Origin of the sequence: Sphingobacterium humi, from assembly GCF_009768885.1 — a bacterium.
Lineage (GTDB): Bacteria > Bacteroidota > Bacteroidia > Sphingobacteriales > Sphingobacteriaceae > Sphingobacterium > Sphingobacterium humi.
Genome location: NZ_WSQA01000001.1, coordinates 230,685 through 461,370, shown reverse-complemented (window position 1 = coordinate 461,370; position 230,686 = coordinate 230,685). Strand labels below are relative to the sequence as shown.

The 230,686-nt window shown below is 43.3% G+C and carries 156 protein-coding genes (2 of these 156 only partly in view); 97 read left to right on the top strand and 59 right to left on the bottom strand.

Annotated elements, in window-relative coordinates:
- Both GQF63_RS01695 and GQF63_RS01690 read right to left on the bottom strand, forming a co-directional pair.
- Nucleotides 1–255: the 5' portion of a SulP family inorganic anion transporter gene (locus GQF63_RS01695; RefSeq protein WP_160367356.1), read on the bottom strand. The gene continues 1,269 nt to the left of window position 1, outside the view; only the first 255 of its 1,524 coding nucleotides appear in the window; its start codon is at nucleotides 253–255; the stop codon falls past the left edge of the window.
- A gap of 90 nt (nucleotides 256–345) precedes the next feature.
- On the bottom strand, nucleotides 346–921 hold the full coding sequence (locus tag GQF63_RS01690) for an arylesterase (protein ID WP_212592429.1): 576 nt from the start codon (nucleotides 919–921) through the stop codon (nucleotides 346–348).
- Between the two features lie 162 nt (nucleotides 922–1,083).
- Here GQF63_RS01690 and GQF63_RS01685 point away from each other — a divergent pair, with 162 nt between their 5' ends.
- From GQF63_RS01685 to GQF63_RS01665, 5 genes are all read left to right on the top strand, one after another.
- The gene (locus GQF63_RS01685) at nucleotides 1,084–1,743 is read left to right on the top strand and encodes an ABC transporter ATP-binding protein (RefSeq protein WP_246163208.1); all 660 of its coding nucleotides are present in this window, start codon (nucleotides 1,084–1,086) and stop codon (nucleotides 1,741–1,743) included.
- On the top strand, nucleotides 1,740–4,271 hold the full coding sequence (locus GQF63_RS01680) for an ABC transporter permease (protein ID WP_160367353.1): 2,532 nt from the start codon (nucleotides 1,740–1,742) through the stop codon (nucleotides 4,269–4,271). Before GQF63_RS01685 ends, GQF63_RS01680 begins: the two co-directional genes overlap by 4 nt.
- 132 nt (nucleotides 4,272–4,403) lie before the next feature.
- Entirely contained in the window at nucleotides 4,404–6,491 is a 2,088-nt protein-coding gene (locus tag GQF63_RS01675) for a catalase (protein ID WP_425500371.1), read from the top strand.
- A gap of 80 nt (nucleotides 6,492–6,571) precedes the next feature.
- Nucleotides 6,572–6,757, top strand: a complete 186-nt coding sequence (locus GQF63_RS01670; RefSeq protein ID WP_160367351.1) for a CsbD family protein — start codon at nucleotides 6,572–6,574, stop codon at nucleotides 6,755–6,757.
- Nucleotides 6,758–6,851: 94 nt separating this feature from the next.
- Nucleotides 6,852–7,682, top strand: coding sequence for an alpha/beta fold hydrolase (locus tag GQF63_RS01665; protein WP_160367350.1), 831 nt, complete (start codon nucleotides 6,852–6,854; stop codon nucleotides 7,680–7,682).
- A gap of 10 nt (nucleotides 7,683–7,692) precedes the next feature.
- Here GQF63_RS01665 and GQF63_RS01660 read toward each other — a convergent pair whose 3' ends face one another.
- The 3 genes from GQF63_RS01660 to GQF63_RS01650 are packed head-to-tail and all read right to left on the bottom strand — an operon-like array spanning nucleotide 7,693 to nucleotide 12,023.
- A complete protein-coding gene (locus GQF63_RS01660; protein ID WP_160367349.1) occupies nucleotides 7,693–8,325 on the bottom strand; it encodes a response regulator transcription factor in 633 nt (210 codons plus the stop codon).
- Complete coding sequence (locus GQF63_RS01655; RefSeq protein WP_160367348.1) at nucleotides 8,322–10,583, bottom strand: sensor histidine kinase; 2,262 nt, start codon at nucleotides 10,581–10,583, stop codon at nucleotides 8,322–8,324. The genes GQF63_RS01660 and GQF63_RS01655 overlap by 4 nt, the downstream gene beginning before the upstream one ends.
- A 48-nt stretch (nucleotides 10,584–10,631) precedes the next feature.
- A complete protein-coding gene (locus GQF63_RS01650; RefSeq protein ID WP_160367347.1) occupies nucleotides 10,632–12,023 on the bottom strand; it encodes a WG repeat-containing protein in 1,392 nt (463 codons plus the stop codon).
- Between the two features lie 137 nt (nucleotides 12,024–12,160).
- On the opposite strand from GQF63_RS01650, the gene GQF63_RS01645 reads away from it, so the two are divergent.
- Nucleotides 12,161–13,795 carry a sulfatase family protein gene (locus tag GQF63_RS01645; RefSeq protein WP_160367346.1) on the top strand — a complete coding sequence of 545 codons (1,635 nt, stop codon included), beginning with the start codon at nucleotides 12,161–12,163 and terminating at the stop codon, nucleotides 13,793–13,795.
- A 62-nt stretch (nucleotides 13,796–13,857) separates the two neighbouring features.
- Here GQF63_RS01645 and GQF63_RS01640 read toward each other — a convergent pair whose 3' ends face one another.
- The 10 genes from GQF63_RS01640 to GQF63_RS01595 all read right to left on the bottom strand — a co-directional run bounded on the left by GQF63_RS01640 (nucleotide 13,858) and on the right by GQF63_RS01595 (nucleotide 30,566).
- Complete coding sequence (locus GQF63_RS01640; protein ID WP_160367345.1) at nucleotides 13,858–15,798, bottom strand: hypothetical protein; 1,941 nt, start codon at nucleotides 15,796–15,798, stop codon at nucleotides 13,858–13,860.
- A gap of 35 nt (nucleotides 15,799–15,833) precedes the next feature.
- The gene (locus GQF63_RS01635) at nucleotides 15,834–17,444 is read right to left on the bottom strand and encodes a DUF4886 domain-containing protein (RefSeq protein WP_160367344.1); all 1,611 of its coding nucleotides are present in this window, start codon (nucleotides 17,442–17,444) and stop codon (nucleotides 15,834–15,836) included.
- Nucleotides 17,445–17,468: 24 nt separating this feature from the next.
- The gene (locus GQF63_RS01630) at nucleotides 17,469–19,511 is read right to left on the bottom strand and encodes an FAD-dependent oxidoreductase (protein ID WP_160367343.1); all 2,043 of its coding nucleotides are present in this window, start codon (nucleotides 19,509–19,511) and stop codon (nucleotides 17,469–17,471) included.
- 9 nt (nucleotides 19,512–19,520) lie between these two features.
- On the bottom strand, nucleotides 19,521–21,200 hold the full coding sequence (locus GQF63_RS01625; protein ID WP_160367342.1) for a RagB/SusD family nutrient uptake outer membrane protein: 1,680 nt from the start codon (nucleotides 21,198–21,200) through the stop codon (nucleotides 19,521–19,523).
- A gap of 11 nt (nucleotides 21,201–21,211) precedes the next feature.
- Entirely contained in the window at nucleotides 21,212–24,577 is a 3,366-nt protein-coding gene (locus tag GQF63_RS01620; RefSeq protein ID WP_160367341.1) for a TonB-dependent receptor, read from the bottom strand.
- Between the two features lie 177 nt (nucleotides 24,578–24,754).
- Nucleotides 24,755–25,939 (bottom strand): FecR family protein, encoded by a 1,185-nt coding sequence (locus GQF63_RS01615; protein WP_160367340.1) that lies wholly within the window; start codon nucleotides 25,937–25,939, stop codon nucleotides 24,755–24,757.
- 90 nt (nucleotides 25,940–26,029) lie between these two features.
- Nucleotides 26,030–26,623: an RNA polymerase sigma factor gene (locus tag GQF63_RS01610; RefSeq protein WP_160367339.1), complete on the bottom strand. Its 594-nt coding sequence runs from the start codon at nucleotides 26,621–26,623 to the stop codon at nucleotides 26,030–26,032.
- Between the two features lie 18 nt (nucleotides 26,624–26,641).
- Nucleotides 26,642–27,679 (bottom strand): Gfo/Idh/MocA family protein, encoded by a 1,038-nt coding sequence (locus tag GQF63_RS01605; RefSeq protein WP_160367338.1) that lies wholly within the window; start codon nucleotides 27,677–27,679, stop codon nucleotides 26,642–26,644.
- A gap of 241 nt (nucleotides 27,680–27,920) precedes the next feature.
- On the bottom strand, nucleotides 27,921–28,487 hold the full coding sequence (locus GQF63_RS01600; protein WP_160367337.1) for a c-type heme family protein: 567 nt from the start codon (nucleotides 28,485–28,487) through the stop codon (nucleotides 27,921–27,923).
- An 18-nt stretch (nucleotides 28,488–28,505) separates the two neighbouring features.
- On the bottom strand, nucleotides 28,506–30,566 hold the full coding sequence (locus tag GQF63_RS01595; RefSeq protein WP_160367336.1) for a TonB-dependent receptor domain-containing protein: 2,061 nt from the start codon (nucleotides 30,564–30,566) through the stop codon (nucleotides 28,506–28,508).
- A 1,070-nt stretch (nucleotides 30,567–31,636) separates the two neighbouring features.
- On the opposite strand from GQF63_RS01595, the gene GQF63_RS01590 reads away from it, so the two are divergent.
- The 8 genes from GQF63_RS01590 to GQF63_RS01555 all read left to right on the top strand — a co-directional run bounded on the left by GQF63_RS01590 (nucleotide 31,637) and on the right by GQF63_RS01555 (nucleotide 44,430).
- Nucleotides 31,637–34,813 (top strand): SusC/RagA family TonB-linked outer membrane protein, encoded by a 3,177-nt coding sequence (locus GQF63_RS01590; protein ID WP_160367335.1) that lies wholly within the window; start codon nucleotides 31,637–31,639, stop codon nucleotides 34,811–34,813.
- Nucleotides 34,814–34,821: 8 nt separating this feature from the next.
- Complete coding sequence (locus tag GQF63_RS01585; protein WP_160367334.1) at nucleotides 34,822–36,546, top strand: RagB/SusD family nutrient uptake outer membrane protein; 1,725 nt, start codon at nucleotides 34,822–34,824, stop codon at nucleotides 36,544–36,546.
- Nucleotides 36,547–36,637: 91 nt separating this feature from the next.
- Nucleotides 36,638–37,789 (top strand): prolyl oligopeptidase family serine peptidase, encoded by a 1,152-nt coding sequence (locus GQF63_RS01580; protein ID WP_160367333.1) that lies wholly within the window; start codon nucleotides 36,638–36,640, stop codon nucleotides 37,787–37,789.
- Between the two features lie 84 nt (nucleotides 37,790–37,873).
- Nucleotides 37,874–39,580, top strand: a complete 1,707-nt coding sequence (locus tag GQF63_RS01575) for a GMC oxidoreductase (protein WP_160367332.1) — start codon at nucleotides 37,874–37,876, stop codon at nucleotides 39,578–39,580.
- Nucleotides 39,581–39,585: 5 nt separating this feature from the next.
- Nucleotides 39,586–41,112 carry a PQQ-dependent sugar dehydrogenase gene (locus GQF63_RS01570; protein WP_160367331.1) on the top strand — a complete coding sequence of 509 codons (1,527 nt, stop codon included), beginning with the start codon at nucleotides 39,586–39,588 and terminating at the stop codon, nucleotides 41,110–41,112.
- Between the two features lie 10 nt (nucleotides 41,113–41,122).
- Complete coding sequence (locus GQF63_RS01565) at nucleotides 41,123–42,343, top strand: Nramp family divalent metal transporter (RefSeq protein ID WP_160367330.1); 1,221 nt, start codon at nucleotides 41,123–41,125, stop codon at nucleotides 42,341–42,343.
- A 9-nt stretch (nucleotides 42,344–42,352) separates the two neighbouring features.
- On the top strand, nucleotides 42,353–43,366 hold the full coding sequence (locus tag GQF63_RS01560) for an NAD-dependent epimerase/dehydratase family protein (protein WP_212592427.1): 1,014 nt from the start codon (nucleotides 42,353–42,355) through the stop codon (nucleotides 43,364–43,366).
- Nucleotides 43,366–44,430, top strand: a complete 1,065-nt coding sequence (locus GQF63_RS01555) for a dihydrodipicolinate synthase family protein (RefSeq protein ID WP_160367329.1) — start codon at nucleotides 43,366–43,368, stop codon at nucleotides 44,428–44,430. Before GQF63_RS01560 ends, GQF63_RS01555 begins: the two co-directional genes overlap by 1 nt.
- A 24-nt stretch (nucleotides 44,431–44,454) precedes the next feature.
- Here the strand turns inward: GQF63_RS01555 and GQF63_RS01550 are convergent, their stop codons facing one another.
- Nucleotides 44,455–45,645: a M20 metallopeptidase family protein gene (locus GQF63_RS01550; protein WP_160367328.1), complete on the bottom strand. Its 1,191-nt coding sequence runs from the start codon at nucleotides 45,643–45,645 to the stop codon at nucleotides 44,455–44,457.
- Nucleotides 45,646–45,843: 198 nt separating this feature from the next.
- Between GQF63_RS01550 and GQF63_RS01545 the strand changes: the two genes are divergently transcribed.
- The 8 genes from GQF63_RS01545 to GQF63_RS01510 all read left to right on the top strand — a co-directional run bounded on the left by GQF63_RS01545 (nucleotide 45,844) and on the right by GQF63_RS01510 (nucleotide 55,448).
- A complete protein-coding gene (locus GQF63_RS01545; RefSeq protein ID WP_160367327.1) occupies nucleotides 45,844–47,313 on the top strand; it encodes a sodium:solute symporter family protein in 1,470 nt (489 codons plus the stop codon).
- On the top strand, nucleotides 47,303–48,499 hold the full coding sequence (locus GQF63_RS01540) for an AGE family epimerase/isomerase (protein ID WP_160367326.1): 1,197 nt from the start codon (nucleotides 47,303–47,305) through the stop codon (nucleotides 48,497–48,499). Before GQF63_RS01545 ends, GQF63_RS01540 begins: the two co-directional genes overlap by 11 nt.
- Nucleotides 48,500–48,511: 12 nt before the next feature.
- Entirely contained in the window at nucleotides 48,512–49,519 is a 1,008-nt protein-coding gene (locus GQF63_RS01535) for a Gfo/Idh/MocA family protein (RefSeq protein ID WP_160367325.1), read from the top strand.
- A gap of 12 nt (nucleotides 49,520–49,531) precedes the next feature.
- Nucleotides 49,532–50,878, top strand: a complete 1,347-nt coding sequence (locus GQF63_RS01530) for a Gfo/Idh/MocA family protein (protein ID WP_246163205.1) — start codon at nucleotides 49,532–49,534, stop codon at nucleotides 50,876–50,878.
- Between the two features lie 173 nt (nucleotides 50,879–51,051).
- Entirely contained in the window at nucleotides 51,052–52,116 is a 1,065-nt protein-coding gene (locus GQF63_RS01525; protein ID WP_160367323.1) for a LacI family DNA-binding transcriptional regulator, read from the top strand.
- 97 nt (nucleotides 52,117–52,213) lie between these two features.
- Complete coding sequence (locus GQF63_RS01520) at nucleotides 52,214–52,984, top strand: glucosamine-6-phosphate deaminase (RefSeq protein WP_160367322.1); 771 nt, start codon at nucleotides 52,214–52,216, stop codon at nucleotides 52,982–52,984.
- Between the two features lie 4 nt (nucleotides 52,985–52,988).
- Nucleotides 52,989–54,377, top strand: a complete 1,389-nt coding sequence (locus GQF63_RS01515; protein WP_160367321.1) for a putative oxidoreductase C-terminal domain-containing protein — start codon at nucleotides 52,989–52,991, stop codon at nucleotides 54,375–54,377.
- A gap of 330 nt (nucleotides 54,378–54,707) precedes the next feature.
- Nucleotides 54,708–55,448, top strand: a complete 741-nt coding sequence (locus GQF63_RS01510; RefSeq protein ID WP_160367320.1) for a response regulator transcription factor — start codon at nucleotides 54,708–54,710, stop codon at nucleotides 55,446–55,448.
- Nucleotides 55,449–55,910: 462 nt separating this feature from the next.
- Here the strand turns inward: GQF63_RS01510 and GQF63_RS01505 are convergent, their stop codons facing one another.
- From GQF63_RS01505 to GQF63_RS01490, 4 genes are read right to left on the bottom strand one after another with little or no spacing between them, the layout of a single operon-like run.
- A complete protein-coding gene (locus GQF63_RS01505; protein WP_281346833.1) occupies nucleotides 55,911–57,044 on the bottom strand; it encodes a clostripain-related cysteine peptidase in 1,134 nt (377 codons plus the stop codon).
- Nucleotides 57,045–57,623 carry a DUF5025 domain-containing protein gene (locus GQF63_RS01500; RefSeq protein ID WP_160367318.1) on the bottom strand — a complete coding sequence of 193 codons (579 nt, stop codon included), beginning with the start codon at nucleotides 57,621–57,623 and terminating at the stop codon, nucleotides 57,045–57,047. It abuts the gene before it with no gap.
- A gap of 56 nt (nucleotides 57,624–57,679) precedes the next feature.
- Complete coding sequence (locus GQF63_RS01495; RefSeq protein ID WP_160367317.1) at nucleotides 57,680–58,492, bottom strand: hypothetical protein; 813 nt, start codon at nucleotides 58,490–58,492, stop codon at nucleotides 57,680–57,682.
- Between the two features lie 9 nt (nucleotides 58,493–58,501).
- Nucleotides 58,502–59,281 (bottom strand): hypothetical protein, encoded by a 780-nt coding sequence (locus GQF63_RS01490; RefSeq protein WP_160367316.1) that lies wholly within the window; start codon nucleotides 59,279–59,281, stop codon nucleotides 58,502–58,504.
- Between the two features lie 996 nt (nucleotides 59,282–60,277).
- Here GQF63_RS01490 and GQF63_RS01485 point away from each other — a divergent pair.
- Entirely contained in the window at nucleotides 60,278–61,150 is an 873-nt protein-coding gene (locus GQF63_RS01485) for a DUF808 domain-containing protein (protein ID WP_160367315.1), read from the top strand.
- 45 nt (nucleotides 61,151–61,195) lie between these two features.
- Here GQF63_RS01485 and GQF63_RS01480 read toward each other — a convergent pair whose 3' ends face one another.
- The 3 genes from GQF63_RS01480 to GQF63_RS01470 all read right to left on the bottom strand — a co-directional run bounded on the left by GQF63_RS01480 (nucleotide 61,196) and on the right by GQF63_RS01470 (nucleotide 67,347).
- Nucleotides 61,196–62,818 (bottom strand): SusD/RagB family nutrient-binding outer membrane lipoprotein, encoded by a 1,623-nt coding sequence (locus GQF63_RS01480; RefSeq protein ID WP_160367314.1) that lies wholly within the window; start codon nucleotides 62,816–62,818, stop codon nucleotides 61,196–61,198.
- Nucleotides 62,819–62,836: 18 nt separating this feature from the next.
- Nucleotides 62,837–65,887 (bottom strand): SusC/RagA family TonB-linked outer membrane protein, encoded by a 3,051-nt coding sequence (locus GQF63_RS01475; protein WP_160367313.1) that lies wholly within the window; start codon nucleotides 65,885–65,887, stop codon nucleotides 62,837–62,839.
- A 302-nt stretch (nucleotides 65,888–66,189) separates the two neighbouring features.
- Nucleotides 66,190–67,347: a sialidase family protein gene (locus GQF63_RS01470; protein WP_160367312.1), complete on the bottom strand. Its 1,158-nt coding sequence runs from the start codon at nucleotides 67,345–67,347 to the stop codon at nucleotides 66,190–66,192.
- Nucleotides 67,348–67,682: 335 nt separating this feature from the next.
- Here GQF63_RS01470 and GQF63_RS01465 point away from each other — a divergent pair, with 335 nt between their 5' ends.
- From GQF63_RS01465 to GQF63_RS01420, 10 genes are all read left to right on the top strand, one after another.
- A complete protein-coding gene (locus GQF63_RS01465; RefSeq protein WP_160367311.1) occupies nucleotides 67,683–70,670 on the top strand; it encodes a SusC/RagA family TonB-linked outer membrane protein in 2,988 nt (995 codons plus the stop codon).
- A 13-nt stretch (nucleotides 70,671–70,683) separates the two neighbouring features.
- Nucleotides 70,684–72,141 (top strand): RagB/SusD family nutrient uptake outer membrane protein, encoded by a 1,458-nt coding sequence (locus GQF63_RS01460; RefSeq protein ID WP_212592426.1) that lies wholly within the window; start codon nucleotides 70,684–70,686, stop codon nucleotides 72,139–72,141.
- Nucleotides 72,142–72,163: 22 nt separating this feature from the next.
- The gene (locus GQF63_RS01455) at nucleotides 72,164–73,504 is read left to right on the top strand and encodes an endo-1,4-beta-xylanase (protein ID WP_212592425.1); all 1,341 of its coding nucleotides are present in this window, start codon (nucleotides 72,164–72,166) and stop codon (nucleotides 73,502–73,504) included.
- A gap of 17 nt (nucleotides 73,505–73,521) precedes the next feature.
- Nucleotides 73,522–75,090 (top strand): endo-1,4-beta-xylanase, encoded by a 1,569-nt coding sequence (locus GQF63_RS01450; RefSeq protein ID WP_160367309.1) that lies wholly within the window; start codon nucleotides 73,522–73,524, stop codon nucleotides 75,088–75,090.
- On the top strand, nucleotides 75,091–76,341 hold the full coding sequence (locus GQF63_RS01445) for an MFS transporter (RefSeq protein ID WP_160367308.1): 1,251 nt from the start codon (nucleotides 75,091–75,093) through the stop codon (nucleotides 76,339–76,341). It abuts the gene before it with no gap.
- Complete coding sequence (locus tag GQF63_RS01440) at nucleotides 76,295–77,083, top strand: IclR family transcriptional regulator (protein ID WP_160367307.1); 789 nt, start codon at nucleotides 76,295–76,297, stop codon at nucleotides 77,081–77,083. Before GQF63_RS01445 ends, GQF63_RS01440 begins: the two co-directional genes overlap by 47 nt.
- A gap of 8 nt (nucleotides 77,084–77,091) precedes the next feature.
- Entirely contained in the window at nucleotides 77,092–78,282 is a 1,191-nt protein-coding gene (locus GQF63_RS01435) for an enolase C-terminal domain-like protein (RefSeq protein ID WP_160367306.1), read from the top strand.
- Nucleotides 78,283–78,292: 10 nt separating this feature from the next.
- Entirely contained in the window at nucleotides 78,293–79,042 is a 750-nt protein-coding gene (locus GQF63_RS01430; RefSeq protein WP_160367305.1) for an SDR family NAD(P)-dependent oxidoreductase, read from the top strand.
- 29 nt (nucleotides 79,043–79,071) lie between these two features.
- Complete coding sequence (locus tag GQF63_RS01425; RefSeq protein ID WP_160367304.1) at nucleotides 79,072–79,779, top strand: RraA family protein; 708 nt, start codon at nucleotides 79,072–79,074, stop codon at nucleotides 79,777–79,779.
- A 334-nt stretch (nucleotides 79,780–80,113) separates the two neighbouring features.
- On the top strand, nucleotides 80,114–81,412 hold the full coding sequence (locus tag GQF63_RS01420) for a DUF389 domain-containing protein (protein ID WP_160367303.1): 1,299 nt from the start codon (nucleotides 80,114–80,116) through the stop codon (nucleotides 81,410–81,412).
- Nucleotides 81,413–81,479: 67 nt separating this feature from the next.
- Here GQF63_RS01420 and nhaA read toward each other — a convergent pair whose 3' ends face one another.
- Nucleotides 81,480–82,652: a Na+/H+ antiporter NhaA gene (nhaA, locus tag GQF63_RS01415; RefSeq protein WP_160367302.1), complete on the bottom strand. Its 1,173-nt coding sequence runs from the start codon at nucleotides 82,650–82,652 to the stop codon at nucleotides 81,480–81,482.
- Between the two features lie 313 nt (nucleotides 82,653–82,965).
- Between nhaA and GQF63_RS01410 the strand changes: the two genes are divergently transcribed.
- Nucleotides 82,966–83,481, top strand: a complete 516-nt coding sequence (locus GQF63_RS01410; protein ID WP_246163202.1) for a YciE/YciF ferroxidase family protein — start codon at nucleotides 82,966–82,968, stop codon at nucleotides 83,479–83,481.
- Between the two features lie 39 nt (nucleotides 83,482–83,520).
- Here the strand turns inward: GQF63_RS01410 and GQF63_RS01405 are convergent, their stop codons facing one another.
- Entirely contained in the window at nucleotides 83,521–84,015 is a 495-nt protein-coding gene (locus GQF63_RS01405) for an RNA polymerase sigma factor (RefSeq protein WP_160367301.1), read from the bottom strand.
- A 415-nt stretch (nucleotides 84,016–84,430) separates the two neighbouring features.
- Between GQF63_RS01405 and GQF63_RS01400 the strand changes: the two genes are divergently transcribed.
- Together GQF63_RS01400 and GQF63_RS01395 are read left to right on the top strand one after the other, a co-directional pair.
- Nucleotides 84,431–85,510, top strand: coding sequence for a sensor histidine kinase (locus GQF63_RS01400; RefSeq protein ID WP_160367300.1), 1,080 nt, complete (start codon nucleotides 84,431–84,433; stop codon nucleotides 85,508–85,510).
- A gap of 1 nt (nucleotide 85,511) precedes the next feature.
- On the top strand, nucleotides 85,512–86,171 hold the full coding sequence (locus GQF63_RS01395) for a response regulator transcription factor (RefSeq protein WP_160367299.1): 660 nt from the start codon (nucleotides 85,512–85,514) through the stop codon (nucleotides 86,169–86,171).
- A 29-nt stretch (nucleotides 86,172–86,200) separates the two neighbouring features.
- On the opposite strand, the gene GQF63_RS01390 is transcribed toward GQF63_RS01395, so the two are convergent.
- The 6 genes from GQF63_RS01390 to GQF63_RS01365 all read right to left on the bottom strand — a co-directional run bounded on the left by GQF63_RS01390 (nucleotide 86,201) and on the right by GQF63_RS01365 (nucleotide 92,766).
- Complete coding sequence (locus tag GQF63_RS01390; RefSeq protein WP_160367298.1) at nucleotides 86,201–87,091, bottom strand: SDR family oxidoreductase; 891 nt, start codon at nucleotides 87,089–87,091, stop codon at nucleotides 86,201–86,203.
- 69 nt (nucleotides 87,092–87,160) lie between these two features.
- Entirely contained in the window at nucleotides 87,161–88,255 is a 1,095-nt protein-coding gene (locus GQF63_RS01385; protein WP_160367297.1) for a sensor histidine kinase, read from the bottom strand.
- A 275-nt stretch (nucleotides 88,256–88,530) separates the two neighbouring features.
- Nucleotides 88,531–89,130, bottom strand: a complete 600-nt coding sequence (locus GQF63_RS01380; RefSeq protein WP_160367296.1) for a hypothetical protein — start codon at nucleotides 89,128–89,130, stop codon at nucleotides 88,531–88,533.
- A gap of 2 nt (nucleotides 89,131–89,132) precedes the next feature.
- Nucleotides 89,133–89,693, bottom strand: a complete 561-nt coding sequence (locus tag GQF63_RS01375; protein ID WP_160367295.1) for a biliverdin-producing heme oxygenase — start codon at nucleotides 89,691–89,693, stop codon at nucleotides 89,133–89,135.
- Nucleotides 89,694–89,708: 15 nt separating this feature from the next.
- Nucleotides 89,709–90,413: an HmuY family protein gene (locus GQF63_RS01370; protein ID WP_160367294.1), complete on the bottom strand. Its 705-nt coding sequence runs from the start codon at nucleotides 90,411–90,413 to the stop codon at nucleotides 89,709–89,711.
- A gap of 4 nt (nucleotides 90,414–90,417) precedes the next feature.
- The gene (locus tag GQF63_RS01365; RefSeq protein ID WP_160367293.1) at nucleotides 90,418–92,766 is read right to left on the bottom strand and encodes a TonB-dependent receptor; all 2,349 of its coding nucleotides are present in this window, start codon (nucleotides 92,764–92,766) and stop codon (nucleotides 90,418–90,420) included.
- Between the two features lie 315 nt (nucleotides 92,767–93,081).
- On the opposite strand from GQF63_RS01365, the gene GQF63_RS01360 reads away from it, so the two are divergent.
- The 3 genes from GQF63_RS01360 to GQF63_RS01350 are packed head-to-tail and all read left to right on the top strand — an operon-like array spanning nucleotide 93,082 to nucleotide 95,812.
- Entirely contained in the window at nucleotides 93,082–93,924 is an 843-nt protein-coding gene (locus GQF63_RS01360; RefSeq protein ID WP_246163199.1) for a heme/hemin ABC transporter substrate-binding protein, read from the top strand.
- Nucleotides 93,884–94,960: a FecCD family ABC transporter permease gene (locus GQF63_RS01355; protein ID WP_246163197.1), complete on the top strand. Its 1,077-nt coding sequence runs from the start codon at nucleotides 93,884–93,886 to the stop codon at nucleotides 94,958–94,960. The genes GQF63_RS01360 and GQF63_RS01355 overlap by 41 nt, the downstream gene beginning before the upstream one ends.
- 3 nt (nucleotides 94,961–94,963) lie before the next feature.
- Nucleotides 94,964–95,812, top strand: a complete 849-nt coding sequence (locus GQF63_RS01350; RefSeq protein WP_160367292.1) for a heme ABC transporter ATP-binding protein — start codon at nucleotides 94,964–94,966, stop codon at nucleotides 95,810–95,812.
- A 1-nt stretch (nucleotide 95,813) separates the two neighbouring features.
- On the opposite strand, the gene GQF63_RS01345 is transcribed toward GQF63_RS01350, so the two are convergent.
- The 10 genes from GQF63_RS01345 to GQF63_RS01300 all read right to left on the bottom strand — a co-directional run bounded on the left by GQF63_RS01345 (nucleotide 95,814) and on the right by GQF63_RS01300 (nucleotide 107,710).
- Nucleotides 95,814–96,776, bottom strand: coding sequence for a helix-turn-helix transcriptional regulator (locus tag GQF63_RS01345; protein WP_160367505.1), 963 nt, complete (start codon nucleotides 96,774–96,776; stop codon nucleotides 95,814–95,816).
- A 159-nt stretch (nucleotides 96,777–96,935) separates the two neighbouring features.
- Nucleotides 96,936–97,748, bottom strand: a complete 813-nt coding sequence (locus GQF63_RS01340) for a siderophore-interacting protein (RefSeq protein ID WP_160367291.1) — start codon at nucleotides 97,746–97,748, stop codon at nucleotides 96,936–96,938.
- Between the two features lie 11 nt (nucleotides 97,749–97,759).
- A complete protein-coding gene (locus GQF63_RS01335) occupies nucleotides 97,760–98,701 on the bottom strand; it encodes a siderophore ABC transporter substrate-binding protein (RefSeq protein ID WP_160367290.1) in 942 nt (313 codons plus the stop codon).
- Nucleotides 98,702–98,712: 11 nt separating this feature from the next.
- Nucleotides 98,713–99,495, bottom strand: a complete 783-nt coding sequence (locus GQF63_RS01330) for an iron ABC transporter ATP-binding protein (protein WP_160367289.1) — start codon at nucleotides 99,493–99,495, stop codon at nucleotides 98,713–98,715.
- A complete protein-coding gene (locus GQF63_RS01325; RefSeq protein ID WP_160367288.1) occupies nucleotides 99,468–100,421 on the bottom strand; it encodes an iron chelate uptake ABC transporter family permease subunit in 954 nt (317 codons plus the stop codon). Before GQF63_RS01325 ends, GQF63_RS01330 begins: the two co-directional genes overlap by 28 nt.
- Nucleotides 100,418–101,392, bottom strand: a complete 975-nt coding sequence (locus GQF63_RS01320; protein ID WP_212592424.1) for an ABC transporter permease — start codon at nucleotides 101,390–101,392, stop codon at nucleotides 100,418–100,420. Before GQF63_RS01320 ends, GQF63_RS01325 begins: the two co-directional genes overlap by 4 nt.
- Before the next feature lie 91 nt (nucleotides 101,393–101,483).
- Nucleotides 101,484–102,530: a YncE family protein gene (locus tag GQF63_RS01315; protein WP_160367287.1), complete on the bottom strand. Its 1,047-nt coding sequence runs from the start codon at nucleotides 102,528–102,530 to the stop codon at nucleotides 101,484–101,486.
- A complete protein-coding gene (locus GQF63_RS01310; protein WP_160367286.1) occupies nucleotides 102,517–103,677 on the bottom strand; it encodes an alpha/beta hydrolase in 1,161 nt (386 codons plus the stop codon). The genes GQF63_RS01315 and GQF63_RS01310 overlap by 14 nt, the downstream gene beginning before the upstream one ends.
- Before the next feature lie 187 nt (nucleotides 103,678–103,864).
- The gene (locus GQF63_RS01305; protein ID WP_160367285.1) at nucleotides 103,865–105,250 is read right to left on the bottom strand and encodes a DUF4374 domain-containing protein; all 1,386 of its coding nucleotides are present in this window, start codon (nucleotides 105,248–105,250) and stop codon (nucleotides 103,865–103,867) included.
- Between the two features lie 24 nt (nucleotides 105,251–105,274).
- Complete coding sequence (locus tag GQF63_RS01300) at nucleotides 105,275–107,710, bottom strand: TonB-dependent receptor domain-containing protein (protein WP_160367284.1); 2,436 nt, start codon at nucleotides 107,708–107,710, stop codon at nucleotides 105,275–105,277.
- Nucleotides 107,711–107,818: 108 nt separating this feature from the next.
- Here GQF63_RS01300 and GQF63_RS01295 point away from each other — a divergent pair, with 108 nt between their 5' ends.
- A complete protein-coding gene (locus GQF63_RS01295) occupies nucleotides 107,819–108,859 on the top strand; it encodes a helix-turn-helix transcriptional regulator (protein WP_160367283.1) in 1,041 nt (346 codons plus the stop codon).
- Between the two features lie 16 nt (nucleotides 108,860–108,875).
- Here the strand turns inward: GQF63_RS01295 and GQF63_RS01290 are convergent, their stop codons facing one another.
- Complete coding sequence (locus tag GQF63_RS01290; RefSeq protein ID WP_160367282.1) at nucleotides 108,876–109,535, bottom strand: DUF6266 family protein; 660 nt, start codon at nucleotides 109,533–109,535, stop codon at nucleotides 108,876–108,878.
- Between the two features lie 1,047 nt (nucleotides 109,536–110,582).
- Here GQF63_RS01290 and GQF63_RS01285 point away from each other — a divergent pair.
- The 7 genes from GQF63_RS01285 to GQF63_RS01255 all read left to right on the top strand — a co-directional run bounded on the left by GQF63_RS01285 (nucleotide 110,583) and on the right by GQF63_RS01255 (nucleotide 126,775).
- Entirely contained in the window at nucleotides 110,583–113,771 is a 3,189-nt protein-coding gene (locus tag GQF63_RS01285) for a SusC/RagA family TonB-linked outer membrane protein (protein WP_160367281.1), read from the top strand.
- A gap of 10 nt (nucleotides 113,772–113,781) precedes the next feature.
- Nucleotides 113,782–115,683: a RagB/SusD family nutrient uptake outer membrane protein gene (locus tag GQF63_RS01280; protein ID WP_160367280.1), complete on the top strand. Its 1,902-nt coding sequence runs from the start codon at nucleotides 113,782–113,784 to the stop codon at nucleotides 115,681–115,683.
- 81 nt (nucleotides 115,684–115,764) lie between these two features.
- The gene (locus tag GQF63_RS01275) at nucleotides 115,765–118,227 is read left to right on the top strand and encodes a phosphocholine-specific phospholipase C (protein WP_160367279.1); all 2,463 of its coding nucleotides are present in this window, start codon (nucleotides 115,765–115,767) and stop codon (nucleotides 118,225–118,227) included.
- 308 nt (nucleotides 118,228–118,535) lie between these two features.
- On the top strand, nucleotides 118,536–121,652 hold the full coding sequence (locus GQF63_RS01270; protein WP_160367278.1) for a SusC/RagA family TonB-linked outer membrane protein: 3,117 nt from the start codon (nucleotides 118,536–118,538) through the stop codon (nucleotides 121,650–121,652).
- Between the two features lie 11 nt (nucleotides 121,653–121,663).
- Nucleotides 121,664–123,280: a RagB/SusD family nutrient uptake outer membrane protein gene (locus GQF63_RS01265; RefSeq protein WP_160367277.1), complete on the top strand. Its 1,617-nt coding sequence runs from the start codon at nucleotides 121,664–121,666 to the stop codon at nucleotides 123,278–123,280.
- A gap of 58 nt (nucleotides 123,281–123,338) precedes the next feature.
- On the top strand, nucleotides 123,339–126,065 hold the full coding sequence (locus GQF63_RS01260) for a hypothetical protein (RefSeq protein ID WP_160367276.1): 2,727 nt from the start codon (nucleotides 123,339–123,341) through the stop codon (nucleotides 126,063–126,065).
- 65 nt (nucleotides 126,066–126,130) lie between these two features.
- Nucleotides 126,131–126,775, top strand: a complete 645-nt coding sequence (locus tag GQF63_RS01255) for a GntR family transcriptional regulator (RefSeq protein WP_160367275.1) — start codon at nucleotides 126,131–126,133, stop codon at nucleotides 126,773–126,775.
- A 12-nt stretch (nucleotides 126,776–126,787) separates the two neighbouring features.
- Here the strand turns inward: GQF63_RS01255 and GQF63_RS01250 are convergent, their stop codons facing one another.
- The gene (locus GQF63_RS01250; RefSeq protein ID WP_160367274.1) at nucleotides 126,788–127,585 is read right to left on the bottom strand and encodes an SMP-30/gluconolactonase/LRE family protein; all 798 of its coding nucleotides are present in this window, start codon (nucleotides 127,583–127,585) and stop codon (nucleotides 126,788–126,790) included.
- A 136-nt stretch (nucleotides 127,586–127,721) separates the two neighbouring features.
- Between GQF63_RS01250 and GQF63_RS01245 the strand changes: the two genes are divergently transcribed.
- The 5 genes from GQF63_RS01245 to GQF63_RS01225 are packed head-to-tail and all read left to right on the top strand — an operon-like array spanning nucleotide 127,722 to nucleotide 133,957.
- Nucleotides 127,722–129,044 carry an aspartate aminotransferase family protein gene (locus GQF63_RS01245; RefSeq protein ID WP_160367273.1) on the top strand — a complete coding sequence of 441 codons (1,323 nt, stop codon included), beginning with the start codon at nucleotides 127,722–127,724 and terminating at the stop codon, nucleotides 129,042–129,044.
- 10 nt (nucleotides 129,045–129,054) lie between these two features.
- A complete protein-coding gene (dgoD, locus tag GQF63_RS01240; RefSeq protein ID WP_160367272.1) occupies nucleotides 129,055–130,233 on the top strand; it encodes a galactonate dehydratase in 1,179 nt (392 codons plus the stop codon).
- Between the two features lie 16 nt (nucleotides 130,234–130,249).
- Complete coding sequence (locus GQF63_RS01235; protein WP_160367271.1) at nucleotides 130,250–131,014, top strand: SDR family NAD(P)-dependent oxidoreductase; 765 nt, start codon at nucleotides 130,250–130,252, stop codon at nucleotides 131,012–131,014.
- Between the two features lie 2 nt (nucleotides 131,015–131,016).
- Nucleotides 131,017–132,402: a hypothetical protein gene (locus tag GQF63_RS01230; RefSeq protein WP_160367270.1), complete on the top strand. Its 1,386-nt coding sequence runs from the start codon at nucleotides 131,017–131,019 to the stop codon at nucleotides 132,400–132,402.
- Nucleotides 132,392–133,957 carry an SLC5 family protein gene (locus tag GQF63_RS01225; RefSeq protein ID WP_160367269.1) on the top strand — a complete coding sequence of 522 codons (1,566 nt, stop codon included), beginning with the start codon at nucleotides 132,392–132,394 and terminating at the stop codon, nucleotides 133,955–133,957. Before GQF63_RS01230 ends, GQF63_RS01225 begins: the two co-directional genes overlap by 11 nt.
- Nucleotides 133,958–134,059: 102 nt before the next feature.
- On the opposite strand, the gene GQF63_RS01220 is transcribed toward GQF63_RS01225, so the two are convergent.
- From GQF63_RS01220 to GQF63_RS01200, 5 genes are all read right to left on the bottom strand, one after another.
- Nucleotides 134,060–135,247, bottom strand: coding sequence for a TlpA disulfide reductase family protein (locus GQF63_RS01220; protein WP_160367268.1), 1,188 nt, complete (start codon nucleotides 135,245–135,247; stop codon nucleotides 134,060–134,062).
- Nucleotides 135,248–135,270: 23 nt separating this feature from the next.
- Complete coding sequence (locus tag GQF63_RS01215; protein WP_160367267.1) at nucleotides 135,271–136,605, bottom strand: RagB/SusD family nutrient uptake outer membrane protein; 1,335 nt, start codon at nucleotides 136,603–136,605, stop codon at nucleotides 135,271–135,273.
- 9 nt (nucleotides 136,606–136,614) lie between these two features.
- Nucleotides 136,615–140,139, bottom strand: coding sequence for a SusC/RagA family TonB-linked outer membrane protein (locus tag GQF63_RS01210; protein WP_160367266.1), 3,525 nt, complete (start codon nucleotides 140,137–140,139; stop codon nucleotides 136,615–136,617).
- A 133-nt stretch (nucleotides 140,140–140,272) separates the two neighbouring features.
- Nucleotides 140,273–141,382 (bottom strand): FecR family protein, encoded by a 1,110-nt coding sequence (locus tag GQF63_RS01205; RefSeq protein WP_160367265.1) that lies wholly within the window; start codon nucleotides 141,380–141,382, stop codon nucleotides 140,273–140,275.
- A 52-nt stretch (nucleotides 141,383–141,434) separates the two neighbouring features.
- On the bottom strand, nucleotides 141,435–141,986 hold the full coding sequence (locus GQF63_RS01200) for an RNA polymerase sigma-70 factor (RefSeq protein ID WP_160367264.1): 552 nt from the start codon (nucleotides 141,984–141,986) through the stop codon (nucleotides 141,435–141,437).
- Between the two features lie 161 nt (nucleotides 141,987–142,147).
- Between GQF63_RS01200 and GQF63_RS01195 the strand changes: the two genes are divergently transcribed.
- The 3 genes from GQF63_RS01195 (at nucleotide 142,148) to GQF63_RS01185 (ending at nucleotide 144,020) form a co-directional block, all read left to right on the top strand.
- Nucleotides 142,148–142,324 (top strand): hypothetical protein, encoded by a 177-nt coding sequence (locus GQF63_RS01195; RefSeq protein ID WP_160367263.1) that lies wholly within the window; start codon nucleotides 142,148–142,150, stop codon nucleotides 142,322–142,324.
- A 94-nt stretch (nucleotides 142,325–142,418) separates the two neighbouring features.
- Nucleotides 142,419–143,399 carry an SMP-30/gluconolactonase/LRE family protein gene (locus GQF63_RS01190; protein WP_160367262.1) on the top strand — a complete coding sequence of 327 codons (981 nt, stop codon included), beginning with the start codon at nucleotides 142,419–142,421 and terminating at the stop codon, nucleotides 143,397–143,399.
- Nucleotides 143,400–143,591: 192 nt separating this feature from the next.
- Nucleotides 143,592–144,020: a cold-shock protein gene (locus GQF63_RS01185; RefSeq protein ID WP_212592423.1), complete on the top strand. Its 429-nt coding sequence runs from the start codon at nucleotides 143,592–143,594 to the stop codon at nucleotides 144,018–144,020.
- Between the two features lie 75 nt (nucleotides 144,021–144,095).
- Here the strand turns inward: GQF63_RS01185 and GQF63_RS01180 are convergent, their stop codons facing one another.
- Both GQF63_RS01180 and GQF63_RS01175 read right to left on the bottom strand, forming a co-directional pair.
- A complete protein-coding gene (locus GQF63_RS01180; protein WP_160367261.1) occupies nucleotides 144,096–144,290 on the bottom strand; it encodes a cold-shock protein in 195 nt (64 codons plus the stop codon).
- Entirely contained in the window at nucleotides 144,271–145,422 is a 1,152-nt protein-coding gene (locus GQF63_RS01175) for a DEAD/DEAH box helicase (protein WP_160367260.1), read from the bottom strand. Before GQF63_RS01175 ends, GQF63_RS01180 begins: the two co-directional genes overlap by 20 nt.
- Before the next feature lie 495 nt (nucleotides 145,423–145,917).
- On the opposite strand from GQF63_RS01175, the gene GQF63_RS01170 reads away from it, so the two are divergent.
- Nucleotides 145,918–146,973 (top strand): 3-oxoacyl-ACP synthase III family protein, encoded by a 1,056-nt coding sequence (locus tag GQF63_RS01170; RefSeq protein WP_160367259.1) that lies wholly within the window; start codon nucleotides 145,918–145,920, stop codon nucleotides 146,971–146,973.
- Between the two features lie 10 nt (nucleotides 146,974–146,983).
- Here the strand turns inward: GQF63_RS01170 and GQF63_RS01165 are convergent, their stop codons facing one another.
- Nucleotides 146,984–147,883 (bottom strand): AraC family transcriptional regulator, encoded by a 900-nt coding sequence (locus GQF63_RS01165; RefSeq protein WP_160367258.1) that lies wholly within the window; start codon nucleotides 147,881–147,883, stop codon nucleotides 146,984–146,986.
- 302 nt (nucleotides 147,884–148,185) lie between these two features.
- On the opposite strand from GQF63_RS01165, the gene GQF63_RS01160 reads away from it, so the two are divergent.
- The 16 genes from GQF63_RS01160 (at nucleotide 148,186) to GQF63_RS01085 (ending at nucleotide 172,755) form a co-directional block, all read left to right on the top strand.
- Nucleotides 148,186–151,284 (top strand): SusC/RagA family TonB-linked outer membrane protein, encoded by a 3,099-nt coding sequence (locus GQF63_RS01160; RefSeq protein WP_160367257.1) that lies wholly within the window; start codon nucleotides 148,186–148,188, stop codon nucleotides 151,282–151,284.
- 11 nt (nucleotides 151,285–151,295) lie between these two features.
- Nucleotides 151,296–152,930, top strand: a complete 1,635-nt coding sequence (locus tag GQF63_RS01155; RefSeq protein ID WP_160367256.1) for a RagB/SusD family nutrient uptake outer membrane protein — start codon at nucleotides 151,296–151,298, stop codon at nucleotides 152,928–152,930.
- A 5-nt stretch (nucleotides 152,931–152,935) separates the two neighbouring features.
- The gene (locus tag GQF63_RS01150) at nucleotides 152,936–154,594 is read left to right on the top strand and encodes a beta-N-acetylhexosaminidase (protein WP_160367255.1); all 1,659 of its coding nucleotides are present in this window, start codon (nucleotides 152,936–152,938) and stop codon (nucleotides 154,592–154,594) included.
- Nucleotides 154,595–154,609: 15 nt separating this feature from the next.
- The gene (locus GQF63_RS01145; RefSeq protein ID WP_160367254.1) at nucleotides 154,610–157,312 is read left to right on the top strand and encodes a glucosidase family protein; all 2,703 of its coding nucleotides are present in this window, start codon (nucleotides 154,610–154,612) and stop codon (nucleotides 157,310–157,312) included.
- A gap of 9 nt (nucleotides 157,313–157,321) precedes the next feature.
- Nucleotides 157,322–158,947, top strand: a complete 1,626-nt coding sequence (locus GQF63_RS01140; RefSeq protein ID WP_160367253.1) for an SLC5 family protein — start codon at nucleotides 157,322–157,324, stop codon at nucleotides 158,945–158,947.
- A 40-nt stretch (nucleotides 158,948–158,987) separates the two neighbouring features.
- A complete protein-coding gene (locus GQF63_RS01135; RefSeq protein WP_160367252.1) occupies nucleotides 158,988–159,761 on the top strand; it encodes a PIG-L deacetylase family protein in 774 nt (257 codons plus the stop codon).
- A gap of 5 nt (nucleotides 159,762–159,766) precedes the next feature.
- Complete coding sequence (locus GQF63_RS01130) at nucleotides 159,767–160,675, top strand: hypothetical protein (protein WP_160367251.1); 909 nt, start codon at nucleotides 159,767–159,769, stop codon at nucleotides 160,673–160,675.
- Nucleotides 160,672–161,847: an enolase C-terminal domain-like protein gene (locus GQF63_RS01125; protein ID WP_160367250.1), complete on the top strand. Its 1,176-nt coding sequence runs from the start codon at nucleotides 160,672–160,674 to the stop codon at nucleotides 161,845–161,847. The genes GQF63_RS01130 and GQF63_RS01125 overlap by 4 nt, the downstream gene beginning before the upstream one ends.
- 10 nt (nucleotides 161,848–161,857) lie before the next feature.
- Nucleotides 161,858–162,625, top strand: a complete 768-nt coding sequence (locus GQF63_RS01120; RefSeq protein ID WP_160367249.1) for an SDR family NAD(P)-dependent oxidoreductase — start codon at nucleotides 161,858–161,860, stop codon at nucleotides 162,623–162,625.
- Nucleotides 162,626–162,631: 6 nt separating this feature from the next.
- The gene (locus GQF63_RS01115) at nucleotides 162,632–163,387 is read left to right on the top strand and encodes an SDR family NAD(P)-dependent oxidoreductase (protein WP_160367248.1); all 756 of its coding nucleotides are present in this window, start codon (nucleotides 162,632–162,634) and stop codon (nucleotides 163,385–163,387) included.
- Nucleotides 163,388–163,649: 262 nt separating this feature from the next.
- Nucleotides 163,650–164,207 carry a sigma-70 family RNA polymerase sigma factor gene (locus GQF63_RS01110; protein ID WP_160367247.1) on the top strand — a complete coding sequence of 186 codons (558 nt, stop codon included), beginning with the start codon at nucleotides 163,650–163,652 and terminating at the stop codon, nucleotides 164,205–164,207.
- 105 nt (nucleotides 164,208–164,312) lie between these two features.
- Entirely contained in the window at nucleotides 164,313–165,383 is a 1,071-nt protein-coding gene (locus tag GQF63_RS01105) for a FecR family protein (RefSeq protein ID WP_160367246.1), read from the top strand.
- Nucleotides 165,384–165,508: 125 nt separating this feature from the next.
- Nucleotides 165,509–169,003 (top strand): SusC/RagA family TonB-linked outer membrane protein, encoded by a 3,495-nt coding sequence (locus GQF63_RS01100; protein WP_160367245.1) that lies wholly within the window; start codon nucleotides 165,509–165,511, stop codon nucleotides 169,001–169,003.
- 11 nt (nucleotides 169,004–169,014) lie between these two features.
- A complete protein-coding gene (locus GQF63_RS01095) occupies nucleotides 169,015–170,832 on the top strand; it encodes a RagB/SusD family nutrient uptake outer membrane protein (protein WP_160367244.1) in 1,818 nt (605 codons plus the stop codon).
- A gap of 3 nt (nucleotides 170,833–170,835) precedes the next feature.
- Nucleotides 170,836–171,222 (top strand): BACON domain-containing protein, encoded by a 387-nt coding sequence (locus GQF63_RS01090; RefSeq protein WP_160367243.1) that lies wholly within the window; start codon nucleotides 170,836–170,838, stop codon nucleotides 171,220–171,222.
- Nucleotides 171,223–171,225: 3 nt separating this feature from the next.
- Nucleotides 171,226–172,755: a sulfatase family protein gene (locus GQF63_RS01085; RefSeq protein WP_160367242.1), complete on the top strand. Its 1,530-nt coding sequence runs from the start codon at nucleotides 171,226–171,228 to the stop codon at nucleotides 172,753–172,755.
- A 99-nt stretch (nucleotides 172,756–172,854) separates the two neighbouring features.
- On the opposite strand, the gene GQF63_RS01080 is transcribed toward GQF63_RS01085, so the two are convergent.
- On the bottom strand, nucleotides 172,855–176,586 hold the full coding sequence (locus tag GQF63_RS01080; RefSeq protein WP_160367241.1) for a hybrid sensor histidine kinase/response regulator transcription factor: 3,732 nt from the start codon (nucleotides 176,584–176,586) through the stop codon (nucleotides 172,855–172,857).
- Between the two features lie 318 nt (nucleotides 176,587–176,904).
- Here GQF63_RS01080 and GQF63_RS01075 point away from each other — a divergent pair, with 318 nt between their 5' ends.
- The 23 genes from GQF63_RS01075 to GQF63_RS00965 all read left to right on the top strand — a co-directional run bounded on the left by GQF63_RS01075 (nucleotide 176,905) and on the right by GQF63_RS00965 (nucleotide 219,777).
- A complete protein-coding gene (locus tag GQF63_RS01075; protein ID WP_246163195.1) occupies nucleotides 176,905–177,969 on the top strand; it encodes a GntR family transcriptional regulator in 1,065 nt (354 codons plus the stop codon).
- Nucleotides 177,970–178,010: 41 nt separating this feature from the next.
- Nucleotides 178,011–179,330: a rhamnogalacturonidase gene (locus tag GQF63_RS01070; RefSeq protein ID WP_160367240.1), complete on the top strand. Its 1,320-nt coding sequence runs from the start codon at nucleotides 178,011–178,013 to the stop codon at nucleotides 179,328–179,330.
- Nucleotides 179,331–179,348: 18 nt separating this feature from the next.
- Nucleotides 179,349–181,250 carry a rhamnogalacturonan lyase gene (locus tag GQF63_RS01065; protein WP_246163192.1) on the top strand — a complete coding sequence of 634 codons (1,902 nt, stop codon included), beginning with the start codon at nucleotides 179,349–179,351 and terminating at the stop codon, nucleotides 181,248–181,250.
- A gap of 32 nt (nucleotides 181,251–181,282) precedes the next feature.
- Nucleotides 181,283–182,050 (top strand): GDSL-type esterase/lipase family protein, encoded by a 768-nt coding sequence (locus tag GQF63_RS01060; protein WP_160367239.1) that lies wholly within the window; start codon nucleotides 181,283–181,285, stop codon nucleotides 182,048–182,050.
- Between the two features lie 4 nt (nucleotides 182,051–182,054).
- Nucleotides 182,055–183,650, top strand: a complete 1,596-nt coding sequence (locus GQF63_RS01055) for an arylsulfatase (protein ID WP_160367238.1) — start codon at nucleotides 182,055–182,057, stop codon at nucleotides 183,648–183,650.
- A 208-nt stretch (nucleotides 183,651–183,858) separates the two neighbouring features.
- Nucleotides 183,859–185,019, top strand: a complete 1,161-nt coding sequence (locus tag GQF63_RS01050) for a glycoside hydrolase family 88/105 protein (RefSeq protein WP_160367237.1) — start codon at nucleotides 183,859–183,861, stop codon at nucleotides 185,017–185,019.
- Nucleotides 185,020–185,026: 7 nt separating this feature from the next.
- Nucleotides 185,027–187,978 (top strand): DUF4982 domain-containing protein, encoded by a 2,952-nt coding sequence (locus GQF63_RS01045; protein ID WP_160367236.1) that lies wholly within the window; start codon nucleotides 185,027–185,029, stop codon nucleotides 187,976–187,978.
- 1 nt (nucleotide 187,979) lies between these two features.
- On the top strand, nucleotides 187,980–188,291 hold the full coding sequence (rhaM, locus tag GQF63_RS01040) for an L-rhamnose mutarotase (protein ID WP_160367235.1): 312 nt from the start codon (nucleotides 187,980–187,982) through the stop codon (nucleotides 188,289–188,291).
- Between the two features lie 2 nt (nucleotides 188,292–188,293).
- On the top strand, nucleotides 188,294–191,038 hold the full coding sequence (locus GQF63_RS01035; protein ID WP_160367234.1) for a glycosyl hydrolase: 2,745 nt from the start codon (nucleotides 188,294–188,296) through the stop codon (nucleotides 191,036–191,038).
- A gap of 66 nt (nucleotides 191,039–191,104) precedes the next feature.
- Nucleotides 191,105–194,284, top strand: coding sequence for a SusC/RagA family TonB-linked outer membrane protein (locus GQF63_RS01030; protein WP_160367233.1), 3,180 nt, complete (start codon nucleotides 191,105–191,107; stop codon nucleotides 194,282–194,284).
- A gap of 3 nt (nucleotides 194,285–194,287) precedes the next feature.
- Nucleotides 194,288–195,796 (top strand): RagB/SusD family nutrient uptake outer membrane protein, encoded by a 1,509-nt coding sequence (locus GQF63_RS01025; RefSeq protein WP_160367232.1) that lies wholly within the window; start codon nucleotides 194,288–194,290, stop codon nucleotides 195,794–195,796.
- Nucleotides 195,797–196,461: 665 nt separating this feature from the next.
- Nucleotides 196,462–197,874 carry a glycoside hydrolase family 28 protein gene (locus tag GQF63_RS01020; RefSeq protein ID WP_160367231.1) on the top strand — a complete coding sequence of 471 codons (1,413 nt, stop codon included), beginning with the start codon at nucleotides 196,462–196,464 and terminating at the stop codon, nucleotides 197,872–197,874.
- A complete protein-coding gene (locus tag GQF63_RS01015) occupies nucleotides 197,864–201,442 on the top strand; it encodes a DUF4450 domain-containing protein (protein WP_160367230.1) in 3,579 nt (1,192 codons plus the stop codon). Before GQF63_RS01020 ends, GQF63_RS01015 begins: the two co-directional genes overlap by 11 nt.
- A gap of 41 nt (nucleotides 201,443–201,483) precedes the next feature.
- Nucleotides 201,484–203,634, top strand: a complete 2,151-nt coding sequence (locus GQF63_RS01010; protein WP_160367229.1) for a hypothetical protein — start codon at nucleotides 201,484–201,486, stop codon at nucleotides 203,632–203,634.
- Between the two features lie 3 nt (nucleotides 203,635–203,637).
- On the top strand, nucleotides 203,638–204,777 hold the full coding sequence (locus tag GQF63_RS01005) for a glycoside hydrolase family 88/105 protein (RefSeq protein ID WP_160367228.1): 1,140 nt from the start codon (nucleotides 203,638–203,640) through the stop codon (nucleotides 204,775–204,777).
- 34 nt (nucleotides 204,778–204,811) lie between these two features.
- On the top strand, nucleotides 204,812–208,054 hold the full coding sequence (locus GQF63_RS01000; RefSeq protein ID WP_246163189.1) for a SusC/RagA family TonB-linked outer membrane protein: 3,243 nt from the start codon (nucleotides 204,812–204,814) through the stop codon (nucleotides 208,052–208,054).
- 11 nt (nucleotides 208,055–208,065) lie between these two features.
- Nucleotides 208,066–209,874, top strand: coding sequence for a RagB/SusD family nutrient uptake outer membrane protein (locus tag GQF63_RS00995; RefSeq protein ID WP_160367227.1), 1,809 nt, complete (start codon nucleotides 208,066–208,068; stop codon nucleotides 209,872–209,874).
- Between the two features lies 1 nt (nucleotide 209,875).
- A complete protein-coding gene (locus GQF63_RS00990; protein WP_212592422.1) occupies nucleotides 209,876–211,078 on the top strand; it encodes a glycoside hydrolase family 88/105 protein in 1,203 nt (400 codons plus the stop codon).
- Between the two features lie 210 nt (nucleotides 211,079–211,288).
- Nucleotides 211,289–213,943, top strand: coding sequence for a glycoside hydrolase family 88 protein (locus GQF63_RS00985; protein WP_246163187.1), 2,655 nt, complete (start codon nucleotides 211,289–211,291; stop codon nucleotides 213,941–213,943).
- Nucleotides 213,944–213,946: 3 nt separating this feature from the next.
- Nucleotides 213,947–215,440: a tagaturonate reductase gene (locus tag GQF63_RS00980; RefSeq protein ID WP_160367226.1), complete on the top strand. Its 1,494-nt coding sequence runs from the start codon at nucleotides 213,947–213,949 to the stop codon at nucleotides 215,438–215,440.
- Nucleotides 215,441–215,489: 49 nt separating this feature from the next.
- A complete protein-coding gene (gene uxaC / locus GQF63_RS00975; RefSeq protein WP_160367225.1) occupies nucleotides 215,490–216,890 on the top strand; it encodes a glucuronate isomerase in 1,401 nt (466 codons plus the stop codon).
- A 113-nt stretch (nucleotides 216,891–217,003) separates the two neighbouring features.
- A complete protein-coding gene (locus GQF63_RS00970; protein ID WP_160367224.1) occupies nucleotides 217,004–218,623 on the top strand; it encodes an NADP-dependent glyceraldehyde-3-phosphate dehydrogenase in 1,620 nt (539 codons plus the stop codon).
- Nucleotides 218,624–218,763: 140 nt separating this feature from the next.
- Complete coding sequence (locus GQF63_RS00965) at nucleotides 218,764–219,777, top strand: LacI family DNA-binding transcriptional regulator (RefSeq protein ID WP_160367497.1); 1,014 nt, start codon at nucleotides 218,764–218,766, stop codon at nucleotides 219,775–219,777.
- Between the two features lie 23 nt (nucleotides 219,778–219,800).
- On the opposite strand, the gene GQF63_RS00960 is transcribed toward GQF63_RS00965, so the two are convergent.
- The 3 genes from GQF63_RS00960 to GQF63_RS00950 form a co-directional block, all read right to left on the bottom strand.
- Nucleotides 219,801–220,985: a sensor histidine kinase gene (locus tag GQF63_RS00960; RefSeq protein WP_160367223.1), complete on the bottom strand. Its 1,185-nt coding sequence runs from the start codon at nucleotides 220,983–220,985 to the stop codon at nucleotides 219,801–219,803.
- A gap of 297 nt (nucleotides 220,986–221,282) precedes the next feature.
- Nucleotides 221,283–223,208, bottom strand: a complete 1,926-nt coding sequence (locus GQF63_RS00955; protein WP_160367222.1) for a fimbrillin family protein — start codon at nucleotides 223,206–223,208, stop codon at nucleotides 221,283–221,285.
- A gap of 27 nt (nucleotides 223,209–223,235) precedes the next feature.
- Complete coding sequence (locus GQF63_RS00950) at nucleotides 223,236–223,421, bottom strand: hypothetical protein (protein WP_160367221.1); 186 nt, start codon at nucleotides 223,419–223,421, stop codon at nucleotides 223,236–223,238.
- 279 nt (nucleotides 223,422–223,700) lie between these two features.
- Between GQF63_RS00950 and GQF63_RS00945 the strand changes: the two genes are divergently transcribed.
- Nucleotides 223,701–224,561: a 3-hydroxyacyl-CoA dehydrogenase family protein gene (locus GQF63_RS00945; protein WP_160367220.1), complete on the top strand. Its 861-nt coding sequence runs from the start codon at nucleotides 223,701–223,703 to the stop codon at nucleotides 224,559–224,561.
- A 3-nt stretch (nucleotides 224,562–224,564) separates the two neighbouring features.
- Here the strand turns inward: GQF63_RS00945 and GQF63_RS00940 are convergent, their stop codons facing one another.
- The 4 genes from GQF63_RS00940 to GQF63_RS00925 all read right to left on the bottom strand — a co-directional run bounded on the left by GQF63_RS00940 (nucleotide 224,565) and on the right by GQF63_RS00925 (nucleotide 229,803).
- Nucleotides 224,565–226,715, bottom strand: coding sequence for a right-handed parallel beta-helix repeat-containing protein (locus tag GQF63_RS00940; protein ID WP_160367219.1), 2,151 nt, complete (start codon nucleotides 226,713–226,715; stop codon nucleotides 224,565–224,567).
- Nucleotides 226,716–227,351: 636 nt separating this feature from the next.
- Nucleotides 227,352–228,227, bottom strand: coding sequence for a hypothetical protein (locus GQF63_RS00935; protein ID WP_160367218.1), 876 nt, complete (start codon nucleotides 228,225–228,227; stop codon nucleotides 227,352–227,354).
- 4 nt (nucleotides 228,228–228,231) lie between these two features.
- On the bottom strand, nucleotides 228,232–229,254 hold the full coding sequence (locus GQF63_RS00930; protein ID WP_160367217.1) for a radical SAM protein: 1,023 nt from the start codon (nucleotides 229,252–229,254) through the stop codon (nucleotides 228,232–228,234).
- 51 nt (nucleotides 229,255–229,305) lie between these two features.
- The gene (locus GQF63_RS00925; protein WP_160367216.1) at nucleotides 229,306–229,803 is read right to left on the bottom strand and encodes a hypothetical protein; all 498 of its coding nucleotides are present in this window, start codon (nucleotides 229,801–229,803) and stop codon (nucleotides 229,306–229,308) included.
- A gap of 289 nt (nucleotides 229,804–230,092) precedes the next feature.
- Between GQF63_RS00925 and GQF63_RS00920 the strand changes: the two genes are divergently transcribed.
- Nucleotides 230,093–230,686 carry the 5' portion of a helix-turn-helix domain-containing protein gene (locus GQF63_RS00920; RefSeq protein ID WP_160367215.1) on the top strand. Its footprint extends 276 nt past the window's final position, so only the first 594 of its 870 coding nucleotides appear in the window; its start codon is at nucleotides 230,093–230,095; its stop codon lies beyond the right edge, outside the window.

The window sequence follows — 230,686 nt, the reverse complement described above, 5'->3', positions numbered from 1 at the left end:
ATGGGCATTGATTAAAGCAATTAACACCACAATGGTGGCACCAGCACCGCCGGACACCAATCCGGGGCGTCCGCCAAGGATAGAGGTTACTAATCCCATAAGGAAGGCTGCGTATAAGCCTGTCAGGGGGCTTAATCCGGCTAGGATGGCAAAGGATAGGGATTCGGGAATCATGGTCATGGCGACCGTAAGTCCGGCCAGGATTTCCGTTTTATAGTTTATTTCTTTGAATTGCTTGAATTGGAGAATGCTCATGGGTATTGTCAGGGCTTTTGTTTAGCCAAAAGCCTGACAAAGATAAGTTTTATCCAGGTTCCTAAAAGTGCTGGGTAGAAGAATTGTGGTTTAAAGTACTTCCTTTAATTGGCTCCAAACATTATGAGCGAGGATAAGCTGCCCTTCTTTTGTCGGGTGCACACCGTCTTGTTGGTTGAGGCTGCTGTTGCCAGCTACTTTATCTAACAGAAAAGGTACTAAAGTCATGTTTTTCTCTTTGGCCAGTTTGGGGAAAATGGCTTCAAAGTCTTTAAAGTAATTGTCGCCCATGCTTGGTGGCACCTTCATGCCTGCTAATACCAGTTTGCAATCGGGGTAAGCCTTTTTTACCTTATCTACAATAGCCGCCAGGTTGCTGTAGGTTGCAGCTGGGGCAATGCCACGTAGACCGTCGTTTGCACCGAGTTCCAACACAAAAATAGCAACACTGTCTTTCAGCAGCCAGTCGATGCGTTCCTTACCTCCCGCGCTTGTTTCACCACTTAAGCCCGCGTTAATACACTGGTACTGCAGTCCTGCGGAGTCTATTTTTCCTTGAATTAATGCCGGGAAAGCATCCTGCTGGCTTTCTAAGCCTAAGCCTGCGGTTAGGCTATTGCCGAAGAAAAGGATGTTTTGTTTGCTCGCCGGTTGGGGGCTTTCCATCGCTATTGTGTCGCTTTGCGTTGCGGCTGGCTTGTTGCCGGTTTGCCTATTGCAAGCGCTAAGTAAAAATATAAGTAATAGGGTGTTAAAAGTCCATGTGATATCCTTCATGCAACTAATTTAATCAAAAAAAAGCTATATTTTTAACATTATATGTCTACTATGATTCTACAATTACAGCATGTTTTCAAGCATTATCAGTTGGAGGGAAAGCAGATCCCCGTTCTTAAGGATATTAATTTTGAGGTTGAAGCGGGGGCAACGCTAGCCATTGTTGGGCCATCGGGAAGTGGTAAATCCACCTTATTGGGATTATGCGCCGGATTGGATCAACCCTCGGAGGGATCTATCCGCCTTCATGGTATTGAGCTTGCTGGATTGAATGAAGATAAGTTGGCACAAATCCGAAATGAACATGTAGGGTTCGTCTTTCAGAACTTTCAATTATTACCCACTTTAACGGCTTTGGAAAATGTGATGGTGCCGATGGAACTGAAAGGACAGAAAGACCATAAAGCGAAAGCAATAGCCTTATTAGAACGCGTAGGCTTGGGCGGGCGTGCCGATCATTACCCTTCGCAACTGTCGGGAGGCGAGCAGCAACGAGTTTCTTTGGCCCGCGCCTTCGCCAATAAACCGAAGATACTTTTTGCCGATGAGCCCACCGGAAACCTGGATGCTGAAACCAGCCAGATAATTGAGGAGATGTTGTTTGAATTGAACCGTGAGTCGGGAACCACGCTTATTATTGTGACGCATGATTTGGAATTGGCGGCAAAAACACAACGTGTGATTCCGATTAAGGGAGGGCAGATTCAATGAATTGGCGCTGGATATTTTTAATGGCCTGGCGCGATAGTCGCAAAAACAGATCCCGGCTTTTTCTTTTTATCTCTTCCATCATCTTGGGGATTGCCTCCTTGGTGTCGATGAACTCGTTTAATCGTAACCTCAAGAAAGATATAGACCTGCAAGCAGCGGAGTTAATTGGTGCCGACCTGGCTTTGGAAACCAATCGGAAACCGACTGCAGCAACCTTGGCTTTTATTGATTCGCTAAACAAGCTAAGTTTAAACTTCGCCAAGGAGGAACGCTTCATGTCGATGCTGCGGTTTCCCAAGGCCGATGCGTCACGTTTTGTACAGGTGCGTGCGCTGGAAGGTTCCTTTCCCTTTTATGGTGCCGTAGAGACGAAACCTACTGGTGCTTTTGGCAAGTTTAATCAAGAACAGGGTATCTATATTGAAAATCCACTACTCTTGCAATATAGCTTGCAGCTTGGCGATACCTTGCAATTAGGCACGAAGAACTTTCCTCTATTGGGTGGCATCACGGCGCAGCCGGGGCAATCGGCTATTGCTGGGGCTATGGCACCTAGCCTTTTTATTCCGCTGGCACAATTGCAAGGGGCAGGATTGCAACAAACCGGAAGCCGGATTGAATATCATTATTACTTTAAATTACCGGCGGATTTTCAGGTGGATAAGAAAATCAAAAGCTGGAAAGATAAACTGAGCACCTTGCAATTGCGGGCCTCCACGATTCAAACCACCAAAGAAAATACAGGGCGTTCCTTTGCTGATATGGCCAATTTTATGGAGCTCGTCGGCTTTGTTGCCTTGTTATTAGGCTGTATCGGCGTATCGAGTGCGGTACAGATTTATGTGCGGGAGAAGCTGATGTCGGTTGCTATTTTGCGCTGCCTAGGGACGAGTGCGAAGCAGGCTTTTTTTATATTTGTGATCCAATTTGCAGCCATCGGGCTATTGGGTGGTATTGTTGGGGCGGCCTTAGGCACTGTTATTCAATTTGCCATTCCTTATGTGATGCAAGATGTATTGCCAGTGGCATTAACCACCCAAATTGTATGGCCGGCCATCTTCCAAGGAATTTTGCTGGGCTTAGTAATTGCCGTCTTATTTGCGTTATTGCCCCTGCTTTCGGTACGTCATATCTCTCCTTTAAATTCCCTACGCTTGCAAGAGGAGCCGGAAGGATTATTAAAAGATAAACTAAAGATTTGGGTTTATCTCTTGATCATTCTTTTTATTGTTCTTTTTGCGCGTACGCAAATGGATACCTGGTTACAGACGCTGCTATTTAGCTTAGGTATTGGGTTCACCTTTTTGCTGCTGTATGGGGTGGCCCGTGGTTTTACTTGGCTTATCCGTAAATATTTTCCCAGCAATTGGTCGTACCTGTGGCGGCAAGGCTTGTCGAACCTATGGCGTCCGAATAATCAAACGGTGATCTTGATCGTTTCCATCGGCTTGGGAACCACCCTTATTGCCACTTTGTATTTTGTGCAGGATATGCTGCTGAACAGGGTAGCGATTTCGGCACAGCAGAATGAAGCCAATATGCTGATGTTTGATATTCAACCTTCTCAACGGGAAGGCATTAGCCAATTGGCTCAAAAATCAGGTTATCCTATTGTTGAAAGTGTGCCCATTGTGACCATGTTTATGGAGGCCGTAAATGGCACCTCGCTACAGGATGTGCTGAAAGATACCACGAGTGAAATTTCTGGACGTGCCTTCCGTGGAGAAATTCGCGCTACTTATCGCGATAGCCTTTCGGCTTCGGAGAAAGTTAGCGCCGGCAAGTGGGTAGGGCAGGTGTCGCCAACCGATACTGCCTCGGTTTCTTTGGATGAAAACTATGCCGAAGGCATTGGCGTAAAGGTGGGGGATGTATTGACCATGAATGTGCAAGGCCTACGGCTTCCAGCGAAGGTGAGCAGCCTGCGCAAAGTCGATTGGAATAGGTTTCAATCCAACTTCCGGATGGTATTTGCCAAGGGAAGTATCGACCAAGCGCCACAGTTCTACCTGATGATGACCAAAGTGACAGGGGAAGAACAGGCGATGCGATTCCAGCAGGAGGTGGTGAATAGCTATCCGAATGTATCGATTATCGATATGAATGCTGTACTCAGCATCCTGAATACCATTTTGGAAAAGATCGGCTTTATCATCAAGTTTATTGGAGGCTTTAGTATTCTCACGGGTATTGTGGTGTTAATCTCATCTGTACGGATAAGTAAATATCAGCGGATTAAGGAGAATGTGCTGTTGCGCACCTTAGGCGCCAGCAGTAAGCAGATTTACCTGATAACGATAAGTGAATATATGTTTCTTGGCCTTCTGGCGGCCCTCTGTGGTTTATTTATTGCCTTAGTGGCCAGCAGCATGTTGGCGATTTTTGTGTTTGAAAGTGCCTTTGTTCCACCGCTAGGTTTTGTTTTGTTCATCTTGACGGCGGTGCCAGCCATGACGGTGTTTATCGGGCTGATCAACAGCCTCACGGTCTTGAATAAATCACCTTTAGCTGTTCTTCGCAATAATTAGGGGTATTTGGGTATAGAAAGCTTTATTTTGGCCTAAACAATTTTCGGGCTTCGCTGTTTTAGTAGGAGACTAATTTAACTAATACACAAGCTCATGAAAAAACAAAATAAACCCAATGTAAAAACGGGCCAAATGGATTCGTATGTGGTAAACAATCTGGATAAACGGATGACTACGAATGATAGTGTTCCAATTCATGACAATAATAATACCTTAAAAGCAGGCGAACGAGGCCCTTCGTTGCTGGAAGATTTTATTTATCAAGATAAGCTTGCTCATTTTGACCGAGAGCGAATCCCCGAGCGGGTAGTACACGCCCGTGGTTCCGGTGCTCATGGTGTTTTTGAGGCAACCGCCGATATGAGTAAGTATACCAAAGCGAAGTTCCTCCAAAAAGGAACCGTAACACCGCTTTTTATTCGATTTTCTACGGTAGCAGGATTTAAAGGCTCCACGGATTTAGCGCGCGATGTGCGTGGTTTTTCCGTGAAGTTTTATACCGAAGAAGGGAATTATGACTTGGTGGGTAATAATATTCCGGTATTCTTTATTCAGGATGCCATGCAGTTTCCGGATGTGGTGCATGCGGTAAAACCAGAACCGGATAAGGAAATTCCGCAAGCCGCATCTGCACATGATACTTTTTGGGATTTTATTTCCCTAATGCCCGAGTCGGCCCACATGTCTTTATGGATCATGTCCGATCGCGCAATTCCACGTTCTTTTCGGATGATGGAAGGCTTTGGGGTGCATACCTTTAAATTTATCAATGCGCAAGGCAAGGCCACTTTTGTGAAATTCCATTGGAAACCAAGACTAGGGATGCACAGTGTAGCCTGGCAGGAAGCGCAGAAAATATCAGGTTATGATTCGGATTTCCATAGACGAGATCTGTGGGAAGCCATTGAGTCGGGTAATTTTCCGCAATGGGACTTGGGCGTGCAGCTTATTCCGGAGGAAGATGAAATGAAATATTCCTTTGATATCCTAGATCCGACGAAGATTATTCCGGAAGAATTGGTGCCCGTTCAAGTGATCGGAACGATGACCTTAAATCGAAACCCTACGAACTTTTTTGCAGAGACCGAGCAGGTAGCTTTTGACCCGGGGCGTTTGGTGCCGGGCATAGACTTCAGTAATGATCCCTTATTACAAGGTCGGGTTTTTTCCTATGCCGATACACAGAACTACCGCCTCGGCGGACCTAATTTTCATGAAATCCCGATAAATCGTTCTGTTGTTCAAAAACATAATAACCAGAAGGACGGCTTTTCACGTATGGATATTTTGGAAGGTAATGTGAGTTATTTTCCGAACAGCTTAGGCAATGGTTGTCCTTATCATGCTATGCTGAGAGGCGAGAAAGGCTTTGAATCGCATGGCGAGAAAATCGATGCCAAGAAAATCCGTGGTCGCTCGGCATCCTTTGCTGATCATTTTACGCAGGCACGTTTATTCTTCCGCTCGCAATCAGAGCCTGAACAAGAACATATCATCAGTGCCTTTAGCTTCGAATTGTCGAAAGTGAATGCCGTAGCTGTCCGTATGCGTGAATTAGCGATTTTAAATCAGATTGACAAAACGTTAGCTGCCCGCGTAGGAAAGAACCTGGGGCTGACTCCAGCAAAGGAGTTAGATCCGCTAACCTTGCAATTTGCGCGACAGAATCATCCTAAGTATCCGCTAAAACCCAATAAACCGGAAGTGGAGCAATCGCCCGCCTTGAGTATGCGGCCCAAACCGGGTGAAGGAACGATAGCCAGTCGGAAAGTAGCTTTTTTAGTGGCCGATGGTGTCAGTTTAAAATCGGTTGATAAGCTTCGTAAAGCTTTGCAGAAGGAAGGCGCAGAAGCCGTGTTGATTTCCACGCGCGTAGGTCCTCTACAATATAAAGAGGGAGGCAGTGAAGAGGTGCAACATAGTTATTTAACGGTTGCTTCGGTTTGTTATGATGCCTTCTATACGCCGGAAGGCGATTCGGTACAAACCTTGAAATCGGAGCCTGATTATATCCAATTTATCAATGAGGGCTATCGTCATTGTAAAGTTTTGGCCTTCGCCAAGGGTGCCGAATCATTAATGGCGGTTTCTTTTATTCCCGATCAAGCGGATAAGGGTGTTATCCAGGAGTCTAAACAGGCTTTAGCGGCGGATTTTATTGCCGCCATGAAGCTGCATCGGATTTGGGAACGGGAAATGGATAGAAAGGTTCCGGTATAAATTTTTAAAAAAAATAAAACCATTTTTCTATTGGGCTGTTCTATCTATACAATCACATTAAAATATAAAGGAGAATTATTATGAACAAGTTAACATGGAAAGGTCGTTGGAACGAAATCAAAGGTAAAGTAAAACAACAGTATGCCGATTTAACTGATGACGATCTTTTATATGCCGAAGGTAAAGAAGACGAACTACTAGGTAAATTGCAAAAGAAAACTGGTAAGACAAAAGAAGAAGTTGAAGGCTGGTTGAACGATATGTAAAACCAGATTGATTTTAGAATTTGTCAATAAGGGAAGCAGCAGCAGTAATATGTTGCTGCTTTTCTGTTTTTTAACCTCAAAATAAATAAGTACTATGACTAAAATAACGATTAAAAATAAGGGAGAAGCTGTCGCGTTAAACTATGTAGACTATGGCCAAGGACAAGCTGTTGTATTAATTCATGGTTGGCCGTTGAGCCATAAATCTTGGGAAAAACAAATGGATGCCCTCGTGTCGGCTGGCTTTCGGGTGATTGCTTACGATAGGCGCGGTTTTGGGGATTCCTCTGCACCCTGGGATGGCTACACCTACGATGATTTAGCCGCCGATTTGGATACATTGATAAACGAACTAGGCCTTGAAGAGGTGATATTGGTCGGGTTTTCCATGGGTGGCGGCGAGGTGGTTCGCTATCTGACCAACCATGGCGAGCAGAAAATCGCGAAGATAGCTTTGGTATCCTCGATTATTCCTTTGGTAAAGCAAAAGGCGGATAATCCGGCGGGTGTGCCTGAAAAGGTTTTGAATGAGATTTTAACTGCTTTGAAAACGGATCGCTTGAAGTTTTTGACCGACTTCCATCAAGGCTTTTATAATTATAGCAAAGCAAAGCCGACCGTTAGTGCAGAGCAGTTGACCTATGATTTCTCGATTGCCTCGCATGCAGCGCCCCAAGCTACTATAAAAGCGGCGCAGGCTTGGATGGATACAGATTTTAGAAAAGAATGTGCCGGTATTCAGGTGCCAACCTTAATTATTCATGGCGATGCGGATGCAACAGTGCCCTTTGATACGGCGGCAAAACAAGCGCATGAGCTAATTAAAGGTAGTCAGTTAATCGCTTATCCGGAGGCTTCGCACGGCTTAAATGTGACGCATGCCGAGCAACTAAACAAAGACTTGATTGCCTTTTTCAAAGGCTAGGGGCTAGGCTTTAATTGGCTAGAATTAGGCCATAGTCATAAGCCAGCTTAATTGCAGAGCTTAGGTTGCTGGTTTTAAACTTTTCAATCAGGTTTTTACGATGGCTTTCTACCGTATGGTGGCTAATAAAAAGCTTGTCGGCAATCTGTTGGGTGGTTAAGCCTTGTGCAGCTTCGGCCAGAACTTCTTTTTCCCGGCGGGTTAATTTAGGGACCGCTTTTAATTCGCCTTGGTTCTTTTTCTCGACGATTTTGCTGGTTTGAGAACACATGAAGCGCTTGCCCTTCAATACCTGTTGAATGCCGGCAAGAATTTCGGTAATGGATGCATTTTTTTGGATATAGCCTGCAGCACCTACTTGGAAGGCCGAGTTGATCACCGCATACTCATTATGAACACTTAACATAATGATTTGCATGTTAGGCTGTTGTTGACGTAGTGGCGCAATGAGGGTTAGGCTGTTAGCATCGGAAAGATTGATGTCTAGCAGCAGGATATCCAAACGTTCGGTTTGTAGGGCATGAAGCAATACCGCTGCAGAAGGATAACAACCAACCACCTGCAGATCTTCCTCTTTAGACAGGATATTTTGAAGACCTTCTAACAGTAGGGGATGGTCGTCGGCAATGGCAATTTGAATCATGAGTTTGTGGTTTTAGGAAAGTGAAATTCAATGCTGGTTCCTTGCTGCGGAACGGATTCTACCTGCAAGGTTCCTTTAAGGAATTCTATTCTGGATTGAATATTATGTAAACCGGCAGATCCGGTTTTCTGCTGTTGGCTGACATTAAACCCGCAACCATCATCTTCCACCGTAACGTGGTACTGCTGTTTTTCTTCCACCAGTTGAATTAAGATTTGAGAGGGGGATGCGTGCTTAATGGCGTTGTTGACCAATTCCTGGATGATGCGGTAGACGATCAATTGTTGATCGAGCGATAAGCTTTGTTGCATATGGAGAAATTGGACATCAACATCCAAGCGGTCACTGCTCATGCGGTTGGCATAATCAGACAGCGCTTCTTGCAATCCGTATTTCTGCAAAAGGTCGGGCATGAGGTTATGGGCCACGCGTCTTAGTTCCTCGACGGCCAGGTCCAGATGTCCCATGGTCTTTAGCAGTTGTTCCTGTTGTTTATCATCGCTAGGGTCTTGCAATTGCGTAAGTTGGAGCTTGGTGCCGGAAAGTAAACCACCGAGGCCATCGTGCAGGTCGCGGGCCAGGCGTCCGCGTTCTGTTTCCTGTCCTTGTAAGAGGGCCGTAAGGGTAGAGATTTTACTGTGTTGCCGTTCCTGTTCCAACGCAAGAGTATGCAATACCTCTTTTTGTTTCATATGTTTTGCCCTTTGCTGATACGCATAGAGCAACAAGAGAAAAAGTAAAAGAATGGTGCTAAAGGAAAGGATAAAATAGCTGTTTATTTTTTCGCGGAAGCTGATTTCCTGCTGATAATTACTAATTTCCTGGGCTTTGTTTTCAGCTTCTAATTTGGATAGACGAAGGGCTTGGTTTTGTTTATCGGCCTTCATGCGTGCCAAGGCCAATTCCTTTCCTTGGTTATCCTGAACTAGCTTCATGTTTTCCAGGTCTTGCTTTTGCTGCATGCCCAAGGCTTCCATCAACCGTAATTGCTGTTCTTTTTTCTCGGCTTCCAGCTGTAAGGTAAGCACCTCTTGTTCTTGTTTTCCCTTCTCGTATTGGGCTTCCAGGCGTTTGCCCAGCTGCAATTGGTCTTGGTCGTATATGCGTTTAAAAATAGTGATGTAGGACTTGTAGTAGCCAATGGCCTCATCGTACTTTTCTTCGGCTTCACTAATCTGCGACAAGCTTTCGTAAATACTCATCAGGATGTGCTGATCTTGATTTCCTGCTTGCTCCATATTACTTAAAGCCGCTAATAAATAGGCTTTCCCTAGGGTATAGTCCTTTTTCTGGATGGCCATTTCGGCCATAATGCCGTACGCGGAAGATACATGGTTATAGGCCTTGCTTGCTAAGCCCTGTGTTTTGGCGAGCTCGGCATACTGCTGCGCTTTGGAACGATGAGACTCCGGGAAAAAGCGAAAGTACAGGTGCGCCAAGTTATTGGCTACAAAAGAAAGATTCGACGGGATAGGGATTTCATGTTCATGTTCCTGATAGGTTGCCAAAGCTTTCAAGTAATAGGATTCGGCCTGGTCGCGATTGCGGGTCTGACTTTCATCGTTAAGAAAGATGAGTTCATTTAAATGGCCTAAAGCCATGTAAGCATCGAAAATAGCAGCAGGGTCTTGTTGTTCTGTGGCTAATGCCAAGGCAAGTTTGCTGTATTTTTCCTGGGATTTCAGCTCCCCCCAATTGCTGTAAATCGCGGTAAGCTCTTTGTAAACGGAGGCTTTTCGCCCCAACAAGGTGGGGGAGCTTGGGGCCTTATCGAGGTAATTCAAGGCCGTTAGGAAACTACGTACAGCTTCCCCTTCCTTAAAATGCCGTGCCTTCAACCAGCCCTGCGCATAATAAACATAGCCTTTAATTTCGTTATCCCTCGTGTTGGAAAGGATGGACTTGGCCTTAGCGATATGCCTAAGCGCTTCCTTCTGCTCCTCAACTAACTGTAGGCTAATGGCATAAACACTATGCAGGTAGGCCGCGTATTTGCTGTCTTTTCTTTTTTCAGCTACTTGGATATTACTGGTTAATAAGTCGAAGGCTTCCCCAATCTGATCATTGAAAAACAAGGCTTGTGCATATTTCCCTGTGAGGTAAAAATGCGCTGGATGCTCCGGTTGGCTGCTGTGATATTGTTTTTCTAGCTTGCGCAATAAATCTTGCCCCTGCGCAGGGCTATATAGCAGCAACAGGCTAATCATCAAAACGATTAAACCTGCACTTGTTTTTACAAAGGTAGTGGTATGCTGCATAAGGGTTTTCGTAGCTCGCATTGCCTGCGAAGATAGGCCTTTTCTAACTTATTCGATGGTAACTTTTTCTCCTTTTGCGTTGATGAAATATTGGTTTTCTTGCGCTTCGTCTTCGGCAACTAAAACTATTCCGTTTTCGAAAACCCCTGCCAAACTATACTTTAGGGGAAGAACAATTTTACCTGTAGGGTCGATGAAACCGTATTTATCACCTTGCTGCACGGTGATTAAGGCATTGTCTTTCGATAGGGCATAATGATCGTATGCATTACTTACCAAGGTATTTGTTTTCAGGTTGTACAAGCTAACCTTTTCATCGGCATAGGTGGTGAAATTGTGGGGGTTAATTTCAAAGATCATATCGTAATCAAAAGGGACGATGACTTTGTTCTGCATATTGATGATGCCACATTTCTCCCCTTTAAAAGCTGTTGCCAATCCCTGACTAAAGAAACTGATTTGATCGTATTCGGCTTTAATTAATACCTTTCCGTTCGGATCCATCATGCCCATTTTGTCGCCAACGCCATACATCAGTTGATCGGACGCTTGATCTTGACCCAGGTAATCGTATTGGAATGGAATACGGGTTTTCCCTTGCAGGTCTATGGTTCCGAATTTATTGTTTTTATCGATGGCTACGGCCTGATCATGGTGAAAGTAATCGATAAAAGTGAAGTTCGTTCCTGTTATCTCGTCACCTTGGCTGTTTTTTAGCCCCATGTAGGTGCCGCTTTCATTGGTATAGGTTAAGCGATCTTCAGCGACTTCCGTTCCAAGACCTAGGTAATTTTCCTCGCTAGCCTCCTCGTCTGGATCCTCATCCAAATTGATTTCTGTGTAATTTTCAGGGATTTGAAAAGTAGCCTTATCTATTTTTGTAGATTCGATGTTGACGACCTGAAAGCCATTTCCTGATACACTTAAGGAAAGCACCGCGCCTTTAATTTCGGATAGGAAGGAGAACTCGCCCCAATAAATACTTGGAAGTGTTTCGGTATACCAGATGTCCATCTCGATGGGTTGTTCGGGATCTTCCTCATTGTCAAAACTGATTTGTGCAAATTTACATAGATAGCCCGCTATGGTTTTGGTTTTGCCGGCCTGATAGTTAATCGGCAAATCGCTTTCCGGAACTTCCACAACAGGACCTTCAGACTTATAGATGAAATATTCTTCCGATTGCGGGAAAAGCATCAATTCTTCGTTACGACGAATGTCTTTTAGCACAATAGGATTTTCTGTATCGCTTGGCATAATGCGAACATAATCTTTGCTGAGCAGCACGGTTTGGAATATACCTTTATTTTCCAGAGCTTCTACCTCCTGCGGATCTGCCGAAAGATGTTGATAGGTTAATTTAAACCCAGACAGTTGTTGGGCAAAGCTGCTGAACGAAAGGAGTGCAAGGGCAACAATCGTGCATGTGATGGATTTCATAAGCGTTCTATTTGGCTACAAAAATGCGGAAATTAAATGGTTTGCTTTCTCCCTGATATCAGCTAATTTTTTTGAAATTTATACTTAAGGAATGCATGCTCGGAAGATTAGCGGTATATTTAATAAAAATCATACTTATGAATGCTATCCTTCGCTTTTTAACGGTTTGTATGTTCTGTATGGGTTTGGCTCAGGGGCAGCAAAAGAAACCGAATATCCTTTTTATTTTTTCGGATGACCATGCTTATCAGGCGATTGGGGCGTATGGGAATAAGCTGGTGCAAACGCCTCATATCGATCGTATAGCAAAGGAGGGTGCCGTTTTTGAACAATTTATGGTGACCAAATCCATCTGCGGGCCCAGTCGTGCTAATTTGCTGACTGGAAAATACAGCCATAAAAACGGCTTTATGGACAATGAAGGGAACTTCAATATCAATCAGCAGGTGCTGAGCCGTTTGTTACAGCAAGCGGATTATGAAACAGCCTGGATAGGGAAGTGGCACCTGGGTACCCTGCCTGGGGATGCCTTCAATTATTGGCATATCCTGCCCAATCAAGGCTATTATTATAATCCTGATTTTATTAATGCGCAGCATGATACCAGCCGTTATGAAGGCTATGTGACAGATATTATTACTCAATTGAGTACCGCCTGGTTAGATGAAAGGCCAAAGGATAAGCCTTTCTTTCTGGTTATTGGTGAAAAGGCAACTCATCGGGAATGGCTGCCGGCCATTGAAGATTTAGGGGCTTACGATGCGGTGAATTTCCCCTTACCTGCTACTTTTTACGACGATTATCAAGGTCGGAAGGCTGCTGGCGATCAGGACATGACGATTGAGAAAAGTATGCGCTTGGCCGATGATTTAAAAGTGCATGCCAAATTCGGGCTGACGGAAGCTATTATGCAGGAACGCCTGACAACAATTCGTAATAGGGGCGGGCAGCAGCGAACCCTGAGCGTCGAGGAAGAGCAGCAGCTAAGAAAAGAAATTAACGAAGGGATGTATGCTCGCTTGAACCCCGAGCAGGCTGCCAGCGTGCAGCGTTATTACGATAAAATTACGGCAGAATTTGAGGCTTTAAAACCGGAAGCCAAGGCTTTGACAGAATGGAAATATCAACGCTATATGAAGGATTACTTGGCCACAGCAAATTCATTGGATCGCAATATCGGCAAGATACTGGACTATCTGGATAAGCATGGCCTCGCCGAGAATACCATTGTGATCTATGGTTCCGATCAGGGGTTTTATTTGGGGGAGCACGGCTGGTTTGATAAGCGGTTTATTTATCAAGAATCGCTACGGACACCGTTTTTAATTCGCTATCCGGGAGTTGTAAAACCAGGGACACGCATTGGGCAGCAACTGCTCAATATTGACTGGGCACCTACGCTTTTGGAAATTGCGGGACTTTCCGTACCTTCGGATATTCAAGGTCAATCGTTTTTGTCGTTGCTACACAAGCCCCAACAAACGAAGCCTTTTCGAAAAGCAAGCTATTACCATTATTACGAATTTCCCCATCCCCATCATGTGTCGCCACATTTTGGAATTACAACAGAAAGATTTAAATTGGTTCGTTTTTACAAAGGACAAGAAGCTTGGGAATTGTACGATCTGAAAAAGGATCCCTTGGAATTGCATAATCAGATCGCGAATAAAAAGTACGCGAAACAAATTATCCAATTAAAGCAATGGCTTGCAGAAGCCTGTGAACAATACGACGATCAACTCGCTGCCGGTATATTAAAACAGCAGCTTTAAAATACTTCATAACCAAATCAATTAACCGAATCCACGACACAAGTGTCGTGGATTTTTTTGGTTTATTGTTCCGGCGTATAACTCCACAAATCTGTACCATGTTTAAAATACAGCTTATTGTCTTTTCCCAAAATCATTAAAGAAGCCTCGTCCTTTAGTTTAGTTAAGTTTTTTGTTTTCGGGTTATAGCAATAGAAACTATCGCTTAGGGTAAAGTAAATGAGTCCATTGGGGTGGTATACACCTAGTCCATTTCGCCAGATATGACTAGGATAGCGCTCATAGGTATATACAGGTACTTTGGTTAGCAGCTTTTTCTGTTGTAGATCATATTCAATCAGGGTTCCATCGGCAAATCCCCATACCCGCTTATCCGGGCCAAGGAAGAGTCCGGAAACTGACCAGTAATCGGCAATACTATCTTTCCATAAGACTTTTTTGTTTTCAGGATCCCATTCAAAGAGGTAGCCACGCTTGCTGGTTGGGGTCGCACCTAATCCACCGGCAATGGAAGATCCGCCAATTACCCGGCCGTCTACATTCAATAAGGAGATAATGGATTGGTTCGGGATCACTTGATCAAAGGAAGTGAGCTTATTGGTTTTTGTATTGACATGGGCAATACTTCCGCCAAGCTTGCCATAGGGTGGCACCGTGCCGAAAACCATCTCTTGACGATCGGGCATGCTGATTACTGCAAAGGGGCGATCCTGATCTTTAATCTGGCCGATAAATTTTGGGTTTTCCGTGCCTACTTTCCAAGGTTGGGTTACATCGTAGCTGTAGATATTGGCCTTGGTATAGATTCCGAAATAAAGCTTGTTGCCTTGGCTGTTTAAGCCTTCGGTTTGATGTAAACCTGGATATTCCTGATGCTCCCCAGTTTTAGGGTCAAAGCTGCCATGCTGCCCTGCAAGGTATCCGGCGCTCCATATTTTGTCATCCGGCCCCCAGAAGATGGATTGGATCAAAATCGGGGAGTTGGGAACCTGCAATTCCTGGCTGGTTAACTTTTTCGTTTTCGGGTTTACCCGATAAACGAATTGTGCATTGGTAAAGACCTGATAGGATCCATCTTTCAGCATAAGCCCTGTTTTACCGCTGCCTTTAATGCTGGCCAACTCTTTCGGTGCCAATGGGAGCTGTCCTAAATCTAACTGATAGATTTTAGATTTCGCCGTGTAATAAATCTTTGTGGATTTCGCATCGCGCGCGATGGATTTGATTTCGATCGGCGGCAATTCCGCAACGATCTTATCCTGTTGAATGCTGTAAACAAAGGTTTTGGTATCTGCATTACTATTGATGTAGCCTAAAATATAATCCTGTTTATGGATATTTTCCTGAATGTCTAAATCATATACAAACTCTTTAAATCCGGGTGCCGAGGCTAATAACTGTTGTTTTTGCCCAGTATTAGGATCCAGTCGGATAAATTTTGCGTTAGAGCCAGTTCCCATGTAGATCTGATCTGCTTTTTTATCGTAGACCACGCTGCGGGTATAGTTCTCTCCGGCATAAACGGGGCCCTGGGATACTTCCTGAAAGCCCGATTTAGGGTGATAATAAAAGATGAGTCCATCGGGATAGGTTCCACCGTAGATCCCGCCTTTGCTATCGGCATGCAGATCCCAGATTACTTTCTGTTGGGGAAGGGCTAAACCTAAGTCCTTTATGTTTGCATCCCCAAGGGTATAGGCATATACTTTACCATTTCCAGTGGCATATAACCTGTTGTCTGAGGCTACACACATATCCCAAGAACCGTCGGTGCCGGGCAATGGAACATCTACTATTTTTTTACCGTCAGCTAATTGATAGCCTAATAAACGGGCAGGAATGCCCCGTACTACCGTGAATAGGTATTGTTTTCCTTGTTTATCTTGAATAAAATGGCTTCCCTGAACGGCTTTTGCAAAGACCTGAGGGCCATGGTTTTTAAATTGAGCGTGCAAAGTAAAGCCTATGCAACAGCATAGGAGAGCTAATAATATTTTTTTCATGGCATAAAAAACCTGCTATTCCTAGCAGGTTAGGGTTAATGATTTAAAGATTCTGCAATGCTTAAGGCATTGATAACGGCTATGGCCTGTTCTTTTTCTGTTTTATTTTGGAAAGCAATAAAAAGCTTGCCTCCTGCAGTTGGCCGCAGTTGTTCAAAGCATAGGCTTTGTGTTTTGTTATAGCTTGGGTCTATTTCTTGAGCCTTAGTCTTTTTATGGCCATTTACCGTAATTAAAAAGGGGGTTCTTGCTGTTTCGAATCCGGAGAACAAGGTCAGGGTATAGGCCTTTTTGGGATCTAGGTTTCCGATTTCAATATATTCTTTCGGAGAATCCTGAGCGGTTAACTTGCAAAAGAAATAGGACTCCGACACTTCTTTCGGCATTTTGAAAGGGCTAGCTGTCCGTTGTGGACCTTTGGCACTTCGCGCATCGAAGTTATGGGTCAATTTGACATAGACGGCGGTGGGTTTATTTTCCTTGTCCACTAATCCGGAAAGCATAGTTTGCTGGCGTTCAAATAAAAAGGAATTCCAACCCGGCATAACAAGATCGGCAGCAAAATTGACTTGAATGCTGGAAAAAGAAACAGGCTTATTGTCTATTTTCCAATTGGACAGATCGGAGATTTGAAAGGGCTGTTTAACAGCTAAAATAGCTGCTTCTTTGGCCATTGCCGCCTGATCTCGCGTTAAATTGAACGGTTTATAGCCATTGTTGGCCAGGTTTCCAAAAATAGTTTCATACCAGGCAGAAGCCGCTGTAAATCGGCCGATACGGAGATCTAAATGGTAGCCTTCGCGGTTAAAGTTGTCTCCAACACTTGAGGTACGTCCATTTTGAATAGCCGTGCCAGAAGGAATCAAGTAGCTGATAGGAATAAGCTTGTCAATTTCTTTACTGACCTGAACAATCTGCTGAAACATCTGTTCCTGCTTATTTTGGTATCTCTCAAAGTTTTTGGTTGTTGCGTTTTGCGCATAAGCCCAGGTTTGATGGAAGGCATATTTTACCGTTGGAATCGGGTAATTTTCTTTTACATAATCAAACAATTGCGGTAAATCGCGACGTACAGACTCCAAATCACCCGATAAAACACTGGCTTGCTGAAAGCAGATGATATCCCAGTTTTCATCGTCGATGGCCATTTTTATGGATGTTTTGCGGGTGTTCGACTTGGCGCCATCGATGGTAGTTTTGCGGTAGTCGTAGATTTTTATATCCTCTTTCGCATTTTTGAGGTGAAAGTCTAAAGGTGCTCCACCACGGAATAAGTTCCCGATGACTAAGGCATGTCCTGCTTGTTTGGCGAGGTCGTGAAAGTAATATTCCACGCCATCATCGGAGAAGCTATTGCCAATGACTAATATTTTCATTACCCCATCATCTAAGGGATCAGCAATTTTAAATTGCTGATCCTTAAACGATAGTTTGCCCAATTCTTGGACAAGAAAGCTGTTTGTTGTTTGGGGTATAGCTTTTAACATAGGTGCTCTTCCCTTTGCTTCCCATTGTTTTACCTGACTGGCAGAAAGTTGCAGGGTATCTCCAAGAAATACCAAGGAATCTTTTTGCTGTGCATGTGCATGCATTGTAGTTAAACCGAATAATAAGCAGGCTTGAAGACCTATACTTGCTAACTTCATTTTGTTTTATTTAATGATTTCGACTTATTTAACTTTTTTCCATACGATAGCATCGGCTACCACGTGTCCATTGTTTTGCTCTGCTAATACTTTGACATAGCTTTTGGCATGTTTAGGAAGATTAAATTCGCCTAATTTCAACCATTCTCCCGATGACATATCGAAAGGCTTAATACTGGATTTGTCTAGCACAATGCGGTGTTTTTTCTTGCCATCAAATACTTCAAAGCTAAGCTTGTCGGCCAAGGCTTTATCCTCAGCGATATAGGTGTAGATGGCGTATTTCCCGGCATCTTCCACTGCAGCATTGAACTTAACGAATGCAGCACGATCCTTTTGCGCGAAGGTGAGTTTATCTTTCGCATAACCATAATGCTTGTCGTTCCAAGCACCAGCTACTTCAACCACATCGCTGTCGCGGTTGTCGATTATAATTTCAGGTTTACTGCCATCGGCCAATGGATCTTGTTTTAACTTATTGATCAGGGTCTGTACATTGATGTCTTGAACGGCTTGTTTATGGTTGATGGCCTGGGATGCTGCAGTAGCTGCCGACTGTGCCAATACCATAAATACAGGCTCCATACGGATAGAACCGAAAGCGATATGCGAAGATGACATACATACGGGTACTAAGAGGTTGCTACATTCTTCGGCCTTTGGAATAATGGAGCGGTAAGAAATAGGGTAGGGTGCAGGTACTGGTTTTTGCACATCGCCTTCATTTTTTACCATGCCATTCACCACGATCCGTTGGATGTTATGGGAGTCCATTTGGTAAGCGGCCATCCCGATTGGATCGTCGATTACTTCTTCGCCCTCACAGTGTTTTTGAGTCATAACAACAGGCCCCACTAAGCGACGTGCTTCCCGTACATACAGTTGGTTGGAAAAACCATTCGTTTCCGGAAACTCATCCTTACAGAAACCCCAAGATTGCATTTCAGTACGGATATGTGCCGGAACACGCTCGTCATGGCTTAAAAAATATAACAAGCCTTTGGTATAGTTTTCATGTTTTTTCCAAATAGCTTGGCGTGTTTTAAAATCGCCGTCGGGGTAATCGTAGTTTTCTCCGATCATGTCGGTAGAGAAAGCGCCGAAGTTATTGAAATCTGTTTTGCCATTCGGCATAAACTTAATCAAGAAACCTCCGGCATGTTTGATTTCGACGGTGCCATCAGGATGGTTTTCTTTTTTTAAGCTGCTAAAAATGGTTGTCCATTTTTCCTTGGCAATCTGACGTAATAACAATTCGTAATGATCAGGATTGTATACTTCCGGTTTGCTGAACGGAATGAGGTTATCCTTATTTTGGGTCAGCGTTAAGCGGAAGTTATAGGCCTGGATTTTTCGGTCGCCTAAACCATGTGTGGCCAGGTTGTCGTTGGAGATACCCCAAAGTAAACCACTTTCTGGTTTTCCAGGGATTTTATACGGATCTATGCCATCAGGAAACTGGTGGATTTCCTGCAATTGAATGCCGTTTTGCGTTTCACCATATTGGCTGTTGGGTTCCCGTCCGATGGCATAACTTACGCCTGATTTCGCCATTAAGTCGCCTTCGTACGTACAGTCGATAAACATTTTCGCTTTGATACGGATGGTTTCCATGCCTACACCATCGTTCTTGCGTACGATGATTTCTTTAATGGTATTTCCCTCCTTAATCACTTGGTCTAACAAGTAATTTTTTTCAATAGGCAGGTTTACCGCATTGATATATTGATCGAATACTTTATTGGCTACATGGGGTTCAAATGTCCATTGTTCGAATTTATTATAATGCGTCCCTAAGCGGCGATAGAAATCGCGTGCCAGACCCGTAATAGCAAATTTATTACCAATGTCTGTAGCACCCAATCCACCAGTTGTTAACCCACCGAGGTAATTGCGTGGTTCAATAACGATGGTTTTTTTACCGAGTTTGCTGGCCGTATAGCCGGCAATAATGCCGGCTGAACTACCCCCGTAAATACAGATGTCTACTTCAATATTTTTGTTTTCTGCTAAGGCATGGTTCATCGTGCAAAAACCGATCAGACATGCTAAAAAGAGTTTCTTCATGTTTTCCTATTAATAATTTTTGTTTTGAATAAGGTTTGGATTTACTTCAGTTTCGATACGTGGAATAGGCCATACATAATCACGGTCCTTGTTGAAGGCGCGTTTCTCAATGACACGCATCTGGCTTTTGTTGGTTACCTGACTATAATCAGGCGTTCCATTGGCATCGATCTTTGGCGCATTTGCTAACCATCCGTTGCGGATTCTGCCTAATAAATCGCCAGGCATAACCTGATGAGCAATTTCCCAACGGCGGATATCAAATAAACGGAAGCCTTCCGCTGCCAGTTCATATTTTCTTTCCTTACGAACCGCTGATCGTAAATCGGCTTGCGATTTTCCGCCACTTAGGGCTGGCATATTCACGGATGGGCGTTGGCGAACTTGGTTGATGGCTTCATATACAGAGTTATCGAGTTGATTAAGTTCAATTTTTGCCTCCGCGTAGTTTAAAAGCACCTCCGCATAACGGAAAAGGATGCCATTTAACTCGGAGTTAGAACGGTCAGCGAAGTCGATTTCATCGGTGTACTTACGCCATAAATAGCCTGAGAATGTAGCATAGGCATTTGTAGCATCGGTATTCGGAATACGCTTTGGCGTTGCGCCGCGGTAATCCCAGGTTTGTAAACTGTCGGGATGGGTTTCAAATACGACCCCTAAGAAGCGGGATTGTGGTAAAACGACCGTTTGGGTTAAGCGCGGATCGCGGTTGTTAAAAGGTTTCGCAGGGTCGAATAAAGGTGATTTATCAATATTCAATCCGTCCGTACATTCGTAGGAGTCAATTAAGGATTGCACCGGAATTTTATTGGAGAAACCTTGCATTAAGCGCGAGAAGAACTGGGAAGAAATGCTGTGGGTTTTTAATCCTTTTTTGTATTGGATAGCCCATATGATTTCCTTCGATCCCTCACCAGCATATTTAAACAATTGCTCGAAATTAGTATGCAATTGGTATTGGTTTAAATCCATAACTGCCTTTGCCGCATCGGCAGCAATTTGATACTTTTTATTATAAAGGGCAGCACGCGACTTTAATGCTAAAGCGGCACCTTTGGTTACCCGGCCTACATCGACGCCAGCTGCGGTTTCCGGAAGGTCTTTTAAGGCAGCATCAATTTCGTTTAACACGAAGTTATTCACATCTTCCTTGCTGGATTTTGCGACTTTACTTTCGGCTAAGGTTAAGGGCTTGGTGAGCAAGGGTACACCTCCGTAAAGTTCATTTAAATAGAAATGGAAATAAGCGCGTAAGAAGCGTACTTCAGCGATGCGTTTGTTTAATTTTTCGGCAGGAACAATCTCCTTAAGATCGTCTGTTTTATCTAAAATATCATTACAACGACCTATTCCTTCATACAAGAACTGCCAGAAATCGGTGATAAAAATGTTGTTCGCATCCGCATTACCCATCCCCAAGGTTTGCAGGGTATTGGTGTTTCTTTCCCAGCCAATATCGGAAGCATAATCCAAGGTTAATGGGAAAGGCATTGGTACTTCTTTAGGTGCACTGTATAAGCTATTGTATGCACCGGTTACCGCCATATCTAGCTCAGCTTCATTGCTGATGAAGGTGACACTTGCCGGACTATCTAAAGGTAATCTGTTGAGGTAATCTTTATTACAAGAGGTAAAGGAAAGGGCTAAAACCAATCCTAAGCTATATGTTAATGTTCTTTTTTTCATGATGATCAATATTAAAACTTCGCACTTAATCCAACACTGTACACTTTCATCTGCGGATACCAAGCTCCGGTTCCGATAGGACCTTCCGGATCGTAGCCTTTCCAGAAACTCGTTGCTGTAAATAAATTTTGGCCTGAAGCAAATACGCGTAGCGTTCGCAATGGATTTTTGCCTGCTTGGTTAAACGGTACAGTATACCCTAGGGTGATGTTTTTTAAGCGCAAATAAGCTGCTTTTTTCATCCAGAACGTGGAGTTTTGGGTGTTGTTGGTTTCATTGAAGGCATAACGTGGGAATGCAGCAGTAGTGTTTTCTGGCGTCCAACGATCTTTATGCTGTTCTTGTACGGTTCCACCTTCGTAGAATGGCATAATACCCTGACCATATAAATAACCATCGGCTTTGCCTACACCTTGGAAAAATACAGCAAAGTCGAAGTTTTTATAAGCGGCACCTAAGTTGGCACTGAAGGAGTAACGCGGAATGGAACTGCCCATGATAATTTCATCGGCTTTATCGATTTTACCATCGCCATTCTGATCTTTATACTTGATGTCACCCGCTGCTACATTGCCGAATTGCTTCGCAGAAGAGCTTACCTCATCCGCCGAATTGAAATAGCCGATTGCTTCATAGCCGTATAATGAACGGATAGGATGGCCTTCAAAGTTCACCGTTAGGCCTGAACGCATGACACCACGCATATCTAGCACTTTATTATGCACGTCTGATATATTTACTGCGGCATTGTATTTAAAATCACCAACGGTATTGTTATAAGCTACCGTCACATCCCATCCTTTGTTTTCAACAACACCGGCGTTTTGGAATGGTGCTTTTTTACCCGTAATTAATGGAATATCCAGTTCTAATAAGATGCCTGTTGTTTTACGGTAGTAATAATCGGCCGTAATGCTCAGGTTTCTCCATAAGTTGATGTCTAAACCGATATTGCTTACGGTTGTTGTCTCCCAACGGATATCGGCATTGGCCATATTGTTTAAGGCTGCACCTGTAGAAATATTTCCTCCGAAAGCATAGTTGTTCAATCCTAAAGCATAATAGGCTGCAAAGGGGTAGTTTCCGATGTTTTGGTTACCCAGCTTACCCCATGAAGCACGTACTTTTAATTCGCTTAATACCGGAGATAGGGATTCCATAAAGGATTCCTGGCTAATACGCCAGCCGGCAGAGAAAGAAGGGAAGAAGGAGTACTTATGGCCTTCAGCAAAGCGGGAAGAGCCATCGTAACGCGCGTTGGCTTCAAACAGATACTTGCCTTTGTAATCGTAGTTTAAGCGGCTGAAATAAGAGCGTAAAGCCCATTCGGAGGCATTACCCTTCGTTAGGTTATTCTCAATATTTCCGGCATCAATTTCCTGTAACTCTGGAATCAAGAAGATTTCACGGTAAGCTTGCAGCATATTGTCTTTTTGATCCTCCTGCTGGAAACCACCCATAATTTTAAAGTTATGATCGTCAGCGAATGTTTTTTCATAGTCTAGCACAGCACGTAAATTGTTATACCAATACTGGGTATATTTTTCTGTTAAGGAGTTTAGCTGTGGATTTTTGAAAGCTTTCGACCCATCCCAGTAATAGGTTTGGATACTGTTTAAGAATTTTTTGTTATGGTTGATTTCATATTTTGGCGAATACACCAAATTCACCGTCATCCCTTCAATCGGTCTATATTTCAAATCAATATTGAAGATGGATGTCATTGGATTTTCTTGGTTTAAGCCACCATCTCTAGCTTTGGCGATGGAGTTATCGCCGTTCCAGCCTTCACCATATTGTCCGGTGGATAGGATACCTGCTTGGTTTGCAGGGATACGACGCATCCAGTGAAATACGATTCCAGCACCCTGGGCAGGTTCTTTCATTTCACTTCGCGTAAAGAAATAATCAATGGATGTGCTTAATTTTTCTGAAATCTGGATATCTGAATTTAAACGGAAGTTGTAGCGTTTGAAATTGGTGTTTTCAATAATAGCGCCTTGGTCAAAATAGCCCAATGAACCCAATACTTTTACCTTGTCGGTACCCCCTTGCGCACTGATGTAGTGGTTTTGCATAAAGGCGGTATTCTTCATGGTTAATCCCTGCCAATCTGTATTAGGATAACGATCTGGGTTGCTGGTTCTTCCTGCTTTGTATTCCTCGATCATTTTATCGGTAAAGAGCGGGCTACGACCGGTATTGGTGTAAGCTTCATTCAATAAGAGCATGTGATCTAAACCATCGACCATTTTAGTCATGTCGGTTGGGTTCTGCCAGCCTGCATAATTGTTGTAGTCTACTGAAACGTCGTTGCTATTAGCGCGTTTAGTGGTCACTAAGATAACACCATTTGCTGCTCTGGATCCATATATTGCTGCGGAGGCAGCATCTTTTAATACCGAGATGCTGGCAATATCATTGGTATTTACATTATTGATATTACCTTCAACACCATCGATTAATACCAGGGGATTGGCATCTCCTAACGTACCGATACCGCGGATACGCATGGTGCCATTATCTTTACCTGGTTGCCCCGAAGCTTGGGTTACAGTTAAGCCTGGCGCGGCACCTTGTAATGCTGCTGAAGCTTGACCCACCGGTTGTTTGGTGAGTTGTTCGCTTTTTACCACATCGACAGCTCCTGTTAGGTTTACTTTCTTCTGGGTGCCATAACCTACAACTACCACTTCATCCAAATCGCTTACAACCGGAGTTAAGCGGATGGTTAAGGCTTGCGCAGAAGTCACATTGCGGGTCAGGGTTTCATAACCTACTAAAGTAAATCGCAAATTAGTAGGGTAGGAAGCTACGTTAAGTTCAAAGGTACCGGCAGCATTGGTACTGGTTCCTTTGCCGCTGCTAACCTCCAAAATACTAACACCCTCCAATGGGGTGCCATCCTCTCCACGGACAACTCCTTTTAAGCTTTGTTGAACCAATGCTGAAACTGTTGCAGTAGCCGGCTTGGCTGTTGGTTTTTCGTTTGTTTTTTTAGTTTTGTTTATTAATATGGTCTTATCCTCAATGCTAAAGCTGTATGGTAAGCCTTTTAATAATTGAGTAAGAAACTGGTTCACATTCGCATTATGAATGTCCAGATCAATAGGTTTCAAGTGTTTTACTTCCCGCAGATCATAGAGAACCACATAGTCGGTTTTTTCCTCCAGAAATCGAAAGGCATTCTCAATTTTGGTAGCTTTCTTTTTAAAGCTTAATTGCTGAGAAAACGACTTCGCTTGTAATTGCAAACTGCCAATTACAAGGAGAACGCAAAATGTTTTTAAAATCATAAGTAGATATCGAATACGTGCTAAATAAGTATTGATAAAACGAATTGGATAAGGATTTAACAATCCTTGATAGTTTTTCATAATATTGTAGTATATAATGTTTTTAGGTGTGTGAATGTTCCCAATGATGTGCCGAAGCATTATAAAAGGGGGATGGGCCAACATCTCCCTTTCTTGCTTTTTAAGGGCAGGCTGATGGTTATGGTGGTTTATCTGTCTTTTTTTTCATGGTTTAAATTTTAGGTTATGGGGTTTTGGTTAAGATTCCATGAGTTTCACTTTCAACTTGCGGTCTGCCGTAAGCTCTGTGGCAATATTGAAATTGGTTTTTAAGAATTGTAGAAAAGTGGATAGTTTTAGTCCGCGCGACATCCGACCTCCCATTTCGATTTCAGGAATATGATTGAGGTATACAATTTCTACATCATACCAGCGGCTAAGCTGTCGCATACATTCTTGTAACCTTAGACCATGTAGGTCGATGATGCCATTTTTCCATGCAATAACGGCATCTGCATCCACAGCCACCGTTTTTAGGGAATTGCCTTGTACATCAAATTGTGCCTGTTGGTTAGGAACCAATAATTTTTTACCGGAGGCCGTACTGACACGTAAGGAGCCCTCACGCAGGGTGGTTTTATTGATCTGTTCGTCTGGATAGGCATTGACGTTAAAATGCGTGCCTAGTACTTGGATTTCTTGCTTTGGATTGCGTACAATGAAGGGTAGATCTTTATTTTTACTGACTTCAAAATAAGCTTCTCCTGATAGGTTGATGGTGCGATTTGATTTTCCGTAATCTCCTGTATAGCTTAACTCACTGCCCGCATTTAACCATACCTTGGTGCCATCGGAAAGACTAAGGTGATACTGCCCACCATAGGGCGTTACGATTTTCACAGATTTACCTGAAAGTGCCTTATCGAGGGCCAAGGCACCATCATCATAGCTGATGCTATTTTGGCTAAGGATTAAGCCTTGTTTGCTTTCATCCAAATCGTATTCTTGGCCATCTAGGATAATGGAGGCCTTATTGCTCCCCGGATCCAGGTCTTCTAACACAACCGCCATCGATTGTTCTACAGCAGGTTGTTGTTGGATTTTTAGGTAGCCAAAAATTCCCACCGCTAGGATGCTGGCTGCAGCAGCCCAATACCACCATGGACGAATGTGGAAGATTGTTGTTGCTTTCGGTTCTTCCTGACTGCTAACTTGAATTTTCTTGCTTAAACGGCTGTGTAAGCTACTAATGCGGGTATTGACAAAGTCTTCCGATAGGGCATTATTTCCTTTGTCTAATAGCTTTTGGGCATGCGCTTTAAGGTCGGCATCCTCAGCAAGGTTGATTAAATCAACCAGCTCTTCATATTCGCTGCGACTTAATTTGGCATTTATAAATCGATCTAAAAGGTGGTTTAACCTTTCTTGATGCGGATTGCTCATATACTGATAATCTAGTTTTTGGTTATTGATTATCTAGATATACGAACAGCTAAGACAAATACACTATTGGAAAAATGATTTTTTTTGAAATTAATGGAAAAAGATCCAGAAAAATACCAAATACTCGTTTTTGTAGTTTCGCTGGATATAGTTTTTGATATCTTTCATGGCGCTGACCAGTTGGTTGCTGACCGTGGAAACAGAGATTCCCAATTGACTGGCCACTTCTTTGTAGCTTTTGTTTTCGATATTACAAAGTAGAAGGATTTCTTTGCGCTTTGGGGAAAGCCCTTGGATGGCTTCATCGAGAATCTGTAACTTCTCCTTACTGAAAATTGCTTCCTCCGTATGCATATAATAACTGATGGAGGATGCCCATAATTCATCCTGCATGCTTCTTTCACGACATGATTTGCGGAAATGATCAATCGCTAAGTTATCACACATGCGAAACAACAAGGTGGTAAACCCCTTGTCGGCTTCGAGTTGATCCCGCATGTTCCAGATTTTTAAAAACACTTCTTGCAATACTTCTTCTACATTTTCCGGGCTTTTCAAGAGCCTGAATATGCGTTGGTAGAGGATAGGTGCAAAATGAAAATAAAGCTGATCGAAGGCCATAACTTGATCTGCTTTCATGGCTGAAAGGAGCACGTTGAGGTCGATATGCTTTTCTGTAGACATGTGAATTTCCAGTTGCTTTTATAAGTAAACAGTTTGGCCTGTTTTGGCACTTTCATAGATCGCGCTAATTAAAGCGACTGATTTTTTACCTTCCTGACCATCAATCAATGGGGAATGTTTTCCTTGAATAGCCGCTAGGAAATCTTCGACCTGTAATTGATGACCGTAATGGCCGATAGCCATCGGATCGCTTACCCCTCCTGAAACTGCAGCTTCTGCTTGTTGTACTTGAGAATCAGTCGAATCACCCTCGAACTCCCATAAGGTTAAGCTATTTTCTTCCAAAATGGCCGAACCTTTACTGCCGATAATTTCAATTTTCTTGGCAGTGCCCGGAAAGGCCGCGGTAGTACACTCGATGCTACCTAAAGCGCCATTTTTAAATTTAATACTAGCAACAACAGTGTCCTCCACTTCAATATTTTGGTGCACACGGTTAGCGCTAAGGGCAGAAACAGAAACAGCCTCGCCCATATACCATAACAACATATCGACTGCGTGGATGCCTTGATTCATTAAAGCACCACCACCATCGAATGCCCAAGTACCCCGCCATGCTGCTGATGCATAGTAGGCGGCGCTGCGGTGCCATTTGATATAAGCTGAGCCCATGACCAGATCTCCAAATCCGCCATCCGTCAGTTTTTGTTTGATTTTTAAGCTGTTGGGGTAAAAGCGGGTAGGGAATATGGTGCCAATTAACACGTTATGTTCTTCTGCCAATTGAATAATTTCATTACAACGATCTACCGTAATTTCTAGTGGTTTTTCGATCAGACAATGCTTCCCTGCACGGATTGCTTTTTCAGCTGCTTCTAGATGTGCGCCAGATGCTGTGCATATGCATACGATTGCGATGGAGTCATCTTTCAAAAGTTCCTCCAGGCTTTGGTAACTTTTACAGTCGTGTTGCTGTGCAAAAAAAGCTGCTTTTTCAGCAGTTCGATTGTAGGCGCCAATAAGTTGGGCATTAGCTATGGCCTTGATGGCAGCAGCATGGATGTGTGCTATTGCACCAGTTCCGATTAATCCGAATCCGAAATTGTCGACGTTCATAACTTGTACTATTCAGGTTTATGATAAAAATACGCGTGTTATGGTTATTTTTTTCGTTTTGTAAACGTTGTGTTCAGGGACGAAGATAGTTTTTTTTAGGAGAAAATGCTGGAGTTTGGGGAATAATGTTACAATATCCGTTAACGTACCCCAGTATTTAGCTGTTTGGCTCTTTTTAGCTGGTTGATCTCTTAAAAATAAGATTGTTTTTTGAGAAAAGAAGAATAAGGTCAAAATGACCTTACTCTTCTTGTTTATAGGTTAATTTCCACAATCCTCTCAGCTCATGGAGCTCGTAATCTTTTGCCTTATCGTTAGGATAATGAGCCTCAAGTTTAGCCAAAATACCTGGTTCTATGTCTTTTACTGATCCATGGCATTTTAAACAGGTGGGCATGGCGAGGTTTATTCTTTTGTAATATACATACTGCTTGTTTTCTAATATTAGGGTGTCCTTCGCTGCCTCATCGGTTGTAAAATGTTCGAATACTTCTTTATCGGTTTTCGTTTTTAAATCGTTATCTGGATTTCGGTTTTTATCTGAAATACGTTGAACGAAAACCTGCATATTTTCGACAGCAGCATTGGTTAGCGGAATAGCTTCTGCATGGCAAAAGTCTACAGCATACTCCGGGCCTCCTTTTTCAATGGCTTGCATCAGGTTTTTCATGATTTCCTGTTGAACAAGTGTGGTCAAACTATCGCTACGCGAAATAATCAGCTGTTCTTTTTTTGCTCGCTCTGCCTCCTTGTTTTGGCAGGATAATAGCCCAACAGCCATTGATAGTATTAGAAATAGCTTTTTCATCCTTTAAATGGTTATTGTTTAAAACTTATATTGTATAAACATGGTGAAATTTCTTCCTTGTTCGTTTATAGGAACGCTAGCAAATCCTGCTTGATTACGGAAGGCAAAGTTCAAGTGGTTATGATAAGTTTTGTCAAAAATATTTAACCCTGATAGGCCAAGGCTCCAATTTTCCTTAGGTCTATATCCCAGGCGTAAATCCATTGTTTGGTATCCTTTTGTTGAAACTTCTCCAAAGGATGGCGCAATTTCATCTTGCTTGGCTATAATATTATATTGGATGTTTCCCCAAAACTTGCTGTTTTCAAATCCTGCGGAAATCCGCGTACTAAATGGTGGAATTAAGGGTAAGGATTCATCCAGATCTTTATTTCTTGCATAAACATAAGAAAAGTCCGTCTTAATGAAGTAATAAGTTGCAAAATCAAATTTAGCAGATACTTCCGCACCGGTTTTATACGCATTTTTGATATTGGTAAATACCTTATTGGTACTGTTGTTATCCGGTGATAGGACTGCTGAAATATAATGATCCAAATCTGCATAATAGACTGAAGCGTCAAAATGGATGGTATTTATGAAGCCGTTTAGTTTTTCGTAGCCATTGATACCGATTTCAAATTGGTTATTAATTTCGGCCTTTAAATCGGGATTTCCTGTATAGGTATAGCTGTCTTGGCCAACATTAAATTTATTGATAAATCGTTCAATCATGTTGGCAGATCTTACGCCTCGACCATAGGCTATTTCGAAAAACAAGCGGTCGCTGAATGCTTTTTTTAAGGATAATGTACCGCTGAAAAGGTGTTCTGTTCGCTTATCTAAGGCGTATAATGCCGCGAAATCAGGTTCTGGTTTTCGGATATCAGAAATCACTTGGTCATACCGTAACCCAATATTTAGTAAATAGCTCGGAGCGAAAGTCCATTTACCTTCTGTATACAAGCCCCAATCGTCAATATAGGAGTCCTGCCAAATGGAGGTTATTTTGGTGACAGGAGTCGGTAGAGGTTTTCCATCCTTCATTTTTATCAAGCTAGTTCGGTCGCCATCTCTTCCAATGTGTAAGAAATCTAGTCCACTATAAAACCGAAGCTGATCAGAGGTCTTCCATTCCAGTTCGGCTTTGATGCCTGCGGTATGTGACTCCACCAAGGAAGAAGATTCGGTCATCTTCGCCGAAGGACGATCAAAATTGGTCATTAAATGGTCTACGTAGCTATAATAAGTTTTTACTTGGAATTGTTGGATAATCTGTCCTATGTTTTCCCATTTATAATCGAGGGAGGCTATGCTGCTGTTGTCAAAGTCGGTATCCATTGGCAAGCCTGCGTGCAACATATCCCGACCGAAGGCTTGTCTCCATCCGGCTTGGATACGATGATCTTTTCTCAAGTTATACCCGACTTTGATGCCGTAATCTGTGCTTTTAAAGGCTGATGGAATTTCCGTTCCATCGCCATCCTTGTAATTATCGTAATTACGATAGCCAATATTTCCGGACACATCATATTTCTGATTCACATATTGCAATTGAGCCATGCCAACGTAAGCAGATCCGTTTGTTTCATAGCCTGAAGCTACAGAGCCATGAAATCCATGAGGCCCTTGAGCTGGATTGCGAGTTACGAGATTAATTACGCCACCAAAGGTGGCACCATAGCGAACACTGTAAGGTCCTTTTATGATTTCTATTTTCTCGATGTCCTCCGGTGCGATGTGTGACGTAATTGGGTCCATGCGGTTTGGACAAGCATGCATGGCCTTGATACTGCCATCGTATTGAATATTAAGCTGCTCATATTGAGCACCTCGGAAAGAGGGATCCATGGCATAAGCTCCTCTCTTGACCAGTGAAAAACCATTGATGTCATTAAATAGACCAGCCACGTTTTTCGGTTGGACTATCTTTTCGTCGTAGTTATTGGATATTTTACTAAATGTTGGATTTTCAAGTTTATAACCCTTGATAATAATTTCATTTAAGATGGTAGTTTTTAAACTGTCTGATTGTTGTTCTTCTTGTGCTATGGCCATAAAAGGGGCAGCACAAAGAGAAATCCATAGTATTGGTTTCATTTTATGAAAATTTGATGATGAATAATTGAATCTCTGAATAGTTCAGAGATGGGAGTAATTAACACATCAATCTTTCTGGAGGATGTTTTAAAGGATTTAGGTAGAGGAAAAAATACAACAGTGGCTTAGCAAAGACTTTTTTCTCGTTCAACCTAATGCTAATAGAAATATATAGGTTAAGCTTTTCTGTCGGAATAAAATCAGGAAAAGTTATGGATCTGATGTAATCCGGAATTTTATCTTTTTTCTCGGTTGTTTCTTTACTGACTTTGTTTAAGCTACATTTCCCATCGCAGTGCATGCTGGGCTTGTTCTGGTTTTCACAGAAGAGTTCAATATATCCTGCTTTATCAATGATGTAAAATACATAATGGATTTGTGCATAGCATATTCTAAGCAGCATCGTCAATAGGAATATATATAAAACTAGCTTTTTCAAAAAAATGAAATTAGTCAAGCCTCTAAATTCGCTCATTTGCAATGAGTCGGTGAAGTCTGGTTTGAGCAAGCTAAAACTAATTTTACTCGTTTAAAATGATATGGGTTACAATCTGTAAACTATTTTGTGTTTCTGATCAAAAATAGGGATCGGGACGCTGTTGTATCGAAAGATGATATAGAAAATTAAAATTTAACATAGCCCTCGTTTTCTGCAGAGATCAATAGTATTTAAAGTGCTAAGCTGAAGGTGGGCGAGGGGAGCTGTTACAATTGCCGTTAACGTACACCATTGATTTCCGCCCTATTTATTTTGATATGGACGTTTCTATAAAAATATTAAAAAATTTTATGAAAAACTATTGTATGGACAAATAGATTGCCCTATATTGGCCTTCATTATAATCCTTACATCACCTATTGTTTGAAAAAAGTTTGAATATTTAAATAAGAAAAACTAGTTTTGGGGAGTGGACTGTAAACGTTAACGGTAATTTAATATTACTTGTAAAAACCTAAAGCAAGCAGCAATTTTTCAACGCGAAAAGAAAAACAGTTCATCTGTATTTGAGCAATAATAAGCGTGATATACCTGGATTTTAAAGGCATATGATAACCAAATTTAATGTATTATGATATCAATTAGACCCTTTATGGTATTGATTTGCCTCATCTTATTTGAGGTAACAGCTTATGCTCAGGGAGGTCCTTCGGTAAGTGGTACCGTAAGGAATGCTCAGGGTATTCCGCTGATGGGTGTCAGTGTATCTGCTATAGCAGGTAAAACAGACACGCAAACAGATGCGAACGGTGCGTACAAGCTGAATGTCGCTTCTTTAACTGATTCCTTACGATTTTCATTTATCGGATTTACCATGCAACGGATTGCAATTAACGGTCGCTCAACCGTTAATATTACGATGCAAGATGATGCGACCGGATTGGACGAAGTGGTTGTAGTGGGCTATGGTACGCAGAAAAAAGGGCAGTTAACTGCCTCTGTAGATGTTATTTCAGGCGATCGGCTGAAAGACCGTCCAGCAACCAGCGTTGCTGACCTGATAAAAGGTACATCGCCAAACGTGAATGTGAATATGGGAATGCGCGGTGGTGAGCCGGGATCTGGAAGTAGTTTAAATATCCGCGGTGTGGGTAGTTTAAGTGCCAACAGCAGCCCATTAGTTCTTGTCGATGGAGTAGAGATGGATATTTCGAGAGTAGATCCAGAGACAGTAGATAATATCTCAATTTTGAAAGATGCTTCGGCCTCTGCGGTTTATGGTTCGAAAGCTCCATTTGGGGTGATTTTGATTACCACCAAAAAAGGAAAACGCGGCGAAGGTGTGTCTATGGATTACAGTAACAACTTTTCCTTAGCAAAACCGATACATTTACCTCACTTTGTCGATTCTTATACTTGGGCAACAGCTTATAACCAAGCGAATGCCAATGCTGGATTAACGCCGGTGTATAGTGATGAGCAAATGGAGCGTATCAAAGGCTATTTAGATGGTACATTCGAATACGAATACGATCCGAATAAACCGATTGATAATATCTGGGCCGGACGTCGTAATGGTAATGCCAATAACGACTGGCCACATATCTTGATGGGTAACAATGCCTTGAGTCAAAAGCATAACGTTAATGTTTCTGGCGGTAGTGAAAAAACGCAGTATTTCTTATCTGCAGGCCTAGCCAATCAAGGCGGTACTTATGCTTTTGGAAATGACTCCTACAAGCGCTATAACTTGATGTCAAATATTTCAACACAAGTAACCGATTGGTTCAGAGTTAATTCGAGTATCAAATGGGCCTCTGCACAAGTTGACTTCCCGATGGGAGAAACGACAGTTGGTCGGGAGCACACCTTCCGCGAGATGTTGATGTTTGCTCCGATGATGCCTTACCACAACATCAACGGAACTGTACAATCGCCATTAGTACGTTTATTACAGGATTCAGGTCGTGATAAGAGCAAAACGGCTGATTTCATGGCTAACCTAGGTGGTGAAATTGAGCCTATCAAAGGCTGGAAAACTGCGGTTAACTATAACTATAACATTAAAAACACAAAAGCTTCCAGCAATCCGAAACCAGTTATGGTGGAGTTAGGAACCGGAGCATTCGGTAATATTGGTAAGCCAACAGCTTCTTATACTTCCTTGTATGCAGAGCAGGTTTATAAAATGATCAATGCGGTTACTTCCTATGAAAAGCAAATGGATGACCATTATTTTAAAGTAATGGCCGGATTTGAGCAGGAAGAAAACCTGTATACGAATTTATCGGCTACCGGTAACTCACCAGTAGTTCCGGAAAACCCTTCTATCATTACTTCGATTGGCGGTATTACTGCTGGCGATAATATGTACGATTGGGCAACACGCGGATTCTTCGGACGCGTGAACTACAACTTCCAAGAGAAATACTTGGTGGAAGTTGCTGGACGTTCCAATGGTTCTTCAAACTTCCCGAAAAACCTACGTTACAAGTTCTTCCCATCGGCCTCTCTAGGTTACGTAGTATCTAAAGAGCCATTCTTCGAGTCGTTAAGCAATAGCATTAACTACATGAAATTGAGAGCATCGTACGGTTCCTTAGGAAACCAGAATATTGCAAACTATTTGTACTATTCTAAAGTGCCCATCTATAACGAGTTGAACTGGATTATCAATGCCTCCAGACCACAATATGCCAATGCGCCAAATCTAATTTCCGATGATATTTCTTGGGAAACCATCACCACCTTAAACTTAGGGGTTGATTTGAACTTCCTGAAAAATCGTTTAGGTGTGAATTTTGATTGGTATAACCGGGTTACCGATAATATGTTAGGCCCTGCGCAAGAGCTTCCATTCCCGTTAGGAACAGCTACGCCGCAAACTAACAATGCCAAGTTAGCCACCAAAGGTTTTGAATTGGTGTTAAGTTGGGATGACAGATTGGATAATGGCATAGGCTATAACATTCGCGGTACCTTGGGCGATAGCCGTACGAAGATCTTAGAATACTTAAACCTGACCGGGAATATCGATACCTGGTATAAAGGTAAAAACCATGGCGAAATCTGGGGTTTTGAAACTGACGGTATCATTCAGACCGCAGGAGAACCGATGGCTGACCAATCGAAATACCATGCGAAATGGGGACCTGGTGATATGAAATACAAAGACCTGAATGGGGATAATATCATCAATGATGGTACCAGAACCTTAGATAATCACGGTGATTTAAAAGTTATTGGAAATCGCTCTGCACGCTATAATTACGGAATCTCAGCAGGTATGAACTGGAAAGGGATAGACTTCAATATGTTCTGGCAAGGGGTTGCAAAACGCGACATCTATCCAGAAACCACAACGCCTTTATTCTGGGGTATGACCAACGATTGGGCATCTTCAGGTTTATACAAAGGATCTCCGGCATTGGATTATTGGAGACCTGCTGATGAACAAAATATTTTAGGGCCAAATACCGACGCCTTTTTACCGAAGCCTTATTTTACAGCAGAAACTGTGAAAAACAGACAGGTACAATCGCGTTACATGTTAAATGCAGGTTACATCCGTTTGAAAAATGTGCAAGTGGGTTATACTTTCCCGGAATCAATTACCGGCAAAGTATTTAGCAAAGCAAGGATCTATTTCTCAGGTGAAAACTTATTGACTTTCACCAGTCTACCAGAAGTATATGATCCTGAAACATCGGTGTCATCCATTTCTGCCGAGGGTGGTTATTTAACCTCCGGCGTGATCTACCCGATGAGCAGAACCCTTTCACTTGGTATTAATCTAACCTTAAAATAATAATGATTATGAAGAATTTTCTTAAAATATCTAGCATATTATTAGCAGGTTCGATGACCTTGCTATCCTGTTCAGATGATTTTCTAGATCGTAAGCCTTTGGTTCAGGTGCCTTCAGACTTATTCCTGAAAAAACCGGCCGATTTGGAAATCTATATGAACCAATACTATAATGCAAGTTTCTTCCCGAAATATCCAAACCATGGCGGCGACTTCAATAGCGATAATGAAGTAGGACCAACTCCGGATCTTCGATTACAAGGAACAAGAACCGTAACCACCACCGGAACTATTGGTTTTGGGAATGTCCGTAGTTTAAACTACTTCCTTACCGAAACAAAAAATATGGATCCAAGTATTGCCTTTGATACCTACAAACAATACATCGGTGAAGCTTATTACTTCAAGGCTGTTACCTATTTTAACTTCTTACGCACTATTGGTGATGTGCCTTGGTTGGATAAACCCCTAGGAACATCCTCACCGGAATTATACAATGAAAGAACCCCGCGTAATATTGTTGCCGACAGGATTCTAGGCTGTTTAGATACAGCAGTTATGTACCTGAATGCCGATCGTACCAATGGCTACAGTCGTATCAACAAATGGATTGCATTATTGATGCAGAGCCGTGTCGCTTTATATGAGGGAACCTGGCAGAAGTATCATAATGGCACGCCATTCGGTGTGCAGAATGCAAATCCGAACAAGTATTTCGAAGTAGCCGTGAAAGCTGCGGAAGCCGTGATGAATTCAGGATTATACAAAGTGTATACAACGGGGAAACCTGAGTCCGATTACTTCACACTGTTTAACCGTCGCGAATATTCCAGCAATACCGAGGTTTTATTTTGGAGACGTTACGATAATAACCTTTCTAAAGGAGATGGCGATTTCACGAACGATCGTAACTTCCGGATGTCGCAACCATTAGGACGCTCTATTGCCAAGGAAGCTGTCGATGACTACCTGTGTATTGATGGTCGCCCGATTACCGGAAACCCATTGTTCCAAGGCTATTCAACTATTACTAAGGAATTCCAAAACAGAGACCCACGTTTAGCACAAACGATAGCTACGCCAGGGCAGGTATGGAAGATTGCAGCCAATGGTACTACGCAAAACTGGTCGGAGATCTATAATAACCTGAATACAAAAGCAGACTTAAACGCGCCAACAGGTTATGTTTTGCAAAAAGGATATGATCCACAAGTGATTTACCATATTCAGCAATATGGTGAGGAGCCGTCGATTTTATTCCGTTATGCTGAGGTATTATTAAACTATATCGAAGCCAAAGCCGAATTAGGAACTGCCACGCAAGCAGATATTGATAAGACCATTAAGCCACTTCGCGATCGCGTAGGGATGCCGAACCTCCTTATTGGTAGCATTGCAAACGATCCGAAATGGGATTTCCCAACGCTTAGCCCATTAATCAATGAAATCAGAAGGGAGCGTCGTGTGGAGTTGAACGCGGAAGGATTTAGATGGGATGACATCGGCCGTTGGGCGGCAGCAGATGAGTTAATTGTTGGCAAGCGTCCAAAAGGATTCTTAGCGAGCCAAATTACCAAAGTATTGTATCCAGTAGATGAGAATGGGTTTATGGATCCATATCGTGTAGCGATTCCAGCTGGTTACGGCTTTAAATTAAATAGAGATTATTTGAATTCCATTCCGGAGAGTCAGATTGTTTTGAACCCAAAAATCAAACAAAACCCAGGATGGTAAAGACTTTCGTTTAATATATAGGTTTGAATGTCGAAGGGGGTGGTAGGAGGCATCCTGCCACCATCCTTTGATTTTAAAAAGAACAATGAACATGAAAAACCAAATTCTAGCCCTATACATTGCCGCATGTACCTTGATGGTACTGTTTGGTAACAGTACGGCGCAGGCGCAAAGGTCAATCAATAAAGAAGCTATTTGGAAAGAAATAGCCCCATTTTTTGAGCCTCCCGCTGCCTATGCAAATGAATTTGGACCTTTCGCTTCTGTCCTGGTCGATGGCCAAGGCAAGGCTATTCAGCATAAAAAAGAATGGCAAAAACAGCGGAAAGCAATCCGCGATAAATGGATGAACCAAATGGGGCAGTGGCCCGATTACATCCAAAATCAGCACCTTAAGGTGCTATCAAGTACCGCTAAAGATGGCTATACCGAACAAGAGGTTAGCTTTCGTTGGCTCCCAGATCAGGAAACTAGAGGGTATCTGTTAATTCCGGAAGGAAAAGGAAAGAAACCTGCGGTCATCACGGTTTTTTATGAACCGGAAACAGCCGTGGGCAAAGGCAAGGAAGACCGCGATTTTGCATTGCAATTAGTGAAAGAAGGTTTTGTATGCCTTTCCTTAGGAACTACAGAAACTACCAATAATAAAACGTATTCGCTATACTATCCGAGTATAGAAAAGGCGAGGATTCAACCTTTATCAACTTTGGCTTATGCTGCTGCCAATGCATGGTATGCATTGGCAAAGCATAAGGCAGTCGATGCTAAGCGCATCGGTATTATGGGGCATTCTTACGGCGGCAAATGGGCGATGTTTGCCTCTTGCCTGTTCGATAAATTTGCCTGCGCGGTATGGTCAGATCCCGGGATTGTGTTCGATGAAACCAAAGGCTCCGGTGTCAATTACTGGGAACCCTGGTACCTCGGCTATTATCCACCGCCTTGGACCAATGCCTGGCGCAAAACCGGAATGATCCCGGAAGCCCAGGGTTTATATCCGCAATTGATGAAAGCAGGGCAGGACCTGCATGAACTCCATGCTTTAATGGCTCCACGACCGTTTCTGGTATCAGGCGGTTCCTCCGATTTAATCGACCGGTGGGTGCCTTTGAATCACAGTATACACTTAAATAAATTCTTAGGTTATAACAACCGGGTGGCGATGACCAACCGTGTTGAGCATTCGCCAAATAAGCTGTCCAATAGGCAAATGCGACTGTTTTTTCAGTATTTCTTGATGTAGGGTTAGAAAATTAACTAGATTTAAGGCAGAAAAACAGAATTTAATAAACCTAATTGTTGGAAACAGCGATACTAATTAAACAAGATGAACTTAAGTAGCGATTTTGATGTCATTGTAATAGGCTCGGGAATAAGTGGTGGATGGGCCGTTAAAGAATTTACCGAAAAAGGATTTAAGACCCTATTGATCGAACGCGGCCGCATGGTTAAACATATCCAAGATTACCCAACGGCGAATCTTGATCCCTGGGAAATGGAGCATCGCGGTCAAAAAACAAAACATGATTTAACAGAAAACCCGCTAATTAGTAAGCACTATGCTTATGGCGAAGCCACCAAGCATTTCTATGTGCAGGATAAGGAGCAGGAATATATTCAAGAAAAGCCTTTCGATTGGATTCGAGGTTTTCAGGTAGGTGGCAAATCGCTATTATGGGCGCGACAAACCCAACGTTGGAGTGAGTTTGAATTTGCAGGGCCTCAAAAATATAATTACGCCACAGATTGGCCAATTCGTTATGCCGATTTGGCGCCTTGGTATTCCCATGTTGAAAAGTTTATCGGTGTGTCCGGCAACCGCGATGGGATCGAGAATATGCCCGACAGTGAAGTAGTTGGTGCTTTTGAAATGAATCAGGTGGAAAAGGCAATCGCCGCTTCCATGGATAAAAACTTCAGCGATCGCAAAGCCATCATCGGTCGTTGTGCGAACTTAGCCGCCTTGAAAGAAGAGCAGCGCAAGCAAGGACGCACGCAATGTATGGCGCGCTCTTTATGCGAGCGTGGTTGTCCTTTTGGAGGCTATTTCAGTTCCAATTCCTCAACGATTCCCTATGCTGAGAAAACTGGAAATCTAACCATTGTCACCGACAGCATTGCTGAATCCATCCTTTACAACGAGCAGTCTGGAAAAGCGGAAGGGGTACAAGTTATCGATGCTAAAACCAGAGAAAAGAAACAATACAAGGCCAAGGTCATCTTCGTGAATGCGGCCACATTAAACTCGAACCTTATATTATTGAATTCCAAGTCCAATCGATTCCCGAATGGACTGGGGAATGATAATGGACTGTTAGGGCGCTATATCGCGTTCCATAATTACCGGGGCAGATTAACGGCAGATATTGCTGGTTTCGAAGATTCCTACTATTATGGGCGTCGGCCTACGCAGGTTTTTGTGCCGGCGTTCCGCAACATCCATACTCCGGCAGAAACTTTTAAAGGCTCTTATTTAATCGCCTTCTCTGCTTATCGGGAAGGATGGGGCCGCAACTTGCCAATGGATACCTTGGGTGGGGCGTTCAAAGATGCTTTGACCGAGCCGGGAGCTTGGAAAGTCTCCATGATGATGCAAGGTGAGGTGCTTCCAATTTATGAAAATCATGTGCGCTTAAGTACCGATAAAAAGGATAAATATGGCCTGCCGCAATTAATTACGTCTATCGGTTATACTGATAATGATGTTGCGATGATGGAAGATTTCTTTGTCGAAGGGACACAGATCTTGGAAAAAGCCGGATGTACCAACATCAAGGAATTAGATCAGCATATCGCTTTCGGGCGTCAACCCGGACTTGAAGTGCATGATGTTGGTGGCGTACGAATGGGAAATGATCCAAAAGATTCCTTATTAAACAAATACAACCAACTGCACCATTGTAAAAATGTGTTTGTTACAGATGGGGCTTGCATGACGAGTGTGGGGAATCAGAACCCATCCTTAACTTTTATGGCGCTCACCGCGCGGGCTGTAGATTTTGCAGCCGACCAATTGAAAAATGGAACAATTTAATGAAAATGAAGCGTACGATACTTGCGAGCTGTTTATTTACGAGCCTATTCTTCTTTAATGCATGTCGCGAGCATGCAAACCCTAGCTTTTCAGTAGAGGGTGTACCTGCCGAATACCTGAAGCTCCAGGATAGCTATGTTGAAATCTCTACCGTTGCCCAAGGCTTAAAAGTGCCTTGGGGAATGGACTATTACAAGAATAAACTCCTATTTACAGAGATAGGAGGGCATGTGAAAGAATTGAACTTGGAGTCCGGAGAAATTAGAAACCTCTTGACCCTGCCCGATGTGTATACTCGTACAACCCCAGGATTAATGGATATCAGCATTCAGAAGGAAAGTTCTGATGATCCCTATGTTTTTTTGAGCTATACCAAAAAGCAAGATTCAACCATCGTAACTAGCCTGATGCGCTACCAGTACAATGGCAATGAACTGATCAATGCCAAGGAAATCATGCAAATTGCAGGAGCTACCGGACACAACGGTTGCCGATTGGAAATTGATAAAAATAACATCCTTTGGTGGGCAACAGGAGATGTGGCCGACAATAAAATGGCCCAAGATTCTACCACCTTAAATGGTAAAGTATTGCGCATGAACCTGGATGGTTCTATTCCTGCAGATAACCCTATTCCCAACAGTTTAGTTTATGCATGGGGTTTTCGTAACATCCAAGGTATGGCATTCGACGACTCCGGTAACCTTTTCACTGCCGAGCATGGCGACGCTATTGAGGACGAAGTAAACTGGGTAAGACCCTTGAAAAACTACGGCTGGCCTTTGATTGAAGGGATGATTGACACTGATGAGGAAAAGGCCATTCATGCCAAAACAACCATGACCGAACCGATTAAACCATGGACGCCGGTTATCGCGCCTGCAGGTATGGCTTATTATAATAATCCCGCTATTCCGGAATGGAAAAACTCCTTGCTTTTGGTAACTTTAAAGAGTCAGACCTTTCGGGTATTGCACCTGGGTGAAGATCAACATCAAATCAAAAACGAACAGGTATACTTCAGTAAACACTATGGCCGCATGCGGGCCGTGCTGACCATGCCTAATGGCGATATTTACCTGTCTACCTCAAACCAAGATTGGAACCCTCAACCCGGATTTCCGAAAGAAAACGACGACCGTATTTTACGCTTGCGGGTAACAAAAGAGAAACCGACAAGCTATCTCCAGGAAGATGTTGTGGCTACAGCAAAATCCGATAAGATAAACCCGGCCTTGCTTTATATGAACTTTTGTGCTTCCTGCCATAAACCAAATGGTAAAGGTTTGAAAAATACCTTTCCGCCATTGCTGAATTCCAACCGTGTAAAAGATATTCCGTCCTTTACCGAGTTGCTTTTACATGGCACAACAGCTAAAAAAGAAATCAACGGTGTATTATACGAGCAGAACATGGCGAGCTATGCCTTCCTGAAAGACGAGGAAATGGCAGCCATCATAAACTATGTGAGTAAAGAATTTGGGAATAAACAAACAACAACTGCCGAAGAGGTGGCTAAACTAAGAAAATAACGTAAAAATTATGAAAAATAACTGGTTGCTAAAAGGCCTCTCCATCTTAGGTCCCGGCATTGTTACTGCAGCTTTGGTATTCGGCCCAAGTAAAATGACCATCACTTCAAAAATGGGCGCCGACTTTGGTTTCGAACTGATATGGGTCATTATACTGGCCATCTTCTTTATGCTCATTTTTACCAATATGAGTGCGCGAATTGGCCAATATAACAACGATTCACTACTGACCCTTATCCGCAAGAAAATCGGCAAATTCGGCAGTATTTTTATTGGTGCCGGCATCTTCTTGGTGGCGATATCCTTTCAGGCCGGAAACTCCACGGGCGTAGGTATTGCCTTAGGTGAAGCTACAGGCATCGACACGAAAATATGGATATTGCTCTTTAATGTGCTGGGTATCTTATTGCTATTCTTTCGTTCCTTCTATCAAATTCTGGAAAAGGTTATGCTGGCCTTGGTGATTCTGATGCTGATTAGCTTCGTCATCACCATGATCGTGATTCAACCTTCCTTCAACCATATTGCACAAGGCTTTGTTCCACATATTCCAGAAGGCTCTACCGGGCTAATTGTCGCATTTATCGCTTCTTGTTTTTCCTTGGTTGGGGCTTTTTATCAGTCCTACCTTGTTCAGGAAAAGCGAAGAGCCAATCCAGGGGATCAATCCATCGAAAAGCATGCGCAATTGAGTAGCACCGTGGGTATTCTCATCTTAGGTGTTATGAGTGCTGTGGTTTTAATCTGTGCGGCATCGGTGTTGAATCCTGCAGGTATTAAAGTGAATTCCGCCTCCGAAATGGCCATGGCCTTAGAGCCATTGTTTGGATCATCGGCCAGTCATTTATTCCTGGTAGGCTTATTCGGAGCTTCGTTTTCCTCCCTCATTGGTAATGCAGCCCTCGGAGGCTCTATGCTTGGCGATGCCTTGGGCCTAAAAGGAAACCTGAATAATAAATATGTCAAGATGTTGATTGCTGTGGTGATGATTTTCGGAGCTATTATCTCCTTAATGTTTAGCCATCTTCCCTTGGAATTAATTGTCTTGGCACAAAGTGTCACCATCTTCTTGGTGCCATTTACCGGTATTGCCATCTATTGGATTGCCAACAGCAGCGATATCATGGGAGAACATAAGAATAATATGTTTCAAAAAATTGTAGGCCTGCTAGGGATCCTCCTTGTTATTGGCCTTGCCGTTATAAATTTTAAAGTATTACTATTATCATAGCTTATAATCATGGATTTAAAAAAATTGGAAGAAAAGTATGCGGTTCCATCAAGAGAATTGTTGGAAGATGTAAAGCAGATTGAAGGGGATATTATGTTATTGGGCATAGCAGGTAAGATGGGGGTGAGTATGGGAAAACTGCTTGTCGATGCTTTGCGTGCCGTAGGAAAAGATAATAAGGTGTATGGTGTTTCTCGCTTTTCCGACCCGAAAGCGAAAGCGCAGGTGGAGGAAAGTGGCGTCATTGCTATTGCTTGTGATTTATTGAACGATGCAGAATTGTTCAATTTACCCGAGGTACCCAATGTGATTTACTTGGCAGGTCATAAATTCGGAACCGTAGGCAATGAAGATTTTACCTGGGCTATGAATACGTATTTACCTGGGCGAGTTTCAGAGAAATTCAAGAATTCCAAAATCGTTGCCTTCTCATCGGGAAATATTCTGCCCTTCGTGAAGTTGAACCAAGGTGGGGTTGATGAATCCGGAACACCGGAGCCTATTGGTGAATATGCGCAATCCTGCTTAGGTCGCGAGCGTATTTTCCAATATTTCTCGAAAAAGAACCAAACTCCGGTTTTAATCTATCGCTTAAATTATGCTGTTGATTTCCGCTATGGGGTGATTATGGAAATCGGAAAATCCGTATTGCAAGGAAATCCGATCGATTTGAGAACCGAAAACGTCAATGTTATCTGGCAGGGCGATGCAAATGAGATTGCGATCCGCTCCTTATTGCATTGCGAATCGCCAGCAAAAATATTAAATGTGACAGGACCAGAGACCTTATCCACCAAATGGGTGGCAGAGGAGTTCGCTAAGCTATTAGGCAAACCGGCAACCTATGCATACGAAGCCGAAGGTACAGCCTTATTGAATAACGCATCTGAATGCCACCGTATTTTCGGATACCCGAAAGTAACCATCCGTGAAATCATCGAACTGACGGCTCAATGGTTACAAGAAGGTGGCGAAGAGTTCGGTAAACCAACCCATTTTCAAGAGAGAGGAGGACAGTTTTAATGAAACGCCTAAATAAAGAATTAAAAGACTTATTGCTAGAAGGCCTGGTGTTCCCAGCCCATCCATTAGCGTTAAATGAAGATCGTACGTTGGATGAGGAAAGCCAACGCCGATTGACCCGTTATTACATGGCCTCGGGGGCGGGGGGAGTCGCCGTTGCGGTACATTCTACGCAGTTCGAAATCCGCGACCCTAACATCAACCTGTTTCGTAAGGTTTTGGAATTAGCTGCTGATGAAATCGATAAGGCACAATTAGATCGTCCTTTTATTAAAATTGCCGGCATTTGTGGCCCCACAGAACAAGCGGTTGAAGAAGCACAAATTGCCGTAGAGCTGGGCTACGAAATCGGATTGTTGAGCATGGGTGGTTTACAAGGCTGGACAGAGGCCGCGATCCTTGATCGCGTGCGCGCTGTTGCCAAAATCATTCCTGTGTTCGGATTCTACCTGCAGCCTTCCGTAGGGGGGCGTATTTTCTCCTATGCTTTCTGGCAGGAATTTGTGGAAATTGAAGGCGTAGAAGCTATAAAATGTGCCTCCTTTAACCGCTATCAAACCCTAGATGTGATGCGTGCATTAGCAAACTCTTCCCGTGCGCATGAAGTAGCGATGTATACCGGAAATGATGATAATATTGTCGCCGATTTATTGACCAGTTATGATTTTGAAGTAGCCGGAAAAACGGTAACTGTAGATTTCCGTGGCGGTTTATTAGGACATTGGGCAGTTTGGACCAAAAAGGCGGTGGAATTACTAGCCCATGTAAAGCAAGCGAAAGCCAGCAAAGATTACCATCATTTGAATGCCTTATTGAGCAAGGGCATTCGGGTGACCGATAGTAATGCCGCATTCTTTGATCCATCCCACGATTTCCATGGTTGTATTCCAGGAATTCACGAAGTGTTAAGACGCCAAGGCCTGTTAAAAGGAATCTGGTGCTTAAATCCGGATGAGGTCCTTTCGGAAGGCCAATTTGAAGAAATCAGCCGCGTATATGCGAACTACCCGGAATTAAATGACGATTCCTTCGTTAAAGAATTCCTAGCAAAAGATAATTCCTAGTTTTGTTTATAGGCAGTTTCCCGATTACAGCTTTTGTAAAAGGGAAACTGTTGCTTTAAACATAAATTCTACCGACTTCTCGTAAATCGCCTCGTCGATATCAAAGGTAGAGGTATGCAACTCCGAAGTAATTCCTTTTTGTTCATTTTTAGTTCCTACCAGATAAAATGCCGAAGGGTATTTTTTGGCATAGTAGGCAAAATCTTCTGCCGCCATCCAGGTTGGTATGGTTAAGCTATTTGCTGCGCCATACAGGCTGGCGCATAAGCTTTGCAAGTCCTCAATAATTTCCTTGTTGTTATACAACGAAGGGTAGCCCCGACGGATTTCAATTTTAGCAGAAGCACCATAAGCATCCACCGTACGCAAAACCAAGTTTTCTACCTGTGCTAAGGCCTTCGCACGCCAGTTTTCATCCGTTGTCCGAAAGGTTCCGGCTAACTGTACGCTGTCTGGAATAACGTTGGCAGCCCCATTGGCTATGACTTTACCGAATGATAGCACTGAAGGGATTCGAGGGTCAGCATGGCGGGATACCAATTGCTGTAGGCCAACCAGCAATTGTGCCGCAATAATAACCGGATCTAAGTTTAGATGCGGTTGAGCACCATGGCCCCCTTTTCCTAGAATATCGATATAAAGCTCATCGCTGGAAGCCATAAAAACCTCCGATTTAAAGCCGAAGGTGCCCAAATCCATCTGCGGCGAAACGTGCTGTCCAACAACGGCTTGTACCTTTAGGCGATCTAAGATGCCTGATTCCACAATGGCAGACGCCCCACCAGGGATACGTTCTTCGGCGGCCTGGAAAATCAAAACCACATTCCCCGGTAAGCTGGCTTGCTGTTGTTTTAGTAAATAGGCCACTCCTAAAAGGTTAGAGGTATGAAAATCATGTCCGCAAGCGTGCATCACGCCATCTTGTTGCGAAGCATATCCATGTTTATTTTCCTCTTGTATGGGCAGGGCATCAATGTCGGCACGCAGCGCAATACTTTTGTCGGTTAGGCCGTTTCCTTGAATAAAGCCAATTAGGCCCGTAGGGGAGACCCGCTCATAGCCAATGCCTAATTCATCTAAAATACTAGCGATATAGGCGGTTGTTTTATGTTCTTGAAAAGAGAGCTCGGGCTGTTGATGCAAATGCCTACGCCATTGAATAACTTGTTGAATGAGGTTTGCCTGCGCGCGGTCTGCTTTTTCTACGATTTCCATGCTTATTAGATTCTTTAAAGGTATGATATTCAGGGAGGTCGATACGGATGCCCTTTGGATGTAAATAAAGGTAAAATTAAAATAAATATCAAAAATATCTTGCATCAAATCCAAAATTATCCTATATTCGGGTACGTGCACAATAAAGCAGCATTGTGCTCACGATTATCAATTATAAAACAAATTAACCAACGAAGTATGCAGCCTATTGATTATGTTGTTATTGTAGTATTCTTTGTGCTTTTAATCGGTATAGGAATCTATAGTTATTTTAAAGTAGACTCGTCTGCCGATTTCTTTACCGCAGGAGGGAAGCTCCCTTGGTGGTTGTCGGGAATATCGCATCATGTGTCCGGTTATTCCGGCGCCGTATTCGTAGCGTATGCTTCCATTGCTTATACCCATGGTTTTACGATGTATGTGTGGTGGGCATTAACCATTGCCATTGCCATGATCGGCACCATCTTTTTTATCGCCCCCCGATGGGCCCGCTTACGCAGTAAAACAGGCATCCAATCACCAACCGAATATTTAGCCACACGTTATAACTTACCAACGCAGCAATTAATGGCCTGGTGTGGGGTATTGGTCAAGTTATTTGATGTGGGCGCCAAATGGGCGGCAGTAGGTATCCTGTTAAATGCCTTTATGGGGATTCCCGTGGTTACGGGTATTATCCTTTCTGGGGTGGTGACCATGTTTTATGTGACCCTCGGTGGCTTATGGGCCGATGTATTAAACGACTTTATGTCTTTTATTATTCAGGTAGCTTCGGGCTTGGTGATGTTTGTATTTGTGTTGATTCGCTTAGGCGATGGGCCTGCTGGGGTAGCGACGATGTGGGATCGATTGCCGGCAGAAAATAGCCAATGGTTTCACTCGCCCTATACGGTTTGGTTTGCGATAGCATTTTTGGTAATCAATTTCTTCAGCTATAGCGGCGGTACCTGGAATCTGGCCACCCGATTTATATCCTCTTCTTCCGGAAAAGAAGCGAAAAAAGCAGCGGTATTATCGGCTATTCTCTATTTGATTTGGCCCTTGATATTATTTTATCCCATGTTTGCCGCGCCGATCTTTTTCCCTGATTTGAAAAACCCGGAAACATCCTATTCCCTAATGGCCATGGAGTTTCTTCCGCCCGGCTTGTTAGGCTTATTGGTAGCTTCTTTATTTTCTACCACCTTATCCATGACCTCCTCGGATGCCAACACCATCTCATCGGTGATTACCCGAGATATTCTACCGGTATTCGTAAAGAAAGTCAAAACCTTCGATAAGAAGAAAATGTTGCTTATCGCCCGGTTAACCACCTTTAGTTTTATTTTGTTAACTATCATTATTGCCTTTAATGCCAAAACCTTCGGGGGTGTCATCGGGCTGATTATATCTTGGTTTGCGGCATTGCTTGGCCCAATCTCCATCCCAATGATCTTAGGGCTATTGCCTCAATTTAGACATAGCGGCAGTACCGCGGCCCTGCTATCCATCATCGGTGGATTAACCACCTTTATTGTGCTGAAACTGATCGGCGGATTTGGCTTAGCCATTGAAATTGCCGGGCCACTCGTGATGTCCTTGCTATTGTATATTGGCTATTCCTTAACGGTGAAAAATAAAGTGCCCGAGCAGGTTGATAACTTATTAAATGCCATCAATGAAGATTAATGCGTTGGAATATAGTTTAGAGGCTGTTTTAAAGCGCTATCAGGACTACCTATGGACTGATTATTTGCCCTTTATAGCACGCTATATCTATGATGCCAAGCATGGAGGTTTCTTTTGGCATACAAGTTATGCCGGCGAGCAGCTCAGTTCAACTAAAAGGACATGGTATGATGCGCGTGGCGCTTGGGTATATGCCTACCTATACCGGAATTTGAAAGCCGATCCAACGTTTTTAAAACAAGCAAAACAAACGATAGACCTGCTGCTGCGCGTAAAAGATCCGGCGGAACGCTATTGGCCTTGGTCGTATGCAGCAGATGGGAGCAAAATCAACGAACGTGAAGGCGATATTTATGGTAATTTGTTTGTTGCAGAAGCCCTATTGGGTTATGCAGAAGCCAGTGGGGAACCAGCCTATTATGAGCAGGCAAAAGCCATTCTAATGGATGCCTACGGCCGTTTTCAACAAAAAGAATATACCTATCGCCTGGAATATAGCCCAGATGCAAACTTCAGTGAAGCCCAAGAAGTATTGGGACACTATATGATCTTATTGCATTTGTGCACAGGAATGCTGAAATTTAAGGAAGATCCTGAAATCGCGCAGCTGGCGGACGTATGTGTGGAAGCCTTAACCGTACAGCATTATAATGCCGATTTAAACCTAATGCCTGAACTAGGAACAAAGGAAGGCACTGCATTGCCCCCTCATTTGACGCAGTTTGTATACCTAGGCCATGCGATAGAATCTTTATGGATGTTGATGGATGAAGCAAGCCGACGGAAGGATGAAAACTTGTTTGCCCTGGCAGCAGAACGGTTTAAGTTTCATGTAGAGCTGGCGTGGGATGATCTTTATGGCGGTTTTTTCCATTGCCTGGATCATGCCGATGAAAATCGATACCTCACCGATAAGGTGCTATGGGCACAGGAAGAAGTGCTATGGGGCTGCATGCTATTGATAGAGGCGAAGGATGATGCCTGGGCGAAGGCCTGGTTTCAGAAAACCTTAGCCTATGTAGAGCAGCATTTTATTCGCGAAGACTTAGCCTATAAGCCCTGGAAAAATAATGGAAAACGAAAAATGGACACAAAGGAAGCGGGACAACGGATTGAAAATTACCACCACCCTCGCCAACTCCTATTTATTATACAATCCATCGAAAGAATTTTGAATGTCAACTAAAACCAACAAGCTATGAAAAAAGATGTGAGCAGAAGAGGCTTTATAAAAACAACCGCCATGGCGTCCCTAGGCTTAGGTATGCTGGGCCAAAGTTCCTCGCTCTTCGGCAGTATCCCTTCCCTGCAAAAGGGAAAACGCGTAGGTATTATCGGACTCGATACATCCCATGCGGTGGCTTTTGCCAAATCATTGAATGCCCCCAATGCCGACCCGAAGTTTAAAGGCTATAAGGTCGTTGCTGCCGTGGCGCAGGGAAGTAAAGATATCCCATCATCCATCGAGCGTGTTCCTAAATACACCGAAGATGTAAAAGCTTTAGGCGTAGAAATCGTGAAATCTATTCCGGAACTTTTGAAAAAGGTAGACGTAGTGTTATTGGAAAGTAACGATGGACGCGTGCATCTGGAGCAAGTCATTCCGGTAATCAAAGCGAAAAAACCGGTATTTATTGATAAGCCAATTACGGCTTCTTATAAAGATGCTAAAGAGATTTTCGATCTGGCCCAAAAAAATAAGGTGCCTGTATTCTCTTGTTCTTCCCTTCGCTTTATGGAAAAAGCACAGGAAGTGCGAGGCGGCAGTGTCGGCAAGGTATTAGGTGCCGATTGCTTTAGCCCGGCGGCCTTGGAACCTACGCATCCCGATTTCTACTGGTATGGTATTCATGGTATCGAACTGTTATTTACCGTAATGGGGAAAGGTTGCGAGTCGGTAAGCCGTACGCATACCGAAGGAACCGATGTTGTGGTAGGGAAATGGAACGATGGACGTATCGGAACATTCCGCGGATTACGGAAAGGCAAGCATGATTATGGAGGTACCGTTTTTGGTGAAAAAGGAAACGTGGTAATCGGACAGTTCAAAGGTTATGATCCATTGCTTGTCGAGATTATCAATTTTTATGAAACAGGCATCCCGCCGGTTTCTGCGGAAGAGACCTTAGAAATATGTGCTTTTATTGAAGCGGCCGATGAAAGCAAACGTCAGCAAGGAAAAACAGTCGCATTAGCTAAAGATTAATCGTAAATGAAGATGGAAGAATCTCGTAGAAATTTTATCAAGAAAGCAGTAATCGGAACGACGGCCATGACTTTTGGCGGTATTTTACCTTCCTTTTCTGCCAAGAGCTATGGTAATATCATCGGTGCCAATGAGCGTCTGAATATTGCCATGATGGGGGTGAATGCCCGCGGTAAAGCTTTGGCGAATAATTTTGCCATGCAACCCAACTCGCAAATTACCTATATATGTGATGTCGATAAGCAGGCCATCGAGCGCTGTATGCCGGAGGTGATGAAACGTCAGAAACATCAGCCCAAAACAGAAGGCGATTTCCGCCGGGCATTGGAAGATAAAAATGTGGATGCCCTCGTAGTGGCCGTGCCTGATCACTGGCATGCACCAGCAGCGATATTAGCCTCACAGGCCGGCAAACATGTATACCTGGAAAAACCTTGTAGCCATAACCCGCATGAAGGCGAATTATTGATACAGGCCGTTAAAAAATATAAAAATGTCATCCAAATGGGGAACCAGCGTCGTTCCTGGCCGAATGTGGCGGCGGGGATCCGCGAGGTACATAACGGCGCCATTGGAAAAGCCTATTATGCCCGCACCTGGTATACCAATAACCGTGCGCCTATTGGCGTAGGTAAGGAAGTAGCCGTACCTGCCTGGTTAGATTTTGACCTATGGCAAGGGCCCGCACCACGCCGTGCTTATAAAGACAATATTTTGCACTACAATTGGCACTGGTTCTGGCATTGGGGAACTGGAGAAGCCTTGAATAATGGTACCCACTTTGTGGATTTAGCCCGTTGGGGATTGCAGGTAGAATACCCAAGCTTGGTGACATCAACAGGTGGCCGTTATGCCCACAAAGATGATTGGGAAACCCCAGACACCCAAATGATCAGCATGGAATTTGGAAAAGATGCCCTAATTACCTGGGAAGGCCGCAGCTGTAATGGCGCAAAAACAGATGGCGCCACGGTAGGGGTGATCTTCTATGGCGAAAAGGGATCCCTGCAAATTAACGGCGATAACTCCTATCGTATCTACGACCTGAACAGCAAAGTAATCAAGGAGGTAAAAGATACCCAAAAAGTAGAGACGTCCAGCTTAACCAATCCATCCCAAAACTTGGATGCTATCCATATCCAGAATTTCTTCTCGGCTATTAAAGATGGTTCCAGTTTAAATTCCGATATTATTGGCGGGCATCAGAGTACTTTGTTGGTGCAGCTTGGGAATATTGCCCAACGTACCGGCCAAAGTTTACAGATCGATCCGAAAAATGGTCGTATTGTAAACAACAAGGAAGCGATGAACAAATACTGGTCGCGCGAGTACCAAAAAGGTTGGGAACCGCGGGTATAGGAGCAGGCAGGAGGGGTCATTTCGCCTTTAGCAAAATAACTGTTATCTTTTTATCGGTTACCAAAAGACTTGCTAAAAGGTTTTAAAAATGTTTTTACAGTTAATAGATTTTACTGTATAAATAATTATATTGGCGCCCAATTGAAGCACAAGAGGATTATTATTTTGGTTGTATGAAAAAAAAGGAAAAAGAATTAGTTGGTGTAAAGGAAATTGCGCGTCGTGCAAATGTATCGTTGGCCACTGTAGACCGCGTATTGCACAACCGCACGGGCGTATCGCCGGTGACAAAGCAGAAGATCCTGGATATCATTAAGGAGTTGGATTATAAACCCAATATCCTGGCTCGGCGCCTCGCTTCTTCCAAAACCATGCACCTGATTACCCTGATTCCGGAGGTTTCTAAGGAAACCGATTACTGGGATGTTCCTTTGCAAGGCATTATACAGGCTGAAAATGAAATCAAGCTGTACAACGTGAAAGTATCCAAGTACTTTTATGATATGAACGACAAGCAGTCTTTCATTGCGCAAACGCGTGAAATATTAAAAGAAAAAGATATCGATGGTTTACTCTTGGCCCCGGCCTTTGTGGAGGAGGCGATTTCATTTACGGCAGAATGTGAACGCCGGAAGATTCCTTTTGTGTTCATCAACTCTGATATTCCGAAGCAAAAAAGCTTGAGCTATTTTGGTCCGAACCTCTTTCACAGTGGGCAAACGGCGGCACATTTAATCCATTACCTCTTAAAAAAGGAGGAGCAAATGCTGCTGTTGAACATCTCGAAAGATATTGATTCCGATCACCACATTTTGCGGAAACAGGAAGGTTTTATCAGTTATTTCGACAAGCTCGACCCTAGACCCATCCTCACCGAGAACTTGTATGATACTTCCTATGCTGCCGTGAAGAAGGCCTTGAAAAAGTGCTTCAAGGAGCATCCAGATCTTCGACTGATCTTTGTGACGAACTCCAGGGTGGCGCTCGTGGCTAAATTCTTGCAAGAAATTGAACGTACCGATATCCTTTTGATTGGCTATGACTTTTTGAACAATAACATAGGCTATCTAAATGCTGGAATTATCGATTTCTTAATCTGTGAGAAACCCCAGGAGCAAGCCTATCGAGGGATTAAAGCCTTATACCGCTATTTGATGTTCGAAGAAGAACAGGAAAAGGAGTATTATATGCCGATCGATATTATTCACCGCGAAAATCAACAGTTTTATAAAAACTAATAGTAGGTAACTGATTAAAGACGATAGCTTGCTATGCTCTTTAATCGGGCACCTGCACAATTAACATAACCTTAACCCTATTTAATTATCGCTGACTATGAATGTAAAGGAGCAGGTAGTTGGAAAACTGCAGGTTAACACGTACCAAAATCGGGGGGACCTTGGTACGCATGCAGCAACATTAGCCGCAGCGCAAATTATTGCCCTGCAAAAAGACCCCCAAAAAATAGTACGGATGATCTTTGCCTCCGCACCTTCACAGTCTGAATTTCTGGCTGGCTTGCAGGCAAACCCCATGATCGATTGGTCGCGTATTGAAGCCTTCCATATGGATGAATATGTAGGATTAGCCACTGAACATCCGCAGAGCTTCGGACGTTTCTTGCAGGACAACCTGTTTAGCGAGGTGCCTATCGGAAAAGTACATTTCATCAATGGCCAAGCAGAAGATGCGCAGGCGGAATGCGAGCGCTATGCGGCCTTGCTGAAAGAACAACCTATTGATTTAGTCTGTATGGGGATTGGAGAGAATACGCATATCGCCTTTAATGACCCACATGTCGCCGACTTTAACGATCCTTATTTGGCCAAGTTGGTCGACTTAGATGAAATGAGCCGGCAACAACAAGTGAACGACGGTTGCTTTCCGCAAATGAATGATGTGCCAACCCATGCCATTACCTTAACGGTGCCTGCACTCATGGCGGGCAACAGCTTGTATTGCATGGTGCCCGGCCCCACCAAAGCGCAGGCCGTGAAGACCACCTTGCAAGCCGAAGTTAATCCGCAGGTGCCATCCAGCATTTTAAGGACCCATCCGCAGGCCATCTTGTTCCTGGATCAGGAAAGTGCCGCGAACATAAACTAAAACCATGAAGAAGCTTTTTTTTGCCCTCGCCATTATGGCCATGACACAAGCCTGTACAAACCCGAAGCCCCAAAAATCCGGTAATCTGAAAATGATGATCCTCGATCCAGGGCATTTCCATGCCGCATTGATCCAAAAGAGCATGCTGCCCGGTGTAGACTCCACAGTCTATGTGTATGCACCGAAGGGAACGGAAGTAACCGCGCATGCCGCCTTAATTAATCAGTATAATACCCGACCTGAGCAGCCAACCGGCTGGAAGATGGAAGCCTATTATGATGCCGATTTTCTAGAACGCATGCTTGCCGAAAAACCTGGTGATATGGTGGTATTGGCAGGGAATAACAAAAAAAAGACCGAGTATATTGCCAAATCGGTAGCTGCCGACTTGCATGTATTGTCGGATAAGCCTATGGCCATCAATAAGGATGGTTTTAACCTGTTGGAAGAGGCCTTTAAAACGGCGGATAAGCAAGGGGTTATCCTATTCGATATCATGACCGAACGATACAATATCTATTCGATTCTGCAGAAAGAACTGATTCGGAATCAGGCGGTATTCGGTACGCTGCAAAAAGGCAGTCTGGCCGAACCGGCTATTATTAAAAATTCCGTGCATCATTTTTACAAGGAGGTGTCTGGAAAACCCTTGATTCGTCCGGCCTGGTACTATGATGTAGAACAGGAAGGGGAGGGCATCGTCGATGTGACCACCCATTCCATCGATTTGGTCCAATGGCAATGTTTCCCGGAAGCATTATTAGACTATAAAAAAGACGTGGAGGTGTTAAGTGCCAGTCGCTACCCGACGCGATTGACTTTAGCGCAGTTTCGCCAATCGACCGATGAAGGTTCCTTTCCCGGATTCTTACACAAAGATGTCCATCAAGATACCCTAGACGTCTATGCCAATGGCGAAATTAACTACAGCATAAAAGGCGTACATAGCAAGGTTTCGGTGCAATGGGCCTACCAAGCGGCCCCCGGTGCCGGCGATACGCATTTATCGCAGATGCGCGGTACCCGTGCTATTGTATCCATAAAGCAAGGGAAGGCCGAAGGGTTTAAGCCTACGCTGTATATTGAACCTGTAAACGCAAGCGGATTCAGCGAGCTGGAGGCGAAGGAAATTGCCGCCGGCTTTGCAGAAATTGAAAAGAATTATCCTGGCATTGCCTTGAAGAAAATCGCAAATGGCTATACGGTAGTAATTCCTGATGCCTTGCAAGAAGGCCATGAAGAGCATTTCGCCCATGTAGCCCATAAGTTTATGGACTATGTGAAAGCCGGAAAACTACCAGAATGGGAGAAAGCTTTTATGCTAACCAAATATTTTATTACGACGGAGGCTTTAGCCAAAGCTAAAACGGTGAAAGGGGAGCGTAGTAGCTAGTAATTTATTAGCATAATTTGGAGGAAATATTTTTTTTCATCAATTAAAATAACATCCATTAGCATATAAACATAAAGCATAATGCTTAGATAAAGAGTTTCTTAAAACATTGAAAATTAATGCTGTTGAACAGAACACAAATGTAAAATTGTTGAGCCTATAATACTATGTTTAAAGAAATAACTTACTTACGTAATTCTGACACTTTAAAAGACAGTGTCACCAAAGGTTGGGTTTCTTCAGGGTGTGTTGTTATCCATAAAATTTACTTTCATAATTGGTATTTTTCTTTATATTTAATTTTAAGTTTTTAGATGTGAAAGTACTATTATGCACAGGATATTTTTTAAGAGCAACACCATTAAAGAGGATGAATTAAATAAAACATTTGACTATAAAGATGTAATATATGCCTTCGAAAGATTAATCTACGAAAGTATTTATACTATAGATTACGAGAAGCAGTCATTCGAATACGTATCCGAAAACCCGCTATTTCTTTGCGGATATCTTGTTGATGAAGTTCGGGGGATGGGCATTGACTTCTATTTTAAAAATGTAGTACTAGATGATTTGGAATTGTTGATAAAGGTGAATAAGGTTGGATCTGATTTTTACGACAAGATACCGCTATCAGATAAAAAGCTGTATACAATTTCATGCGACTTTCATCTAAAAACGAACGATAACAAACGAATCCTGGTAAATCAAAAACTGACTCCCATGTTTTTGACAGATAAGGGCTCAATTTGGAAGGCACTCTGTATTGTTTCTTTATCCACCGCCAAGACCTCTGGAAATATTAAGATTTCGAAAAAAGGTTACAACCAAGAGCTTTATTTCGATTTAAAAGATGAAAGATGGAAATCAATTGACGGAATCAAGCTTTCGGAAAGGGAGAAGGAAATACTAAGACTTTCAATCAGAGGTTTTACCATTAACGATATTGGTAATGAAATTTTTGTTTCTCCCGAAACTGTAAAATTTCATCGGAAAAAGCTTTTTACGAAACTTGGTGTTTCAAGCATGCCAGAAGCAATTTTCTATGCAGCCAATAACAAACTAATTTAAATTTATTCTCCAAATGGCTTAGTGCATATTCTACAAATTTAATTTCATTAAATTCTTTATCTGGAGGTTAAATAGACTCTAAATCAACGCCACTTGGAGATATGAAGGCTACTATTCCCGCCCAGCCGATATAATAAGGGTGAAAGATATGAATATCTGAATTCTTACAAAGTTTGTCAAATAATAGTGGAACTTTGGAGACAAAGTCTAGTGCATTGATTGCGATCTTATGACCATGGGTATGAGATTCCAAGTTTTCAGGAGTAAAATAACATGCTGCAATCACGCTACCAATTCCGCAAGCCCCTATTAATAACGGTGTCTCATTAATGATCTTTAGCTGACTTTCTGATTAATAAATTCGATTTCTATTGTATCTTCTTTGCTGATATTGCATAATTGTCAAAGTTAAATCTTATTGGATTTAAATAACTAAACAAAAGTGTCGTAAACGATAGAGCTTTAATTTTGATAAGGGAACATTTCAACGTTTTTATTCCAACCCAGATTAACGTAATAGTCATAGTATGCAGATGAGTTATCTGGAGCGGATATCGCCATGCCAGAAAATGTTGATACTTCGTTACCAAGGAAAGAGGGTGTAGAATTTTTGTATATAATTACTTCTTCTAATATCTTTTTTACTTCCGCATGTTCATCAATTGAATAATTCTCTGCGATGAAATCGCCGAAATCATATAGCGGGACAGGGAAGCCTGGAGTAAAATCTAATCTCTGCACCTTATTTGTTTTATAATATTTATTAGCTCTTTTGCTATTTATTGACTTGACATAACGTGCAATCTTGTCAATCTTCACCATATCGGTTACAGAAACTGATGCTGATTTATTCAAGCCCTCCATTTTATCATAAACTTGAATGTATGTATCAGCGATTTTGCAAACATCTTCTTGGTTTTTTCCAGAAATAAAAGGTATGATCTGATCATATGGAAATCCATCTGAGAGAATATCTGTCGGTGATGCTACGATGTATTTAGCTTTGTTACGAAACTCATACAAGACTTCAATGCTTGCCATAGAGCATGCATCAAATATGATGTAATTGAAATACATAGGTAGCGCTTCCTTTAAATCTAAAATATCAATTTGTTTTCCTCTATCTTCTCCAAATGAAAATGGTTGGAATTGAGAATGATCAGATAGATTGGGCGCCCAGGACGTCCCATGCGACCATAGGATGAGATTGTAATAATCACTCTGAAACTCTGAACTTATATAATTAAGGACAGTTTTTATGTGTTCAGCATTTGATTTATCTTGCCAATCAAAGACTTTTATTGTATCACTTATTATGTTGTAAGCACTATTATCTGGCGATATTTTCAAAAGATAGCCATAACTATCATTATCTTTTATATAAGCTATTATTGTATTTTTAGGGTTACCTGATATTGCTACTCCCTTTTCTAAATCGTTTATTGTCTTCCTTGCTTCCATCCTTAGGTTATTATTTGCTTCCAGATAAACTATCGTTAAAGAACTTGATTCATTCAAAAGCGGATCCTCATTCTTTTTACAAGAAGATAGGAGACAAAAAGACAGAGATATGAAATAAAATAGACGAATATACATTTAGTTTTGATTATATGATTTCGTTCTGAAATGAGCATCGATTTCAATACTGTCTTTTAAATTTTCGTTATTGAATAGAAATCCTTTAATTTTTCCTTCAACAATTTTTACACCAGAAGAAGGATCCTTGTCCACTTTGAGTACTTCTAGGATAATTGGTGTTTTTTTATCGTGGGGTTCATAAGTTTTTTTTTCAACTGGAGAAGTTTCAACCTCTTGTGTCGCAACTTCACATGTAATTACTTTTAAATTTTGGTTAACATCCGATAGACCGGTCGCAGACGAATAAGTTTTATCATTTTCTGGAGTTTCAACTTCTACTTTCAAAGTTGTAGTCTCAATATTAGGTCTAAATAGTTCTGTTTTAAAAGTATGATGGAATACAAACTCATAGGTCGGATATTCTTGGATAGTCCGAATTGCCTTACCTTTTGCCCCATCATTTTTTATGTCATATCCATTTTTTCCAATTTTAGCAAAGAAAAAAGTGTCATCAATTGTAGGTGCAGTGATGTCTGGCTTATCGGAGCATTTGATCAATAGCAAAGCACCTAGTAAAAGTAGAATTGTGTTCTTCATGTTCTTTTTTTAAGTAAAGGTCTCCTATAAAAAACAAATAGGAGACATAAAGTAAATTAATAAATTGTTTTAGGCAATACTTGCATGGTCACTGCACCATTGCTAAGCATATACCCATATCTATAAAAGTAAGGTCCATCATTTATACTAACCATGCTACTGCTATTGGTTAGAATAGGATCTGAAAAATAAAGTGTTAAATTTCCAAGGTCGTCACTCGTCTTGGTTGTTGTAATCTTAGTAGTTTCTGATTTTTCTGTTGATTTGTTTGTCGTTGTTCCAAAACCTAAATCCAACTTTACTGCCTCACTCAATTGTATTCCTAGATCAATCTTAAAATTAGTGCTATTGGCATAAGTGTTTTTAGAACTAATGGTTTTTTCAATTACCTCAGCATCATCCCGCTCTTCAATGTGGAAATTCAAATTCATGGATTCGGACGCTATGTTCCACATTTCAATCTGGAATCCTTGACCATTGCGAGGGAAGAACCATTTCGATGCTATATCGTTTGTCGATGCTATCCAGTAAGTATGACGATCTCTATGAAACAAACCTCCACCTTTGATCTTATGTTGAATTTTTTTGAATTCGAATATCTCCGTTGGATGTACATCCATTATAAATTTCTGTGCAGAAGATATTTGATAATTATCTCTCTTACCTTTCGAAACGTAAATATTAAATTCAAAACGGCCATCCGTCCATAGAGCTCTACTGATTTCATCGTACGAAAGTGGATTTCTATCATCGCTTTTATGCTGATGATTATTCCTTAAGTATGGATCTCCTGCTTGATCAGAAATTCTATTAAGAACTGATGGGTTGATTTGTATCGCTTCAATATGTTCTCGAATATGTGGGTTCATTTTTTTGTTTTATGAATTAGAGCGAGACATACCATAATAAATGTAATCTCTTTGCCAATAGTCTGGATGGACCCCGAACTCAGACCATGCTCCTAAGGTCAATGTTCTATTCTCGGTTGAGTTACTTAGAGATTTCGTTTTAAGTTTTTTATCAAAGGCATCAGCGACAAATTCATATGCGCTTTTACTTGAAACACCTTTAACTTTAATATCATTTTTTAATTTTACTCGTTCATTATTCTTAATAACCAAACATGGAAATCCCGGTATTTCATTTTTATCCAAGGTGAACATTCTTTCTCCATTGCCATAAAAAACATGTGGGTCATTATTTTGATTTAGAGCTGTAACAACGATTTCTTTATCTGATGTATCCCAATGCTCCGCATTAAATTTGAAGAATGCAGTTAAATCAGGAACATAAATATTTAATAAGGGAAGTGCTTCTTCAATTTGGAGTAGAATCTCTTTATTTTCGCTGTACATATCTAAAATTTCACGGAATGTTTTCCCTTCGCTTACCATCTCATCTCTTACAAATGGGTAAAATACATCTTGATCATTGTCAAACTCATCAATAGCTGTCGATTTAATAAAATTTCGAAGCTCTGGTTCGTTGAATACAGCTTTAGAAAGAATTTTGGAGAATGCAGATCTTGCTGAATCTTTTGACAATCCTATTGATATGTTTCCAACCTCATCGGTTGGATCATTCGTGGCATCAAAATCTTTTTGACAAGAAGCTAACAATACTCCTAATAATAGAGTAGTTTTGATAACATTTTTCATGATTTTATTTAGATTAATTGTTTAAGATAATTTTGATTATGTAAATTCTTTTGTGTGCGTTAGATATGACATCGTTGTACGGTGACGATTCAATAATATGATCAATTAAAGTATTTTTGCTTTTATTTATCCGGAGGCTTTTCGCTTTTGAAATTTCATTGAAGACTTGTGGATTATATTTGTTTTTGTTACAACGCAAAATTATTTAGAAATCTAGATTAAGGCGTTATCTAAAAGTGTAGAACTCTACTACACAAAATTGTAATTTAAGTTTCCTCCAAAATAATGGTTACAAAGCGTGGCGTATATAATAAGAGGAAACATTAAAAGTCCCACATTATTGGTATGCATAGGGTAATAGTCACTGATCAGAAAAGTTTAATCTAACGATGCCAAATCTAAAATTGAGCAAGCTGTTATTTATCTAATCTTTTTTGTTTTTTATTAAGAAAGTGGACATACCAAACCTTATGGTTTTGTGAGGCCTCATCATATTTCATGAACTAGATTTTTCGCACAGATTAAAACCTTAAGTTCAAGTATGTTCTCCATTCTTCTCCCACAGCTCCTCATTATCTTTCTTATCTTGCGAATACCTTTGACCACATTTAGTTTTCTAAATTGTGCAAGGCTGCCAATGTCTTTGCCTTCCTACAAATTTCGCAAATATTTTTACCCCCCCCACCGTGACAGTACAGGTAAAAAGCATTCAGCAAGGTCTAACTACTAAATACTCCGTGCTAAATACTTTTCACTTCCCTTTCACTCCCCTTTCACACCCGTATCAAACCCCTTTCAAGTGGGCTTTGCAAGGGGACAGCAAAGCTGCAGCAATGGTTTTTAATAATCCCTTTTCTAGCCTTGGTTTATTCAACAATTACAGCTGGTTTAATTTTTGCTTGCAACTAGCCACACAATAAAAAGCTGCTATTTTTTTTAATTAGGCTTTTCATCTTTAGGGATAATCCATTATTTTAGAAATTCAAAACAGAACAGATGGCATCAGGAATATTCGCAGTACTCGACGATATCGCAGCATTAATGGACGACGTTGCTGTAGCAAGTAAGCTGGCAACACAAAAAACCGCAGGCATTTTAGGCGATGACCTCGCCGTAAATGCGGAGAAAGCCACCGGCTTTTTGGCCTCGCGAGAGCTTCCTGTGTTATGGGCCATTACCAAAGGTTCCTTTGTGAATAAGCTGATTATCGTGCCGATAGCCTTGATCTTAAATGCGATTTTTCCCATTGCGATTAAGTATATCCTGATTCTTGGTGGCGTCTACCTGGCTTATGAAGGGGTAGAGAAGATTATCCATTATATCTCGCATCGTAAGAAAAAGGGGCATGAGGTCATTCAGGAAGAGGTGAACCAAGGGGAAGTGGCCGAAAATGCAAAAATAAAATCGGCGATTACCACCGATTTCATCCTGTCGGTAGAGATTGTCATCATTGCCTTGGGTACGGTGTTGGATCAGGCATTAGCCATTCAGATCTTAACCGTTTCGGTGGTTGCTATTCTGGCAACGGTAGGGGTTTATGGCATCGTAGCTCTTATTGTACGCATGGATGATATGGGACATGGATTGATCAAGCGATCGAACGATAAAGGGCTTGCTGCGAAGTTTGGCCACCTCTTAGTGAAGTTGTTGCCCATTATTATCAAAGCCTTAGCCATCATCGGTACCATTGCCTTATTGATGGTTTCCGGGGGTATATTTGTCCATAATATCGATTATTTCCATCATTTCTTGCCACAGGTTCCTTCTTTGGTAAAAGAAATAGGTATCGCCTTACTTATTGGTGCCTTGGCTTTAGGCTTGGTAACGGTAGCCAAAGGCCTGTTTGGAAAAAAAACAGCAAAGCCCTGACCAATTGGCCAAGGCTTGCACGTTATTTAACTCTCTAATTGTTGTTTAAAGCTTTTTGTTTTCTACGTCCCACCACAGGCGTGTTCCACCATTGTCAGCGCCTCCCAGCATTTTAACGGCTTCGGCAACAGCACTGCTATTGCTATTGTATTCGCGTTCGGGGTAGGGCATCCGTCGGATTCCCGGGTTGGTAGGGATGGTTCCTCCGGAGTAATTGACCACCACCGGAAAGACCAATGGATAACCGGAGCGGCGGTATTCTGCCCAGGCTTCATCGCCATCCGGAAACATCGCTATCCATTTCTGGGTGACGATACGTTCCAGCTTGCGGTCTTTGCTATCGGCCTCCTCCCAACGGATGGTAATGGTACTCAATTGTGGCGATCCGGCAGGCACATCATTTTGTCCGGCCTTAATGGCTTTCGGATCTACATAAGGTTTTGCCTTGTTGCTCGCATTATTTTTATAAGCATCGACTTGCGCCGCCAGTCCATACATCTCGAAGGAGCGGCTAATGCCAGTTTCGTAGTTTGTCTTGGCGTCGCCGGCATTATTCCAACCGCGTAGGGCGGCTTCGGCTTTGAGGAACCAGCTTTCTGCGGCGACCATCAGCTGCATTTTATTTTGCTGGGGCAGAAGTTTGGAATAGTTGTCGTAGCGGCTTTTGGCGTCAATATCTATGCCTGCGCGAATGCCTTTATACTGGTCTTTAACCGCCGGGTCGGTGGCCTTAGCAAAGAGTTTAGGCAGGCGCGGGTCGTTAAATCCAGTGAGGAAGCTTTCCATATTGGCCGACATTCGGGTATCGCTCCAGGAGCTGCTGATGATATTTAAGGGGTGGTCGGTACTTAAGGTGATGAAGCAATTGTCGGCCGTTGCTTCCAATAAACCGCCATTTGCGGGGTCCAGTGATTTCTCGCCTTCGGTTTTTGCCATGGCGGCATTCTTGTAGGCGATGCGTAGGGCTAGGCGTAGACGTAAGGTATTGGCAAAGCGCAGCCAGCGATCGTAATTATTACTGCTATAGGCTAGGTCTGATTTTTTCATGGCGGCCGAAACCTCCTTGCCTTTGAGCTCTTTTAAAATCGTTGTGGCAGAATCCAGGTCCGTAAAGAAGAATTTATAGGCATCTTCCTGGGAGTCATAGCCAATCTGATCTTGCGCATCGGGTTGGTTGTATTTCGAGTAGATGATAGGCCCCACCTTATCGCTGGTGCGGTGCATGGCTGATACTTTCAATATTTTGGCGAAGGCGAAAATATCTTTTAGGTTTTCGTCGGCACGGCTGATTTGTTCTACGCGATAAATGGGGTTCATGGCGCGAATATAGCGGTCGACCCATTGGGCCGAATACCAGCCCGGCACTAAGGCGTAGGTTAAGTTGTTTGCATTACCAACGAAGGGCGCTTCGGCCGCCAGGTAACCGCCGTAGGCATCGCTGGCCAGGTTGATGGCCACTTGATACTCGCCCACGACTTCCGGGATAATGCTACGCTGGGTTTGCTGCAAGAAGGCGGCCACTAAGGCAAAATCGCCCATGGCTTCCTCGTCGGTTACTCCACCCGGATTGGTGTTGATATCCATAAAATCTTTGGTACAGCTGCTCGTCCACAACAGGCTGCTGAGTGCTAATCCGATCAATGCTTTGCTGACTATATGTTTTTTCATGTTCGATTCGTTGAGGGGTTAAAAGGATAATTTAAGGTTGACACCGAAGCTACGTGTTGCCGGTAGGGAAAAGGCATCATAGCCTTGGGCGCCCACACCGGTGGTGGTATTGAGCTCCGGATCGTAAGGGGCATCGTTGCGGAAGAAGAATAAATTACGGCCAGTTAAGGCGACAGATGCTGCATTTACGCCTTTCCATTTGATAGGTAGCTTATAGCTTAAAGCAATTTCGCGCATACGGATATTCGTTGCATTGTAGACTTGTCCTTCGATAATCCCGTCGCGGTTACCCACGGCAGAATAATAGGCTTGGGCCGGTAATAATCCTTCCCAAGGGGTACCATCGGTTTTTACCGCTGGGATATCCACACCGCCACGATCGCGTGCTGCTGCACTTTCCTCACTCACGCCGAAGGAATTTAAATAGCCATCAGTCACCGAGATGACCTGTCCACCGAAGCGAGCATCGATGCTGAAGCTTAAGCCGAAATCGCCGTAGTTGAAGCTGTTGTTCCAGCCTACGATTGCTTTGGGGTTGTTATTGCCCACGTAGCCTTCTTGTCCCACTTGCGGGCGGCCATTATCATCGACTACCATCACGCCATTTTCATCGCGTAAGAACTTACGTGCCCAAAAATCGCCGAATGAACCATTCAAACGCAGCACATTGAAGTTGCCGCCAATGCCATAGCGCTCTCCAAGATTGGGTGCTAAGGCTAAGATTTTATTCCGGTTGGCTGTGAAATTCACCCCAGTATTCCAGTTGAATTTTTCGCCTTTCAAGGCATCGACGCCTAAGGCAACTTCGATCCCTTTGTTCTGCACATTTCCGGCATTCAGGAATACGGTGGTGTAGATTTGGCCTACAGGCGCTTGATAAGCGAAGTATTGGTCTTTGGTGTTGGTTTTATAGAGGGCGACATCCAAGTTGATGCGGTCGTCCCAAAAGCGACCTTCATAGCCGACTTCAAAACTACGGCTGATTTCCGGGCGCAGGGGTAAACCCTGATAAGGGCCGGAAACATTGGCGTTCAAGATACCGGTGCCTAAGCTGTTGGTGGGGATGGTACTGTAGATGCCTACATCGTTCCCTACTTCAGCCATGGAAACGCGCAGTTTGGAATAAGTGATAAAGGCTGGCATTTTGATCATATCCGAGATCACGCCTGATAGACCGGCAGACCAGTAGAAATATCCTTTTTTCTCTTGCGGGGTATTGGCTAGGGTGGATGACCAATCGTTCCGCGCGGTTAGGTCTAAAAATAATTTATCCTTAAATCCTAAGTTAGTGGAAGCGAAAATGGATTGCAATTGGCGTCGACTGATGGACTCTACAAAGCTATTCATGGGCGCATCGCGGTAGATGTTGCTGAGGATAAATTTATTGGCTACGGCAAGTTTGCGTTGATCTAAACTCCAGCTATCCGATTTGGTATCGTTGATGGATGTACCGAGGGTAAAGTTTAAGTCCCAATCTTCGGCGAAGGTTTTATTCCCCATCACTAACATATCGGCGTAGAGGGCGGTACTTTCGGAAGCATCGCGCATATAACGGCCGTTGTCGGCCAAAACACCTTCGATGATATCGCCGGAAAGAACCCCCTGGGTGCCGGCATAGACGCGACGTTCCCATTTATCCCAACGTTTGTTAAGGGTTCCACGTGCACTTAGGGAAAGCCAATCGTTGATGCTGTAGCGCAATTGGGCTTGTCCTATGATATTATCGCGTGCCTGATCCATCGGGTTGCGGTGCAATACCCAATAGGGGTTTTGGGAGTGGTGGGTTCCGGTAAGGCCGGCATCGGCATTGATGTTCCACCAATCTTGGGAGCCCATGTTGCGGGTTGGAGAATGGTATTCGTAGGTTTTGTATTTATCGAAGTCTAAACCCCGCGGGAAGAGGTATACACCGGCAAGCTGATTGAACCATAGCCCTGAAGTAGGGCGGTTATGCACATCTTGCTTGGCATACATCAAGCTTCCATCAAAGTTCAATTTATTGTCGAAGAAATTGGTGGAATTCCGGAAGGTTAGGGAATGCTGTTTAAAGGTGTTGGTGGGTAAAATACCCGTGTTACTGGTATTTCCGTAGGAGAAATAGTTTTGCATTTTGTTGGTTCCGCCGCTCAAAGCTACGGTATTGATAAAGGTGGTTCCCGTTTCGAAGAATCCGCCAACAGGATCTTGAAAGCTGCCTTTTTCGCCCCAGCTCTCTTCGCTACCTTCGGCGGATTGTCCATAGCGGTACTGAAGCTTAGGTAGGTAAAAGGCCTGGTCGGCGGTGAAGCCGGAGGAGATGTCGATTTTTAGGTTTCCTTCTGCACCTTTTTTGGTGGTAATCATGATCGCACCATTGGCACCCTGGCTACCGTAAAGGGCGGAGGCAGAAGCGCCCTTCAGCACGTTGATGCTGGCAATATCGTCGGTATTCAGCGTACTAAGCACATCGCCGCGGTCGGCACCACTTCCAAATGGGCCTTCAGATCCGGATCCGCCGGTATTGGTAATTGGTAAGCCGTCGATGACAAAGAGGGGCTGATTGTTTCTATTTGATTTAAAGCCGCGCAGGACGATGTTGACCGAGCCTCCGATACCGGAATTACTGCGGTTGATCTGCACGCCGGATACTTTGCCCGTCAGGTTATTGATGGGGTTGGCATCCTTCACTTTGGTGAGCTCTTCGCCCTTGACCACCTGGGTGGAATAGGAGAGGCTCTTGGCTTTTCGTTGCACCCCCATGGCCGTTACCACCACATCGTCTATTTTGGCGGTTTGAGGCTGCAATTCCAGGCTGATATCGGTATCCGTGCTGCTCAACGTATGGCGTAGGCTGTTGTAGCCTACCACAGAAATGTTTAATTGCTTGGCATTCGCGGGGAGCTCGATGGTAAATTTACCGGTACTGTCGGTGGTAGTTGCTGTTTTGCTGGAAACCACGCGTATGGTTGCTCCGGCAATGGGTGTTTTTGATTGTTGGTCAACGATGGTTCCGCTGAGTTTTCGCTGTTGACCATAAGCAAGCTGTATGGCAAAAAGCCATAGGCATAGGTAGGTTAGTGTTTTGCGCATAATGTAAGTTCAATGATATATATGTTTAATGTAACAAGAATGATACAGTTGCTTACATAACGTGCAATCAATGATAATATTTTAAGATAAGTTTCGGAAAGTTGTTAGAAATAATTAATTATTAGATTGTTTTTAATATAAATATTTAAAATTCAAAGGGTTGAGAATATTAAATATTATAGATAAATTTTTATAATTATTAATTATTTAAATATAAAAACGTAAGCAGCCGGCATTCTAGTATGCCGGCTGCTTACGTTTTTATACCTGTTTTGGCAGGTCGTTTTTCTTGTTGGTTGGAATTAGCGAATCGGAACTAGGGTAAATACAATATCCTCATAATTATTCTTCTCGTAGAGTACGCCGATTTTATGCTTTCCAATTTTTACGATGTCGGAATAGGCGGCATAGGCTCCGGAATATCCGGCCGGTGCTTTGGCTATCTGCTGCTGAAAATACCAGGTTTTCCCCTGATCTTTGGATAGTTTTAAGGTTAAATTATCGCGATTGTCGGCATCTGCGGCATTGATATGCGCCAGGATAAAATTCTTACCTTTCTTCCAAGATAGTACCGCGCCTTGGTTAACCGGATCGGGTAAATTGGGGTCGGATAGCGTTTCTTTCCAGCTTTGGCCGCCATCGTTAGAGCGGCTGATGATTCTGGTTTTCGGCGTCATGGCCTGGTTTCTGGAACTCATATAGACGGCATTATCGCCAATCTGCGCTGCCGTGGATTCATTGGTACCTGCAAATGGAATATTATCACTTAGCTGAAAGGTCTTGCCATGATCGTCGCTGTAAAAGGCATGGGCCTGCCAATCTTTGCCATTCCGATCGGGTGCTCCGGCACTGTGATTGGCCGCGATGTAGAGTCGGCCCTTGTTTGGCCCGCTAATAAATTGAAAGGCATGGCCTGGGGTATTGGCGTAGGTGCGCCAGTCTTCGGTAAACTGGTAGGCTGGGTTGATGTCAGGCTGGTTCGGTCGGTGTACCATAGCGGTAATATTCTGTGGTTCCGACCAGCTTGTACCTGCATCCGTCGAGCTGATGTACCATACTTCCCGTAGCCCTTTGCCCTTCCGCACTTCGCCCTCATGGTTGTTTCCGGTATTGTAGAACAGGAAGATTCTTCCCTGTGGGTATTGCGGATCGAGCAGATCGACCACAGGCGCAGGATTGCCAGCTTGTAGTTTTTCGTAATCGACGGCTTTCTGCAAAGGCCCCCAGGTTTTTCCTTCGTCCTTACTGATTTTGAATACAATATCGACATTGCCGTAGTCACCGGCATGGTCAACCCGGCCTTCCGCAATGGCCATCAAATGGCCAGCTTTGGTTTGGATGATTGCCGGAATGCGGTAACTGGCATAGCCATCGGCCCCAGACCTGAATACGGTCGCTTCTTGAGCAAAGCCCAAAAGAAGGCTGGAGGAGGTAAGGAGGGTAAGAAATAGTTTTTTCATAGCTGTTGGAAAGTTAAGGAAAATTTAATAAATGTCCCTTTATTGAACTTAGCTCCGATAGAACAGGAGGGAAGAGTTGCAGAAATTTTATAGGTTCATTTTTATTATATAAAAATGAATAGAGAATTTGTTTGCCTAATAATTACAGGGATTATATTTTTTAATATTTTGTAAATAGTTGAATATTAGAATGTTGAAATTGTTTAAGGTTGCTTTTTTCAGCTAAGTACTAGTTCGAATTTTTGTTTTTTAGCTTCTTGTGTCTAATATTGGTTTTATAATACCAAATACAATTTTATACTATAAAATTGACTAACCAAGTAAACTAATAAACTATGAGAATCAAAATTTTGCTCAGTTTCAGCTTATTACTGTATGCATTTTTTACGTTTGGTGGTTCCTCAAATGATCAAGAAAGAGTATCAGGAAAAGTTGTCAATGACCAGGGGAAAGGAATTCCCGGGGTAAGTATTACCAATAACCGTAGCAAAGCAAGTACTTCGACGGATACGGATGGTGCCTTTGTTATCGCCGCTAATATTGGGGATGTGCTTGTTTTCAGCTCTGTTGGCTTCATAACTAAAGATATGCCGGTTCAAGGTGCTACGATGGAAGTAACCATGAACAGTAGCGATGAATCAATCGATGAAATTGTAGTTGTAGGCTATGGAACCATGAAAAAGAAAGATGTAACGGGGGCAATTGCATCTGTAAGTGGTGAAAAAATGGCTGAATATGTAGTGCCTAATCCGATTCAAGGCTTACAAGGTCGAGTTGCGGGGGTTTCCATTACCAATAATACGGGTTCCCCAAATGGGAATTTTACCGTTCGTATCCGTGGCAGTAACTCGATCCGTGGAGGAAATGATCCTTTGTATATCGTCGATGGAATTCCAAGTAATCCTTCTTCTGTAAATAGTTTGGATATTGAATCTGTGGAAGTATTGAAAGATGCTTCTGCGACAGCTATCTATGGTTCCAGAGCCTCGAATGGGGTTGTGTTGATTACCACAAAGCGTGGTAAATCAGGAACTCCAACCATAACCTACGATGGTAATTATGGAACGCAGTCTCAGATCAAAAAACTGGATTTAATGAACGCTGAAGAGTACATGCGCTTTTATAATATTCAGCAGCTAAACGATAATGGAAAGGTCTACTTTACTGATGAACAGATTCGGACTGCTGGCACAGGTACCGACTGGCAATCCCTAGTATATACAGATGCGCCCATTCAGAATCATAACCTTTCCATTGCGGGAGGATCTGAAAAAATTAAAGTCCTGATTAGTGGTTCATTAATGAATAGGGATGGCATTATTAAGAATAGTAAATATGATAAATATAATTTACGATCTAATCTAGACTATAACTTCAGCGATAAGTTTTCTGCGCATTTGAACATGGCCTATGCTAAAACTGGAACCGATGCTCAAAATAGTTCGGGCGGAAATCGCGGAGGTTCCTTGATAGGTGGATCAATTGCAGCGCCTCCTACCTTAGGGCCATTTAATGATGATGGATCTTACAGAAACTTACAATTGGCCTATCCTTTTATGTCCAATGCGCTTTACAATCCTATTAATTTAATCAACGAAATATCAAACATCACGCGGGCAAATTTGGTGAATAATAATGCCATGTTGGTTTATAAAATTATTCCCGGCCTTTCCATTCGTTCCTCTTTAGGAATTGAAGCTTTAGATTATCGTGTTGATGCCTATACGTCCTCCAAATACTTATATGGAGCCTCTTCCGGAGCAGTAACTAATCAAAATGATTTTTCCCTATTGAATGAGAATATCCTGAATTATAACACGGAGTTTGCAGGGCAACATGCGCTAGATATTACCGCTGGATTTACCTATCAGAATAGTAAATCGAAGAGTAGTGGTTTGAGTGGTACGGGATTTCTAAGTGATGTACCTGGAACCGATCAAATCTCGGGTGCAACTTTATTTGGTACACCATCCACCGGGTTTACAGAATGGACCTTGATGTCTTATTTAGGACGTGTTAATTACTCCTATAAAAGTAAATACCTGGCAACCCTAAGCGGACGTGCTGATGGCTCTTCTCGTTATAGTAAGGGTGAAAAATGGGGCTTTTTCCCATCATTGGCTCTTGCCTGGCGCTTATCGGAAGAAGAGTTTATGAAATCGGCTTCCTGGATTAATGATATGAAAATTAGAGCTGGCTATGGAAAAACAGGATCCACCGCAATTAGTCCTTACGCAACTTTAAATATGTTAAACCAAGGGAAAACACCTATAAATGGTGACATGGGGACTTTTTATGCAGCGAGTTCAACATTACCATCTAACTTGAAGTGGGAAACAACAGCACAATATAATGTGGGATTAGATGCTGCCCTTTTCAACAATAGAATCCGATTAACAGCTGATTATTATCAAAAAGAAACTACTGACTTATTGAATTCTATGGTATTGCCTCCTTCTTCAGGCTACAGTACAACAATAAAAAACATCGGTAAGATGGAAAATCGCGGGTTTGAGCTGTTATTGGAAGGTCAAGTGTATCGACGAGAGAACTTTGATTGGGCATTGAGTGGCAATATTTCCTTCAATAGGAATAAAGTAACGGCCTTAAACGATGGTAAAGATGTGTATGGCGGGGTGTTCGGCTTAGCCTATATTGATGATTATATCCATTTAATTCGCGAGGGACAGCCAATGGGTGTGTTTTATACCTATCAAGAAGAAGGGTATACCGACGATGGTAATATTAAATATCTGGATGTTAATAAAGATGGTATCCTGAATATTGAAGATAAAACCATTCTTGGTAATCCGCATCCTAAATTTCTATATGGTTTTAATTCCGATTTAACTTATTATGGTGTCAGTCTAAACCTCTTTTTCCAAGGTAGTTATGGTAATGATTTATTTAATATAGGTGAAACTGCCAATCTAGATCAAGGAATGGGCCTCAACCTTAGACGAGCAGTCTTGGATAGTCATTGGTCTGCTGATCAAACTGCGGAGCAGAATGCGGCAGCAGCTTATCCCAAAATTACCCGCCAATTGAAATTGCAATATTCGGATAGGTACATTGAAGACGGTTCTTACTTACGTCTGAAAAATATAGCCTTAGGTTATGATCTTCCATTAAAGAAGTGGGGAGTAACATGGTGTAATCAATTGAAGGTTTACGTCAGTGCTCAAAATATCCTAACCTTTACGAAATACTCAGGATTAGATCCTGAAGTAAATTCTAGGGGCGGCAATGTAGATATAGGCGTTGATTATTTAACCTATCCAAACGTAAAAACCATATCGTTCGGCGCTAAAGTTCAATTTTAAAAACCTAAAGACAATGAAAAAGAATATGCTATATCTTGCGGGCTTAGGTCTATTTATGTGCCTGAACTCCGCCTGCAGTAAGTGGTTGGATGAGCATCCGAAAGCTGTTGCTGCAGAAACATTCTACAATACTCCAGAAGAAGCTGCCACCGCGGTTCTTGCCCCATTAAATAAATTTAGACCGGGATTTGCAATGTCCTTCCCCGGACTGATGGAGTGCTTTACAGATTATCAATATGGGCGAGGATCTTGGACAAGCAATAGTGACTATAAAGGATTAGATCCGACGAATATAACCCGATCGAATGGTATTTGGTCAAGTTTATATGGTGCTATACGCGATTGTAATATTGCCATTCAACAGTTACCAGAAGCTTCTGCGATGACAGATATACAGAAAAATGCTTATATCGGCGAGCTTCGTTTTCTGCGCGCTTTTGCTTATTTCCACCTTGTTCGTCTATGGGGTGATGTGCCACTGCGTAATGAAAACAATATGCTGGAGTGGGACTTAGCCAAAACTGCTAAAGCAGATGTTTATAAATTTATTATTGATGACTTAACCTTTGCTATGGCTAATGCTCCGGACAAGTCGCGCTTAATTGGTACCCCCAACAAACTTTCCTCAAAAAGCCTATTAGCGCAGGTCTATATGCAATTAGCACAGTATCCGAATGCCTTGCCTTTGTTGAAAGATGTTATTGAAAGTAATCAATACAGTTTAGTTCGGGTCGCTACTTTCCGGGAATTCGAGAAAATATTTGGCCCGACAGTCATTACAAGTAGCGAGGAAATTTTTTATTTTAAGGAAACGGGATTAGCAGGTTGGGAGTATGTGATGTTCTGTTCGCATCCGAATGCGAAGATTGAGGGAAAGAAAATGCACGGCGCAGGCGGATATTATGGCATCTATACACGTAAAGATAATCCGGTGTTTGCAGCTTGGGACGATCAAGATCTTCGCAAATCCTATAACACCTTAAAGCAAGATTTAGGCTTACAATTTGAAACCTATATACCTGCAAAATTTTATGATCCAAACGCACCGAATGCTGGTGGAGCGAGCAATTCATTTCCATTAATTCGATATGCAGATATCCTATTATTATATGCTGAGGCCTCCAATGAGGTGAACGGACCGAACCAAGATGCTCTGGATAAACTTAATATGATACACCGTAGAGCTTACGGATTAGATCCTGCTGCTGTTGCTGCCTCCGATTATAAACTGGCCGATTACAATAGCAAAGAGAAGTTCTTGAATTTAATTTCCAAGGAACTGACCTATGAAAACTGGAATGAAGGCAAACGATGGTTGTTTCTATTGCGTAGAAACTTAGCCAAAAAAGTAATTAAAGAAGTAAAAGGAATCGATGTCATGGATAAGCATTTACTTTTTCCAATTCCTGAAACCGAGTTTAGTTATAATAAAGCATTGGATCCGAGCAAAGATCAAAACCCTGGATATTAAACCCATTTAACCCATAATAGCAATGAATTTTAAATTAGGAATTAGTTTTATAAGTCTAAGTTTTATGGCTTGCCAATTATTTGCACAGGATAATAAACAGGTTATGAGTGCTGCCTATAATGCCATTTGGAATGAACAAGTGCAGGAGCAAATAGATGATAGGATTGAAAAGTTCAGAAAAGTTGATGCGTCAATCCGCTTTTCCGATATCAAAAAGAATTCCACTGTAAAAGTGGAACAGTTAAAACATGATTTCATTTTCGGCAGCAATATCTTTTTATTCGATCAATACAAAACAGATAGTCAGAACACGGCTTATAAAAACTTATTTCTGAATTTGTTTAATGCGGCAACCATTCCTTTTTATTGGAAGACCTTAGAACCAGAAAAGGGAAAACCAAGATTTACCAAAGATAGCGCTCCAATTTATCGCAGGCCAGCAACCGATCCGGTAGTTGAGTTTTGCGAAGCGAACAATATCGACATGAATGGCCATACCATCATATATGGAATGCGCCGCTGGGCCCAGCCGACCTGGATGCCTGAGGATCGTAAAATAATGGAGCAGGAATTCGAACAACATATCAAAACGCTGGCGCAACGCTATCAAGGTAGAATTCAACGTTGGGATATTGTTAATGAGTCTATCGATCAAGCTAATCGCGGATTGATGCCCGATGATTACACTTATAAATGCTACCAATGGGCGAAGGCCTATTTTCCGCCCTCTGTATTATTCAATATGAATGATTGCGATTTGAGTTGGAGTGCGCAACAACTGCGGCGCTATGTAGAAATCATCCGCAATCTTAAAGATCGACAAGCCAAGGTAGATGTCACAGGCATTCAAAGCCATATTTTTAATCCGCAGGGCGCTAAAGCCATTGCTGAAGGGGCTCCCAACCTTACGCCAGATCTTATAAGTTCGAAGCTAAGTATATTAGATTCTGCTGAACTTCCCATTCATATTAGTGAGGTCACTATTTCGGCACCCGATGCTAGTGCCCAAGGGGCTGCTATTCAGGCGCAAATTGCGCGAAACCTATATCGTCTTTGGTTTAGTCATCCTTCTATTATGGGCATAACCTGGTGGAATGCCGTTGACGGTGGTGCAGCGGAAGGGGAACCCTCGTTATCCGGCATATTGGATGAAAACCTAGCACAGAAACCTGTTTATCATGTTTTGCGTCATTTAATCCATCAAGAATGGTCAACCCAGATACAGCAGAAAATTAATGCAGATAGTAGCCTAGCCTTTCGGGGGTTTAAAGGAACGTATAAAATAAGCTGGACCGACAAAAAGGGCAAAAAGCAAGAAAAGCAAGTAACCTTAGGCAATCAAGCCAATGCAATAAACCTTTAACGAAAAACAACTAACTAATGAAAGAAAAAAACAACCTACCCAAGCGGCTATTACAAATAGCTTTAATGATTGCTTTGTGCAATAGCACGAGCCCAACCATGGCGCAGGAAACTACCTATCAGGATGCGAAGAGTGTGATGAAAGAAGGCTATTGGAAGCTTTGGAATGAAGATGTGCAAAAGAAGATTGATGCCGATATTGATAAATATAGAAAAGCCAATGCCGAGGTCCGTATTACCAACGTGACCCCGGGTACTCAAGTGCATGTGGAGCAAATCTCTCACGACTTTGTCTTTGGTGCCCATATATTTAACTATGATCAACTAGGAACTGAAGAACGCAATAAGCGCTATAAAAAACTATTTGGAGAGTTCTTTAATTCAGCAACGGTAGCCTTTTATTGGAAAAAGTTTGAAATGGAACACAACCGTCCTCGTTTTAAACAAGAGTATTGGGATACAGAAGAATTTTGGAATAACGTAGAGAATCCTAAAAGCCAACCACACTGGCGTAGACCTGCTCCAGAAGCTATTCTTGATTATTTAGATCAGGTAGGCATCCGTATTCATGGCCACCCAATTATATGGGGAACAAGAAGATGGCATCACCCGGAATGGCTCATGGCATTAGCCCCGGAAAATGAACAAGCCATATTAAAAAGTTGGTTCCCTGATCCTCATAATAACCTCGACCGGGAAGGTGGAAGTGAGGAATATAACAAACTTACGGTAGATCAAATCGCACAAAAAGTACCGGTATTTACCAGTATCCTGGAAAAGGAATTTGAACAACGGGTCATAGATATGGCGAAATACTACGGCAACCGAATTCCAAGCTGGGATGTAGTGAATGAAAGTGCAACGGACTATGCGAATGGAAAAATGCTCAAAGGAAAACGCATTACCAAAAGTCACTATGGCATTATGCCCGGAGATTATACCTTCAATGCTTTTAAAACAGCGAAAGCACATTTCCCGAAGGAGGTATTGTTGAATATCAACGATTATAAAAACGATAAATCCTATGCAGATCAGGCCAAAGACTTGATGGGTCGGGGAATGAAAATCGATATTTTAGGGTCTCAAATGCACTTGTTTAATCCGAAGCAATGTTTAGATATTGCGGAAGGACAGGATATTGAAAGCCCAACCAAGGTGATTGAACGCATGAAAGTGTTAAGTGCCGCAAATCTACCGATTCACTTAAGCGAAATTACAATTACAGCGCCAAATGATGATGAATTGGGCCGTAAGATTCAAGCGGTGGTGGCGCGTAACTTATATCGCTTGTGGTTCAGCACTGAAAAGATGATGGGCATTACCTGGTGGAATGTTGTCGATGACTGTGGTGCACCTGGCGAGCCAACCACCTCGGGCTTATTCACGAGAAATATGGAGCCTAAACCTGCCTATTTTGCACTAAATGATCTGATTCATGGCGAATGGAAAACAACGTTAAACGCAGCTGTTCAACAGGATAAAATCAAATTCCGTGGTTTTAAAGGGAAATACCGGTTAACCTGGAAAGATAAAGACGGAAACGCCATGGAAAAAATTGTAGAACTAAAAAACGACCTAAGCATCTAAATGAAAACATCTTCGTCCAGCCAATCTGGCGGTATCGCGTTTAAATGGGAACTGATTTTCCTGTTATGGGTTGCCTATTTTTTAAATCAAGGCGATCGGCAGATTTTCAATGTAGTTATTCCTTTAATTAAGGATGACCTGCAAATAAATGATATACAGATTGGTTGGGTGGCCAGTATTTTCACCCTTGTTTATGGCCTATTGGTGCCCATCGCAGGTTTGCTTAGCGATAAAATGAATAAGGGAAAGATCATCTTTTTAAGTTTGATGATCTTTAGTATTGGAACTTTGCTTACCGGAATTGGAAATGGCGTATTTGCCTTAGTCTTATTCCGTAGTATTGCTACAGGAGGTGGGGAAGCCTTTTATTACCCGGCAGCAAATTCTTTAATAGCGAGGTTTCACCATGAAACGCGTGCAACGGCCATGGCTATTCACCAAACGAGTTTATATGCTGGTATCATCCTTAGCGGCTTTATTGCTGGTTACATCGGTGAAAACTATGGCTGGCGGATGGCTTTCTATGTCTTTGGTATCATCGGTATCCTGTGGGCCTTTATCATCTTATTCAGACTGAAAAAGCGCGCCGGAACGGAGGAAGCTATTCCTACAGAAAACCACGAGCAAAATGCATGGGAGGTCTTAAAGATTGTAGCCAGTAAAAATACTGCTATTCTATTAAGTGTCGCCTTTGGCTTTATGTGTTTCGTGAATATTGGATACCTCACTTGGATTCCGACCTACCTTCATGAAAACTACCAACTTTCCTTAGCATCTTCAGGCCTCAACTCCACCCTCTATCATTTTATAGGTGCATTTTTTGGGGTCTTGCTAGGCGCTAAAATAGCCGATAAATATTCCTTTAGGCGCATCACAGTTCGATTGGAAATACAAGTTTTAGGTTTGCTGATTGGTGCGCCTTTCATTTATCTTATCGGTCAAAGCAATTCCTTACCTTTAACTTACCTTTACATGTTGCTTTTCGGTTTTTTTAGAGGGGTTTATGATTCAAACCTATTTGCCGCCCTCTTTGATGTCATAGAAATAAAATATCGTGCTGCTTCTACCGGCTTTATGCTATCCTTCGGTTTTGTTGTAGGCGCATTCGCACCGGTATTGTTAGGCTATATAAAAATGAATATGAGTATGAGCGTTGGCATTACCCTGCTTGCCTTCTGTTATGTTTTAGGGGCCATTGCAATTTATGTCGCATCCAAAATGTTTTTCAAAAAAGAATATATCTCACAATAAAGACATTCTTATGATACAGGTCATTCATAGAGCGGTTGATATTATTGAATATATCGCTACAGATGTGCATAAAGCACATAGTTTGAGCGAAATCGCAGAGCATTTAAAACTTAATCAAGCTACCTGCGCAAATATCATTAAAACCTTAGTCGAGCGGAATTTTATCGAACAAATGGGCTATAAAAAAGGCTACAAATTAGGGTACATGATATATCGCCTTGGCAACATTGGCTCTTTTGAAGAGCAGCTCATCAAAGTGAGTACAGACCCGATGGAGCATTTACGTAGCAAACTTAATGAAACCTGTTTGTTAGCTATTTTAAGAAAACAAAATCGGGTTACCATCCATCAAGTTAATGCAGAGCGCGATTTGATGGTTCGATCTTCCATCGAAAAAGTAGCCTACAATAGTGCTTCAGGGCGTTATTTGCTTGCCTATCTAGGGGATGCTGAACTGGAAGATTTTATCGCAAAATATGGATTGCCCAGCGTGGATGAATGGCCGGAGGCCACCAATGAAACGCGCTTTTGGGAACAGATTAAACGGATTAGAAATGATGGTTATTCCAAGCAGGTTACACCAACACATATCATTGGTTTCGCCTACGGAATTCAAAAAGAAGGTAAAGTAATCGCTTCCTTAAGTGTTTATCTTCCCTTATCAAGGCTCAAAGAACATGGGGAAAAGGAAATTATTTCATCAACCATCAAAACAGCACAAGAAATAGAAAAATTAATCTAAACATTTATATGAAGATCATTGATTTAAGAGTGAGATGTGTAGCCATTCCATTGAAGGCTCAATTAAGACATAATACAGGCGTACATCCTGGTTATTTCCTGCGAACCATTCTAGAATTGATTACGGATGAAGGGATTGTGGGTTTAGGCGAAGTTGGAGGTGGAGACCAACGTGCAGCCCTGACTAAATTAAAACCCCGCATTGTGGGTTTAGATCCCTTTCATTTAGAAACCATTAAAATGAAAGTACTTCGCAGTATTTATTATATGTCGAATGCGCGTTTATATGCGGCGATAGAAATGGCATGCCTGGATATTCAAGGTAAGGTATTGGGACGTCCAATGAGTGATTTATTAGGCGGGCGCTTGCGTGAGGAAATCCCTTTTATTGGCTATTTATTTTGGCGATATGACAGGGAAGATGGTAAGCATGATGAGCGTGCGGAGGATTTGGCCGATTACTGTGTGCAATTGCATGAGGAGTTAGGCGTTAATGCCATGAAATTGAAAGCAGGGGTGATGGATCCGATGGAAGAAGCCAGAGTGCTGGAGCTTTGTCGCAAACAGCTAGGTAATGATTTCGGACTACGTATTGACCCTAATGGCGTTTGGTCTGTGCAAACTGCCGTTAAAGTAGGTAAAAGGTTGGAAGACTTGGGGATTGAATATTTTGAAGACCCTTCATGGGGATTGGAAGGCAATGCTGCGGTACGCAAGCAAGTACGCATTCCCATTGCCACAAATATGTATCCCAATAAATTTGATGACCTCGGTCCGGCCATTCGCTTAGGGGCAGTAGATATTATCCTCACCGATATCCATTATTGGGAGGGGCCAAAAGGGGTTAAAGATCTATGCGCTGTTTGTAACACCTTTAACCTGGGCATTGCCATGCATAGCGGCGCCGAATTTGGAATTGAATTAGCCGCCATGCTACATACGGCTTCTACCATTCCAACCATGAACTATGCGGGTGATGCGCATTACCACTATTTAACGGACGACATTATTCAAGAGGGTCTATTTCAATATAAAGACGGAAAATTGAAAGTGCCTGATGGCCCTGGTTTAGGCGTTAATCTGGATGAGGAAAAAATGGAAAAATATGAACGCTTATATGAAGAGAAAGGCGATTACTATGCTCGTTTCCATGCAGATGCCTATAAGCCAGATTGGTTTCCAATAGTAGGGGGCATTTAATTCAAATAACATGGAAAATTCAGTACATAATTTGAAGAGAGCATTCATCACGGGTTCCTGCGAAGGGATTGGATTTGCCATGGCCAGCAGCTTATTTGCGGCGGGCTATCAGGTGATATTACACGACAAGCAAGATGAGGATAAATGTTTAAAGGCCCTGACCCACTTTGGGATAGAGCCGAAGAAAAATGTCAACTATTTCTTGGCCGATTTTCAATCCCCAGAAGCCGTAGCTGGGCTCTGCGAAAAGTTACCGATTATCGATGTCTTAATTTTAAATGCATCTACCCAAATTCGAAAAGATTTCTTAACGATCAACTTCGAGGAATTCAAAGAACAGGTGTTTACCAATTATTGGTCTAGCATTGCATTGATTCAACAGGTGCTACCAGCCATGCAACAAAATAAATGGGGAAGGATTATCACATTAGGCAGTGTGCAGGAAAAGAAGCCTCATCCGCAAATGGCCATCTACGCGGGCACCAAATCCGCCATCGCTAATTTGGTTATCAACCTTGCTGCTCAATATGCCAAAGACGGTATCACAATTAATAATGTTTCGCCGGGTGTTTATGAAACCGCAAGAAATATAGAAGCCCTCTCGAATGCTGATTATGCAAAAGCCATCCTGAAAAAAATACCGACAGGATCTTTTGGTAACCCCGCAGATATCGCCGCATTGGTAACCTTATTGGTTTCCCAACAAGGACAATACATAACAGGCCAAACCATCTATTGCGATGGAGGCATGAGTTTATAAACATTCAAACACTTTATACATCAATATTTATGGAAAAGATAGATTATCCTTTAAGAAAATTCGAAGTAAATTATGACGCTTCAGCAATCAACGATCGATTTAAAAAACTTTATACAGGTTTAGTATATGACGCCATGGAAAGCATGGGCTTGAAAGGTAGGGCCATGAACAGTGGGGTATATCCTTTGGTGCATACCATGAAAGTTGCAGGCCATGCCTTTACCATGCATGGCAAGGCAACGCCAAACCGCGATGCTTACACCCATAATATCCGATTGGGATTGATGAAAAGCATGACCGATGGTTGTGTACAAATTCGGGATACCCAAGGCGATGTGACCTGTGGTCAGTTTGGTGAAATCAGTGCAACTGCGGCTGCTGCTGCCGGTTGTGTGGGTGCCGTAATCGATGGCTCTACCCGCGATTCGAATATCTTAATCGATATGGATTTCCCAACATTTTGCCGGTTCCGAAACCCTGTAGAAGCCTATGGCCGATTTATGATTGTCGATTATCAGATTCCCATTTTTGTAAAAGGTATCGATGGTACCATCGTGGTGAACCCTGGCGATTATGTTTTTGGAGATAACGATGGGGTTGTCATAGTGCCATATGAAAAAACGATAGAAGTGCTTCAACTTGCAGAAGAGTGGTGTGCTTCGGAGGCCAGAAGCCGACAAGCCATGGCCGATGGCCGAGATCCTTTCGATGTTTACGAAGAGTACGGCAGATTTTAATAAGCATTAACAATAAAAAGCGAGAGGCTACCTTTTTGGGATAGCCTCTCGCTTTTTATCAGCATTAAAAGAAGGCCTTCATATCAAGCATTGAACTAGGCCTTTAAACACTTTTTTATGAAGCCTTTTATTCCCTAAATATAGTCCTTTGCAATAAGGGAGGAAAGGGGTTTGAAAGGGGAGTGAATTGGGTGTGAAAGGGGACTAAGAAAAAGAAGGTTCCGTTTTGATTGGAGCCTTTCCTTTACAGCCTCCACAATTTTTCCTCATATTCTCCGCAGAAAACCTACATTTGTTCAACACTATTTTTAGACTATCATTTTTTTCAAATCCTATGATCAAATTACTTCGGTTTTTTAACCTCCATTATGGTGAAGATTCGCGCGAGAATGTGTTAGAGAATGTAGTTTCCAATATATCTTTCCGCGGGGCCAACCTATGGATTTTAGCTTGTGCCATTGTTATTGCTTCGGTGGGATTAAATGTCAACTCTACCGCTGTCATTATTGGTGCGATGCTAATTTCTCCCCTAATGGGTCCGATTGTGGGAGCCGGATTTGCCTTAGGAACCTACGACTTCGATTTGTTGAAAAAGTCCGGAAAGAACCTGGCTATCGCTACGGTAGTTAGCCTATTTGTTTCCTTTTTATACTTTTTGTTAAGCCCGTTTAAGGAGGCGCAATCTGAATTATTAGCGCGTACGGCGCCCAATATCTACGATGTGCTCATTGCCTTTTTCGGTGGATTGGTAGGGGTTATCGCCATTACGCGTAAGGAGAAAGGAAATCCGATTCCGGGGGTCGCTATTGCGACGGCCTTAATGCCGCCACTTTGTACAGCGGGATACGGCTTGGCCATCGGCAATCTTTCTTACTTCTCTGGCGCGATTTACCTCTATACCATCAATTGCTTTTTCATCTGTATTTCCACTTTTTTCATTGTGAAGCTGTTGAAATATCCGAAGGTGAAGTTTGTAGACGAGGTGCGCGAGCAACGTATAACGCGTACCATCTCCATCCTTATTCTGATTATGCTGGTACCTAGCTTTTATTTAGCCTATAGCTTATTGCAGGAAAAGAAGTTTATGCAGAATGTATCGAGCTTTATTCAACAGGAATTTAGCGATAAGGGCTATACGGTGATTTACGAGAAGACGAACTTTAATAGCCGCGAGAAGAAAATTGAATTGGCCTTTTTAAGCAAGCGCTTTTCGAAAACTGAAGTGCAAGATATCAATAGCCGGCTTGGCAATTATGGCTTAACCAATACGGCATTGGTAATTCGGCAAGATAGCACCGACCTTAAATCGGATATCCTGGCCGAAATCTCTAGGCAATCGCAGCATGTTTCCGAGAAGGATATCACCATCCAGAACCTGCGTTCCGAGCTTGCTGGCTATACCTTTAACGATAAAGCCTTGATGGATGAAATTACGGCCTTATTTCCGGGTCTAGCGCCGTTTTCTATTGGAAAGCAGGTCGTGTATGCGGCAAAGGATAGTACCTATACCGAGAATGTATTGGTATATCAAGCCGAAAAGGCGATGGATGCAGACGAGCGTAAAAGATTGAGCGATTGGTTGAAGGTGAAGCTAAAATCAACCCATGTACGCGTTGTTCGAAGTACAGAATAAGCGTTTTATACCAAACAAAAAGGAGGAGCTATGCGATCATAGCTCCTCCTTTTTGTTTATTCAATTTTTAGTAAGTTCGCTTACTACCTACACTCAAAATGGAGTAGCCGATAATTCCAGCCAAGAGGGAAGTGATTAAGATGGATAGTTTTGCTTCAGCAATATGCAAGGCCGAGTCATAAGATAACAAAGCAATAAATATGGACATGGTAAATCCGATACCTGCCAAGAGTCCTACACCTAAGATGTGCTTCCAACCGGCTTGCTCGGGTAAAGAGCTTAATCCTGTTTTACTACAGATGAAAGCTGTCAAAAGAATACCAATCGGCTTACCCAGTAATAATCCTAAGGAGATTCCCAATCCGAGTGGGGCAGTCAAGCCGGCAATCATGCTCGATTCCAAGGTGATGTTGGTATTGGCAAAGGCAAAAATCGGGATAATTAAGAAGTTTACCGGGTTTACCAAGGCATGTTCTAATCGCTCCAATGGCGATTCTTTGGCTGTGTCGTTCGTCGGAATGGTCATAGCCACTAACACCCCAGCGATGGTGGCGTGGATGCCCGAGTGGTGAATGAAATACCAAATGAATACGCCTGGAATAAGGTATAGATAAGGGTTTTGGATATTCAATCTATTCATAATCACCAATACCGCTAAACCTATTCCTGCGTAAAGTAAATACGTCGTTTCTATTCCCGATGAGTAGAAAAAGGCAATCACAAGAATAGCGATTAAGTCGTCTACAATAGCTAATGCTGCCAGGAAAATCTTAAGGCTGGCAGGAGCTTTTTTACCCACCAAATTGATAACAGCTAGGGCAAATGCAATGTCCGTTGCCATGGGAATGCCCCAACCAGAGGCCGTATCTTGGCCGCTATTAAAAATAAGATAGATGAGCGCAGGTACTGCTGCACCACCGATGGCACAGAGGATAGGAAGAGATGCTTTCTTTGGCGATGATAATTCGCCCTCTACAATCTCCCGTTTTATCTCCAAACCTACCAAGAGGAAGAAGATAGCCATTAATCCGTCATTGATCCATAAAATAACAGGATAGCGAAGATGGATACTATCGGTTTCAAAGCCGAGCTGCTGATCTAATAGATTTTGAAGCGCAGGTGCAAAACTGGTATTGGCAATAATAAGGGAAAGAATAACACAGAGAAAGAGCATAATTCCCCCGGCATTGCTAGACTGCAAGAATTCTTTAAAGACTTTTAAGTTAATGAGTTTTGGCATATGTATGTTGAGTTTTTAACAGATTCATAGTGCAATTTGAGGGTTAAAAAACCTCTTTCTGCTTGTGATAAGCTCCGAAAATAGCCAAAACAGGTTAGAGTAAGATGAATTATTGCATAGATTGCATCTATATTATATTTTTTTAATATAAGTATTACGAATATCAATCCTTTCGCTACCGTAAATTTTACAACCCTGGGCGGGCAATTGTCGCAAAGGCAACCGGTATAAATACCTAAAGTTTAATAAATATTAACCTTTTTTTGTTGCCTACTGTTTAAGGGATATAACGTAAAATTTAAAGGAACAAATTATGAGTAAGATGAAAAAAGATGCAAAAGAAAACATGCCAAACGGGCATTTACATGAACTCATGCTGGATGAATTAAAAGACATCTTCAATGCAGAAAAGCAGTTGTTGAAAGGCTTAAAGCTGATGCAATCTAAAGCGAAAGAAGAAGCCGTACGTGCTGTTTTTACCAGTCATTTAGCAGAAACCGAACAGCAGGTGGAGAAGTTGAAACAAGCTTTTAATTTACTGGATCTGCCGGTGCGAGGGAAAAAATGCAAGGCCATGGAAGGACTCTTGAAAGAGGCCGAAGAAATTATCGGTGATTTTGAAGATACGGAGGCATTGGATGCCGCCTTAATTGCTGCAGCCCAAAAAATTGAGCATTATGAAATTGCTAGCTATGGCACCTTGGCCACTTATGCCAAGATGATGAAACATGATGATGTGGCGGCTATTTTTGCGGAAATATTGGAAGAGGAGAAGAATGCAGATGAAAAATTAACCGAAGTTGCCATGAGTCATGGTAACAAAGAGTAAATAAGCATAAAGGCCTTTTTCGTTAAAGGCCTTTATAAATTAATTTTCGTACGCTTGCAATTTCTTCTTTAACACCTTTCGGATGGTATGAATCCGGGTTTTAATTGTTCCTTCCTTTTTTTTGGTATGCGCTGCTATCTCATGGTATTTAAATCCTTCCAGATACATACTGAATATTTCATAATTCTCGGCAGATAATTCCTTCAATGCGGCTTCCACATCTTTAATCACAAAGCCACCTTCCGCATTATTATTGGTTTTATGTGATCCCCCTTGCGTATAGGTTATTTCATTCGTGGCGATGCGATGAATGCTTTCACGTCTATATTTATTGAGGTAGATGTTTTTCATAATGACGTATAACCAAGAAATCAGTTTGGGGTTGTTCATAAACTTCTCCAATGATTTTAGGGATCGGATGAGGGTTTCTTGAACCAGGTCTTCCTTTTCAAATTGGTCCTTTGTAAAATTAGTGGCCAACCGTTTTAAAACGGCGGTATTTTCTAGGATCATATTATTTAGTGCGGTTTTCATGCTGGATATATGTTGTTGTCTATATATAACGTTCTGATTTAGAGTATAGTTTAAGCTTTTTGACATCAAGCTAAGATTCAGGTATTTATCGCTTTTTACGTATTTTTTACGAAAAAGGGCAATAAGTTGTTAGAATATCGGTTTATGTAAGTATTTAGCTTAGAGTTTCTTAATAGGAAAGCTGACTTAAGAATTTCATACTTACGAAGAAGAGGTTTTACGCAGAAAATCAGCGTTAAATTTGGGGAAATTACGAGAGGTTGCGGTTAATACGTGAAATCTTTTATTTATACGTAATAACACGTAAATCCCCTTCCAACACTAGGATTGGAAGCATAATAATCAGTATTTTTACTTATCTATCTATCTTTTTAACGAAATCCTTAAGTCTCCATGCCGATTTAAAGGTAAGCATATGAACCCTCTGGAACACGAAGATTGGAACAATAATTCAAGAATGCGACAGTATTCTTTATTTGATGAAGAATTCGGTAAGGAATTGTTTAGCATCGATGTTTTTTTTAAGAATGGGCCATTTGCGTATGTTTTTTTAGATAAGTTTTTCCAGGTTTTTCATGTCAACCAGCGCTTCGAATATCTTTTTAAACAGGAAGAGGCGCAACTTAGGGGGCGCAATATCTTTGAGTTACTCCATGGTGAGGATGCCCTTAAACTGCAAACCATTTTTGAAAATAAAGATGCCCAACACGATGCGGTATTACTTCATATCGCCTACATTCAAGGGGATGGTTCCTTTAATTGCATGGATACCTATGTGAAGAAATATACAAATCCATTCGGTGAAGCGCAGTATTGCCTCTTAATGTTCGACGATGAGTTGAAGCCCAATGAAGAATGGGCGGTAGACAAGCGGGAGGTTTTTAAAGCCATAGTAGATACCCAAGAGCAAGAGCGCATACGCATTGGGAGGCAATTGCACGATAGTGTTGCCCAATTGCTGTATGCTGTTCGATTAAACCTGCAACATTTTGTGCTACAACAGCCGGAGCATATAGCCTTTATGAAGCCCCTGAAACAATTGCTGAATGAGGCGATTCATCAAATTCGAAATATCTCCGTGGATTTGGTACCTTCTGTATTGCATGATTTCGGTCTTATTGCAGCCGTTCGCGCCATGGTGGAGCGGATTTCAACGGTAGACTTCAAAGTAACCTATTTCTTGCCAGCAGCAACAGAGGAGCTTTCCGAAGATTTAAAATTAGTAATCTATCGGATTCTTCAGGAATTATTGAATAATACCATGAAGCATGCGGCTGCAACGGAAGTCAGCATCCGTGTAAGGATGAATGAATCGACCATCCTGATTCAGGTGCAGGATAATGGTGTTGGCTTTTCAGCATCCTTGCCATTGAGTATGAAGAATGGCTCTGGATTGCGAACCATAAAAAATAGAACAGATTTATACCAAGGTGAATTGTTGTTGGAAAATAATAAACCCGGCGCAAAAGTGACGGTAAAAATAAAAGGATGTTAAAATGAGTGAAGTAAAGATATTGTTAGCAGAGGATCATTTGGTGGTTCGAAATGGGATTAAATTATTGTTAGATTCCCAGGAAAATTTTACCGTATGCGCCGATGTGAACAATGGACGGGAAGTATTGGAGCTCCTAAAAACGGGCCTAAAAGTTGATGTGTTGATTACCGACCTCAGTATGCAGGATATGGATGGCTTACAACTCGTGCAGGAGATGAATTCCTTATATCCCGATATTAAAGTCATTGTGTTAACCATGTTGAATTGCCCCCAACATGTTTGTAAGTCTTTCGAAAATGGAGCCAAAGGGTATTTGGTGAAAAACGTGGGAGCCGAAGAGATGGTTTTTTGTATTAAGCATGTGCATAAAGGCGGTCGGTATTTATGTGAAGAGATTGCGATGGACTTTGTTCAAATGTCTATTGAAAAGCATAATTGCATCCCCATGCCTGTAGATCTAAGCGAATTGGACTTATCCAATCGGGAGCTTGAGGTGCTGCAGTTGTTAAGTGAGGGGCTGACCAATCTTGAAATATCAGATAAATTATTCCTCAGTAAACGAACCGTAGAAGGGCATCGCCAAAACCTCATAGAAAAGACGAAATCTCGAAATACGCCAGCACTCATTAAATTTGCCATGCTGAATGGCTTAATAAAATAAGGAAGGTGGGGTTTTTAACCCCACCTTTTTTATATAGTGATCCGGCCACCGGTGACTGGAATTGTTGCGCCTGAGATATAAGAAGCTGCCGCACTGGCTAGAAAAACATAAACGGGCGCTATCTCTGCTGGCTGCCCCGGCCTACCCATCGGGGTATTGGCGCCAAACTTTTCATGATCGGGAATGGTGCTGGGAATTAAAGGCGTCCATACAGGGCCAGGAGCTACCGCATTGACGCGGATGCCGAGGCCTTCTTCCAAAAATTGCTGGGCCAGATTAGAAGTGAAGTTTTGAATGGCCGCCTTGCTGGCGGCATAAGGCAAAAGGGTAGGGTTAGGGTCGTAAGCATTTACTGAGGTGGTGTTGATGATGCTACCTCCCGTGCGAAGATGTGGCTTTGCATGCTTCGTGAGGTAAAACATGGCACTTAGATTAACCTCAAAGGTTTTGTTCCATTCTTCGGCACTGATATCTTCAATCTTTTTATACGACATTTGATAAGCCGCATTATTGATGAGCACGTCTATTTTCTTAAACTTCCCTACCACCATCTCAATGAGTTGCTGGCAAATGCTTTCTTGCCGGATATCACCTTTGAAAAGGATGGCCTCCCGACCGGCCTTTCTTACCCAATCTGCGGTATCATCGGCATCTTCCTGTTCAATATCTTCTTTAAAGCCAATGATAATATCAGCACCTTCACGTGCCATCGCAATGGCCGTAGCCTTCCCAATGCCGGAGTCGGCGCCTGTGATGACCACTACCATCCCCTGTAGTAGTTTATTGCCTTTGTAGGAGTACTCACCATGATCCGGATAAGGATCCATGAGCTTGGATTGTCCTGGCGGTTCTTGATCTTGCTTTTTGAAAGGTGGGGTAGGGTATAATGATTTTGGATCCCCTTGTTGTGTAGTTTCCATATATTGTTCCTTTTGGAGGGAACAGTTACTAAGGGAAATCGTTTGCGAATTGTGGAATTCTGTGATGGTTTAGCTGTTCGGGAAAAAGAGCCGCACCTCTGTTCCTTTATTAATTTCACTCGATATATTTACCAAGCCATCCAAACGCTCCATAACGCGCTTCACAATAAAAAGGCCAATACCTTTCCCTTGAAAGCTAGACGAATTGGAACCGCGGTGCAAATGTTGGTATATATGCTGTATGTCTTGTTGAGGGATGCCCACCCCGTTGTCTTTAATATAATAAACGATGCCTTTATTGGTTTCCTCGCTATATATTTGGACGGTGGGGTTAGCAACAGAGGAACTATACTTAATCGCATTTCCGATGATATTGATAAAAACCTGCGATAATCCTCGCAAATCGCCATAAACAGGTAGTAATGTTCCTAATTTAATGTTGCTGGAAGTTGTTTGGTGGATCAACATGGCCTCTTCGCACCAAGGTTGAATTTTTGTAGAAATGTCTATTTGATCCTTTTTAATAATATAGGATCGCGCTTCACTGAGTTGCACGGTACGGTCGATGATGGTATTCAGGTCTTCCATGGCCTGGTCAATAATCTCATACCATTTTTCGCTGTTCTTCGTGTCATTCGCATTCTTGGTTTTAAGCCTGCTTATCCCTAAACGGGCAATGGAAAGCGGGTTTTTAGCATCATGCGCCAAGATGCTGGTAATCATTTCCAGATCTTTGTTAATAGAAAGCTGCTGTTCATGTTTTTCCAATAAGCGCTGCGCTTCTACCCGTGCAGTAACATCGATGGAAGTATGTAATATGGCATAGGTTTCCTGTTGCTCGTTAAGTAAGGGTTGGTATTCAAAATCAAAATAACGGGTGTGGAAGGTTTCGCCATCTAATATATCGGCAGGTGTATCTACAGCTTTGTAAGGAATGCCGGTTTGCCAAACTTTTTTTAAGATCGAAGAGAATCCCTCTTGCTTAAAATTGGGGAAAACATCACAGAAATTCTTCCCTATTATCGACTCTTCACTGCACCACATCTGTACCATAGCTTCATTGACATAGGCAATTTTTAAGTGTTCGTCGGTATAAATAGCGGTAGCTAAAGGAGAGGCATTTAAGATGTGAAATAAATGTGCTAATGGTTCAGTCGTCGGCATAGGTATATTTTAGAAATATAAGCTTTTACTAAACTAGGCAATTGATTTAGCAAATAGAAACATTATTATATAAAATTGAAGTGAAAAAAATACAAATCCCTAAACCGGGAGGTTTAGGGATTGTGGGATGATGGTTGTAAAAAAATACTAGAATTTATGCGTTTCTATACCCCTTGAACAGGGCAGATAACGCATTGTTCTAAGAAAGATAAAATCCAGTATTTATACGTTCATAGCGGTCCTTATTTCGGTATAAATACTTGTTTTATATGGGTTTATCTTACAAATTTTTTAACATTTATCTTGTAGTCAGCATTGCCTCTGGCCGCCGTAACGGAGGCTGCTTGGACAATATATAATTCATCAGCTTCTGCATTGAAGGCCGCTCCTTTATACATCACGATATAACGGTTTGCCGTAGGATAAACCGCATGATTATTTTTGTAATCGTAAATAATCCAGGTTGGTCCTGTTGCGGGTTGTCCGGCACTGGAAGCATCAATACTGAAAGCATCTGTTTTGTTGATGGTCAGCTTGCTGATTTCCTCGATGGTTAATTTCTCTAAAGAAGTGTTTTCTTTGTCGAAATAGCCCATTTTGTATTGGTCAGGTCTGGAGCTCTTTAAGGAAGATCCATACATTCCCGAGAAATGGACCATGCTATTTAAGCTGTCTTTGGTACTGTTCGTTTTGAAGTCGAAAAATACACGTTTTCCCGAGGGTACATTAAAGGCTGCCTCTTCGGTTTTGGCATCCTGCTCGGTGAATTTGGGTTTAATTTCTTTCTTGTCATCAGAACAAGAAGCCATTGCGCCAAGCAGCATACTAAATACAACGGCGCGCATGCCTAGCCTTGTCATTGGTTTTACATTCATGATTAAACGTTTATGGTGTTTTTGAAGGTTTGTCCGAACTGTTGGAAGGTTTCTTGCGCAGCAGAGATCGCCTCTACCATGTCAGCTTCTTCCGCAACTTCGGTATTGATTAACTGTGAAAATTCTGCCCATTTCTCACCAGATGCTTCACCATAGCCCTTAAAGAAATTAAAGCCATCGGCAATACCTTTTTGTTGCAACATCTTCACGATGTAAGGACCACCCATGATCGATCCTTCTAATACATATAAGGCGCCGATAGCTTGGTTTTTATTTTCTATGGTTGGCAATTGTGCCAAAGGCAATTCATCCCAAGAGAAGCCTAAGAGCTCTAGGTCTTTTTTGATGTCTTCGGCATTTCTACGGTTGGCACAGTACTGATCGAAACTACTCGGTAAATGAGCTTCGATACTAGCCTCTAGGGTTAAGAAATAGCTGTAAAAATATTTAAGCAACTCCGCGTAATCTTTATTGTTTTCGATCGCTTTGATACGGTAAATAACTTCCTTTTCTAATTCTTGGTGACCGTTTTTGGTTGCAGATTTGATTCTCTCGTTTAGCATAATGATTGTTTTTATTTAATATGTTTTTAGATTTTTACTGCCATCGGCTTGAATAAAGTAACGGAAAGTAAAATAGGGGGTAGCCCACTTTAAATCGGTTACTGCCGGTGGATTTCCTTTGTAGACATTGATAAGTTGCAGTTTGCCGTATTTACCGTTGGAAAGACGGAATACATACGTGCGATTGCTCGGTACTTGCACCAAATGCGATGTCGTGCTATAGTTATACCAACCCGGTGAGTCCTGGTCGGTAATCATGCCGATTTGGTACAGTTTACTTTGATCGAATTCCGCATCGGATGGTGCCGTTTGTACGCGGTCGTAATTTTCTTTGATTAAGACCATCTTGTGTTTAGAACCATTGCCCTGCCAGGCAACCGCTTGTTGCTCGCCATTGTTAATGTAGATACTGCTGTTGTAGAGACTGCTGAATACCAGGTCCCAATCGGTTTGGGGAAGGTATTTTGCAGAGTCGGCTTTGGTTTTTAACCACACTTGCTTTTGGTCGGAAAAACGGAACAGGAAACTGTGGAAATCACGTTTATCCTTGCCTGGCGCCGTATGGCCTACGGAGGCATCTACATCCCCGGCAAGATCCCTTACCCAGGTGCTTAATTTATCGCTGTTGTTTTCTTCCGGACCAATGTTTGATTTGCTGCAGCCTTGAAGGATAAGGACAAGGGCTGCCAGATAAACGAGTGTTTTTAACGGCTTCGTCATAGACTTAGTTTTTGATAAACCGGTAGGATAGGCCGATGCTACTCATGCGTCCTAACTGACCGGGGATTAAATAGTTAATGTAATTGCTGATGTTTTCCATGTTGAATCTGATGCTGAGCGGCGTTTTGCTGAACTTCTTCTCTACACCAGCGTGATAAAGGATGTGGTCTTCTACAAAGACATCGTACTTGTCGATGAACTGATTTCCATTGATGTCCATAAAGGGATATTTACCGCGGAATATAGCACGGGCATGGAACGTAAGCTGCCAAGGCGTATAGGCATAGCTTAGGCCCAGGTGAAACTGATGGCGAGATCGGTTCTCCAATCCCCAGTAATCGCTGGGTTTTACAGCATAGGAATTCCCTGTTTTCGGGTCGTGAATATTCTGGTTGTATGGCCATACATTGGCTTTTATACTATCGATTACCGATAGGTCTTTGGCAATAAGGTATTGATAGCCTGCATTGAAGTTTAAGCCTGCCATGAGCTTCACCTGGCTGTTGATTTCGATCCCTTTATTAACGGCTTGCGGTAGGTTTTGGAACGAGTAAATGGCCATATTGCGTTCGCCAGTAGCTACTTGCACGCTGTTGATCTGGTCGCGCATGCGGTGGTAGAATGCATTGACATCAATACTAGCATCTGCAAAAGGCTTATAACTGATTCCGGAATTCAGCGATATGTTTTTCTCTGCTTTAAGGGGCTGACTCAGCTTCTGAACTATTGCTTTCCTGATTTCTGATATCGTGCCTTCCTGTTCCATTTGCGCTAAAGTTTCGAGTAACACTTCGTTTCCAAGCACATAATAGTTCGCCGTGGGGTTGTAGAACACTTGATAACGGGTTCTGAAATCTGGTGCTTTAAAGCCTGAAGCTATGCCCGTTTTCCAGCTGAGTTGCTCACTCAAATGGATGTTGATTCCCATACTTGGGCTCAATTGGGAGCCGTAGTTCAAGGTGTGATCATAGCGAAGGCCCGCCGTAAATTGGGCTATGGATGGCCAGGTATAGCTTCCCTGGGCATACACTCCAAAGCTCGTTTGATCGCGCGTGTCCTGGTTGTTATTCACACTCATGGTCTCCAATTGGCCAACAGCACCCAAGGTAAACTGTAGATTAGATCCATGATAGGCTGCCTGCTGTTCCAGCTTGTGGATGTTTTGGTTGAAGTGGTCGCTGCTTAAGGAGCTTTGGCTTGCTTGATACTGCACATCAATGGCGGAACGATAGGTGGAGAAGTAATAGTTGGACAAGGATTTCCATCGGGAATTCCATTTTTTATCGAAGCTAAGGGAGCTGTTTAAGTCCAGTTCTTCCTGTTGATCAAGGATTTCATGATCGGCTCCATACTTACGTGTCATTTCCGAAAAGCGTTGATTGAGCCGCATATTAAGCCCTAAGAATTGCTGCGGGCTGCCTAGTTGATGTCTAATTTTCCCTTGCAGAGCATAATTTGTGTATGGAGGAATCGTAGTTCCTGCCTCCATATATCGCTTGTTATTATTGAACCCTGCGGTTCTATAATAGTTTCCCGAGAGTAATACATAGCCTTTATTTTGGTTGAAGTTTGATTCTGCTTCTGCGGTGAAGTCCAGCGTTTCGTAAGAGCCATAGCTGCCCTGCAGGTGCACCTGAGGGTGGCTGCTGCCAAAACGCGTGATGATGTTAATGGCACCCCCTAAGGCATCATTGCCATACAGACAGGAGGAAGCCCCTTTAATAATCTCAATCCGCTCGATATTGGAGACTTGAATTCTGGAAAGATCCAGGTTACCAGATTGCCGTCCTAGCACAGGTTGTCCATCGATGAGTACCATGATGTACTGGCTGGACAGTCCTTGAATCTGCACGCCTGTGGAGCGAGAACCGCCGGAGATATTATTAACGATGGCCATACCGGTTTGCTCGCGCAGCACTTCATCCAGACGTCTGCTACCTAGCAAGTCTAAGGCTTTGCGATCGATCACTGTAACAGGCATGGAAGCATGTAAGGGATTGATAAGCGTCGGCCTTTTCGTTACCTCCGCTTGAACACTTACTTCCTCAATCAGGTTAGCTGATTTTTCTAATTGGAAGCGATGTACTTTCGTTTTCTGTTGAAAATCTATTTTACCGCTAATCATGTCATAGCCTACTGCCGATAGCTGATATTGGTATTCGCCGAGGTAGAGTTTCCTGGTTTGGAAGAATCCCTTAGCATCGGTACTTGCACTGATGTAATCGGGTTGAAAAATGATATTTGCATTGGCAATGGGCTTACCCAAGCTGTCTATCACATACCCTTGGATACTGGCCTTTTCTTGAGAAAAGCCATACAGGGGGATGCAGTGACAAACGAGGATGATAAGCATTCGGTAAAATGTATATGGTAATCGCACTTATTTATATTAGTTCTAAATAATACTGCAATATTCCCCATTCTTGCTGACAAAATCTTTATTCAAAGTGTAGTTTGATTTGTTCGAAGTGTAGGTTTTTTTGTTTAAAAACGATTATTTTGATTAACTACAAGAAAATGGCGAAAGAGCTAACTTATTGATTTTTAGTCTTAAAAGAATATTGCCAATTTATATACTTATTGTTTAAGTTGAATTATTTTGTTATTACGCTAGTTTGGAATTAGTATAAATAAGTAGTCTATTTGTGCAAATCATTGATGAAACAATATGAATATTTTGAAACCCCTAAGAGCCGCAGGACTATTAATGTTCCTGATTTTTATTGGATTTACTAGTTATGGACAATCGTATAAACGTATTATCAGTTTAAGTGGCGCCATTACCGAGGTGGTTGATGCCTTAGGCTTAGGCGAGCAACTGGTAGCTACCGATATCACCAGTGATTACCCCGCCTATATCAACAAAATCCCGAAAGTAAGCCGGAACCGCTCGGTAGGTATTGAGTCGATCAGTTCCTTCCGTCCAGACGTGGTATTGGCTTTGGAAGGGGAGCTAAGCCCGGAATTACAACAGCAACTAAAAGCCTTAAAGATTCCTTTCTTTTTGTTTAAGCAAGACTTTAGTAAGAATGGTCTTTTTTCGTTTATTAAAGCCGTAGGAAAAGGACTTAACCGTGTAGAAGAAGGCAATAAGCTGGTTGCGAAAGTAAGCAAAGAGTTGAGTGGTATTCGTAAAGTAGCGGCAGCCTCGCAACAGAAAATCTTGTTTATTTATGCACGTGGAGCAGGCTACATGAGTGTATCTGGCCAGGGCACTTCCATTGATGCAGTTATCAAAGATGCCGGCCATCAGAATGCAATGAAAGGATTTGAAGGATTTAAAACCTATAATACAGAAGCTTTAGTGGCTGCCAATCCCGATGTGATCCTCTTGTTTGAATTTGGAAAGTCTAGCTTAGGCGGCGATGAAGGGATCTTAAAAATGCCAGGGGTAAAACTTACCAACGCCGGTAAAAATAATAAGATTGTTTCCATGGATGCGACCCTGCTAAATAACTATAGCGTGAGACTTGCCCAAGCGATTAGCCAACTTCAACAGCTTGTTCGATAGGATGAAGAATACCGCATTTTATTTGGGCCTGTTGGCCTTACTTGCTTGTACCATCATCATTTCGCTAGGAATGGGGGCCTTGCATATTCCTTTTTTTGAAGTTGTCCGGCTCTTGTTCCAGCCGTTCAGCAAACTTCCATTAACAGAAGATGATACCTTATTACGTAATGTGCTGATGGAAATTCGGGTGCCCAGGATTCTATTCTGCACCTTGATTGGTGCCGTATTAGGAATCACAGGAACGGCTATCCAAGGAATTTTCAGAAACCCACTGGCCGAGCCAGGACTAATCGGGATATCTGCCGGGGCATCTTTTTTTGCGGCCCTTTCCATTGTCTTTGAGACTTCCCTTATTGCATTATTAGGGACGGCTGTAAGTCTGTATCTCTTGTCTTTTTCGGCCTTTATCGGGGCAGTTATCGCGGTTATTGTAGTGTTCACTATTTCGGTGGTGAATGGAAAATCGAATATTGCTACCATGATCTTAGCGGGTATTGCCATTAATGCCTTGGCCGGAGCGGCTACGGGCTTAATGAGCTATATGGCCTCCGAACAGCAGTTGCGAAACATTACCTTCTGGTCTTTAGGAAGTATGGCAGGCGCCACGTGGGATAGCGCGAAAGTACTCGCAGTCATCAGTATCTCTGCCGTTATTCCGCTCTTGTTTTTTGGGAAATCGCTCAACCTTTTTTCCTTGGGCGAATCGCAAGCAGAGATGATGGGGGTGAGCACCAGACGCCTAAAGATATGGGTGGTGCTATTTTCCACCTTGGCAGTAGGGGTATCGGTTGCTTTTTCAGGAATTATCGCCTTTGTGGGGCTGCTCGTGCCGCACACCTTACGCCTCATCGGTACGGTGGATAATCGTTTTTTATTGCCAGCATCTTTAATCGCCGGCGCCATTGTTTTGAATTTGGCAGATCTCCTAGCCCGTACTATCATACAACCGTTAGAGCTGCCCATTGGTGTTGTGACCGCCCTGGTTGGCGCGCCTGTCTTTTTAGCTATTCTAATTCGAGAAAAACGAAAACTGTAAATTATGATACATATTCAATCGCTAAACTATGCTGTAAAAAGCAGAACCATTATTAAGGATCTGAACTTATTTGTAGATAAAGGGGAGTTTGTAAGTATTATCGGTGCGAATGGTGCGGGTAAGAGCTCCTTATTAAAACTGATAGCAGGGGAGTGGAAGCCTGATTCCGGCGAGTTACGCATGCGTGGCGAAAGCCTCCACAGCTTGAGCATGAAGGAGATGGCCAAGTTTCGGGGCTACCTTCATCAGAGTAACAGCATGGATATTCCTTTTACGGTGGAAGAGATTGTTGCCATGGGACGTTATCAGCATCGGGCAACAGGATTGGATGAGGCGATTGTTGCCGAGTGCATGACCTTATGCTCGCTGGATCATCTTCGGACGCGTTCTATTCGTGAGCTCTCCGGAGGTGAGCAGCAACGTGTTCATTTTGCGCGCGTATTGGCGCAACTATGGGATGTGGAAGGCGGCGTTTTACTATTGGATGAGCCTATTTCCAATATGGATATCCAATATCAGCATCAGACTTTAGCCATTGCCAAATCTCTATGCAAAATAGGATTTACGGTTATCGCCGTACTGCACGATCTGAATCTGGTGGCTCAGTACAGCGATCGGGTGCTGATGATGAAGTCCGGAAGGGCTTGGTGGTATGGCATTCCGAATGAGGTATTCAAGCAGCAACATATCTATACCATCTTTGGCATTGATAGCCATACGCAGGTAAATCCGAAGAATTTAGTGACCCAAGTGGAGGTGGTTCCCTTAGTTTATGATATCCATGAGATTAACAGTTTCCATCGGCAGCAGCGCGAGGAAGATCGTGTGCTGGTAGATTCGGTAATCAGTTAGGTTAATTATTCCGGAAAATCTCACTCGGCAAGATGCCGTAATAACGTTTGAAGGCGTGGGTAAAGCTTGCCTGATGTTTGAATCCGACCAAGGTGCCAACTTCATACATGTTTTTACCCTCGTCTAAAATCAATCTTTTGGCTTCTTCCATGCGCAGGCGCGTAATGAAATGGTAAATCGTGGTGCCGAAATATTTCTTAAAACCGGTTCGGAGTTTAAACTCATTCAGCAAGACAATCTTAGAAAGTTGTTTATGTGTCGGCGGTTCTACGAATTGCTGCGTCAGTAATTTCTTGGCTTCTTCCAGCTTGACGATATCCTCGGTCTTCACTTCTTCGACTTCCTTTTCAGAAACCAATCCAAACTGTTCGAACTGATACATAATCAGTTCCAGCACCTTCGCATTGGTGAAGATCTGCTTAAGTTCTTTCTTTTCTTTTACCTTATTCAGTTCCTCAATGGTATGCAACATTTCCAGTGTCGCTGGAAGATCTTCATCGAAAATTGAGGTTCGATGTTGCTGATTCATCCGTTGTTTAAACTGATCTTGTAAAGGATTGTAAATCGTAACCAGGTTATGGTAAAAGCTCGGTGTCATCACCAGCAGCACGTATAGGCATTTTTGCTTCTCCGGAACCAGATGCTCCTCGAGTAAGGAAGGGATATAGCGGATGTTATGTTTGGAGAAGATGGGTTTTCCTTGCGGATTGAGGCTGAATACAAACTGACTAACAATAGCTTCCTGATCGATTTCTGCCTGAATGATCATTGCCTCATTGAAGAGCATTTCCGCTTGAATAATAAAAATCCCCTTACTCAGAATTTGGTAAGTGGATATGCTGATGGGGTATTTATTGATGCTCACCTGTTTCTCCGACAGGGTGGTGTGCAGGTTCGGATCTTCAGAGAGTTCTTCCCAGAATAGCCATTCATTATGCTCTTTTATCTTCGCCTTTATGATCATCGTCAAGGCAAAGATATGACTTATTTATAATAATTCTAAATAAGATGCTATTATTCTCGAAAATTCCCTGAAATGGGACCGGAGGGTCAAGCATCAAGACGCTCCGATCCACAGTTTCAGGTTCAGCTATACAGCTGGGTCAACTACAAGTAAGCACGACTAGCTTTCCTTTTCCAAACGCCGTTCGGCGGCAGAAAAATCCTCCGCTAGTCCAGCCTTCCAATACGAAAAGGCATAATATTGTTGATTAGGCCAGTACAAGTCTTCTTGAAAATACTGCCTTAATTCTTTCACCGTGCTGTATTCAGCGGCCACATACGCAAAAGGGATGTACTCTTCGGGAATTTCCACCTCCTTGGCTAAGGGCGCCAGGATGCTACCTCGTTCCGGATGCCCATTGAGAAGCCATTGAAATTCAAAGCCCGGATGCGTCAGCTCCGGATGGATATCCGCTTCGCTTGGAATTTCTATCAGGCAGTATCCCTTGGCGTCGGCCGGCAAACTTTCCAGGATGCAGCAGATGACCGGAATAGCCGTAGCATCGCCAATCAGAAAATACCAATCTGCTTGTTGGTAGTGTGGCGTTTTCTTTATTTTCATGGCTACACCAAGCTGATCGCCATGGACGGCATGTCGGGCCCAGGCCGAAGCCGGACCATTATCACCATGATCGATAAAGTCGATGGCAATTTCCTTGGTCTGCGGATCTATAGATCGGTGGGTATAGGTTCTAACAATAGGCCGAGCATCCTCTTTCGGATAGCGCCAAGCCCCTAATTCGGGATCGAATTCAGGAAAGAGCACATCCTTACAACCTGCAGGGGGAATGAATATTTTGTTATTTGCCCCCAAGGTACATTGGTCAAAAGCGATATTTTCATCTGCACGTAGCTTTATCCGAATGTAATGAGGCGTAATCCATTCCTTGCCGGATACTTCAAACACATATTTAGCAATTTTTGGTCTTTCCATTTTATTCTTCCTTAGTTAACTTGTGTATTAATGTCTTCTAACATCTTGGAGAAAGAGAGTAAGCCACCCCCGGAGATGTACCATACTTCCGGATTCATATAAAAAATCTTTCCATTTTTATAGGCTTTCGTCTGTTTTACCAGGGTGTTTTCCACGTCATCTTTATTGGCCGGTTTGCCCATTACGGCTGCATTGCGGTCTACGATGAAGAGATAATCGGGGTTTGATTCGGCGATGAGTTCGTTTGAAATCCGTTGGCCATGCACCGATTCCCCTTCCAAATCCAGCACAGGTTTGATGTGCAATACATCGTGAATAAATCCAAAGCGGGATCCCTTGCCATAGGCCGAGAACTTCCCGTTATTGAACAAGAGGAATAAGGCTTTATTCGGGTCGGCAGCAAAGCGCTTTTGTTCGGCGGCAATTTTGTGTTGGATAGAATCCAGCTTCGTATTCACCAGGTCTTCTTTATCGAAAATCTGCCCGATAAGTTTGCTGTTTTTAATGAAGGATGCTAAGTAATCCTTAGGGTCAATACCCACGTAAATCGTCGGTGCGATAGCTTTCAATTCTTCATAAAACCGCTCTTGTCGTGCGGATATTAATATTAAATCCGGTGCTACGGCGGCAATGGCTTCCAGATCCGGTTCTTTAATCGATCCCGCATCCTGAATACTATTGTTTTTTTCGAGGATTTTCAGGTACTTCGGCAGGTTCTTTTTGCATATAGCTGCCGGTTTAATCCCCAATTCGTAGAGGGTTTCCAGGGCGCCTACATCCAGTGCAACCACCTTCTTAGGGATGAAGTTCACCGTTGTTGTCCCTAATTTATGGGTAACTTGCAGGGTGTCTTTATCAGCATGGACGCGTTCGCCTCCATTGAGATTGCATCCTGTGAGCGATAGTATGACACTGCATACTATGGCGAGGATTGAAAGGTTCTTTTTAATCATGATACGCTTTTTTAAAGGTTAAAATAATTGCAGATGAGCTTGTCGTTTCGATCGATAATATCGAAGTCTATTTCAAAAATATCGCGCAGAACATTGGATTGAATAATCTGATTGGTTTTATCGTGCTGCACAATTTCTCCATTTTTTAGCGCGATGATAAAGTCGGAGTACTGCGCGGCGAAATTGATTTCATGGATCACCAGGATAACGGTTTTCCCCAGTTCATCCACCAAGCGGCGTAAGGTCTTCATCACATGCACGCTATGCTTCATATCCAGGTTGTTTAAGGGTTCATCCAACAAGATGTAATCGGTGTCCTGGGCAATAATCATCGAGATAAACGCACGTTGCCTCTGGCCACCACTCAATTCATCGAGATAGGCATCAGCCAAGGATTCCAATTCGGTAAAACGAATGGCGTTCTGTACGGCCTCCTTGTCTTCGCTGCTCAGGCGACCCTGACTATAGGGAAAGCGCCCAAAGGACACCAGGTCTTCCACGGTCAGTTTCAGATCCAAATGATTGGACTGCCGCAGGATAGCCAATTTCTTGGCGAGGTCTTGTCCTTTGTAGCTACCGATGTTTTTATCAAAGAAACTCACCTTTCCGCCATCCTGCTTCAACAGGCGGCTCAATATGGCCAGCAAGGTGCTTTTTCCGGCACCATTGGGTCCAATCAAGGAGGTAATTTTACCATGGGCAATCTCCGCTGAAATCGCGTTCAGCACGATTTTCTCGCCATAGTGTTTATGGATATCCTGAAAGGTTAAGTAATCTTTTTGCGAGTCGACCATAATAAATACAAAAAATATAAACCACCAATAAAGTTGATCACAATACTGACGGTGGTTGAAAATTGAAAGATATGTTCAATAAGAAATTGGCCGGCTACCAGGCATAAGCAAGAGATCAGGCAGCAGACGGTAAGCATGGCTGGGTGCTTCCGATTGGGGAATAACTCATAGGTCAGGTTACAGACCAGAATCCCCAAAAAGGTAATGGGCCCCACCAATGCGGTAGATACCGATACCAGCAAAGAAATAACCAGCATAAAGCGACGAACCAAGCCTTGGTAATTTAAGCCAAGGTTGATGGCATGATCGCGGCCAAGCGCAATGACATCCAGGTATTTAATGTAAAAGCTGGCGTAAATCAAGGTGGCCAATAAGGTGATACTCGCAATACTTAGCAGCTTCGTATTCATCTTACTAAAGGACACAAACATAAAGTTCTGGATCACCGTGAACTCGTTCGGATCGATCAGGATTTGCATAAACTGGCTGAAGGTTTGAAACAGCGTGCCCATCACAATACCAGATAGCAGGAGGTAGAGCATACCCAGCTTGGAGCGACGGAACATAAACAGGTACATCAGCAAGGAAAAGCCCATCATCAAGAGCACGGCATAGAAGAAGTTATTCTGCTCGGTAATAACCTGAAAGGTCTTGTCGCCATAAATAAAAACGATGACCGTTTGAAACAAAATAAAGATAGACTCATAGCCCATAATGGCGGGCGTAAGGATCCTGTTCTGACTTAGGGTTTGAAATACTAAAGAAGAGAAGCCCACACTCACCCCGACGACTAACATGCTTGCCAGTCGAATGCTGCGTTTATGAATCATATAATCCTGCGAGAGGTCAATTTCAAACAGCAGGAATAAGGCAATAATACCAACTAAGGATGCGAGTAATAAGCTAAGCTTAAGGGACGTTCTCATTTCTTCCTCCTTAATATTAGAACCAGAAATAAGATGCCCCCAATAATGCCTACGGTCATGCCAATGGGCACCTCAAAGGGGTATACCAATAGTCGACTAAGGATATCGCAGAACAGCAAAAAGCTAGCACCTGTATAAGCAATTATCGGCAAGGTTCTTCGCAGGTTATCGCCGTAAATTAAGCTCAACAGGTTAGGCACGATCAGCCCGATAAAGGGGATGGCTCCAACGGTAACAACCGAGCTGCTGACTACCAAGGCGATGATGAATAAACCCATGTAAACAATGCTGTAATAGGGGAGTCCTAAATTTTTCGCAAAGGAGGGTCCTAATCCGGCAATGGTAATCCGGTCGGCGTAGAAATAAATCAGAACGACCGCTGGCAGAATTAGAAATACCGTTTCATATTGCCCTTGTAAAACCGATGAGAAATCGCCTAACATCCATTCCTGCGTATTTTGTACAATGCCATGCTTATAGGCAAAGAAGGTGGATATGGCAGATAGGATGTTCCCGAACATCAGCCCTACTAGGGGGATGTATATGGTGTTTTTGATGTTTACTTTACTAATAAAGCCGATAAATAAAAGCGATGCTAAAAAGGTAAATAGCATGGCAAAGCTCATCTTCATCATTAAGGGAACTTCCGGAATAAAGATGATGCTGAATAAGATGCCCATTTTAGCGGCTTCTAAGGTGCCGGCGGTGGTCGGCGAGACGAACTTATTCTGCGATAAATGCTGGAATACAAAGCCAGCCAAGCTGAGGCCGGCCCCCACGAACAGGAGAGCTAAGGTGCGGGGAATTCTACTGATGATAAAAAATAAGGCTTGCTCTTTATCGCTAAACAAGCTGGCGAAGCTGATGTCTTTGATGCCGGTAAAGAGAGATATCCAGATCAAGAGTAAAAGCAGGCCTATGGCTGCACCTGTAATAATTAATTTATAGGGAATTGATTCTTTAAAATTCAATGTTGTTAAATGCGTCTTGCTTTTTTCTTTTGCGGAGAAAAAGGAGCCCCTACCTCCGTTGTAGAAAAGGATAGGGGCTGGGGATGATGGATTATTTAATTTTGGTAATGGTGTCTCCTTGAGGGTCGGCGACAGCTGTTTGATTTGTAGCCTGTCGGCCTCCTTTTTGTTTATTTAATACATAAGCTTTTCCGGTTTTTGGGTGAATCTTAACATGGTTCGGATGGGAACCCGTCTTTAGATCGGCTAAAACTTCAAAGCTTTCCGCATCGATTACTGTGGTGCTTCCGCTTTGTCGGTTCGCACTATAAATACGCTTTTTAATCGGATCATAGGCGATACCTATGGCACCATTTCCAGTGGGAATGCTTTTCAGCAGCGCCCCATTTGGGCTCAACACAGTTATCGTTCCTGATTTCTGATTGGCAACAAACAGCTGCTTGCCATCTGTGGTAATATTGACCGGGCTTTCTCCGGCGGAGGAAAATTGCATTTCCACTGTTTTGCTTTGGGTGTTCACTTTATAAATCGCGTTTTCACCCATCACCGTCAGGTATATATAATCTTTGTTTCCTAAGAAGCACATGCCTGTGGCGGATTTCCCAAGGCCTTCAATATGGCCGAGGAAGCTATTGGTTTTCCCGTCGATGATCCAGATTCTGCTGGGTTCACCTACATCGCTAACATAAATGAGGTTTCGATCTTCATCCACGATAATTTCGCGTGTATGGGAGTTTTTATCGCCGTTTTTTATGGTCGCAATAAGTTTTCCAGATGCCAGGTCTATGGCACTTACCGAATTTGTTCGGGTATTGCTGGTGTAGGCGATATTCGTTTTCTGATTGATGGCGATGCCGTAGGGAGGGTTTTCCTGCAGGCTGATGGTATCCACGATCGCCAGGCTGTTGCCGTCTATTTTATAGAGGGCTCCATTTGCGGCATGGCGTGTGCCAACGCCGGTTACATAGATAAAGCCATCGTTGTTGTTGATAATTGCTTCATAGATTCCGGAGCCTGCTTTTGCCGTGTTCACGACTTCTTGTGCCATGGCTGGCGTTGCGCAGCTGGCCAGGAGGAAACTCAGCATATAAGTATGCTTGCTGATGAGGCTGTATATATTCAATTTAATGAAGGTCATGTGCTTTATGGATTAGTGTTAACTGTTCTTGCCAATACTTAAAAAAGTCTACAAAGGCCTTTTGCCAATAAAAGGCGCCGTGTTTTCCTTGCTCATTCCATGAAAAAGAGATGGTTCCAGGATACTGATCGGTTAACCAATCGTTATAGTGCTCCAGGTCTCTTAACATGTTACTCGGTTTGTGATCCCGATTATTTCTGATTTCGCGAGAGCCGATATAGAAGTAAAGCTGTTGCTGTACATAGAGATCGGCATGCTCATTCAGGCTGTTTGATGAGAATTCGTATAATTTCTCCTCATCCATCCATATCGATGGTGAGAAGGCGCCTATCCAACCAAAAACTTCGGGGTATTTGATGCCAGCATAGAGGCTAATTAACCCGCCTAAGGAACTACCGAGCATCGCGGTGTGCTGGCTGTCGGGCAGGGTTCTATACTGTTTATCTATGAAGGGCTTGAGCACCTCCACAATGTCTTCTAAATACAGAAAGCCTTTTGCATCCTGTATTTCTTCACTGTTATGTACCATGTACTCCTGCTCGCGTAAGCGAAAGGTTCGGGCATGATAAATGGCTACGACAATGGCTTGTTCTGTAGCTTGATTGATTGTTTCGTCCACTTGCCATTCAATGGGACCGGATCGGCCTACGGAGGTGGCTTCATCAAAAACATGCTGCCCGTCGTGCATATACAGCACCGGGTATCGCTTTTGATGCTGTGCATAGTTTGCCGGTAGGTATATCAGGACTTTTCGGTACACATCCAGGTTGGGGAAAAAGAAATGCTCATCCAGGATATGCACTTCTTTGCTGGCGGTACTGGCGGGGAAATCATCTCTCCAGGCCTCGATGGTTAGGGCGAGTTCAGATTCTTTGGAATGGTTGAGGATGACGGGGTCGGCCAGTTTACCTGCTGGGCTAGCAAAGAGGTTGTGCCATTGTCCTCGAGATAATTTAAGCTCCCATTCGCCGGCTTTTAAGGCCTCCAAATCGGCGTTTAAGGTTTCGCCTACTGCTGGTATCTTCCCGAGGTAAATATGCTCCTGCGACCAATTGTTGAAGCTTCCACAAAGGTAGAGGTCTTCGCCAATATGTGTTGGGCACTGGTTACTGATTTGAAAATGAATCGGGAAGAATTTCTGGGCCATATCAGCTGGGGTTTTAAAAGCCTTCGACATTATTGTCACATGCTAATTTAGAATAATTATAAATAAGGAAGTGTTTGTTTAATGTAAAATACTGAAATACCAAAAAATGTTTGCTTGCGGTAAGTGATAAACAAGAGCGGCTCTAAATGTTAGAACCACCCTTGCCTCACTATTACTAAACTATTTATTATTTAAAGGAATTCAATTTTCCGATGGCTGAAACTTGGTCAGCAACTACGGTTAGGCCTTTTTTAGCCTGTGCGGTTTCGGCAGTGATTTCATAAATGCTCGGTGAGCTACCATCGTTTGTCGTGATGGCAATATAGGCTTTACCCTCATTAACAAAGGGCCCATTCCCAAAGCCTTTAATAGTGCTTGCTTCTGGTAAACCCTGAATGTAGGTTAACTTCTGCGAGGTACCGTTAAACACCGCTAACTGGTTCGCTGTTGGACCTTTCTCTGAAAAAGGTTTGTCGAACATCAACAATAAGAAATTGTCTTTGCCGATTGGCCAACTGCGTAAGAATGATTTTCCTTGCGTTTGTGCTTCTAAATTCACATAATAATTCGGGTCGAATACTTCCGTTCCGGCTTTTATGCGCACCACCCCTGCAGGCAGTTTCGTTTTTTGCACCTCCTTGGTCATGGTTTTTGCATAACTCGGCGAGAATAGGTAAATATCCCCGTTATCGGCCGCCCAGATCATCTGGTAATACTGCGAACGGTATCGGCCTACCGCATAAGAAATTTTATCCGTTTTGATGAGTTTTTTGTTTTTTAAATTCTCGGAGTCAAAAATAACAACCCATGCTTCATCCGGGTATTGGGTCCATTGCAGCTCGTCTTTTTCATAGCTGCTACTGCCTTGCCCGCCTTTATCTTTGGTCACCAATTCCGGGTATTTCACAAATTTACCGCCTTGAGTGGTGGTGCCAAATTGGCTCAGACCCATCGGAATGGGCGCCGAAAAGAGTTTATTGCCCACTTGCTGGAAACCGGCTAAGGTTACATATTCCCCATTGCCCAAGAAGTCTTCCGAAAATTGGGTGTCATCCGATACAAAGGTTTCCTTTTCTGCATCTAAGTAGGAAATTAGGAAGCCCTGTGGAATATAGCCTGTTTTAGGGTCGGCTAAGTTCTTTCCTAAGCTACCCGTGGAGGAGGTAATCAAAAAGTTCTTAAAGATACCGTAGGAAGTAAAGCGTTTAATTTCGTAGGTTTTACTTCGTTCCACCACTTTTCCTTGCTCATTCAAGATATAGGAGGAGCTGACCCCTGCATTTCCTTGGTTATAGGCAAGGCGGAATAAGTATTTATCGCTATGGAACACCCAATAGGTTCCCGAGGAGGTGGTCAGGCCATTATCTTTGGCTGTAACAGATCCTTCCGTTAACTTATCGGCGGTCAATAAATAATTTGCATCGCCTACAGAACCGGAAACAACAAACTTGGAAGCTTCAGGTTGAGCCGGTGCCGGTGGTACCGGCTTCGGATCGTCATCGCTACAAGATATGGTTGCAAATGCCGCGAGCAGGGCAAAGCTTAGGGTTTTTAAATAATGTAATTTGTTCATGATCGTCTTACTATTGATTTGTTTCTAATTTTTCTCCCAATTATTGTGTTTATGCAGGGCTATGCGCAGTTTTGCGTAAAAGGCTCTCCCGGCTTTTTGCAAGCTGAAATTGTCGTAGAGCTTTTCGTTGGTAAAGTTTTGGCACTCAAAAGAAAGGTTGTATTTCCCGCGACGGAAGCTATACGCTAGCATCAGGTTGTGCGAAAACTGTGAGGGTACTACGAACCTGGATTCCGAACCTAGGGCTTCTGAATACAATGGGAAACCATGCATATACAGATTGTCGTAGGTTAAGGTTAGTAAACTACCTTTCTCAAACAGATTCGGATGTTGGATACTCAAATCCATATTGGCGAATCGGTAAGGCAGGTTTGGTATGCGCGATTTATAGGTCAGGTTCTTCTGCAAAGTTCCTACGCCCATGGTTTCCACATTATCACGCACATCCATTTTGGTAAAGCCGGCGCCGAAGATGACGCGTTTTGCAAAATGATAGCGCGCGGATAGGATATAGCCTTTGGTCAATACCTTACCATGATTCACAAAGGTTCCACCTACTTTTCCTCCACCTAACTGTTCGATATTCCGGCGGATATAATCCTCGATATCCCGATAAACCAAGCCTCCTTCCACATAAAGATTATTCCTACCCAGTTCAAATTGATAGCTCAAATTGGCATTCAGGTTATGGCTTTTCTCCGGTTTCAAGCCAATACGGCCCGATTCCAGGTCTTCATCACCAAAGAGCTCCTCAATAGTTGGTAGGCGATTTACATGCTCATAAGAAAGCTTGGCCTGTAAGTTTTTAATAATAAAATAGCTGGCTGCTGCGCCGTAACCAAAGTTGTCGATATTGGTGGTTGTTTTGGTCAATACGTCTTGTGTCGATGTTTTGGCAATAGGGCCAGAAACATATTGGTTGAAATACTTACCGAATACATCCACATATAAATATTTCGTTGGGGAATAACGGTAAGAAAGGCCCGACACATTCTTCTTGGTTTGCTTCTTAATCGGATCCCATCCGCCACCTGCACCTAACAAGGATTTATTATCGCGCTCAAAATGATTTAAAATATGGTTCAGCGAGAAGTGATGTTGTTTGCCAATGTTGTAATTGGCATTGAAGGTGGCGTTGTAATTTTCATTCTCGGAACGTAGGTGTAGAAATACCTGTTCCCCCGGCATCGTTAATGGCCGTTGTTCATGGCGCCAGTTAAATTCATACGAGGAGGTATCTACATTTTCCGAGATATTGCGGTTATAGTTTGCTGTGAGGCGTACATTTAAATTAGGAATCAACAAATCTTTTTTCATGTATTCCAAGGACGGTAAGATTGCATGCCCCTTGCGGTATTTATTGCCAAATACAATCTCCTGACGCACCCCGGTTTGAATATCCTTATGCATATTGGAGAAGGTAAAACCTACTAATAGTCGGTCGGCCCAGGGGGTATTGACGTAGCCAATTTTCGCCATAATCGCTTCATTGTGGTAGGCATCGTTAAAGCGTTTAACATGTTCTACAACATCGCGATCGATGGCACCGGTTTTAAAATCTTTCACCGGGGTGTCTGTGTAGTAGCTGTTGTCGGAACTGTTTTGGAAAGCACCCAGTTCAAAATGAAGACCATGCGCATCGGTAATGCCCAGATTTAGGTAGGAACGGTGCGTTTGGAAGGAGCCAAAGGAATAGGAAGCATCCAAATACCATTGATCCATTCGTTTCTTGGTCACGATATTAATAACTCCGCCCATGGCATCGGTACCAAATTCAACGGGGACTACGCCTTTATAGATTTCAATACGTTCCGCAAAATTGACCGGAATATTGTTGAGCCCAAAGGAAGAACCTACGCCTTCCTGAGGTATGCCATCGATAAATACTTTGATGTGTTTGCCTGCAAAGCCGTCCATCATCACTTGCATATCGGAGCCTAAGCCTCCCGATTCGCGAATCCGGACGCCTGAAGCCTTGTTTAATACCCGACCGATCTCCTGATTACTGTTATGGAATTTACGGGCATCAAGGGCCACTACATTGAATGGTGTTTCCTGCACCTGTTGCACGGTGCTTTTGCCACGTACATAGACCTCCTCGATCTTGGTGCGTGGGTCTACTTTTAGCCCAAAATCCTTGGTAAGGGCTTCGCCGCTGCTGATGTTTACAGCCCGATGTTGCCTTACAAAACCAGCCTTTGTACAGAACAGATCATATTTGCCGGGTTTTATATTGATTTGATATTCACCCTTTTTATTGCTGAAGGTGGCATAAGGGCTGCGTTTGATATATATAAAAGCATCTACAATAGGCTTTCCTTGCTCATCGACGACGGTGCCGCTCAAAACCGTCTTGACACGGGTTTGCGCTTGCAGCGGACAGGTGTATAAGTGTATGCAAACAAGGAATAAACTTGTGAGCGATAATTTTTTCAGTGTACGGTAAAAAATTGACTTCATTGCTAATTTCTATTGTTATTTAGATTAATTATAAACAACTTCGTAAAAGTATCTACATTTGTAGTTAAAGAATAGCGTAATAGTTGACAATAATTAGCGTAATTTAAGATGACGATTTATTCCAGAATTCCAGAATTCAACAAGATTTTAACAGATTTAGACTTAGCCGATCAAGCAATAGATGCCGAAGAACTTCGCTTTTTATCGCAGCACCTAACCCGCCATGCCATTGCCGATGTGCAGGTGGACACTATTTTAAGTTCCGGATTGTTTATCCAGGAGATGCAGATCCAACCCCAGCAGAAGATCACCGAAGAGTTTCATACCGAAGGCAAGCATGTGCGTTTGTTTTTCTACCTCAATGGCGATTCCCATGTGCAGTTTGGGGCAGGTAATATGGATTATAAGCATGAGGTAGGTATGATTCAGCGCAATTTCCTCAATACCGATGGGGCAGGCGGATTAGTGCATATCCTCAAAAACCAAAAGCTAAACTATATTGTAATTAAGTTTTCCTATGCTTTTTACCTTTCCTTATTAAAGCATGAGCAATGGATCGAAGGCGACCCCTTTCATCAATATGTGTTAAGTGGTGATGCAGAAAACAGACCCAATGAAACTTTCTTTATCGACTCCCGCATTATCAATATCCTGCGCGATATTATGAATGCCTCCTCCGTTCAATTTCAGAAAACAGCCTTTGTGCATATGAAGTTAAAGGAACTGCTGTTTATGCTCTACCAGATCTCCCTGTCTGGAAGAACCGATCAACGCCTGAAAACACCAATCGCCTTATTGGAGAAGGTGCGTTCCTATATATTACTGAATTTGGATAATCCGCCGAGTATGGAGGTTCTTCAACTGAAGTATGAATTGAACCCGAAGGTATTTATGTTGGATTTTAAGAAGTACTTTGGAAAAACAATCTATGCCTTCGTTATTCAGGAACGCATGGCCAAAGCGCAACGCCTATTGCAAGAGGACTATAATGTCAATGAGTTAGCTACCAACCTTGGCTACCAAAGTGTTTCCCATTTTATTAAAGTCTTCAAAAGTTATTACGGGTATACCCCGAAGAAGGCGATCTTGCGATTGCGCAATCAAGAGGTTTTAGAAAATCAATCCCTGGCCGCCTATCCCGTAGGATAGGCAGCAGGGATGCTTATTAAATTACCAATTCGCCGATGTATTTGCTATCGGTGCTGCGCGAAGGCACATCGATAGAGAAAAATGAAAGGTATGCATGGTGGGTAATTTTATGGGCATAAGTCAGGAGCTTCACCTGCTGGGTTTGGGTATTCATGGTATTGCCGCAAAGGATACCCTGCATATTATGGGTGCTCAAATCTACAGGTACTAACATCACACAGGCATGCATATGCATGCTGCTGTATTTGGCTGCCAAGGCCGGATCCAGCTGCCAATGGATGTCGAGTTTCTTTTTTTGGATGTTCAGCATAAAGGAAGCGTTGATTACCGGATTGGGTAAATCCTGGCTCAAGCTGAGGTTCGGCCAATCGATCGCTAAGGATTCATTCTCCTGCTTTACCGCATTTTTTAAGTTGTAAGACAAAGCCCGGTTATAGGCCGAACCCTTGCCCGGGCCAAACTGAAAACCAATGCGAACCACCGGAAGCATCCGGATAATATACTGCTGCATCATTTTAAACTTATTCCGCGTAAAAGCTAAAGCCTTGCTTGCCTTCTCCTTCTTGCGACGCACAGCCCTTGTCCGAACATAACCGACCCCATTGCGCTGATAGAATACCACGTTTCCGACCTTGCCAGAAATACCGCCGTTGATACCGTTGATTGCTATTGCCATAATGTTATTTCTTTCTGCTTATTTCCTTAAAGATAAAAACTATAGTTAAAATTAATTATAAAGAAATTGATAAGACCTTGTTAAGCTGATGCTGAGCCCTTTGCAAAGGGGCTTGATACGGGTGTGAAAGGGGAGAGGAAGGGGGGAACAAGGGGAGAGAGCAAGGGCATTCATCAGGTTGTCATGGTGCTGTCATCAGGTTGTCATGGTGCTGTCATCAGTTTATCATGGTGCTGTCATCGGTTTGTCATGGTGAGCGGAGTCGAACCACGAACGACTGGTACGTCAGTGCAATCAATAATGCATAAAACACTTGTTTAAAGTGGTTTACAAAATTTATTGGTAGGTGGTGACATGTAGTAGCATAGCTTATTAAGCTTTGCTAATAAACTGCGTTACGCTTTATATTGCGTTTTGGTCTGTTCTGTAAAATGTTGATAAAGAGAGTTTAAACATAGCGGATTGCACTGACGTACCAGTCGTTCGACTCCGCTCACGATGACAATACGATGACAAAACGTTATAGAAAACGTGCCGCAACGATGAACAATACGTGCCGCAGTGTTACAGGAAACCTTTCTTCATTTTTTATATAAAGCTTACAAAAAGTTATTACAACTTATTCTTATTTTTTTATAAGCTCAACATATTGAAAAACAAGGTTTTAAAATTTATTGCTCACTTTTTACACTTCTTTATAATTCTAAATTCAGCAAAATTTTTGCCTTTTTTTGAATGAAATACTACCTACTTTTAAACTGTACATGCTAACGATGCCATTGAAATGCAGCTTAAAGAGCTTAAGAAAGGGCCAGATTTAAGAAGCTAACGGCAAGAACCAGATTAATACCTAATTCACCGATTTAGAATATTGCGCATAAAAAGAGGTCGTTCAAAAGGTGGAGGCCTTAATTCCTTGATTAAAACAAAAGGAGGAGTATGAAAGATTAAATTATGAAAAAACGGAAGTGCGCGAACACCTCCGTTATGATGATTAGCCTGAAAAGGAACGTTTGAATACCTATTGTTAACCAATCATTTACACAAATGTATAAAATACCTAACAAAGTTAGCGTAACTGGCCATGCTTTGCCAAAGAATCGCTACCGAACAACGGTATGTCTGCTTTCCCTGCAGCTTATCGTTGGCGCTCCTGCCTTTGCCTATGCAAATGGCCCAAATCATGCGCTTGAAACGAACAGCTTTTACCTGCAGACAACGCAAGAATTCGTTGTTAAAGGGAAAGTAACCAATCAAAAAGGGGAGCCCATTGAGGGAGCTACCGTCCGCGTTAAAGGCAGCGAAACAGTGACTTCCACATCTTCTGCGGGAATTTTTTCAATCAAAGTTCGAAATCTAAATGATGTATTAGAGCTAACTGCGGTAGGCTATATTCGGCAGGAAGTTGCGTTAACCAATGATCACGATATCGTTGTTGTGTTAGACAATTCTACCGATGTATTAGATGAAATTGTGGTGGTGGGCTATGGTACGCAAAAGAAAGAAAATGTGGTGGGCGCGGTACAGCAGGTTAAGGCTAGCGACTTGAAAACTACAACAAGTACTTTAAGTAATGCATTTGCCGGAAATATTGCGGGTGTTATTGCACGACAGCCACGCGGCGAGCCAGCTTTTGATGCGGCAACCTTTTATATTCGGGGTATTTCCACCTTTGGCGCGAATGCGAGCCCGTTAATAGTGCTGGATGGGGTGGAAATTAATACCACCATGTTAAATAACATTGCTCCTGAGTCTATCGAGTCATTTTCCATATTAAAGGATGCCAATGGAACTGCATTGTATGGCTCCCGTGGAGCCAATGGGGTTATCATCATCAATACAAAAACAGGGAAAAATACGGAAAAGATGTTGATCAACTTAAGAGCTGATCACACCTTTTCAGCACCCACGATGGTTCAGCCTATTGCCGATGGGGTAACCTATATGGAAAAATATAATGAAGCCAAGCGGAATGATACTCCAGAAGGGCAAGCCTATGTTCCATTTTATTCAGATGAAAAAATTGAAGGAACAAGAAAAGGCTTGAACGGCTATGTGTTTCCTAATAACGACTGGTATGAAATGATGTTTAAGGATTTTAGCATGAACCAAAGCGTGAATTTCAACCTCACTGGTGGTTCGAAAAAATTAGATTACTTTCTGAATGCTTCCTTTTTCAATGAAACAGGGATTGTGAAGAAGCCTAGTGAAGGCCTCTATAACCCGGAGATCGACAGTAAAAAGTATATTTTTCAAAGTAATGTTTCCACCGATGTAACCAAAACAACACGCTTGGGCTTGAAAATGAATACCATTCTATGGTATAACAATCGCCCGATTGAAGATGTGACCAACTTGTTTTATTACGCTATGCGCGCAAATCCAGTTCGTTTTCCGGCGGTTTTACCCGCTGAAGAGGGGGATACTTATGTGCGCTATGGGAATAACTCTTCCTGGGATGTTGGCAATAAGGACTTAAATCCATATGCCTTATTAAGTCGGGGTAGCGGGAATAAACATCAAAACTATTTGACTACCATTTTTAATGTTGACCAAGATTTAAACGGCCTTTTAAAAGGTTTAAAGGCGAAGTTCTTAGCCTCCTTTTATAACTATGCAGCCATGAGCTTGTATAAGAGTTTTACGCCATTTTATTATAAAGTGGATGATGACTATACGAGCGATGGGCAAGGTGGGTATCAATTTACGACCTCCAGTATTGGTGACCCGGGAAATACTTATTTAACCTATACCACCGATCGAGATGGACGTCGTGAATACTCTGTTCAAGGAACCATCACTTATGATAATAAAATCGGCGATCATACGCTTGGGGCGATGCTCGTGTATAATGCGCATGATAAAACCATCAATATCGCTGCCACTGAAAATGATGTGTTGCCATATCGTCAACAGGGTGTTGCAGGCAGGTTTTCTTACAACTATGCCTCGAAGTATATCGGGGAATTTAACTTCGGATATAATGGTTCCGAAAACTTTATACAGGGAAAACGCTTCGGATTCTTTCCGTCTGCGGCCTTAGGCTATATTGTTTCTAATGAATCGTTTTTTGAGCCATTGAAAGCGCATATTAACCTATTGAAACTACGTGCATCTTACGGGATTTCAGGAAATGATGCATTAAGCTCGCGCTTTCCTTACCTCACCATTGTTTCCATGAATGGGGCAAGTGGCTTGTATAAAGGGATGAATTTTGCAGGAACTTCGGGGCCAAGTATTTCCGTTTTAGGGAATGAAGATGCCACGTGGGAAGTTGCGAAGAAGTATAATTTTGGTTTGGACCTGGGTATTAATCGGGAAATTGATTTTACGATCGATTATTTTCGGGAAGACCGCTCAGGCATCTTTATGCAAAGGCAATCCTTACCAACCTCTGTAGGCTTGGCCGGATCTACCCCGTATGGAAATATAGGGAAAGTGAAAAACATGGGGGTCGATTTTTCTCTTTCTTATAAAAAGATGCTCAATGACAACCTCAGCATGTCGTTCACAGGAAATTTTACCTATGCACATAATGAAGTGGTTGATAAAGATGAACCTCAATTATTATATACCTATACGTCTGCTATTGGCCATCCGATCAATACAAATTTTGGGTTGCTTTCCGATCGATTGTTTGCCAATCAACAACAAATTAATGAGAGTGCTATCCAAGAATATTCTACCTATAAACCGGGCGATATTAAGTATCAGGATTTAAATGCTGACGGGAAGATCAATAAAAACGATGTAACCGCTATCGGCATGCCTACCGTTCCGGAAATTGTATATGGCTTAAATGGTATGGTTAATTATAAGAAAATGGACTTCAGCTTTTTATTGCAAGGGCAAAGTCGGGTTTCCTTGATGATGAGTAATATGCATCCATTTGCCTCTACGGGACAATTCGGATTTGGTATTACCCAATATATTGCTGATGACCATTGGAGTGAGGAAAATCAAAATATCGATGCAAAATATCCACGATTGACCAGTACATGGAATGAAAATAATGTGCAAGCATCGGATTATTGGTTGCGTGATGCCAGCTTCTTAAGGTTAAAATATATGGAAATTGGCTACCGCTTTAAAAAAGTGGTTCGCATTTATGCCGCAGGATCTAATTTATTTTCAATTCATTCATTTAAACATTGGGATCCTGAAATGGGCGGTGGAAATGGTTTGTTCTATCCACTCCAGCGTACAGCGAAACTAGGTATTCAATGTCAATTTTAACGTTCAATTTATGAAATTACAACATCTATCCTATGCAGCCGCACTGTTTCTCATGTCGCTAACAAGTAGCTGCAACAAATACTTGGATATTGTTCCGGAAGGGAAACCTACCGTGCAAGATATCTATAAAACACAGGTGCAGACCCAAAATTATGTGTATACCTTGTATGGTTCCATTCCAGATCGGGTCCATTTGCAGGCATTTCCTGATTTAGCGGCTGGTGGCGATTTTATCTCCGGCTATTACGGCGCACCGCGTTATTTCACCTATAAAAGTTTATTGTATGGCTTGGAATCATCAAGTAGTACGTATTACGGCTTTTGGTCAACTGTATCGGCAGCGCCGGAAGGTGTTTGGCGTTATAATGCATTTAAAGCCATCCGGAATTGCTATAATTTACTTAAAAACATAGAGTCAGTACCCGATATTACGGAAGAGAATAAACGCTATTGGTCTGGAGAAGCCTATTTTCTAATCGCTTATTATCATCAATTGTTATTGGAATATTATGGGCCTATTGTATTAATTAAGGATGAAATTTCGCAGAATGCCGAAGGGGAAGAGATCTATTTGAAAAGAAGACCCTACGATGAATGTGTTGATTTTATCGTTGAGAAATATAATACTGCCGCAGGTTTATTGCCGGCAAGATGGGGGAATGATGACATCGGTAGGGCAACAGCCGCCACGGCACTCGGGCAAAAGGCACGTCTGTTATTGTACGCAGCATCGCCACTAGTAAATGGAAATGCGGAATTTTACGCCAACTTTAAAAATAAAGATGGAGAACAACTTATTCCTATTCAGGAAGACCGGAATAAGTGGCAAAAAGCCATGGTCTCTGCCAAAGAAGCCATCGATTATTGCGAGAGTAATGGCTATAAGCTCTATACTTCTAGTACTGTCGCCGGTAGTACTGATATGGAAAGAGGAACACAGAATTACTATGCTACTTTTGTAGGCGAGGGTACAGGTACCTTTCTAAATACCGATGAGATTTTATTTGGCTCTGGCAATCAGTCTTCCCTTAGCTATACCTTGAAGAATATCGCCCCACGTGTGGGATTAAAATCCTATTCCAATGATGGTTTTCGCGGCTATTTGATTCCTACTTGGGACTGTATCGAGATGTATTACTCTAAAAATGGATTGCCGATGAATGTGGATCCTTTGACAAAAGATTTGGATTTATATTCCGTAGCGCCAGGCGATAATACAGCCTTATTAAATCGGAATAGAGAGCCTCGATTTTATGCTTCCATTGGGTTCGACCGCGGTAGCTACAAAGTTAATGGCGGTGTTATTACCCTGATGTGTCGTCGAGGGGAGCCACAGCAAAACGATGGCAATCCGAATAATCCTTACCAATCGGATAATGGGTATTATGCCCAAAAATGGATTTCCAAATTAGATACTTATAACACCACCAGTAAGGCCATTACAGCCAGTAAATATATTTTTCCTTACCTTAGGTTAGCAGAATTGTATTTAAGTTATGCGGAGGCGGACTTCGAATTTAATGGGTCTTTAAGTCAGCAAAGTTTGACTTATTTGAACAAAGTTCGAAATAGAGCAGGCTTGCCTAATTTTGAAGCTTCCTGGAGCCTGGTAGGCGGTATTCCGACAGGGCAAACCTTACGTAATGTAATCCGGCAAGAACGTAGTATTGAGTTTTTGATGGAAGGTCGTCGTTTTCATGATATTCGCCGCTGGAAAATTGCCCATATTGAAATGATGCGTACATGGAAATCATGGAATTTAGCGGGGAAAACCCAAGAAGAATTCTACAGCATTACGAACATGCAAGAAGGTGACGTGCGGGTATTTGAAAGCCCAAAAAGTTACTGGTTGGCTATTCCGATAGATCAATTGAATACCAATCATAATTTAGTTCAAAATCCAGGGTATTAAACGGTAATACCCTATTTAAACAATAATCAACTTAATCAAAGCCTAGGGATTTTACCTCCCTGGCTTTCCTATTTTCATTCCATGATAGACTCAAGAAGAGATTTTCTAAAAAAGGCATCCTTATTAGCGGGCTCTACGGCCCTTTACCAGTTTATTCCGGCCTCTATTCAGCAGGCTTTGGCTATTGAAGCCGATCCGGGTACTACTTTTTTAGATGCCGAGCATATTGTTTTTTTGATGCAGGAGAATCGTTCATTCGATCATTGCTTTGGTGCCATGCGTGGGGTTCGCGGTTTCAACGATCCGCGGGTGATGCGTATGGAGGGGCTCCCGATCTGGTATCAGAAAAATAAAGAAGGGACCTATTATGCGCCTTTCCACTTGGATATCGAGAAAACTAAGGCCGCCTGGATGGGCTCCTTGCCCCATGGTTGGCGCGATATGGTGCAGGCACGCAATGAGGGACGCATGGACAACTGGTTGGAGGCGAAAAAGGCAGGAAAGGCCTATCAGCATATGCCCTTAACGTTAGGGTTCTACCAACGGCAAGACCTGCCCTTCTACTATGCTTTTGCCGATGCTTTTACGGTATGCGATCAGCATTTCTGTTCCTCCCTGACCGGTACGAGCCCGAATCGTTCGCATTTCTGGACAGGAACAGTACGCGAGGAGCCTCGTAATCCGGAGTCTATGCCGCATTTGGATAATCCACAATTGGTGCATCGGGATTTGAAATGGAAAACCTTCCCCGAGCGCTTACAAGAAGCCGGGGTGAGTTGGAAAGTCTATCAGAATGAAATTGGTCTTCCTGTTGGTATGACAGGTGAGGAAACCGATTGGCTGGGGAATTTTAGAGATAATAACTTGGAGTTTCATGAGGCCTACCAGGTGAAGTTTCATCCGCGTTACCAAGCATTTATAAAGAAAGAGTCCATAGCCATACAGCAGGAATTGGAAAAGCAAAAGGCCGACGGGAAGAAACCCGCGGCAAAGTTGCAAAAACAATTGGATGCTTACCTTCAGGATATGGAGCGGTACAGTGCCGAGAAGTTTAAACAGCTCAGTGTGCATCAGCAGGAGATTCATCGTCGTGCTTTAACAACGAATGAAAATGATCCGGACTTCCATTCCCTAAGTAATTTGCAGGTGGAGGAAGGGGGGAAGAAAGCGATCGTTTCTGTGCCTAAGGGAGATTTGTTCCATCAGTTTAGGGCGGATGTAAAGAACAATGAATTGCCTACAGTTTCCTGGTTGGTTGCGCCGAATCGTTTCTCTGATCATCCGGGTTCCCCTTGGTACGGGGCATGGTATGTTTCGGAGACTTTAGCCATATTAACTGAAAATCCGGAAGTCTGGAAGAAGACCATATTTGTGCTTACCTATGATGAAAACGATGGCTATTATGACCATGTGCCGCCATTTGTGCCCGCACTGCACAGTCGGCCAGAAACCGGAGCCAATCCGCGTGGGATGGAAACGGCAGATGAATACGTATCGGCAGCCATGGAGCGGAAAAGAAGTGGCAAAGCCGACAGTACCTTGGCCTCTCCAATCGGCTTAGGCTTTCGGGTGCCTTTAGTGGTGGCTTCGCCTTGGAGTAAGGGAGGCTATGTGAATTCCGAGGTTTTTGATTTAACCTCTTCCATTCAGTTTGTAGAGTATTTTATCGAAAAGAAATGGGCGAAGCAGGTGATGGAAACGAATATTTCGCCTTGGCGTCGTTTGGTATGTGGGAATTTGACCTCCATCTTTCGTCCTGCCGCGGATAATAGACAGCCTGACTTGACTTATGTGAAGCGAAATCAACAGGTGGAGCGCATCTTTCAAGCGCGTGATAAGGCCTTGCCGACAGGTTATGAAGCCATATCTCCAGAAAAGATCGCCAGACTTCGAGAGAATCAAGTTGGATTTCAGGGTTTTAAATTACTGGAAGCTGGCGTAAAGCCGGCCTGCGCCATACCTTATGATATGGATGTGAATTTCGAGTTGAAGAATAATATCCTGCATATCAAATTTGAAATCGATGGGAAACTGCCAAGCAGCAAAACAGTAGGTGTTCCATTTTTTGTGAAATGCCCGGTGGCTTATGGCGAGCAAGGGGAACTAGAGCGTATTTGGAACTTTGCCATTAAACCCCAGGAACAGCTAACTTATAAATGGCCGTTGACTGAATTTAAAGCCGATCAGTTTCATTTGGAAGTGCATGGCCCGAATGGGTTCTACCGTTCTTTCCAAGGGAATAAAATAGCAAAATTGCCCGCACTAAGGCTGACAAGTCGAGACTTTAAAAAAGGACTATACTTAGAAATCGACAGCCCTGTGGCGCAGGGGTCGATTCGTAATTTATATCAACAGGGCGATATCCGGCCAATTGGTAAAAAGAAAGGTTGGGAGCGTTGGGATTTAAAACAAAGCCAAGGTTGGTATGATATTGAGGTAAGCACCGAACCCAAGGGTTCCTTCTTGTTTAAATATGCCGGCCACCAAGAAAATGGGCAGGTGAGTACAAGCGATCCGCTGATGGGAAATTTGAGGAATGGATAAGCTGGAGTAAGGCTTGAGGTCTAGTAGATTTATACAGAAATGTAATATTATTGTATACAAATAATTGTTAAAACAGCTATTTCCACTATTAAAACCCTTATTTATAAGGGTTTTTCTCTTTTCTACACGAAAATAATCCTAAAATTTTGCGAATATTTTGTTGTATTGTATACATAAATGTATTAATATTGTATTCAATAATCGGATATTTTTGGATTCTTTTTGAAAAGAGCTTGATTTAAAAATACCGTGATAACCATTACTAGATTATTTTAAATCAATTTACTAATCATTTTAACCTGAGCAAGATGAAACTCAAACAGTTTAAAATCAGGGATGTGATAAATCGGAGCTGTCTGCTAGTCGGTCTACCATTTATCTCCTTAGGGGCCGTAGCCAATACAGATGTGCTACCTTCCACTTCCTTAAGCAGTCCTACCTTATTCAACAGTTCTTCGGGCGTTTACTCCAAGCTGCAGCAGCAGTTGACCGGACAAGTTAAGGATGCCACAGGGAAGCCTTTGGCGGCCGTTCGCGTACGGAACATGCGCACGAATCAATCCGTTCCTACAGATCAGGATGGGCGTTATATCCTTCCGGGGTCGGCGAACGATCGTTTGGAATTCCAAATGTTAGGCTATCAGCCATTGGAATTAAATGCAGGAGATGCACGCTTGGTGCAATTGCAGGTTGCTGAAAATTCCTTGGATGAAGTAGTGGTGGTAGGTTATGGTAGCCAAAAGAAAGTAAACTTAACGGGGGCCGTTAGTACGGTAAAGTTTGACGAGGCCACCAACAGCCGTCCGAATATGAACCTGGCATCGGCCTTAGTAGGTCGCGGCTCGGGATTAAATATTGCCCAAACATCCGGCGCACCGGGTGCGGAGGGATTTAACCTTTTGGTACGCGGTAAAGGAACCATGAATGATGCTTCGCCTTTAGTGATTATCGATGGGGTTCCGGGAGCTTTAAATGATGTAAACCCAAATGATGTGGCCAATGTGTCCATCTTAAAAGATGCGTCTTCATCGGCCATCTACGGTTCGCGTGCTGCCAATGGCGTTATATTAGTAACCACCAAAAAGGGTAACAGCGAGAATTTTACCGTCAATTATAGTGGGTATGTAGGGAGCCAAGCTGCAGCGAAGAATGTAGAATTTATTTCCGACATGGCCACCCATATGGAATTGGTGAACGAATCGGAAGGGCGTGAGAAATATGCGCAATCCTTAATTGACGAATGGCGTCGTGAATCGGCAGCAGGGAATCCATTGTATCCCAATACCAATTGGTATGAGGAGATGTTGAATAATACCCTGTTAACCGAACATAATTTAGCCGTTCGTGGTGGCGGTCAAAAGGGTAATTTTGCAATGTCTTTAGGCTATTTAGATAATAAAGGAATTATAGATAATTCCGGCTATAAGCGTTATAATTTCCGCATCAATGCCGATACAAAAATTAAGGATGTATTGACCTTGGGTGGAAATGTATTTGGCAATTGGTCAGATCGTGGCCCTGTGGATGTAGGCTCGTTCTTCTCGAGTATTCGAAACACCACACCGGGTGTTATTCCGATGTTTGAGGATGGACGTTATGGTGGCGAAATGTTTAGCGGCTTACCCCAAGGTACTAACCCAAGAGCTTATGTAGATAATGCACGCGGTAACTTTGAAAGACAACGCCTAGGGATGAAATTCTACGGTATTGTGAACCTGATGAAAAACCTGGAGTGGGAGAGTAGCTTTGGCTTTAACTACAATAACAACCGGAACTGGGTTTATGTGCGTCCATTTGCGTTATGGAACTTCCAAACCAATGCACCTTACCAGAAAAAACCAAGTGTAAACAGCTTGATGAATGCGAGCCGCCGCGATTATTCGACCATCTTAAATACCTTGTTGCGCTATAAAGAAACCTTCAACGATAGCCATAATTTGGCATTAATGGCTGGTTTTGACCAACAATACAACCGCATGGATATTTTTGATGCCAAGAAAAACGATATCCTAGGCGATGATGCGATTTATATTTTAGATGCAGGTACCAACCTGGAGTCGATCAGTGGATCGGGAACCGATGATGCCTTGCAATCTTTCTTTGGACGTGTAAATTACGATTATAAAGGCAAGTACTTGCTGGAAGCGAGTGCGCGCTACGATGGATCGTCACGTTTTGCGAAAAACAACCGCTGGGGTTTCTTCCCATCCTTCTCTGCGGGATGGCGTATTTTAGAGGAGCCATTTGCAGCACCTTTGAAATCGGTTTTCGATGATATTAAAATTAGAGGATCTTGGGGTCGTTTAGGAAATAACCGTATTGGCGATTATACCTACCAAGTGGTTTATGGTTCTTACCTGTACCCCTTTGGCGGACAGTTGCAGCAAGGCGTTGCGCCGAAAGAAATTGCTAATAGCAAAATCAAATGGGAAACAACAACCATTAGCAATGTCGGCTTGGATTTAACCTTATTGCAAAATAGATTGACCCTTACTGCCGAGTATTTCAATAAAAATACCAGCGATATCTTAACAAAAATTCCTATTCCTATGGTGATGGGTAACTTCTCGCCACCTTGGCAGAACATTGCCGAAATGACCAACAAAGGGTTAGAATTCCAGTTAGGCTACCAGGATAAAATTGGCGAAAACTGGTCGTACTTTATCAATGGAAATTTCTCGACGGTAAAGAATAAGGTCTTGAAATTCCATGGCGATCGTTCCATCAATGCGATGAATATTACCTTGGAAGGAAGCCCATACAACAGTTTCTATATGTTGGAGTTTGATCGTATTATTCAGGATCAATCGGAAGTTGATCAGCTGATTGCGGATGGGTATACCTTTGCAACCTATGTGGGTGGTAAACCAAAACCAGGCGACATGTTGTATAAAGATACCAATGGCGATAAGATTTTTAACGAAGAAGACCGTGTGATTAAGGACTACTCTTCTTTGCCAAAATATACCTACGGATTAAACCTGAGCGTGGCCTATAAAAACATTGATTTAAATGTGGTAGCACAGGGTATTGGCGGTGTTAAAGAATACTGGGGAAATGATGGTTTTAACACGTTCAACCTGAATGAAGGTTTCTTGCAACGCAAAGAGATTTTAAACCGCTGGACGCCAGAGAATAAATCCACCGAGTATCCGAGGTTATTAACCTCCAGCTCGGCTTTAAATTCGGTGTATAGCGATTATTGGTTGCATAATACCTCCTTCTTCCGCATCAAATCTTTACAGTTAGGTTATGCCTTGCCGTATGCGACTTCTTCGAAGTTTAAGGTGGAGCGCCTGCGGGTTTATGCAAACTTGGAGAACTATTTCACCTTTACCAAGTTCCAGGGCTATAATCCGGAGAACGCAAGTATTGCTTATCCGTTGATGAAGCAATGGGTTGTAGGATTAAATATTACCTTTTAACACGTACGATCATGTTTAAACATATTAAAAAATTTATCCTGCCGGCAGCAGCTGTCGTGATGCTGAGCTCCTGCAGTGATTTTCTAGATAGAAACTCCTTGGTAGGGCTTTCCGAAGGAGATTATTGGAAGTCGGAAGACGACGCCATTAAAGGTGCCAATACCCTTTATGCAGCAAATAAGGAGTTTACCAACAGTATTGTTTTCTATGGAATGATGGATGACTTTACAGATATTTCGTATCAATCGTTCGCAACGGGATTGACAACAGGTTTGTTCCCGGCCAATGCGGCATTTTACCAAACTTCCTGGGGGATATTCTATAAAGGGATTTTTCGGGCGAATACCATTTTAACCAAGGTGCCTGAAATTCCTATGAGCGAGGCCATGAAAAACAGGGTATTGGGTGAAGCGAAATTCTTCCGTGCTTATTTTTACTTTAAGCTATGGGATTATTTCGGTGCGGTGCCGTTGTATGAGCATGCCATGAATGTGGATGAAGCCTACAATGCGCGGGCTACCGAGAAGGAAGTTTATGACCTTATTGTTAAGGATTTGACAGAAGCCTATGCCATGTTGCCGGAAACTTACGATCAATCGAATAAGGGAAGAGCAACGAAATGGGCCGCCTTAGCGATGCGCGGAAAGGCACATTTATGGGCCAAAGAGAATGAAAAAGCGGCAGCCGACTTTAAAGAGGTGATGGATAAAAGCGATCGCCGTTTATTGGGCGATTTCCATACGCTATTCCGCGTAGCCGGAAATAACAATACGGAAGTGCTTTTTGATGTGCAATATATTGCTGAACAAGGGCATGGTATTGCGACCGATCGTAACTATGGAAATGCACGTGGCGCAACAACAGGTTCGCAACGTACGCGTCCGACGCCAAAATTGGTGAATGCATTTGAAATGGCCGATGGCAGCAAATTTGATTTCAATAATTATAAGAATGCGCAAGGTGGAACCTTCAACCCGAATAATGCTGCAGATTGGCGCGATGAAGCAAGCGTACGCAAGTTGTTTGAAAACAGGGATCCACGTTTACATAAATCAGTTATTGTGCCTTGGTCTACTTTCGTAGGTCGGGGTGGCGTAGAATTCTTGTATCGTTTCCCGGTAGTGGCATCTGATGCGACGGCATATGTTCCTGTTTGGACGAATGGTAGCTATGCATGGCGTAAATTTGTGGAAACCGGATCGGTTTATACCTTGCAGGATAACATGCCGCAGAACTTCCCGCTGATTCGTTTAGCGGATGTGATGCTGATGTATGCAGAGGCGAAGAACGAAGCCTTAGGTTCACCTGATCAATCGGTTTACGATGCGGTTGATGCGGTTCGTGCGCGTGCTGGTATGCCTAAATTGCCAAAAGGCTTAAACAAAGAGACGATGCGCGAAAGAATTAGACAGGAGCGTATGGTTGAATTGGCTGGCGAAGGTCAACGTTATTCGGATATCCGTCGTTGGAAGATTGCGAAATCTGTAGTGGATGGCGTGTGGATGACCGAATTTACGGGCGTGAATATCCGTCAGCGTGGTTTCCCAGATCATTATTACTTATGGCCGATTCCACAAGCTGAGCGTGATTTGAATCCGAAGTTAACACAAAACCCAGGTTGGCAATAAGCTGTTGTCCTGTGTATAATTTGTATTTTTAGTAAAATTTTCAAAACCTATTGTGCTGATGAACTTACGTCCCGTACTTTTTATTACTTGCTTATTATCCATTTTCATAACGGCTGCACAAGCGCAGGTTGTTTATCCGTATCAAAAGTTCAAAAAGGCGAAATCCATTCGGGTTGTGGCATCGAAAGATAAAGCAGCAGCGGGAAAAGGCCTGATGCAAGCAGGGCCTGTTGCCGAGGGGTATCCGGAGCGTCCGGCAGATGTTTGGCTGGAAGTGCAGGTGCCGGAAGCTGGGACTTATGTCTTGGAAGGCGAAACCCTAGCTTATGACGTTGCGGCATTAAAGGAAAACGATAAAACAGGCATGCTGACGCAGCTTGGCTATTTTCAGTTGGGAGATTCAAAAATTACCAAGCGTATTTTGTTCGACCAATATAAAGGGGGCAAGCAAGACTTAGGGAAGTTTGATTTTTCGAAGGACAAGGAGGTTTTGAAAATTTGGTTGCCCAAGGATCTGATCTTAACTGCTATTAAAGTTAAGGCCTATCAAGCACCTGTAGCGCCGGAGGCGGCAGAAAAATATGTGCCGAAGGTGTTGCCAAGTGCCGATAGGCCTCGGCTTTGGGTAAATGCCGAGAGCCTGCCTGTGGTGAAAAGCCGCTTGCTGGCCGAGGAAAACCGACCAGCATGGGAGGCCGTTAAGGCGGTGGCTTTGGCGCCATACCCATTTCCTTATGCCCATCAGGATGAGATATTCCATGATGAGGCTTTGGAACAAATTATTGAAAAGAAAGCATTTTACTATTTAATGAGTGGCGACCGTAGTGTAGGTATGGAAGCTGTAGACTTGTTGCAAAATTATGTTCAGCGCTTAGAATTTGGTAATATCACCTATGGCGATATTACGCGTGAATTGGGGCGGGCAATTTATACCAGTGCCTTGGTTTACGACTGGTGTTATGGTTTAATCGATACCCAAAGAAAAGCAGCCTTGCGTGCAGACATGCAACTTTTGGTGCGCGATATGGAAATCGGTTGGCCACCGTTTTACGGATTGGAAAGTATCATCAATGGGCATGGGAATGAGGCGCAGGTGTGTCGTGATATGCTGGCCTGGAGCTTAGCCATTTACGACGAAGACCCGGAGCCTTATAAGTATGTTTCCTATACGATTCTGGAACAATTGGTACCTATGCGGAAGTTTGAGTATCAGTCGCCACGTCATAATCAGGGCATTGATTATGGGGGCTACCGTTTCGGGTGGGAAATGCATGCCGTATGGTTATACTACCGGATGCTAGGTTATTCTGTTTTTGATGATAATATTAAAAACATGAGCGATTATTGGATCTATATGCGCACGCCGGATGGAAAAATGCTGCGCGATGGCGATATGTTCAATGTGAAATATAACAGTAGCGATGAGTTTTATTGGAAAAACCCGCAGACCATGTTGCTGTGCTATGCTTTCTCAGGAAATGCGCTGGTAAAAGGCGAGTTCTATAAGCAAGGTGGTTTGGCCACTAATCCGGTATTGTTTTTATTGTTAAATGACCCGGCTTTAAAAGCGGAAAGCGATTTATCAAGCCTGCCTTTAACTAAAGATTTTGGAACGGTATTGGGTGCTATGGTTGCTCGTACGGGCTGGTCTGCAGACAGGCAAAGTAGCGATGTGATTGCGGAAATAAAAGGCGGCGGATACCATTTCGGAAACCACCAGCATGCTGATGCCGGTGCCTTGCAGATTTACCATCATGGGATTCAGGTTGGCGATTTAGGCTTGTATTTATCCTATGGTTCGCCTTACGATTTCAACTTTAATAAAAGATCCATTTCCCACAGCATGCTTTTGGTTCGTGATCCGAAGGAGCCTTTGTTGTTTCGTACGAAAACTAACGACGGCGGAACACGGTTTAGCCAACGCTTTCCAAAAACTGTAGATGAGGTTTTGCAAGATTCTTGGTATCATACCGGTACGGTCTTGGCCTCGACTTATGGTCCCGATCCGGTTCAGCCGAGCTACAGTTACTTCGCTGCCGATTTAACGGCTGCCTACAGTGCGAAAGTATCGGCCTATAAGAAAAGCTTTTTGTTTTTAAACCTGAAACGTAAAGATGTACCTGCCGCTATTATTTTGATGGATGAAGTACAAGCGAGCGATCCTAATTTTGAGGCCTTCTGGCAGATCAATACGTTGGAGAAACCGGAGCTTACAGCCACTGGCGCACGCTTGACCAGTCAATTTAAAGGTGCAAAAGGAGTGACCTATGTCGATATGATTCAACCGCGTTTAGAAGAGCGGAAGATTCAATTGTTTTCGGGAGATTCCAGTGCCTTTGTATTCGGCGATATGTATCAGGTGAAGTCACCTTGGCCGGAAGCGAAAGGAACGCGTGTGATGGTGCAATCTACCGCAAAAGGAGGGAAACATAGTTACACGAATGTTTTCCAGATGACGGAAGCTGGAGCGGCTAAATTGCCGGTTAAGGCGGTCGAGAAGGAGCAGTATTTTGAAATTGAAATTGCCGATAAATTTATCATTATGGCAAAGCCAGGTGCCTTTTTGAATGCGGGTTTTGAATTTACTGTGCCTGCAAGAAAAGACTATGAGGTAATGCTGATCGGTTTGCAGGATGGATTTTGGAATGTGAATAATACAGGAAAAAATAGTAGCTTTAATGTCAACATTCTTCCGAGTAAGCATGTTCTGAGTTGGAAAAGCCAGGGCGGGCAGTACCACGTGATTCCTAAACGTGTGTATGGAGCGGAAGAAGGGAGATACTAAACCAGAAGTAAGGGAGCCTAAGTTATAGCGAGGTATTCCTATTTTTGCAATAAATTGTATACAATATGAAAGAAGATTCACTGGCCAATAAAGTGTACCTAGAAGTACGTAAGAAAATCTTGTCTAGTCAGCTTGTTGGCGGTGCCAGGCTTGTGGAGAGTTCCTGGGCCGAGAAGTTAAGTGTAAGCAGGGTGGCAGTTCGGGAGGCTTTTATGCGTTTGGCCGGCGAAAACTTAGTGGAATTTGGTGAGAAGGGCGGTTGCTTCGTGAAGAAGATGACCGTGGAAGATGTAAAAGATATCCGCGAATTGCGGGAGTTATTGGAGGTGGGTGCTTTGAAAATGCTGTTTGCCAAGAAGGATAAGGCCTTGATCAAAGATCTGGAGTTAATCTGTAATGATTTTTCGGAGATGGTGAGCAAGGGTTATTATGGCGGTGCCTGTGAAGCCGATGTGCGGTTTCACGAACGTATTATTCAAGGTACGGGCAATTCCAGGTTGGTTAGCATCTATCAGAATAGCAATATTCCGTTGTTTCACATGAAAATCGGCGCTATTTTAGGGCAGATGGAAGATTACCTGGAAACAGATCAGGAGCATCGTCAGATTGTTGCAGCCTTAAAAAGTAACGATTGGGACAGTGCCTATGATACCTTGGTAAAGCATTTGGACCGCGGGGAGCACGAAGCCCTGGAACTTGTAGAAGATTAATAAGAAGGCCTGTTAAAGCAGGCCTTTTTTAATGCTTGGTACTTGCCATAATTTACCTTGCTCGGCCTCGGTGATAACTACGCCTAGGCGGCCATTCGGGTCTATCGCGCAATTTGTAGGGTTGTTTCCGGGTAAAGTAAGCTCATCAATTACTATACCTTCGGGATTGACGATGCAGATTTTGGCAGCACTGTAAACAGCTATATATAAATTGCCATCCTGGTCGAAGGCGATGCCATCCGGACCAATGGTTCCACCTGTAAAGAAGAATTGTTCTGCATGATCGATTTCCTGAGTCTGCGCATTCCAACGGTACTTCCAAATCCATTTACTCCCAGTTTCGGCTATATATAATGCACTGAAATCTGCTGAAAAAGCGAGCCCATTGGGATAGTTTAGCTGTTCGGCGATTTTCTTTACCCCCTTTTCGGGATGGTAAAAACAGATATACCCTTCATAATCGTCCAAAGAGTCGCCAGGGCAGGTAAAAAGCAGATTCCCTAAGGCATCAAAGCAGAGGTCGTTCGGCATGTGCAAGGCTTGGCCATCGATTTGTTCGACGAGTGTTTCCACCTGTTGGCTTTCGGGATCGTAGCGACGGATGCTGTTCTGTTGGGAATCGCAAAACCAGATAGACCCATCCGGATGGATGGCAATGCCATTCGGGTGTCCCCCGACAGCAATTCGGTTGTAGGTGTCGGCTTTCCAGTGAATCAGGTTTCCGGCTTCCTTTTCCACCAGCCATAGTCCATCTTGTTTGTCAAAGGCAGGGCCTTCCGGAAAGGCAATGGAATCGATTAGGGTTCTCATAAAATATTTTCAAAATTATTTTAAATGTATACAATTTTATTTTAATTTAGTATACATAATAACCAAGCGATACCAAAATCTAAATCAAAATCAAAGGATCGTTTTGTTGATACGCAATTGTAAAACTAATATAAACATGCTAGAAAATAAGAAGTCTGCCGAAATTCTGGATACCAACGCGCAATGGATCCCAGGGGGTGTGGTGTCGTTGAACCGGAAATCGGATCCAAATTTATGTTTTGTAAAAGGGCAGGGGAGCCGGGTGGAAGATGCCGACGGCAACAGCTATATTGATTACCAAGCGGGCTTTGCGGCTTCGTTTTTAGGGCATAATGACCCTGATGTAAATGCCGCTGTCTTGAAGACGCTGCAAGAGCAGCAAGTGCTGATGGGCGCCGGGCCGACCCTTTTGGAAGGGGAGTTTGCCGAGTTGTTCTGTCAAAGTGTGCCGAATGCGGAAAGTGTGCAGATTACGACTACGGGATCGGAGGCGACTTACCATGCTATCCGTATTGCTCGAGCCGTTACCAAGCGTGACCATATTATCGTGATGCAAGGTGGTTACAACGGTTGGCATAATGATGTGGCTTGTAATGTGATTAGCAGTTTACAAGATGTAGGCCCTTACCAGAGTCCGGGTGAATACCCTTTTGATTCCTTAAGCGCCGGAGTTCCTAAAAATCATAGCGATTTGGTTCACGTGATTAATTTTAACGACTTGGATAGCGTTCGCTATATCGTGGAGAAGTATGAGGTGGCCTGTATTTTATTGGAGCCTATATTGCAAAATATCGGGATTGTGAAGCCAGAGCCTGGTTACTTGGAAGGGCTTCGCCAATTGGCCGATGAACAAGGCTTCCTGTTGATTTTCGATGAGGTGAAAACAGGATTCAGACATGCCCTTGCCGGTTATCAATCCTTAGTGAATGTGGTGCCGGATTTATCTACTTTCGGAAAAGCAGTTGCCAATGGTTATCCTTTAGGGGTCATTGCAGGCAAGAAAAAATACATGGATTATTTTGTGCATCCTGAGAAATCGGAACGCGTGATGATTGCCGGTACGTTCAATGCATTTCCATTGACTACTGCGGCAGCTATTGCTACCCTGCGGAAATTAGGCGATGAAAAATTCGCTGTTTATGAGCATGTTGAGAAATTAGGTGCCTTATTGGAAAAGGGCTATCAAGAGATATTTCCTAAATTAGGCACTGCATTCTACGTTGCGCGTCAAGGGTCGGCCTTTTGTACCTATTTTATGGATCATGCGCCGAAAAATTTCCATGATATTTTAACGAACCATAATTTCGATTTGGATGTTAGATATCGTAAGAAATTAATTGAAAAAGGGATTTTCAACTTCCCTGCAGCTATTAAACAAGGTAGTATTTCTTTTGCCCATAGCGAGGAAGACATCCTGAAAACTTTAGAAGCAACAGAACAAGTGATCAAAACGTTATAGGCTATACATTATGAAAATTACAGCGATAGAAACCCTGGTGTGCCATGCACGCATGCGGAACTGGATATTCGTAAAAGTAGTTACCGACCAACCTGGTTTATGGGGTTGGGGTGAAGCTACGTTGGAATGGCATACGCAAAGTGTGGTGGGCGCCATTAAAGATATTTCACAGTTATTAATCGGGGAAGATCCACGTCGGATCGAACACCTTTGGCAGATGATGTATAGACAGCACTTCTGGCATGGAAACGGCATTGTGCGTGGAACTGCCATTAGTGGAATTGACATTGCCCTTTGGGATATTCTAGGGAAGATACATGGCGTTCCATGCCATGAGCTTTGGGGTGGTCGCGTGCGCGATTATATCCGTTTGTATTGCCATTTGGGTGGTGGAAAAATGGAGGATTTCTATGAAACAGCACCTGATGATGCCAAGCGCTTTGGCGACTTAGCCTTACAAGCAGTTGACGAAGGATTTACGGCTTTTAAGTCGATGGCCGTTCCGGAAACCATGTCTTTAGAAGGACTACGCCCTATTAAATACGCTGAAGCCTGCGTAAAAGCGATGCGTGATGCGGTAGGTGATGATATTGATATTATGGTGGATTGTCATGCGCGGCCTAGTCCACGCATGGGCTTACAATTTGCTAAAGCCTTAGAACCTTATGGCTTATATTTCTTTGAGGAGCCTTGTTGGCCGGAAACCATGGAGGATATTGCCTTGATTCAACGTTCTGTGAGCACACCTATTGCTTCCGGGGAGCGATTGATCGGCGTGCATGCCTTCCGTGATATGTTGGAAAAACGTGCAGTAAGTGTTATCCAACCCGATATTACGCATTGTGGTGGATTAACGGAAGCCCGTAAAATTGCGGCACTGGCCGATGCCTATCGTGTTTCAGTAGCGCCACACAATCCGCAAGGTCCGGTGAGTACGGCGGCTTCGATTGAGTTAGGCTTTGCTACACCATCTTACATTATTTGTGAAAGTGTGCATAAAGACGTGGAATGGCGCCAAGACGTAGTTTCTGAAGGATTTACGGTGCAAGAGAAGGGCCGTATTGTGCTTCCGAACAGTCGCCCGGGTTTGGGGATTGAAATTAATGAAGAGGAAGTGAAGAAGCACCCTTTTCAACAAGAAATATTACAAAGAACCTTCTACAAGGATGGCAGCGTAGGGGATTGGTAATTTAAAAGGAAACCGTATGCAAGAATTTAAAGATAAGCTAGTCGTCATCAGTGGTGGCGTAGGTGATATAGGCCAAGCGATGGCTATTGCCTTTCTCGATGCAGGAAGTACGGTTTGCTTGGCTGATAAAATGGATTTGGAGCAAGCGACACAAAAGTTCCCTTTGCTGGAAAGGGAAAGTCGCTTGCACTACCAGCAAGTAGATATCAGCGATTATGAACAAGTAACCCATTGGTTATTGGGCTGTCGCGAACGCTATGGTGCGCTATCGATTTGTATTCCCAATGCCTCCAGAGTGACCTTGAAGAACTTTCAATCCATATCGGCCCAAGAATGGAAAGATGAACTGGATGTGAATTTACATGGTGCCTTTTATATGGCCAATGAAGCGGCACGTCTGTTTATTGAGGATAAGGTTGCTGGAAATATCGTGTTCTTAGGTAGCTGGGCAGGCCATGCGGTACATAAGAATTTGCCGACCTATAGTGTTTCCAAAGCTGCGGTTCGAATGTTATGCCAATCGATGGCCTTGGAATTTGCAGCTTATGGCATTCGCGTCAATGAAGTTGCTCCCGGCTATGTAAATGCCGGATTGAGTAAGGTGGTTTGGGCCGATGCGCCTGAGCAACAAACAGCAGCAAGTAAAGTAGTGCCCCTGGGGGCCATTTTGGAAAGTGAGGAGGTGGCCAAACAGGTACTTTGGATTTGCTCTGAAAATAGTAGACTGCTTACCGGCGCAACCATCGTGCTGGATGGTGGTCTTTCTTTAATAAGACCTTAATTATGATAAACAATAAACATGCTTTTGCTGATATTTCATCTTCCTTCTCGGGACGATTCGGTATCAGCAAACGCATCATTACCCCTGAAATTGGGATATATTCTCGCAATTGGGGTGCCGCGGCGTTCGACCAAGCGACGGGCATCCATCAAGACCTCTATGTGCATTGCCTATTGCTTGAAAACCATCAAGGTATGCAAAGCATTATCCTAACCGCCGATTTGGGCTGGTGGAAAAATGCACAAGACGAACAAAAATTAAGACAAGCTATTTTAGCGCATTTTGACCTCCCGGAGGCCTCCTTGATTCTTGCTTTGTCGCATACTCATGCAGGACCGAGTATCTGTTCTACAGACAAAGACCTGCCTGGTGGAGATCGCATCATTCCCTATTTGGCTTTCCTGCAGGAAAGTATGATTGCTTGCATTGAAGAAGCTAGAAATACGGCCTTTTATGGTGTCATGACTTGGGGATATGGCTTAAGTGATTTGGCCTGTAATCGGGATTTGAAAACGGAGAAAGGCTATTTGATCGGGTATAATCCCAAAGAAGAGGCAGATGCTACCCTGCTTGTGGGACAGCTGTTTAATGAAAAGCAGGAACTTCAAGCTGTTATCTGCAATTATGCCTGCCATCCTACTACTTTTGCACATGAGAATGAATTGATATCGCCCGACTTTGTTGGTGAATTACGCCATACCGTCGAGCAGCACCTGCAGGTGCCTTGCCTTTTTCTACAAGGTGCATCGGGTGATTTAGCGCCTAAGAAACAATATGTGAAAGATCCGGCCATCGTGGAAGCGAATGGTCGTGCCCTCGGCTATGCCGTATTGGCAACGCAAGGGCAATTGTTGAAACCTAACCAGAATTGGGTGTTTAAAGAGGCTTTGGTTTCCGGAGCGCCCCTAGCCTTATGGGGAAAAGTGGCGGTGCCACCGGATTCAGCGATGATACAGCAGGTGTTGCAGGTAACTGTTCCGTATAAGCAACTGGAAGCTGCAGCGGCCATTTTGGAGGAGTTTGAAGCCTGTGAAGACCGGGTTTTAAAAGATCGCTTATGGCGGAAATACAATACCCGACTTGCCATTGGAGATAAGGAAGAGGCGCAAATTCCGGTATGGCTTTGGCGCTTTGGCGATGTGATTTTAGTGGCACAAGCCAATGAAGCCTATTCCATTTACCAAAAAGAGGTGCGTGCTGCCTTTCCAAATCATTGCCTTGTTTTTATCAATATAGCCAATGGCTATGTGGGTTACCTTGCGCCAGAAGAACTATATGATAAGGATATTTATGCAGTTTGGCAAAGTCCTTATGCCGCGGGCAGCTTGGAAATATTAATTAAAGAGACCATCCTTGGAATAAAAAAATACCTGTGCTATGAAGCTTGAATGGATTGATGTATTGATCTTTTCGATTTATATCGTTGGGATTGTTTTATTGGGTTTATACGCCTCGCGCAGTAGCTCAGATAGCAAAAGAGATTATTTTCTGGCAGGCGACAAACTGCCTTGGTGGATGATTGGTGGGAGTATTATTGCTGCAAATATCAGTAGTCACCATTTAGTGGGTGCCATGGGAGCCGCCTACAGCAGGGGCTTTGTAGCAATTACCCTGGAATGGGGCGCGATTTTAATTGGCTTTAACGTCTTGCTATGGGTGTTTCTACCTTTTTACCTGCGTAATGGATTCTATACCGTTCCGGAATACCTGGAGAAACGCTTTGGTAATGCTACGCGCGTGTTATATGCGGTACTTATTCTATTTACCTATGTGTTTGTGGAAATAGGAGCAGTACTCTATTTAGGAGGCTTATCCTTACATGCCTTGTTTGGCATTCCTATTTTATATTCCATCTTTGGGATGGCGGTATTAACCGGGATTTATACGGTATTGGGAGGCTTAAAGGCGGTTATCTGGACGGAGATGGTGCAATTGGTTATCCTGGTGATGGGCGGTATTGTGCTTACCTTTGCTACCGTTGATGCAGCAGGCGGCTTTGAGTCGGTAATGGCTTCAACAAAAGATTGGAAGATGTTTTACCCGGCTTCTGATCCTGATTTTCCATGGACCATGTACCTCGGAGGATTGCTTTGTATTAGTATCTTTTACTGTGCTACCAATCAATTTATTGTACAGCGGGTATTGGCAGCCAAGAATGAATGGCATGGCAAAATGGGGGTTATCTTCGGGAATTACCTGAAGTTCTTTGTGCCCTTGATTATTACCATCCCTGCTTTGGTAGCTTCCAATTTTCTGCCAACCCTTGAGCAGCCTGATTTACTATTCGCCACCTTGGTGGAAACCCTATTGCCAAAAGGATTGATAGGCCTGGTCATGGCTGGTTTGATATCGGCAATTATGTCGCATATCTCGGGGGCTATAAATTCCTGTACAACGATTCTGACAGTGGATGTGTACAACCAATACATCAATAAAAATGCGAGCGATAAAGAGTCTGTACGCTTTGGTAAGCGTGCTGGGGTAGTGATTATTATTCTCGGGATTCTGAGTGCTGTGATGTTGATTAGCCATTCCGATAAACCGGTATTTCTTTACCTGATGAATCTGTATGGTTTATTTACACCGGGTATTGCTACGATGTTCCTGATGGGGGTATTCTGGAAAAGAACTACTTCTCAAGGCGCTATTACGGCGGGTCTATTGACTATACCTTTGTCCTTGATCATGGAGTTTGCCTATCCAGAACTATCCTTCTTTAATCGAACCGGTATTGTATTCTGGACCTGTATGGGGCTGTGTTTAGTGGTGAGTTTATTTACGCCTGCAGTTTCTGAAGATCGCTTAAACAACTTGGTGTTGACGAAGGAGAGTTTCCGCTTAACGGCCGTAGAAAAGGAACAAAATCGCGGCTGGCGAAATCCTGTGATCTGGTGGGCGATTATTACCGCTGCGGTGCTGTTCTTCTACATTCGATTTTTTTAATACTATATAATTTTTGCATGTGCCTTTGGGCAAAAAAGAATCCCGTCAATTTTGGTTGACGGGATTAAAAACTCTCTGTTGAAAACAACAGGGAGTTTTTTGTTAAAATCCGTAAATATCTCGGAGGGCAGCGTCTAATTTAGCGCCACGCATATTAAAGTCTACGATCTTTCCTTCTGGATCCAATAGGATGGCAAATGGAATACCGGTGATATTATACGCTTTTGATACTTCCCCATCAAAACCTTTGGGTTCGTTCAGTTGGGTCCATACCATCTTCTCTTCATTCATGGCCTTGCGCCAATCTTTATTGCGCTCGTCCAAGGAGATACTGATGATATTGAATCCTGCGTCTTTATATTTCTCATTGATCTTTACTAAATGAGGGATTTCTCCGCGGCATGGTCCACACCAAGAGGCCCAAAATTCCAGCATGCTGTATTGTCCGGGCTTAATGAAAGATGAAATCTTTACGGAATTTCCTTCTTCATTTTTTAATTCAAAATCCTGATATGTTGAGAATAGGGCGGTCTTTTTACTCTTCTCGGCATAGCGTAAGAATTCTTCGTACTGCGGCGTGCCTTCCCAGCCTTGTTTGATGGCGGCTGTTAATTCTTCGATCTGCGGAACGGTCAATTCAACGAACATCCCGATGAAGTTATACATGGCTAAGTCTAAGGCAACTACTGATTTGGGATTGTTTTTAATAAAATTTAAGTTGCTTTCGCGAAGCTGCTTGTCGTAAATGGCCATTTCCTTACTGATACGGATGCCTTCCTCCGTATTGTAAATGCCTTTTAGGGTTGGCAGGTGATATTTCTCGCTGTACTCTTTATCTAAGGCACTTATTTTACTCCGCAAATCCTTAATACTTTCATTGTAAGCCGTTTGTTTATCCTGTGTTTTTGAACCGGTAATTACAGCGGCCTTTTTATTTGGATTGTAATAATACGTTGTTAAGCTATCGACATGGCCTTGGAAAGTAATTGGGGAATTCTCTAGGTAGAAGCGCGAACTGGTCCAGTTTTTTGCTGATGATTCTTCGCCTTTGGGCGTTTTATCAATTACGATTTGATAGAGCCCCGGAAGGGGCACACTACCTTTTAATTTAAATTGACCTTTTTTAATCTTTGTGCTATCGATTACTTTGTTGCTTTCATAGTTGGTTTTGTATAAGTATACTTTTTTACCTTCAACTTGGCCATCAATTTTGCCTGTGATGATGTATTTATCTTGGGCATAACCCATCAAGCCATAGCTCATCAGAAGTATGGATAATATCTTTTTCATAGTGATTCTTTAGCTGTTTATTGTTAAAAGTTTTTTTGCATATCCGGGTTGAACATCAATACCCTGGATGGGATTTCAAAAGTGTATTCAAAGGAATTCGGATCGATGCTGATCAGGTTTTCGAAATCTACCGATTGACGAATAGATTTGCTGCCGCGACCTTGCTTGGCTAGGCGCTTCATATCCATCCAACGGTTACTGCCGAAGGCCAGTTCTTTCCGTCTTTCTAAAAGGATTGCCTTGATAACTTCTTCCTTATTGCTGGATGAAAATGGTTTGAAAGCAGTTGCTGCAGTGCGTAATTCGCGAATTTCATTTAAGATGGCTAAGGCCTCTGTTAGCTTGTTTTGATGGGCCAAAGCTTCGGCTTGCGACAGCTTCATCTCCATGAAGGAAATGCCGAAGTTGCCCCAACCCCGGGTTTGCTTCATGTACCAACCCAAACCGTAATAATCCGCCGGGAATAATACGCCCCGAAGGTCATCAGGTCCGTATAGGTTTAGCAAGTCATTTGCATAATTGATGTAGTAAATTTGGGCATCATCCGTGGATGCGCGAAGCCATAGGATTTCTGGATCGGTTTCTTCCGAAGGAAATTCATAAACCGAATAGTAATCGTTATAGTTTCTAAAGCTATGTGGTTCTTTTAGGGCTAACTCAGCGTATTTTGCCACCTCTTCATAATTACCCATATATAAGTAAACACGGGTTAATACGGCTGATGCAACAGCCTTGTTTACCCTAGTTTTGTTTAATCTAGTATTGCTTAGCAAGCTTTCGGCCTGTTGCAAATCTTTAATGATCAAGTCCAAAGTGGCTTGTAGGGTAGAGCGATCTGGTGTCTTATTGGTGACATCCGTATAAGTTACCCATGGAATGCCGGGCAATGAACTAGCAGTTTTATCGTCATAAGCTTTGCTAAAGGCCGTGAGCAGGTTAAAATGTGCTTCGGCACGGTTAGTCAAGGCTTCAGCTAATAATTGATTTTTCCGGCTCTCAGATCCATCAACGGCTTTTCCTACGTTATTGATAATGATATTCGCATTGTATATTTGGCGGTAAAACTCACTCCAAATTACGGGAGAGGCATCATTATCGGTATCCAGAATAGTTTTCCAGTAATAGATATTTGTTCTAGGATCAACCGCGTTGGTGGTAAAATCAGTGTGGATATCATCACTAGCGTAAATCAGGTACTGGGAGAAGCTATTGGTGGTTGTAGGTGAATTCAAGAGCTTATCATAATCATCTAATTTATTAGGAATGATAATGCCTTTAGGTTCAACATCCAGGTATTTATCGCAGGAGCTTAGTAAACCAAGGCTCAAAAGGGATATATAGATATATTTCAGTTTCATGTGTTGTGCTTAAAAGTTAGTGTATAATGAAAGGCTGTACATGGCAGGTCTTGGCAAGAAACGCTGCCCATTGGTTTTATTGATCGCGTCCGGATCGATGGAATTATCGCTGAAGGTATATTTCCAAGGATTCTGTACTTGCAAACGGATCTGAGTATTGTTCAGCTTCAGTTTATTACTTACTTCATCTTTTAGTCTATAGGTCAGGATGATATCACGAAGACGGATAAAATCGGCATTCTTCACAAATTTGCTTGCTTGCTGATAGCCCGAGCGCGCATAATCGTTGAAATAATTGCTTTTACCCACAATCTGATAGCCTGGGATGTCAGTATGTTGCTCATCACCGGCTTCCTTCCAATAATTTAAAGCTTCCTCCTGGAAATAGCGAGTAGTCTCGTAAGGGCTAGGTGCCATGCTGCGCATAACATGTCCTCCATAATACATAAACAGGAAAGAAAGATCAAACTGACCGTAGCTAAACTGGTTATTGAAACCCAATACATACTTTGGAACGGTGGTACCCATATACAGCATATCATCGATGGAGATTTCTGCATTCGACCCTTCTGCATTCGCGCTAACCATTCTTCTATTTCCATTTTTATCGAATATTTCCGGCTGACCTTTCTCATTTAAGCCCGCATAGTTGTAGGCATAGATTGGTCCAATTGGACGGTCTGCAACGTATTCAATTTGGGAAACAAGCGGTAACAAGGCGGCAGTTCCAGACGGTTGAGCCATCAAAACTTCTTTTACCTTATTGAAATTAAAGGAACCCGTTAATTGTGTTTTCCAGGCGAAGTTTGAGCGTTGGATATTGATGCTGTTTAATTGCAATTCAAAACCATTGTTCTGGATGCTGGCGGTATTCGCATTGTAGGCATTGAATCCGGAGGTTGGGTCAGAACTTAAAAGGCCAATCACATCTGTTGCATTTTTCAAATAATAATCTAAGCTTCCCGAGAATCGATAGTTCCAAAGGGCGAAGTCTAAGCCTAAGTTATAGATATTGGTTCTTTCCCAGCGCATGGAACTATTTTCCGGCGACATCACATCATAGTATTTCTCGAATGGGAAATAGGTATAGTTCACTTCTGAACTTAAGATGAGGTACTTCCCATTGGCCGAAGTAGGTGTATTCCCATTAACCCCATATGCCGTACGCAGTTTTAAGATGTTGACCCAATCATAAGCCTGCATGAATGCTTCATTCTGGATACTCCAATTCGCACCTATAGAGTAGAAAGGCTTATAACGGTAGGCAGGATCTGTTCCAAATAAATTGGATTGATCAATCCGCATACTTCCTGTCAGCGCGTATTTCTTTTTGAATAAATAGGTTCCATCAGCATAGAAAGAAGCAAAACGACGATCATCGTATTGCTCATTAAAGTAGTACGGATAATGAACTAAAGGAAGATCGGTTGCAGGTAATGTTTCTTTGAATGCAGGTTGTAAAGCACGGTTTAACAATACATAATCCAATGGCGTTTGGATCAGCGATTGACCGTCATAACCAAATATGGTATTCAGGTTGGAAGACATTTCAATTCGACGGATTTCTGATCCAATAACGCCGGAAACTTGATGCATATCTTGTGCATCTTTGTAGTTCACATTGAATTGACCACGAACAGTGTATGATTTTAAGGATTGGTTATTCCGTGATAACATATCGCCTTGCGGAAGCGTAGCGAACATGGCTCTCCCCGAAGAAGGATCTTTACTGGCTTTGTAATTTAACAAGCGTCTTAGCGTAAAGTAATTCTCTTGCATCAGGTTGGCATCCAGACCTCGTTCATCTTCATAGGCACCACCCAAATCTAAGCTTAACCAGTTGTTCAGTTTGCTGTTAAGGCGCGCTTGGAAACGTACGGAGGACATATTGATTTTCGTATTGGCTCTGGAAACATCGGCGTATGGATAATACAATTGATCATAAAGTCCATTCTCCATGTTTAAGTCATTATTGCTTGCCATGATGCTGTTAAAACGACTTCTGTTCGGCCCCATAAGTACAGGCAATGCATTTCCTTGATCATCTACGAGGCGTTCGAAAGCATAAAAATCATCAATACCCACCTGTTTGAATGGTGCTTTTTGCTGACCATTACTGTACATCCCTTTAAAATCAAGGTTCATGATCCTGTTAAGCTGATGGGTAGAAGCAAAGTTTAATAATATCCGTTTGCTTGATGTTTCGATATAGCTACCTCGCTCACTAAGGTAATTACCGCCCAAAAGGTAGGTGTGTTTGTCGGAGCCCCCACTCAGGTCAAAGTCCAGCTGGCTGGTAATTGCTTGGCGGTAAAACAAGTCCTTGTATTCGTTCAGGTTGTCGTATTGGCCAATTTCCATTACTCGATGATCTAATTCTGCTTGGTTTATTTTGCCTTCTTTGAAGTCAAATACTGCATCATGAATCGGGGTGCTCGCCATCAATCGGCCGTTAAAATCGGCACGCTTGAAGGTTGAGTTCAATAGATAGTCTCGATTAATAAGTGCTAGATTTGCGGAACTCGCATAATCCATATAATCAAAGTCTGGCTTTGCCTGTACGGCGGTGGTCGCACGAAGGTTAAATTTGGTGCCACCTGACTTTCCACGTTTTGTTTCAATCACAATAACGCCATTAGAAGCTCTGGAGCCATAGATGGACGCTGCAGCCGCATCTTTTAATACGTTGACTGAAACAATATCATTCGGATTAATATTCTGGATGTCGATCTCTGTTGGAAAACCATCTAAAACGATCAAAGGCTTACGAACAGCATCAAACGTGGAGACACCGCGGATGGAAAGGTCGCCTGATTGGGAATTGTACACTAAACCGGCCAATTTACCTTCTAGGTTTTCTAGGAAGTTGCCCGAAACGGCTACACGTTGGTCGAAGTCTTTTTGGTTTATAGTAGCAACAGCACCTGTCAATTCAGCATCCGTCAGCGCGCGGTAACCGGTTTGTACCGTCACTTGCAATTCTTCGATGTCATATTCTAATTCGGTCAGTACGATATGACTGAGGTTTGAGTTAACATTGAGCTCCTTCCCATGGTAGCCGATACTGCTAATCTCAATCATGTTTTCTTGAGGTAATAAACCGATGCTGAACTTCCCTTGCTGATCTGTTGCCGTCACACGGAAGGTTCCTTTCACTTTGACAGTAACCTGCGGAAGAGGATTCCCTTTGCTGTCGAAAATTTGCCCCGAATAATACTTAAGCTTCTGTTGGCTATTGCCACGCTTTAAAATAACCGTATGATCAATGATTTCGTACTGGATAGGCAAGTCGCCGATGGCCACCTGTAACACCTCATCGATAGGTTGATCCCGGAAATTGATTTCCTTGGCCCTTGCCGATCGGATTACCTGATCCTCATAAACGAATTTATAGGCCGATTGGCCCTCAATCTTTTGAATGAGCTCTTTGAAGGTAATATCCTTTGCGTGGATGTTTAGGTTTTGCCCAAAAACCTCAGCTTTCGTTTGGAGCAAGCTCGCTCCAAGCAGGGCACATACTAAATGGATTTTCATTAGTATTCCTCTGTTGTAATTCATAAATTTGATTGGTTTGTTTTTGATTATTTAATACGTGCAACTTATTAAGTATAAACAGCCAAAAAATGGGGTCGAATATGTTAGCGCATATTTGACCTTTTTTGTGCTGTTATTTTACGGTTATTTTCCTTCCTTCAACGTCAAATGTTAATGATCCTGTTTTTTCTAATACTTCCAAAACCTTATGGAAATCGGCATAGCGCGAGATGGTTCCTGAATAGGTAATGGTTTTTTGTGCTGGATTTTCGAATACCACTTCTACATTATACCAGCGGGCAATATCGTTCATAATGAACCCGATTTCTTCCGAATCGAAGACGATTTCCTTGGCCACCCAGTCTACCTTTGTATGGGCATTCTCCTGCAACGCAAGACTGTTGCCGGTATTGCTGACTTCATCGCCGGGCTTCATCGTCAGTTCCTTGTTCGAAAGGGTATTTTTGATTTTTACCGAACCACGGATAAGTTTTGTTGTGGTTAGGGCTTCATTCGGATAGGCTTTGATATTAAATTGCGTTCCTAAAACAGAAACGATTTGGTTTTTAGAATGTACCACAAATGGCTTTGACGCTTTTTGAACATCAAAAAAACCTTCTCCTTGCAATTCTACTTCCCGATTCTTCTGGTTGTAGTCAGATTTAAAGCTGAGGCTAGAGGCCGCATTTAATTTCACAGCAGAACCATCCGGCATGGTCACTTCGAATTCAGCACCTAGGGGTGTTTGAATCTGATGCATTTTAGGTGCTTGGCTTGCTGTAGTTGTTTCCTCATACTTGAGTTCAATTTTGCCTTCATCGGTTTTTATGAAGGTTAACCCATCAGCACTGATGCTTTTTCCTTTTTGGATGTCACTGAGGTTTACATCGTCTCCATTTGAGGCCTTATAAAGGGCCAACTCCTGACCTGGAGAGATTTGAATCCCCGCAGACTGTTCCATGCTTTCAACCTTGTCTCCTTTATTCCATAGGTAATATCCTGTGAAGGCTAAGGTGAGGGCAGCAGCAACACTGGCTACGCGCAAATATAAACGTCTTTCCTTCGGGTATTGGGCTTGAATTACTTGCTTACTGGCTTGGAAATTACGCAGGATACTATCCTGATCTCGGGCTGGATGATCAGTCCCTAATGACAAATACCATTGTTCCAGCAATTCCTGTTCTTCCGGACTTGCGGTACCTTGATTGTATTTGTGGAGTAGTTCTTTTATTGGCGGCTTCATACCTGTCATTTTAATCAAGACAGGTGAGGGGGCAGGAGGGAGTAGAAGAAAATTAAAAAAAGAAGAAATGAATTTTGGAGCGTATGATTTTCAACGCATTAACGATTTGTTTTTTTACGGTTTTATCCGAGATTTGAAGTTGATCACCAATTTCTTTATGGTTCAGCATTTGGATTCTGCTCATTTCAAAGACTAATCTCATTTTCTCGGGGAGGGCTTGAATTCCTGCCTCAATTTGTGCTTGCAGTTCCTTTTCAAAGATGTAGTTCTCTACTGGTTTATAGGCTTCTTGAAATTGAAATTGTTCTAAATACTTATACCGAACAAGGTTTTTCTCTAGGAAATTTAAGATTCTGTTTTTAAGAAGGGTATATAGATAACCACCAACATTATGAATAGAACCGAGCTGCGGTAGGCTGCTGTAGAAGCTTAAAAACAAATCCTGAACCAGGTCTTTGGCATCCTGCTCGTTGGCCAGCTTTTTCATAGCATGCACGAATAAAATAGGATAATACCGATCATATAGCGTGTCAAATGCGCTAGTCTCGCCCGCTTGCGCGCGCGTTAAGAGCTCTTCATCTGTTGCTAATGCCTGGTTTTTCAAAATAGATAGTGGATAGTCAAGGCAAAGGTAGGAATTATCCAAAGATTCCAACCGCCAACTGTGAAATTCTGTGGGGCAGTAAAATGTTAAAATTTGAACAAAGCAGGAACCTAGCTGTTATTTAAAGAGAACAAAATCGATAATCTTAAACATTTACAACTATGAAAGGTAATCAAGGACAAAACGGTGGTAGACCGGTAAACACAGGAAAACAACATATGCCCGTACAGAATAAGGATAACCTAGATAGCCGGGAGCATGAGGAACAACAGGTAAAAGGCGATGATATGACCCATAATAAAAAGGAAAAGAAAAGCGAGAATAAGGAAAATAAGTAAAACGATCTGGGCTTGTTCATAAAATTGATTATCTTAATTCATTGATAGAGCATGGATAGTCCATGGATAGTCCATTGATAATGCAGTAATTGCTATGAACAACCTCATCCTATTTACACTTTTCTTTTCCCTATTTGCTATGGATAAGCAACCTTATCCTACGGTTGGTAAAATAGAACTTCTTGATCCTGAAATGAAGAACATCATAGATCCTAATGCTAAGATTGAGGTATTGGGAGAGGGGATGACTTGGGCAGAAGGTCCAGTATGGGTCTCTTCTGGGAATTATCTTCTATTTTCGGATCCCCGTCAAAATACCATTTACAAGTGGGATGAAAAGGAAGGGCTTCAGGTTTTTTTAAAGCCTTCCGGCTATGCCGGGGAAACTTGGTATAGTGATGAACCTGGTACCAACGGGCTCTTGATCAATCAGGCAGGCGAACTTATTGCATGCGACCATGGAAACCGAAGACTCAGTAAGATTTCTTTGGAAACCAAGGAAAACCAAGCATTGGTAGATCGTTGGGAAGGGAAAAGATTTAACTCCCCCAATGATTTGTGGCAACTCCCAAATGGCGACTATTTCTTTACCGATCCTCCGTACGGCCTTCCCGGGCGGTTAAAGGATACGATTAATCGGGAGATTCCTGTAAATGGTGTTTACCGATTGAAAAAAGATGGCAGTATTAAGCAGGTAATAGCTGATCTCGACCGTCCGAATGGAATCACTGGAAACGCGGCAGGCGATAAGTTATATGTTGCATTGAGTGATGATACAAAACCCTATATCATGGAGTATGCGGTGAAGGATGGGGAGATCATGAGTAAAGGGCGCATTTTTGTCGATTTTAAAGCCCAATTCCCAAATGAATCTGTTCGAGCAGATGGCATTAAGGTAGATGCTAAGGGTAATCTTTTTGCTGCAGCTGGAGATGGGGTCGTGCTGATGAATGCTTCAGGAAAGCCAATAGGAAGAATCCGTAGTGGCATTCGCACGGCGAATTGCGCTTTCGGTTCCGACGGCTACCTGTATATGACTGCAAGTGATAAACTGCTGCGTGTTAAATTAAAATAAACCATTTCCGAAGGTAACCTGATAAGGGTCAGTGCTATATCGTAAAGCATTTAAGTCGGGGTGCCTATATGCCTAATTGTCAATAATTTTGCTTATCTTTGCATTAATTCACAAAGGCTACTCCCTAATTTCCTAACAAAGGTTCCCCTTTCAGCGTAGTATTCCTTTATTTTATTCATCTAATTCTAGTCAATGGCAAAAAGTCAACTTACATTCAAAAAAAAAGAAATCCAAAAAAAGAAACAGCAAAAAAAACAAGAAAAGCTTGAACGTAGAGAGCTAAACAAAGCAACCAACGACAAGGGAAAAGCCTTGGAAGATATGTTTGCTTATGTAGATGAGTTTGGTAATATTTCTGACAAACCAGCTGCAAAACCTTATGAGTTCAAAGAAGAACACTTACAACGCCCTACTGATCCCGAAGATGAGTACTACTTTGGAAAAGTATCCTATTACAACGAAACTGGGCATTACGGCTTTATCCGTAACAATGAGAGTCAGGATACCGTTTACTTCAATGATACCCTAGCGGGCAAAACGCTTGCCTTACATCAAAAGGTGAGGTATAAATATATCCGCACCAGACAGGGGAATCAAGTCTCCGAGGTGGAGATGCTATAATCGGAAATTAAAGAATCTATTATATAAAAAAAATGCAACGAACTATTCGTTGCATTTTTTTTAGGGGCTTAGTAATTATCTTACTACGCGTACATTTACTGCGTTTAAGCCTTTTTTACCACGCTCTACTTCGTAAGTAACTTGGTCTTTTTCACGAACTGGCTCAGTAAGTCCAGAAGCATGTACGAATACATCTTCACCAGCGTTGTTAGGTGTGATAAAACCGAAACCTTTAGTTTCGTTAAAGAATTTAATTGTTCCTTCTTGCATTGTTATTTGTATTTATTAAAGTAATTGTTTCAGCTTTTGGAAGCTCAAATCCGATGAGCTTTTGAATTTTGTTTAGTGTACTTTGTTCCTCCTCACTACAGAAAGATACAGCTTTCCCTTGCAATCCTGCTCTTCCCGTACGGCCGATGCGGTGTACATAGGTTTCGGCATCTACCGGTAAATCAAAGTTAACCACCAGGGGCAATCCCTGAATGTCAATACCACGCGCGGCAATATCCGTAGCGATTAAAATATGAATTTCTCCACTTTTAAACGACTGTAATGCCTTTTGCCTAGCATTTTGCGATTTATTCCCATGAATACAAGCACTATCAATTCCTGTTTTACGTAAGGTCTTCGATAAGCGATCGGCGCCATGTTTAGTGCGGGTGAATACCAAGGTTTGCACCTTTGTCTTTCCAATTAGATTACCTAGCAACTGGGGTTTTTGTTTCTTTTCGACAAAATAAATCTGTTGTTCTACACTTTCTGCCGTAGAAGAAACTGGAGATACCGCAATTTCATTCGGCTGATGCATAAAATCCATCGCTAATTTACGAATGGCTTTAGGCATGGTGGCCGAAAATAACAGCGTTTGCTTTTTAGCTGGTAAAAATTTGTAGATTTTCTTTAGATCATGGATGAAACCCATATCTAACATATTATCGGCTTCATCTAATACCAAGTATCGGATATGGCCCAGTTTTACGAATCCTTGTCCGATTAAATCAATTAATCGTCCCGGCGTAGCAATAAGGATATCTACACCACGTTTTAATTCTTTAACTTGATTTACTTGGGATACACCACCAAAGATGGTACAATGTTTTACCTGTAAGAATTTACTAAGGCCAGCGATGTTTTGGCTAATTTGAATGGCCAATTCACGCGTTGGTACCAAGATCAAAACCTGTGGACCTAAGCCTTTGCGATTATCTTCATGTAATGATTGGAGGATGGGAACTGCAAATGCAGCCGTTTTTCCGGTGCCAGTTTGTGCACAGGCAATTAAGTCTTTGCCTGTAGCGATAGCAGGAATTGCCTGCTGTTGTATAGGGGTAGGGTTTTGATACCCTAATGCTTGTATTGCTTTTAAAATCGGGGGAATAATCCCCATGTTATTGAAATTCATTCTATTGTATTATGACCTCATCAAGGTCGGCGCTAGAGAATATGCTCTATCTTTACAAGGGTATAGCCATGCATGATGCAGGTGTCTAGTCGAGAAAAATATTTTAGAAGTAAATTAGAAAAGAGAGTGCTCCAACCAATCCATTCAATGCCAAAAAATATTAAAAACGCTATGTGGCAACTGAATAAACCTAATTAAGCGTTCGAAAATTATCGATTTCTTAGCCAATCGGGCGCAGGCAGGGCCTTGTAATTATACAATGTTAGGAGTAAAAACTTGGATATCAAAGATTTTTTTTGAATATCGTCCTATTTTGCCGATAATTGAATAGGTCACACGCACTCTTTTTAAGAAATCTATTCTTTAAAGTAATTGCTCAAACCAGAACGAAATTAATAAACAGCAGTAATTACATGCACTATAAAAATATTATTATTTAAGGCTTTATAGGCGGTTTATTGCATATTTGTATCAATTGACTTAACCCAAATTAGGATGAATACAAAAATTATCGGAGCCGGGAGCTCAATTCCTAACCTGATTATCAAAAATGAAGATTTTCTTCAGCAAGAGTTTTTCGATGAAAAAGGACGATTAATTCCCAATCCGGAATCCATTGTTAGTAAATTCAAGGAAATCACGGGCATCGAGGAACGTCGCTACGCAGAACAGACTTATGTAACATCCGATCTTGCTTTTGAAGCGGCGCAGAAAGCAATCGCCGATGCGCAGATTGACCAAGAATCGCTCGACTATATTATTCTTGCACATAACTATGGGGATGTACCTTATGGCAGCATTCAATCGGATACCGTTCCGAGTTTGGCCGCCCGCGTAAAAGCGAAATTAGGCATCGTGAATCCCAAGTGTGTCGCTTATGACGTATTATTCGGTTGTCCGGGCTGGATTGAAGGGCTTATTCAAGCTTATGCCTTTATTCGTGCCGGCATGGCCAAGCGTTGTTTGGTTATCGGTGCTGATGTGCTTTCGAGAGTAACCGATCAGCATGACCGTGATACCATGATTTTTGCCGATGGTGCCGGTGCTGTAGTCGTAGAAGCCCAAGCCGATCAACCCGGTATTTTGGCCACCGCAAGTGCTACCTATGCCGTACAAGAATTAGATTACCTCAATTTTGGTCCTAGCTATAAACAAGAGCTTACCCGTGATGTCTGCTACATCAAGATGAAGGGCCGTAAGATTTATGAATTCGCCCTAAGCAGAGTGCCTGAAGCTATGAAAGCTTGCTTAGATCAAGGGAATATTCCTATTGACCAGGTGAAAAAGGTATTGATCCATCAGGCTAATGAAAAAATGGACTATGCCATCTTAGAACGCTTCTATAAATTATATGATATGGCACCGCCCGAGGATGTTATGCCGATGACCATCCATAAACTTGGTAATAGCAGCGTGGCTACCATCCCGACCTTATACGATTTAATGAAACGAGATCTCTTGCCAGGTCAGCAGCTTAAAGCAGGCGATATCGTGCTGTTTGCTTCCGTAGGTGCCGGTATGAATATTAATGCCGTGGCCTATCAGGTTTAAGGGGGCTGGGTTAATCCGTTTTGTTTTCTCGAATAAGTAAACCTTGTTTATCTTGAAATAATTCTCTGAATTCTTTTGGGGATGAACCTGCTATGAGTTTAAATTGGCGATTAAAGTAGGAGAGGTTTTTGAACCCGCTTTCATAGCATATTCTTAGAATATCCCATTGGGATTCTAATAGCAGGTTCTTGGCGTGTGTTACACGTACCTCGTTTGTAAACTGAGAGAAGGTCTTTTCAGTTCTGCGTTTGAAAAATCGACAGAAGGCAGCATCATTCATATTGGCCAATGAAGCAGCAACTTTACTATCTAAGTTATCACGGAAATTTTCCAGCACATAGTTTATCACGGGTTCTAATCTATCAAAATCTCGGTTACTTAATTTAGCAGAGGTAGTAGAATGGTTTAAGCTAATGATTTCTTTCGAACTCTTGCCCGTAATTTTATGAAGGATAGTCAGTAAAGTAATCATTTTTTCGATGCCTGTTTTGTGGGTTATTTGATTAAACTCATTTATAATCGAATTTTCAGTGTCCTTAATTTGTAATCCAAATAAAGAACGATCTAAGAGCTCCTTCATTTTAAAATAATCCGGATTATCCGTTAATTCTGTTTGTAGGAAATTGATATTAAAAAAGATTACTATAGCATGTGCTTTTTCACCAGAAGCAACAAAAGCCAATTCATTATAAAAGCAATGACCAAGTCCTGGACCTAATAAAAAGACATCCCCATCATGAAAATTCATGATCCTATTTCCAGCATAAATCTTTCCATAACTCTTTGCAATGTAAATCAGTTCATAAAGATCATGGTAATGATAGGGCGATGTGAAGTAATCTTGGATATATTCCTTGACGATTACAGCAGTGCCAGTCGGATGAGATTGGTGCTCATAAATTACTTTCATAGGGCTATCTGGTATAAATGGTCTTTCTAAACTAATTATTTTTGAGGATACTATCAAAAAAACAAAATAGAAACTTGCCTAGTGTAAATATTGTATCAGTATTTGCAAACCTGATGGTGTCCTGTCGGAATATTTCCCATTAATTTTGACCTAACTAATAAACTTAAATACACACATTTTTCAGTCTTGACCAGCTTTGTATTTCTGGTTCGCAAAGGATCTTTTCATTTCTATAAAAGTGATTCTTTGAATTTTTGAGAAGTAATTCAAGATGTTGAAAACAAAAACTAACCTAATAAATTATGAATCGAACTCATTTAATTAAACTTTTAGGTGTTCCCATGATTCTTTTTTGGAGTCTATTCGGAACGTTAACCTTTGCTCAGCAGCCAAATGAGCTGAAAGGGGTGGTGAGAGATGCCCTAACATCCGAAGTATTGCAAGGTGTCACCGTAAGAAGTGGTTCTAAATCAACACAGACAGATGCCAATGGATCATTCACCTTGCAAGTGGCGTTGCCTGCTACGCTTGATTTTTCCCTACTCGGTAAAAAATCAAAACAAGAAGTAGTGAACCAAAATAAGTCCTTAATTATATTTTTAGAAGCTGATGATAAGGATTTGGAAGAGGTGGTTGTAGTTGGTTATGGTGTACAAAAGAAAACATCCTTAACCGCTGCTGTAGGCACGTTAAAGGGCGATGAAGTGAAAGATGTGCCAGCAACGAACTTGACTAATACATTAGGGGGAAGACTAGCTGGTGTCGTAGTAAAACAAGGCTCTGGAGAACCTGGAAGAGACGGATCAGCGGTCTATATTCGTGGTATATCCTCTATTGGAGGCACACAACCTTTAGTAATTATTGATGGTATTCCTCGAGAATACAATCAATTTACACAGATGGATCCAAACGCGGTTGAATCTTTTACGATTTTAAAAGATGCAGCAGCAGTGGCACCCTATGGCGTTGCTGGAGCAAATGGTGTAATATTAGTTACCACAAAAAAAGGGAAAACGGGTGCTCCAAAATTGAGTTACAATGGTTATATGGCTATCCAAAACCCTACGGTATTACCTAAATATGTTCATAATTACGATTACGCGATTTTAAGAAATGCAGCAGCAAAGAATGATGGTCTAACGGAGCCATTTTCTCAATATGCACTTGATAGGTTTAAAGATGGAACAGAACCTGATATTTATCCTACAAAATACGTTTGGGATTATTTAATTAATGATAATTCTCCATTAACCACTCATAACGTGGAAGTGAGTGGGGGCACAGATGCTATTAAATACTATGGAAGTATAGGCTATCAGTATCAAGAGGGTATGTGGAAAACCACAGACAATAATCGGTATAACTTGAATTTAAACCTTGAAGCACAAGTAACCCCTACTACTCAAATCTCTTTAGGTGCAATGGGTCGTATCCAAAAGTTTGTATATCCGCCTTCCGATTATCCGGGAAATGGAACTGGCCGTATCTTTGAATTAGCAGGCTATTCCGCGCCTATCTATGGGCCATTTGAATTTAGTAACGGTATGTTCGGAACGTATGTATCTTCAGGCGTATTCGGAACGGGATATTTCCAAAGCTATCATACCTATCTAAATACCCAGCTTTCACTGAAACAAGACTTACCTTTTATTAAAGGTTTGAATTTTAAAGGAACAGTTGCTTTTGACCCAAACTACGTGGATGATAAGACTTGGAGAACTCCAATGCAGGTTGCCACGATTGACGTGTCAAAAAATCCGCCGGTTATTAACGATGGTGTTTTTAATGATCCTAAAGCTTCATTGAGTCAAGGTTATTCGAGATTTCAACAATTGACATATCAAGCAGGTTTGTATTATAATAATCAATTTGGTCTGCACAACCTGAATATCACCGGCGTATTTGAAGCCAAAAACAACCGATCGATGTCCTTCGGGGCTAGCCGTAGAAATTATGATTTGCTGTTAGATGAATTAAGTCTTGGTAGTTCCAATCCACAAGATTGGGGTACCTATGGTTCGTCAGGCGAGGCAAAACAAATGGGGCTAGTTTATCGTGCGGCTTATGATTTTGCCGGTAAGTACATGCTAGAGGCCAGTGGTCGATATGATGGTAGCTATTATTTTGCGCCAGAGAAAAGATTTGGTTTTTTCCCTGCATTCTCCGCAGGCTGGCGTATCTCCGAAGAACGATTTCTTAAGGACAACAAAACCATTAATAATTTAAAAATTCGTGGCTCTTATGGCGAAGTTGGTGCCTTAGCTGGTAGTCCTTTCCAATATATGAGCACTTATAACATTGTTGGTAGTAATTATGTAATTAATGGTGCTCCAGTAATGGGGATTTCCGAACGAATTGAACCTAACCCTTTTATTACCTGGGAGAGAGCTCGAAAGTTTGACTTCGGATTAGAGTTAGGACTTTGGAATGGTCTTTTAAATATTGAAGCCGATTACTTCCATGAGAAAAGGTCAAATATGTTGATTAGCCCTAGTGTAGCTGTGCCCGCAGAGTATGGGATAGGCTTAAGCCAGGTCAATGATGGCGTAATGAAAAACCAGGGTTTTGAATTTATGATAAGTTCTCAGCATGCCATCAATGAAGATTTAAAAATCGGTTTAAATGCAAACTTTACCTATGCGAAGAATGAATTGCTGAAGGTTTTTGAAACTTCAGCAACTTATAATAATCCAAATCGACGCCAAACAGGAAGGCCATTGGGTACACAATTTGGATATGAGGCCATGGGCTTATTCCAAATAGATGACTTTGATGCTTCCGGGAATTTAAAACCTGGAATTGCTGCTCAGCCTTGGGGGAAAGTAGCGCCTGGAGATATTCGCTATGCTGATTTAAGTGGAGATGGAAAAATTGATGAACAAGATATTACAGTAATTGGTAATCCAGTTATTGCACCAGGAATTTTATATGGATTCACACCATCCATTAGTTATAAACAATTAAGTGTAGAAGCCTTATTTCAAGGTGCTGCAAAAATAGATTATTACTATCATCCTTCTTCCATTATGCCATTTTTTAATGGAATGAATGCTTATACTTTCAATTTTGATTATTGGACAGCTGAAAACCCGAATGCTAGCTATCCGCGTTTAACCAGTAATCCAATGCCAAATAATTTACAAACTTCTTCCTATTGGATACAGAGTGCCGCCTATTTGCGCTTAAAATCAATCAATGTGGCGTATTCCCTGCCAACAGCTTGGGTGTCAAAAGCTAAATTAGAAGCTGTTCGCGTGTTTATATCTGGACAAAACTTGGTTACCTGGACCAAGCTTTTATATGACCCTGAATTGGGCAATAATACATCGTATTTACCAAATTCTGCTTGGACTTATCCGCAGCAAAAAGTGTACTCAATTGGTGTTAATCTAACTTTTTAATCTAGAAGATCATGAATGCAATAAACAAACATATGTTTAGAAACAGCATAATTACTTGTGTTAGTTCAATTTTTCTGCTAGGTGCATGTTCCGACAAACTGGATGTAACACCTAAGGATCAAGTTTCTGATGCTACCCTTTGGACATCTACAAATAATGCTGATCTATTTTTAAATAATATCTATGGCACCTTACCAGGACCGATGTCAATGACGGATTCTTGGGAGCATTTCTCCGATAACGCCATCGCCGGTGTAGCCGGACAATACAGTGCAACGGTTTTTGGACAAGCAAATTATAACGCATCAAATGGCCCCAATTTATGGGGTTACTATTATAATATTAGAAAGGCAAATCTATTCTTAGCACGCGTTGAAGCATCATCGCTGCCCGATGACTGGAAGAAAAAAAGAGCTGCAGAAGCACGATTCCTGCGCGCTTACTTTTATTCTATCCTATGGAATTATTATGGTGGCGTTCCGTTAATTACGAAAGTGTTAAACCTAGCCGAACAGGGTGATGAGGTGTTTTACGCAAGAAGTACATCGGAAGAAACGATGAATTTTATTGTAAAGGAATTGGATGAAATTAGTCCTGACCTATTATTAAAACCAGAAACCGGTAGAATTAGTCGAGGTGCAGCCCTAACCCTAAAAGCATGGTGTCAATTGTATATGGCTAGCCCATTGTATAATACCAATGGCGATTTGGCAAAATGGAAAGTCGCTGCAGATGCTTATAAAGCGGTTATGAATCTTGGCGTATATAACTTATTCACGGATTACAATAGTTTATTTCTGGAAGAAAACAATAACAATGAAGAGGTCATTTTTGACAAACCATACTATCGGAGTAATGGAATGACGGGAACCATGGGGCCATCGTATGTTGGCATGTCCGAATATAGGGGATATGGATACTCAAATCCCACCCAAGAATTAGTCAATGATTACCTCATGAGTAATGGAAAAGCAATTTCAGACCCTACATCAGGATATAATCCTAAAAAACCTTATGAAGGACGGGAGCGTAGGTTTTATGCAGATATTATTTATGATGGATCAGAATGGATAGGACTTGAAATGATTATGAAACAAGGGGTTGGCAGTAAAAGTGCTACCGACTTAAGTAATTTAAATGAGGCTACCAATACAGGATACTATTGGCGGAAATTAATGGATCCGAAATATGCATTTGTAGGGAATTCACAAAATAGTGCGCATTTTATCTTGTTTCGATATGCTGAGGTATTGTTAGGATATGCAGAAGCACAAAATGAATTTGCTGGTCCTGATGAGAGTGTATATGCCGCCATTAATATGGTTCGTAAAAGGGTGGATTTACCAATATTATCGGGCTTGAATAAGGAAGGCATGCGTAAAGCAATTCAAAGAGAGCGACGAGTTGAGCTAACTTTAGAAGATAAAAGATACCTTGATTTATTACGCTGGAAGCAAGCCGAAGAGAAATTAAATGGAGTAATGCACGCCGTAGTAATTAAAAAGGAAAATAATGAATGGGTTTATAGCTATGTTCCGGCACCAGGAGGAACACATGCATTTTATGCCAATAAGAATTACTTTTTCCCAATTCCGCAACAAGCGTTGGATCAAAATAATAAACTGAAACAAAATCCAAATTATTAATAGCGATGAAATTTAAAGTGCTTTTTATTTTTGGGATGTTGTGTTTAGGAAATATCCATTTTGGATTTACCCAACAGCTAATTCCTAAACCTTTGCATTTAGAAAGTAGGGAAGGATCGTATGATTTGTGCACTGCAAAAACTTTGACCTATTCGAAGGCAGTGGAAAAGGAAGTGAACTTCTTTTTAGATGTCATGCAGAAAGAATTTCAATGGAAAACAAAATCAATCCAAAGGACAACAGCTCTGGTAAAAGGTGATTTTAATATTCAAATTGACACTACTCTTCTTCCGAAATTGGGTAAGGAGGGATATAAACTCGAGATAAATCAATCTAACCTTCAATTAATGGCGGCAAGTTCTGCAGGTATTTTCTATGGCCTGCAGAGTATCCGTCAACTTCTCCTTGAAAAAGAAGCCCATAAGGCACTAAAGAAAGGGACATTGACATTGCCCATGGTCAAAATTCTAGATAAACCAAGATTAGCATGGCGTGGGTTTATGCTGGATGTAAGCAGGCATTTTTTTGACAAGGAAACCATCCTAAAATTATTGGATGAAATGGCCTTTTTAAAAATGAATGTATTTCATTGGCATTTAACTGATGATCAGGGCTGGCGAATACCTATTAAAAAATACCCGCTTCTTACGGCAATTGCTTCAAAACGTGATTCTTCGCAAACACAAGTCAAAGAACATGCTGACGGAACGAAAGAATTTAAATTTGATGGGAAACCTCATCAAGGGTATTATAGCTACCAAGATATTCAGGAAATTCTAGCTTATGCTGCAGGAAGACATATCACCGTCATACCTGAAATTGATATGCCAAGTCACAATCAAGCAGCTATGGCCGCCTATCCTTGGTTAAGCACAACTGGAAAACAAACATCTGTTCCTACCGTATTTTTTGGTGAGCCCTACTACCGAAATCCTGCAGAAATTAATGTGGCTGACCCCAGAGTTATTCGTTTTTTTGAAGAGGTAATTGATGAGGTGGCGATGCTTTTTCCTGGACAGACGATTCACCTAGGGGGAGATGAAGTATGGTTCGACCTCTGGAAACAATCCGATGAAATTAATGATTTTATAAAAAGTAAAGGGTTTTCAACTTATGCCGATCTTCAAGTCTGGTTTTCCACGAAAATGACAAATTACACCAATGAAAAAGGGAAACGAGCAATGGTTTGGAACGACGTATTAGGAGGTCATCTCGCAGGGCAGGATCCTTCACATCAGGTTACTATATCCATACGTCCACATCAATCAACTATTATTGGATTTTGGCGGGGAGATATTGAGTTGATGAATATGGCTGCAGAAAAAGGTTATGAAATTATTAATGGTGAAAATAATTATACTTATTTTAATTTCGATGAAAAAGCATTGACCTTAGCGAAGGTATATCAATTTAATCCAATACCTGAACAAATTAAACCACAACATCAGTCAAATATTAAAGGAGTTACCTGTCATTTATGGACAGAACAAATTGCCACAACGGAAAAATTGTATCAACATGTTTTTCCTCGAATTGCGGCCATGGCTGAAGTAGGATGGACTGAAGAAAACAATAAAAATTTCGAGTTATTTAAAAATAATTTATTGCCTTTAACAAGCCGTTGGAATGCCTTAGGCATAGCCTTCGGTAGTTTAATGAATTAAAATAAACCTCATATTATGAATATACAATCAATTAGAGCGCTTCTCTTGATCGCATTATGTGTCTTTGGTTCTTTCCAATATACTTTTGCATGGTCAGGGGATCAAGAAATCCTCGTGTTATGGCGCCAAGAAAAAGCTAATGGAAAAGTTCAGGTCAATAATGGTGATCTTGTTAAACTGTCGTTTGACCAAGGTAAAGGAAAAATTAAAGGGAATGACTTTTCTATTCTAACTGCCCAAACGAAGCTGAAAATCTCTGTTTCAAATGCCCGTACGGAACTTGGGCCCGAAGCTACGGTAATTCGTATCGAATCCGGAGCAAAATCATTTGCATTTTTCTTGCGTGACGTTCAACAGAGCAACCCAATCTACAATCCTTCTTTAGGGGTGATTGTGTTGCCGGCGAATGATAAGCGAAGTTTTAATGAGGTAGAAGAAAATATTTTGGTACAGAGAAACCAAACTAAAATTCAACAAATAGAGAGTCAGCCTGAACAATCTTTTGAAAAAGCACTCGCAGATACACGCTCAATGCATGTACCTATTTGGTTGGGAATTAGTAGGGATATGCGCATGTTCGAAATTGCCGAGGAAATGGAAGATACTGGTAATGAGGGTAAAATAATTCGCCCCTTATATGGTACACGTTCCGCCGGGATACCCGAAAGTGAATATCAAAGTTACATTTACGCGTTAGGAAGAGGAGTAGGCGCAAGGGTGTCTGTAAAAAGAAAATTAGATGAAGGGATATTACCCATTTATCATTCTGAAATGCAAGATGATGATATTCGATACCATACTACTTCTTTTGTCTCTTTTGCGAAATCCGATCTAACAATGGAGAATAATCAGGGAACTAACTATATGGTTTCCGATAAGCATAGTTCTGGTAGAACGTTCAAGGAAGAACATATGGCCCGTTTAAATGAGCAAATGAAGCATGCCTATGACTTTAAGGAGCCCATGGTACTGTATGCTTCTACGAGCATTCGTAATACTGGAAAAGTTCCGCGTTATGCCTGGATAAAAAATCCAAGACCTGGAAATACCTGGTGGTTTAAAAGGAATTATAATTTTGATATCAATACCGGTATGGCTTCTTATCCAAATGGTCATGTGTTCTGTGTTTCAAAGTTAAATGGGAAGCCTCTAAATAATGAAGAAATAGCGATTTTATTGCAGCCAGGGGAAGAAGCAATCTACGAGTTTTATTTACCACACACCCCAATGAAGCTAGCGGAGGCTCAAGAATTACAAGAAGTCAACATCGCTGACCGTCTTCAACAGGTACGCAGCTATTGGAAGAAAAAATTAGTTTCAGCTGCACAAATAAGTGTTCCTGAAAAGCGCATAAACCAAATGCTTCATGCCGGATTATTACACCTTGATTTAATAAGCTTCGGCGAAGAACCTCATGGCATTGTGTCAGCAAATATTGGGGTATATTCTCCAATTGGGACAGAAAGTTCTCCAATCATACAATATTATTTATCGATGGGTTGGAATGATCTTGCAAAAAGAGCAATTCTGTATTTTCTAGATACGCAACTCAGTTCGGGCTATATTCAGAATTATGAAGGATATACCGTAGAAACAGGTGCTGTTTTATGGACTATTGGAGAATATATTCGATACACCCAGGATTATGAATGGTTGAAAACCGTTCAGGAAAAAGTTGCAAAATCTTGTTCGTATTTGTTGAGTTGGAGGGAACGAAATAAAAAAGAAGAATTGAGGGGTAGGGGCTATGGCTTAATCGATGGGAAAGTAGCGGATCCGGAAGATCATTACCATCAATTTATGCTGAATGGATATGCTTATTTAGGCTTAAAACGTATTGCTGAAGCGTATAAAAACGTCGATAATCAATTCTCCAATCATTTAGCAAAAGAATCTCAAGAATGGAAATCGGATATTTTAAGCACCGTTGAAACCCTTTACGGAATTTCGCCACTTATTCCGTTAGGTGATGGTACTTGGGGAAGAACTTTACCACCATGGGCTGAAGCAGATGGCCCTAGAGCCATATTCCAAAAGCATGAATCCTATTGGTCGCACGGCACATTTACAGGTGCAGATGCCATGCTTGGCCCTATGTATTTGGTATTCTGTGAAATTATCGATGCAGATAGTAAAGAGGCACTTGATATCTTAAAATTCAATAGTGAATTGTTTTTTCAAGGGAATTCTGCCTTTAGCCAACCTTATTATAGCCGTCATAATTGGTTGCAAGCAAAATTAGGTATGGTAAAGCCTTTCCTAAGCACTTATTACAATACTGTTGCGGCACATGCAGATCGGGAAACTTATACCTTTTGGGAACATTATTATCGTGTAAGTCCACATAAAACGCATGAAGAAGCTTGGTTTTTAATGGAATCCCGCTGGATGCTGTATATGGAGGATGGAGATCAGCTCCAACTGTTTAAAACAATGCCTAGAGCATGGTTAGCAAACGGAAAGGAAATTAAGATTAAAGGAGCACAAAGTTACTTTGGGTTATTTGATGCGCATATAACCTCGAATGCAGATGCTGGCTTTATTGAAGGCATCATAAAATTAGATCCATCGAGAAAACCTAAAAAATTAACCATACGCATTCCACACCCAGACGAATTAAAACCTCGCCAAGTGATAGGTGGTGACTATAATGCAGAAACTGAAACAATAACCATTAACAATCCGGCAAATCAGGTAGAAATTAAGCTTGTATTTTAAAACTGAACGATGCAAATAAACAGTATAGATTTCATTACGATACTAGGCTATTTTTTATTAATTGCCATTATTGGAATTTGGTCAAGTAAAAAGGCTAAAGCTGGAGATGCTGCCAATTACTTTACATCAAAGGGGCAATTATCCTGGTGGGCGATAGGCATGGCTTATGTCTCAACAGGTTTAAATTCAGAGCAGTTGATTGGAATGAATGGAATGGGCTATCAAGTTGGCTTGCCTCTTGTAAATTCTTATTTGAATGCCATCTTTGTATTTACCTTCTTAATTTACATTTTCTTTCCTATGTATTTACGAAACGGCATCGTTACGATGCCGCAATACTTAGGCGCTCGTTTTGACAAAAGAAGCCAGGATGTTTTCAGTATCCTACTATTACTAAGTTATATCTTCTTAAGCCTTGCTGTAGTCTTATATGGCGGGGCAAAGCTATTTGAGGTGATATATGATGTGCCTATTTGGGCTGGGGTGCTCATTTTAGCCTTAGTATCTGGCGTCATTACCATTTTTGGAGGCATGTCCTCCATGGTCAGTGCTTCCGTTTTACAATTTGTCTTAATGTTTGCTGCTGGTGCCGTATTGTTTTATTTAGGTATCAACAAATTGCCAAACGGTTGGCAGGATATCGTAGATCATGCTCCTGGCGGTTTTCATTTGATGCAAGAATTAGACACCCCGATTATGCCATGGCATGCCGTCTTATTTTCCTTATTTAATTTGCAACTCTACTATTCCTGCATTAACCAATCCTTGGTTCAACGCGGTTTTGGGGCAAAAACAGAATGGGATACCAGAATGGCGATTGTGTTTGCATTGGGTTTTGTGCTCTTGCGTCCATTTTTAGAAGTTTTTCCAGGAATGATTGGTAGAGCGTTAGCTGAAACAGGATTTTCAGAGTTTATAATTAAAGCGGATCAAATCGATAATGTTTACCCCTTACTCATCGCAAAGCTGGTTCCTGTGGGCATGCAGGGGCTTATTATTATTGGAATCCTAGGCGCAGTAATGTCTACTATTTCTGCTTTTTTGAACTCAATTTCTACCCTGATTACCTATGATGTTTACAAAAAATGGATTAATAAAACGGCAGAGGATAAGCAATTAATCAAAGTTGGTAAATGGAGTACGTTAATTTTAATGTTGTTTAGTGTTTTTTATGCACCATTAATCGGAAAATTTGGAGGCATTTTTATTTATTTCCAATCCTTGTCAACTTATATGGCAGTGCCAATTGCTACTTGCTTTATTTTTGGTATGTTCTGGAAAAGAACAACTCCCTTTGCTGCGCTTATGGTATTACTTATTGGAATCCCATTAGGCGCTTGTATTCAATATCTCGTAATTCCCACCCTTTTTTCTGATGCGACAATCCGTGCCTTTAGCCTCCAGAATTTTTATGTCATCGGAGGAATAACGCAATTCTTCTGTGCCCTGCTTATGCTGGTGTTTAGCTATGCTTCGGCACCAAGACCCGTCGAAGAGATTAAACCCTATTTATGGAATAAATCGATGATTCGTTTGCCGCAGCATGAAAAAGAGCGCCCGATTTGGCAGTCTGTAGAATTATGGTGGGCTATCATGCTATTCATTTACCTATGCCTGTATATCCTTTGGTGGTAAATGCTAAGGAACCAATGAGTTATCATAAACCTTAATTATTATGAAAAAAGAAAATCGAAAAAAATACACCATACTATGCTTAATGGCTCATCCAGATGATGCGGAGATTCTTAGCGGTGGTACCTTGGCTGCCTTGCAAAGTAAAGGTTGTCATGTTGTAATCGCCTCTATGACTCCAGGCCAGGCGGGATCTATGGTTATAGGACCGGAAGAGATTTCAAACATTCGTCGCCTGGAAGGGGCAGCAGCGGCAGCCGTAATAGGTGCTGCTTATTATTGCATGGAAAGTGAAGATCTTTATATATCCTATGATAAATCTACATTAAATCGGGTTATCAACCTTTTTAGAGAAGTTCAACCCGATATTGTTATTACAGCAAGTCCCCAAGATTATATGCTAGATCATGAAATAAGTTCAAACTTAGCGCAATCTGCTTGTATGGCAGCGACCATTCCAAACCTAAAAGTTGGTGAATTCCCCATTTTAGAAAAAGTTCCTCATTTGTATTATGCGGATGCTGTTCAAGGCATGGATCGATTTGGTAAGCCTGTTGAATCTGACTTTTTTATTGATATTTCAGCCTACATGGAAACGAAAACAGAAATGCTAATTCAGCATAAAAGTCAACGTGACTGGTTAAGGTCAATTTCTAAAGTTGATGAATTTGTAGAAATGATGCGTTCTTTTTCCGCGCGTAACGGAGCGAAAGTTGGGGTTGCATATGCCGAAGGATATAGACAACACCTCGGGTTTAGCTATCCTCATGACAATTTGTTGGCAACTTTATTAAACGAATATTTCATTCAAAAATAGAACCTATGAAAGTTCAAGAATTAGAACGTAATGGTTTGAAATTATTCATTTTAGAAAATGATTGGCTTCGCGTTGAGGTATTTCCTGCTGCTGGCGGAAAAATTACTAGCCTCGTGAATAAGAAGTTAAATAAAGAGTTTCTATGGCATAATAACGACTTGCCGCTTCAAAAATGCGAAACAGGTGCAGACTATGATTCAAACTTTTGGGGAGGTATAGATGAGTTATTGCCTAATGATATTCCAGAGCTGGTTGATCTTTTAAGCTACCCTGACCATGGTGAACTTTGGACTACTGCACTGAATTGTGAAGTGAGTGAAAATAAAATAATTCTTCATGGCATCATGAGCATCAGTGGTTTATTGTATGAGAAAGAAATTTCATTGGTAGATGATGAACCAAGCGTAATCTGCAGGTATCGAATCAAAAATACAACTGCCGAGAAAAGACACTTTTTGTGGAAACAACACGCCGCCCTTCAAATTTCAGAAGGTGATTATTTAAAAAGTTCAGCTATAAAGGCGAAGGGGGTTGACTCCAGTTCGAATAGGCTGCAATCAACTGCAGAATTTGAATGGCCAGTCCAGGAAGGTATTGACTTTGCTCAGGTACCGCCAAAACAAGGTGCGATGGACTTTTTTTATTTATATGATACGCAGGTTGGAGAAATGAGTTTGCTGTCAGAAAACGGAGCCCATCGATTTACGTATTCCTATGATAAAAATGTCTTCCCATTTGAATGGTACTTCGCATCCTATGGGCAGTTTCGGGGGCATTATGTCGCCATCTTAGAGCCTGCAACAGCCATGCCGGTCTCTGTCGCTGAAGCAGCAAAATTAGCACAGTGCACTGTCTTAGCGCCTGCTGAAGAGCTAAAAACAACTATTAACCTATATGCTGGATTAAACATATGAAAATTGAACGTGTAGATTTTTTTTACCTCCGCATGCCTGAGGTCCTTGATATTGGTGATGGAAGCCAAGATGCTTTATTAGTTCGGGTGCAGGCTGCCGGTTTGGAAGGATGGGGAGAATGTGAAGCTTCGCCATTAACCTCCTTAGCAGCTTATATATGCCCCATGTCCCATAGTGCTTGCAAACCCGTTCGCTATGCTGTTGAAGGGATGGAACTGAATAGTGCTGCCGATATTTATAAAATAAAACAAAAGGTTCACGAGCATTGCTTCGATTTGTTGCAAGCAGATCATACGTATTCCGGCATAGATATCGCCCTTTGGGATCTTTTAGGCAAAGCGCAGCAGGAGCCCGTATATCATCTGTTAGGCTATAAAAAAACTTACCCTAAAATGCCTTATGCTTCCCAATTATTTGGTATAACGCCGCAAGAAACCTATTTAAAAGCTAAGGAATCCAGAAGTCAAGGATATGCTGCCGTGAAATTTGGCTGGGGGCCAATTGGTAAAGGTACAGTAGCGCAAGATGTAGCGCAGTTTCAAGCCGCGCGAGAAGGCTTAGGAAAGGATGCTTATTTAATGGTGGATATTGGTACCTATTGGGGCGAGAACGTCCAAGAAGCCCAAAAAAGGCTACAAGCCTTAAAAGATGTTCAGGTATATTGGTTAGAAGAACCCTTCGCAAACTTGGCTTTAACCCCTTATCGAGCATTAGCGGTTTCCTTGCCAAAGGTGGCTTTAGCAGCTGGGGAAGGATGCAATAATTATGTTCAAGCAGAAGCAATGATTAGCTATGGAGGTTTGCAATTTATTCAAATTGATACCGGGCGAATTGGAGGAATTTCAGCAGCAAAAAGAGTATGTGATTTATCGCAAACAAAAGGAATAAAATATGTGAACCATACTTTCACATCACACCTAGCACTCAGCGCTTCTTTACAACCATTCATAGGAATTGAACCCGATTTTATCTGTGAATATCCTGTTGAACCTAAAGATTTGGCAACCAGTATTACTAAAAATAAAATTGAACGTGATCAGGAAGGGCTGATTCATTTAACTGAAAGCCATGGTTTAGGAGTAGAAATAGATACGAAGCGCTTAGCGAAATATCTTGTTGATGTAGAAATCAAGATTGAGGGTAAAGCTTTTTATCATTCATCGTCGTTTTAAAAGATCAAAAATGGAAAAAAACCAATTTAATCGTTTCAAAAATCAAGTAGCCATAATTACGGGAGGGGCAGATGGAATAGGGAAAGCAATTAGTCTCCGTTTAGCGCTTGAAGGTGCCCAAGTTATCATATTCGATATCAATGAAAAGAAATTATCCGATATAAAGGAGCAGTTTTCTGCTAACCATTGGGAATGCAGTACTATAGTGGTGGATATTGCGAATGAGCAATCCGTCCAGCAAGCCATGGCTAAGACCTATGCGGCATATGGCAAAATTGATGTTGTAATTAATTCTGCGGGAATAGTAGGGCCAACAGGCACGTCCATTACAGATTATTCTTTTGATTCGTTCCAGCAAGTTTGCCAGATTAATTTGTTTGGTGCTTTTCTGGTTGCAAAATATGCATTGAAGTATATGGCAAAAGAACAGTATGGTCGTCTATTACTTATTGCATCCATTGCTGGGAAAGAGGGGAATCCAAACATGGCAGGTTATTCCGCCAGTAAATCCGGTGTAATTGGCTTAGTAAAGGGGTTAGGGAAGGAATTTGCCGAAAAGGGTATCACAGTGAATGGTTTAGCTCCTGCGGTTGTTAAAACAGCCATGAACGAAGATACAGCCCCCGAACAATTAGCGTATATGACCGAGAAGATACCCATGAAAAGATTGGGTACGGTTGAGGAGGTAGCAGCCATAGCTACATTTATTGTATCGCCAGAAAACAGCTTTTCTACAGGTTTCATTTATGATATTTCAGGAGGTAGAGCAACTTATTAAATCACTATGGAACGGAAAAAGATTATTGTTTTAGGGGGCTCTTCCGGCATTGGAAAAGCAACGGCTATCCGCTTTGCAAAGGAAGGATGCCAAGTTATGATTGCATCAAATGATAAATTAGGCGCAGAGCAAGTTCGGGATAGTTTAGCAGGGACGGGGCATTATAGTGTATATGTTGATGTTCAATTTGAAGAAGAGATTCTAAACTTATCGAAGCAGATTTCTTCGCTGTTTGGAGAATTTGATGTCTTGATTAATAGTATCGGTATACCAGTAAATCAGTCTATTCTAGGCTCCGAATTTGATGCCTGGGACGCTGGCTTGCAAGTCATGCTATATGGTACAATTAAAACCTGCCGAATGTTAGTTCCATTAATGAAAAATGGGGGAAGAGTCATTAACATTACCTCCATTCATGCCTTTCGTGCTGAACAGGGAAGTTCAGGCTATGCTGTAGCGAAAGCTGCGATTAATCAATTCACCCGCTCATTAGCTCTCGAGCTTGCTCCACGCAAGATATTAGCAAATACGGTTGCTCCTGGATTTATTGATGCACCTTTAGCAAGAAATGAATTTGGAGTTAATGAACTTGAAACAACTTGGTTTTATGATAACTACATCAAATATGACCATTTACCATTAAAAAGAGCAGGAAGGCCCGAAGAAGTTGCTGGTGTTATACATTTTCTCGCAGGGCCAGATGCATCCTATATAACAGGAATAAATCTAATCGTTGATGGTGGACTAACAATTACATTTTAAAATTATTTTTAACTAAACCATTCTCCCCACCCCCCACAAACCATTCCCTCTTCACGCTCCTTTCACAGCCCTATCACCGCCCTTTGCAAAGGGGATTAATACGGCTGTGAAAGGGGAGAGAAAGGGATCTAGAATGGGAGAAAGAAAAAGCATCCCTTTAACAACCCCCTCACAAATTCGGCCTTTCCCCACCTCCTCCACCAAAATTCCATTTCCATTTTTTGTTCAACATGCTTATCTTGCGGCCTCACTAAGTATAACCATGTTTTTTAAATCTTTATCAGAAGAGGAAAAACTTAAGATTGCACAGGCTCGGAACGAAACGGTTTTCAAATCCTATTTCCTTCGGAATTATCGGGTTTTGGAGCAGTATGCCTATACTTTTCTGAAGGATAAGGCTTTGGCACAGGATGTTAGCTCGGAGGTGATGTGGAAGATGTGGCATTTGGAGGCCGATTTACTGCATATATCCAATGTAGAGAGCTATTTATTACGCAGTGTAAAGAATAAGTGTCTGAATATGTTGCGGTTAAAGCAGGTGGTTTATGTAGATCAGCAGGAGCTTAGGGATGAGTTGCTCGATCAGAACCATCCGGAAGAAATCATGATGCAAACGGAAGGGGTGAAGCGCATTGAGTCCGCGATTGCCTCGCTACCACAGAAAACAAAGCAGGCCTTTAAGCTGGTGAAAGAAGAAAAACGCAGCTACCAGGAAGTGGCCGACCTGATGAATATCTCCAAAAAAACAGTGGATCGGCACATCCAAATTGCGCTATCCAAGTTATGGGCGATCCTCAAAGCTCCGAAAGACAGCTTGTAAACAGCTGTAAATCTATCTGTTAAAAATAATTTTAAATTTTTTTATTGCCTTATTGGGGATTTTGCGAATTCCATGTGTCTTGCTACTGGAAGACCAAACAAAATTATGTACATCCCGGAAGACGAAGAATTCTTAACCCTCTTGCAAAAAGCCATGGCTGGAAACCTATCGGAAGCAGAGCGCAGTCGTTTGGATGTATTGAGCAAGTCGGATGCAAACCGGCAATTATTGCGTCAATACATGGAAGCCGACGAGCCTGATGAGCAAGAGACTGCAGAATTAGAAATATTATACGAAAAATCGAAACCCAATGACTTTATCGCCAAACAGGAGGGTACCCCATTGCGGGTAGTGCCTATACGCAGTAAAAAGCGCTATTGGATGCTCGGCATTGCCGCGGCGATTCTGCTTTGTGTATTTGCGGGGATCGCCTACCAACAGCTGCAACAGCGCAACATGCAAAGCAATCATTGGCAACTGGTAAGCTCTAGCAAAGGCGAACGGAAGTACTTCAAGCTACAAGATGGTACGGAGGTTTGGTTAAACAGCGATAGCCAGTTGAAAATTCAGCATGGCTTCGGCAAAACAAACCGACGCATGGAGCTGGTAGGGGAAGGCTATTTTTCGGTAGCCAAAAATAAGGAACTCCCTTTAACCGTGAAGGTGAATAATATGGATATTCAAGTATTGGGAACCATTTTTAATGTGCGTGCCTATCCGGAAGATGAGCGGATGGTAACCTCTCTAATTGAAGGTCAGGTAAAATTGAAATTGCACGGGAAGCGTGAAGAGAAAGATTTTCTGCTGAAACCGGGCGACAAGGTTGAGGTCACGAAACATCAGGTAATAAACAAGCATACCGAGCAGCAGCATAGCCCCTCGAACATCGAAGAAACGGTAGCCTATAAGAAAATAGACATGGAAGATAAACAAGTCTTAGATGCCTTATGGGTAGATAACAAATTGGTGTTTAAAGGAGATTCCTTCGCGGAGGTCAGCAAAAAATTGGAACGCTGGTATAACAAAACGCTCATTATTGAAAATAAAGCCCTGTTGAAGGAAGAATGTTCCGGCGTATTCGAGGAGAAATCGTGCGAAGAAGTGTTGGATTTAATCAAGAAAACAGGCATCAATCTACAGTATGAAGTAAAACAAGATACCCTAATAATACACTAAATATGATAAACTAAAACGTAAAAAAGGGTATTCTTCAAATGAAGGAATACCCAGAATTGTTTAACCCCGAGCATCTGGCCCTAGGAAAGTAAGATGCTCTATTGATTAACTTAAAATCTAAAATTATGAAAAAAAATTCACATGCGATTAGTCATGTGCCCATTCCTCATTACTTTAAGTGGCTCTTGATGGTCAAATTCATTTTGGTTTTAATCACAGCTTTTGCGGCCCACGCCATGGCCAGTGAAACGAAAGCACAAAACATGGTATCCATGCGCTATAAGGATATCAATTTAAAGAACCTGCTCATCTCTATTGAAGAGCAAACCAATGTATCGTTTATTTATAGCGACAATGCCATCCAGCACATCCGCGTAAGCGATATCCATGTGCAGCAAAAAGATTGGAAAGAATTGCTGCAGCCTATTCTTCAGGAAAAGGATTTTCAAATGAGTATGGTCGGCAAAAACCGATTCCTGATTCGCAAAGCAACCGAAATGCAAAGCCTAATGGCCACAGGAACCGTAGTCGATCAACATAATAAGCCCTTAGCAGCTGTATCGGTAAAAGAAAAAGGAACCAACCGCTCCAGCAGCACAAACAGCGAAGGGCAGTTTTCCTTGGAAGTTTCCGACGCCAATGCTATCCTTGTTATTAGCTATGTCAGTTTTCTAAGCCAGGAGGTTCCCTTTCAGGAGGCCCCTTTACGTGTAAGTTTACAGGAAGATTTGGCCCAGCTGGAAGAAGTGGTTGTCGTAGGCTACGGTACCCAGAAAAGAATTAACCTCACCGGATCTGTTGCCAGCATTTCTGGTGAGCAATTGGCGAACCGTCCGGTGGTGAATGCGACGCAGAGCCTTCAAGGTACGATGCCCGGCTTAAATGTTAGCGTAAATGGAAATACCAAACCGGGGCAATCCTTTAAGTTAAATGTGCGCGGAACAGGAAACTTAAGCGGTTCCGATCAACCTTACGTATTGGTCGATGGTATGGAGATGTCTTTGGCCGATGTAAATCCTGCCGATATCGAGAATATCTCCGTATTAAAAGATGCATCCGCATCGGCAATTTATGGTTCACGTGCCGCTTATGGCGTTATTTTGGTGACCACAAAAAAAGGATCAGCAGGCAGAAAGCAAATCAACTTCAGCTCCAATACAGGTTTCACCTCCCCGGTAAACTTGCCGGATATGGTAAACTCGGTAGAATTTGCTAATTATTTCAACGCCGCAACCTTTAATGCCTTAGGAACAAAACAGTATTCCGACGAAAAGATTGCTTTGTTGCAACAATATATAGACGATCCGAACTCGGTTTCTATTTTTCCGGAAATAAATTCCAATAACTACTCAAACTGGGAAAACAGTGCCAATGGGGTGGCCAATACCGATTGGTTCAACTTCCATTATAAGCCCTATGCCATCCGTCAGAATTATACTATGAACCTGAGCGGTGGAAACGAGGGTGCCCAATTTTATGTTTCCGGCGGAATGTATAATGAAGATGGCGCCCTACGTTATGCAGATATAGACTATAAACGCTATAACTTCAATGTATCTGTCAATTCGCAGCTGGCCGATTTTATTAAGCTGAAAAGCAATGTAAAATATACCCACAGCAAAAACAGTACGCCTTTAGCCGGTTATGAGGGCTTGTTCTTTCACAACTTAGCGCGTATGCGTCCCAACGTATCGCCTTATGATTTCTATGGTAATTTCACCGAGCAATCTTTTGTGCCATACCTGCAATCCGGATCTGAAGACCGCTATAACAACGGAACCCTAGTGATATTAGGAGGGTTGGAAATTAGCCCTTTGAAAAACTGGAAAATCTTCGCGGATTTAAACCTGCGCCAGACCAATTTTGAAGGGTCTACCTTAAAACTGCCGGGCACCATTTATGGCGTCGATAATACCCCGATTCTGGTAAACCGCTCGGAATACGATATCCCACTTACAGGTAGTTATGCCCGTAATATGTATAACCAAACCTACCTGACGCCAAATATTTATACCAACTATAAAATTGATTTGGATGCACATAAAATCGACTTAACAGCGGGTTTCCAACAGGAATATAACCAATGGAAAGAGTTGAACACGTCGGCAACTGAATTGATCTCTTTTGATAGACCTGGAACAGATTTGGCAACGGGTACAAAATCATCCAGAGAAGTAAGAAATCACTGGGCAACGCGTGGCTTCTTCGCTCGGATCAATTATAACTACAACAATAAATTCTTATTGGAATTAAATGGTCGTTACGATGGTTCTTCACGTTTCGCCAAGGAAAACCGTTGGGGTTTCTTCCCATCCGTTTCTGCAGCTTACAACATCAGCGAGGAAGCCATTGTGAAGGATAATTTGCCTTGGTTGAACCAGTTAAAGCTACGCGGATCTTACGGTAATTTGGGTAACCAAGCCGGCGCAAATATGTATGCCTACTTGGAAAGCATGAACATCGTGGTGCCTAATTTAGGGGCTGGTGGTCGTTATTATTTTGGCGATGATAGAGAAAGCTATATTCAGGCGCCTGCTGCCTTTAACCCACACATTACCTGGGAAAAGGTGCAAAGTAGCAACATCGGGATAGACTATGCTTTAATTGACAATAAACTATCCGGAACCATAGAATGGTACCAACGCAACACCCGTGATATGTTAGGTCCATCGCGTGATGTGGCCGATATGTTCGGTGCAACACCACCTCAATCCAATAATGCCGATTTGAGAACACGCGGCTGGGAGCTTTCTGTGAAATGGAAAGATAATATCTCTGAAGAATTAAGCTACGACTTAGGTTTAATGCTGACCGATTTCCGCTCTATCGTTACAAAATACCAAAACCCTACGCGCTTTAACCCGGCTTCAGCTTGGTATGAAGGAAAAGTAGTGGGAGAAATTTGGGGCTTTAAAGCACATGACCTCTTGAAAACACAAGAAGAAGCAACGGCTTACAATGCCTTAAACCGCTCTTATTTATCGGCCAGAGATTGGCTTCCGGGAGATGTGAAATACCTAGACATCAATAACGATAATAAGATTGATATCGGTGCAAACCGTGTAGGTGATATGGGCGATTATAGCATCATCGGGAACAGCAGCGCACGTTATAATTTCAGCGTGTCGGGTGGAGTAAATTGGAAAAACTGGGGACTAAGCATGTTATGGCAAGGAATTGGCAAGCAAGAGTTCTTGCCGGGTGCCTTAGACGCCTATTTCTGGGGGTCTGGTTCCTTAGCGCAAGTAACCGTGTTCCAAGAACATTTAGACTACTTCAGTGAAAGCAATCCGGATGGCTATTACCCAAATCCATATGCTTCACCAGTTGGTGCCATTAGCTCCTTCGCCAATAAAACGCAGTCGCCTTCAAGCCGCTATATCCAGAATGCGTCATATATCCGCTTGAAGAACTTAACCGTACAATATACGTTTAATAAAGATTGGACAAAACGGATGCACATTAATCGCTTAAGCTTATTTGGAACAGGGGAGAACCTATTGACCTTCACTAAGCTGGCGAATATGTTTGACCCGGAAACCATCGTAGGTGGAAATGGAACCGGAAAGATTTATCCATTGAGTAAGGTCTTTTCTTTTGGTTTGAATGTTACATTTTAATTGCTACCCACATGAAAATTAAATATTATTTCTATATACTTTTTGCCTTGACCTTGCAAAGCTGTAACGATGATTTCCTCGACCGCTTACCGCAAGATCAACTATCGACAACAGGAAGCTTGGCAACCGTAAATGAGCTACGCCTGTACATGAATCAATTTTATGAGCAATTGCCAGGGCACCCGGGTACCACCGGTGGCGCAGGGGTGGCGTATGATGATGCACGCACCGACAACATGATCTTCACTTCGGTGAACTCGCGTTTGAACGGACAGTTAACCATTTCCAACGCTGCAGCATTGACGGAATATAACCAAATTCGTGGCCTTAACTTCTTCTTGTTAAATGCAGGAAATGCCAAAGGAAATCAAGCCGATATCAACCAGTACCTGGGCGAAGCCTATTTCTTCCGTGCCTGGTTCTATTTCTCCATGGTGCAGAAGTATGGCGATGTGAGCTGGGTAAACAGCTTGTTAAGCTCGGAGGATGAATCGACCTTCTTAGCCAGAGATAGCCGTTTAGTAGTGGTAGACTCTATTTTAACCGATTTAGATAGAGCCAGCAATTTATTGTCGGTTCAAACCAACAATAATAAAATGCGTATCCACCGGGATGTAGCCTGGGCTATGGCCTCTCGTGTGGCCTTATACGAAGGAACATGGCAGAAATACCACAAAGCCAAAGCAACCGGATTTGCAAGCAAGGAGGTGACTGATGAGAAGATTAAAACCTATTTGACCAGCGCACGTGATGCGGCGAAAAAAGTAATGGATGGAAACCGCTGGCAGATTTATTCTACTGGAAATCCTTTGGAAGATTATAAGGACATGTTTATCAACAGGGACCTGCGTGGCAACAAGGAAGTCCTGTTGTTCCGTCGCTATAATCCGGCTGAAAACATCGGCCATGGTACTTCGAAGTATCTTTCAACAGGGGGTGGCGATATTGGTGTAACCCTAAGCTTGGTGGATGATTATTTGACCCTAGAAGGAAAACCTTTTGTTGGTGCGCAGCGCGAACAGGCACAGAAAACCTATGCACAGGAGTTAATGCCGACCCTACGCGATCCGCGTTTATTTCAAACTGTTGCTATTCCGGGGCAACCCCTGCGTCCGGGAGGGGTAGTGCAAGCTTATCCACCAATTAACCAGAGTGGATTTAACCGCAATACCACCGGCTATCCGATGTACAAATACATTGAATACGATAACCAACCTGCCACCAGCGATGATGGCATGAGTGCCGCACCGGTTATTTATTTCCGCTATGCCGAGGTTTTATTAAACTATGCAGAAGCCATTGCCGAATTAGGCGAGAATACCGCCTTAGCAGCAGCAGCTATTACGCCGATTCGTGCCCGCGTGGGGATGCCGGCTATGGATTTCGATAAGGAATTTAACAATGCCGCAGATTATCCGTTCCAGGATTTACCAAAAGCTATTCAAGCCGTACGTAGAGAGCGCCGCGTGGAGCTTGTTGCTGAAGGAACCCGATTGGCCGATATTATGCGCTGGGCAGCAGCGGATAAGTTGCTGGTGGGAAAGCGTCCGTTAGGCGCCCTATTCGTAGGCAGCGATATGCAAGCTCAAAATACAGCAACCGGCTTTTACAACGATGCCTTATTGTATTTCGACGTAGCCCCTCCGGGAAAAAGCATCAACCTCTACCTAACAGGACAGGCAGCCGATCAAAAACGCTACATCGATCCATATAAGCAAGTGATGCCGAATGGATTTGGCTTTAAAGTAAATAGAGATTATTTGTTACCTATTCAACAACGCATGTTGGAATTGACAAATGGTAAATGGACACAAAACCCTAATTGGTAAGTAATGAAAACAAGCACAATAAAACCTGTATTACAACAACTTTCTGTCCTTGCTTTTCTGCTCATCACGGTGTTTTTCTGCGCCTGTGAGAAAGATCAGCATGTGAAACCGGTACCTGGTAAATTTGAGGTGAACCATGATTTCCCTACTTTAGTACCTGCCGCAGGGGCAACCTATACCTTAACCATCGATGCAACCACCAATGCCTGGTGGATAGAAACAGCTGCCGATGCAAGTTGGGTAAATGTAGCCCGTAAATATGGTTCTGCAAAAGTAACCCAACAGATTAAAGTAGCGGCCAATGCAACAGGAGCGGCACGCGAAATGACCATCAAAATTAATGCAACCAATCAAGAGTCAACAAGTATAATTGTTAAACAAGCAAAATAAGCAATGAAAATAAGAAGTGTATTCCTCATTCTACTGCTATCTGGTATAGCCGAGCTATTTGCCCAACAGAAAAAGCCTAATGTGCTGATTATCATCTCCGATGATCATGCCTATCAGACCATTTCGGCCTATGGCTCGACCCTCGGGCAGACCCCGCAGATCGATCGCATTGCCAAAGAAGGGGCTATATTCGAGCATGCCTATGTCAATAACTCCATCTGTGGCCCCTCCAGAGCAACCTTGCTTACTGGAAAGTATAGCCATAAAAATGGATTTAAAGATAATGAAACCTCCACCTTCGATTTCTCGCAGAACCTTTTTGTGAAGAATCTGCAGCATGGCGGTTATCATACAGCGTGGATTGGGAAAATCCACTTAGGCGAAAAACTGCAAGGATTCGATTATTACGATATCCTGGTGGGGCAAGGCCATTATTTTAATCCTGATTTTGTTTCCAAAGAGGGGAAAGTACGCGTCGATGGTTATGTGTCGGATATTGTAACCGATAAGGCCTTAAACTGGCTGGATACCATCGATAGCAAAGACCCTTTCTGCTTGGTGATTGGCCATAAGGCAACGCATCGTACCTGGATGCCGGATCCGAAAGATTTCGGTACCTACGATAATAAAGCTATGCCTATGCCTGCCACGTTTTACGACGATTATGCATCGCGGGAAGCGGCAGCCGTACAGGAAATGTCAATCGATAAAGACATGCGCATGGGCTATGACCTGAAGATGTTTGATTCGGTAGAGGAAATGATGAAAGATGGTAATTTTAAACGTATGACACCAGCACAAAAGGAACAATATGTGAACTATTACCGTCCTATTTTCGAAGAATTCAAGGCATCGAAATTAACAGGCAAAGCCTTAGCTGAATGGAAATACCGCCGCTATATGATCGATTACTTGAATACCGCCCAATCTATGGATCGGAATATCGGGAAAGTATTGGATTACTTGAAGGCCAAAGGATTGGAAGAAAATACCATCGTTATTTATCTTTCCGACCAAGGTTTTTACATGGGTGAGCATGGATGGTTCGACAAACGCTTTATGTATGAAGAGTCTTTCCGCACACCTATGTTGATGAAATACCCAGGCATGATTCCTCCAGGTTCTCACATCAGTGCAAATGTGGTCAATGCGGATATTGCGCCGACTTTATTGGAACTTGCCGGCATGGCAAAACCTGCCGATATGCAAGGGAAATCTTTTGCATCGGTATTGAAGGCACCGAAAAAGCAACACCGTAAAAACGTGTTCTACCATTATTTTGAAAATGGGGAGCATGCCGTTTCTCCGCACTTTGGCGTGAAGTCCGGCGATTATAAATTAATTCGTTTTTATAAACGCGTGGAAAGCTGGGAATTATTCGACTTGAAAAAAGACCCACAGGAATTAAAAAATCTTATTCATGATCCGGCCTATAAAAAAGTAGTGAAGGACATGAAAAAGAAACTCCTGAAGGAAATTCGTGCCTTTGATGATCAAGAAGCGGAAGCGATTTATCAGGTCAATATCGACTAGGTAAAACCTACTCCTCAAGCATGGAAAAGCTCCAATAGACTTCGGTTTATTGGAGCTTTTTATGTAGACCTCATTTTGGGCTAATGTAACTGCTTGAATTTATTCGGATGATTTGTTGTTGTGCTGTGCGGCATGCTTCTTGGCAAACTCGCTCGGCGAATAGCCAAACATGGCCTTAAAACTTTTCCTAAAGTATTCCGGGTCAGAATAGCCAACTAGGTAGCCAACCTCACTGACCATGAGCTTCTGATCTTTCAATAGTTGCTGCGCCCGCTTCAGTCGGAATTCCTTAATCATATCCGCCATGCTCATGCCGGTTAAGGCATTCATCTTGCGGTATAACTGGGCACGGCTCAGGCCTACCGATTGGCAGATATGGTCAATCTTTAAGTCGGAATCGCTCATATGCTCCTCGATATACAAGAATACCTTTTGCAAGAGTAGATCGTCGGCACTTTGCACATCAAGCTGACTTGGCTCAATGGCCAATTTCTGTTGGAATTGCTCCTGCTGATGCAGCCTGAGCAACAATTGATTCTTTACCTTCAATGCCAGGATAGGCAGCTGGAAGGGTTTCACCAAGTAATCGTCGGCACCTATGGCCAGCCCTTGCATTTCCTGATCGAGCAAGGAACGCGCCGTTAATAACAAGACCGGAATATGCCGCAATAAGGCGTCAGATTTGATCTGTTGGGTAAAGTTTAAGCCATCTATCTTAGGCATCATCACATCGGAAATAATCAAATCGGGCATTTTATCGCGCGCTACTTCCAGGCCTTCTTCACCATCGAAAGCTTGCAGCACTACATAGTCGCTCCGGAAGAAGTCGGCCAGGTAATTGTTCATCTCTACATTATCTTCAACCAGCAGGATACTGCACTTGCGCGATAATGGTAATTCATGGCTATAGCCAAGGGTTTGCACCTCAATGTTTTCATGCAAGGCTTGCCGTTCCGGACTGCTTTTAACCTCCGCTATGCTCGCTTTTTCTAAGGCCTGCTTGGGTAGGCTGATGCGGAAAACCGTTAGGTGCATATGGGAAGCATGGGAGCGACTGCGAACAAATAGCTGCCCGCCTAATAGTTGAATTAAATGCCGGCTGTAGGTGAGGCCTAAGCCTGTGCCGCCAGCCACCTTCGATTTCCCCTGCGTAAATGGCTCGAAAATTAAATCCAAGTCTTCCTGTTCTATGCTGGGGCCATCATTCAAGACATCAATTTCCACATGTTCAGCAAAGGCTTTCAACCGTACTTTGATCAGGCCGTTTGCCGTCGTGAACTTCAAGGCATTGGACAATAGATTGTATAATACCTTTTCTAACTTATCGTAGTCCAATAGAAGGTAGATGGGTTCCTTTGGCGCAATAAACTTCAGCTGAATCTCCTTTTGTTTGGCTGCTAATCGGAAAGAGTCGATTACCCGCTGTATGAGTTGCAGTAAATCGGTTTCTTCCATTTTCACTTTCTCCTGACCTGATTCTAAGCGGCGGAAATCTAAGAGCTGATTCACGGTTCGCAGCAGCCTGTCGCCATTATTCTCCATCATAGCTAGCTGCTCTTCAGATTTCGGATTCCCCTGCGCCCAGGCCTTTAATTGCTGAATGGGCGAGAGGATAAGCGTTAAAGGTGTTTTGATTTCATGCGAAATATTGGTGAAGAATTTCAGCTTGTTTTCCTGCAATTCTATTTCTTTCTCGTGTAAGATGGCCTCATAGGCTAGTTTTGATTTTAACCTTGTGAACCGGGTGCTGTAATAATTGAAGATATATAAAAGCGCTAAGCCTGCTAATGCATAAAACAAATAGGCCCAACCGGATGCCCACCAAGGCGGTAGCACTTCAATGCGCAGCACTGTCGGGTTTACTGTCCATACCCCATCGCTATTGGATGCTTTTACCTTTAAACTATAGCTACCCGGCGATAAGTTGGAGTAGTTGACTTCCCGACGGTTAGCATCGGTATAGATCCAATCGGCATCAAAGCCCTCTAACATATAAGCATATTTATTTCCGGTAGGATTAGCAAAATGTAGGGCAGCAAAGGAGATGCTAATGCTTTTATCGGCATGGGTTAAGGTCAGCTCCTCGGTCAAGTAGAGGGGCTTGGATAAAACAACCCGATTGTTGATGGTGTCATTCACATTCACCAGCTCATTAAGGATATGCAGGTCGGTAAATAATACCTTGGGCGCTTGTCGGTTGGTTCGCACGCTATCGGGCGAGAAATGGCATACCCCGTAGTTACTGCCTAAGTAAATCCGCGGCTCTAGTTTGCTGTGGTAAATCGCGCCTTCTACAAAATCATTGCTCAACAAACCGTCAGTTTCCGAGAAGGTACGGATCAGCATGTTGTTCTTGTCGATGCGGGAGAGTCCCTGTTTATGACTTACCCAAATATAGCCCTTATGGTCTTGACTGATTCCGGCAATAGTGCCTTTTGGCCATAGGTTTGATAAATTGGATAGCGACTTCACCTGCTTGTTCCGCGGGTTATAGATATCTAAACCATTGCCGGTGCCAATCCAAACCATGCCATCTTTATCTTCAAATAAGGAATATACCCGGTTATCGCTTAGGGTATTCACTTCCTTTTCCTGATGCTGCAGGTGGGAAAGGATTTGCAACTTGCCGTCTGCCTTCTCTTTTAGGATAAAGATGCCATTGCCCTCACTTGCCACCCAAATGTTTCCGGCTTTATCCTGCATCAGCGTCCATAAATGGGGTTCTTCGAGAAATTCCTTCAGCTCATAAAAGCGATAGTGGTTGTTCTTGCGGTTCCATTTTCCCAGTCCTTTCCAGGTCGCTAACCAGATGTTATGCTCCTTATCTTCCATTAACCCATAAACCCCCGTGCTTTTGAGAAAAGGATGATCGATGGTTTCAATACGCTTGCTATGCGGGTCGTAACGGTCTAAGCCACTTCCCGAGCCAATCCATACATAGCCATAGGAGTCGGCGAAGACCCGTTTAATGTAATTACTCTGTACCGTTTCTCCGGATTGGTTCTCCTTGAAAAACTGTTGGAAGTTGCCGTCTTTGCGAACCAAGGTAATCCCCTTACTCCGCGTACCGACCCATAGGTTGCCATCCAAGTCCTCGCATAAGGAGCGGATGGTATTATCGGCTAGCGAGTTTTTGCTCTCGGGGTAATAGATAAGGTCGTGAAATGGGGTCGCATCCAGATAGCTGCGGTTGATGCCATGAGAGTAGGAACCCAGCCATAGCACATGCTGATCATCTAAATACACATCACTGATGTAGGCATCGTTGATGGACCAAGGGTTCTTAGGGTCTTCGGTATATATTTTCTGCGCTCCGGTAGGGAGGAAGGTTTCCACAACGGCGGTTCGCGCATTATCCAGGTTCCATTGAGTTTGTCCGTATTGAAACTTAACCCGATAGCGGTGATCCGATCGGTTAATTCGTCCTACGAGTTCTTCCGGGCATTGCGCATAGGGCACTCTAGTAAAATCATCGGTCAGGTAATTGTATTTGCTGAGGACCTGATCGTTGAAGCTGGCTATCCAAAGATCCCCATGGCTATCCACGAGCAGGTTATGGATGCGGTTATTGGCAATGCTTTTGGGATCCTTTGCATCATAACGGTAGATCTTTATTTCATAACCATCATAGCGGCATAAGCCCGACCAGGTGCCGAACCACATAAAGCCATACTTATCCTTGGCAATGCCATGGATGGTGTTGTGCGGTAGTCCATTCTCGGAAGTAATATGATCGAATTTTAACGGTAGAAACTGTGCTTGCGCCGGAAAGCGGAAGGTCGCCAAGACCAGCAAGAAGATGAAAAGCACAATACGTTTAAAATGTCTCATGATTGGTTAGATCTGTTTTTCGCAGGAACCTTTAAAACTAGGAAAAATATCGGAATTAAGCAGGATGCAAGGCTAGAAACTATCTGAAAAAAGATGGGCGGACCTGCCTGGTGCCGTTAAAATAAATTCACCTAGAAAACATGAAAAAGGGCTTTTAAGGCCTGAATATTACAGATTGAATCAATTTTACGGGGTATTTGATTCGATTTTACGGCCTCCAATTTTCTCGCTGCCCTAACTTTGGGATAAGCGATGAGAAGATTATAAACCGATCAACACTTCCTTTTTCGCATACATGTTAAACCTAATAATATTGCTATGGAAACTCTATTTTTGGCACCCAATACGCGGGCTTCAATGCACGGCGATTTGATTAAATCCATTAAGATTAATGCGTTCTCCTCGACACCTAAATATATACAATTGGGTGAAGCCGTTATTGACGCTATACGCTTAGGGATTATCGAGGTTGGCGATCCATTGCCCTCCATCAACGACTTGAGCTACTTTCTGCAGATTGCCAGGGAGACCGTAGAAAAAGGCTATCGCAAATTGCGCAAAGAAGGCGTTATTGATTCTACCCCGGGGAAAGGCTATAATGTCTGCAAAAGACCCTTTATCCGCCGTCGCATCGCGGTATTCCTGAATAAGCTTAGTGTGCATAAGAAAATAGTATATGATGCCTTAGCCAAAGAATTAGGTGACCAAGCCGCTATCGACCTTTTTGTGTATAACAGTGATATCTCGCATCTGAAAACCCTGATTATGGGGCTATCGCAGCCTTATGATAATTTCGTGGTATTCCCCTATTTCAAAGAGGGTCGCGATAAGGCCGCAGAGGTGCTTTCGCTAATCCCTTCGGATAAGCTGGTGCTGCTGGGTCGGGATGTGGAAGGACTGGAAGGTGAATTCCCCATCATCTGCGAACGCTACGAAGATGATATCTACGAAGCCTTGGAAAGCATCCGCGAGCCGCTATCTAAATACAACAGCATGAAACTGATCTTCCCGGATCATAGCGATTATCCAAAAGCGATCATTAAAGGATTCTACCGCTTTTGTCAGGATTACGCCTTCGAGCACGTCCTAGTCGATGAGATTGCCGAAGAGGAGTTGCAGGCCGGAACCTGTTACATCTCCTTAACCGATGTAGACCTGGTGGCTATGTTAGCTAAAGTTGAACAAAGTGGACTGGTTGTTGGAAAGGAGATCGGCATTATCTCTTACAATGAAACGCCGCTGAAGCAGTTTATTCTAAACGGGATTACCACTCTGTCTACGGACTTTAAATTAATGGGCGAATATGCGGCGGCCAGCATCCTGAACAATAGTCAGGCACGCTTGGAAGTGCCTTTCTATACCGTGCTTCGTCCTTCTGTATAATCGTTATTAATTCTTTATACCCTATATTTTATAAAACCTTCATGAAAAATTACCCTCGTGTATTGATGATCTTGGGGATCTTATTTGCGCTGCATGGCGCTGCTTTTGCGCAGCAATTTCCGAATGGCGACCCTATTCCTGCTTGGTTCAACAGCTATGAACCAACCGCTATTCAAAAGTTAGGAAAAGCGTATCGCTTAAGCGATTACGGAATTGTCAACGATAGCACCCTGCTGCAAACTGAGAAAATTCAACAGGTCATCGATCAAGCCGCCAAGACCGGAGGTGTGGTGATTGTGCCTAAAGGCACTTACCTCAGCGGATCGCTATTCTTTAAACCGAAGACACACCTGCACCTCGAAGAGGGAGCCGTACTAAAAGGCAGTGACGATATCAGCAATTTTGCCCTCCTGCAGACGCGCATCGAAGGCCAAACGGTGAAGTATTTCGCAGCCTTGGTGAATGCCGATCGGGTGGATGGCTTTACAGTATCCGGGAAAGGAACCCTGGATGGCAATGGGCTGCGCTATTGGAAGGCCTTCTGGTTGCGGAGAGGCTTTAATCCGGCTTGTACCAATATGGATGAAATGCGACCTCGCATTCTCTATGTTTCCAATAGTAACCATGTGCAAATCTCAGGAATCCGTTTAAAGAACTCGCCTTTCTGGACGACGCACTTTTATAAATGTAACTACCTGAAGATGTCCGATCTGCATATCTCGGCTCCGGCAAAACCTGTGAAAGCACCGAGCTCCGACGCCATCGATCTGGATGTTTGTAACCACGTTTGGATAAAGGATAGCTATCTTTCTGTGAATGATGATGCCATTGCATTAAAAGGAGGGAAGGGGCCGAAAGCGAATTTGGATAAAGATAATGGCGCCAATTATAACATTATCATCGAGAATAATACTTTTGGATTCTGCCATAGTGCCTTAACTTGTGGCAGTGAGTCTATCCATTCCTACAATGTTATTTTCAGAAACAATACCCTCGATAAGGCGCGTAAGCTACTACAGTTAAAAATGCGCCCGGATACTCCTCAGGAATACGAGCATATCTTGATTGAGAATGTAAAAGGGACAACCAATAGCTTACTATTCGTAAAACCTTGGAATCAGTTCTTCGATTTAAAAGGTGAGCAAGGAATTAAGAAGTCCTATGCCCAACATATCACCTTGAAAAATATTGATCTGCAATGTGATATCCTATTCGATGTGGTAAACTCAGACCAGTATGAGTTACGTGATTTCCAGTTCGAAAACTTTAATGTACAAGCCAAGCAAGGAACCATCCATAAGGAATACATCAAAGATTTTAAGCTGAAGAATGTACGTGTAAATGGTCAATTAATTCAATAACATTAAAGCTAAGCGAGCATGTCCTTTGCTACCCCGTACCGATGGAATAGGAAGTTGAAGATGCTACTTTGCCTGCTGCTTTGCTTTGGCTTATTTCATAAGCCCTTGAAGGCCCAGCGGCAAATGGAATGGATAAACCGTGGCCTCAACGCTTTGAAAAGCAACGAGCACACGGCTTTCCTTTCTTGGCGTCTTGTAGCAACGGATAAACCATCCGCGGCTTTCCGATTATACCGCAGTTACGCGGATAGGAAGCGCGAATTGCTAGCTAATATCACTGCGCAAAAAGGAACCAACTACCTTGATTCCGGGCTAAAGCCTCAGCATGAAGTTACCTATCATCTGTACAGCGTGGATGGGCGGCAGGAGCATCTGGAGGCGGAGCTTAGGCTGAAGGCCGATTTTCCAGTGCAGCCTTACCTAGAGATTCCCTTGCAAACCCCGAAAGGATATACCCCCGGGGATATGTCTGTCGCGGATTTAGATGGCGATGGCAGCTATGAACTTATTGTTCATCAAACGGGCAAAGGCCATGATAATTCGCATAGCGGGCTTACCGATGAACCCATCTTTCAGGCCTACCGCTTAGACGGTACCTTGCTATGGGAAATTAGTCTGGGCAAGAACATCCGCGAGGGGGCACATTATACCCAATTTATGGTCTATGATCTGGATGGGGATGGGCTAGCCGAGTTTGTCTGCAAAACCGCTGATGGTACAGTCGATGGCCAAGGAACCATCCTTGGGGATCCGAAGGCTGACTGGCGTGATACCCTAGCTACTTCGAATACCTTCGGCCGTATTCTGCAAGGCCCTGAGTTCCTAACGGTCTTTGATGGCTTTACAGGGAAGATGCGATGCACTGTACCGTATGTTCCGGAGCGTGGCGATGTGATGAGCTGGGGCGATCAGAAGGCCAATCGGGCCGATCGTTTTCTTGCTGGCATTGCCTACGTCGATGGTACACATCCCAGCCTGATTATGACGCGTGGCTATTACGATCGCACTGCCTTAGTGGCTTGGGACTTTAAAGACAATACCCTCAGTCAGCGTTGGATCTTTGATACCCAGCAAAAGGATCACCCGTATTCCGGGCAAGGTTATCACAGCCTAGCGATTGCCGATGTCGATCAGGATGGCAAGGATGAAATCATCTTCGGTGCGATGGTCATTGATGATAACGGCAAAGGGCTGTATTCTACCGGATTGGGCCATGGCGATGCCTTGCATGTGGGCGACTTAGACCCGGATAGGCCCGGCTTGGAGATCTTCGGGATTCATGAGCATAAGGGCGCTAGTCGGGGTCCTGGCGCATCCCTTCGGGATGCCAAGACGGGTGAAATCCTTTTTACAGGATCCATCGATCAGGATGTTACCCGAGGAGTCGCTGAGGCTATCGATCCAAAGCACCGTGGAGCCTATATGTGGTGGCTAACCTCGCCCATGGCCTATACGATGCAAGGCAAGGCTGTCGGCGAGCGTCCAAGGTCTGTTAACTTCTTAATCTGGTGGGATGATGACCTCAGTCGGGAGCTGCTGGATGATAATCGCATTGAGAAATATCAGCAAGGTCTGTTGTTCGAGGCTAGCGGTGCAGCATCCATCAACGGTACCAAACGGACGCCCAACCTCAGCGCAGATATTCTTGGCGATTGGCGGGAAGAGCTTATCCTACGTGCGGAAGACAATCAATCTCTGCGTATCTACTGTTCTTGCATACCTACTGATTATCGTCTCTATACGCTGATGCATGATCCGACCTATCGATTAAGTGTCGCCTGGCAGAATGTCGCTTATAATCAGCCTCCTCATGCGGGCTATTACATCGGGCCCGGCATGCCAGCCATCAGGCAACCACACGTGAAACTCCTGCGGGCCAAACAAGTTTTATCAATATCCGGGAAAATCCCCTCTAAATAGTAATTTTATAACCAATAATCACGAACTAACCTATGCCTCTTAAACTCGTATACATCCTCTTTGCTTTTTTATTTATGCAGCCAAGTCCCCGTCAGAAGCTTATTATTATTGGCGATTCTACCGTTCGTAATGGTCAGGGGAAAGGATCCAATGGACAATGGGGATGGGGGAGCTTTCTTCCCGATCACCTGGATACCAATCGGATTGCCGTGCTGAATAAAGCCATGGGTGGCACCAGCACCCGAACCTATTACAATAACCCGGCATTATGGCAACGCGTATTGGCCGAGATCAATAGAGGCGATGTGGTATTAATCCAATTCGGACATAATGATGGCAGCCCGATAGTCGATACTTCCCGTGCGCGCGGTAGTATTCCAGGGAATGGGGATAGCTATCAGGAAGTATACAATCCTATTTTAAAGCAGAAGCAAATGGTGTATAGCTATGGGTTTTATTTGCGCCGCTTTGTTAAAGATATCCATGCCAAAGGTGGGAAGGCGATTATCTTGTCGCCGGTACCCCGAAATAATTGGAAAGCATCCAAGATTGTACGCAACGATTATGCGAAATGGGCCGAGGAGGCCGCCAAGCAAGCGCATGCCGGCTTTGTGCCTTTTCAGGAAATTCTAGCCCAAGGCTATGAGCAAGAGGGGCAAGAGCGAGTGGCACAGCAGTTTTTCGGAACCAGCGATGCCACACATACCTTAGCCGATGGGGCCAAGTTCAATGCGAAAACCCTCGCCGATTACCTGCAGCAACATCCTGAATTGGGACTTGCTCCTTTGATAAAAAAGTAAGAACATGAAGAAATTTACACAGCTCGCCGTTTTAGGTTTTGCGCTGCTTGCCGCTGGAATGCCTAGCCAAGCACAGGAACGTCCTAATATCATCGTGATACTCGTGGATGATATGGGTTATTCCGATTTAGGATGCTTCGGCTCAGAAATCCAAACGCCACACCTGGATAGCTTGGCACAAGCAGGTATGCTGATGACCGACTTCTACAACGCGGCGCGCTGTTGTCCCTCGCGGGCATCCCTGCTTACGGGGCGCTATCCGCATCAAGCCGGAATTGGCGATATGATGAATAAAAGGCCTTACCCTGCCTATCAGGGTTATTTAAATCGGGAATCCATTACCCTTGCCGAACTGTTGAAGGCGGCAGGCTATGGCACCTATATGACGGGTAAATGGCATGTAGGGCAAGATTCCATCAACTGGCCCTTAGAACGCGGCTTCGATCGCTATTACGGCTTAATAGATGGCGCCAATAGCTATTTTGAAAACAGACCCTACCGTCCAAAGCAAAGCTTAAGCATCGTCCTGGATAGGGAAAAGGTAGACCTGCCGGCCAGCTATTACAGCACGGAGGCCTATACCGATCGGATGATAGGCTTTATGAGCGAGCATTTCGCCCAGCAACAGGGGCGCCCTTTTTTCGCCTATATGGCCTATCAAACCCCGCACTGGCCTTTGCATGCCAAGCCCGAGGATATCCGCAAGTACAAAGGGAAATACATGGCAGGCTGGGAGCATATTCGGGAGGAGCGTTTCAATAAACAAAAAAGACTGGGCATTCTGCCCGCAAATGCCGAGTTGCCGGCAGCTGATAGCGATATCAAGTCCTGGTCGGCACTAAGCTGGCCCGAGCGGGTGCAATGGGATGAAAAGATGGCGGTGTATGCTGCGATGATCGATCGCTTAGATCAGCAAATCGGGAAGCTTGTCAGTTTTCTGAAAGCCGAAGGTCAGCTTGAGAACAGCATCATCCTGTTTCTTTCCGATAATGGAGCCAGCCATGAAACCATTGATAAGAACGGATTTACCGAAGAGATCCAGTCGGCCAAAACCTTTCCGGCCAGCCATCCGAAGTCCTTTACAGCCTATGGCAAAATGGGCGCAGCGGTTTCCAATACGCCTTATCGATCCTATAAGCATTGGGTTTACGAAGGCGGAAATTCAACCTGTTTTATAGCTTTCGGGCCTAAGTATATCCAAGCCGGGCAGCTGAACCGTCGGCCCGCCCATATTATCGATGTCATGCCCAGCTTAGCAGCTTGGGGAAAAGCAGCCTATCCGAGCCAATATAAGGGGCATCAGATCGGTAAAATGGAAGGCACAGCCTTGCCCATGCTCTGGAAAGAAAAGGAGAAAGGAAAGGATCGGATTTTATGCTTTGAGCATGAAGGCAATAAAGCGGTGCGCAAAGGTAAATGGAAATTGGTATCCGCCTATCCATCCAAAACCTGGCAACTCTATGATCTAGAAAAAGACAGGCAAGAAACGACGGATCTATCCGCTGCAAACCCTCAGGTTTGTCAGGAATTGATACAGGCCTATGCCCAATGGGCAGATCGCATAGGCGTTATCCCTTTCGAGCAATTAGATAAAAAATAAGGGTATTTACCTAGGTCTTAAGGCCTTAAAAACATTGTGATAATTACATAAATAACTATTAATTAGCGTGTTAAGAAGCATGTCCTGCTGCTAGCACAGGATACGGCAGGTTGCTTAGAAAGCCTAAATCTCCTAATATAGCTATATACCAATTTAATAAACAAAGTACAGCGCCTGAAGGGGCTACATACGAAAATAATACCACCCTATGAAGAGAGACCTTAGATACAATTTGATGGCTTGTCTGCTGCTTGCAGGCTTCTTATTCAGTGCTTGCGCCAGTAAAAAAGGACCGGCCTCAACCCAAATTTCTAAGGAAGAAGTTTTAAAACAAATGCAGTTGGCCAATTCCTATTTTATGCAGAAGTGGCCCGATACCGGCAAGCCTATTTATACCACACGCTGGCGCCCGAGTAATATCTGGACGCGAGCCGTGTACTATGAGGGGTTAATGGATCTTTATAAAATCGATCCGAATAAAAAATACTACGATTATGCGGTGGCGTGGGGTGAAAACCACGATTGGAACCTGCGCAATGGCATAGAAACCCGTAATGCAGACGATCAAGCCTGCGGGCAAATCTACTTGGATCTCTACGAAATCGATCCGCAACCCGAGCGCTTAGCGGCCATTAAAGCCAACATCGATGGCATTATCGAAAGTAAACTGGTGAATGACTGGACCTGGATCGATGCCATCCAAATGGCCATGCCGGTCTTCGCAAAGCTGGGCGTTATGTACAAGGATGAAAGCTACTTTAATGCCATGCACCAGTTCTACCTGTATTCACGCAATGTGGAAGGCGGTGGACTATACAATGCCGAGGATGATTTATGGTGGCGCGACAAGGATTTTGTGCCGCCCTATAAGGAGCCTAATGGCGAGGATTGCTATTGGTCGCGTGGAAATGGTTGGGTAGTGGCGGCCTATGTTCGCGTGTTAGACCTGTTGCCTAAAGACCATGCCTATGCTGCGGTCTATCGCACAGATTTTAAAAACATGATGAAAGCCTTGTTGGCTTGCCAACGTCCCGATGGTTTTTGGAATGTGAGTCTGCATGATCCGAATCATTTTGGAGGAGCAGAAACCTCCGGCACGGCCTTATTTGTATACGGTATGGCCTGGGGCATACAGCATGGCCTTTTGGATGAGGCAACCTACCGCGAGCCGATGGAACGCGCCTGGCAGGCTATTGCTCAGCAGGCCATCCATCCTTCCGGTTTCCTAGGCTATGTACAAGGTACGGGCAAGGAACCAAAAGACGGGCAGCCGGTAAGCTTTAGCTCCATCCCTGATTTTGAAGATTATGGCTTAGGCTGCTTCTTGCTCGCCGGAACCGCCTATTATAACTATTTAGCAAGCAAATAATCCAACCATGAAGATAAACTTGTTTTTCATCGCGCTTATTGGCAGCCTATTTTCATCGGCAATGGCTTTGGCACAGCAGAATGTGACCTGGAGCTTCAATGCCGATTGGAAACTATTGGTAGGCGATCCACAAGATGCCAAAGAGATCAAAGCCGATGAAAGCAATTGGAAGGCGGTTACTTTGCCTCATGCCTGGAATGAAGGCGACGCCTTTCTGCGTCCCATCCACGAGCATCAAACCGGCATCGCCTGGTATCGCAAAACATTCGAACTCCCCCAAGGAGTTCCCCACGATAAAGTTTTTCTAGAATTTGAGGGCCTTCGATTCGGAGCCGAATTTTACCTCAATGGCCGCTGGGTGGCACGTCATGAAAATGGCGTGATGGCCGTAGGTTTAGATATTAGCCAATATCTCCAAGAGGGCCCCAATATTCTTGCTATCCGTACCGACAACCGCTGGGACTATACCGAAAAGGATAGCAATTCTCCCTTCCAGTGGAACGATAAGAATTTTAATGCCAATTATGGGGGCATCCCTAAAAACGTATGGATACATTTCAAGCATAAGCTACATCAAACCCTGCCTTTATACTCCAATTTAGGAACAACGGGCATGTATGTTTATGCCTCCGACATTCAAATCCCTAAGAAGAAAATAAAACTTCATGTGGAGAGCGAAGTCGCCAATGAAGGCAACGCCGCAAAGGGCGAGTGGGAAATTAAGGTCTTCGATGCCGAAGGGAAGCTTAAAAAAACCGTAAAACAAGCCTTTCAGGCTAAAGCGAATAGCAAGGAGAAATTATCCCTGCAAACCGATCTGAACGATGTGCAGTTCTGGAACTGGGGCTATGGCTACCTCTATCGTATCGAGAGCAACCTCTATGTGGACGGGCAGTTACAAGATCGGCAGACTACCCAGACAGGCTTCCGTAAAACGGCCTTTAAAAACGGCATGCTCTATTTAAACGATCAGGTATTGATGGTAAAAGGCTATGCCCAACGAACCAGCAACGAGTGGCCCAATGTAGGCCTATCGGTAGCCCCATGGCTTAGCGATTTTAGTAATCAGTTGATGGTAGAGAGCCATGCAAATATGGTGCGATGGATGCATGTAAGTCCCTGGAAGCAGGATGTAGAGTCCTGCGATCGGGTAGGACTGATGCAGATGCTACCGGCAGGCGATGCTGAAAAAGATGTAGAAGGAAGACGCTGGGAGCAACGCCTGGCTTTAATGCGCGATGCCATCATCTATTACCGCAATAACCCGAGTGTTATCCTCTATGAAAGTGGCAACGAGTCCATTTCTGAGGAACATATGGCACAAATGAAGGCTATTCGCGATCAATATGATCCACATGGCGGACGAGCCATTGGTTCACGTGAAATGTTGGATAGTAAAATCGCCGAATATGGGGGCGAAATGCTATACATCAATAAAAGCGCAAAGCATCCCATGATTGCTACGGAGTACATGCGCGATGAGGCCTTGCGCAAATACTGGGATCCTTATACCTATCCTTATCATCCGGAAGGCAAAGGCCCCTTATACAAGGGCAATGATGCCAGCGATTACAACCGCAATCAAGATCAATTTGCTTTGGAAGCCATCCGCCGCTGGTACGAGTATTGGCGCGTGCGTCCGGGAACTGGACGTCGGGTAAATGCCGGGGGCTTAAATATTATTTTCTCAGATTCCAATACCCATTACCGTGGTGAAGAAAATTACCGCCGCAGTGGTGAAGTTGATGCCATGCGCATCCCCAAAGATGCCTATTACGTGCATCAAGCCATGTGGAATGGCTGGGTAGATCCCGATCCTAAAGGCTTGCATATTATCGGGCATTGGAATTACGAGCCCGGCACGGTCAAAGACCTGTATGTGGCCTCAGCGGCCGAGCAGGTAGAGCTATTGCTGAATGGCAAAAGCTTAGGCTTTGGCCAACGTAGCCATCATTTTCAATTCACATTCCCACAGGTTGCTTTTGAAGCCGGGGAATTGACGGCGCGTGCCTACGATCAGCATAAGCAAGTTATACAGGAACAGACCCTAAAAACGGCAGGAGCCCCTGCATCGGTGAAACTTAGCTTAAAACACGGTGCCAACGGCTTATTTGCAGATGGAAATGATATGGTTTTGGCAGAGGTGCAAATACTTGATGCAAACGGACAGCGTTGTCCTACGGTCAGTCCTATGGTTGATTTTGCTGTAGAAGGCGCTATAGATTGGTTGGGAGGCCTGGCGCAAGGACCTGCAAATTACATCGGGTCTACCTCTTTACCTGCTGAAGCAGGCATCAATCGCGTGCTGCTAAGAACACAGTATAACAAAGCCGGCAAAGTAAAACTCATTGCCAACTCCAACGGTTTAAAAGGTGATACCCTCGAGTTTGATGTGCAGGGCATTGAAAGCCAAGGCAGCTACTTTAAAAAGGCTTCGAATGAAAACCTTCCAGCCTATTATGGTCGTCATGAAGGCTTACAGGAAGGGTCCTTGAAATATACGCGTACGTCCTTAGCCATTAAATCGGTGCAGGCCGGCGCGAATCAAGGTGATGCTGCCGCTTCTTTTGATGATAATGAATTGAGCGATTGGGCAAATGATGGTTCCTTGAATACGGCCTGGGTAAGTTATACCCTAGAGAAAAAGACCTACATCGATGAGATTGATCTCAAGCTTAATAATTTCCGCTCAAAGATATATCCGCTAGCTATTTACATCGACGATCAATTGGTATTCGAGGGGAACACAGCAACCAGCTTAGGCTATTGGCATGTGCAGTTCCCTGCGGTAAAAGGCAAAACAGTAAAGATTGCCCTTCGGGAGGCTGCGGAAAATAAAGACCGTAATCAACATGCCGAAGTGGGTGGCAAGAAACTCGATGATGGTGTCGCCCGCAATGATGCCAACAGCAAGCATATGTTGAGTATAATCGAAGTAGATATCTATAAACGAAACTAACATGGAAAGAATTGCATTTACCATGAAACTGAAACCAGGCTACATCGCCGAGTACAAAAGGCGGCATGCCGAACTGTGGCCAGAAATGAAACAGCTGCTGCAGGAAAATGGTATTTCCGATTATTCCATCTTCCTCGATGAGGAGTCCTTATTGCTGTTCGCTGTGCATCGGCAAGAAGAAACCGGCATCAGCAATTTAAAAGAAAAAGAAGTCTTAAAACGCTGGTGGAAATACATGGCTGAAATCATGGATACCCATTCCGATTATTCACCTGTTACCCATCCGCTAACCCTGGTATTTCATTTGGATTAAACATGATGAAGAAAAAATGGATATATAGCCTCAGTTTAGTAAGCTTATTGCAGCTTTCAGCGGCTGCGCAAACCAGCTGGCCTAGCGTGCAAAAAGAAATGAAACCTTGGACCCGATGGTGGTGGCCAGGCTCTGCTGTAGATCAAAAAAATATTTCCCTAGAATTGCAACGCCTGCAGCAAGTAGGCTTTGGTGGGGTCGAGGTGACGCCTATTTACGGGGCTAAGGGCTTTGAAAGCCGTTATGTTTCCTTTTTAAGTCCATCCTGGTTATCGCTATTGCGCTATACCAGCCAGCAGGCCGATCGCCTGGGCATGGAGGTCGACTTAAATTTAGGCACCGGATGGCCCTTTGGTGGACCCCAGGTTTCCCAACACTATGCAGCAACAAAATTGCTGCTGGAAGAATGGAATTTGAAACACGGCGAAACCTTAGCCTTGCCCTTAAAAAGCCAAGACCCGAAGCAAACCTATACCCAGGCCTTGGCCTTACGCGGCTACAACAGCAAAGGCGAGCAGATAAATCTCGATCACTTGTTGAAAAAGGAGCAGGGAAGCTGGACAGCACCTGCAAATTTGAAGGTCTATGCCATGCTTTCAGGACGGACCGGTCAGAAGGTGAAACGCGCCGCCCCGGGAGGTGAAGGCTTTACCCTGGACCATTTGGGAACCGCCTCCGTACAATCCTATTTCAAGCATTTTCAACAAGCCTTCGGTACCGAAGCAACGGGAGTCCGCGCCTTTTTTAACGATAGTTACGAGGTGTATGGCGCCGATTGGACCGATGCTTTCTTAGCAGATTTTGAACGGATCAAAGGCTATAAACTGGAAGACCATCTGTATGCCTTTTCCGGTAAAAGTGATGATAAAGACGCGGAAGCGCGCTTAAAATCCGATTACCGCGAGGTAGTCAGCGAAATCCTCGAGCAACATTTCCTGCGTCCATTTACGCAATTCGCGCATCAAATGGGCAGCCTATCAAAAAATCAAGCCCATGGCTCACCGGGTAATCTTTTGGACCTCTACGGCAGCACCGATATTGCCGAATGCGAGACCTTCGGTTCCAGTGCATTTGATATCCCACATTTACGTCGGGATTCTGCGGATGTACGCAATGTAGATCCCGATCCCATGATGTTTAAATTTGCTAGTTCTGCAAGCCATACCCAAGGAAAGAAACTAACCTCCTCGGAAACCTTTACCTGGTTAACCGAGCATTTCCGTACGTCCTTATCGCAGGCCAAACCCGAGGTCGAGCAACTCTTTTTATCGGGTGTAAACCATGTGTTTTATCACGGAACCACCTATAGCCCGGAGGATGTTCCATTTCCAGGCTGGTTGTTTTATGCCTCGGTAAATTTCACCCATCATAACCCATTTTGGTCGAACCTATTGGGCTTAAACCAATACATCACACGCGTGCAGTCGATTTTGCAAAGTACGCAAGCCGATAATGAACTGTTAATCTATTGGCCGATTTATGATATCTGGCACGATCAGGATAAGGCTTTTAAGCAATTAAGCGTGCATCATGTAGACCATTGGTTGTGGCCTACCGCCTTTTACAAGCAAAGCATGAACCTGCAAAGACGGGGATATGGTGTCGACTTTATTTCCGATCAGCAGTTAAGTCGTACCACATTCGATCAAGGGCATTTGCGAACCCATGCGGAAGCGAAACCTTATCAAGCGATCTTTATACCAGAAACCCAGTATTTCTCGGAAGAAACCTTAGCGCAGCTGCTCAGCTTGGCAGAACAAGGGGCAACCTTGCTGTTTCAGGCAGTGCCGCAGCAGGTACCGGGCTATCATGATGTCGAAAAACGACAGCAAAAATTACAAGCCCTATGGCAAAAAATAGGATTCGATGCGAATGAGCCGAATCAGTATAGCCGCTACGGCAAAGGGAAAGTGTATTTAACCCAAGATATTGTCTCTGCCTTGGAAACAGAAAAGCTATTTGGCGAGGAACTTAGCCGTACCGGTTTAAAGTTCCATCGCAGAATAGCCGATGGCGCACATTATTATTACCTCGTAAATCATCAGGCGAAGGCCGTTGATACCTGGGTAAAATTACAGGCCGAGGGATCTTCCATCAGCTTAATGGATCCGCAATCGGGCGAACTAAAACAACTGCCTATCCAAGAGGGGCGCATTCGAGTGCAATTAGAACCCGGTTACGCTTGGATCTTGAAGGTTGATCAAAGTACGCCGGCCTTACCGGCCTTCCGCTACTTGGAGAACGAAAAAGTGCTGCCAGTCTTTAATCAGCCGTGGAAGCTCAGTTTTGTAAAAGGTGGCCCGAAGCTACCTACGGGTAAGACGCTGAAGAAGCTGCAATACTGGACGGATTTCAAGGAGTCGTCCTATCAAAATTTTTCAGGAACCGCTGCTTACGAAACGACGTTTCAGTTGAAAAAAGAACAGCAAAAAAACTATCGCTTAAACCTAGATGGCTTAGGCGAAAGTGCCCAAATCTTTGTTAATGGGCAAGACGCAGGCTATATCTGGGCACAGCCGTATCAGCTTGATATCGCTGCCTACCTGAAAGACGGCAAAAACAGCATCCGTATTGAGGTAAGCAACCTGATGGCCAATCGCATTCGCTATATGGATCAGCAGAAGATTACCTGGCGGAACTATCATGAAATAAATTTTGTCAATATAAATTACGAACCCTTTGATGCCGGCAAATGGGCCGTGATGGAGTCCGGATTGCAAGGACCTATTCAGCTCATTAGCTATTAAAGGCTAGTAATCGCAATCATCACCTTTGAAAAGTAACCAAATAATAAACTAAAACAAGAGTAAGCCATGAAAATTAAGTATTGGATGCGTGCTATTTTACTCCTTCTTGTTGCCGGCTGGAGCCCCTTACTGGCGCAGCAGCAGATTCAAGGAACAGTAGTAGATAGCCAACAAAAACCACTGGCAGGCGTAACTGTTACGGTGGAGGAAGACAAAACCCGGGTAGTACCTACCGATGCGCAGGGGAACTTCCAAATTCAAGCAAAGCCTGGGGAAACTTTGCTATTTACCTCCGTTGATTATGAAACACATCGATTAAAAATTCAAAACCAAAACCCGCTGCAGGTCACCTTAACCGCTAAGGATGAACGCCTGGATGAGGTTGTCGTGATTGGATACGGATCGCAACGACGTACAAACGTGATTGCCCCGGTTTCAAAAATGAATGCCGAAGGCTTAGAAGAACGTCCGATTGCACGGGTAGATCAAGCCTTAGTAGGGCAGATGTCCGGTGTGCGGGTGAAACAAAATACCGGTGTTCCGGGGAAAGGTCTTTCTGTACAGGTACGGGGCTCAGGGTCTATTACGGCCGGTTCAGAGCCGCTCTATGTGGTCGATGGTTTCCCATTAGCAACGGCCTCCCAAAATGGATCCGGTAATTATTCCGCCGGAAACCCATTAGACAACATGAACCCTAGCGATATCGAGTCCATCGAAGTGTTGAAAGATGCTTCTGCGGCAGCGATCTATGGTTCACGTGCCGCCAACGGTGTGGTATTGATTACCACCAAACGCGGCAAAACCGGTCAGGCCAAAATCAATTTCAACACCTATTTGGGGTCCTCACAAGCCTATCGCAAGTTAGATATGTTAAATGGGCTGGAATGGATCGATCGAGCCAAAGAAATGATCGATGCCGCTTGGGTTGCATCCGGACCGAATCGTACGGCCAGCCAAACCACCGACGAAAGACGGACCATCCTAAAATTAGCACCGGGCACTTACAATACGTCCTTGATGTATGATGAGCGTTGGTTGCAAGATGGTCAGCCGGGTCTATACCTTATCGATTGGCAAGAGGAAGCCTACCGCAAAGGATTAGCCCAGAATTACCAGCTTTCAGCATCCGGCGGTACAGACTTTGTCAATTACTACATTTCCGGAAACTACCTAGATCAACAGGGCATTATCCAGGGATTGAAATATAAAAACTATACCATGCGTGCCAATGTGGATGTGAAAGCGTCGAAGAAGTTCACCGTAGGCTTAAATCTAGCCCCTACATACTCCATCACAAACGACCCTGGTATTGAAGGAAAAGATAATATTATCCACCAAATCTATTCGATGACTCCGGTGCAAGATCATGCTGCCGGCTCGGTAAATGTTTTTGAAAATGAACGTTATCCGTGGAGTACCTCCACCAACGATCCTATTGCCAAGCTGAACAACTATATTGGGGAGAGTAAAATCGCCAGAATTATTGCCAGCACCTATTTGCAATACAAAATATTGGACAACTTAACGTTTAAAACCACCTTAAACGTCGATCATGCCGATCGTCAAGGCTTCTCCTATATGCCGTATACCATTGCCGGTACCTTAGCGAACCGTTTGGCCAACCCGAACTTAGCGACTTACGGGCAAAACAGCTCTTATAGAAGACAGACCCTCGTGAATGAAAATACCTTAAACTACGATGTAGAAATTGGCAACCATAGCATTCAAGCTTTGTTGGGGCATGCTTATAACTACGATCGTTTTGAAAATAATTCCATCACCTCGCAAGGGGGATACACCACCTCTGCCATCAAAACCTTGAATGGGGCAGTAGGAACCGTTTCCAGTACCGGGGCGACCAAGAACTTGATGTTATCTTATTTCGGACGTATTCAATACGCTTATTTATCGAAATACTTGCTTTCGGCTAGTGTGCGTCGCGATGGTTCCTCTCGCTTTGGCTTAAATACCAAGTGGGGTTGGTTCCCATCGGTATCGGTAGGATGGCGCGCCTCGGAAGAGCCTTTCTTGAAACAATGGGAAGACCTTTCGGAGTTGAAATGGCGGGTAAGTTACGGTGAGTCCGGAAACAACAATATCGGCGATTATTCAGGTATTGCCATGCTTGGAAACTACAATTATTCCTGGAACGGTACCTCCGCTGCAGGGCAGGCGCCAAGCAATATCATTAACCCGGATATTACCTGGGAGAAATCTAGAACCTTCAACGTGGGGGTAGACTTTGGCTTTTGGAAGTCGCGCTTAACAGGTTCCTTCGACTATTATACCCGCACCAGTAGCAACCTCTTGCTGAATGTGCCAACCCTGTTGGCCACCGGATTTGGGTCGGTATTGGATAATGCCGGGGAAGTGAAAAGCCAAGGTTGGGATTTGGAACTGCGTTCGCAAAACTGGCAGAATGAAAACTTTTCCTGGTCCACATCCTTCAACTTAAGCCATAACAAAAACAAAGTAGTACGCTTAGTTGGCGATCAGCAGCAATTGCTGATCCCATCCTCATTTGATATTCAGCACAGTATTTTACAGGTGGGACAGCCGATGTACAGCATTTATGTGGTACAACAGGATGGCATCCTTTCGCAAGCCGATATCGACAATAATGTGCCGGTATATGGTAGCCAGCAAGCGGGTGACCCTCACTATGTGGATGCCAATGGCGATGGTGTAATCGACGCCGATGACCGCGTGATTGTTGGCCATCCGAACCCGGACTTTATTTGGGGGATTACCAACGATATCCGTTATAAAAAGTTCGATGTCAGCTTTATGTTCCAAGGCCAAACCGGCGGACATATCTATTCCCTATTGGGTAGAGCCTTAGGCCGTACCGGACAAGGCACCGTGGATAATGCCTTAGGTTTTTACCGAGATCGCTGGCGCTCGGAAGAAGATCCGGGAGACGGACGTGTGGGTAAAGCCTATTCTACCTTTGGTCGTATCAAAAATACCGACTGGTTGTATTCTTCAGATTATTGGCGCTTAAGACAAGTGACCTTCGGCTATAACTTCAAAGATGTGAAACTTGCCGGAGCCTCCTTCTTACAGAACGGTCGTCTTTATGTTACCTTAGAAAACTACTGGGGTAGAGATAAGTATGACGGTGGGGCCAACCCAGAGGCAACAAACACCAACTTAAGTGGTAGCTCGACCTATGCAGAACCGGGTGACTACGGAGGCCTTGCCTTACCGAAAACAATAACCTTTGGTATTAATTTGACTTTCTAAGCAATGAAAAAGATATTTTATGTTTTATTAAGCTTAGGCCTGTTGAGCTCCTGCGATATGGAGCTGGATCAACAGCCCCTAGCCAGTGCGACTTCCGAAACATTCTTCCAAACCGCACACGATTTTAATCAAGGCTTAAATGCCGTATATGCCGCTTCACGTTCCTTCCCCGATCGCTTGTTAAACCTGTCGGAAACACGTTCCGATAATCTATACGCCGTATCTGATGGGGGAGTACGCGATTGGGAAGGGGTAAACAGCTTCCACAGAACCATCGCCTCCAATCCTTATGTGGTGGATGCTTGGCAGAGTAATTTTACGGGAATATTCCGGGCCAATAACTACCTGGAACAATTGCAAAGCAAAGGTACAACCGTCATTACCGATGAGGGCTTGCGCAAGAGAATGGAAGGCGAAGTGCGTTATTTACGCGCGTTCTTCTATTTCGATTTGCTGCGCTACTTTGGGAAGCTGCCGATCATCGATCGGGTGGTGTCCAATAACGAGGCTTCCGAAATTCAGCGTAGCCCCGTATCTGCGGTGTATGATTTTATTATTCAAGACCTGGAAGCGGCTATTAATGCCTTGCCGGCACCTAGTGGCTATGCCACTGCCGATAAGGGCCGAGCCAATAAATTCTCAGCGAAAATGCTGTTGGGCTTAGTCTATATGACGCGTTCCGGCCCTAATCTGGGCATTGAAGGCCCGGGTTTGAACAGCCAGGAATGGGAAAAAGCAGCTGCACAATTCAATGATATTATCCAGAGTAAGGAGTTTGCCTTTTTAGATAGCTATGCTTCCATCTTCAACTATGATAATGAGCGCAATAAGGAGGTTATTTTTAATATCGAATATTCCAGCGGCAGTAATCCGGTGGTGGGTTCCACCTTCCCATGGGTTTTAGTACCCGATACCTGGTTCCAGTCCAAAGGTTTTGGAACGCAGGGGGGCTTAATGATTCGTCCGGTTGCGGAAGATCTATTGGCCAAATACAGCGATACAGATGTGCGTAAAACCTTTAGCATCGAATCGGGCTATACCTACGGCAATGTGGTAGAAACACGTTCTTTCGTGAAGAAGTTTGTCGATATCACTAAGGTGCCAAAAACCAGCCGCATGGACTGGCCGATCAATTACATCGTATTCCGCTATACGGATGTGCTGCTGCTCAAAGCAGAATGTATTCTGAATGGTGCCGCCGGCAATAAAGCCACCGAAGTGGATGCCGTTGTGAACCAAGTGCGTGCGCGTGCCGGCTTAAGCGGAAACTTAGCTGGGGTAACGAAAGCACAATTATTAGAAGAACGTCGTCGTGAATTTGTGGGCGAAGGCAGTCGTTGGTTCGACTTGATCCGCTCCGGCGAGGTGGAATCGGTGATGAAAGCCTGGATTGCCAAAGAGGATGTGATGAACCAAATGGAAGACTTCCAGGTAAATTACGTGCTGTATCCAATCCCGCAATCGGAGCTGGACACCAAACCAGGACTGTACCAACAAAACCCTGGATATTAATGAATATGGCAATATATTAGTTTTAATAGGTTACTTGTTGTGAAATAAGTAAGGTTGATTGAGGAGGTTTCATAAGACCTCTAAGTTAGATACCCCGCTATAACAGGCGGGGTTATTTTGTTTAAGCGTAGCCCTGCTTTTGGAAATGGTCTTTGCTTTTGCTTTTTACTTTCTTTTCATAGCCGATGTTCAGCCCTTTGCAAAGGGGATTGATACGGGTGAGAAAGGGGTGAGAAAGGGGAGAGGAAAGGGTGAGAGCGGAAGGTGGTATGGTGAGTTTGTCATAATTTTGTCATGGTGAGCGGAGTCGAACCACGAACGACTGGTACGTCAGTACCTCCAAAAAAACATAATTTTATTATTTAAAAGTTTGGTACAAAACGTGATAGCGACCAATAATATGTTGCTTTAAAACGCTATTAATAAGATTGTTAAGCACGGTTGATTGCATTGACGTACCAGTCGTTCGACTCCGCTCACGATGACAGCACGGTAAAACACGTCTCCTTACTTGCCTCCCTTCCTGAATTCATTCTTCTTTAAAACGCATCTAACCACCTGTAAAACAACATAATAGCGCATAAATCACAGGATAGGGCAGGTCACAGGCATGTTGGTCATTTTATTATCTTGTTGGCTAGACTACTTTAAAAATAACATTACACATGAAGGAGCTATTCGTATACTGCTGTCTAGTTTTGGGGATTCAAAGCATTGGATTCGGGCAGGAAAAAGTTTGGAAAAATACAGAAGAGATTTTAGCGGAGGTTGATGCCTTAAAGCAACAGATCGTTCAACCCGTATTTGCCGATCGTGATTTTAAAATTACGGCTTATGGTGCTGTGGGCGATGGACAGACCAAAAATACGGAAGCCTTAAAAAAAGCGATTGAAAGCTGCTCGGCTGCCGGTGGCGGTCGGGTATTGGTGCCGGAGGGTGTCTTTTTAACCGGCGCTATTTATTTGAAAAGCAATGTAAACCTGCATTTGGAAAAGGGCGCCACGCTCTTATTCAGTCGCGATAGTTCCGATTACCCGATGGTGTTTACCCGTTGGGAGGGGATGGAATGTATGAACTATTCACCCTTTATCTATGCTTATGAAGAGGAGAATATAGCCATTACCGGAGAAGGTTTATTGGATGGTAATTCCAATAACGACCATTGGTGGTACTGGTGTGGTGCGCGGAAATACGGCTGGCATGAAGGCCGTCCGGGGGAGCAGAAGCCTGCACGGGCGGTATTGCATCAGCAGATGGCCCAGGAAATGGATCCGCGGAAGCGCATCTATGGCGATGGCCATTTCCTGCGTCCCAACTTTGTGCAGCCCTATCGTTGTAAGAATGTGTGGATATCCGGTGTAAAAATGATCAATTCGCCGATGTGGAACCTCAATCCGGTTTTATGTGAAAATGTATTGATCGAGAAGGTCACGATTGTTAGTCATGGTCCTAATAACGATGGTTGCGATCCGGAGGCTTGTAAAAACGTATGGATTCGTGATTGCTACTTCGATACAGGCGATGATTGCATTGCCATAAAATCGGGACGGGATGAAGATGGCCGCAATATCGGCCGCCCGGCAGAGAACCATATCATTGAAAACAGCATGATGAAAGATGGCCACGGCGGGGTGGTGATCGGTAGTGAAATTGCTGGCGGTGCAAGGAATATCTATGCGCTGAACAATACGATGGATAGCCCCCAGTTAGACCGTGCGCTGCGTATTAAAACCAGCTCGAGCCGCGGTGGTACCATTGAAAATGTTTTTTGCTACAACACGAAAGTGGGCACTTATAAAGAGGCTGCAGTTCGTTTCAATATGTTTTATGAAAAACCCGGAAACCATATCCCTACGATTCGTAACATCTGGGTTGAAAATATGAAAGTAACCAAGGGAGGCAAATATGGGGTTCTTTCCCGTTCCTATCCTTCCTCGCCGGTTCGTCATTTTACGATGATCAATTGCGAGATCGATGGCGTGGAGCAAGCCTATCAGGTAGATCACTTACAGGATGTACGCCTGGAAAATGTGAAAATAAATGGTCAAGAGATTAAAGCCCTGAAGCATGAAAAATAGGCTGAAGCTTTATTTATTAGCGGCCTGTTTGGCTGGGCATGGCCTGACGATGGCGCAGACAAAAGAGGAAATGGAAGTTATACGTCCTTTGCATTATACGCAGGATAAGGGCGATTTTTTGTTGAAGTCGGGGAAACTACGGTTTAACCGGGCTTTATACGGCGATAATCGGGCTTCTCGTGTGGAGGCTGGCGATTTGCCGGAATTTGCACTTTACCTTCCGGGCATGGGAGGTAATTTGCAATTTGTCTTGGAATCTGCCGGGCAGCGGAAGAAATTAATCGATGCCGCCCATATCGAAACGCGCTATCGTGCAGGATCCATGTTGTATAGGATTCAAGATCCTTTTCTAGGGAAAGGGACGCTGGAAATTCAGGTATTGGCACAGGCAGAGGAGGAAGGCTTGATATTGCAATGGCAAGGGAAACAGCTGCCCAAGAATACCGCACTTTATGTTCTTTATGGCGGCGCCAGCGGAACCTCTTTCAGTAGAAACGGCGATATTGGTGCTGACCCCGAATCGGGATTTTATTTAACGGAAGCGCATGCCAAAGGCAATCGCTTTGTATTGAAGAAAAACAGCTTCGACCTGCATTTTACAGGTCGTAAAGGGCAGGCTCAGCAGTTGGCGGGTTCCTTTTCCGGAACGCCCGTATTGGCCACAGCCAATGCTAGTGCCTTGGATGATTTAACGAAGCTGCGTGCGCCTTTGAATTCCGATGCGCCCATGGCCTATGCCTATTATACAGATTTATCAAAACCACAATGGGTTTCCATTAGTAAGGGCAGCTTAAAAACAAGGCCTTTGGAGCAGGTTTTTCAACGGGCTGAAGCGAAGCGCAAGGGCATGTTAGCGCGGGTGCAATTGCACACGCCGGATAGCCTCATCAACACGATGGCAGGAGCATTAGTGATGGCCGCAGACGGGGTGTGGGAAAGCCCAACCTTTCTGCATGGTGCTGTAGCTTGGCGGATGCCGTTAAATGCTTGGCGGGGTGCTTCTGTAGCTGATGCGTTGGGCTGGCATGATCGGGCGAGAACCCATTTTAACGCCTATAGCCAGTCGCAGGTTTTAGAACCGGCAACAGCAGCGGTTGAAATGGACACGGCCTTGCATTTAGCGCGCCATGTGGAACGTATGGGCACCGCCATGTTCTCCAGTGGTTATATTTCCCGCAATCCCAATAATAACCGCATTGCGCATCATTACGATATGAACCTGGTCTTTTTTGATCAGCTATTGACTCATTTTAACCATACCGGCGATCTGGCGTATATCCGGCAGCTATGGCCCTACTTTGAGCGGCACCTGGCTTGGGAACGGCGAAACTTTGATCGGGATAAGGATGGGCTTTACGATGCCTATTGTGCCATTTGGGCCAGCGATGGTTTGCAATATTCAGGGGGAGGGGTGAGTCATACCTCGGCCTATAACTTGCGCGCCAATCGCTTTGCCGCAAAATTATGTGGGCTATTGGGTATCGATGGGAGCCTCTATCATCAGGAGGCCGATAAAATTGAAAAGGCTTTAAAATCTAGGTTATGGCTGGCCGATCAAGGTCATTTTGCCGAATTCCAGGATGCCTTGGGCAATAAATTGCTGCATAAAATGCCGGGTTTATGGACCATCTACCATACGGCAGATGCGCATTTCCTCAATCCTTTTGAGCATTACCAACAGATTCAATACGTGCATCAGCATATCCCTAAAATTCCGATCCGTGTGGCCGGAATGGAAGGCCAGGGGCTGTATACTTTGGCGAGCACAAATTGGCAACCTTATACCTGGTCGGTGAATAATGTTGCCCTCGCTGAAAACTTACATACAGCCCTGGCATTCTGGCAAGGGGGCAGCAAGGAGGATGCGTATGTGCTGTGGCGCAGCAATTTATTAGAGAGTATGTATTTTGGGAAGAGTCCGGGTAATTTCCATCAATTATCGCATTACGATGCCGTTCGTGGCGAATTGTATCGTGATTTTGCCGATCCGATTGCGATGGCTGCCCGCAGCCTGGTAGAAGGCTTGTTTGGCGTTGAACCTCATTTATTAGACCAGGAAATCCGCATTCGTCCGGGCTTTCCAAGGGATTGGAAGGAAGCCAGCCTTACTGTACCTCAATGGCAGTACGATTACCAGAAACAAGGAGATAAATTAACCTTATCTTTCCGTCAGGAGTATGGTCAGGATTTAGCCTTGCGTTTAGCCATTCCTGTTGATTTTCAAACGATTCAATCGGTACGCTTAAATGGAAAACCCCTGGCTTGGAGCTGGAAGACAGATGCCGTGGGACAACCCATGCTACTGATTAACTGCCCGAAGGGCCAAGATTTTAAGCTGGAGATTCAGGGTAGCGGGCATTGGCAAGCCTTCGCTTCTGATTCGTATGCCCTCGCCTATAGCGATGCTTGGGATTTACCACTACAGCCGCAGGAGCAGTTGTTGGAAATTTATGATCCGCAGGGATTAGTGCAACAGCAGCAAGGCAAAACAATACAGTTTAAGTCGCAGGAACGGCAAGGTACATTTTTCGCGAAAGCAAAGCAGGGGACAAGTGAAGCCTGGCATGCCGTAAATGTAGCCCTAGGGCATGCGATACAGCATCAATTTCAAAAGGATAGCCAAGGCCATCATTTGCAATTAAGCAACCGTTCTCAAGTTTCGCAGACCGTGCAGCTACAATTGGGCAATTGGCAGCAAACCTTGGAATTAAAGCCGGGGGCTGCGGAACGATTAAACATTCCGCAAGCCAGCTTAAATCGAGGAACCAATCGCATTTCCTTGTCGGTTGGTCAGGATAAACAGGTGCTGGATCTGTTCGACTGGGAGTTGCCCCATGCAGGACGTATTAAAACCCAGGATATTTCGGCATCTTATAATGGCCGTGCACAAGCTATTTTTCAACAACAATATTTAAGCCCTAGACCTGAAGGGCCAACCTTGCAACTGCCATGGCAGGGCATTGGGAATTGGTGTTATCCGCTGACGCAAGCGGAATTGGATGATAGCGGATTGATGCAGGCACGTAAAGCCAATGTATTGCAGATATTGGATATTCCATTCTTCATTCAAGGGGAGCAGCAGAACATCGCTTTTTGTAGTCAATGGGATAATTATCCGACGAATTTGACGATTCCGGTAAGCGTTGGCAAGGCCAAGAAAGCGTATTTGCTAATGGCAGGATCTACTAATCCGATGCAATCGCAAATGGAGCAAGGCTATGTCAGCATACAATACAAGGACGGTAGTCAGGATAGTTTGGTATTACATAATCCGACGAACTGGTGTCCGATAGAGCAAGACTATTACGATAATGGTTATGCCTTTGAGTTGGCCGACGAGCAGATTCCATACCGTGTGCAATTGAAGAATGGGGAAGTATATCGTGCTGGGCAATTGCCGCAATACAGCAGCATTAAGGGCTTTACAACGCGTGCGGTGGAAGGTGGAGCGGCAACCCTATTGGACTTAGCCCTAAACCCAACAAAAGAAATTCAATCGATTAGCCTACGCGCCCATTGCAATGATGTGGTGATCGGCCTAATGGGTGTCAGTTTTTTAACAGACTAAGCAAGAGAATTCATTTAAACCTATAAAATATACCGCATAATATGAGGAAACCTTTGTTAATAACCTGCCTTGGGATAATGCTGATGGCATTGGCACCTTCGGCAGGGGCACAATCAAAAATAGACCGCAAGGCCGTAGTCAGTCGCCATAAGGTTCAAAATACCAGCATGGATACCCTGGCCTCCCTCACGGTAGGGAATGGTCAATTTGCCTATACCGTGGATGCGACCGGTATGCAGTCATTCCCGAGCTATTATCAGAAAGGCGTATCGCTAGGTACGCAGAGTGATTGGGGTTGGAATAGCTTTCCGAATACGGGGAATTACAAATTTGAGGAAACCCTAAAGGCCTATGATTTTAATCAGGATGGTCGGCAAGCCTTATATAGTATTCAGCATAAAGAAGCCGGAAGAGCCAAAGAAGCGACGGATTACTTTCGGGTGAATGCGCACCGTTTGCAATTGGGCAATGTGGGCTTGCAATTGCTGTTGAAGAATGGCCAAAAAGCCAAAGCAACAGATATTAAGGATATTCAGCAAGAGTTGGATCCTTGGACGGGCATAATCCATAGTCGTTTTACGCTGGAAGGCGAGCGCGTAGAGGTGAAGACGGCGGCCCATCCGCAGGAAGATCTGATTGCCGTGCATGTTGCATCGCCCTTAATTGGCAAAGGGAGGTTGCAGGTTTTTATTCGCTATCCATACCCTACAGGGACGTTTTTGGATGAAGCCGCCAATTATGCAGATGCGGATCAACACCAATCGGCCATCCTGAAACAAACGAATGATGGCGCCTTATTGAAGCATCAGTTAAGTTCGGCCTTGTATTATAGCCAGGCGCAATATTCGAAAGGGAGCATGTCAGCTGCCGGACAGCATGAGTTTGTGTATCAACCGGATAAGTCTTTGCAAAGCTTTGATTTTTCCTGTCGCTTTTTGCCGGAGGCACCTGCCGCCGGGAAGCTTGCAGGCTATGCCGCTGTAGCGCAGGCCAGCAGCCAAGCTTGGGAATCGTTTTGGCAGTCGGGTGCTGCGGTTGATTTTGCCGGCAGCAGCGACCCGCGGGCCCAAGAGTTGGAACGTCGGGTGGTGCTCTCGCAATACCTCACCAAGGTGCAATGTACGGGTGAAAACCCACCACAAGAAACCGGATTAACCTTTAACAGCTGGTATGGCAAGCCACACACGGAAATGCATTGGTGGCATGCGGTTCATTTTGCCTTATGGGGCCGCCCGAAATACCTGGAGAAATCCATGGGCTACTATTTCAGAACGCAGGATAAGGCCCGTGCATTAGCGGAACGCCAAGGCTATAAAGGCGTGCGCTGGATAAAAATGACAGATTTAGAAGGGAATGAAAGTCCTTCCTCGGTGGCTGCCTTTTTGATTTGGGAGCAGCCCCACCTGATCTATTTGGCGGAATTGGCCTATCGGGATAAACAAGATCCGGAGGTATTGAAAAAATACCAGGACCTGGTGTTTCAAACGGCGGAGTTTATGGCGGATTTTGCCCATTTCGATGAAGCGAACGATCGCTACAATTTAGGTTTAGGGGTGATTCCGGCACAGGAGGTATTTCGTGCGGCGGAAACGCGGAACCCAACTTATGAAGTTGCCTATTGGGATTGGGCTTTAGGCATTGCGCAGCAATGGAAAGAACGTTTAGGACTGCCGAAAGAGCAAAAATGGCAAACCGTGATTGATAAGCTGGCGAAACTACCGGTGCAGGATGGCGTTTACCTGGCGACAGAAACGGCCACGGATTCCTATACCAATCCGAAATGGCGCACCGACCACCCTAGTGTATTGGGTGCCTTGGGCATGGTGCCCGAGTCGCCGAAGCTGGATAAGCAGGTGATGAAAAATACCTTGGATACAGTTTGGAAGACTTGGTTTTGGACAGAAACCTGGGGTTGGGATTTCCCGATGGTAGCGATGAATGCTGCGCGCTTAAAGCAACCCCAAAAAGCTTTGGATGCCCTGTTTATGGATATACAGACGAATACTTATTTAAAAAATGGCCATAACTACCAGGATGGTCGCTTACGGATTTACCTACCGGGCAATGGTGGCGTATTAGCTGCCGTGGCGATGATGTTGGAAGGCTGGGACGGCGAAAACAACACTTACCCCGGATTTCCGCAGGATGGTTCTTGGAAAATAAAAGCTGAAGGATTTAAAAAAATGCCCTAACCTATGAAAAGAAATATCATGATCAGTACCTGTGTGGCGGCGCTCTTGACTTTGCAAGCGCAGGCACAAAATTTTACGACGAAAAAAGCTGTTTTAGGGCAGTTGCGTGTGGCCAATGATTACTTTATGAAGAAGTGGCCAGACCCCCATAAAACCATTATTACCAATAAGGAAAGACCCGCCAATATTTGGACCCGAGGTGTTTATTATGAGGGCTTGCTGGCCTTCTATAGCATTGATCCGAACCCGGCCTATTACCAGTATGCGGTAACCTGGGGCGAGAAACATCAGTGGAAACCCGTTCGTGGGGAAGTGTATACGCGCCATGCGGATAATCAGAATTGCGGCATGAGCTATATCGACTTGTATCGGCTTGACCCGAGCAAACCGGAACGTATTAAGGCTATTAAAGAAAATATTGACTCCCTGATTCGGACTGATAAATATACCGATTGGACTTGGATTGATGCCATACAGATGGCGATGCCCATTTTTGTGAAGCTTGGGGTGACCTACAAGGATCCGAAGTATTTTGATGCCATGTATAAGATGTACCATCACATTAAATACAGCGAAGGTGGGCATGGTTTATACAACCCGAAGGATAGCTTATGGTGGCGCGATAAGGATTTTATTCCGCCTTATGCGGAACCGAATGGGGAGGATTGTTACTGGTCTCGCGGAAACGGATGGGTATTGGCGGCCTTGGCTTTGGTGCTGCAGGAATTGCCAAAAAGCGACCCCCATTATGCTGAATATAAGGAAGATTTTATACAGTTGGCGAAGGCAGTAGTGCCCTTACAGCGACAAGATGGCTTTTGGAATGTGAGTTTGCATGATGCGAATCATTTCGGCGGAAAGGAAGCAAGTGGGACTGCCTTATTTGTTTATGGCATGACCTGGGGCGTAAATAATGGCATCCTGGACAAAGCTGCTTTTTTAGCCCCTATTGAAAAAGGCTGGCAGGCCATCAGCAAAGAATCTATTCAGCCGAATGGCTTTTTAGGCTATATCCAATCTACCGGGAAAGAGCCAAAAGACGGACAACCCGTATTAAGGGATAAAACGCCCGACTTCGAGGATTACGGCTTAGGCTGCGTATTGCTGGCCGGAACGGAAGTCTACAAACTCGTTCAACCTTAATCAACAACAATAACCTTTTAATCAAATATAAATCATGAAGTATTGGAAAAAAAGAACAGGCGCAAAACGGTCTATCGGCATGCTCCTGTTTATCTTCCTGTTGCTCAGCACTGTGGCTTTTGCACAATCGACAAAGCGGCAAGGCTGGGTAACAGATGCACAGAATGCGCCCATTCAAGGGGCTAGTATTCAAGTGAAAGGGAAAGGAAACAGTACCCAATCGGGGGCGGATGGGAAGTTTGAAATCGATGCAGCAAACGGGGATGTGTTGCAGGTTTCTTATGTGGGCTTTGAGACGCAGGAATATCCGGTGAATGCCAATGCGACCTTTCGGATTCAATTAACAGGGAATCAACAGAACCTGGATGAAGTGGTGGTGATTGGTTACGGCACGGCGCGCAAGCGCGACCTAACCGGTGCGGTAGGTTCGGTGAAAGGGACGGAGATTCAACAGGTGCCCGTGAGTACTGCGGCGCAAGCCATTACCGGTAAGGTAGCGGGGGTTAATGTGGTGACACAAAGTGGAGCGCCCGGAGCTGGCGTTAATATTTTGGTGCGTGGGGGAACTTCTATTACCGGTTCGACAACGCCTTTGTATGTGGTAGACGGTTTTGTGATGGATGATGCCCTGACTAAAATTGATGTGCAGGATATCGAGAATATAGACATCCTAAAGGATGCTTCGGCAACCGCCATTTATGGGGCTCGTGGTGCGAATGGCGTGGTGCTTATTACGACCAAATCGGGCAAGTCTGGCCGTACCAGCTTGGAGTACAATGGCTATGCTAGCTTTGAGGGCTTAAGCCGTAAATTGGACTTATTGAATGTGGAAGATTATGTTAAATACCAATACGAATACCAAACCTTGGGCGGCAATCAAACGGCCTTTGCACAGATGTTTGGCGGCGACCCGGCTTCGGCCGATTTCGCCAGTGGAGCCTACCAACGCATTCAGCAAGAATATGGCAGCCGTGCCGGCATTGACTGGCAGGATGAGGTTTTTGGTGGACAAGCCATTTTGCAGACGCATAACCTGAACCTATCCGGAGGGAATGATAAAACGAAGTTTATGGTTTCCTATAATCACACGGGGCAGGATGGTATTTTGGCCAAATCAGGCTACCGCAGGAATAGCGTGCGTGCGAAAATAGATCATCAGTTAAATAAAGCCATTCAGGTGAACTTTAACAGCATGTTGCAGGATGCGCAAACCGAAGGCGGTGGCTCCTTGGGTGGGATGCTGAAAATGTCTATCCTACAGCCGGTGACCGGTGGTATTCGCTTTAGCAATGAAGAATTGTTGCATACGGATATTGCAGAGGAATTGCAGGCGATAAACTCGCAGTATGATGTGTATAACCCCATCATTATGAACGATGCCTTAAATCGCTTAAAAGCGGCTCGTTTAGCGAATGTGAATTTGGGGATTACGGCGAACTTTTTGGAAGATTTTACCTTCCGCAGTTCCGGAACCTACCAATGGCAGCAGACCCGCAGTGATTTTTGGGACGATGGCCGGACGATGAATGCCCGAAATAATAAAGGACCTTACGGATCTATTAACAATGCCGAAGGCTATGAATGGCAATGGACGAATACCTTATCTTGGATGAAAGATATCGGCATGCATCATATCAATTTATTGGCCGGACAGGAGGTTCGCTATGAAGAGGATCAGGGTTTGGCGCATAGCTATTACGAATTCCCGGAGAGTAATTTCGGCTTGAAGGATGTAAGCTTAGCCGGCCGTACCGAGCGCGGAACTTCGACCGCAAGTCGCTACGGTTTATTATCGGGTTTCTTCCGGGCGATATATAATTACAACGATCGTTTCTTATTTACCGGAACCGTACGTGCCGATGGTGTTTCGACTTTTAACAAAGGCAATAAATGGGGTGCCTTTCCTTCGGCTTCCGCAGCCTGGAATATCCACCAAGAAGAGTTTATGAAAGAAGTAGGATTTATTAACCAATTGAAACTTCGTGCAGGCTATGGTACGACGGGTAATGATCGGATTGGTAGTACGCGCTATGCGACCTTGTATGGCTCGACGGTAGTTGCGATGGATAACAGCTTATTGGTGGGCGTGAAGCCTAGCGGAACTTTAGGGAATCCGAATTTGCGCTGGGAGAAAACCCAAACCAGTAATGTGGCCTTAGACGCTAGTTTCTTTCAAAACCGCTTAATGTTTACCGTCGATGTGTATCAGAACCAATCGAAGAACTTATTGTTGGAGGCCAATATTCCAACCTCTACAGGTTATAGTAAGCAATTTCAGAATGTGGCTTCCTTGCAAAATAGAGGGGTAGAATTAACCTTATCCTCCGTGAATATTAAGAAGGAGGATTTCCAATGGCGTTCCACCTTTAACATGACATTTAACCGTTCGAACGTGGAGGGTTTATTCGGTTCGGCAGGAACAGACCGCATGATCACTTCCTACGAATCGCGGGTAAACTTCTTAACGGAAGTGGGTGGTCCTGTTAGTAATTTCTACGGCTATAAATACGATGGGGTGTATACCACGAATGACTTTGATCAATTAGCCGATGGTTCCTATAAATTAAAAGATGGCGTAGCCTCGCTAAAAGGAAAAAACAGGGCCAGTGTAAAACCTGGTGATGTGAAATACTTGCCTACGGCAGGCGAGACGGATGCGAACGGCAATCCAGTTTGGTCGGCAAACGATCGGACGGTAATTGGTCGTGCGGAACCTAAGTTTTACGGTGGTTTCAATAATGAATTTTCCTATAAGCAATTTGACTTGAGTGTGTTTTTGAACTTCGCTTACGGTCATCAGGTGTTCAATATGAATACCCAACGTTTTATGGGGCCTTATTTGCCGAATCAGAACTCCATGGGTATCATGAACAACCGCTTTACGTTAATCGATCCGGCAACTGGCATGGAAACGAAAGACCTGAACCGCTTGGCGGCCTTAAATCCGAATCAAGGGGGTAAGAATCAGATTTGGAGCTTGAATGCGACGAATAATATCGCGATATCAGACCCTTTAGATTATTATTTGGAGGACGCATCTTTCTTGCGGATCAATAACATCACCTTGGGTTATACCTTGCCGAAGGCTATAAGCCAAAAGGCCAAGATGCAGCGCCTGCGCGTGTATTTGACCTTGAATAACATCCATACCTTCACCAACTACAGCGGCTATGATCCGGAAGTATCGGCTAGCGGATCGCTATTGACTCGTGGGGTTGATAATTCGGCCTATCCGAGAACCAAGAGAGTGGTGGCAGGATTAAATCTTTCATTTTAAAGCGGATAATCATGAAAAAAATTGCATTATATATGGCGGGCATCGCCTTGATGGGGACAACTTCCTGTTCCGACTTCCTGGATCTGCCCTCTGAAAAAGATTTCGATAGTTCAACGATATTTGAAGACCCGGGCAAGGTAGAAATGGCCTTATTGGGCGCATATACCAGTACCTTTAATGCGGAATTGTTCTATCAGTTCGGCATGGGTACCGATGAGTGCATCTCGACCGAGGGGGAAACCAACTCGAAGAATCAGGTTTCCAATTATGTTTACAGTCCGGCTACCTCGCCAAACTCTACCTATACCAGTATGTATGCGGGTGTGGAGCAAGCGAATATTCTAATCAAGAATATTCCCTTAATGGAGGTGAGCGATGAGGCGACACGGAAGAAACTGGATGGTTTATTGGGGGAGGCCTATGCCATTCGGGCGAGCAATATGTTGAATATTGTGCGCTATTTTGGCGATGTGCCTTATCCGACTATCCCGGTGGTGGATATGCCTTCCTTTTCGTCCTCCCGCGTGAGTAGAGATAGCATTTACGATGGCTGTGTGGATGATTTGCAGAAAGCCATTAGCTTACTGCCTTGGAAAGGGGAGTCGGGCTTACCGGTAGAGCGTATCTCTAAAAATACAGCTTACGGCTTGTTGGCACGTGTGGCTTTATATGCTGCCGGCTATTCTTTGCGTTGGGACCTACAGTCTTATTCGGCGTCTTCGGTAAAACTGGCGCAGCGGGCCGATCAGAACCGTATCCAACAATTGTATCAGATTGCCCGGGATGCCTGTAAGGCGGTAGTAGATCGGGGAGAAAATGACCTGGTGAGCTATGAGACTATATTTAGGGACTTGCTGACCAAGAAGTATAACAAGGAAAGCATGTATGAATATGGGCAAAAAGGCGGCGACCGCAATGAAACCCGCATCGGATATACCAACGGGATTTTTGCGCATACCAATTCATTCTACAATAAATCGCAGCCTGCCATGGCGGTTTTTCCAACGTATTATTTTGAGTTTAAGGAGGGTGATGTTCGTCGGGATGTGGCCATTGCGAACTATTCCTTGAATGGCGAAAGCATGCACCAGATGAATACCTATGGCAGCCATACCATCGGTAAGTTCCGCGTGAACTGGAAGGCTGATCTGGGTGTTTCGGCTGCCCAACGCGATATTAACTGGATTCAATTGCGCTATGCGGATGTGCTGCTGATGTATGCAGAGGCGGAGAACGAGCTGGCCAAGAACCCGACGCCTGTGGCAAAAGAAATGTTGGAAAAGGTGCGCCTTAGAGCTTTTAATCAGGATCGTTCGAAAATAGGAACCACGCCAAGTGATTACCAGGGCTTTCGGGATGCTTTGATTCTGGAACGGAAATTGGAGTTGGCCTTTGAGGGCTGGCGCAGAACAGATCTGATTCGCTGGGGCGTATTGTACGAGAAGCTTTCGCAAGCTAAGCAGGATATGTTGGATCTGGCGAACCATACCGGTAAATACGAGGCTGTTCCGCGCTTTAGGGCCTATAAAAAAACACCGGCGAATAGCTTTTCGGATCCTACTGTAGCTTTGCCGTATCAGGGTTTTGTTGTTGAGCCGGATGCGCAACAGAAAGCCCAGTTGACCCAGGATGGCTATACTTTATTGAATATGTATACCGGAACCTCGGCGTTTAACTCGAATGCCCTGCAGGCGCAAGCAACCTGGGTGCAGAATATTTTCCGGGGATTAGAAAAGAATAAAGTGGAATTGTTCCCGCTAAGCACAGGTACCATGGATGCAAATCCGGGATTGGCAGGACAACAACATCCAATGTATTAAGATGATAGGATTTCAAAACAAGAAGATTTGGCAGCAGCTTTTCCGTCGGTTGGGCTGGATGCTGCTGCTGTTTCCCGTACTGCATACGCAGGCTCAGGACGGCAGAATGTCGCTCTATGAGCAGCTGGCGCAATCGGAAATGCAACGCTTTCCGCAGCTGTGGCAGCTGGATCATGGTAAGCGACTATACTTTGCTTATTCGCAAGGTTTGGGCGCCCTCGCTTTTTGGAAGCTTTATGAGAAGACCAATAATCCGGTTTATTATCACTACGTGGAACAATGGGCCGATACGCTGATCAATCCGAAGGGGGAGATTTACTTGTATGAACCTGAGTCGTTTCATCTGGATTTTATCAATCCGGGGAAGGTCTTGTTTCCGCTATATGCCAAGACAGGGGATAAGAAATACTTGCTGGCCATTGAGCGTTTGATAAGGCAGCTTCAGGAGCAGCCCCGCACGGCGGATGGCTTGTTCTGGCATAAGGGCATCTATCCGAATCAGGTTTGGCTGGATGGGCTGTATATGGCTTCTCCTTTTTTAGTGGCCTATGGCAACTTAACAAAGGATAAAAGCTATTATGAGGAAGCTGTTAAGCAGCTGTTGGGTGCTGCCAAGCATTTGCGTGATCCTAAAACAGGATTGTATTTTCATGCCTGGGATGCGTTGAAGGAACAGGCCTGGGCGAATAAGCAAACAGGCACTTCGCCTAACTTCTGGGGACGCAGTATAGGATGGTGGTTTATGGCCTTGGTTGATGTGCTGGAGCTCCTTCCGGCAGATTATCCACGCCGGGGGGAATTGCTAAAGCTGACGCAAGATCTGGCGGCGGTATTGCCCAGGTATCAGGATAAGGATGGGCTATTCTGGCAGGTGCTTGACAGGCCGGGGGAAGGAAAGAATTATCAGGAAGCTTCCGTAAACAGCATGTTCCTGTATGCTTATGCGAAGGCTGTGCGGTTGGGATATGTACCAAAGGAAGACAAGGCTATGGCGGAGAAGATTCTGAAAGGGATACAAGAGAAGCTGTTGGTTCGGGATGCGGAAGGCTTGTGGAACTTGATTCAATGTAATGCTGTCGCCGGATTGGGTGGAAAACCTTATCGCGATGGCAGCTTCGACTATTATGTGAACGAGCGTATTCGGGAAAACGATATCAAAGCGACGGCACCATTAATTATGGGGCTGATGGAGCTAAACCGTTAAAGGGCCGAAAACAGTTGGATAAAGTGCAATGTGCATGATATAAAAGCAGTTAAAAGATAGAAGGGGCAGTTTTTGCCCCTTTTTTAATTCTCGTTACACGATGAATTTGCTTGGATGGGTAATTTCAATCGTTCTCGGCATCGATTGCGTGTATTTTTCTAGTATTCTGGAATTATTATTAAGAAATTCAATACGAATTAATCAATAACCATGAGACAATCGTTAAGGAGAATGAAGTGGGAATACACAGGCTTTTCAGCCTTATGCATCCTATGCTTATGTAGTTTTTTAATAGCACCTCCACAGCAAACCATCTGGATGATGGGCGATAGCACCATGGCCATCAAGGCGGATAATAAAAGACCGGAAACCGGTTGGGGTGAAGGTTTTGCCGCTTACCTACAGCAAGGTGTTCAGCTAAAGAATATAGCCAAGAATGGCAAAAGTACCAGATCCTTCATGAAGGAAGGGCTTTGGGATCAGGTATTCCAAGGGCTGAAAGCTGGTGATTATGTGATCATTCAATTTGGCCATAACGACCAGAAGATTAACAAGGATAAAGCTGGCGGCTTTCTACCGGAATACAAAGCAAACTTAGCCTATTTCGTGAAGGAGATCCGCAGCAAAAAGGCAACCCCCATTCTGTTGTCGCCAATTGCAAGAAGAAGCTTTGTAAACGGGCAATTGCAGGATACCCATATGGGTTATCCGCAAGCCGTAAAAAAGGTTGCGGATAGCTTAGGTGTTGAGTTTATCGATATGACCCAACGCAGCATGGCGCAATTGAGCAGCATGGGCGAGGAAGCGTCGAAAGGCTTGTTCCTACACTTGCCGGCAGGCCATCAAAACTATCCGAAGGGGGTGGAGGATAATACGCATCTGAATACCCATGGGGCGAATCAGATTGCGGGTTTAGTGGCATCGGCTATCCGGGAGCAAGGATTATCCATAGCATCTATATTGAAAGAGCAGCCTTTAAATAGTGATATTTCCTATGGCGAGAAAATGGCCAAGACAGCCATGGCTAAGCTGTTTACTGATCCTTCCTTTACTGATACGGTCAAAGGTCCGAAATGGACTTACGATATGGGCGTGGTGTTGGAAGGCCTGTTGGCCGTTTGGCAACAGACCGGAAAAGGAGAATACTACCATTATGTTCAAAACTGGATGGATCGATTTGTCAGTGAAGACGGGCAAATCCGAAACTATAAACCTGATGAATACAATATTGATCATATTAAAAACGGAACGGTATTACTGGCGCTTTATGAAGTGACGGGAAAGCAAAAGTACCTGAAAGCTGCTGAACAGTTGGTAGGGCAGTTGAAGACGCATCCGCGGACGAAGGAGGGAGGCTTTTGGCATAAGAAGATATATCCTTATCAGATGTGGCTAGACGGCTTGTATATGGCGCAGCCTTTTTACGTGCGCTATGCCCGCATCATGAACAAACCTGAGATCTATGAAGATGTGCTTAATCAGTTTGAATACATGGAAAACCATGCTAGAGATGCGAAAACAGGGTTGTTGTATCATGGATGGGATGAATCTAGAAAGGAGCGATGGTCTAATCCGCAGTCGGGCCAGTCGCCTCATTTTTGGGCGAGAGGAATGGGATGGTTCAGTATGGCACTGGTGGATGTGTTGGACTATTACCCGGAGGAGCATGCCGGTCGTCAGAAACTCATCGCCATCCTTCAACGGACGATGGCTGCAGTTCGGAAAGTACAAGATCCGAAAACCGGTGTCTGGTATGATATCATGGATTTACCAAATAGAGAAGGCAATTATGTGGAAGCATCCGCTTCCAGCATGTTTGTGTATGCCATGGCCAAAGGATTGCGGAAGGGGTACTTGGATGCCAGTTATAGGCAAGCCTTGGATAAAGCTTATCAGGGTTTGATAAAAGAGTTTGTTCGGCCGGCTGCTGCTGATCGGATAGACTTAGAAAAGGTAGTTACGGTATCTGGATTAGGTGGTAAAAAATATAGAGATGGTAGCTTTGAATATTACATGAGCGAACCAGTGAAGCCTAATGATCCAAAAGGTGTAGGGGCATTCCTATTGGCTAGCGCAGAGGTGGAAGCCTTCCATCAGCCGGCTATACCTGTTAAATACAAGGTCACCCTCGATAATTATTATAATAATGAAGTGAAGAAAGCCGCGGATGGGCAGCTAAAGCCTTATCATTACCTATGGGATGGTGAGGATAATAACGGCTTTTCTTTTTTGGGTCGCCTGTTTGAGCGCCAAGGAGCAAGCCTAGCAACGTTGAGGGCTCCGGGTAATTTGAATAACTTGAAAGGAAGCTCGGTGTATATCATCGTAGATCCTGATACAGAAAAGGAAGCATCGCATCCCAACTATATGGCAGAAACAGATGCCGAAGGCATCAGTAATTGGGTGAAGGCCGGGGGAGTTCTTGTTCTCTTGCTAAATGATGCAGGCAACTGCGACCTTGATAAGATCAATATGCTATCTCAGCGATTCGGTATTACGTTTAATCAGGATAGTAAGAATAGGGTGAAGGGCAGGGAGTTCAGCATGGGTGCCATCGCTGTTCCTGCGGGTAATCCGGTATTCTCGAAGTCGCAGCAATTGTACATCAAGGAGCTCAGTACCATGCAGCTGCAAGCACCTGCGACGCCATTAATTACTAACGCCGATGCTGTTATTATGGCCACGGCACGCTATGGAAAAGGAACTGTGTTTGCCTTGGGCGATCCTTGGCTCTATAATGAATATGTAGACGGAAGGAAGCTTCCGCCGGACTTTCAAAACTTTCAAGCCGCCAATGAATGGGTCGCTTGGTTATTACAGCAGGCTACAGAAAATAAGCAATCAATCAACCTCAATAAAAACTAAATTATGTTCTTGAATAAAAAGAATCTGGCTGCTATCGGCCAAACGAAGGCCTCCATGCCTTCGGAAAAAAGCTTTACCTTTCCTGAACGCATTATCCAGTTTGGAACTGGTGTATTGCTTCGCGGATTGCCCGACCATATTATCCATCAGGCCAATCAGGATGGTAGTTACGATGGACGTATCGTCGTGGTTCAATCGACTGGGACAGCAGCGGTTGCGGAGTTTGCCAAGCAAGATAACCTATATACCCTTTGTGTGAAAGGATTACAGGATGGACAGGAAGTGGAACAGTACGAGTTAATCAATGTGATATCTCGTGTATGTGCAGCATCTACCCAATGGCAGGAGATTCTTGCCTTAGCGGCAAGTCCTGATCTGGAAGTGTTAATATCCAATACCACCGAGGTAGGCATTACAGCAGGAACGGATTTGATAACAGATCAACCACCGCAGACATTTCCTACCAAGGTATGTGCTTTCTTGTATCAGCGCTATCAAGCCTTTCAATGTGCAGCCGATAAGGGGTTAGTCATCCTTCCTACGGAGTTAATATCCAATAACGGGCAAGAGCTTAAGAAATATGTCTTGGAGGCGGCTAATCGTTCCGGATTAGAAACCGGATTTATCGATTGGATCGAGCAAGCCAATGACTTCTGTGATACCTTAGTGGATCGTATCGTTCCGGGTAAATTACCAGCAGCGGAACAAGCCAGTACCAGTGCTTTATTAGGTTATGAGGATAACTTAATGATAATGGCCGAACCCTATTACCTATGGGCCATCAGCTGCAATCAAGACCGTGTAAAAGAGAAGTTGCGGTTTGCGGCGAATCAAGCTCAGGTACACGTCGTTCCATCCATCGAAAAGTTTAAAGAAATCAAGTTACGTTTGTTAAACGGAACCCATACCTTCTCTTGTGCTCCTGCTATTTTAGCGGGTTTCTCCACAGTGAAAGAAGCTCTGCAAAACACGGAATTCAAGGCCTTTGTAAGCGGCCTCATGGAGGAAATCATTCTATGTATGCAAGGTCCAGCCTTTGCCGATAGCGAGCTTCAGGATTTTGCTAAGCAAGTGCTCGACCGCTTTGGGAATCCTAATCTTGAGCATCGCTGGGCTAGTATTTCCTTGAACTTCACTTCCAAAATGCATATGCGCAATGTGCCTTTATTGGAAGCGTCTGTTCAACGTGAAGGTAAGGTGTTACCTTGTATGGTGCTCGGTTTTGCTGCTTACGTATTGTTCATGCATAGCAAGGAAGAGGGCGGGCAATTTATACAGGAAGGCTATGGCGAAAGAATTGTATTGCAGGATGAGTCTGCGGCTGCAGTATTAGGCTATTTGCAGCAGGCCGATCAGGGCTTATTATCCTTGCTTCATGATACTACCCTATGGGGCGTAGACCTATCTACATTCCCTGGATTTGCAGCACAAGTACAAGAAGCTATCGCTCAAATTGAAAAACACGGATTTCTACAGGCTTTTGCATCGCGAGCTTAAGCCTTTTCTATCTTTACATCTTTCTTGAATACCTATAAACCACATACACATGAAACCCTTTTTAGATCCTGATTTTTTATTGCACAGTGATACTGCCAAGCGGCTTTATCATGACTATGCGAAGCCACAGGCCATCATCGACTATCATAACCACTTAATTCCCGAGCAGATAGCTCAGAATACGCAGTTTGAGAATATCAGCCAGGTATGGTTAAATGGCGATCATTATAAATGGCGTGCCATGCGTACGCATGGTATTCCTGAAAAGTATATCACCGGAGATGCTTCTGACCGCGATAAGTTTCGCAAATGGGCAGAAACGGTACCATATACCATGCGGAATCCCTTGTACCATTGGACGCACCTGGAGCTTCAGCGCTATTTCGGAATTACCGAGCAGCTGAATGCAGCCTCTGCCGATCGGATCTACGATCAAACGGCCGAGCAATTGCAACAGCCAAGTCATTCTGTACGGGGCTTGTTGAAGATGATGAACGTGGAGGTGTTATGTACCACAGATGATCCCCTAGACAATTTAGAACATCATCAAGCCTTTGCGAAAGAAACGGAATCTTTCCAAATGTTGCCAGCCTTCCGTCCGGATAAGGCGATGGCGGCGGAAGACCTTGGCAGCTTGAACAGCTACATTGATAAATTGGCCGAGCTTAGCCAACAACCCATCAGCAACCTGGCACAATACCTGGATGCCTTGAAGGCAAGACATGATTATTTTGCGGCCAACGGTTGTAAGCTGTCCGACCATGGATTAGAGCAATTGTATGCAGCCGATTATACCGAGGCGGAGGTGGCAAGCATCTTCTTGAAGCTACGTTCAAATCAAGCCCTAACCGCCTCGGAAGTGCTTCAATTTAAGTCGGCCATGTTACAATACTTTGCAGCATGGGATCATGAGAAAGGATGGGTGCAACAGTATCATTTAGGTGCCTTACGTAATAATAACGCGCGTATGCTGGCTCAAAATGGCCCGGATACCGGTTGGGATTCCATTGGCGATTTTTCCCAAGGACAAGCACTTTCCAAGTTTTTTAATAAATTGGACAGCACCAATCAGTTGGCAAAGACCATTATTTACAACCTAAACCCTGCAGATAACGAACTTTTCGCAACCATGATTGGTAATTTTAATGATGGTTCCGTACGTGGAAAAATGCAATTTGGATCCGCCTGGTGGTTTTTAGATCAGAAGGATGGGATGACCAAGCAAATCAATGCTTTATCGAATATGGGTTTATTAAGCTGTATGGTCGGCATGTTAACTGATTCCCGAAGCTTTTTATCCTTCCCAAGGCATGAGTATTTCAGACGCTTGCTGTGCGATATCTTTGCGCAAGATGTAGAGAATGGCGAGCTTCCAGATGATATCGAATGGCTTGGCAAGCTTGTCAGCGACATCTGTTACCACAATGCGAAAAACTATTTCCAATTTTAGGGGATAGCATTTACATATCAATCTACATAAAACTTAAACCGGGGTCTTGTTGGGAAACAAGACCCAATGGCCTACGCAGCTATGCGTTAGTCCTAAACTTCTAATACATTATTATGAAATTCGATTTACAGAACATGTTCTATCGGGAGGAAGACATCCCGGTCGAATTTGCCCTGGATGAAGAGATTCACCAACGTGAATTTCTCTCCAATGGTGAAATGCGTCCTTGGTCAGGACAAAGTAGCGAAGTGTATTCGCCCATTTGTATAAAAACCAAAGATGGCCTGCATCGAAAGCGCATCGGGTCCTATCCTGTATGTACGGAAAAGGAGTCTATGGAAGCCTTAGATGCTGCGGTAAAGGCCTATAACAACGGGCGTGGCATTTGGCCCACCATGAGTGTTGCCGATCGGATCGCCTGTGTCGAGCATTTTACCCAGAAGATGATTGCTAAGCGCGATATCGTTGTGAAGCTCATTATGTGGGAAATTGGAAAATCCTATGCCGATTCGCAAAAGGAATTCGACCGTACCGTAGATTACATCTATGCTACTATCGATGCCCTCAAAGATCTGGACAGAGATTCCTCCCGTTTTCAAATGGAGCAGGATATCATTGCGCAAATCCGACGCTCGCCGCTAGGTGTAGTCTTATGTATGGGCCCTTTTAATTATCCATTGAATGAGACTTTTACTACACTTATTCCCGCGCTGATCATGGGAAACACCCTCTTGTTCAAACCACCAAAGCATGGTACTTTATTGCATTATCCCTTGTTGGAGGCTTTCCAAAGCTGTTTTCCAAAAGGCGTAGTCAATACCATCTATGGCCGTGGAAATACCATTGTGCCGCAGTTGATGCAATCCGGACAGATCAACGTCTTAACCCTGATCGGTTCTAGCCGGGTGGCCAACGAGTTGAAGAAGCTGCACCCGAAAGTAAATCGGCTGCGCGCTATCCTAGGCTTAGATGCTAAAAATGCGGCTATCATCAGTAAGGATGCCGACTTAGACCTCAGCGTCAAAGAAACCGTCTTGGGCTCGCTATCTTTCAATGGGCAGCGTTGTACGGCCTTGAAAATCGTATTTGTACATCGCAGCATCGCTACGGCCTTTTTGTCGAAATTAAGTGAAGAGGTTTCAAAGCTTGCCTACGGTATGCCTTGGGAGAAGGGTGTTATGCTGACTCCATTGCCCGAGCCTCAAAAGCCAGCCTATCTGCAAGAATGCTTGGAAGATGCTAAAGCGCATGGCGCCAAGCTGATCAACGAACATGCCGGCGAAACGTTGGAATCCTTTTTCTACCCGGCAATTGTCTACCCGGTAAACGAAAAGATGAAGCTTTATCGCGAGGAGCAATTCGGACCTGTAATCCCTGTAGTGCCATTTGATGACTTGGAAGAACCTATCGAATACCTGATTGGTTCGTCGCATGGGCAGCAAGTCAGCATCTTTAGCACCAAAACCGAAATTATCAGCTCCCTTATCGATCCTTTGGTGAATCAAGTTAGCCGTGTCAACATCAATTGCCAATGCCAGCGCGGGCCGGATATCTATCCATTTACCGGTCGGAAAGATAGTGCCGAAGGTACCTTGTCGGTATTTGATGCGCTGCGGGCGTTTTCCATCCGTTCCTTGGTAGCCACCAAGAAAACAACGGAAAACAAGGCCATCCTCAATAAAATTGTGGAAGATGGGGCTTCCAATTTTATCAGTACCAAGTATATTTTTTAGCACAACACAAATTATATCTAGTTGAGTGGGCACAGCTTCCGCTGTGCCAGCTGATGAAGGACCCAACCATGGGTCCTTTTTCTTTTGTAATAAAGCTGCTAGCTATTTATCCATTGGATATTATTCCCTATTTTTATTTTATGACCTATGCGCATTATACCTTAAAAGACATTGCGAAAGCCTTAAAACTTTCTCCATCCACCGTTTCCCGCGCGCTGCGTGATAGCCATGAAATCAGTAAGGAAACCAAGGTATTGGTCAATGACTTTGCCAAGAAGGTGAACTACAGGGTCAATCCCATTGCTCGAGGGTTAAAGGTGCGCAAAAGCTTCAGTATCGGCATTATTGTCAGCGAGATTGCCAATAACTTCTTTTCACAGGTAGTCGATGGTATCGAATCCGTTGCCTACGCCAAGAATTATCAGGTGGTTATTGCGCAGACCAAGGAGTCTGCAGAGCGGGAAAGCTTACATGTGGAGCAGTTCTATGCACGCTCTATGGATGGCATCCTGATGGCCATGTCTTCAGAAACCCACAATTACGAATACCTGCATGACCTTATCCAACGGGGCTTTCCTATTGTTTTCTTCGACCGGGTGCCGCAGCAGCTCAACAGCCCTAAGGTGATTACCGATAATAAAAAGGGAGCCTATGAAGCCGTGCAATACCTGGCCAATCAAGGTTGCAAACGTATTGCCCACTTAACCTCTTCCAAGAAATTATCCAACAGCATGGAGCGCTTGGCCGGCTATAAACTAGCCCTGATGGCCAATCATCAGGAGTATGAAGAAAAACTGGTGAAGTATTGTGATTATGGAGGTTTGCAGCAAACAGAAATCGAGGAAGCCTTGCATGAATTAGCGAAGGAACAATTCGATGGCATTTTTATTTCCGGAGATCGGTTAACCACCGGCTACCTGCAAGCCCTAAAGAAATTTCCGGGTTTAATTTCTGATCAGATTCCCATTGCCGGCTTTACCAATTCAGACCTCGTGGATATTTTTTCACCATCCATTACGGCGGTGCGGCAGTCGGCCTTTGAAATGGGAAAACGTGCTGCGGAATTATTGATTGAACAAATTGAAGCCAAGGGAGCGAAGCCCGAGTATCAAACGGAGGTATTGCCCGTGTCCCTGATCCATTTCGCAGAATAACTAAGCATGAGCAGCCACGGTACTTACAGGGGGCTATGCGGCATATAAATAGTCATGCTGGTGCCCTGGTTAAGGCTGCTTTCCGCCACAATAGCACCTTTATTAGCCTTTAATAAGCGCTTTACCAGCACCAGGCCTAATCCGGAACCGCGTTCACCAGACGTTCCAAAACGAGGCTGGTTAAATCGACTGAAAATGCCATCCAGTACCTCCTGCGGAATTCCCAAGCCTTGATCGCTCACTTTATATTGAATTTCCTTGCCTGTTGATCTGGCGCAAATGCTAATTGTACTGTTCGGGAAACTAAACTTCCAGGCATTGTCCAATATATTCCGAAAGACAATACCCATATGAACGGGGTCAGCATAGATGTTAAACTCTATGGGGATATCCAGATCAAAACGTATATTTTTGAGGATATAGCGGTCCTCCACCGAGTCGATGATGGCTTGCGAGAAGGAGGCCAAGTTAATTCGCTGTGGCTGCGGCTGCAGGCCTTCCAAATTATGGCGACTCCATTCTAATATACCCTTTAAATTATCTTGTAAAGCAAAAACCTGACGGGAGATCTGTTCAATGCCGATTTCTTTTTCTTCCCCTTGCAGTTCCTTCTTTTTAATTTTATCTAGCACATAATGGCTGGACTGAAGCGGGGAGAGGAAGTCGTGCGCTATCACCGCGAATAGATTTTTTAAGTCGTTATTTAAGCCCGTAATATAGCTGTTCTGTTTGACGATTTTCTTTTGGTATTGCCGTTGAATGTATTGAATGTAAATAATTAAGGCACTTAAACAGCAGATGCCGAAAACACTGTTAAAAAGCATACGACCGCCACTTAACTTCACAATATAGGCTACCGGTAGTTGTATGTAATTGGGCGCGGTAATGGCAAGGGACACAAAAATAATTAAAATGAATTGTACCCATCGTGCATGAAAAACCATAAGGCCAGCTGTTAAAGCACATAAGAGATAAAAGGTGGCCACATGCGGAATCAATAAGTTAACTACCGCACATAAACTTAATAAGCTGAATAACAACCACAGTTTAGCAAACATATACTTCTTGCGCGCATTCAACAAAAAAACAACCAATAAGAACCCAATGCTTGCAAAATTAAGGATGCCTACCACCGGGAATTTATTCAGGTTAATAGCCCCATAGATAATCACAATTAGCATACTGAACAGCGTTATGATATTGCTCATACGGAGCTCGTTCCGCTTCAAATAGTCTAATTTGTCGGTATCTCCTATATTTCTAATGTTTTCAAGGAAGGTTATGCAAGCGGTAAAAAGACTACTTAACGTGCGCATACGATTTGGCCATTGAGATTTCCATCGTTCTCAAAAAATTGGAACACCCAAAGTTAGCTTCTTTTTTCCGGACTTTGTAGCGTATTCGCTACAAATAATAAAGGCTAAAATACCGTATAAATACGCGTAAAACCAAAACAAGCACATGGGATAACCATGTGCTTGCTTTGTAGTCTAATTTATTTGTATTTAGTTTTTACGCACGCAGCGAATAGATAAGGCATCAATTTTTTGTAATTTAGCTTCTGAATAGCCTTCGCTTACAGCATTGCTGCCAGATTTATAAACTTTAGCCGAATAAGGCTTGCCGTTAGTAACACTCTTATCAAAAGAAATTTCTAAATACCCATAGGTATTTCCATCTTCTGCCAACCAATAATACGCTTTACCCGTTGAAAGGTTACCTTGTGAATCAAAAGTAGGGGCATCTGTTAATTCGTGCTTTTCTGTAGTAGAATTATATTTTCCATAACCTTTCAATTCAAAAGCCACACGTCCATCGCGTTGAACAGCAGGGTTTAATTCATTGTTGACAATGACAATAGCCGATTTATTATTGACATTCGAGCTTTTATCTATTTGTCCTTGGCCACTGTACTTATTAATATAATCGGCTAATACTTTAGCTTGTGCAAAGGTTGGTAATGCCCATTTATTATTAAGATCACCTCCATTTGGACGAAGACCATCACAAGGATTGCCTTTGGTTTCCGGGGCAGCATTCGTTACGCCCAATGGATAGCTATAGCCTAACTTATAGTAAGTATGCCCGTATTTTGCTTCAAATTGGTTGTAGGAAGCCACAGGAGGGGTATAGCCATAAATCAATAAGCTACTGCCATAATGGTTCGAGTTGGTCACATAATTCCGGTGTTGAAAGCGGGTATACCCATCTAAAGAGGTAAAGCCCTGGCTTTCATCATAGAATAAATCGCCACGCGACCAATTTGTTTTTGTACTTGTTGATGTTTTAGGGAAGGGGATCCCAGAGTCAAAACCAAAGATATCAAAGCGCGTAAAGCGTCCACGTCCTTTACGTACTTTACCGGTGTAGGTTTTATTGAATTTTAAAGGCGCTGAAGGATTATCCTGTATCACCCATATGGATGCATTGATTTTAAAATCAGTTTTATATTCGGTGTCGCCTCCCGGTACGGTATAGAAAAAGCCCTGGTAGGTGGTGGCATTAAAACCGGGTACAAAGGCATAGGTGGAACGTACATTCGCATTCACCACCGAATCAATAGTAGTTTGTTTCTCGAAGCCCAATTGTTTTAAGTTAAATACGCCACGTTCCAACATCTTTGGCGCAGCCTGAATATAGGGTTTATCCGCTTTATTCCCATTGACATAATTGGCTAAATCAGCCTTGCCCGAAAAACCCCCGATGTTAACTTGCACTTGCACCATGGCCATGGCATGCTTAAATTGAATCTTTACTTGCGTATTGTGGATGCCCGGTTTCTGAACTCCTGTTTTAAAAGAACCCGTGGCATAAATAAAGTCTTCATTTTCCACGTTAAATTTTGGATTGGCCAATTGATTCGTTGGAATGGCCGGAAGTGCTTGCTTATTATAATAAGAATAAGCATAATACGTATAATCTGCATTTTGCCAAAGATTAACAGCCTTTGGTGGATTGGCACTGCCAGCTGTACCGTCTACTTGTTCCACAAATTTTCCGGCCGCATTATATACTAAGATTCTATATTTCACGCCGTTCGGTAGGCTTATACTTGGGCCTAAAGTAGCAGCAGGGTTATAATCTGCTGGATATTCTGGTGCCAGGGCCAGGCTATTGTCCAGCTTTTTGCTGTTGCTTTGGCGTGTACTTCCTCTCAATTCGCTGTCGCCTTTTAGGCTAACTTCTTCATTGATAACGTAAAAGTCGCCGCCCTTATCCTTCATGCTTGTTTGGGAGATGGTTTGTCGGCTAAACTGACTTTTTTTATCTTCTAAATTATCATCATAATGTAAGTCGGCCGCTACAGAAAAGGTAACTGCACCTGCCGATTCGCCAACTTGTTCGTTCTTGTCTTTTTGACAGCTGGATGCTTGCGACCCGATTAGGGCAATACACAGCCAGTATAGTATATTGATATGTTTAATTTTCATAGAATTGTGCATGGAGTTAAGAAGGAATTACCAGTTTTCAATATGCCTAGGGAATGGATTTGAATTCATGTCCTCGGCTGTCCAATTGTCCACTTGGGGCGATGTTCCGCCATTTTTATCTGTAAAGGTAGCTGTTGCAGAACCGGTTGCAATTCCCTCCTCCAACTCAATAATGACGAGTTCAATTTTAGGTGATTTGTACTGTTTTTTCATTTTAATAGTTACGTGTGTTTTTCATTATTTTTGGTAGTAATCGTGTGGAATTACCTGCCAAAAAGCCACTTGCAAGTAGATGTTATTACAAGTAAACGGCAGCAAAGGAAAGAAGATAAAAGTGACAACAATCATTTTTATCGTTATATAATTGATTTTGTAGTATATAATCTATACTAGCTAATAAGTACTTGGCGATTTTTAATAAATATTGAAGCATTTCTACAAAAAATCCTTATTTTCAAGTTGCTAAATAATCCATGCATAAACCTGATTCCAATGAAAATTACCGTGCTAGGTGCCGGCACCATGGGCAAGCAGATTGCCCTCTTGTTTGCCCAACATCAAATCCCTACTGTGTTATATGATAACCAAGCAAGTACGCTTGCTCGAATAAAAGAAGAACAGCAAGATTGTCTGCATTTGCAGGTTGAAAATAACTTGATAGCAGCTGTACGCGAAGCGGATCTGATTATTGAAAGCGTATTTGAAGATGTCGCTGTAAAACTGGCTTTATATGAAGAGTTATTGCCGCATGTGCAAGCCCATGCATTATTAGCTTCCAATACCTCATCCCTGGGCTATCAAGCGCTTTCAGTACATCCAGCTATTGAACAACGCTTGTTTTTTATGCATTTTTTTAACCCTGCGGATGTCATTCCTCTGGTTGAAATCTACGCGCCTACACATATCCCTTATTCTGCTTTAAAGGAGGTGCTGCAGCTTTTGGAACACTGTGGTAAGGTGCCGGTTCGTTTAAAGAAAGATGTGCCGGGTTTTATCGCGAATAGGTTGCAGGTTGCCATATTGCGGGAAGCCTTAGCTTTGTTGCAGTCGGAAGTGGCCGAAGCAGCAGATATCGATGTCGCGATGAAATATGGTTTAGGCATTCGCTGGGCCTGTGCTGGTCCTTTTGAAATCTCCGATTTTGGAGGTTTAGATATTTGGAAGAATGTTTTTAATCAGTTGGCGCCTAAGCTGGCGGTGGACCAAAATGGGGCTAGCCTGTTGGCGGCTAAGGTGGCACGCGGCGAATTGGGGTTGAAATCGGGTTCTGGATTTTACCAATATCCATTTCCGGAAGAAAGCTTGGCAACGTATAGGGCCAGGTTAGCAAGCCTGGCCCGTTTAAAATTATAATTGTTAAGGTTTTAGTAAACCGATGCGGTCAAAAGGTATAGTTTTGAATTTCGGTAAGACTTCCTGAATACGAATGCTGTCTTTCAGGTTAAAGTTCTTGTCCTTATAGCTAATAAAGGGATCGCTTTTTTCACTGTCTTTCAAGAAGATCATATTGGAATTGACATAATTGCCGGAGGCAAAATTCTGACATAGAAACGCAATATTATTATCCGAATAATTATAGCGCATCATCGTGCGGCTGGTATCCAGAATTTCATGCAGATCCGGATAGGCATCTTGATAGGCATTGGAAGTAATGTCAACCCTTGTTTTCAATTTATGCTGTAAGTCGGCACCCATTAAGTCGGTATTCCACTTTTCTTCCGTCCAAGGACTATTGCCCAAAGCCTGCTTACAATTGACAAAGATATTGTTGCTAAAGTAGTTATTATAGCCACCATTCACATGCACGGCGCCAAAAGATCCCTTATCTGTTGGGTTTCCGCAGCGATAAAAAATATTACCATATACTTGATGGCCCACGGTTCCATCATCCAGATAAACCGCGCAAACCCGGTTATCCTCATCTTTATAGATGTTTTCAAAATAATTATAGCGGATGGTATTGCCCTGCTCGGCCTGATTTCTACCCGTGTAAATTGCGCCCATATCTGACGCATTCTGGCATACATTTGCTATTTTATTGTATTCAAAAAGCAGGTTGTTACCTTGAAAATAGATACCCATATGTGGGGCATTGTGGATGTAACAATGGCGAACCGATTGCCCAACCCCTGTAACATGTACGCCTGGGGCATAGGTTTTATTAAATAAGTTGAAATTCGAGATTTCACAATTCAGCACCTGATTATTGCCGGGGGTTAGGGTTTTGTTGTTCCCGCCATTCATATAGATGCCCCCGGAACCCATATTATTGATATAACAATTTTCAATGGATACAAAATTGTTCTCATTTTGGTTGGCTAATTCTTTTTTGCCGGCATCGGCATAGGTATCACCCATCGAGATGGCGCGGCCTCCTAGGTTCTCGAAGCGACAACCCTTCACCCGGATATGGCTGACATAGCCCATGTATATCCCCAATCCGCGGGAGTAGGTAAAGCCTATATTTTCAAGTTGCAGGTGTTGAACGCCTTCCATAAAAATAAACGGATCCCCAAACTTCGTCATGCGGATATCGCTATCGCTGTTAAGATCGGCAGTCGGGTATACGAAAAGTCGGTTTTCCTGACGGTCGTAAAAATATTCGCCCGGCTGATCCACTTCCTCCAATACATTATAGACATAGAAGCCCCTGATTTTATGGGAATGTTTCAATCCCCAATTGGATGTATCGGCACTGGAGTGAAAACCATATATATGATGATGATGCGTTTGGATGGTTTTAGCCTGATGGTCTATCTTTTCGAGTTTTATGTTGTCATCCGCATAACCGTAAGCAAAATAGCCATAGATCCATAAATCATCTGTTTGGTTCCATTTTTTAAAGGTATTGAGGTACTTGAATTTGGCCCCCTTGGGATTCGGCACTTTCTCTACCCGAGAGATGGTGCCCGGATCGAGGATATCGCCAATCTTGAGGATGGGTTCGCCGGCATTCGGCCATCGCCCCAGTTCGTAGGCCTGGTTGTCGATAAACAGCATGCTACTTGCTGGGATGATGCTATGCGGATCGTAGCCAAAGCCATGGGGAAATAGACCCTCATCCAATTTACCCTGGCCATCTTCCAAACGAACCGTCTTTACTTTTCCTTTGGCTGCCGGATGGATTCTGCTCCGCCATTTCGCTTCTTTAACATCTGCTAAGTGCGAAGGGTCAATTTTAACACCACCTGTTAGGGTCACCTTCTCCTGCGCATAGGCCGCAATAATGGTAGGTTTATTCGCCGTGCCCGATAGACTTTGGTCTAGACGTATAGATTGATCGATGGCATATTCACCACCACGAAGCGAGATGATAACCTGTTCGTTGGCATGTGTTTTTTTTATGGATTTAAGCTTCTCTACAGCGGCATGTAAGCTGCGTAACGGCCTCTCCATGGTACCCGCCTGCTGGTCATTCCCATCGCTGGCCACAAAGATATGCGTCTGCGCACGAACGCCCATTAAAGAAAGAATAAGGATAAAGCTAATACTGATTTCTTTTAACATAAATGCAATTTTGGTTATACCTAGCGGTGTATTAAAACGGTTTAGTTGATTTATAACCACAATTTACATTTTATTCAGCAAAATAGGGAAGACAAGTGGTAATAATTTCAAAATGAAATCGATGAAGATTTTTGTTAAGGCTTTGTTGCAGCTTTTCATTGCCGTAGTTCAGCCCTCTGCAAAGGGGATTGATACGGGTGAGAAAGGGGTGAGAAAGGGGAGAGCAAGGGGGGAGCACTATAGCAGGTTGCAAATAGTGCTGTCATCGTGTTGTCATCGCCCTGTCATGGAGCTGTCATCGTGAGCGGAGTCGAACGACTGGTACGTCAGTGCAATCACACCTGCTTAACGCATTTATTAATAGTGTTTTGCGGACGTTTGTCATTATTTTATAAGCAATGCCAGCCGTAGTTTGTAAGCAAAGCTTTTTCATATCATCACTTTTCAATAAATTTTGATAATGTTTTTCCTGCTATTAATAAAATGATTATATAACATGTTGTTAATAAATGTGTTAAGCATGTTTGATTGCACTGACGTACCAGTCGTTCGTGGTTCGACTCCGCTCACCATGACAAGGTCATGACAATATAATGACAAAAATGATGAAAACACGATGACAGCACGTTAACAATGCTAAACCTCACAAACACTAGCTTCCAGCATCAACCTATGCAGTTCGCACATGGGTGGCATGCCGGTTAGCCGCTGGGATTGATCTGCCAGTAGCCATTCTGGAATAGTTGGTCCTTTTGCGATAAGTGCTGGAAGATCCAGAGGATATTGTTGGTGTCCGAAGTAGCTGTCTTCCATTTTCGTGTATATGGAGCCTAGTGCAAATTCCTCTAGGCCATACAGGCCAATACAAGGATAGATCAGTCCTTTTTCATCGACCAATATGCGGAAATGGCGACTGCAGGAGGTTACAGGATTGCGGGTGAAGCTTCCTAAGGGTTCTTGGCTCATGGGGTATATGGTAAAGCTATTGGCATTAAAGCATTCTTTCTCCAATAGGTTCAGCGAATCGATATGTTCCATATAGCCTATTAAGCCAATGCTAAGGCCTTTACTGGCCATTTCTTCCAGGAAGGCGGTGTATTCCTTGGCTTTTTCTTGAACCTGTTCGGCCGTTCCATCCATGACAATGCCAATGGAGCTGAGCAGGCATTCATCGAGTAAGGGCTGTAGATCCGATTGTATGGCCATAAAACGGTCGATAGGCAGGGTTAAGGAATAGCCATAGCCTAAAGATTTGGCCAGCCGGGCGACCTGAATAAGCTTGTCGGGGAAAGCCATCACCTCATCGCCTTGCAAGGATATTTCCCGGTTGTATAGGCTATGCATGTTTCTACCTTCATTGATGCCTAAGGCTTCTTGGTAAAAGCTGTGCAGTTGCGTTAGCCATTGCAACATATCGGCAGTTCGGGGAAAATAATCTTGATTCTCCGTATCGATCAGGGGATAGAAATTGATACTTTTAAAGTATTTCAGGGTATCTGTGGCGTTCATCATGGCATTAGGAATTTATCTCCATTAAACTATCGAGGGCGCGTTCAAGCGCATGGTCGAAATAATCGTTGATAATATGGCTGTATGTTTTGTTGGAAAACAGGTGCCAACACAGGGTACATACATTGGCATGTTCTTTTTCATTAAGCTGAATACCGGCTTCCTGCAAAATAGGAATGAAGGCACTTGCGCCATAGAACACCAAGGTACGCAGCATAGGGGAGGCATTCATTTTTTCGGCGATATGCGATATCTTTTGTTCGGCGATATCGCCGAACAGCACATTGTTAGTTTGATCCATGCCTGCGCAGCAAGGGAATACCTTGCCTTTGGCATTGATGGTGAGGTTCAGCGTGGTGTGGCAGCTGCCATATACATTGTCTTCTTTATAAATATCTTCTTTTGGCAAGGTGATGCTGGCTCTGCCAGTCGGAAAAACAGGGCAACAGGAAATGCGATCGACTTTGGCGACGCTTTTCTTGTCGAGCATAGCCAATGCTTCGGCATGCGAGTGCGTTTTGGTGGCCAAGAGGCGTAAGTTGGTTTCAATGCCGGCATGGTGGCACGCTTCTATGCAATTATTTACCGCTTCCGGCGGAATGTGTTCCAAATGCCAGTAGTCCCAGCTGATTTCCATACTGGTTAATCCGGCATCGCGCAATCGTTCGGCCGTGCCAATTCCTTTAATGAAATTGCGCGCCCAATAGCCATTGGAAACGGCGGTGATATCTTCAAAGCCTACCTTCCGGGCATGGTCGAACAGCAGGATGGCGTCTTCTAATTTCAGGAATGTTTCGCCTCCGGAGAGGTGAAAGCGCTTGGTGAGGGATGGAATATGCATTGCATCGGTCAATACCTCCATCAGCAAGGCGCTGTCGATGGCGTGGTCACCAAGCTGATCAGAACCTTTGGGACCTGCACTTTGGTAGCACATGCCACATTTGGCATTGCAGCGTGAGGTATTTTCTACCACCAAGGCCGAATAGGTGATGGGCATATGCATTAAAGCAAATAAGGTTGAACTTTCCATAATGTAGATCATTTAAGAGGACATTGAACTTGGGCAATGTCCTCTATTAGTTTAAAATGGCCGAATGTTTTTCATGCGGTTCACGACATCCATTCGTAATCTCGAATTGGAGAATCGCGGGTCATTGATGACCCTGTCTTTGGTTACCGCTGTTACGGCTTGCACTACAGATGCTGCAGCGGCAACTACGGCAGCAATAGCCGCCACCGCCGCTGGCCAGGCTACGGTGCCGGGGCCACGTAGTCTTAACTGGCTGCGGATGTCTTGCAGATGCGCAATAGCGTCTTTTCCATATTTGGAAACGTCGGCTTTAATTGCTGCATCGAACATCACAGTTCGTTGCACTTGCTGAACCACTTTAGGGTCGAGCACAATCGGTGGGTTTTGCTTTTCAGTAAAAGCCGCTGGGTCTTTTACGAAGGCATCATACTCCTTTTGGTTGAGCATAATCTTCTTTAAAAAGCTAATTTGATCGGCAGGCGGAGATGTTTTTCCGCGAATGAGCGATTGAATGTCTCTGCGGATCAAGGTTAAATCTTTATCTGACATGAGCACATTAATTATTGGTTATACCTACTCTATACGGTTTTCGGCTTCCCCGTTGTTTTTGTGATTGGTAGATTCGTTTTTTCGCTTGTCTATAGGTGGTGAAATAAAGGTAATGCATTTGTAATAAGTGGATTATATCACTTATTGAAGCTGGGTTTTGAATGATTGGATAGTGCGTTTTAATGAGTGAAGCGGCTGGGCTTAAAAATGAAGAAGCGATTTCCTGGCCTTGCGTTTGAACCTCGATGGAATTCTTAGTAGGTTTGTAAGACAAGTGGTAATTACAGCAATGGATAAGAATAAAATAGACGCGGATGAATTCGTGGCCAAATTTATGGATCGGGGCTTAAAGCACCTGACCTATATCCATACGCCTATTAAAATTTTCTCCTTGCGGGATATTGCTCCTTACCTGAAAACGCCCATTCCGCCGATTTTCTTTGGCTATAACCTCTTGATTCATATTACCGATGGTCATTTCCGGCATCAGCTCGAATCCACCACCTATATGGTGGAAGCACCTGCTGTGATGATTAGCCATTATGGTACTATTTCTGCCATTGATTCCGTGGATAAATCGGCACAGGGCTATTGTATCCTGATTAAGGAGCAAGCCATGACCTCCATTTTCCGGGAACAAGAAATCTTGAATATCTTTACCATATCGCCCCTGTTAAATCTGAAGAGGAAAGATTCTAACGACCTAAATACCCTATTGGATTTATTATATAAAGAAATCTATTCTGAAAATCCTTATACCGAATATTATGAGAGTATTTTTAAGACAGCCATTTTAAAAATTATTAAACTTTCTGATGCCAATAAATCTTTGCCCCGCCGACAGGAAATTGCTATCGCTTTTAAGCAGTTGGTGCACCTGCAT

Coding starts and splice junctions, on each gene's coding strand:
- GQF63_RS01500 (WP_160367318.1), bottom strand. CDS start 57,623: ATGAAGAACACAATTCTACTTTTACTAGGTGCTTTGCTATTGATCAAA.
- GQF63_RS01645 (WP_160367346.1), top strand. CDS start 12,161: ATGAATGCTATCCTTCGCTTTTTAACGGTTTGTATGTTCTGTATGGGT.
- GQF63_RS01310 (WP_160367286.1), bottom strand. CDS start 103,677: ATGGCCCAGAAATTCTTCCCGATTCATTTTCAAATCAGTAACCAGTGC.
- GQF63_RS01210 (WP_160367266.1), bottom strand. CDS start 140,139: ATGAAAATCCATTTAGTATGTGCCCTGCTTGGAGCGAGCTTGCTCCAA.
- GQF63_RS01465 (WP_160367311.1), top strand. CDS start 67,683: ATGAGAATCAAAATTTTGCTCAGTTTCAGCTTATTACTGTATGCATTT.
- GQF63_RS01690 (WP_212592429.1), bottom strand. CDS start 921: ATGGAAAGCCCCCAACCGGCGAGCAAACAAAACATCCTTTTCTTCGGC.
- GQF63_RS01420 (WP_160367303.1), top strand. CDS start 80,114: ATGATCAAATTACTTCGGTTTTTTAACCTCCATTATGGTGAAGATTCG.
- GQF63_RS01525 (WP_160367323.1), top strand. CDS start 51,052: ATGAAAAAAAAGGAAAAAGAATTAGTTGGTGTAAAGGAAATTGCGCGT.
- GQF63_RS00990 (WP_212592422.1), top strand. CDS start 209,876: ATGATAGGATTTCAAAACAAGAAGATTTGGCAGCAGCTTTTCCGTCGG.
- GQF63_RS01540 (WP_160367326.1), top strand. CDS start 47,303: ATGAAGATTAATGCGTTGGAATATAGTTTAGAGGCTGTTTTAAAGCGC.
- GQF63_RS01110 (WP_160367247.1), top strand. CDS start 163,650: ATGTTTTTTAAATCTTTATCAGAAGAGGAAAAACTTAAGATTGCACAG.
- GQF63_RS01000 (WP_246163189.1), top strand. CDS start 204,812: ATGAAGTATTGGAAAAAAAGAACAGGCGCAAAACGGTCTATCGGCATG.
- GQF63_RS00930 (WP_160367217.1), bottom strand. CDS start 229,254: ATGGAAAGTTCAACCTTATTTGCTTTAATGCATATGCCCATCACCTAT.
- GQF63_RS00960 (WP_160367223.1), bottom strand. CDS start 220,985: ATGAGCAATATCATAACGCTGTTCAGTATGCTAATTGTGATTATCTAT.
- GQF63_RS01665 (WP_160367350.1), top strand. CDS start 6,852: ATGACTAAAATAACGATTAAAAATAAGGGAGAAGCTGTCGCGTTAAAC.
- GQF63_RS01220 (WP_160367268.1), bottom strand. CDS start 135,247: ATGAAAAAGATATTATCCATACTTCTGATGAGCTATGGCTTGATGGGT.
- GQF63_RS01065 (WP_246163192.1), top strand. CDS start 179,349: ATGTCCTTTGCTACCCCGTACCGATGGAATAGGAAGTTGAAGATGCTA.
- GQF63_RS01400 (WP_160367300.1), top strand. CDS start 84,431: ATGAACCCTCTGGAACACGAAGATTGGAACAATAATTCAAGAATGCGA.
- GQF63_RS01510 (WP_160367320.1), top strand. CDS start 54,708: ATGCACAGGATATTTTTTAAGAGCAACACCATTAAAGAGGATGAATTA.
- GQF63_RS00950 (WP_160367221.1), bottom strand. CDS start 223,421: ATGAAAAAACAGTACAAATCACCTAAAATTGAACTCGTCATTATTGAG.
- GQF63_RS01270 (WP_160367278.1), top strand. CDS start 118,536: ATGAAACTCAAACAGTTTAAAATCAGGGATGTGATAAATCGGAGCTGT.
- GQF63_RS01585 (WP_160367334.1), top strand. CDS start 34,822: ATGAAGAATTTTCTTAAAATATCTAGCATATTATTAGCAGGTTCGATG.
- GQF63_RS01195 (WP_160367263.1), top strand. CDS start 142,148: ATGAAAGGTAATCAAGGACAAAACGGTGGTAGACCGGTAAACACAGGA.
- GQF63_RS01030 (WP_160367233.1), top strand. CDS start 191,105: ATGAAAATTAAGTATTGGATGCGTGCTATTTTACTCCTTCTTGTTGCC.
- GQF63_RS01450 (WP_160367309.1), top strand. CDS start 73,522: ATGAAAGAAAAAAACAACCTACCCAAGCGGCTATTACAAATAGCTTTA.
- GQF63_RS01070 (WP_160367240.1), top strand. CDS start 178,011: ATGAAAAATTACCCTCGTGTATTGATGATCTTGGGGATCTTATTTGCG.
- uxaC (WP_160367225.1), top strand. CDS start 215,490: ATGAAACCCTTTTTAGATCCTGATTTTTTATTGCACAGTGATACTGCC.
- GQF63_RS01080 (WP_160367241.1), bottom strand. CDS start 176,586: ATGAGACATTTTAAACGTATTGTGCTTTTCATCTTCTTGCTGGTCTTG.
- GQF63_RS01275 (WP_160367279.1), top strand. CDS start 115,765: ATGATAGACTCAAGAAGAGATTTTCTAAAAAAGGCATCCTTATTAGCG.
- GQF63_RS01265 (WP_160367277.1), top strand. CDS start 121,664: ATGTTTAAACATATTAAAAAATTTATCCTGCCGGCAGCAGCTGTCGTG.
- GQF63_RS00940 (WP_160367219.1), bottom strand. CDS start 226,715: ATGTTAAAAGAAATCAGTATTAGCTTTATCCTTATTCTTTCTTTAATG.
- GQF63_RS01505 (WP_281346833.1), bottom strand. CDS start 57,044: ATGTATATTCGTCTATTTTATTTCATATCTCTGTCTTTTTGTCTCCTA.
- GQF63_RS01085 (WP_160367242.1), top strand. CDS start 171,226: ATGAAAATAAGAAGTGTATTCCTCATTCTACTGCTATCTGGTATAGCC.
- GQF63_RS01495 (WP_160367317.1), bottom strand. CDS start 58,492: ATGAACCCACATATTCGAGAACATATTGAAGCGATACAAATCAACCCA.
- GQF63_RS01550 (WP_160367328.1), bottom strand. CDS start 45,645: ATGGAAATCGTAGAAAAAGCAGACCGCGCGCAGGCAAACCTCATTCAA.
- GQF63_RS01520 (WP_160367322.1), top strand. CDS start 52,214: ATGAATGTAAAGGAGCAGGTAGTTGGAAAACTGCAGGTTAACACGTAC.
- GQF63_RS01010 (WP_160367229.1), top strand. CDS start 201,484: ATGAGGAAACCTTTGTTAATAACCTGCCTTGGGATAATGCTGATGGCA.
- GQF63_RS01600 (WP_160367337.1), bottom strand. CDS start 28,487: ATGAAAAAGCTATTTCTAATACTATCAATGGCTGTTGGGCTATTATCC.
- GQF63_RS01375 (WP_160367295.1), bottom strand. CDS start 89,693: ATGCTAAACGAGAGAATCAAATCTGCAACCAAAAACGGTCACCAAGAA.
- GQF63_RS01370 (WP_160367294.1), bottom strand. CDS start 90,413: ATGACGAAGCCGTTAAAAACACTCGTTTATCTGGCAGCCCTTGTCCTT.
- GQF63_RS01025 (WP_160367232.1), top strand. CDS start 194,288: ATGAAAAAGATATTTTATGTTTTATTAAGCTTAGGCCTGTTGAGCTCC.
- GQF63_RS00970 (WP_160367224.1), top strand. CDS start 217,004: ATGAAATTCGATTTACAGAACATGTTCTATCGGGAGGAAGACATCCCG.
- GQF63_RS01105 (WP_160367246.1), top strand. CDS start 164,313: ATGTACATCCCGGAAGACGAAGAATTCTTAACCCTCTTGCAAAAAGCC.
- GQF63_RS01530 (WP_246163205.1), top strand. CDS start 49,532: ATGGAAGAATCTCGTAGAAATTTTATCAAGAAAGCAGTAATCGGAACG.
- GQF63_RS01035 (WP_160367234.1), top strand. CDS start 188,294: ATGATGAAGAAAAAATGGATATATAGCCTCAGTTTAGTAAGCTTATTG.
- GQF63_RS01480 (WP_160367314.1), bottom strand. CDS start 62,818: ATGAAAAAACATATAGTCAGCAAAGCATTGATCGGATTAGCACTCAGC.
- GQF63_RS01185 (WP_212592423.1), top strand. CDS start 143,592: ATGGCAAAAAGTCAACTTACATTCAAAAAAAAAGAAATCCAAAAAAAG.
- GQF63_RS01090 (WP_160367243.1), top strand. CDS start 170,836: ATGAAAACAAGCACAATAAAACCTGTATTACAACAACTTTCTGTCCTT.
- GQF63_RS01385 (WP_160367297.1), bottom strand. CDS start 88,255: ATGCCGACGACTGAACCATTAGCACATTTATTTCACATCTTAAATGCC.
- GQF63_RS01685 (WP_246163208.1), top strand. CDS start 1,084: ATGATTCTACAATTACAGCATGTTTTCAAGCATTATCAGTTGGAGGGA.
- GQF63_RS01590 (WP_160367335.1), top strand. CDS start 31,637: ATGATATCAATTAGACCCTTTATGGTATTGATTTGCCTCATCTTATTT.
- GQF63_RS00935 (WP_160367218.1), bottom strand. CDS start 228,227: ATGATGAACGCCACAGATACCCTGAAATACTTTAAAAGTATCAATTTC.
- GQF63_RS01120 (WP_160367249.1), top strand. CDS start 161,858: ATGGAAAAAAACCAATTTAATCGTTTCAAAAATCAAGTAGCCATAATT.
- GQF63_RS01020 (WP_160367231.1), top strand. CDS start 196,462: ATGAAGGAGCTATTCGTATACTGCTGTCTAGTTTTGGGGATTCAAAGC.
- GQF63_RS01395 (WP_160367299.1), top strand. CDS start 85,512: ATGAGTGAAGTAAAGATATTGTTAGCAGAGGATCATTTGGTGGTTCGA.
- GQF63_RS01100 (WP_160367245.1), top strand. CDS start 165,509: ATGAAAAAAAATTCACATGCGATTAGTCATGTGCCCATTCCTCATTAC.
- GQF63_RS01350 (WP_160367292.1), top strand. CDS start 94,964: ATGATACATATTCAATCGCTAAACTATGCTGTAAAAAGCAGAACCATT.
- GQF63_RS01475 (WP_160367313.1), bottom strand. CDS start 65,887: ATGCGCAAAACACTAACCTACCTATGCCTATGGCTTTTTGCCATACAG.
- GQF63_RS01410 (WP_246163202.1), top strand. CDS start 82,966: ATGAGTAAGATGAAAAAAGATGCAAAAGAAAACATGCCAAACGGGCAT.
- GQF63_RS01425 (WP_160367304.1), top strand. CDS start 79,072: ATGGAAAAGATAGATTATCCTTTAAGAAAATTCGAAGTAAATTATGAC.
- GQF63_RS01515 (WP_160367321.1), top strand. CDS start 52,989: ATGAAGAAGCTTTTTTTTGCCCTCGCCATTATGGCCATGACACAAGCC.
- GQF63_RS01145 (WP_160367254.1), top strand. CDS start 154,610: ATGAATATACAATCAATTAGAGCGCTTCTCTTGATCGCATTATGTGTC.
- GQF63_RS01215 (WP_160367267.1), bottom strand. CDS start 136,605: ATGAAACTGAAATATATCTATATATCCCTTTTGAGCCTTGGTTTACTA.
- GQF63_RS01670 (WP_160367351.1), top strand. CDS start 6,572: ATGAACAAGTTAACATGGAAAGGTCGTTGGAACGAAATCAAAGGTAAA.
- GQF63_RS00955 (WP_160367222.1), bottom strand. CDS start 223,208: ATGAAAATTAAACATATCAATATACTATACTGGCTGTGTATTGCCCTA.
- GQF63_RS01655 (WP_160367348.1), bottom strand. CDS start 10,583: ATGCAGCATACCACTACCTTTGTAAAAACAAGTGCAGGTTTAATCGTT.
- GQF63_RS01680 (WP_160367353.1), top strand. CDS start 1,740: ATGAATTGGCGCTGGATATTTTTAATGGCCTGGCGCGATAGTCGCAAA.
- GQF63_RS01305 (WP_160367285.1), bottom strand. CDS start 105,250: ATGAACAAATTACATTATTTAAAAACCCTAAGCTTTGCCCTGCTCGCG.
- GQF63_RS01490 (WP_160367316.1), bottom strand. CDS start 59,281: ATGAAAAATGTTATCAAAACTACTCTATTATTAGGAGTATTGTTAGCT.
- GQF63_RS01135 (WP_160367252.1), top strand. CDS start 158,988: ATGAAAAAAGAAAATCGAAAAAAATACACCATACTATGCTTAATGGCT.
- GQF63_RS01335 (WP_160367290.1), bottom strand. CDS start 98,701: ATGATTAAAAAGAACCTTTCAATCCTCGCCATAGTATGCAGTGTCATA.
- GQF63_RS01405 (WP_160367301.1), bottom strand. CDS start 84,015: ATGAAAACCGCACTAAATAATATGATCCTAGAAAATACCGCCGTTTTA.
- GQF63_RS01470 (WP_160367312.1), bottom strand. CDS start 67,347: ATGAAAAAACTATTTCTTACCCTCCTTACCTCCTCCAGCCTTCTTTTG.
- GQF63_RS01060 (WP_160367239.1), top strand. CDS start 181,283: ATGCCTCTTAAACTCGTATACATCCTCTTTGCTTTTTTATTTATGCAG.
- GQF63_RS01165 (WP_160367258.1), bottom strand. CDS start 147,883: ATGAAAGTAATTTATGAGCACCAATCTCATCCGACTGGCACTGCTGTA.
- GQF63_RS01610 (WP_160367339.1), bottom strand. CDS start 26,623: ATGTCTACAGAAAAGCATATCGACCTCAACGTGCTCCTTTCAGCCATG.
- GQF63_RS00965 (WP_160367497.1), top strand. CDS start 218,764: ATGACCTATGCGCATTATACCTTAAAAGACATTGCGAAAGCCTTAAAA.
- GQF63_RS01130 (WP_160367251.1), top strand. CDS start 159,767: ATGAAAGTTCAAGAATTAGAACGTAATGGTTTGAAATTATTCATTTTA.
- GQF63_RS01620 (WP_160367341.1), bottom strand. CDS start 24,577: ATGAAAAACTATCAAGGATTGTTAAATCCTTATCCAATTCGTTTTATC.
- GQF63_RS01455 (WP_212592425.1), top strand. CDS start 72,164: ATGAATTTTAAATTAGGAATTAGTTTTATAAGTCTAAGTTTTATGGCT.
- GQF63_RS01235 (WP_160367271.1), top strand. CDS start 130,250: ATGCAAGAATTTAAAGATAAGCTAGTCGTCATCAGTGGTGGCGTAGGT.
- GQF63_RS01075 (WP_246163195.1), top strand. CDS start 176,905: ATGGAAACTCTATTTTTGGCACCCAATACGCGGGCTTCAATGCACGGC.
- GQF63_RS01045 (WP_160367236.1), top strand. CDS start 185,027: ATGAAGATAAACTTGTTTTTCATCGCGCTTATTGGCAGCCTATTTTCA.
- GQF63_RS01015 (WP_160367230.1), top strand. CDS start 197,864: ATGAAAAATAGGCTGAAGCTTTATTTATTAGCGGCCTGTTTGGCTGGG.
- GQF63_RS01245 (WP_160367273.1), top strand. CDS start 127,722: ATGCTAGAAAATAAGAAGTCTGCCGAAATTCTGGATACCAACGCGCAA.
- GQF63_RS01055 (WP_160367238.1), top strand. CDS start 182,055: ATGAAGAAATTTACACAGCTCGCCGTTTTAGGTTTTGCGCTGCTTGCC.
- GQF63_RS01190 (WP_160367262.1), top strand. CDS start 142,419: ATGAACAACCTCATCCTATTTACACTTTTCTTTTCCCTATTTGCTATG.
- GQF63_RS01205 (WP_160367265.1), bottom strand. CDS start 141,382: ATGAAGCCGCCAATAAAAGAACTACTCCACAAATACAATCAAGGTACC.
- GQF63_RS01300 (WP_160367284.1), bottom strand. CDS start 107,710: ATGAAGTCAATTTTTTACCGTACACTGAAAAAATTATCGCTCACAAGT.
- GQF63_RS01345 (WP_160367505.1), bottom strand. CDS start 96,776: ATGATCATAAAGGCGAAGATAAAAGAGCATAATGAATGGCTATTCTGG.
- GQF63_RS01435 (WP_160367306.1), top strand. CDS start 77,092: ATGAAGATCATTGATTTAAGAGTGAGATGTGTAGCCATTCCATTGAAG.
- GQF63_RS01625 (WP_160367342.1), bottom strand. CDS start 21,200: ATGAAAAAAAGAACATTAACATATAGCTTAGGATTGGTTTTAGCCCTT.
- GQF63_RS01535 (WP_160367325.1), top strand. CDS start 48,512: ATGAAAAAAGATGTGAGCAGAAGAGGCTTTATAAAAACAACCGCCATG.
- GQF63_RS00985 (WP_246163187.1), top strand. CDS start 211,289: ATGAGACAATCGTTAAGGAGAATGAAGTGGGAATACACAGGCTTTTCA.
- GQF63_RS01485 (WP_160367315.1), top strand. CDS start 60,278: ATGGCATCAGGAATATTCGCAGTACTCGACGATATCGCAGCATTAATG.
- GQF63_RS01380 (WP_160367296.1), bottom strand. CDS start 89,130: ATGAATGTAAAACCAATGACAAGGCTAGGCATGCGCGCCGTTGTATTT.
- dgoD (WP_160367272.1), top strand. CDS start 129,055: ATGAAAATTACAGCGATAGAAACCCTGGTGTGCCATGCACGCATGCGG.
- GQF63_RS01460 (WP_212592426.1), top strand. CDS start 70,684: ATGAAAAAGAATATGCTATATCTTGCGGGCTTAGGTCTATTTATGTGC.
- GQF63_RS01140 (WP_160367253.1), top strand. CDS start 157,322: ATGCAAATAAACAGTATAGATTTCATTACGATACTAGGCTATTTTTTA.
- GQF63_RS01555 (WP_160367329.1), top strand. CDS start 43,366: ATGAAACGCCTAAATAAAGAATTAAAAGACTTATTGCTAGAAGGCCTG.
- GQF63_RS00925 (WP_160367216.1), bottom strand. CDS start 229,803: ATGTCAGATAAAGATTTAACCTTGATCCGCAGAGACATTCAATCGCTC.
- GQF63_RS01570 (WP_160367331.1), top strand. CDS start 39,586: ATGAAGCGTACGATACTTGCGAGCTGTTTATTTACGAGCCTATTCTTC.
- GQF63_RS01280 (WP_160367280.1), top strand. CDS start 113,782: ATGAAATTACAACATCTATCCTATGCAGCCGCACTGTTTCTCATGTCG.
- GQF63_RS01260 (WP_160367276.1), top strand. CDS start 123,339: ATGAACTTACGTCCCGTACTTTTTATTACTTGCTTATTATCCATTTTC.
- GQF63_RS01605 (WP_160367338.1), bottom strand. CDS start 27,679: ATGAACGTCGACAATTTCGGATTCGGATTAATCGGAACTGGTGCAATA.
- GQF63_RS01155 (WP_160367256.1), top strand. CDS start 151,296: ATGAATGCAATAAACAAACATATGTTTAGAAACAGCATAATTACTTGT.
- GQF63_RS01005 (WP_160367228.1), top strand. CDS start 203,638: ATGAAAAGAAATATCATGATCAGTACCTGTGTGGCGGCGCTCTTGACT.
- GQF63_RS01095 (WP_160367244.1), top strand. CDS start 169,015: ATGAAAATTAAATATTATTTCTATATACTTTTTGCCTTGACCTTGCAA.
- GQF63_RS01675 (WP_425500371.1), top strand. CDS start 4,404: ATGGATTCGTATGTGGTAAACAATCTGGATAAACGGATGACTACGAAT.
- GQF63_RS01630 (WP_160367343.1), bottom strand. CDS start 19,511: ATGAAGAAACTCTTTTTAGCATGTCTGATCGGTTTTTGCACGATGAAC.
- GQF63_RS01565 (WP_160367330.1), top strand. CDS start 41,123: ATGAAAAATAACTGGTTGCTAAAAGGCCTCTCCATCTTAGGTCCCGGC.
- GQF63_RS01160 (WP_160367257.1), top strand. CDS start 148,186: ATGAATCGAACTCATTTAATTAAACTTTTAGGTGTTCCCATGATTCTT.
- GQF63_RS01390 (WP_160367298.1), bottom strand. CDS start 87,091: ATGGAAACTACACAACAAGGGGATCCAAAATCATTATACCCTACCCCA.
- GQF63_RS01115 (WP_160367248.1), top strand. CDS start 162,632: ATGGAACGGAAAAAGATTATTGTTTTAGGGGGCTCTTCCGGCATTGGA.
- GQF63_RS01580 (WP_160367333.1), top strand. CDS start 36,638: ATGAAAAACCAAATTCTAGCCCTATACATTGCCGCATGTACCTTGATG.
- GQF63_RS00980 (WP_160367226.1), top strand. CDS start 213,947: ATGTTCTTGAATAAAAAGAATCTGGCTGCTATCGGCCAAACGAAGGCC.
- GQF63_RS01430 (WP_160367305.1), top strand. CDS start 78,293: ATGGAAAATTCAGTACATAATTTGAAGAGAGCATTCATCACGGGTTCC.
- GQF63_RS01125 (WP_160367250.1), top strand. CDS start 160,672: ATGAAAATTGAACGTGTAGATTTTTTTTACCTCCGCATGCCTGAGGTC.
- GQF63_RS00995 (WP_160367227.1), top strand. CDS start 208,066: ATGAAAAAAATTGCATTATATATGGCGGGCATCGCCTTGATGGGGACA.
- GQF63_RS01325 (WP_160367288.1), bottom strand. CDS start 100,421: ATGAGAACGTCCCTTAAGCTTAGCTTATTACTCGCATCCTTAGTTGGT.
- GQF63_RS01170 (WP_160367259.1), top strand. CDS start 145,918: ATGAATACAAAAATTATCGGAGCCGGGAGCTCAATTCCTAACCTGATT.
- GQF63_RS01365 (WP_160367293.1), bottom strand. CDS start 92,766: ATGCTTATCATCCTCGTTTGTCACTGCATCCCCCTGTATGGCTTTTCT.
- GQF63_RS01315 (WP_160367287.1), bottom strand. CDS start 102,530: ATGACCTTCATTAAATTGAATATATACAGCCTCATCAGCAAGCATACT.
- GQF63_RS01225 (WP_160367269.1), top strand. CDS start 132,392: ATGAAGCTTGAATGGATTGATGTATTGATCTTTTCGATTTATATCGTT.
- GQF63_RS01650 (WP_160367347.1), bottom strand. CDS start 12,023: ATGAAATCCATCACATGCACGATTGTTGCCCTTGCACTCCTTTCGTTC.
- nhaA (WP_160367302.1), bottom strand. CDS start 82,652: ATGCCAAAACTCATTAACTTAAAAGTCTTTAAAGAATTCTTGCAGTCT.
- GQF63_RS01440 (WP_160367307.1), top strand. CDS start 76,295: ATGTCGCATCCAAAATGTTTTTCAAAAAAGAATATATCTCACAATAAA.
- GQF63_RS01360 (WP_246163199.1), top strand. CDS start 93,082: ATGAATATTTTGAAACCCCTAAGAGCCGCAGGACTATTAATGTTCCTG.
- GQF63_RS01150 (WP_160367255.1), top strand. CDS start 152,936: ATGAAATTTAAAGTGCTTTTTATTTTTGGGATGTTGTGTTTAGGAAAT.
- GQF63_RS01250 (WP_160367274.1), bottom strand. CDS start 127,585: ATGAGAACCCTAATCGATTCCATTGCCTTTCCGGAAGGCCCTGCCTTT.
- GQF63_RS01660 (WP_160367349.1), bottom strand. CDS start 8,325: ATGATTCAAATTGCCATTGCCGACGACCATCCCCTACTGTTAGAAGGT.
- GQF63_RS01295 (WP_160367283.1), top strand. CDS start 107,819: ATGACGATTTATTCCAGAATTCCAGAATTCAACAAGATTTTAACAGAT.
- GQF63_RS01635 (WP_160367344.1), bottom strand. CDS start 17,444: ATGAAGTTAGCAAGTATAGGTCTTCAAGCCTGCTTATTATTCGGTTTA.
- GQF63_RS01340 (WP_160367291.1), bottom strand. CDS start 97,748: ATGGAAAGACCAAAAATTGCTAAATATGTGTTTGAAGTATCCGGCAAG.
- GQF63_RS01575 (WP_160367332.1), top strand. CDS start 37,874: ATGAACTTAAGTAGCGATTTTGATGTCATTGTAATAGGCTCGGGAATA.
- GQF63_RS01050 (WP_160367237.1), top strand. CDS start 183,859: ATGAAGAGAGACCTTAGATACAATTTGATGGCTTGTCTGCTGCTTGCA.
- GQF63_RS01175 (WP_160367260.1), bottom strand. CDS start 145,422: ATGAATTTCAATAACATGGGGATTATTCCCCCGATTTTAAAAGCAATA.
- GQF63_RS01560 (WP_212592427.1), top strand. CDS start 42,353: ATGGATTTAAAAAAATTGGAAGAAAAGTATGCGGTTCCATCAAGAGAA.
- GQF63_RS01545 (WP_160367327.1), top strand. CDS start 45,844: ATGCAGCCTATTGATTATGTTGTTATTGTAGTATTCTTTGTGCTTTTA.
- GQF63_RS01595 (WP_160367336.1), bottom strand. CDS start 30,566: ATGAAACCAATACTATGGATTTCTCTTTGTGCTGCCCCTTTTATGGCC.
- GQF63_RS01230 (WP_160367270.1), top strand. CDS start 131,017: ATGATAAACAATAAACATGCTTTTGCTGATATTTCATCTTCCTTCTCG.
- GQF63_RS01330 (WP_160367289.1), bottom strand. CDS start 99,495: ATGGTCGACTCGCAAAAAGATTACTTAACCTTTCAGGATATCCATAAA.
- GQF63_RS01290 (WP_160367282.1), bottom strand. CDS start 109,535: ATGGCAATAGCAATCAACGGTATCAACGGCGGTATTTCTGGCAAGGTC.
- GQF63_RS01445 (WP_160367308.1), top strand. CDS start 75,091: ATGAAAACATCTTCGTCCAGCCAATCTGGCGGTATCGCGTTTAAATGG.
- GQF63_RS00945 (WP_160367220.1), top strand. CDS start 223,701: ATGAAAATTACCGTGCTAGGTGCCGGCACCATGGGCAAGCAGATTGCC.
- GQF63_RS01615 (WP_160367340.1), bottom strand. CDS start 25,939: ATGAGCAATCCGCATCAAGAAAGGTTAAACCACCTTTTAGATCGATTT.
- GQF63_RS01640 (WP_160367345.1), bottom strand. CDS start 15,798: ATGAAAAAAATATTATTAGCTCTCCTATGCTGTTGCATAGGCTTTACT.
- GQF63_RS01180 (WP_160367261.1), bottom strand. CDS start 144,290: ATGCAAGAAGGAACAATTAAATTCTTTAACGAAACTAAAGGTTTCGGT.
- rhaM (WP_160367235.1), top strand. CDS start 187,980: ATGGAAAGAATTGCATTTACCATGAAACTGAAACCAGGCTACATCGCC.
- GQF63_RS01255 (WP_160367275.1), top strand. CDS start 126,131: ATGAAAGAAGATTCACTGGCCAATAAAGTGTACCTAGAAGTACGTAAG.
- GQF63_RS01285 (WP_160367281.1), top strand. CDS start 110,583: ATGTATAAAATACCTAACAAAGTTAGCGTAACTGGCCATGCTTTGCCA.